Origin of the sequence: Cohnella sp. GCM10012308, assembly GCF_042649185.1 — a bacterium.
GTDB lineage: Bacteria > Bacillota > Bacilli > Paenibacillales > Paenibacillaceae > Cohnella.
The window spans coordinates 114843-345528 of the sequence record NZ_JBHRYU010000003.1; the positions used below are offsets into that span (position 1 = coordinate 114843).

At 59.5% G+C, this 230686-nt stretch carries 177 protein-coding genes and 1 pseudogene (2 of these 178 only partly in view); 74 read left to right on the forward strand and 104 right to left on the reverse strand.

Annotated elements, in window-relative coordinates; all coding sequences use genetic code 11:
* The 15 genes from ACFOTD_RS05900 to ACFOTD_RS05970 all read right to left on the reverse strand — a co-directional run.
* Positions 1-114, reverse strand: partial view of an arylsulfatase gene (locus ACFOTD_RS05900; protein ID WP_378116677.1) — the 5' end (the start) only. It extends 1347 nt beyond the left edge of the window; 114 of the gene's 1461 nt are visible here — the first part of the coding sequence; it begins with the start codon at positions 112-114; its stop codon lies beyond the left edge, outside the window.
* A gap of 61 nt (positions 115-175) precedes the next feature.
* Positions 176-1624 carry an alpha-L-fucosidase gene (locus ACFOTD_RS05905; protein ID WP_378116679.1) on the reverse strand — a complete coding sequence of 483 codons (1449 nt, stop codon included), beginning with the start codon at positions 1622-1624 and terminating at the stop codon, positions 176-178.
* Positions 1625-2308: 684 nt separating this feature from the next.
* Positions 2309-4126: a glycoside hydrolase family 35 protein gene (locus ACFOTD_RS05910; RefSeq protein ID WP_378116680.1), complete on the reverse strand. Its 1818-nt coding sequence runs from the start codon at positions 4124-4126 to the stop codon at positions 2309-2311.
* A gap of 53 nt (positions 4127-4179) precedes the next feature.
* On the reverse strand, positions 4180-5076 hold the full coding sequence (locus ACFOTD_RS05915) for a carbohydrate ABC transporter permease (protein ID WP_378116682.1): 897 nt from the start codon (positions 5074-5076) through the stop codon (positions 4180-4182).
* A complete protein-coding gene (locus ACFOTD_RS05920; protein WP_378116684.1) occupies positions 5077-5961 on the reverse strand; it encodes a carbohydrate ABC transporter permease in 885 nt (294 codons plus the stop codon).
* Between the two features lie 99 nt (positions 5962-6060).
* Positions 6061-7527 carry a carbohydrate ABC transporter substrate-binding protein gene (locus tag ACFOTD_RS05925; RefSeq protein WP_378116686.1) on the reverse strand — a complete coding sequence of 489 codons (1467 nt, stop codon included), beginning with the start codon at positions 7525-7527 and terminating at the stop codon, positions 6061-6063.
* Between the two features lie 338 nt (positions 7528-7865).
* On the reverse strand, positions 7866-9536 hold the full coding sequence (locus tag ACFOTD_RS05930) for a response regulator transcription factor (RefSeq protein ID WP_378116688.1): 1671 nt from the start codon (positions 9534-9536) through the stop codon (positions 7866-7868).
* A complete protein-coding gene (locus ACFOTD_RS05935) occupies positions 9511-11340 on the reverse strand; it encodes a sensor histidine kinase (RefSeq protein WP_378116690.1) in 1830 nt (609 codons plus the stop codon). Before ACFOTD_RS05935 ends, ACFOTD_RS05930 begins: the two co-directional genes overlap by 26 nt.
* 612 nt (positions 11341-11952) lie before the next feature.
* On the reverse strand, positions 11953-12795 hold the full coding sequence (locus ACFOTD_RS05940; protein ID WP_378116692.1) for an SDR family oxidoreductase: 843 nt from the start codon (positions 12793-12795) through the stop codon (positions 11953-11955).
* A 13-nt stretch (positions 12796-12808) separates the two neighbouring features.
* Positions 12809-13258, reverse strand: coding sequence for a YdeI/OmpD-associated family protein (locus ACFOTD_RS05945; protein WP_378116694.1), 450 nt, complete (start codon positions 13256-13258; stop codon positions 12809-12811).
* A gap of 77 nt (positions 13259-13335) precedes the next feature.
* Positions 13336-13899, reverse strand: coding sequence for a DUF2812 domain-containing protein (locus tag ACFOTD_RS05950; protein WP_378116696.1), 564 nt, complete (start codon positions 13897-13899; stop codon positions 13336-13338).
* 2 nt (positions 13900-13901) lie between these two features.
* Positions 13902-14243 (reverse strand): PadR family transcriptional regulator, encoded by a 342-nt coding sequence (locus ACFOTD_RS05955; protein WP_378116698.1) that lies wholly within the window; start codon positions 14241-14243, stop codon positions 13902-13904.
* A gap of 170 nt (positions 14244-14413) precedes the next feature.
* A complete protein-coding gene (locus ACFOTD_RS05960) occupies positions 14414-14854 on the reverse strand; it encodes an SRPBCC family protein (RefSeq protein WP_378117060.1) in 441 nt (146 codons plus the stop codon).
* A gap of 142 nt (positions 14855-14996) precedes the next feature.
* On the reverse strand, positions 14997-15680 hold the full coding sequence (locus tag ACFOTD_RS05965; RefSeq protein WP_378116700.1) for an aspartate/glutamate racemase family protein: 684 nt from the start codon (positions 15678-15680) through the stop codon (positions 14997-14999).
* Positions 15681-15743: 63 nt separating this feature from the next.
* Positions 15744-16250: a GNAT family N-acetyltransferase gene (locus ACFOTD_RS05970; RefSeq protein ID WP_378116702.1), complete on the reverse strand. Its 507-nt coding sequence runs from the start codon at positions 16248-16250 to the stop codon at positions 15744-15746.
* A gap of 172 nt (positions 16251-16422) precedes the next feature.
* On the opposite strand from ACFOTD_RS05970, the gene ACFOTD_RS05975 reads away from it, so the two are divergent.
* Positions 16423-17187, forward strand: coding sequence for an SDR family oxidoreductase (locus ACFOTD_RS05975; RefSeq protein ID WP_378116704.1), 765 nt, complete (start codon positions 16423-16425; stop codon positions 17185-17187).
* Between the two features lie 691 nt (positions 17188-17878).
* On the opposite strand, the gene ACFOTD_RS05980 is transcribed toward ACFOTD_RS05975, so the two are convergent.
* Positions 17879-18064, reverse strand: coding sequence for an N-acetyltransferase (locus ACFOTD_RS05980; RefSeq protein WP_378116706.1), 186 nt, complete (start codon positions 18062-18064; stop codon positions 17879-17881).
* Positions 18065-18067: 3 nt separating this feature from the next.
* Positions 18068-18322 carry a GNAT family N-acetyltransferase gene (locus tag ACFOTD_RS05985; RefSeq protein ID WP_378116708.1) on the reverse strand — a complete coding sequence of 85 codons (255 nt, stop codon included), beginning with the start codon at positions 18320-18322 and terminating at the stop codon, positions 18068-18070.
* Positions 18323-18371: 49 nt separating this feature from the next.
* On the opposite strand from ACFOTD_RS05985, the gene ACFOTD_RS05990 reads away from it, so the two are divergent.
* The 7 genes from ACFOTD_RS05990 (at position 18372) to ACFOTD_RS06020 (ending at position 24983) form a co-directional block, all read left to right on the forward strand.
* The gene (locus ACFOTD_RS05990; RefSeq protein ID WP_378116710.1) at positions 18372-19103 is read left to right on the forward strand and encodes a suppressor of fused domain protein; all 732 of its coding nucleotides are present in this window, start codon (positions 18372-18374) and stop codon (positions 19101-19103) included.
* A gap of 99 nt (positions 19104-19202) precedes the next feature.
* Positions 19203-19853 (forward strand): GntR family transcriptional regulator, encoded by a 651-nt coding sequence (locus ACFOTD_RS05995; protein ID WP_378116712.1) that lies wholly within the window; start codon positions 19203-19205, stop codon positions 19851-19853.
* A gap of 194 nt (positions 19854-20047) precedes the next feature.
* On the forward strand, positions 20048-20869 hold the full coding sequence (locus ACFOTD_RS06000) for a metallophosphoesterase family protein (protein ID WP_378116714.1): 822 nt from the start codon (positions 20048-20050) through the stop codon (positions 20867-20869).
* Between the two features lie 100 nt (positions 20870-20969).
* Positions 20970-21758 (forward strand): tyrosine-protein phosphatase, encoded by a 789-nt coding sequence (locus ACFOTD_RS06005; protein WP_378116716.1) that lies wholly within the window; start codon positions 20970-20972, stop codon positions 21756-21758.
* A 42-nt stretch (positions 21759-21800) separates the two neighbouring features.
* On the forward strand, positions 21801-23156 hold the full coding sequence (locus ACFOTD_RS06010; RefSeq protein ID WP_378116718.1) for an ABC transporter substrate-binding protein: 1356 nt from the start codon (positions 21801-21803) through the stop codon (positions 23154-23156).
* Positions 23157-23175: 19 nt separating this feature from the next.
* Positions 23176-24147, forward strand: coding sequence for a carbohydrate ABC transporter permease (locus tag ACFOTD_RS06015; RefSeq protein ID WP_378116720.1), 972 nt, complete (start codon positions 23176-23178; stop codon positions 24145-24147).
* A 17-nt stretch (positions 24148-24164) separates the two neighbouring features.
* A complete protein-coding gene (locus tag ACFOTD_RS06020) occupies positions 24165-24983 on the forward strand; it encodes a carbohydrate ABC transporter permease (RefSeq protein WP_378116722.1) in 819 nt (272 codons plus the stop codon).
* A 438-nt stretch (positions 24984-25421) separates the two neighbouring features.
* Here ACFOTD_RS06020 and ACFOTD_RS06025 read toward each other — a convergent pair whose 3' ends face one another.
* The 6 genes from ACFOTD_RS06025 to ACFOTD_RS06050 all read right to left on the reverse strand — a co-directional run bounded on the left by ACFOTD_RS06025 (position 25422) and on the right by ACFOTD_RS06050 (position 32811).
* Positions 25422-26732 (reverse strand): extracellular solute-binding protein, encoded by a 1311-nt coding sequence (locus tag ACFOTD_RS06025; RefSeq protein ID WP_378117062.1) that lies wholly within the window; start codon positions 26730-26732, stop codon positions 25422-25424.
* Between the two features lie 77 nt (positions 26733-26809).
* Positions 26810-27664, reverse strand: a complete 855-nt coding sequence (locus ACFOTD_RS06030; protein WP_378116724.1) for a carbohydrate ABC transporter permease — start codon at positions 27662-27664, stop codon at positions 26810-26812.
* Between the two features lie 3 nt (positions 27665-27667).
* Positions 27668-28636, reverse strand: coding sequence for a carbohydrate ABC transporter permease (locus tag ACFOTD_RS06035; protein ID WP_378116726.1), 969 nt, complete (start codon positions 28634-28636; stop codon positions 27668-27670).
* A 70-nt stretch (positions 28637-28706) separates the two neighbouring features.
* Positions 28707-30119, reverse strand: coding sequence for an ABC transporter substrate-binding protein (locus tag ACFOTD_RS06040; RefSeq protein ID WP_378116728.1), 1413 nt, complete (start codon positions 30117-30119; stop codon positions 28707-28709).
* 122 nt (positions 30120-30241) lie between these two features.
* Positions 30242-31027 carry a response regulator transcription factor gene (locus ACFOTD_RS06045; RefSeq protein WP_378116730.1) on the reverse strand — a complete coding sequence of 262 codons (786 nt, stop codon included), beginning with the start codon at positions 31025-31027 and terminating at the stop codon, positions 30242-30244.
* Positions 31024-32811 (reverse strand): cache domain-containing sensor histidine kinase, encoded by a 1788-nt coding sequence (locus ACFOTD_RS06050; RefSeq protein WP_378116732.1) that lies wholly within the window; start codon positions 32809-32811, stop codon positions 31024-31026. The genes ACFOTD_RS06045 and ACFOTD_RS06050 overlap by 4 nt, the downstream gene beginning before the upstream one ends.
* Positions 32812-33016: 205 nt before the next feature.
* Here ACFOTD_RS06050 and ACFOTD_RS06055 point away from each other — a divergent pair, with 205 nt between their 5' ends.
* Together ACFOTD_RS06055 and ACFOTD_RS06060 are read left to right on the forward strand one after the other, a co-directional pair.
* Positions 33017-34006 (forward strand): glycoside hydrolase family 43 protein, encoded by a 990-nt coding sequence (locus ACFOTD_RS06055; RefSeq protein WP_378116734.1) that lies wholly within the window; start codon positions 33017-33019, stop codon positions 34004-34006.
* A gap of 193 nt (positions 34007-34199) precedes the next feature.
* Positions 34200-34412: a DUF378 domain-containing protein gene (locus tag ACFOTD_RS06060; RefSeq protein ID WP_090116399.1), complete on the forward strand. Its 213-nt coding sequence runs from the start codon at positions 34200-34202 to the stop codon at positions 34410-34412.
* A 79-nt stretch (positions 34413-34491) separates the two neighbouring features.
* On the opposite strand, the gene ACFOTD_RS06065 is transcribed toward ACFOTD_RS06060, so the two are convergent.
* The 3 genes from ACFOTD_RS06065 to ACFOTD_RS06075 form a co-directional block, all read right to left on the reverse strand.
* Complete coding sequence (locus ACFOTD_RS06065; RefSeq protein WP_378116736.1) at positions 34492-34944, reverse strand: SRPBCC family protein; 453 nt, start codon at positions 34942-34944, stop codon at positions 34492-34494.
* Between the two features lie 5 nt (positions 34945-34949).
* A complete protein-coding gene (locus ACFOTD_RS06070) occupies positions 34950-35576 on the reverse strand; it encodes a MerR family transcriptional regulator (RefSeq protein ID WP_378116738.1) in 627 nt (208 codons plus the stop codon).
* A gap of 616 nt (positions 35577-36192) precedes the next feature.
* Positions 36193-37044 (reverse strand): NAD-dependent epimerase/dehydratase family protein, encoded by an 852-nt coding sequence (locus ACFOTD_RS06075; protein WP_378116740.1) that lies wholly within the window; start codon positions 37042-37044, stop codon positions 36193-36195.
* Positions 37045-37080: 36 nt separating this feature from the next.
* Between ACFOTD_RS06075 and ACFOTD_RS06080 the strand changes: the two genes are divergently transcribed.
* Positions 37081-37647 (forward strand): hypothetical protein, encoded by a 567-nt coding sequence (locus ACFOTD_RS06080; RefSeq protein WP_378116742.1) that lies wholly within the window; start codon positions 37081-37083, stop codon positions 37645-37647.
* On the opposite strand, the gene ACFOTD_RS06085 is transcribed toward ACFOTD_RS06080, so the two are convergent.
* Positions 37562-38650 carry a DMT family transporter gene (locus tag ACFOTD_RS06085; RefSeq protein WP_378116744.1) on the reverse strand — a complete coding sequence of 363 codons (1089 nt, stop codon included), beginning with the start codon at positions 38648-38650 and terminating at the stop codon, positions 37562-37564. The two genes, ACFOTD_RS06080 and ACFOTD_RS06085, sit on opposite strands and share 86 nt — an antisense overlap.
* Positions 38651-38784: 134 nt before the next feature.
* Between ACFOTD_RS06085 and ACFOTD_RS06090 the strand changes: the two genes are divergently transcribed.
* Positions 38785-40128 carry an aminotransferase-like domain-containing protein gene (locus ACFOTD_RS06090; RefSeq protein ID WP_378116746.1) on the forward strand — a complete coding sequence of 448 codons (1344 nt, stop codon included), beginning with the start codon at positions 38785-38787 and terminating at the stop codon, positions 40126-40128.
* Between the two features lie 4 nt (positions 40129-40132).
* Here the strand turns inward: ACFOTD_RS06090 and ACFOTD_RS06095 are convergent, their stop codons facing one another.
* Positions 40133-41785 (reverse strand): ABC transporter substrate-binding protein, encoded by a 1653-nt coding sequence (locus ACFOTD_RS06095; RefSeq protein ID WP_378116748.1) that lies wholly within the window; start codon positions 41783-41785, stop codon positions 40133-40135.
* Between the two features lie 219 nt (positions 41786-42004).
* Here ACFOTD_RS06095 and ACFOTD_RS06100 point away from each other — a divergent pair, with 219 nt between their 5' ends.
* From ACFOTD_RS06100 to ACFOTD_RS06110, 3 genes are all read left to right on the forward strand, one after another.
* On the forward strand, positions 42005-42223 hold the full coding sequence (locus tag ACFOTD_RS06100; protein ID WP_378116750.1) for a hypothetical protein: 219 nt from the start codon (positions 42005-42007) through the stop codon (positions 42221-42223).
* A gap of 205 nt (positions 42224-42428) precedes the next feature.
* Positions 42429-43235, forward strand: a complete 807-nt coding sequence (locus ACFOTD_RS06105) for an alpha/beta fold hydrolase (protein WP_378116752.1) — start codon at positions 42429-42431, stop codon at positions 43233-43235.
* Between the two features lie 27 nt (positions 43236-43262).
* The gene (locus tag ACFOTD_RS06110) at positions 43263-44252 is read left to right on the forward strand and encodes a sensor domain-containing diguanylate cyclase (RefSeq protein ID WP_378117064.1); all 990 of its coding nucleotides are present in this window, start codon (positions 43263-43265) and stop codon (positions 44250-44252) included.
* 224 nt (positions 44253-44476) lie between these two features.
* Here the strand turns inward: ACFOTD_RS06110 and ACFOTD_RS06115 are convergent, their stop codons facing one another.
* Together ACFOTD_RS06115 and ACFOTD_RS06120 are read right to left on the reverse strand one after the other, a co-directional pair.
* Entirely contained in the window at positions 44477-45907 is a 1431-nt protein-coding gene (locus tag ACFOTD_RS06115) for a hypothetical protein (RefSeq protein WP_378116754.1), read from the reverse strand.
* A gap of 178 nt (positions 45908-46085) precedes the next feature.
* A complete protein-coding gene (locus ACFOTD_RS06120; RefSeq protein ID WP_378116756.1) occupies positions 46086-47195 on the reverse strand; it encodes a GntR family transcriptional regulator in 1110 nt (369 codons plus the stop codon).
* Between the two features lie 317 nt (positions 47196-47512).
* Here ACFOTD_RS06120 and ACFOTD_RS06125 point away from each other — a divergent pair, with 317 nt between their 5' ends.
* The 13 genes from ACFOTD_RS06125 to trpB all read left to right on the forward strand — a co-directional run bounded on the left by ACFOTD_RS06125 (position 47513) and on the right by trpB (position 74031).
* On the forward strand, positions 47513-48901 hold the full coding sequence (locus ACFOTD_RS06125) for an ABC transporter substrate-binding protein (protein WP_378116758.1): 1389 nt from the start codon (positions 47513-47515) through the stop codon (positions 48899-48901).
* Positions 48902-48985: 84 nt separating this feature from the next.
* Positions 48986-50101, forward strand: coding sequence for an ABC transporter ATP-binding protein (locus ACFOTD_RS06130; RefSeq protein ID WP_378116760.1), 1116 nt, complete (start codon positions 48986-48988; stop codon positions 50099-50101).
* Positions 50095-53025, forward strand: a complete 2931-nt coding sequence (locus ACFOTD_RS06135; protein ID WP_378116762.1) for an extracellular solute-binding protein — start codon at positions 50095-50097, stop codon at positions 53023-53025. Before ACFOTD_RS06130 ends, ACFOTD_RS06135 begins: the two co-directional genes overlap by 7 nt.
* 8 nt (positions 53026-53033) lie before the next feature.
* Entirely contained in the window at positions 53034-54011 is a 978-nt protein-coding gene (locus tag ACFOTD_RS06140; protein ID WP_378116764.1) for a carbohydrate ABC transporter permease, read from the forward strand.
* Between the two features lie 2 nt (positions 54012-54013).
* Complete coding sequence (locus ACFOTD_RS06145; protein WP_378116766.1) at positions 54014-54886, forward strand: carbohydrate ABC transporter permease; 873 nt, start codon at positions 54014-54016, stop codon at positions 54884-54886.
* Between the two features lie 17 nt (positions 54887-54903).
* Positions 54904-57009 (forward strand): SMP-30/gluconolactonase/LRE family protein, encoded by a 2106-nt coding sequence (locus ACFOTD_RS06150; RefSeq protein ID WP_378116768.1) that lies wholly within the window; start codon positions 54904-54906, stop codon positions 57007-57009.
* Complete coding sequence (locus tag ACFOTD_RS06155) at positions 57002-59329, forward strand: DUF5696 domain-containing protein (protein ID WP_378116770.1); 2328 nt, start codon at positions 57002-57004, stop codon at positions 59327-59329. Before ACFOTD_RS06150 ends, ACFOTD_RS06155 begins: the two co-directional genes overlap by 8 nt.
* Positions 59326-60246 (forward strand): carbohydrate ABC transporter permease, encoded by a 921-nt coding sequence (locus ACFOTD_RS06160; protein ID WP_378116772.1) that lies wholly within the window; start codon positions 59326-59328, stop codon positions 60244-60246. The genes ACFOTD_RS06155 and ACFOTD_RS06160 overlap by 4 nt, the downstream gene beginning before the upstream one ends.
* Positions 60247-60251: 5 nt before the next feature.
* Positions 60252-61220 carry a carbohydrate ABC transporter permease gene (locus ACFOTD_RS06165; RefSeq protein ID WP_378117066.1) on the forward strand — a complete coding sequence of 323 codons (969 nt, stop codon included), beginning with the start codon at positions 60252-60254 and terminating at the stop codon, positions 61218-61220.
* A gap of 44 nt (positions 61221-61264) precedes the next feature.
* Positions 61265-64408, forward strand: coding sequence for a glycosyl hydrolase family 2 protein (locus ACFOTD_RS06170; RefSeq protein WP_378116774.1), 3144 nt, complete (start codon positions 61265-61267; stop codon positions 64406-64408).
* 58 nt (positions 64409-64466) lie between these two features.
* Positions 64467-67091: a hypothetical protein gene (locus ACFOTD_RS06175; RefSeq protein WP_378116776.1), complete on the forward strand. Its 2625-nt coding sequence runs from the start codon at positions 64467-64469 to the stop codon at positions 67089-67091.
* 159 nt (positions 67092-67250) lie between these two features.
* Positions 67251-72704 (forward strand): DUF5722 domain-containing protein, encoded by a 5454-nt coding sequence (locus ACFOTD_RS06180; RefSeq protein WP_378116778.1) that lies wholly within the window; start codon positions 67251-67253, stop codon positions 72702-72704.
* A gap of 163 nt (positions 72705-72867) precedes the next feature.
* Positions 72868-74031, forward strand: coding sequence for a tryptophan synthase subunit beta (trpB, locus tag ACFOTD_RS06185; RefSeq protein ID WP_378116780.1), 1164 nt, complete (start codon positions 72868-72870; stop codon positions 74029-74031).
* A 304-nt stretch (positions 74032-74335) separates the two neighbouring features.
* On the opposite strand, the gene ACFOTD_RS06190 is transcribed toward trpB, so the two are convergent.
* The gene (locus tag ACFOTD_RS06190; RefSeq protein WP_378116781.1) at positions 74336-75160 is read right to left on the reverse strand and encodes a sugar phosphate isomerase/epimerase family protein; all 825 of its coding nucleotides are present in this window, start codon (positions 75158-75160) and stop codon (positions 74336-74338) included.
* 184 nt (positions 75161-75344) lie between these two features.
* Between ACFOTD_RS06190 and ACFOTD_RS06195 the strand changes: the two genes are divergently transcribed.
* On the forward strand, positions 75345-76226 hold the full coding sequence (locus tag ACFOTD_RS06195) for an AraC family transcriptional regulator (RefSeq protein WP_378116783.1): 882 nt from the start codon (positions 75345-75347) through the stop codon (positions 76224-76226).
* A 15-nt stretch (positions 76227-76241) separates the two neighbouring features.
* Here the strand turns inward: ACFOTD_RS06195 and ACFOTD_RS06200 are convergent, their stop codons facing one another.
* Positions 76242-77996, reverse strand: a complete 1755-nt coding sequence (locus ACFOTD_RS06200) for a methyl-accepting chemotaxis protein (RefSeq protein ID WP_378116785.1) — start codon at positions 77994-77996, stop codon at positions 76242-76244.
* A gap of 87 nt (positions 77997-78083) precedes the next feature.
* Positions 78084-78359, reverse strand: a complete 276-nt coding sequence (locus ACFOTD_RS06205; protein ID WP_378116787.1) for a hypothetical protein — start codon at positions 78357-78359, stop codon at positions 78084-78086.
* Positions 78360-78630: 271 nt separating this feature from the next.
* Between ACFOTD_RS06205 and ACFOTD_RS06210 the strand changes: the two genes are divergently transcribed.
* Entirely contained in the window at positions 78631-79320 is a 690-nt protein-coding gene (locus tag ACFOTD_RS06210; RefSeq protein ID WP_378116789.1) for a response regulator transcription factor, read from the forward strand.
* Positions 79317-80729 (forward strand): ATP-binding protein, encoded by a 1413-nt coding sequence (locus ACFOTD_RS06215; RefSeq protein ID WP_378116791.1) that lies wholly within the window; start codon positions 79317-79319, stop codon positions 80727-80729. Before ACFOTD_RS06210 ends, ACFOTD_RS06215 begins: the two co-directional genes overlap by 4 nt.
* A 1219-nt stretch (positions 80730-81948) precedes the next feature.
* On the opposite strand, the pseudogene chrA reads toward ACFOTD_RS06215, so the two are convergent.
* The 10 genes and pseudogenes from chrA to ACFOTD_RS06265 form a co-directional block, all read right to left on the reverse strand.
* Positions 81949-83171: pseudogene (gene chrA, locus ACFOTD_RS06220) on the reverse strand (chromate efflux transporter).
* 162 nt (positions 83172-83333) lie between these two features.
* Positions 83334-84239, reverse strand: a complete 906-nt coding sequence (locus ACFOTD_RS06225) for an RNA polymerase sigma-70 factor (protein WP_378116793.1) — start codon at positions 84237-84239, stop codon at positions 83334-83336.
* On the reverse strand, positions 84229-85548 hold the full coding sequence (locus ACFOTD_RS06230) for a phytoene desaturase family protein (protein WP_378116795.1): 1320 nt from the start codon (positions 85546-85548) through the stop codon (positions 84229-84231). The genes ACFOTD_RS06225 and ACFOTD_RS06230 overlap by 11 nt, the downstream gene beginning before the upstream one ends.
* Before the next feature lie 148 nt (positions 85549-85696).
* Positions 85697-86197: a GNAT family N-acetyltransferase gene (locus ACFOTD_RS06235; protein WP_378116797.1), complete on the reverse strand. Its 501-nt coding sequence runs from the start codon at positions 86195-86197 to the stop codon at positions 85697-85699.
* A 19-nt stretch (positions 86198-86216) separates the two neighbouring features.
* A complete protein-coding gene (locus ACFOTD_RS06240; protein ID WP_378116799.1) occupies positions 86217-87218 on the reverse strand; it encodes a glutathione S-transferase family protein in 1002 nt (333 codons plus the stop codon).
* A 183-nt stretch (positions 87219-87401) separates the two neighbouring features.
* Complete coding sequence (locus ACFOTD_RS06245; protein ID WP_378116801.1) at positions 87402-89618, reverse strand: glycosyltransferase family 39 protein; 2217 nt, start codon at positions 89616-89618, stop codon at positions 87402-87404.
* A 1099-nt stretch (positions 89619-90717) separates the two neighbouring features.
* The gene (locus tag ACFOTD_RS06250; protein ID WP_378117068.1) at positions 90718-92514 is read right to left on the reverse strand and encodes an ABC transporter ATP-binding protein; all 1797 of its coding nucleotides are present in this window, start codon (positions 92512-92514) and stop codon (positions 90718-90720) included.
* Between the two features lie 29 nt (positions 92515-92543).
* Positions 92544-93485 carry an aldolase gene (locus tag ACFOTD_RS06255; RefSeq protein ID WP_378116803.1) on the reverse strand — a complete coding sequence of 314 codons (942 nt, stop codon included), beginning with the start codon at positions 93483-93485 and terminating at the stop codon, positions 92544-92546.
* A 103-nt stretch (positions 93486-93588) separates the two neighbouring features.
* Positions 93589-93726, reverse strand: a complete 138-nt coding sequence (locus ACFOTD_RS06260) for a paeninodin family lasso peptide (RefSeq protein WP_378116805.1) — start codon at positions 93724-93726, stop codon at positions 93589-93591.
* A 29-nt stretch (positions 93727-93755) separates the two neighbouring features.
* Entirely contained in the window at positions 93756-95678 is a 1923-nt protein-coding gene (locus ACFOTD_RS06265) for an asparagine synthase-related protein (protein WP_378116807.1), read from the reverse strand.
* A gap of 369 nt (positions 95679-96047) precedes the next feature.
* On the opposite strand from ACFOTD_RS06265, the gene dapA reads away from it, so the two are divergent.
* Entirely contained in the window at positions 96048-96935 is an 888-nt protein-coding gene (dapA, locus tag ACFOTD_RS06270) for a 4-hydroxy-tetrahydrodipicolinate synthase (RefSeq protein WP_378116809.1), read from the forward strand.
* Between the two features lie 82 nt (positions 96936-97017).
* On the opposite strand, the gene ACFOTD_RS06275 is transcribed toward dapA, so the two are convergent.
* The 5 genes from ACFOTD_RS06275 to ACFOTD_RS06295 form a co-directional block, all read right to left on the reverse strand.
* Positions 97018-97725 (reverse strand): tyrosine-protein phosphatase, encoded by a 708-nt coding sequence (locus ACFOTD_RS06275; protein WP_378116811.1) that lies wholly within the window; start codon positions 97723-97725, stop codon positions 97018-97020.
* A 75-nt stretch (positions 97726-97800) separates the two neighbouring features.
* Complete coding sequence (gene catA, locus ACFOTD_RS06280) at positions 97801-98460, reverse strand: type A chloramphenicol O-acetyltransferase (protein ID WP_378116813.1); 660 nt, start codon at positions 98458-98460, stop codon at positions 97801-97803.
* A gap of 147 nt (positions 98461-98607) precedes the next feature.
* The gene (locus ACFOTD_RS06285; RefSeq protein ID WP_378116815.1) at positions 98608-98982 is read right to left on the reverse strand and encodes a YciI family protein; all 375 of its coding nucleotides are present in this window, start codon (positions 98980-98982) and stop codon (positions 98608-98610) included.
* Complete coding sequence (locus ACFOTD_RS06290) at positions 98979-99755, reverse strand: class I SAM-dependent methyltransferase (protein ID WP_378116817.1); 777 nt, start codon at positions 99753-99755, stop codon at positions 98979-98981. The genes ACFOTD_RS06285 and ACFOTD_RS06290 overlap by 4 nt, the downstream gene beginning before the upstream one ends.
* 47 nt (positions 99756-99802) lie before the next feature.
* Positions 99803-100270: a MerR family transcriptional regulator gene (locus ACFOTD_RS06295; protein WP_378116819.1), complete on the reverse strand. Its 468-nt coding sequence runs from the start codon at positions 100268-100270 to the stop codon at positions 99803-99805.
* A 182-nt stretch (positions 100271-100452) separates the two neighbouring features.
* On the opposite strand from ACFOTD_RS06295, the gene ACFOTD_RS06300 reads away from it, so the two are divergent.
* Positions 100453-101322: an SDR family NAD(P)-dependent oxidoreductase gene (locus ACFOTD_RS06300; protein ID WP_378116821.1), complete on the forward strand. Its 870-nt coding sequence runs from the start codon at positions 100453-100455 to the stop codon at positions 101320-101322.
* Between the two features lie 45 nt (positions 101323-101367).
* Here the strand turns inward: ACFOTD_RS06300 and ACFOTD_RS06305 are convergent, their stop codons facing one another.
* The 7 genes from ACFOTD_RS06305 to ACFOTD_RS06335 form a co-directional block, all read right to left on the reverse strand.
* Positions 101368-103677, reverse strand: coding sequence for an NEAT domain-containing protein (locus ACFOTD_RS06305; protein WP_378116823.1), 2310 nt, complete (start codon positions 103675-103677; stop codon positions 101368-101370).
* A gap of 851 nt (positions 103678-104528) precedes the next feature.
* Positions 104529-104654 carry a hypothetical protein gene (locus ACFOTD_RS06310; protein ID WP_378116825.1) on the reverse strand — a complete coding sequence of 42 codons (126 nt, stop codon included), beginning with the start codon at positions 104652-104654 and terminating at the stop codon, positions 104529-104531.
* Positions 104655-104673: 19 nt separating this feature from the next.
* A complete protein-coding gene (locus ACFOTD_RS06315; RefSeq protein WP_378116827.1) occupies positions 104674-107931 on the reverse strand; it encodes a hybrid sensor histidine kinase/response regulator in 3258 nt (1085 codons plus the stop codon).
* 108 nt (positions 107932-108039) lie between these two features.
* Positions 108040-109134 (reverse strand): GerAB/ArcD/ProY family transporter, encoded by a 1095-nt coding sequence (locus tag ACFOTD_RS06320; RefSeq protein WP_378116829.1) that lies wholly within the window; start codon positions 109132-109134, stop codon positions 108040-108042.
* A 2-nt stretch (positions 109135-109136) separates the two neighbouring features.
* Positions 109137-109382: a hypothetical protein gene (locus ACFOTD_RS06325; protein WP_378116830.1), complete on the reverse strand. Its 246-nt coding sequence runs from the start codon at positions 109380-109382 to the stop codon at positions 109137-109139.
* Entirely contained in the window at positions 109382-110575 is a 1194-nt protein-coding gene (locus tag ACFOTD_RS06330) for a Ger(x)C family spore germination protein (RefSeq protein ID WP_378116832.1), read from the reverse strand. The genes ACFOTD_RS06325 and ACFOTD_RS06330 overlap by 1 nt, the downstream gene beginning before the upstream one ends.
* A 26-nt stretch (positions 110576-110601) precedes the next feature.
* Complete coding sequence (locus ACFOTD_RS06335) at positions 110602-112056, reverse strand: spore germination protein (RefSeq protein WP_378116834.1); 1455 nt, start codon at positions 112054-112056, stop codon at positions 110602-110604.
* A gap of 193 nt (positions 112057-112249) precedes the next feature.
* On the opposite strand from ACFOTD_RS06335, the gene ACFOTD_RS06340 reads away from it, so the two are divergent.
* The 3 genes from ACFOTD_RS06340 (at position 112250) to ACFOTD_RS06350 (ending at position 114945) form a co-directional block, all read left to right on the forward strand.
* Positions 112250-112975 carry a 3-ketoacyl-ACP reductase gene (locus ACFOTD_RS06340; RefSeq protein ID WP_378116836.1) on the forward strand — a complete coding sequence of 242 codons (726 nt, stop codon included), beginning with the start codon at positions 112250-112252 and terminating at the stop codon, positions 112973-112975.
* A gap of 15 nt (positions 112976-112990) precedes the next feature.
* Positions 112991-113842 carry an AraC family transcriptional regulator gene (locus ACFOTD_RS06345; protein ID WP_378116838.1) on the forward strand — a complete coding sequence of 284 codons (852 nt, stop codon included), beginning with the start codon at positions 112991-112993 and terminating at the stop codon, positions 113840-113842.
* 113 nt (positions 113843-113955) lie between these two features.
* The gene (locus tag ACFOTD_RS06350) at positions 113956-114945 is read left to right on the forward strand and encodes an aldo/keto reductase (protein WP_378116840.1); all 990 of its coding nucleotides are present in this window, start codon (positions 113956-113958) and stop codon (positions 114943-114945) included.
* Between the two features lie 55 nt (positions 114946-115000).
* On the opposite strand, the gene ACFOTD_RS06355 is transcribed toward ACFOTD_RS06350, so the two are convergent.
* The 10 genes from ACFOTD_RS06355 to ACFOTD_RS06400 form a co-directional block, all read right to left on the reverse strand.
* Complete coding sequence (locus ACFOTD_RS06355; protein ID WP_378116842.1) at positions 115001-115990, reverse strand: NAD(P)-dependent alcohol dehydrogenase; 990 nt, start codon at positions 115988-115990, stop codon at positions 115001-115003.
* Positions 115991-116090: 100 nt separating this feature from the next.
* Positions 116091-117188 (reverse strand): hypothetical protein, encoded by a 1098-nt coding sequence (locus ACFOTD_RS06360; RefSeq protein WP_378116844.1) that lies wholly within the window; start codon positions 117186-117188, stop codon positions 116091-116093.
* Between the two features lie 190 nt (positions 117189-117378).
* Positions 117379-118470 (reverse strand): zinc-binding dehydrogenase, encoded by a 1092-nt coding sequence (locus ACFOTD_RS06365; protein WP_378116846.1) that lies wholly within the window; start codon positions 118468-118470, stop codon positions 117379-117381.
* Between the two features lie 116 nt (positions 118471-118586).
* A complete protein-coding gene (locus ACFOTD_RS06370; RefSeq protein ID WP_378116847.1) occupies positions 118587-126674 on the reverse strand; it encodes an OmpL47-type beta-barrel domain-containing protein in 8088 nt (2695 codons plus the stop codon).
* A 132-nt stretch (positions 126675-126806) separates the two neighbouring features.
* Positions 126807-128396: a DUF3502 domain-containing protein gene (locus ACFOTD_RS06375; RefSeq protein WP_378116849.1), complete on the reverse strand. Its 1590-nt coding sequence runs from the start codon at positions 128394-128396 to the stop codon at positions 126807-126809.
* Positions 128397-128493: 97 nt separating this feature from the next.
* The gene (locus tag ACFOTD_RS06380) at positions 128494-129402 is read right to left on the reverse strand and encodes a carbohydrate ABC transporter permease (protein ID WP_378116851.1); all 909 of its coding nucleotides are present in this window, start codon (positions 129400-129402) and stop codon (positions 128494-128496) included.
* A 16-nt stretch (positions 129403-129418) separates the two neighbouring features.
* Entirely contained in the window at positions 129419-130318 is a 900-nt protein-coding gene (locus ACFOTD_RS06385) for an ABC transporter permease subunit (RefSeq protein ID WP_378116853.1), read from the reverse strand.
* Positions 130319-130556: 238 nt separating this feature from the next.
* Positions 130557-133022, reverse strand: coding sequence for a hypothetical protein (locus ACFOTD_RS06390; protein WP_378116855.1), 2466 nt, complete (start codon positions 133020-133022; stop codon positions 130557-130559).
* 37 nt (positions 133023-133059) lie between these two features.
* Positions 133060-135630 carry a beta-mannosidase gene (locus ACFOTD_RS06395; RefSeq protein WP_378117070.1) on the reverse strand — a complete coding sequence of 857 codons (2571 nt, stop codon included), beginning with the start codon at positions 135628-135630 and terminating at the stop codon, positions 133060-133062.
* A gap of 21 nt (positions 135631-135651) precedes the next feature.
* A complete protein-coding gene (locus ACFOTD_RS06400; protein ID WP_378116857.1) occupies positions 135652-136830 on the reverse strand; it encodes an SGNH/GDSL hydrolase family protein in 1179 nt (392 codons plus the stop codon).
* A 191-nt stretch (positions 136831-137021) separates the two neighbouring features.
* Between ACFOTD_RS06400 and ACFOTD_RS06405 the strand changes: the two genes are divergently transcribed.
* Positions 137022-139400 (forward strand): helix-turn-helix domain-containing protein, encoded by a 2379-nt coding sequence (locus ACFOTD_RS06405; protein ID WP_378116859.1) that lies wholly within the window; start codon positions 137022-137024, stop codon positions 139398-139400.
* 18 nt (positions 139401-139418) lie between these two features.
* Entirely contained in the window at positions 139419-141119 is a 1701-nt protein-coding gene (locus ACFOTD_RS06410) for a glycoside hydrolase family 3 protein (protein WP_378116861.1), read from the forward strand.
* Positions 141120-141154: 35 nt separating this feature from the next.
* Here ACFOTD_RS06410 and ACFOTD_RS06415 read toward each other — a convergent pair whose 3' ends face one another.
* From ACFOTD_RS06415 to ACFOTD_RS06425, 3 genes are read right to left on the reverse strand one after another with little or no spacing between them, the layout of a single operon-like run.
* The gene (locus ACFOTD_RS06415; protein WP_378116863.1) at positions 141155-141592 is read right to left on the reverse strand and encodes a VOC family protein; all 438 of its coding nucleotides are present in this window, start codon (positions 141590-141592) and stop codon (positions 141155-141157) included.
* A 53-nt stretch (positions 141593-141645) separates the two neighbouring features.
* Complete coding sequence (locus tag ACFOTD_RS06420) at positions 141646-142170, reverse strand: MFS transporter (RefSeq protein ID WP_378116865.1); 525 nt, start codon at positions 142168-142170, stop codon at positions 141646-141648.
* Between the two features lie 5 nt (positions 142171-142175).
* Positions 142176-143426 (reverse strand): FAD-binding oxidoreductase, encoded by a 1251-nt coding sequence (locus ACFOTD_RS06425; RefSeq protein ID WP_378116867.1) that lies wholly within the window; start codon positions 143424-143426, stop codon positions 142176-142178.
* Positions 143427-143614: 188 nt separating this feature from the next.
* Between ACFOTD_RS06425 and ACFOTD_RS06430 the strand changes: the two genes are divergently transcribed.
* A complete protein-coding gene (locus ACFOTD_RS06430) occupies positions 143615-145123 on the forward strand; it encodes a vWA domain-containing protein (protein ID WP_378116869.1) in 1509 nt (502 codons plus the stop codon).
* 66 nt (positions 145124-145189) lie between these two features.
* Here the strand turns inward: ACFOTD_RS06430 and ACFOTD_RS06435 are convergent, their stop codons facing one another.
* The 6 genes from ACFOTD_RS06435 to ACFOTD_RS06460 all read right to left on the reverse strand — a co-directional run bounded on the left by ACFOTD_RS06435 (position 145190) and on the right by ACFOTD_RS06460 (position 148935).
* A complete protein-coding gene (locus ACFOTD_RS06435; RefSeq protein ID WP_378116871.1) occupies positions 145190-145897 on the reverse strand; it encodes a hypothetical protein in 708 nt (235 codons plus the stop codon).
* Between the two features lie 414 nt (positions 145898-146311).
* Positions 146312-146476 carry a hypothetical protein gene (locus ACFOTD_RS06440; RefSeq protein WP_378116873.1) on the reverse strand — a complete coding sequence of 55 codons (165 nt, stop codon included), beginning with the start codon at positions 146474-146476 and terminating at the stop codon, positions 146312-146314.
* A 1-nt stretch (position 146477) separates the two neighbouring features.
* The gene (locus tag ACFOTD_RS06445) at positions 146478-147308 is read right to left on the reverse strand and encodes a TIGR02452 family protein (RefSeq protein WP_378116875.1); all 831 of its coding nucleotides are present in this window, start codon (positions 147306-147308) and stop codon (positions 146478-146480) included.
* A gap of 2 nt (positions 147309-147310) precedes the next feature.
* Positions 147311-147871, reverse strand: a complete 561-nt coding sequence (locus tag ACFOTD_RS06450; RefSeq protein WP_378116877.1) for a riboflavin biosynthesis intermediates N-glycosidase — start codon at positions 147869-147871, stop codon at positions 147311-147313.
* Between the two features lie 210 nt (positions 147872-148081).
* Positions 148082-148471 carry a VOC family protein gene (locus ACFOTD_RS06455; protein ID WP_378116879.1) on the reverse strand — a complete coding sequence of 130 codons (390 nt, stop codon included), beginning with the start codon at positions 148469-148471 and terminating at the stop codon, positions 148082-148084.
* Between the two features lie 17 nt (positions 148472-148488).
* A complete protein-coding gene (locus ACFOTD_RS06460) occupies positions 148489-148935 on the reverse strand; it encodes a VOC family protein (protein WP_378116881.1) in 447 nt (148 codons plus the stop codon).
* Between the two features lie 458 nt (positions 148936-149393).
* On the opposite strand from ACFOTD_RS06460, the gene ACFOTD_RS06465 reads away from it, so the two are divergent.
* The 3 genes from ACFOTD_RS06465 to ACFOTD_RS06475 all read left to right on the forward strand — a co-directional run bounded on the left by ACFOTD_RS06465 (position 149394) and on the right by ACFOTD_RS06475 (position 151530).
* A complete protein-coding gene (locus ACFOTD_RS06465) occupies positions 149394-149687 on the forward strand; it encodes an iron chelate uptake ABC transporter family permease subunit (protein WP_378116883.1) in 294 nt (97 codons plus the stop codon).
* Positions 149688-149874: 187 nt separating this feature from the next.
* Positions 149875-150876 carry a hypothetical protein gene (locus tag ACFOTD_RS06470; protein ID WP_378116885.1) on the forward strand — a complete coding sequence of 334 codons (1002 nt, stop codon included), beginning with the start codon at positions 149875-149877 and terminating at the stop codon, positions 150874-150876.
* A 30-nt stretch (positions 150877-150906) separates the two neighbouring features.
* Positions 150907-151530 carry a hypothetical protein gene (locus ACFOTD_RS06475; protein ID WP_378116887.1) on the forward strand — a complete coding sequence of 208 codons (624 nt, stop codon included), beginning with the start codon at positions 150907-150909 and terminating at the stop codon, positions 151528-151530.
* Positions 151531-151695: 165 nt separating this feature from the next.
* Here ACFOTD_RS06475 and ACFOTD_RS06480 read toward each other — a convergent pair whose 3' ends face one another.
* The 6 genes from ACFOTD_RS06480 to ACFOTD_RS06505 form a co-directional block, all read right to left on the reverse strand.
* Entirely contained in the window at positions 151696-152526 is an 831-nt protein-coding gene (locus tag ACFOTD_RS06480) for a sulfurtransferase (RefSeq protein WP_378117072.1), read from the reverse strand.
* Entirely contained in the window at positions 152526-153020 is a 495-nt protein-coding gene (locus ACFOTD_RS06485) for a GyrI-like domain-containing protein (RefSeq protein WP_378116889.1), read from the reverse strand. The genes ACFOTD_RS06480 and ACFOTD_RS06485 overlap by 1 nt, the downstream gene beginning before the upstream one ends.
* Before the next feature lie 61 nt (positions 153021-153081).
* Entirely contained in the window at positions 153082-154035 is a 954-nt protein-coding gene (locus ACFOTD_RS06490; RefSeq protein ID WP_378116891.1) for a helix-turn-helix transcriptional regulator, read from the reverse strand.
* Between the two features lie 146 nt (positions 154036-154181).
* A complete protein-coding gene (locus ACFOTD_RS06495) occupies positions 154182-155312 on the reverse strand; it encodes an NADH-dependent flavin oxidoreductase (protein ID WP_378116893.1) in 1131 nt (376 codons plus the stop codon).
* Positions 155313-155421: 109 nt separating this feature from the next.
* Positions 155422-156000, reverse strand: a complete 579-nt coding sequence (locus ACFOTD_RS06500; RefSeq protein WP_378116895.1) for a TetR/AcrR family transcriptional regulator — start codon at positions 155998-156000, stop codon at positions 155422-155424.
* 199 nt (positions 156001-156199) lie between these two features.
* Positions 156200-157333 carry a S1C family serine protease gene (locus ACFOTD_RS06505; protein WP_378116896.1) on the reverse strand — a complete coding sequence of 378 codons (1134 nt, stop codon included), beginning with the start codon at positions 157331-157333 and terminating at the stop codon, positions 156200-156202.
* 266 nt (positions 157334-157599) lie between these two features.
* Here ACFOTD_RS06505 and ACFOTD_RS06510 point away from each other — a divergent pair, with 266 nt between their 5' ends.
* The 6 genes from ACFOTD_RS06510 to ACFOTD_RS06535 all read left to right on the forward strand — a co-directional run bounded on the left by ACFOTD_RS06510 (position 157600) and on the right by ACFOTD_RS06535 (position 161742).
* Positions 157600-158052 (forward strand): VOC family protein, encoded by a 453-nt coding sequence (locus ACFOTD_RS06510; RefSeq protein ID WP_378116898.1) that lies wholly within the window; start codon positions 157600-157602, stop codon positions 158050-158052.
* A 32-nt stretch (positions 158053-158084) separates the two neighbouring features.
* Positions 158085-158966: a TolB family protein gene (locus ACFOTD_RS06515; protein WP_378116899.1), complete on the forward strand. Its 882-nt coding sequence runs from the start codon at positions 158085-158087 to the stop codon at positions 158964-158966.
* Between the two features lie 36 nt (positions 158967-159002).
* Positions 159003-159446 carry a VOC family protein gene (locus tag ACFOTD_RS06520; RefSeq protein WP_378116901.1) on the forward strand — a complete coding sequence of 148 codons (444 nt, stop codon included), beginning with the start codon at positions 159003-159005 and terminating at the stop codon, positions 159444-159446.
* Between the two features lie 267 nt (positions 159447-159713).
* Entirely contained in the window at positions 159714-160397 is a 684-nt protein-coding gene (locus ACFOTD_RS06525; RefSeq protein ID WP_378117074.1) for a helix-turn-helix domain-containing protein, read from the forward strand.
* 146 nt (positions 160398-160543) lie between these two features.
* Positions 160544-160807 (forward strand): hypothetical protein, encoded by a 264-nt coding sequence (locus tag ACFOTD_RS06530; RefSeq protein WP_483862633.1) that lies wholly within the window; start codon positions 160544-160546, stop codon positions 160805-160807.
* 80 nt (positions 160808-160887) lie between these two features.
* A complete protein-coding gene (locus ACFOTD_RS06535; RefSeq protein ID WP_378116903.1) occupies positions 160888-161742 on the forward strand; it encodes a hypothetical protein in 855 nt (284 codons plus the stop codon).
* Here ACFOTD_RS06535 and ACFOTD_RS06540 read toward each other — a convergent pair whose 3' ends face one another.
* The 3 genes from ACFOTD_RS06540 to ACFOTD_RS06550 form a co-directional block, all read right to left on the reverse strand.
* Positions 161743-164088 carry an alpha-L-rhamnosidase-related protein gene (locus tag ACFOTD_RS06540; protein WP_378116905.1) on the reverse strand — a complete coding sequence of 782 codons (2346 nt, stop codon included), beginning with the start codon at positions 164086-164088 and terminating at the stop codon, positions 161743-161745.
* A 123-nt stretch (positions 164089-164211) separates the two neighbouring features.
* Positions 164212-165147: an AraC family transcriptional regulator gene (locus ACFOTD_RS06545; RefSeq protein WP_378116907.1), complete on the reverse strand. Its 936-nt coding sequence runs from the start codon at positions 165145-165147 to the stop codon at positions 164212-164214.
* Between the two features lie 2 nt (positions 165148-165149).
* Positions 165150-165857 carry a MerR family transcriptional regulator gene (locus tag ACFOTD_RS06550; protein WP_378116908.1) on the reverse strand — a complete coding sequence of 236 codons (708 nt, stop codon included), beginning with the start codon at positions 165855-165857 and terminating at the stop codon, positions 165150-165152.
* A gap of 164 nt (positions 165858-166021) precedes the next feature.
* On the opposite strand from ACFOTD_RS06550, the gene ACFOTD_RS06555 reads away from it, so the two are divergent.
* The 4 genes from ACFOTD_RS06555 to ACFOTD_RS06570 all read left to right on the forward strand — a co-directional run bounded on the left by ACFOTD_RS06555 (position 166022) and on the right by ACFOTD_RS06570 (position 169743).
* Positions 166022-166732, forward strand: coding sequence for a VOC family protein (locus ACFOTD_RS06555; protein WP_378116910.1), 711 nt, complete (start codon positions 166022-166024; stop codon positions 166730-166732).
* 135 nt (positions 166733-166867) lie between these two features.
* Positions 166868-167605: a glycosyltransferase family 2 protein gene (locus tag ACFOTD_RS06560; RefSeq protein WP_378116912.1), complete on the forward strand. Its 738-nt coding sequence runs from the start codon at positions 166868-166870 to the stop codon at positions 167603-167605.
* Positions 167605-168336 carry a glycosyltransferase family 2 protein gene (locus ACFOTD_RS06565; RefSeq protein ID WP_378116914.1) on the forward strand — a complete coding sequence of 244 codons (732 nt, stop codon included), beginning with the start codon at positions 167605-167607 and terminating at the stop codon, positions 168334-168336. Before ACFOTD_RS06560 ends, ACFOTD_RS06565 begins: the two co-directional genes overlap by 1 nt.
* A gap of 111 nt (positions 168337-168447) precedes the next feature.
* On the forward strand, positions 168448-169743 hold the full coding sequence (locus ACFOTD_RS06570) for an MFS transporter (protein ID WP_378116916.1): 1296 nt from the start codon (positions 168448-168450) through the stop codon (positions 169741-169743).
* A 115-nt stretch (positions 169744-169858) separates the two neighbouring features.
* On the opposite strand, the gene ACFOTD_RS06575 is transcribed toward ACFOTD_RS06570, so the two are convergent.
* On the reverse strand, positions 169859-171454 hold the full coding sequence (locus ACFOTD_RS06575; protein WP_378116918.1) for an ankyrin repeat domain-containing protein: 1596 nt from the start codon (positions 171452-171454) through the stop codon (positions 169859-169861).
* 157 nt (positions 171455-171611) lie between these two features.
* On the opposite strand from ACFOTD_RS06575, the gene hprK reads away from it, so the two are divergent.
* Complete coding sequence (gene hprK, locus ACFOTD_RS06580) at positions 171612-172526, forward strand: HPr(Ser) kinase/phosphatase (protein WP_378116920.1); 915 nt, start codon at positions 171612-171614, stop codon at positions 172524-172526.
* Between the two features lie 92 nt (positions 172527-172618).
* Here hprK and ACFOTD_RS06585 read toward each other — a convergent pair whose 3' ends face one another.
* The 7 genes from ACFOTD_RS06585 to ACFOTD_RS06615 form a co-directional block, all read right to left on the reverse strand.
* Positions 172619-173731 (reverse strand): discoidin domain-containing protein, encoded by a 1113-nt coding sequence (locus ACFOTD_RS06585; protein ID WP_378116922.1) that lies wholly within the window; start codon positions 173729-173731, stop codon positions 172619-172621.
* A 95-nt stretch (positions 173732-173826) separates the two neighbouring features.
* A complete protein-coding gene (locus ACFOTD_RS06590) occupies positions 173827-176739 on the reverse strand; it encodes an alpha-mannosidase (protein ID WP_378116924.1) in 2913 nt (970 codons plus the stop codon).
* Between the two features lie 21 nt (positions 176740-176760).
* Positions 176761-178032, reverse strand: a complete 1272-nt coding sequence (locus ACFOTD_RS06595; protein ID WP_378116926.1) for a sialidase family protein — start codon at positions 178030-178032, stop codon at positions 176761-176763.
* A gap of 24 nt (positions 178033-178056) precedes the next feature.
* Entirely contained in the window at positions 178057-180696 is a 2640-nt protein-coding gene (locus ACFOTD_RS06600; protein WP_378116928.1) for a glycoside hydrolase family 2 protein, read from the reverse strand.
* A gap of 72 nt (positions 180697-180768) precedes the next feature.
* Positions 180769-182397, reverse strand: coding sequence for a type 2 periplasmic-binding domain-containing protein (locus ACFOTD_RS06605; protein ID WP_378116930.1), 1629 nt, complete (start codon positions 182395-182397; stop codon positions 180769-180771).
* A gap of 60 nt (positions 182398-182457) precedes the next feature.
* Positions 182458-183345, reverse strand: a complete 888-nt coding sequence (locus ACFOTD_RS06610) for a carbohydrate ABC transporter permease (protein ID WP_378116933.1) — start codon at positions 183343-183345, stop codon at positions 182458-182460.
* Positions 183342-184247: an ABC transporter permease gene (locus ACFOTD_RS06615; protein WP_378116935.1), complete on the reverse strand. Its 906-nt coding sequence runs from the start codon at positions 184245-184247 to the stop codon at positions 183342-183344. Before ACFOTD_RS06615 ends, ACFOTD_RS06610 begins: the two co-directional genes overlap by 4 nt.
* 238 nt (positions 184248-184485) lie before the next feature.
* On the opposite strand from ACFOTD_RS06615, the gene ACFOTD_RS06620 reads away from it, so the two are divergent.
* Complete coding sequence (locus tag ACFOTD_RS06620; RefSeq protein ID WP_378116937.1) at positions 184486-188418, forward strand: malectin domain-containing carbohydrate-binding protein; 3933 nt, start codon at positions 184486-184488, stop codon at positions 188416-188418.
* 84 nt (positions 188419-188502) lie between these two features.
* Here the strand turns inward: ACFOTD_RS06620 and ACFOTD_RS06625 are convergent, their stop codons facing one another.
* Together ACFOTD_RS06625 and ACFOTD_RS06630 are read right to left on the reverse strand one after the other, a co-directional pair.
* Entirely contained in the window at positions 188503-190317 is a 1815-nt protein-coding gene (locus ACFOTD_RS06625) for a cache domain-containing sensor histidine kinase (protein ID WP_378116939.1), read from the reverse strand.
* Positions 190314-191930 (reverse strand): response regulator, encoded by a 1617-nt coding sequence (locus ACFOTD_RS06630; RefSeq protein WP_378116941.1) that lies wholly within the window; start codon positions 191928-191930, stop codon positions 190314-190316. Before ACFOTD_RS06630 ends, ACFOTD_RS06625 begins: the two co-directional genes overlap by 4 nt.
* Positions 191931-192274: 344 nt before the next feature.
* Between ACFOTD_RS06630 and ACFOTD_RS06635 the strand changes: the two genes are divergently transcribed.
* From ACFOTD_RS06635 to ssuD, 3 genes are read left to right on the forward strand one after another with little or no spacing between them, the layout of a single operon-like run.
* The gene (locus ACFOTD_RS06635; protein WP_378116943.1) at positions 192275-192883 is read left to right on the forward strand and encodes a TetR/AcrR family transcriptional regulator; all 609 of its coding nucleotides are present in this window, start codon (positions 192275-192277) and stop codon (positions 192881-192883) included.
* A gap of 1 nt (position 192884) precedes the next feature.
* Positions 192885-193073, forward strand: coding sequence for a hypothetical protein (locus ACFOTD_RS06640; RefSeq protein WP_378116945.1), 189 nt, complete (start codon positions 192885-192887; stop codon positions 193071-193073).
* A 53-nt stretch (positions 193074-193126) separates the two neighbouring features.
* Positions 193127-194248 carry an FMNH2-dependent alkanesulfonate monooxygenase gene (gene ssuD, locus ACFOTD_RS06645; protein WP_378116947.1) on the forward strand — a complete coding sequence of 374 codons (1122 nt, stop codon included), beginning with the start codon at positions 193127-193129 and terminating at the stop codon, positions 194246-194248.
* Positions 194249-195002: 754 nt separating this feature from the next.
* Here the strand turns inward: ssuD and ACFOTD_RS06650 are convergent.
* Genes ACFOTD_RS06650 through ACFOTD_RS06660 form a run of 3 tightly spaced genes read right to left on the reverse strand, consistent with a single transcriptional unit; the run spans position 195003 to position 197658 of the window.
* Positions 195003-195830: an ABC transporter ATP-binding protein gene (locus ACFOTD_RS06650; protein WP_378116949.1), complete on the reverse strand. Its 828-nt coding sequence runs from the start codon at positions 195828-195830 to the stop codon at positions 195003-195005.
* A 13-nt stretch (positions 195831-195843) separates the two neighbouring features.
* The gene (locus ACFOTD_RS06655; RefSeq protein WP_378116951.1) at positions 195844-196851 is read right to left on the reverse strand and encodes a taurine ABC transporter substrate-binding protein; all 1008 of its coding nucleotides are present in this window, start codon (positions 196849-196851) and stop codon (positions 195844-195846) included.
* A 36-nt stretch (positions 196852-196887) separates the two neighbouring features.
* A complete protein-coding gene (locus ACFOTD_RS06660) occupies positions 196888-197658 on the reverse strand; it encodes an ABC transporter permease (protein ID WP_378116953.1) in 771 nt (256 codons plus the stop codon).
* 357 nt (positions 197659-198015) lie between these two features.
* Between ACFOTD_RS06660 and ACFOTD_RS06665 the strand changes: the two genes are divergently transcribed.
* The 6 genes from ACFOTD_RS06665 (at position 198016) to ACFOTD_RS06690 (ending at position 207240) form a co-directional block, all read left to right on the forward strand.
* Positions 198016-199347, forward strand: a complete 1332-nt coding sequence (locus tag ACFOTD_RS06665) for an LLM class flavin-dependent oxidoreductase (RefSeq protein ID WP_378116955.1) — start codon at positions 198016-198018, stop codon at positions 199345-199347.
* Positions 199348-199383: 36 nt separating this feature from the next.
* Entirely contained in the window at positions 199384-201084 is a 1701-nt protein-coding gene (locus ACFOTD_RS06670; RefSeq protein ID WP_378116957.1) for an ABC transporter substrate-binding protein, read from the forward strand.
* 24 nt (positions 201085-201108) lie between these two features.
* Positions 201109-202035 (forward strand): ABC transporter permease, encoded by a 927-nt coding sequence (locus tag ACFOTD_RS06675; RefSeq protein WP_378116959.1) that lies wholly within the window; start codon positions 201109-201111, stop codon positions 202033-202035.
* A 562-nt stretch (positions 202036-202597) separates the two neighbouring features.
* Positions 202598-203494: an ABC transporter permease gene (locus ACFOTD_RS06680; RefSeq protein ID WP_378116961.1), complete on the forward strand. Its 897-nt coding sequence runs from the start codon at positions 202598-202600 to the stop codon at positions 203492-203494.
* A 65-nt stretch (positions 203495-203559) separates the two neighbouring features.
* A complete protein-coding gene (locus ACFOTD_RS06685) occupies positions 203560-205761 on the forward strand; it encodes an ABC transporter ATP-binding protein (protein ID WP_378116963.1) in 2202 nt (733 codons plus the stop codon).
* A gap of 252 nt (positions 205762-206013) precedes the next feature.
* Positions 206014-207240, forward strand: coding sequence for a M20 metallopeptidase family protein (locus ACFOTD_RS06690; RefSeq protein ID WP_378117078.1), 1227 nt, complete (start codon positions 206014-206016; stop codon positions 207238-207240).
* Between the two features lie 108 nt (positions 207241-207348).
* On the opposite strand, the gene ACFOTD_RS06695 is transcribed toward ACFOTD_RS06690, so the two are convergent.
* Positions 207349-209286, reverse strand: a complete 1938-nt coding sequence (locus ACFOTD_RS06695) for a helix-turn-helix domain-containing protein (RefSeq protein WP_378116965.1) — start codon at positions 209284-209286, stop codon at positions 207349-207351.
* A 57-nt stretch (positions 209287-209343) separates the two neighbouring features.
* Positions 209344-210519 carry an acyl-CoA dehydrogenase family protein gene (locus tag ACFOTD_RS06700; protein ID WP_378116967.1) on the reverse strand — a complete coding sequence of 392 codons (1176 nt, stop codon included), beginning with the start codon at positions 210517-210519 and terminating at the stop codon, positions 209344-209346.
* Positions 210520-210951: 432 nt separating this feature from the next.
* On the opposite strand from ACFOTD_RS06700, the gene ACFOTD_RS06705 reads away from it, so the two are divergent.
* From ACFOTD_RS06705 to ACFOTD_RS06725, 5 genes are all read left to right on the forward strand, one after another.
* Positions 210952-211650: a response regulator transcription factor gene (locus tag ACFOTD_RS06705; protein WP_378116969.1), complete on the forward strand. Its 699-nt coding sequence runs from the start codon at positions 210952-210954 to the stop codon at positions 211648-211650.
* Positions 211647-213143 (forward strand): sensor histidine kinase, encoded by a 1497-nt coding sequence (locus ACFOTD_RS06710; RefSeq protein WP_378116971.1) that lies wholly within the window; start codon positions 211647-211649, stop codon positions 213141-213143. The genes ACFOTD_RS06705 and ACFOTD_RS06710 overlap by 4 nt, the downstream gene beginning before the upstream one ends.
* A 167-nt stretch (positions 213144-213310) precedes the next feature.
* Positions 213311-214516, forward strand: a complete 1206-nt coding sequence (locus ACFOTD_RS06715; protein ID WP_378116972.1) for a TolB-like translocation protein — start codon at positions 213311-213313, stop codon at positions 214514-214516.
* Positions 214517-214529: 13 nt separating this feature from the next.
* The gene (locus ACFOTD_RS06720) at positions 214530-215630 is read left to right on the forward strand and encodes a stalk domain-containing protein (protein ID WP_378116974.1); all 1101 of its coding nucleotides are present in this window, start codon (positions 214530-214532) and stop codon (positions 215628-215630) included.
* Between the two features lie 27 nt (positions 215631-215657).
* On the forward strand, positions 215658-216350 hold the full coding sequence (locus ACFOTD_RS06725; RefSeq protein WP_378116976.1) for a YjgB family protein: 693 nt from the start codon (positions 215658-215660) through the stop codon (positions 216348-216350).
* 145 nt (positions 216351-216495) lie between these two features.
* On the opposite strand, the gene ACFOTD_RS06730 is transcribed toward ACFOTD_RS06725, so the two are convergent.
* Positions 216496-217155: a hypothetical protein gene (locus ACFOTD_RS06730; RefSeq protein ID WP_378116977.1), complete on the reverse strand. Its 660-nt coding sequence runs from the start codon at positions 217153-217155 to the stop codon at positions 216496-216498.
* A 266-nt stretch (positions 217156-217421) separates the two neighbouring features.
* The gene (locus tag ACFOTD_RS06735) at positions 217422-220109 is read right to left on the reverse strand and encodes a winged helix-turn-helix domain-containing protein (RefSeq protein WP_378116978.1); all 2688 of its coding nucleotides are present in this window, start codon (positions 220107-220109) and stop codon (positions 217422-217424) included.
* A 215-nt stretch (positions 220110-220324) separates the two neighbouring features.
* Between ACFOTD_RS06735 and ACFOTD_RS06740 the strand changes: the two genes are divergently transcribed.
* Together ACFOTD_RS06740 and ACFOTD_RS06745 are read left to right on the forward strand one after the other, a co-directional pair.
* A complete protein-coding gene (locus ACFOTD_RS06740; protein ID WP_378116979.1) occupies positions 220325-220528 on the forward strand; it encodes a hypothetical protein in 204 nt (67 codons plus the stop codon).
* Positions 220513-220776 carry a hypothetical protein gene (locus ACFOTD_RS06745; protein ID WP_378116980.1) on the forward strand — a complete coding sequence of 88 codons (264 nt, stop codon included), beginning with the start codon at positions 220513-220515 and terminating at the stop codon, positions 220774-220776. Before ACFOTD_RS06740 ends, ACFOTD_RS06745 begins: the two co-directional genes overlap by 16 nt.
* A gap of 22 nt (positions 220777-220798) precedes the next feature.
* Here the strand turns inward: ACFOTD_RS06745 and ACFOTD_RS06750 are convergent, their stop codons facing one another.
* On the reverse strand, positions 220799-221779 hold the full coding sequence (locus ACFOTD_RS06750) for a Gfo/Idh/MocA family protein (protein WP_378116981.1): 981 nt from the start codon (positions 221777-221779) through the stop codon (positions 220799-220801).
* A 40-nt stretch (positions 221780-221819) separates the two neighbouring features.
* Complete coding sequence (locus ACFOTD_RS06755) at positions 221820-224168, reverse strand: helix-turn-helix transcriptional regulator (protein WP_378116982.1); 2349 nt, start codon at positions 224166-224168, stop codon at positions 221820-221822.
* A gap of 177 nt (positions 224169-224345) precedes the next feature.
* On the opposite strand from ACFOTD_RS06755, the gene ACFOTD_RS06760 reads away from it, so the two are divergent.
* The 3 genes from ACFOTD_RS06760 to ACFOTD_RS06770 are packed head-to-tail and all read left to right on the forward strand — an operon-like array spanning position 224346 to position 227766.
* Positions 224346-225248, forward strand: a complete 903-nt coding sequence (locus tag ACFOTD_RS06760) for an ABC transporter permease (protein ID WP_378116983.1) — start codon at positions 224346-224348, stop codon at positions 225246-225248.
* Between the two features lie 13 nt (positions 225249-225261).
* Positions 225262-226134, forward strand: a complete 873-nt coding sequence (locus ACFOTD_RS06765; RefSeq protein WP_378116985.1) for a carbohydrate ABC transporter permease — start codon at positions 225262-225264, stop codon at positions 226132-226134.
* A 45-nt stretch (positions 226135-226179) separates the two neighbouring features.
* Positions 226180-227766: an extracellular solute-binding protein gene (locus ACFOTD_RS06770; protein WP_378116987.1), complete on the forward strand. Its 1587-nt coding sequence runs from the start codon at positions 226180-226182 to the stop codon at positions 227764-227766.
* Between the two features lie 147 nt (positions 227767-227913).
* Here ACFOTD_RS06770 and ACFOTD_RS06775 read toward each other — a convergent pair whose 3' ends face one another.
* Complete coding sequence (locus tag ACFOTD_RS06775) at positions 227914-229485, reverse strand: methyl-accepting chemotaxis protein (protein WP_378116989.1); 1572 nt, start codon at positions 229483-229485, stop codon at positions 227914-227916.
* A 284-nt stretch (positions 229486-229769) separates the two neighbouring features.
* Positions 229770-230495: a CTP synthase C-terminal region-related (seleno)protein gene (locus ACFOTD_RS06780; RefSeq protein ID WP_378116991.1), complete on the reverse strand. Its 726-nt coding sequence runs from the start codon at positions 230493-230495 to the stop codon at positions 229770-229772.
* Between the two features lie 171 nt (positions 230496-230666).
* Here ACFOTD_RS06780 and ACFOTD_RS06785 point away from each other — a divergent pair, with 171 nt between their 5' ends.
* Positions 230667-230686: the beginning of a PadR family transcriptional regulator gene (locus ACFOTD_RS06785; protein WP_378116993.1), read on the forward strand. The gene runs 514 nt beyond the window's last position; 20 of the gene's 534 nt are visible here — the first part of the coding sequence; it begins with the start codon at positions 230667-230669; the stop codon falls past the right edge of the window.

A 230686-nucleotide genomic window follows, 5' to 3' on the forward strand; every position in this document is an offset into this window, starting at 1 on the left:
TTTGCGAACCATCGCATCTAGATTCGGGGTCTCTATAACCGGGTGCCCAAGCGCGCTCAGGCAGTCGTAGCGCATCTGGTCTACGGTAATCAGCAGCAGGTTGGGCGGATTCATAAACGAAGCTCCTCTCGTTCGGAAAGCGGATGGATGCGATGGATGCGAAAAACCCCTATCCTCACACGGAGGACAGGGCGGCTTCGCCGGCTTTATAAACCTCGAACGCCGAGATCGTCGGTTGATAGCGGGACTCGTCGATGAGTAGCCGCAGCTTACGCGCGCTCGTCGCGGCCACGCGGCAGATCCGCTTGGCGCCGATGACCGTGCCTTCGGCGAGCGGCTGCCAGCCTTCTTCGCGCCAGGCCTCCAGGCGGAAGCGCTCGACGCGCTGGCCCTCGCGGATCTGCTCCCGCAGCACGACGCGATCGAAGCTGCGCTCGGTGCCCAGGTCGATTTCGAGCGCGGCTTGCTCGGTGCCCGCCGGCGGGCACCAGTGCGTGTCGGCCGCCCCGTCCGTGGCGCAGGACGCGGCATGCTCGGGATCGGCTTCGGCGGATGCCGCCGCGGTCGCGCCGGCCGCCAGGTTGTCGCCGTAAACGGCAGCCAGCCATGCGCCGAGCTCGGCGAGGCTCGCTGCATCCCGCTCGTGGACGAGGCCGCGCCGGTCCGGCGGGATGTTAAGCAGGAAGGAGGCGTTGCCTCCGACCGTCCGCTCGTACAGGTCCGCGAGCTGGGCGAGCGTCAGCACGCGGTCGTCTTCGGCCGCATGGTAGAACCAGCCCGGCCGGATCGAGGTGTTGACCTCGGCGGGATACCAGACCGCCTCGTCCGCCAGGGCGAGCACGGCGCGGCTGCCGAGGTCGTCGTCTTCGGTGTTGACGCGGGTCGCGAAGGCGCCCCCGTCGTCCGCCTGCTGCGACTTGGCCTGGATCTTCTCGTTGTCCCGCATCGAAGCGGGGACGACGCTCCATTCGGACGGCCGGGTATGGCCGGCTTCGTTGCCGCACCAGCGCACGTCCGGGCCGCAGACGGAGATGACCGCGCCGGGCTGCAGCTCGCGGATCAAGGCATAGTAGGCGTCCCAGTCATAGACTTGGCGCTTGCCGTTGGGCCCTTCGCCGCATGCGCCGTCGAACCAGACGCAGAACACTTCGCCGTAGCCGGTGAGCAGCTCGCGCAGCTGGTTCAGGAAATAGGCGTTGTAGGCGGGCGAATCGCCGTAAGAACGCTCGTGCCGGTCCCACGGCGATAGGTAAACGCCGAACTTCAGCCCTTCCTCGCGGCAGGCGTCCGCGACCTCGCGCACGAGATCGCCGGCGCCATCGCGCCAGGGGCTGCGCCGCACGGAGTGCTCCGTGTAAGCGCTCGGCCACAGGCAGAAGCCGTCATGGTGCTTGCAGGTTAGGATAAGCCCCTTCATGCCGGCGGACTTGACGGCGCGGGCCCACTGCCTGGCGTCCAGCGCCGAAGGATCGAACAGCGCCGGGTCCTCGGTCCCGTCCCCCCACTCCCTGTCCGTGAACGTGTTCATCGTAAAATGGATAAAGGCATAAAACTCCAGCTCCTGCCAGGCTAGCTGACGGGAAGAAGGCCGCACCTGCGCGGCCTGGATAGCGGATACGGGCATGTCCGATTGCCCCCTTCGGTATAATTTTGTTCTGGCGTGCGCTCGACGCTGCAGCTCATCGGACTCAGCGTCCGCTATTTTGCGAGAATGAGACGTATCAGCCATCCACGCGGACTGGAGAGACGCTATCTCGCCGAAAACCGCCACAAAAACCACTAGTTACTCGAAATAACGGCTCCTGAGTCCGCAGATACGTGCGATGGGCCACATTCAGCAAAATAGCGGCCCTACGGTCCGTCGGCGATGGAGTAGGTGCGAGATGCATGTAGATGTGGGTCAATTTGCGTCATTGTGCCTCAATTGTCTCAACCAACATTTATTCCGGCGGACTCAGCGTCCGCTATATTACAATTTAGCGGCGTTTCGGCCGTCCATGTGGACTGGAGAGACGCTATCACGTCGAAAAGCATGCTAAAAACCGCTGGTTAGTCGAAATAACGGCTGCTGAGTCCGCGAATACGCGCAATCGGCCTCATTCAGCAAAATAGCGGCACTACGGTCCGCTTGCGGATGCTGGTTTGGCGATTACTCGGCGGCGGTTAATCGGCTGGACTGGTTCCTTAGTTTGGCGGTTGCCTGGCTTGGCGGTTGCTCGGTTTGGCGGTTGCTCGGTCTGGCGGTTCCTCGGTTTGCCGGTTCTTTGGTTTGCCGGTTCTTTGGTTTGCGGTTCCTTGGTTTGGCCGGCTAGCCCAGGTCCGCCCGGTCCGTCAGCGTCGCGACGGGAGCGGCCGTGCCGTGCAGCTCGAACACGACGAGCTCGTTGTCCCCTTCGCGCAGGAGCGGCGCGGGTATGTACAGCGTGCGCGTCGGACCCGCTTCCCAGTAGCGGCCGAGGTTGAAGCCGTTCAGGAACGCCTGCCCCTTGGTCCAACCGTCGAGGCGCAGGAACGTGTCCGCGCGGTCGTCGACGCGGAAGATGCCGCGGTAAAATGTCGGCTGCGTCCCGCCAGCGCGGGTCGTCGACGAAGCTGGCGCCTGCCGCCCCAGGTCTTGCTCACGATGCGACGCTTGGCCGCCCGCTCCCGCCTCCGATGCCGCGAACGTCAGCCCGCCCAGCTCCGACAATGGCAGACAGCGGATCTCCCAATCGTACAAAAACTGATTGCCCAGCCGCACGCCGCAGGTGATCCCCTTCGGGTCGCGCAGCAGCGGGCCGTAGTTGACGCGCCCCATGTTCTCGACGAGGATGTCGAGCCGCATGCCCGCAGCCGGCACCTCCAGCGGAATGCCCGTAGGCGACCAGCGCTCCACGGTCCCGATATAGGCGCCGTCCGCGAACACGAGCGCGCGGTCGCGCACCTCCTGCAGGACGAGTTCCATGCCGCTGCGCGGTCCCCTCACCGTCGTCGAATACAAGATAAACCCGTACGCCTGCCCGAGCTTCTCCATCGGCTCCGGACACGGCCGCCGCACCGGCGCCGACAGCGCGTCCAATTGCGCGAACAACGGCGCGGCCCCCGTCATCGCCACTTCGCCGTACGCCCGTTTCGGCAGCGGCGCCGGCAGCTCAAGCGGCGGCAGCTCGGCATATCGCTCCAGCACCTCGCGCACCGCATAGAACTTCGCCGTTGGCTCGCCGGATTCGCTCAGCAGCGTGTCGTAGTCATAACTGCCCACGGTCGGCTCGTACCGCGCGATGTGGTTCGCTCCGTTCAGGAAGCCGAAGTTCGTCCCGCCGTGGAACATGTAGAAGTTGACCGAAGCGCCCTCGCCAAGCATCTCCTCCAGCGTATCCGCTACCTCGGAAGCCGGGCGAGACTGATGCGGCTCCATCCAGTGGTCGAACCAGCCGTTCCAGAACTCCATGCACATGAGCGGCCCCTCCGGTTGGTACTCGCGCAGCTTGGCGAACGCCTCTGCCGCCCTTGAGCCGAAGTTGACGGTCGCGAACAAGCCGTCGATCATGCCGCCCTGCAGCATGTGGTCCTCCGGGCCGTCCGACGTGAACAGCAGCACGTCCATGCCGCGCGCGATCATGCCGTCCCGCACGTATTCGAGGTACGCCTTGTCGTTGCCGTAGCTTCCATATTCATTCTCGACCTGCAGCGCGACGATCGGACCGCCGTTCGTGCAGAGCAGCGGACGCAGCCGCGGCAGCAGCTCGTCGAAGTAGGCGTCCACCTTGGCCAGGTACGCCTTGTCATAGCAGCGCAGCCGCATGTTGTCGTCCGCGAGCAGCCATGCCGGCAGCCCGCCGAACTCCCACTCCGCGCATATATAAGGGCTCGGCCGCACGATGACGTGCAGTCCCAATTCTCCGGCGAGCCGGACGAACGCCTCCAGGTCCGCGATGCCGTCGAAGACGAAGCTTCCTTCTTCGGGCTCGTGGACGTTCCAGGCGACGTACGTCTCGACCGTATTGAGCCCGCACGCCTTGAGCTTCAGAAGCCGGTCCCGCCAATATTCGGGCACGACCCGGAAGTAATGGATCGCGCCGGACAGCAGTCTGACCGGACGGCCCTCGTACGCGAATTGATCGCCCGATACTGTAAATGTCGCCATCGCACACCTCTTTTCGTTTATCGACAACAGTTTACCATCTTGCCGCCTTGCAATCAGCCCTTGACGCCGCCCATCATCATACCTTCCGTCAGCTTCTTCTGCAGCAGGCCGTAGACGATGACCGTCGGAATCAGCACGATGACGAGCGCCGCGAACAAGGAGCCCCAGTCGGTCGCGAACTGCTGAATCTGCATCAGGTTGGAGAGGCCGATCGGCACCGTCTTCCTGGCGTCGTCGGTGATGAGCGTCATGGCGAGCACGTACTCGTTCCAGAAGTCGAAGAAGCTGAACACGAACAGCGTGATGATCGCCGGGCGCGTCATCGGCAGAATGACCTTGAACAGGGTGCCGAAGTAGCCGCAGCCGTCGATCATCGCCGCTTCCTCGAAGTCGTGCGGGATCGCCTTCATGAAGCCGGTCATCAGGTAGACGGCGAAGGGCAGCGTGCCCGTCGCGTAGACCGCGCTGAGCCAGAAGCGGCTGTCGAGCATGTGCATCTGGTTCATCAGGATGAACAGCGGCACGATGATGTAGACGCTGCCGATGAACAGGCCGGCCATGTAGAAGTTGGTCAGAAACGCCCGCCCCCGGAACCGCATGCGGCCAAGCACGTAGGCGGTCGGCATGGCGGCCAGCAGCAGGATCGCGATCGACAGGATCACGACGAACGCCGAATTGAACATGTAGTCGCCGATGCGCGCGGCCTTGAAGGCCCGGGAGTAGTTATCCCATTGCAGCGAGGTCGGCAGGCTCCAGGGGCTCTCCATAACTTCTTCGTTCGTCTTGAAGGAGGCGAGCACGTTCCACAGGATCGGGTACACGACGGCGAGCGCCTGGACGATCAGGAAAACGCGAAGCAGGAGCCGTCCGAAGGAGAAACCGGGCTTGCGCGCCTGTGCGTAGGCAGCGGGAGATGCGGGAGATGCAGGGGTTGCGGAGTAGCCGGCCATTTAGTGGGACCCCCTTTGCGTCAGGCGATTGCTGATGAAGGCCAGCAGGATCGAGACGACGAAGATGAACACGCCGATCGCCATCGCGTAGCCGAAGTTGGAATTGGTGAAGGCCTGCCCGTACAGGTAGGTCATGACGACCTCCGAATGCCGGTCGGGACCGCCGGCCGTCATGACGGCGACGAGCACGAAGCTGATCGTGAGAACGCCGTTGATGCTGAAGATGATCGTCACGCGGATGATCTCCCAGAGCATTGGGACGGTGATGTGGAAAAACTTTTGAAATGCCGTCGCGCCGTCGATCGATGCCGCCTCGTACAGGTCTGGCGAGATGCTGTCGATGCCCGCCATGTACATGACCATGTAGTAGCCGGCCGCCTGCCAGACGAGCGTGACCGCCAGCGCCCATAGCACCGTGCGTTGATCGCCGAGCCACGGCAGCGCCCAGTCGCCGAGACCGAGCATCTCGAGGCCCGAATTGACGAAGCCCATCGTCGGGTGGTAGATGAACGACCACAAAATCGCGATAACGACGAACGAGAGGATACTGGGGAAGAAAAAGACCGTGCGGTAGAAGCCCCGCTCGCGCAGCTTGCTCTGCGTGAGGATCGAAGCGTTGACGAGCGCGATTAGCAAGGTGACGGCCGGGACGACCAGCATAAGCAGCCCCGTATTGCGCACCGACAGCAAAAACGCGTCGTCATGGAACATATCCCGGAAGTTCTGCAGTCCGATAAACTTCGGCTTGTCGGCCACGCCTGTCCAGAGGTACAGCGACTTCTGGAACACCTGCACGGCCGGATATACTTTGAACAGGAGATACATCGCGAGCCCCGGGAGAAGGCAGGCCGCGATGAACCAGCCACGTCTCATTTTCATCGTCATGTCCGAATCCCTTCCTTTCTGCTCCCAAGAACGGGGAAAGCCCGCCGGTCGAACGCGGCAGGCCTTCCTGCTTCTTCAGGAGTCGGTCGTGCCGGACGGTCATTCGCCGCCGCTGGCCTTGAGCTCCTTCTGAATGTCCTCGTAGATCTTGAACAGCTTGTCGCCGTACTGGTCGATGGTCATCTGCTTGTTCATGATGGAAGAGATCGGCTTGTAAACTTCGTCGGACGGATTGTACTTGCTGCCCTTGGCGACGGCCTTGAACGTGCCGTTCACGGCCACCATGCCGCCGTCGACGGCTTTGTAGACGTTATACGTCGTCTCGGAAAGGAACGACTTGCCGAGGTCCGGCGCGCCTTTGACGGCGAGCACGCCCTTGGACGTCTCCGCGTTCAGCTGGACGCTCTTGTCGGTGTACAGGTAGCGCAGGAATTCCTTGGCCAGCTCGGGGTTCTTCGCCTTGGCCGGGATCGCGATCTGCTCGACGTTGGTCATCGCGAGCGGCGGTTGGCCCGCTTGGCCGGACGGCACGCCGAGGAAGCCGAATTGGAAGCCGTCCTCGCGCGGCGCGTCCTTCATCTCGTCCTCGAACCACGTGCCGTTCGGGATGAACATTGCCTTGCCCTGCAGGAACGAAGTCTGCGCCTGCGTATGATTGAGCGCGACCGTGCCTTTCATGAGGGCGTTGTCGTCCGTCGCGATGCGTTCGAGGATGCCCCATACCTTCTTGAACGTCTCGCTCTTCCAGAACTGCGGGTCATAGTTGAAAAATTGGTCGAGCGCTTCTTGTCCGCCGTAGCTATAGATGGACGGCACGATGATCTGCTCCAGGTAGCCCGGATACAGGCCTTGGTAGGTGAACAGCGCGCGGCCGTTTCCCTTGGCCGTGGCGTTCGCGGCGAAGAAGTCGTCCCACGTCTTCGGCAGCTCGATGCCCTTCTTGTCGACAAGGTCCTTGTTATACCAGAAGCCCAGGACGCCGAAGTTGTAAGGCGCGAGGTACACCTTGCCGTCGCCGTACGGCGACATGGCGCGGGATTCGAGCACGCCCGGGAGAATCTTATCCTTCAGCGGCGCGCCGCCGTCCGCGGCCGGCTCGTTGAATAGATCGGTCAGGTCGAGGAGCGCGTTGTCCTTGATCAGGCCGTTGAGGAACGGCACGTTGTCGCCGCCAGCCATGTACAGGAAGTCGGGCGGATTGCCGGCGACCGCCTTGGGGCGGACGAGCTCGGCAATCTTCGGGCTCGCGGTAATGTTGATTTTGGTGCCGGGATAGTCCTTCATGAAGTCTTCGGCGATCCGGTCCCAGTACTCGCGGCCGTAACCGCCCTGGAAAACGGCGATGTTCAGCTCCGTATTCTCGAACGTCTTGGTGCCGGCCGCGCTCGGCGAAGCGGATTCGCCGGCGCTTGCGGATGCGCTTGCATTTGCTGGCGCGCCGGCACTCGGCGAAGCTGAACCATTGGCGTTTCCGTTGCCATTATTGCCATTCGAGCCGCAAGCTGCCAGCATCGACACCGCCAGCGCCGACGCGCCTACGGCGGTCAACCATTTCTTTGTACTCATTTCTGGACCCCCTCGGATGAGATGGCTTCATTATACGTGCATGGGGGCAGCCGCCATATGAACGATTCGAATGAGAAGCATGGAGAATATTATGGAGTTCGCATGTCGCGTTCCGTGACATGGAGATTTGCATGAAAGCGTAATCTTAAAATCGTCCAGGTTTGCAACCGCTTAAAGCTGACATAGGCTTGGCCTGCGAATGACGCTCCACAGTGCAGGGACGTCGGAGCGCCGCGCGGATGGATCATCGGCAGTGCGCCTCGATTTGCCGAATTTCCACTTCAGCTACGGCGGCGCTCAGTGGCGCGGAACCGCTCTTCCTTCTTCTATCAGCGGGCTCAGTCCGCCGGCTTCACGTTCTTCGGCGCGATGCCGAAGCGCTTCTTGAACAGGCGGTTGAAGTAGAACGGATCGTGGATGCCGACTTCGGCCGCCGCCTGCTTCACGAGGTAGCGGCCGGTCTCGAGCAGCGCGTGCGCCTTCAGCATCCGAACCTCGTTCAGGTGCGTCAGCAAGCTGCGGCCCGTCTCCGCCTTGAAGACGTGGCACAGGTAGGGCTCGGACAGGCCGACATGCGCGGCTACGTCCGCGATGGCGAGCCGCTCCGCGTACCGGTCCTCGAGGTACCGGAGCGCCTGCCGCACTTCTTCCCGAACGGCCGGATACGCGTCCCGCTTCGCTTCCGTCTGCTCGGCCGCATCCTCCGCCAGCTCACGCACCGCCTCCTTGAGCTGCGTATCCGTCGCTGCGGCGGACACGCGCGCCAGCCAAGGCGCTTCGTCCCAGTCCCCGCGGATGCCGAAGCCTTGCGCGTTGGCGAGCCCGAGCACGCTTCCGCCAAGCGACCGCTTCAGCACGCGGGCGGCGATGCGCCGTTCGGCAGCGGTCTCGATCAACCGCAGCGCCCCCTCGACCCACAGATCGGTCGAGCCCGCCTGCGGCTTGGCCCGCACCGACTCTCGCAGGCTCGCTTCGGCCCGGCGGTACTCGTCGTCCGCTTCGGCCGGCAGCGTCCGGTTCGACAACCCCGCCGCGCTGAGCTGCGCATAGAACAGCAGCTGCTCCGCGCGCCGGCAGCCGCGCAGCTGCGCAAGCAGCGCTCCCGCATCGGACGCCGGCTCGGCGAACACGACCTGCGTGTGCGCGTTGTAATACATCGCGCACAAACTCTGGATCCGCCGTGCCGCATCCCCCGCCTCCGGCACGGCCTGGGCGGCCGAATACCCTGCCGCGAGCACGAAGCAGCCGTCGTCGGCCCGGACGGCATGCGCCCACCTGCGGCCGGGGAACAAGCTGTCCGCGAGATCGCCCAGCTTGTCCGCGAAGCGTTCGCCCTCCGGCCTCGCGGGCTCCTCCTCCCGCAGCCGGACGAGGAAGGCCAGCACGCGCTCGCCCTTGTCCCGCCAGAGTTCGTCAGAGACGCCCGCATCCGCTTCCCCTGGCAGGCCGCCGCCGTCCGCTTCGCTCCGCGCCTCCGCGTCCAACGCGGCGAGCCAGGTCTTAATCTTGGCCGCGCGCTCCCGCTCCGTCCCAGCCTGCTCCCGGTCCCCCAACGCCCGATCCGTGCCTGCTTGCGCTCCCGCCTCCGCGCCATGCGCGCCGCTCGCCGCCCCGCCGGCAACGCCCCTGCGCGCGTCAAGCTTGGCCGCGATCTCGCCGAGCGCCTCCATAAAACTCTCGCTTTTCAGCGTCAGCTTGAGCATGTAGTCGTGCGCGCCGCACTTCAGCGCCTCCCGGACGAGGTCGAAGTCGTTGTAGTTGCTCAGCACGAGCACTTCCCCGCCGAAGCCTTCCGACGCGAGCGCCTTGATCAGCCCGATGCCGTCGAGCTCCGGCATCTTGATATCCGTGATGACGATATCCGCCCGGCCGTCCCGCGCCAGCTCCAGCGCGGCGCGGCCGTTCGCGGCGGCGCCGACGTATTCGAAGCGGCCGTCGTCCCAGCGGATCATCGATTTGACCGCATGCCTCACGATCATCTCGTCATCCGCGATCAGAATCTTGTACATCGTCCCTCTCTCCTTTCAGCACGATCGGCAGTACGATCGTCGTCTCCGTCCCTTCCTGCACGACGCTCACCGTCGTCAGCCCGTACGGGGCGCCGAAGTGCAAGCGAATCCGCTCGTCCACGTTTCCGATGCCGATGCCCGACAGCTTGGCATGCGTCGTGCCGCGCGCGCCCGCCTCCGCCGCATCGAAACCCTTCCCGTCGTCCCGAATCCGGATCCGCACCCGCGCTCCGTCCCGCTCGCCGGTCACTTTGATCCGCACGCTCCGCCCCTCGTCGCCGCCTCCGTGCAAAATCGAATTTTCCACGATCGGCTGCAAAATGAACTTCGGCACGAGGCAATCGCGCAGCTCGTCTTCGATCGCGAGCGCAAGCTCGAACGAGTCCCCGTAGCGGATGCGCTGGATCGTCGCGTAGTGCGTCAGATTGTCCAGCTCGCGGTCGAGCGGGATGAGCTCCTCCTTGACCAGGATCGTGTTGCGCAGCAGCTCGGACAGCGACGCGATGCCTTGGGAGACGGCGTCGTTGCCGCCCAGCATCGCGCTCCATTTGAGCGAGTTCAGCGTGTTGAACAAAAAATGCGGATTGATCTGCGCCTGCAGCATCGCGAGCTCCGCGTCCCGCTTGGCCTGCTGCTCCGATTCGACCTGGTAGATGAGCTCCTTGAGCCGTCCGACCATGCGGTCGATCGTCTCCGCGAGGATGCCCATCTCGTCGGGATACGAAGGCCCGATCTTCTGCTGCAGCTGGCCCATCCGCACCTGGTTCGCGTATTGCAGCAGCTTGCGCACGGGACCGCTGATGCTGATGTAGATCCACATTGCGAGCATGCCTGCGAGCAGCAGGATCAAGAAGCAGATGAGCACGACGTTGTGGCGCAGCACCGACAGCTCCGAGACCAGGAACGATCGGGGAATCATCCCGACCAGGTACCAGTCCGCCGACCGAATGTACGAGCTGGTCACGAGCGTGCGCTGACCGCCGACATCCGCATAGAAGGCCCGCGCCGCGCGGGACGCCTGCCTGCGGTCCTTGACGCCTTCGAACACCTTTTCCTGGTAAAGAGAGCCTTGTCCGATCGCGGGAGAGAGAGAAGAGACGACGACGCCGGCGGCATCCGACAGGTAGATCGAGCTTCCTTCCCCCAGATCCACGGACTCGTAGGTGTTGCGGGAGAACACCTTCTCGTCGATGACGATGATCAGGTAGCCGATCTGCCGGTTCAGGTTATTCTCGGCGAAAATCCGCCGGCTGAGCGCGATCCGGCTGGAACCGCGGTTGTTGCGGATGCCCGTCCAGTACGCATTGCTCTTGCTGTCCGCCACCAGCGCCGTCAGCTCGCGGATCCGCGTCTCGGGGTACAGTTCGAAGCCCAGATCGAACATCGACTGGCCGTCGTTGGTCAGCACGATGACGTTCGATAGGTTGCTTATGCTGAAGATCTGCTGCCCGAGCTCGTCCTTGATCCGGGTGCGCAGCTCGCTCTTCTCGATGTCGGCCATTTTCGAAAACTTGGGCAGGCCGCCCTGAATCAGCTTGCTGATGATGATCGTCTCGCTCAGCGTCTCGTACTGCTCGAGCTCGCGCGTCGTGTTCTGGGCGAGCTGATCGAGCACCTGCGTCGACGAAGCGCTGAGCTTGTCCGTAATCGAGGCCTCGTACTTCTGGTTGGAGTAGATCGCCACGACGGCGACGGGGAGCAGAGAGGTGATGAGAAAGGCGGCCAGCAGCCGCCGCTTGATGGACAACCGCCGCAGCGAGAGGGCGGATCGTCCGAGTGCGAGCAAAGAAGAGAGCCGCGGCATGCCGTTCACCTGCTTGGTTCGTTTTTTCTAATCTTATACGCAAACGCGTACATCCGCCAACCCGCAATCGCTAGCAGTCGGATCGGCGCCGCCCGCCTATGAATAGCACATCCGACAGTTCTTCCGATGGGTGGCAGATCGTCGGTCGCGTCGACCGTTCGCTGCAACGCCTGCAAATATACATCTATTTCCGCCAATCTCGGCCCTTTTGGACAGGATAGCTGCAAAAGTGCATTTAATTTCCTCCATCCGCCTCATTTCCGGCTTGTGCTTTGAATTTAAATGCATATTTGCAGGTATTATATCGCCTATCGCGGGTCGGCAGAAAATAAATGTATAAATGCAGTTATCAACCCGCAAAACGCCCGAAGAGCAACCGTTAAGCCTCCGAAGAGCCCCCGATAAGCCAACGCGCGCATGCCTGTCCACGATTCGCCGTCGCCCTAGCCTGGATGGCAAGCAGGACTCCTTCTCTCTCGCTTCCTTCTCTGCCGTCTGCGATGCTCCGTTCATGAATGGGCCCAACCTTGCGGAATTCGCCGGTGGTATAGTCTGATCGCCAAAAGCGCAAAGAAGCCGGCTCTCGCGAGCCGGCTTGCGGCGCAGCGCGCCTTATAGATTCAGTTGGATTTTCCGCGTGTTCAGCATGCCTTCGAGTCCCGTCGGATCTTGGCTGGTCTTGAAGCGCGCGAACGTCTCGGCGGCCTCGGAGGTCCGGATCCGCAGGGGCTTGGTCTCCAGGCGCAGCAGCCCGCCCACGACGTCCGCGACCGATTCCGCTGTCTGCGGCACGGAATTACGGCTCGCGAATCCGTCCAGGTAGCGCTGGACGACCGGCTTGTACTCGTCGTCGAGAATGCCGCCCGTCGCGTTGACCTGCTCCATCACGGTTCCGACGAATTGCGTCGCGATCGCGCCCGGCTCCAGCAGCGTGATGTCGATGTTGAACGTCGGCTTGTAGTATGTCGCCAGACTCTCCAGCAGTCCCTCCACCGCAAACTTGCTGGCGCAATAGATCTCGTTGAGCGGCTGTCCGACCAGCCCGCCGACACTCGAGGTGGCGATGATATAGCCGCCGTTCGCCGCTTGGCGGAGCAGCGGCAGCGCCGCCCGAATCGTGTGCATCACGCCGTAGACGTTGGTGTCGAACACCCGCTGGATATCTGCCGGATCGGCTTGTCCCAATGCGCGGAGGAATCCGAAGCCCGCATTGCAGAACAGCACGTCAAGCGAGCCCCGCTCCCGTTCGATCAACCCAAAAGCGGCCTCCAGCGAGGAGACGTCCGTGACCTCCATTTCGACCCAATGCAGGTTGTCCTGTCCGGCATAACGCTCCCGGTCCCGCTCGACATGGCGGGTTCCCGCGTATACGATCCAACCCTCTTGCGCCAGCTTAAGCGCCGTCGCCAGCCCGATTCCGGACGAAGCGCCCGTGATTGCGATAATGCCGCTCATCTCATAGTCCCCCTTATACGGTTTTACCTTCGCTCAGCGCTTGCACGGCCTTGTCGATACGGCGCAGGCGCGTCTCTTCGGTCTTGGCGCCTTCGACGGAGAGGACGACGCGGCTCTTGTTGCTGTTCGAGAGTCCGTCGAAAAAAGCGCGCGCCTCGGGCGCTCCCGCAAGCGCGGCTGCCAGATCGTCCGGCACCTTCACCTCGCGCGGATCCGTATCCGGCTTGAGCTCCACCTCGACCTCGTCGCCGGCCGCAACGCCGGCGGAGCCGCGATGCTCCGCGCTCAGCGGCAGCATGTAGCGTCCGCCCATCGACGCAACCGTGCTGCGATACGTATACCCGCCGACCGTCGCGTATACCGCCGGCTTTTTGCCCGAACCCAGCGCTTCGACCGCTTCCGCCGGCACCTCGATGCCCGTCGCCGTCTTGCCGTTCAATTCAACCGTCGCTTTGAATTTCAACGTCGCCCGCTCCTTTGCTTGATCGCTTCCTCACCAGTATAGCAGGCCGGCGTACGACTCGTCAGAACGAAGCGAAGCTATATCTTCCCCCCGCCGGTCTCCTTGATTTTCTTGTTCATTTTGGCGATCCCATAGCCGAGCAGGGCGAATAAGCTTGCATAGACGACGATCACCGGCACGCCGACTCCCCATCGCATCGCGCCATGGAGCCTGGAGAAGATATTCGTGAAGTTGGCAAGCACAATCGCGACATTCGCGAGCAGCACCACCGCCATCACGCGCTGGATCTTCTTATAGTGCTCGACGAGAGACTCCCGGTCGGTATACAGCTTCGGCATTTCTCCCGGCTCCCACGGCCTTCGGAAATAATGCCAGATGCCGCTGGTCGTGCTCACGTACTCCCATCCGATATCCCGATACAGCTCAATGTATTCGTCCAGCTTGCCGTTTTTCTTGGTGAGGCCGCCCTGATAGTCGAGACCGTAGGTGTACCGGACCGTCTCGTCGCGTTCGAATTCGCTGCTGAACGCGCCTCCCTTCGTGAGGTGCAGCCCTTGGGCCGACAGCTCGTTCAACCAACGTTCTTCCTTTTCGTAGTCCCAGCTCATCCACGCATGCCTTCTTTTCTCCGTCCGCGCCATCGTTAATCCCCCCCGCTCAGCGCTTGCCTGCCGACCACGAGCAGCTCCTCCAGCCGCTCGACCTCCGCCGCCAGGACCGTCCGCCCATCCGTCGTGATCGCGTACATCTTGCGCCGGGCGTCCGCCCCCTCCGCACCTGGATGCGGCTCGATGAGTCCCTTGCCCTGCAGCGTGTTCAGCGCCGTGTACAGCGTACCCGCCCCCAGCTTCAGCCGGCCGCCGCTCATCCGCTCGACCTCCTGCATCATGCCGTAACCGTGCGACGGCTCCGCGCAGAGCGTCACCAGAATGTAGTAGAATGCCTCCGTCAACGGCAGCATTTGCATTTGCTTCGCTTTGTCCAAGTTCGTTCCTCCGCATCGCATCGCATCGCATCTATATCGTATAGCGATATATCGTATAACGGTATAATACAATGCGATATATCGACTGTCAATATAGTCGGCAAACGAATGAACGCAAAATAGGCGCCTCATTGTCGTATCCGACCTGAAGCGCCTGCGTGCCTATGATGTTAGGGTCGTACGTGAGCGTCCGGCGCCTTGTCTGCGACGAGGTTCAATGCGATGCCGCGCTCCAGCAGCGCCTTCAGCCCGCATAACACCAAGTTGAAGCCGCCGGTCGAATCGAGCGCCTGTGCGACCCTGGCATCCCCGTCCCCCTGAAACCCCGCGTTCACGATGCTAACGAAGGTTTCATTTTCCGCCCGACGCTCAAAAGTCCACTCGACGCTCGTGAAGCCATTCTCTTCGTCGCCCCAACGAATCGCCAGCAGCCGGTCCTGCTCGATTGTTACCACTTCGACTTGGGCAGAAGCGCCATACATCTCCCAATCCCACTGGACGCGCGCGCCCGAAGACAGCCTGCCGCTGCTCCTGGTGAACCAGAATCGCGTCGTGACCGCCGGATCGACGAAGGCTTCGAATACTTCCGCCGCCGGCCTGCGAATGAGCATCTCGGCCTTGGCGACCGGCTCCTGATTAAGAAAAAGGTTAAGAGAAGTCAACGTTCATCTCTCCTCGGAACGAAAATGGACTTGCATGGCCTAGTGTAGCATGTCCATCAAACGCGCGCTTCTTATCGATTGCCGGCTCCTCTTATTGCCTGTCCAGAGCCAGGATCAGCTCCGCCACCGCGTCTTCGAGCGGACGCATCGGATGGCCTACCCGGATGCCCCGCGCATGCTCCGTACGAATGGCTGCGTCGACCATCGACAGCTGTGCGGCTAAGACGGGCCTCGCCGGGTCGGTGTCCACGAGCCGCCGCAACTCCCGCTCCACGGCGTCCTGATACGCTTCCTGCTGCCCGCGCATGATGAGGTCGAACGCTTCCGGCAGCACGACGGTTTCGATCTGCGGGCGCGCATAGCCATTCCCCTCCGCATAGTCGTACAAGCGGCTCGTCGTTCCCTCGACGGTCGCCGGGTTCGTGAAGAGCAGCGCCTGACGGCCGGCGTGCCGGCAGATCTCCTCGAAAAACGGCTCGTCGATTTTGAGAATCGGCAGCTTGACCGCCAGCCGCGCGTCGTCGAGCAGGGCGATATAGTTCGTACAGGTCACGAGGATCGCGTCCGCGCCGGCCTTCGCCATCCATTCCAGCTGTTCAAGGACATGCGTTCCGGCCTGCTCGTCCGTAAACGATGCGTCCGACCCTCGGCGGGCGAGCAGCCCCGGATCGACGTAATGGACCCACGACAACGACAGTCCTTCGGGCAAGCGAATTCTGTTGATGTAGGCAATATTCGACTCATGCGCATGCAGGCAGGCGATTTTCAGCGTCACTCGAGGTTCCTCCTACGATTTCGATCGGACGTTATCCAGGGACAGACGTTTCTCTATGATCCCTTAGAGCGTCAGCCGCCAATCATTGCACTGCATCCAGCTGCCCGGCGGATATTCAAATTCGCATTCCCCGAGCAGCGTAAAGCCGAGCTTGCGGCAGACAGCATTTGACGCAGGGTTGCCGGCACCCGGGAACGCATGAATGGTACGTCGGGCGCCCTGCGCGCGCACATGTTCAATGGTCTTCGCGACGGCGTATGTCGCAAGACCTCTACCCTGATAGGCAGGCAGTATGCCCCAGCCCATCTCATAGATCTGTTCTCCGGCCCACGTCCGGTCCCAGTAGCCGACGGTTCCGACCGGCTCGCGCCCAGGGAGCAGGACGACGGCGAACATGCGGCCCGTCCCTTTCCCGGCTATCCGCATATAACGCTCGTGACGCTCCGCGATCTGCGCCTCGGTCTCCTGTCCGCCCAGATGCGCTGTCATCTCCGGCGCGTTCATATAATGCAGCAGCTCGAGATGGCCCGCCGACCATGGTACGATTTCCGCTTGCGTTCGTTCGCTCATTCGTGTCTCCTCCTTCGGGGTTGCTGTGCTGTTATCCCATTCTATCAGCCTTAACCGTCATCAGCCATTCAACCGAAGGCGATCGTCCGGTCGTTCGAATAGAAGCGCAACATCGCAAAGGAGGCCTCGTGCTATAACTGGTCTTGTAAAAAAGAGAAGGAGCTGATCGAATATGGCGAGACTGAACGGTAAGGTCGCATTGGTAACGGGGGCGAGCAGAGGAATCGGCCGGGGCATCGCGCTGCGCCTCGCCGCGGATGGGGCGACCGTCGCGGTGCATTACGGGAGCAATCGGGAGCTGGCGGAGGACGTCGTGCGCGAGATCCGGTCAGGCGGCGGCTTGGCCTTCGCCATCGGCGCCGATCTTGTCTGTGCCGGCGGCATCGAAGCCTTGTTCGAGGAGTTCGACGGACGCTTGGACGGGCCGGCGGCAGGCACCAGGCTTGATATTTTGGTCAATAACGCGGGGATCGGCCAACAGCTCGGTATCGAGGATACGACCGCCGCAACCCTTGACGAAGTGCTGGGGATCAACGTCAAAGCGCCGATTCTCGTCATTCGGGAGGCGCTGAAGCGCATGAACGACGGCGGCAGCATCATTAATCTGTCTTCCGCCGTGACGCGGATTCCGCTGCCGAACCTGCTCGGATACAGCGTGTCCAAGGGCGCGATCAACACGCTCACGCTGAACCTGGCGCAAGAGCTTGGTGGCCGCGGCATCCGGGTCAACGCCATCCAGCCCGGCATCATCGACACCGACATGAACGCAGAGACGCTGCAGGACCCCGGAGGACGGGCGTTTGCCGCCGGGCTCTCGGTGTTCGGCCGATGGGGCCAGCCCGAGGACGTCGCCGACATCGCCGCGTTCCTCGCTTCCCCGGACAGCCGCTGGGTGACGGGCCAGCTGATCGACGCGAGCGGGGGATCGAGGCTTTGATTTTTATCGGGAAGACACGAATGCGCTAAGTGCTGCCGTACGAAAGCACATCATGCGATGCGGCGCCCTTCGCGGGCCAAGTGCTTTCGTGCGAAAGCACATCATGCGATGCGGCGCCCTTCGCGGGCCATATGCTTTCATTCGAAAGCACATCATGCGATGCGGCGCCCTTCGCGGGCCATGTGCTTTCGTTCGAAAGCACATCATGCGACGCGGCACCCTTCGCGGGCCAAGTGCTTTCGTGCGAAAGCACATCATGCGATGCGGCACCCTTCGCGGGCCATGTGCTTTCGTTCGAAAGCACATCATGCGATGCGGCGCCCTTCGCGGGCCATGTGCTTTCGTTCGAAAGCACATCATGCGACGCGGCGCCCTTCGCGGGCCAAGTGCTTTCGTGCGAAAGCACATCATGCAATGCGGCGCCCTTCGCGGGCCATGTGCTTTCGTTCGAAAGCACATCATGCGATGCGGCGCCCTTCGCAGGCCATGTGCTTTCGTTCGAAAGCACATCATGCGGTGCGGCACCCTTCGCGGGCCATGTGCTTTCGTGCGAAAGCACATCATGCAATGCGGCGCCCTTCGCGGGCCAAGTGCTTTCGTGCGAAAGCACATCATGCGATGCGGCGCCCTTCGCGGGCCATGTGCTTTCGTGCGAAAGCACATCATGCGGTGCGGCGCCCTTCGCGGATAGCTACTCCCCCTCTGGCCTCAGCAGCGCGTCCAAAATCGGCATCGCCCGGTCATAGTCGTTCCGGTAAGAAGCGAAGGTCTCGCCGCGTACGATCTCGAATCCGAACCGGCTATAGAGCCGCACGGCTTTATAGCTCCAGGTTTGGGTATGCAGGTAGATGCTGAGATTGCCTTCCAAGCCTATCATTTCTCACAAACAAGCTGCCACCAGCGCTTTCCCCAGACCTCTCCCCTGACACGCGCGCTTGACCGCGAACCAGTGAATGGACGGATCTCGTCTTCCTCCCGTGTAGTCCCACCAGCACATGATGGTACCGACCGCCTCACCCCGCGCATTCTCCACGAACAATAGTCGCCTTTCCAGCTCATCGGAAAAGGGCAGGTACGTCCTCTTAAAAGCATTTTTGGAATCACTTCCTGCTTTTCTATTATGTAACGCATTCAAAAATCCGATATATTTACATTATTTATCCATTATAAATTCGGAGGTTTATATGCGCAAAGAAGAAGTATCCGCCGCCGGCAGTATCATCTATCGACATGAATCCCAAGACAGCCCGCCCGTCCCCGCCAAGGAAGACGCCGATTATCTTGCGCTTGTCACGCAGCATGTCGAGACCCACATCGGCCCGGTGCAGAACGTCTTTCATGAGATCGTCTCCGAACACGTCCACCTCGACATCCTTATCGTCGCACCGACGCCCAGCCGGAATTTCTACACGCTCGTCACCTGCGGTATGGGCCTGCGGCCGATGACGGTCCCAAAAGGAGCGGAGGCGTACCGCTATGCCGAACTCCTGCTGTGCCTCCCTTCCAACTGGCCCTTGTCCGAAGCCGCCTTTAGGGACGAGGACCATTACTGGCCCGTCCGTATGTTAAAATCGCTTGCCCGGCTACCTCATCAATACAATACCTGGCTGTACCTGGCCCACACGATCCCGAACGGCGACCCGGCCGAGCCATATGCGGACAACACGAAGCTATCCGGCATGATCTTGTCGGTTCCGTCCACGGTGTCATCGGCCAAGGAATTCTTCACGCTCGCGGCAGCTCCCGGCAAGGACGTTCATTTCTTCAGCCTGCTCCCGCTGTACAAGGAGGAGATGGACTTCAAGCTGAAGCAAGGTCCGGAGGCGTTGTTCGAAAAGCTGGAGGCAGCCGGCGTCAACGAGCTCCTGCGCGCGGACCGCAAAAACGTATGCAAGAAACGCTTCGGCCTATTTTGAACGCCAGGCGTTAACAAACAGCTGCATTGCCCGCCGCCGATCGACAAGATATACTAAATGGATATCATGATCGGTAACGATTCAAAGGAGATTGCCTCAATGCCCGACCTGCCTCTCGCCGAAGTCGCCTACCAGGAACTCCGGCAGCGGCTGCTCGGCGGTCAGTACCTGCCCGGCCAACTGCTCTCGGAGAGCGAGCTCGCGAGCGGGCTCGGCATGAGCAGGACGCCCGTCCGGGCCGCCGTCATGCAGCTGGAAAAGGAAGGATTCCTGGAAACGCTGGTCAAGCGCGGGATCCTCGTCAAGGGAATCGACGTCAAGGAATTGTACGATATGTTCGATCTGTTGAACGCGCTTTATTTGTTCGTGCTGGAACGCATGGAGCAGGATCAATACGAGCCGGACTTCGAACGCCTGCGTTACTATCTGGACCAGTTGATCGAAGCCAGCGAGCGCAAGATGCACCGCGAGTATTACGAATCGGGCCTTATGTTCATGAGAACGCTGCTCTCCACGATCGGCAACCGCAGCATCATGGAGACGTTCGACCGCTACAAGGACAAAGTGCTGTACGTCGTCGTCGCCTATCGGTCGACCGAAGGCTCGAACCGCCCCTACACGGGCAAGAAGCTTTACGCCGAAATTTACCGTCACTTAACGGAAGGCAACTACGTGGAGGCCAAAGCCGCCGTCCAAGCCTCCAAACGCAACTCGCGGGAAGAGCTGCTCAGAAACGGCTACAAAGTATAAAAACGTATAGCGCCGCCGTTTTCCGGCACCGCCGCATCGCCGAACCAGCCCCGAAACCTCTCGTTTCGGGGCTTTTTTGCGTGTCCGTCACTTTTTACACAACTCCGAACGCTCGTTTATACCTACCTTACATACAAGATTGATAATTCTTGTATACAAGATAACTTTTCAAAAACAAAGGAGGCTGATTGAAAATGACCAACATGAAATTCGTCCACCTGACCGACACGCACATGAACGCGCCGAGCTCCGACGGTCCTTTCGCCAAGTTCAAGCTTGCCGAGAAGGTCAAGCAGACGTTCCGCCACCTTCGCGACGCGAACGTCGCGCCCGACTTCGTGCTCATCACGGGCGACCTGTCGCATGAAGGCGACGCAGCCGACTATGCATACATCCGCACCGTGCTCGACGAATGCTCGGCCCTGATCGGCGCCCCCGTGCACGTCGTACTCGGCAACCACGATCATCGCTCCGCGTTCCGCCAAGGCTACCTCGGCGAGACGCCGTCCGAAGAAGCCTACTACTACTCGCTCGACATTAAGGGCTTGCGCCTGATCGGCCTGAACACCCAAGTCGCCGGCCGCCACGACGGCGAGCTCGACGCCGCGCAGCTCGCTTGGCTCAAGGACGAGCTTGCTGCCCCCGCCCCGCTTGGCACGATTATCGGGATTCACCATCCGATGATGAGCGTCCGCGGCATGCCCGGCGACCATCTGCTGGCGAACCGCGTGCAGCTCGGCGACGCGATCGAAGGCACCGACGTCATCGGCGTCATGGCCGGACACGTTCACTCCAACAACGTCGGCACCTACCGCGGCATCGTCAACGTCGCGGCCGCAGGCACGGCGTTCACCGGCGAACTCGCGGACGCCGAGAATTACAAAATGGTCGACTTCTGCGGCTTCAACATCGTCGACGTGACCGAGGAAGGCATCTCGATCCAAACGACCGTGCTGCCGACTTCCGGCGAAGAGTACTTCCGCTTCCCGATCTCCATGCTCGTCGCCCAACACTGATTCCTGCAGGCGCCAGGCCGCCGGCGCAAGCGCTATTCCATAGAACGCCGGACGCCGGCAGCCGGCTCTACCGACATCGATAACCGAGGAGAGACGCATCATGACGACGATTCAAATGCCGGCCTGCCTGCTCCCGCTGGAAGGCGCCTTTAACTTCCGCGACATGGGCGGACTGCGCACCGAAGACGGACGGACGGTCAAGAAGGGCCTGTTGTTCCGCGCCGCCGAGCTAACAGGCCTGACGGAAGCCGACCACGAGGCGCTGCGCGCCATCGGCCTGAAGCACGTTTTCGACTACCGCAACCGTGCCGAAGCCGAAGAAAAGCCGGACCCGGCCATCGGCGAGGCGCTCTACATCCGCGTACCGGCCAACGAAGCCGCCGAGGACGCGCCGCATGTGACGATGGAGCAGCTGTTCAAGAGCGGCATGCACAAGGCGTTCTCGGACAACATGCTGGACAGGCTGTACGCCAGCCTGCCCATCAACAACGCCTCCTACAAGCAGCTCATGTCTCTGCTCCGCACGCCGGAAACGAGCCTGCCGCTCGTCCATCACTGCGCGGGCGGACGGGATCGCACGGGCGTCGGCGCCCTGCTCATCCTGCTCACGCTGGGCGTGCCGTACGAGACGATCATGGAGGACTACCTGCTGTCGAACGTGACGCTCGAGAAATTCCATGCGCAAATGTTCGACATGGCCGCCCAATATCTCGACGAAGCGTCGCTCGAGACGATGCGCCGCACGATGGCGCTGCAAGAGCGGTATCTCGACGCTTCGATGAACGCCATTTTGTCCGCGCACGGTACGTTCGAACAGTATCTGCTCGCCGAATTCGGCATCGACGCCCAAGATCGGGCGCGTATACAAGCTTACTGCCTGGAAGCTTAGTCGCTTAGACGAACTGGCATCCACTATTGAAAAGGGGGACTCATGATTTTTATGAAACCGTTCATGAAAGGCACCGCCCTGGTACTCGCTATCGCATCCGCAGCCAGCCTGTCCGCGTGCGGCTCCGCCGCAAACGGCGAATCCGACGCCGCTGCCGCAACCGCGCCTACCCAAACCGAGCTCGCCAAGCTTGACCCCGCGAATCCGACCAAGGTTACATTCTATTCGTACAGCCTGGCCTACCCGACGATGAAGCCGGGCATGGAGCAGTTGATCAAGGAATTCAACGACACGGTCGGCAAGGAAAAAGGCGTCGTCGTCGAAGGCGTCGCGGACACGACGATGCAGCAGTACAAGGCGGACATCTCCGCGGGCAAAGAAGTCGACGTCGTGCAGCATCCGTTCGGCACACTCGACGCCTCCCGCCTGAGCCTCGGCTTCAAGGCCTACGAGGACGTCTTCCCGAAGGCGGAGCTGGACGCGCATCTCCAGGGCATCTCGCCCAACGCGCTTGAGCTGGGCAAGATCGACGGCAAGATGTACGGACTGGCATTTACGTTCAGCACGCCGATCGTCTTCATCAACGGCAAGCTGTTCGAAGAGGCGGGACTCGATCCGGCGAAGCCGCCGAAGACTTGGGCCGAGATCAAGGAAGCCTCCCTCAAGATCAAGGCCGCTACGGGCAAGGACGGCTTCGGCCTGACGCCGACCAACGGCTGGATTACCGAAGGCCTCATCCTGAGCAACGGCGGTAGCGTGCTGTCGAAGGACCGCAAGTCGGCGGAATTCGCGAGCCCCGAGAGCGTCGAGGCGATCGAGACGTGGAAGGATCTATACCAGAACGGCGCATCCGCGCCAGGCACGGAGACCGAGCTGGCAGAACAGTTCATGGCCGGCAACCTCGGCATGTACGCCTCTTCGACTTCGCTTTACAGCGGCATCAAGAAAGCGTCCGAAACCGGCGGCTGGAAGGTATACGGCGCAGGTCTGCCGCAATTCGGCGACAAGCCGGCCGTCCCGGTCAACTCGGGCAGCGTGCTCGCGGTCCGCTCGGATAAGCCTGAGAAGAGCGCGGCGATCTGGGAGTTCATCCGCTTCGTGACAGGCGACCGCGGCTATACGATCATCACCTCGCAGATCGGCTACCTCCCGCTGCGCACCGCACTTGCGGACGATCCGAACGGTCTGAAGGACTTTGTCGAGCAGAACCCGCTCTACCGGATCAACCTCGAGCAGTTGTCCCATATCCAGCCTGTCGCCATCTGGCCGGGCGAATACGCCACCGAAGCGGCTACCGCATTCACGGACGCCATCGTCAAGTCCGTCATGACCAAGGACGGCGACGTCAAGGCGACGCTGCAGAAGGCCCAAGACGACATCAACCAGATGATCCAGTAACGAAAGGAAAGGAGCCGTCATGAGCCAAGCGATCGAAAACGCCTACGCGCCCCCCCTTGCGGGGAAGCCGCCCGTAGCCTTGGACCGGCCACGTACCCGGACCAGGGCGCTTCGCATGCTGAAGCCCTGGCTGTACCTGCTGCCTGCGCTGGTCCTGCTCGGCATTTTTATGTACAGGCCGCTGCTGTACACGTTTTATTTGGCTTTCCACAAATGGAGCATGGTCCCCGGCACCGAGCCGTTGTACGTCGGGTTCGACAATTTCTCTCGGCTGCTCGCGAACAAGAGCTTCGCCGACTCGATCGGCAACACCGTGTTCTACACGGCGCTGCTGCTGCCGTTCTCCATCGTCATCCCGCTCGCGCTGGCCGCGGTCACCCATCACATGGAAGGCCGCATGAAAAACGTGTACCGCGCGCTGTTTTTCATCCCGATGATTCTGGCGCCGGTGTCCGTTAGCGCGATCTGGCGCTGGCTGTTCCATCCGTCCGGCGGTCTCGTGAACACCGCGCTGATGAAGCTCGGCCTGATCGAGACGCCGATCGCCTACTTCTCGGATCCATCCTTCGCGAAGTGGATCATCCTGCTCATCACGGGGTGGAAGATGATCGGCTTCAGCACGATCATGTTCTCCGCCGCGCTGACCGGGATCAACAGCGAATACTACGAAGCCGCCTCGCAGGACGGCGCCGGCAGCATGCGCCAGTTCTGGAACATCACCGTGCCGCTCATGTCGCCGATGATCATTTTCATGCTGACGATGAGCATTTTGTTTTCCAGCCAATGGACGTTCGCTTACATCGACATCCTGACGACCGGCGGTCCGTACGGCACGTCGACAAACGTTTACTACGAAATGTACAAGTTCGCCTTCTCCAACCTGAACGCGGGCTTCAGCTCGGCGGCGTCGCTTCTGTTCTTCGTCGTCTTCGGCGTCATCTCGCTCGCGCTCAATTCGCTGTCGCGCCGATTTTCCTTTTACGATAACTAAGCCGGGAGGAGCCGACCATGAAAAGAAAACCGCCGGCGGTCTCGGTCCTGCAGCACGGACTGCTGTCGCTCATGTGCGTGATCGCGCTGTTCCCGCTGTACTGGATGCTGAATTCGTCGTTCAAAAACGAATCGGACATCTTCAAGTCCGATTTTCTGCCGCCCAGCCCGATCCTGAGCAACTACAGCTACGCGTTCGAGCAGATGCCGATCTTCCGCATGATGTTCAACTCGTTCGGCGTCTCGATCCTGATGACCGCGCTGCAGCTGTTCACGGGCCTGCTCGCGGCGTACGCGCTCGTTCGCTGGCGCTTCCGCGGGCAGACGCTCATCTTCACGCTGCTGAGCCTGACGTGGCTTATCCCTTTCCAGTCGATCATGATCCCCAACTACGTGCTCGTCAACGACATGGGCATGAACGAAACGCTCATGGGCATCGTGCTGCCGTTCGCCGTGTCCACCTTCGCGATCCTGTCGCTGTACCAGAGCTTCCAGTCGTTCCCCAAAGTGCTCATCGAGGCGGCATGCATCGACGGACAGAGCGACTTCGGCATCCTGACGCGGCTCATCCTGCCGAACATCAAGTCCTCGGTCGCCTCGCTTGGCATCATCCTGTTCATCAACGGGTGGAACGAATACCTCTGGCCGATGCTCATCACCAAGAAGATGGAGAACGCGCCGCTGCAGATCGGACTCAAGCTGTTCGTCAACTCCGACTCCAACATGTGGGGCTCGCTAATGGCGGCCACGACGGTGTCCTGCCTGCCCATCCTGATCATCTACCTGCTGCTGCGCCGCCAGATCGTGGACTCGTTCGTGCGGTTCGGGATCAAGTAATAGGAAGCGTGACGGGAAAAGAAATCGCCCTCCGGCGGCCATGTATGTGGCGGGAGGGCGATTTTGCCGTTGGCGCGGGCGGATACGCAGACGCAAACGCAGCGAAATAGTTGCCAAAAGGCAGTTATATTCGCCGATTTTCCGAATCGAGAAGCGATAAGTGTTAAAAAGCAGTTATTTCGACGGGTGGAGGCGGATATGCGGCTAAGAGCGAGGAAATAACTTCCTTTTGACAGCTATTCGTGCACACCGCCGGACTGGCGTAAAATTAGATGCCTTTTGACAACTATCCGGCCCGCATCAACCGACGCCTACCGCCCAATCCCGCCTCACTCTCATCTCACATCACCACACCTCGCACACCTCACACCGCCACACCTCATCTCATCTCACCGGCCCTCATCTCACCCCACCTCACACCGCCACACCTCAGACACCTCACTGCCCCGCCTTGATCACCTTATCATGCGCGGTCGCGAACGCATCGGGCGTGACGGCTTTGCCGAACAGGGCCTGAATCTGGTTCAGATGCGTCTCGGCGGCGCCCGGCTTCAGCTGTACGTCGGCGAACAGCGTGATGCTCGTCGCTTTGTTCATCTCGTTGAGCAGGTCGACGTACAGCTGCGGCAGCTTGACGGCCGCCGTGTCGACCTTGGTCGCCGGGATGACGCCCGCGTCGCTGACGGACCGCTCGCCCCAGCGCTTGACGAAGTACTCGACGAACGACTTGGCCTCCTCCTTCACCTCGGAGTTCTCGGCGACGAACAAGCCGACGCCGGGGCCGCCGACCCAGCCGTCGATGTCCCCTTTGCCGCCGTCGACCGTCGGGAACTTGAAGAAGCCGACGTTGTCGCGGAAGTCTTGGGGAATATCCTGGTTCGTCGTAAAATTCGGCAGCTCCCAGGCGCCGATCATATACATGGCGGCTTTGCCGTTCAGGAACATCGCCTTGGCCTCATCGTTGGACAAGCCGTTGAAGTCCGGGTTGAATGCACCTGCATCCACCAGTTCCTGCACGCTTCGGGCCGCTCGGACGAGCCCCGGATCGGCGAAGGAGCGCCGGCCGTCGATGGCTTCCGCCAGCGTCCGGGCGCCCGCGATGCGGTCGGCCATGTACATGTACCACATCGAGCCGGTCCAGCGGTCCTGATTGCCGAGCGCGATCGGCGCGACGCCGCCTGCGGCCAGAACCCCAATGACGCTGCGGAGCTCGTCGTACGTCTTGGGGACCTCGAGATGGAATTCGCGGAACAGCTCTTTATTATAGTAGATCGGCGCGATATTGAATTCGAGCGGCAGCGCGTACGTCTTGCCGTCCACGGCATAGGCTTCCGTCGTGCCCGCCACGAACGAGTCCTTGAGCTCGCCGTGCAGCAGATCGTCGAGCGGCGTGAACAGGCCGCCTTCCACGAACGGCTGCAGCGCGCCCGCCGCCCACGTCAAGCCGACGTCCGGCAGCTCGTTGACGGCGGAGAGAACCCGGAGCTTCGCCTTGTACTGCTCGTTGTCGAGCACTTCCTGCTTGACGACCACGTTCGGATGCGCCGCCTGGTACTCCTCGATGATCTTGTTCACGATCCGGTGCTGGCCGAGCGCGCCGGCTTCTGGCCACAGATGCATCATCCTGATCGTCACCTGGTCGCCCGTGCCTTGCTCCGCGGCAAGACGATCGCCGGTCGTCCCGCCGCATCCGGCTGTCCCGAGGGCCAAACCGGCTGCCGCCAGCGCCGATACTGCCCGAATGGTTATGCGCACGTTCATTGCCTCCACGATGCAGCATGACGATCCGCCAGGCGCTCAGCCGGACGGATCGTTTTTTGACCTTCTTATTCTTTGACGCCGCCAAGCGCGACACCCGCGATAATATACCTGGACAGCAGGAAGTATATCACGAAGAGCGGCAGGGCCGTAAGGGCGAGTCCCATGTAGATCGAGCCGAACTCCGTCTTGTAAATATCCCCTTTAAGCAGGCTGACCATGATCGGCAGCGTGTATTTATCCTTCTGCGTGAGCAGGATGAGCGGCATGAACAGGTTGTTCCAGCTGGCTACAAAAGCGAAAATCGCCTGGGTGGCGATGGCCGGCACCATGATCGGCAGCACGATCCGGTTAAACGTGTAGAGCTCCCCGGCCCCGTCGATTCGCGCGGCTTCCACCATTTCGATCGACAGCGTCGCGAGCAGGTACTGTCGCATGAAGAACACGATGGCCGGCGCCGCGATCGCCGGCAAGATCAGCGGCAGCAGACTGTTCGTCCAGTGCAGCTGGTACATGAACTTGTAGAAGCCGATGGCGCTGGCCTGCGCCGGGATCATCATGACGAGCAGGATAAAGGTAAAGAACGCCTGGCGAAGCTTCCAATTGTACGCGACCAGCGCATAGGCGGTGAGCGAGGAGAAGTAAACCGCGCAGATGGTCGAGAAGCCTGAGATGATGAGCGAATTAAAGAAACCCTTGAGCGGGTCGAAGCTTTTGCTCAGCAGCACGTTCAGATTGGTTTTCATATGCGTGGAAGGCAGCAGCGACAGCCCGCTCTGGATCTCCGCCGTCGAACGCGTGGCATTGACGAACATGATCCAGAACGGCAGGATGCTGAGCAGCGCCAGGACGATGCAGACGATATAAACGATGGTGCGGTTGACGTTAAGGGAGACGCGGGACTCCTGCTGCACGTTTTCCACGGATTACATCCCCCTTGCCGCCGCTTGCGCAGCCTTTTGGATTCTTTTTTGCGCTTTCCTGAGCCGGGACGCATCGCGGTCGCGCATGAGGTAGAACAAGAGACCCGACAGGATCGCCGCAATAACGAACATGATCATGCTCGCTGCCGCCGCTTTATTGAACATATAGCTGCCCTTGAAAGCCTGCCCGTAGATAAACACGGACGTCGTAAGCGTCGCGTCGTCGGGACCGCCGAACAGGAACAGCTGCGGGATGTCGAACAGCTGCAGGCCTCCGAGCATCGACGTGATCAGCGTGTAGAGCATAATCGTCTTGAGGCTCGGCAGCGTGATTCGCATGAAGGTCTGCCAGCCGTTCGCGCCGTCGATGGCGGCCGCTTCGAACAGCGCGGGATTGATGCCCATGACCCCTGCGATCAGAATGATCATCGTGTTGCCGTACCACATCCAGAATTGGATAAAGGCGACGATGCCCCGCGCGGTCGTCTTATCCTGCAGGAAGTTGACCGGCGCGTCGATCCAGCCCAGGCTCTCGAACAGACTGTTCACGGGGCCCATCGGGTAGGAAAACAAAGAGTTAAAAAGCACGGCGATCGTGCTCGCCGTGATAATATTCGGCATATAGAGCAGCACTTTGAACGCGCCTTGCCCCCGCACCTTCAGGCGCTGGTTGGTGAACCAGGCGGTGAGCAGCAGTGCGAGTCCGATCTGTGGAATGAAGTTGAGCATCCAGATCAATGCGGTGTTCGTTAAAGAAATGCGAAACGACGTGTTGTGCAAAATGAGATCCGTGAAGTTGCCGAAGGGATTGTCCAGCATATGGACCGGCTTCGGGATGACGCCCTTCATGTCGGTGAAGCCGATCACCGCCGTATACAGTACCGGGTAGAACGAGAAGACAAGGAACGCGAGAATGAAAGGCAAGCTGAACATGTAGCCGAATCTCGAATAGCTGACGCTCTTGCGGCGCATGGCTACCACCTCGTTTATTCATATAAAGGGACGGGGTATCGCACCCGCCCCTTCGGCGCAAAGAGCCGTATTATTCGCTGTCGATGTCGAGCTGGTCCTTGACCTTCTGCTTGAAGTCGGCGATCGTCTTGTCCCGGCTCTTGGTGCCGTTCGCGTATTCGCGCACTTGATCGCGCCAGATGAGGTTGATCGACTCGTCGTACTGCGTCAGGTTCTTGCCCGTCGCGTTGGCGTTGGCCGGTACGAATACGTCGAACATGTTCTGCCCGCCGAGCAGCGTGACCTCGCCGTTCGACTTGGACATGACGACGCTCGACGCGACGCTGTCCTTGGTCCCCTGCTCGCCCGTTTTCATCGTGCCGTTCGCCCAATAATATTGGAGTCCCGTCTCGGACGTATCGAGCGTCACCCACTTGACGAAATCGGCGATGGCGGCCTTTTTGGCGTCATCCTTGACGACGTTCTTGTTCGCGAGCAGCCACGTGCCGCCCCAGAAGAAGCCGGTCGGCGGTTCGGTCACGGCCCAGTCGCCGTTCGTGTCCTTGACCTGTCCGTTCATGACGTAGTTGATGAGCCATGCCGGGCCGAAGAAGCCGAAGATCGGCTGCTTGCCGGTGCCGGACATGTCCGCGTACCAGGCTTCGGTCCAATCCTTCGTATCGTTCGAATAGCCGTTCGTCTTAAGCTGCTTGGAGTAGTCGAGGAACTGCTCGCGCTTCGGATCGATATGGAGCTTGCCGTCTACGATCCAGCCTTTGTCGGAGCTGTTCTCGATCGGGTGCCAGATGTCGCCGTCGCCGGATACGATGCCGTAGCCTTTGGCTTTGAGCTTCGCAGCCGCGTCGAAAAATTTGTCCCAGCCCGGTCCGACCGCGGTCTTGATCGTCGCCGGATCGTCCGTGCCGAACACGTCCTTGGCGATCGAACGGCGGTAGATGAAGGCGCCGCCAGTCGCCTGGTAGGCGAGGCCTTTCAGTTGGCCGTCCTTGCTGCCGATGTCGACCGAATATTGGGCGATGCCGGCGTCCTTCACCAGGTCGTCGCCCAGACCCAGGTCCGCGTAGTTCGCGGCGTAATCCGAGGCGTCGCCTTGCGTGTACTTCAGGACGAAGGCCGACTCGGCCGCGTAGAGGTCCGGGGCGTCCTTGCCGCCGCCGGCGAGCGCCTGGTCGAGCGCGGGCTGGTAAGCGCCGTCCGTCGTCGCGATGACGGTCGTCTTGAACTCGACGTTCGCGTCGGGGTGGGTTTCCATGTACTTTTTCGTCATGTTGGGAATCTCGTCGGTGAAGCTCCAGAGGTTGATCGTTACTTTTTCCTTCGGCGTGCCGTTGTCCGAAGGGGCGGCGCTGCTCGAGGCGGCGCCGCCCGTGCTAGGGCTGGCCGATTGGCTGGCGCCTGCGTTGTTGGAGGCGTCCGAGCCGCATGCGGCCAGGACGGAGGACAAGAGGACAATCGCAGTGCTTGCGGATAAAACGCGTTTCATTTTTTAGCCTCCCTTTTTACGAGCACAGTCACTTTGTAATCGCATACACAGTATAAAACCGGAAATGTAAGCGCAACAGTTAACTGTCGTTGGGAGAAATTCCACTTTTATTGGTTCGACTATCAGATCGACGGATCTTCGTCCGCCGCTTGCTGCCTGTACTGCCTGGGACTCATCTCCTCGCTGTCTTTGAACACTTTGATGAAATACTTGACCGTCTGATAGCCGACCTTCTCCGCGATCTCCCACACCGGCAGCCGGGTCGAGACGAGCAGCTCCTTCGCCTTCTGCAGCCGGATGCGCGTCAGATAATCGCTGAACGTCACGCCCGTCTGCTCCTTGAACAGCACGCTGAAGTAGCTAGCGTTCAGGTGGAGCCGCTCCGCGACCTGCTTCATCGTGATGGCTTCATGCAGATGGCCGTAAATAAAGTCGATCGCGTCCTTAATGGAGGAACCGTAGCGCGCCTCGTCGCGGCCTACTTCGAGCAGCTTCCGGTCCACGAGCTTCTCCATCGCGCCCATGCGATCCTTGTCGCTGTCGCGTTCGAACGCCCGCTGCACCGTATCGATGAGCGCCGCTTTGTCGAGCGGCTTGAGAATATAGTCGAACGCGCCGAGCTGCAGCGACTTTTTCGCATACTCGAACTCGGCATGGCCGGAGATGACGATGACGACGGGCAGCGGCCCGCGCTTCGCGAGGGCCTCCAGCATCTGCAGGCCGTCGATCTCCGGCATCCGCACGTCCGTGATGAGGATATGAACCGGATTCGTCTTCAGCCATTCGAGCGCTTCGACGCCGCTCGCGGCGCATTCGATCCGGTATTTGCCCGCCGCCCAGGCGACGAGGGTCTTCTGGATGCCAAGACGCGTACGCGGCTCGTCGTCGACGATCAGTAACGTTTTCACAACGGTTCGACTCCCCCAGTAGGAATGGTGATATCAAAGCGGACGATCGTGCCGACGCCGGCCTTGCTCTCGATGCGCAAGCCGCTGCCGGTTCCTGCCGCGTCAGGATAATAGAGCTTGAGGCGGCGCTGCACGTTGGACATGGCCACCCCCGCTCCTTTTTTAGAAGAGGGCTGCCGGCCCCCGCCCTCGATTTTTTGCATGAGCTTGGCCAGCGTCTCCTCGTCCATCCCGAGGCCGTCGTCGATGACGGCGATCGTCGCGACGCCCGGCTTGCCCGACGACACCTGGATCGTGACCGACCCGGGACCGATACGGCTCTCTACGCCATGCAAGATCGCATTCTCGACGAGCGGCTGAATGATCAGCTTGGGGATCGGCACGTGCATGAGCCCCTCGTCCGCGGCGATGCGCCAGTCTAGCCGGTCGATCAGCCGCATCTTCATGATCTGCAAATACCGCTGCGCGTGCTCGAGCTCGTCGCGGACAGTGACCCACTCGTCGTCTCCGCCTGCGCCGCCGATGACGTAGCGGAACAAGCCGGACATGGCGACGACGATGGCCGCCAGTTCCTCGTCTCCTTTGTCCTCGAGCGACCAATAGAACGCTTCCAACGTGTTGAACAAGAAGTGCGGATTGATCTGCGCCTGCAGCGCCTTGAGCTCGGTGCGGCTCTGCGTGATTTCTTTTTCGTACACGACCTGGATCAGCTCGTTCATGTGCGTCACCATCTGGTTGTAGGTGTTGTTCAGCTCCCTGATCTCCAGGGACGCAATGGGCGGCGAAGGCGACAGGTTCTGCTTGAGGCCGCCGAGCCTTGCGCCCCGCATCGTGCGCATCAGCTTGAGCATCGGCCGCGTGATAAGCGTGGACAGCAGCAGGGTGAGCAGCAAAAACGCCACCGCGCCGATGCCGATCGACACCAGAATCGCGGTGCGGAGCACCGAGATGCCCTCGGTCGAAGCGCGAACCGGCGTGAGCAGGACAAGCGTCCAGCCCGTCGTGCGAGACTGCTGCCGTACGGACAACAGCTCCTCGCCGCCGACGGAGACGGTGGAGCCGGTCTGCGCGAGCACTTCCTTGGCCTCATCGGCGGTGAGGTCCGAGGTGATCGGCGCTCCTTGCCCGTCCGCGAGCAGCATGTATTCGTCGTCGCCGCGCGCCTCTCCCTCTGCCACGGTCTGCGCGTTCATCTCGAAGTAGTCGCGGCTGAGCCGGACCGCCAGGTAGCCGCCCGCCGCGTAGCCGCGGTCGATGAGGCTGATGCGGCGCAAGGCCAGCACGGTATCCGGCTGCGTCGGATCGAGTCCGAACCAGACGAGCCGTCCCTTCACGCGGTCGGTCTGCCAGATCATCTCCTGCGAGACCCGCGCATTCAGGCTGGTCTGGTCGAGCGGGAATAACCGCCGATAGTCCCTGGTGTAGAGCTCCATCGAGCGAATGCCCGTCGAATAGGCCATATAGGTGCTCGCAATCTGCAGCAGCGACTGGCGCTGGGCGAACGCGGATCGGACGCCGTCCGCTTCCTGGAGCAGCAGCTTTTGCACGTAATCGTTGGTCGCCACCTGGGTCGTCAGCGAGTCGATCTGGTCGAGCATCGCGTCGAGACGACCGTTCGCCTGGACCGCCGTCTGCTGGATATGCTTCTCCGCGCTGTTGCGCAGCAGGTTGGATACCTGGCCGTAAATATAAATGCCCGCAAAGGTCAGCACGACGATCATCGTCAACGTAAACGCGGCGAAAATCTGGTTTCGCAGCGTGTTCATCTCGCTCCATTTGGCCAATCGAATCGCCCGCCCGTTTTTCGCATGAGTCCAATCCCGTCTACTGTATCACAAAGATCGATTTGTCGGCCAACCGTTCTCTGCCGGCGGCAAAGTCCTAAAAGTTGTAGGTATAAAACCAAATCGTTGTGCCGTTTCGGCACGAGTTTTTATTTGTTACGATGATGGGAAAATCACTGGATAGCGCTTACAAGGAGGGTCCGGAATGACGATGGAATCGCGGGGCGGCGCTCCGCTTGTGACGCATATTTATACGGCGGATCCTTCCGCCCACGTATTCGAGGGCAAGCTGTACGTGTATCCCTCGCACGATCTGGACCACGAGATGGCGTCGAACGACAACGGCGACCAGTACGATATGGAGGACTACCACGTTCTCTCGCTGAACGAGGATCTCACGCAGGCGCTCGACCACGGAGAGGCGTTGCATCTGCAGGATATTCCCTGGGCGAAAAAGCAGCTGTGGGCGCCGGATGCCGCCTACAAGGACGGCACGTACTATTTATTTTTCCCGGCGCGGGACTATAACGACGTCTTCCGCATCGGCGTCGCGACGGGCATCTCGCCGCAAGGGCCTTTTCGCGCGGAGCCGAGCTACATTCCCGGCAGCTACAGCATCGACCCGGCCGTCTTCGCGGACGAGGACGGCAAGTTTTATGTGTACTTCGGCGGGCTGTGGGGCGGCCAGCTGGAAAAGTGGCAGACCGGCGCATTCCGGCCCGATGCCGAAGGGCCTTCCGGCGACGAGCCGGCGCTTGGGCCGCGGATCGCGGAATTGTCCCGCGACATGCTGGGGTTCGGCGAAATGCCGCGCGAGATCGTTATTAAGGGCGAGGACGGAGAACCGATCCGCGCCGGGGACGAGGAACGCAGATATTTCGAGGGGCCTTGGGTTCACAAGCACGAAGGCCGGTATTACCTTTCCTACTCGACGGGGACGACGCACAAGATCGTCTATGCGGTCGGGGATAACCCGTACGGCCCGTTTACGTTCAAGGGTACGATTTTGAAGCCCGTGGTCGGCTGGACCACGCACCATTCGATCGTCCGGTACCGGGACAAATGGTATCTGTTCTATCACGACAGCTCGCTGTCAGGCGGGGCGGACAACAAGCGCTGCGTGAAAATGGCCGAGCTGCACTACGACGCGGACGGCTCCATTCGCACGGTCGACCCTTATCCCGAGAAGCGTTAAACGGGTTCCCGTTTACGGCTTTATTTTGGCGGATTATCCCATGGCGAAGCGCTCTCCCGGGGCGCATCCTCCTAAATTCTTGTTGGAAACGCACATAAGAATCGGCGGGATTGCGTAACTTATGAATAGAATTCGCCTCAATGGGGTATTTTCTCGATGAACCGCCAAATTCGGCTGAAGGAGTGGATCCGGTATGAAAACGCTAAACGCAATCGCGCTCGCCATTCTGATCATCGGAGGCATCAACTGGCTGTTGGTCGGTCTGTTCAAGTACGATCTCGTCGCCGAGTTGTTCGGGGGTCAGGAAGAAGTCGCTTCCCGCATCGTTTATACGATCGTTGGCATCTGCGCGCTGTATGCGATCAAATTTTTCAATGACGTCAGCAGTGATTCGCGTGCCCGTTAATACGCGCCTGCCGTTCCGCGAAGAGCCGGGCGGCCGCCTTCAGTGGCGGCTGTCCGGCTCTCGTCGTTCGGGATGAGGCTCAAGACGCCTCGGATTCGCTCCGCAGGGCGTCGCCGAGCATATTAAGCAGCTCATTTGTACCGTGCTCGCGCTGTTCCGCCGTATCGAGACCGTCGAGGAAAACGCCCTGCTCGGTAAAAACCAGCCGCGTGCCGTCTTCGGCCGGATGCAGCTCGACCGTCGTCACCGAAGCCGAGATGCGCCTGCCGTCCATGTCCATGACGTACGAATAGACGATGCGTTCGTTCGGCACGATATCCTGATAACAGGCATCGAACGTAAAGACGGGGCCGTCCGGCGGTCCGCCGTTACTATACTCCCGGCCGCCGACGCGGAAGTCGAAGATCTCCGCTCCGGAAAACCAGCGTGCCTTCGCTTCGACATCGGACCAGGCGCGGAAGACGCGCTCGGGCTTCGCAGGGTACGTTCTTTCCAATGTAAAGGTGGCGTGATGCGTCGATCTTTTCTCCATTTCGTTCATCCTCTCCGATTGTGGTCTTCCGACTGCTTGCCGTGCTCGTTTTCGGGTTCGTTTTCGGGTTCGTTTTCGGACTTGTCTTCAGGCTCGTTTTCGGACTTGTCTTCAGGCTCGTTCGCCAACCACTCGCCCAACCGGTCGAGCGCTCGTTCGGCGTGCGTTCGCCTCTCCCAAAAATACTTTTCATGGCTCTGCTTCATCATACCCAGCAGCTTCGTGAACGCCTCCACCCCAAGCGGCGCTCGCGCGCGCACGGCGGCCGACGCCTGCTCCAGCTCGCTCAGCAGCTTCTGCTGGACGCGGATCTTCTCCCGCAAGCGGCCGATCTGCGCGGCGATGATCTCGGACAAGTCGGGCGCGTCCCGCTCCAGAACGGACTGGATCTCCGTGAGCGGCAGGCCCAGCTCCTTGAGCGCTAGAATCTGATGCAGGCGGGACAGATCGGCTTCGTCGTACAGCCTGTGCCCCGAGTCGGTCTGACCGGAGGGCGAAAAGAGGCCGATCTGGTCGTAATAGCGCAGCGTCCGAATCGTAAGCCCCGTCAGCGCGGCGATGTCTCCCACCTTCCAGCGGGGGCTAGCCGCGCCTGGCGCGCCGTCGTCCGCACCTTCGCGATGCTTGGCCATGTTTTCCGCCTCCCCGTCCTGCCTTCTCTATGCCCGTAACTTTACTATAAGACGTGACGTAACGTAAGGTGCAAGGGGGAATTTTTAAATAGCTGGTGCGGCGGAGAGCGTCAGGGAGCTGGATGCGCTGGCCGGTCGTGGCGGCGCTGCGGAAATCGTCGGTGAGTTGGCGATTGCGGTGGGCGGTTGGAGGTGGGCGGTTGGAGGTGGGCGGTTGGAGGTGGGCGGTTGGAGGTGGACGGTTGGAGGTGGGCGGTTGGAGATGGGCGGTTGGAGGTGGGCGATTGGAGGTGGGCGGTTGGAGGTAGCAGATGGCAGCGCGAGAGCGCGGCGTACTTACAGCCAACGACCAACAGTTGCTAAAAGGCAGCTATTTGCGGCGGAACAGCGCGTTGCCGTCCGATAGTTGCTGGAAGGCAGTTATTCTCCGAAAAATGGGTCCCGGGAACGGCCGATGGTCCTATTAAATGCTTTTCAACAACTATTTGCGCCGGACACCCTACCCTGGGTCAGATTAACTGCTTTCTGACCATTAACTCGGGTCCCGAGCCAATAAGTCGCACGCAAAAAGCCGGGCGGTTGGCCCGCCCGGCCCTCAGATGCAATGCGTTAGAGATCAGCCAAGCGTAGCGGCAAAGCCCTCTCGCCAATCGGCCAAACGCGGCTGCCAGCCGAGCCGCTTGGCCTTGGCGCCTGCCGCGCCGCGTTCGCCGCGGGCGGCACCCGGCTGTCGCGGCGGCGCCGGCGCGCCAAGCAGCGCGGCGAATTGCGGGAGCCACTCGCTGCCCGGCGCTGGGCGATCGTCGACGATGTTCACGGCGCCGGACGGCCAGCCCAGCGCGAGCAGCGCGGCGCGAGCAGCGTCGTGGACGTGGACGAACGATGCCACGCCGTCGGTCGCAGGCAGACCGCCGCGGCGAGCCTCTTCGGCCATGAAGCCGTTCGGCGCGTACCATGTACCCGGGCCGTAGAACAGCCCGTACCGCAGGATGACGGCTTCGGGCATTTCCAGCGCTGCCGTCTCCAGAGCGTGGACGCCTTGGATCGTGCCGCTTCGCGGCGCCGGCGCCTCCAGGTCGAGCGGCTCCTCCTCGGAAGCCGGCCCTTCGCCGGGCGCGTACGCCCAGGAGATGCTCTGCGCGATCATCCGGCGCACGCCCGCGGCCAGCGCGGCGTCGACCAGATGTCGGGTGCCAAGCGTCCGAATCTGCGCATTCGCTGCGAAGTCGCGCTCGCCAAGGGCCGTGAGCTGGTGGATCACCGTCTCCGGCTGCGCCTCGCGAACCGCCGCGAATACGGCTTTGCGATCGAAAATATCGAGCACGACGGCCTTCGCGCCCTGCGCTTCTAATCGCGCCGCGCTCGATGCGCGGCGCGTAAAACCCGTCACCTCGTGCCCGGCCTCGACGAGCAGCGGTATCAACAATCTTCCGACGGCGCCCGTGGCGCCAGCAACTGCGATTTTCATGAGCGATTGACCTCCCCGAGATCGGCTTTTTTGTGCATGGCGAAATGGCTTGGTTGCATGGTTCGCGAAACGGCGGCCGAAACGACGGGTTTGTTCTCTTTCGAGACATTCGTCGGCGGTTCAGCGCTCGCGGCGGCGCTTTTGTTCCTATCCGAGACTTTCGGCGGCGCCACGGTTGTGGAGACGACTATTTTGTTCCTGTCCGAGACTTTCGGCGGTGGTTCGGCGCTCACGATGACGCTCTTGTTCCCGTCCGAGACTTCTGACGGCGGCACAGTTGTTGAGACGACTATTTTGTTCCTATCTGAGACTTCCGGCGGCGGTTCGGCGCGCGCGGCGGCGCTCTTGTTCCCGTCCGAGACTTTCAGCGGCGGCGCGGTTGTTGAGAGGACTAATTTGTTCCTATCTGAGACCTCCTTCGGCGGTTCGGCCCTCGCGATGGCAATTTTGTTCCTATCCGAGACATTCGTCGGCGATTCAGCGCTTGCGGCGGCGCTTTTGTTCTCGTCCGAGACTTTCAGCGGCGACTCGCGAGCGCGATGGCGCTTTTGTTCCCGTCCGAGACTTCCTTCGCCACGCCCGTGCCTGTTACGCCAACTTTGATCCCGCCAGACTGGCCGTCATTCGAAGCCCCGCTGCTTGACGTGCCGGCGCCCGGCTCGCCGCTGCCGGCGGCCTTGCTTTTCCCGCCCCGGTAGTTCGCGCCGATTACGCCGGCCAGCATGCAGATCGTACCGATCGTCTGCGCGCCGCTCCATGCGTCGCCCATGATGAGGACGCCGGACAAGATAGAGACAAGGTTGCCCAGGTTGACGAACAGGCTTACCTTAAAGGCTTCGATGCGAGAGAGCGCGAAGTTCGATAGCCACGACGAGACGAGCGAGGACATGACGGCAATATAGAGCAGCGGCAGCCAGAAGCCCGGCTCGGCCGCCGGCGCGAGCAGCGCGGACATCGTGCCTTGCGTCAAGTGGCGAACGAGCGCGAGCGCGACAAAAAAGTAACATCCGGTCCTCATCATGGCGTAGCTCAGCTCTGCGGCGGAGTACGAGGTTCGCAGGCCGCGGGCCATCACGCCGTACAGCGCGAGCGCGACCGCCGACAGGAGGATCAGGCCGCCGCCGACGGCGCTCGTCCCCCGCAGCGCGTCCCCCGAGATCCCCGTCATGATCGCCAGGCCGAAGACCGACACGAGGACGGACAGCAGCTGCAGCTTGCTCGCCCGCTCCTTCAGGAGGAGCGCGCCCAGCAGCAGCGCGAAGATCGGCGACGTCGCCGAGAGGATGCCGGCGCCCGAGGTCGTCGAGGCGTCGAGACCGAACGATTGGAAGCCGAAGAAAGCGGTCGGATATACGAGGCTGACGAGCAACAGCGGAAGGCGCGGCCTTCCCTTCCGCTTGGGCGGCATGCGGACCCAGCCCGCCCGCACCGGAACCGCGAGGAGCGCGAACGACAGAGCGAATCGGTAAGCGAGCATGTCGAGCGGATCGGCGTGACGCAAGGCGAGCTTCGTAAACATAAAGGAAAATCCGATGATGATTGCGTATAATAGTGCCAACGGGTAGATGGCGGCGGTGCTTCTGGCGGTTGCGGGCAAGTCAGTCATGCCTCTTCCTCCCCTTGCTCGAGTGCGGAGCCGGCCGGCTTCATGCTCTCAGCATAAGGCAACGGCCACGCTGACGCTATCGATACATCTTCGATCTGTACCGGTACAGATCGCTGTCGGAGGAGCGATTATCCATGATGAAATATGAAGAGGTCCTTCAAGATATCGAGCTTAAACTCGAAGACGGACGCATCCGCGGCGGACAGAAGCTGCCTTCCGTCCGCGAAGCGTCCGACGCCTACGCTTGCAGCAAAAGCACCGTTATTCGCGCCTATGCCGAACTGGAGAAACGCCATCGGCTCTACTCCGTCCCCCAAAGCGGTTATTACGCGGTAACGCAAAAACAGGCCGAGACTTCGACCTCGGCCAACGCGGGATGGAACTTCTCGTCCGCCGCGCCGGATCCCGAGGTGTTCCCCTACTTGGACTTCCAGCATTGCATCAACAAGGCGATCGATCGGTACCGCAGCTATCTGTTCACCTACGGCACGCCGCAAGGTTTGCCTTCGCTGCTGCAAGTACTGAGCAAGCACCTTGCGGCCTACCAGGTTTTCGCATCCGCGGACAGAATTACGGTAACCTCCGGCGTGCAGCAGGCGCTGTCGATTCTTGCGCATATGCCGTTTCCCTCCGGCAAACGAACGGTCCTGGTAGAGCAGCCGACGTACATGATTTTGCTGGATATGCTCGCGCTCTTCGGCGTCCCCGTCCGGGGGATTGCCAGAACGGAGCGGGGCATCGACCTGGACGAGCTGGAGATGCTGATGCGGACCGGCGACATCAAATTTTTCTATACGATTCCGCGGTTTCAAAATCCGCTCGGCACTTCCTATGATACCGAGACGAAAAAAGCGATCGCAGCCCTGGCCAAGAAGCACGACGTCATCGTCGTGGAGGATGACTTCCTCGCCGACCTCGAGACAGATCCGAAGGCCGATCCGATCTACGCTTACGGCGCGTCGCATGTCGTCTATTTGAAAAGCTATTCGAAGATTTTGTTCCCTGGCCTCCGCGTCGGCGTCGCGGTGCTGCCCCCCGATCTGCAGGCCGTCTTCAGCCGGTACAAACGCTTCAGCGACATCGACAGCTCCATGCTGTCGCAGGCGGCCCTCGAGATCTATATTCAGAGCGGCATGTTCGAGCGCCGCAAACGCAAGATATCGGATTCTTACCGCAATCGCATGCTCCGGTTGGTCCGGGCGCTCGACGCGTGCAACGATACGCAGGACGTACGTCACCTTCGGCTGGAGGCCGGCATGCATACGCATATCGCGCTTCCGCCTACGCTGCGGACAAAGACGCTGATCGACCGCCTTGCCAAAAGGAAAATCGAGCTGCGGGACGCCGACGCGAGCTTCCTGCCTTCGTTTCCCAAACGTCCCCTGCTGCAGCTCAGCATCGCGCAGATCGCGGACGACCGGATCGACGAAGGAGCCGCGGCCCTCTTCGCGGAGATTGCGCGGATGCGGAGGGGCTGAGGCGTCAGCGCAGCTTCCACTCTTGCACGTTGATGAACATGCCAAAGTCCTTCGGCGTCGCCCCGATGACGCGCCCGTTCACCGCGCCAAGCGCCTTGGCCGCATACAGCGCCGGCATCGGCACGTCCTCGGCGAGGATGACTTGGAGCTCGTCGTACAGCGCCTTGATCTTGACCTCGTCGACTTCGGCGGCGACCGCCGCCAGCAGCTCGTTCACCTTTTCGTTTTTGTAGCCGTTCGGATTGCTGGCGCCGAGGAAGTACGCAAGATCCGGCAGCGGATTAACCGGCTTCATGGTCACGGGCAGAAGCGCCAGGTCGAAGTCCTGTTTCAGGAGCTTGTCCGTCAGATCGGCCGGCTCGGCAATCTTGACGCTGACCTTGATGCCGACCTTGCCGAGATTTTGCGCTACGATATATGCCGCTTGCGGGATCGCGTCGTCGCCTGACGACGCCGTCAGCGTCAGCGTCTTCCGCCCGTTCCAACCGGCTTCCTTGAGCAGGCGCTTCGCCCGCGCCGGATCGTAAGCAGCGGGCTTTACGGTTTCGCTGCGATACGGGCTGACGCTGCTGAAGTAGCCGTCCGCGACTTCCCCTGCTCCGCCCAGCAGCTTGTCGACAAGCTTACTACGGTCGATCGCAAGCGAGATCGCCCTGCGTTGTTTGACGTCGGGCACGGATTTTTCGTTCACGTACATGAAAGCGGTCGTCAGCGGCTGTCCGCCGACCGTCGTGACGCCCTGCATTTTTTGAATCCGACTGTAGTCTTTTGCCGGAATGACGCCCGCGGACGGGATGTTCATATCGATCTCTCCGCGTTCCAGGGCGTCCGCAAGCGCAGCCCCCGGCAGCACCTTGAAGTTAAGCCGCTCCACCGTTGGCGCTCCCCGGAAGTAATCCTTGTTCGCAACCAGCCCCACGAACCGGTCGGGCTCGTACCGCTCGAGCTTGAACGGACCCGACGTCACGTTCGGCTCGCGCATGAAGCGGCTCTTATTGACGTCCTGCGGGGCGACGCCCTCGAGCGCGCTGCGCGGCAGCGTCCGCAGATTGCGGCCCACCGTATCCTCGAATACCGTGAGCGTCGTCGGCTCCTTCGTCTTCATTTCCACCGTGTGGTCGTCGACTTTGCGTACGCCCGAGATGTCCGACTCCCCGTCCGGCAGAAACCCCGACGGGCCGAGTCCCTCGAGAATCGCAAACATATATGCATAATTGGAGGCGACAATCGCGTTCGCCATCAGCTTCAGCGTGAAAATAACGTCGTCGGCCGTGACTGACGTGCCGTCTGTCCACTTTGCCGTTTCGTTCAGCTTGACCCTGAACGTCCGGTTATCCGCCGTCTCGATCGAATCCGCGAGCATCGGCTTGTACCTGAGGTCCGCGTCGATCTCCATTAAAGGCAGGAAAAGCAATCCGGCGACATAGGCGGATACGAGGCCGACCGGCGACAGCGGATTGATGTCGCTCGGCGCATACGTGACACCAACATTCACCGTCTTATCGGAGTCAAGATCCGGGAATGTCTCGGCGGTCGGCGATGACGTTGGCTTACCTCCGCCCCCCTTGCCGGGCCGTCCGTCACAGGCTGACAGGACAACGAGCGCGAAAACCAGGGACAGCGCAGCGGCAAGCTTCAGGGCGGACTTGAATTTCATGAGGGTAACTCCTTATCGCAACTGCGATCCGAATCTATGGTTGTGTATCCATAGTATCGGATTTTGTCGAAAATTTCGCCACTAAAATAGGCAAAATTAACTACGGATTTGGCTAAATTCTTTCTATAGATTGTTTCCTTAAGATGCTTCGCCGGCTTGCCATTCGGTTTAGATAAAGGATAACGGGCGGAACTGACGCGTCCGCAAGGAGGCTACGATATGAATATGAAGCATAAAGTCGAAGAGATCGTCTCCAGGGTCAAGAGCGACAAGGACTTTTCGGAGAAATTCAAGAAAAATCCCGCTGCCGCGATCGAGACCGTGACCGGCGTCAATCTGCCGGACGACCAGGTGAACGCGATGATCGCGGGCGTCCGGGCCAAGCTGACCACGGAAAAAGCGGGAGAATTGATAGGCTCGTTCAAAAAGCTTTTCTGACGCACTTGTTGGAAGCTATGAATGCCTACGGGTCGAGGGGTTGCCGAAAGGTAGCCCTTACGGCCCTATTTGTGCTGCGAACAGCTTAAATACACGAACAATCGTCGCGTCCGTGCCTTCGATCGGCTATAATAGGCATAAATTAAATTTTATCGAATCAAATCGAATTTTGTCTTATTTTTATTGCCTTGGAGAGGGTACGCCGATGACGATCGATATTCTCGCAAGAAACAACGTGAAGGTGCTGGGCAACGGGGACCGGACGATCGTGTTCGCGCACGGCTTCGGCTGCGACCAGGACATGTGGCGCTATATCGTGCCCGGCTTCGAGGCGGATTACCGCATCGTCCTGTTCGATCACGTCGGCTCCGGACGATCGCAGATTCAATACTACGACGCCGGCAAGTACAACGACTTGAGCGGCTACGCCCAGGACGTCAACGAGATTTTGGATACGCTCGAGCTTCGGGATACGATATTCGTCGGCCATTCGGTCAGCAGCATGATCGGTCTGCTCGCGTCGATCCGCGACGGGAGCCGATTCGAACGAATCGTGATGATCGGCGCTTCCCCCCGCTACGTGAACGATGCGCCCGATTATTTTGGCGGGTTCGATGCGAACGAGATTCAGGATTTGCTGGGCATGATGGAGATGAACTTCATCGGCTGGGCCAGCTATATGGCGCCGATCGCGATGCAGAACCCCGATCGCGGGGAATTGACCGAAGAGCTCGAGCGAAGCTTCTGCTCCAAGGACCCGCATATCGCCAGGCAATTCGCGGAGGTCACGTTCCTGTCGGACTGCCGCCGCGCGCTCGAGCGCGCGCCCGTCCCAGCCCTGATCCTGCAATGCGCCGAGGACAGCATCGCGCCGATCGAGGTCGGCAACTATCTGCATGCCCACCTCAAGAACAGCACGCTGCGGATGATGAAAGCCAAAGGACACTACCCTCACCTCAGTCACCCGGAAGAAACGACATCCCTCATCCGGCAGTACTTAGCCCATGCATAGGCCCCGGAGAAAGGCAGTTTAATGGAACTGGACGCGCAACTTAATCACGCCCCTTGCGGCTACTTTTCGATTACCGCCGAAGGCTTGCTCCTACGGTCGGCCAATCAGACGCTGCTCGATATGCTCGGATACGAGAGCCGGGAGTTGGCGGATCGGCACGTCGAGTCGGTCCTGTCGGTCGCCAACAGACTTTTTTTCCATACTTATTTTTATCCTTACATACAGCTGTATGGGCTTGTCAAAGAGATGTATCTCGCCTTGCGGACCAAGGACGGACGGGATATTCCCGTACTGATGAACGGCGTGCGGCAGGAGCGCGGCGGCGAGCTCTTCATCGACTGCGTCGCGCTGGAGATGAACAAGCGCATCGAGCACGAGAAAGACATTATGCGGACGAAAACGCAGCTTGAAGCGCTCTATCAGGCTAAGCAAGAAGCGAACGTGCGGCTGGAGCTGCTGCATGCCGAATACGAGACCAAGCAGCAGGAGCTGCTGCGCCTTAACGCGCAGCTGGAGGCCCTCGCAACCACGGACCCGCTCACCGGCCTCCGCAACCGCCGCTTTTTCAAGGAAAGCCTGGCGGCGCTGCAGGAAGCCTACACGCAGAGCGGGCAGCCCTTTTCGCTGCTGATCCTGGACATCGACCACTTTAAGAAGATCAACGATACCTACGGACACCCGGTCGGCGATCTGGTGCTCGCGAGCCTGGCCGCGCTCCTCCGCTCGGAATCCGGCCCGGCCGACATCGCGGCCCGCTACGGCGGAGAAGAATTCGTCGTGCTCATGCCCGGCGCTGACCGCGCAAGCGTCATCGATGCCTCCGAGCGATACCGCGCCGGCGTAGAGGCCGCCTCCTGGGAAGGACTTCGTATCACAATTAGCGTCGGCGCAGCGACGATCTCTCCGGGCGATACCGACGAGACCCTGGTCAACCGGGCCGACCAAGCGCTTTACGCCTCCAAGAGCGGCGGGCGCAATCGCGTCACGCACGCGGAGGCGGGCGCTCGGGCGGAGTAGAATCGCCGAAGTTGGCGCGAGCGCCGGCTTCCGGTTCGCGCAGGACAACGGCTTTTTTTGTATTTTTACAGGTTCAGCTTTTCGACGATCGTCTTGGACATGTGCGCCTCCTGGTTCAACCGTTGTTATTAAGCGTCGATATCTCCAGATTTTATCGCAAAACCACCATAGAAATCTGTCCGCAGCTATCCGCCGTCCGGCACGATTGGCTTATTACGCGCTGTCTAGAACAAATAGAACGAAGTCGTGATGCTTCGTGCCGGGTTGGTCGTACCCAAGGTAGCCACATATGGCGGAGTGCCGCCGCCATTGACATCGTTTTCGATAATCATGGCGTACACCTCGGCATTATCGACAAGACGGTATTGATCGTGCGCACCCGTGGACAGGCTGCGGAACACGAGGGAATACCCTGGATTCTGGTCGTTGCCGATCAGGAACTCATAAGCGTAGTTGGCCTGAGAAGGGTCCATTTTCCAATGACGGTCTGGCCCCGCATAGTTCGTCCAGCTCCCTGTAGATGACGTGCGGTAATAAAGCTTGTTCAGCGTCGGATCGCCAGGGCGGTTCATGAAGAAGATAGGCATCTGTACAAAGTCGCCGTCGATCGGTCGGACGGCACTCGAGAAGTTGTTGACCTTCGTCGTCATCGAGAACAGATTGGTAACCGGATCGTATACCGTATCGCTGTCGAATTGAATGCCCATATCGTAGAAGCCGAGATTGCGCCAGTCCACATTGTTGTTGAAGTTCACAATGGCCGCGTAGTTGCCGTTGTAGCCGGCATCGGTTACATCGATTTTTTTGACGTCGTCAAGCCAGACTTGCAGATTCGAGCCGGCGGTGCGTACTTCGATCTGATAGGTCTGATTCAGAACGGCAAGCCCCGTGTTCACCCGTCCCAGCAACTGCGGTCCGGACGAGGATGCTTTCAACAAGTCGAGCGTACCGTCATATCGGAGAAGGGCCAGGTAACCGGACTGGTTGATGCCGTCGCCGGACGCGGTCTGTCTGAACTGGATGCCGAACCAGTTGTCCGCGGTATTCGCGGCAGTCACCTTGCCCTCCGCCTTCACGGCGACCTTGCCGTCGTAAAACTGGTACTTGGTTATGCTTGACGGATTGTTGGTCATATTCGGCCATGCGGTCGTCGAACCCGTCGCTCGAAATACATTAAAGGCAGGATTCGTCAGATTGCCGGCAACGCTGAGCTCCGGTATGCTTTCCTGAGCGATCTGCGCGATCCAGAGCGGCGCATGCAGGGCGACATGGTATCGCGTGGAGGTCGCCTGCAATTCTTCTCCGTAATACTGATAGATGGAACTGGCGGTATCTCCGTAAACTTTAATTCGGTTTTTCTGCACGCCGTTAGAGCTGGCTTGAGTAGGATCGTTGCCGATGCCGATAGCCATCTGCCACAGCCGCCCGTAATCCGTGCTGTCTACCATCTCGTGACCCTTGTTGGATGCGCTTACAATTGCTCCCCCGTAATTGGGATCGAACTTGATTGTGCCGTTGGCATGGCTCATTTGGAAGATACGGGATGAAGCGACTGAGCTGGACGCCTCCGCTACGGGGTCGACTGGATGTGAAATGCTTGCCGCGAACTGAATGGAAATGAATGCTGCAGCGATACTTAGAATCTTTCTTTTCATCGATACTCCTCCAATGTATAAAATAATAAGTTAAGTATACATAGAAATCTAAATATAAATAGTCAGAAAAGTCAATGTATATTTTGCAACTGTATAAATTGAATCCAAAAAAACACCGCGGCCTCATCCGAATTCCGGACGTGACTGCGGCGCTGCCGAGGTTGAACAAGCTTATTAATCAGGGTGCGATCAGCGGGGCGGTGCTGTGTCTGACGACGAGCTTGGGCACGATCTCGTCCTTAATATTGCCTGAGCCGTCCTCCCGCCATTCGGACAGCAGCAGCTTGGTCGCCCGTTTGCCCAGCAGCTCGGTATTCTGGTTGACCGTCGTCAGGCCGGGGTTCGAAAATCTGCTGATCAGAATGTCGTCGTAACCGACGATGCTGATGTCTCCCGGAATCGCTAGGCCGCGGGCGCCGGCAGCGCGGATCGCGCCGTGCGCTTTGTAGTCGCTGGTCGCGAAAATCGCGGTAGGCTGCTGCTCCAGATCCATGAGCTGATGGAATCCCTGCGCCCCCATCTCTTCCAGCTCTTCCTTCCCTTCTACAATGCACACCAGGTCCGGATCGAAAAGGATGCCATGCTGGGAGAGCGCCAGCCGGTATCCTTCCAGACGCAGCGAGAACTCCTGATTTAGATGGTTCTGCGCGTATGCGGTCAGAATAATGCCGATCCGCTTATGGCCAAGCGACAACAAATGCTCCGTGGCCAGATAACCGCCAGTCAAATTGTCCATAATGACGTATGGAATATTCAAATGCGGGTAGTAAAAATGCACGGTGACGAGCCTGCGGTTCTCTTCTCTCCAACTGCGCAGCTTGTCCATCGGGATCTCCGCCGGCGTAATCAGCACAAATCCGGCTTGCTCGTCTTTCGGCAACTCCAGGTCGTGATCGAGCTTGTGCGTATAAAACGAGATCCCGTTCTGCTCGCACTCCGCCTGCAAGCCGATCAACAGATCGCTGTAAAATTTGTGCATAAAAAAGGACAGCTCAACGTTGTAATAGATGCAGTAAATTCGCCGAACCGCGCCAGCTCGATCGTCAGCCTCGTCTTGAAAGGCCCGTCTCTTTACGAAGGTCCCCTTGCCTCGGACACGATAAATCAAATCTTCCTGCACAAGCTCGGATAAAGCTCTTCGCGAGGTAATCTCGCTGATGTTATAGAACCTCGACAGCTCGATTTGTGTGGGTACGGGCTCGTCGGGCTTCATGTCCCCCTGCAAGATTTTGGCTTTCAAATCTTGTGCGATTTGTTGATAAAGCGGTTTTTTTTCTTGTTTCTTCATTTCACGATCACTCCATTTGAACATTAGTATACTTTACCGTTTTGAGCTGTGCAAGAATAAAAGAACCGCTTCACATCTAGCAATAACCAACTAAAACCGCTCCAAGTGTAATGATCTAAATTTTATTTATGTATACATTGATAAGCAATTTCTTTATTTAATTATTGATAAACCGCTTACAGTGTTGTATCATACGCTTTGTATACTTAATAAATATTATCTTGTTGGTTTAGGGGGGCACATCTGAGCGTAATCTCAAGCTTGCCGCGATTTGTTAAGAGCAAAGCCAGCTCCAAATAACATTAGGGGGTTACCGCATGAGAAAAATCGTAGGCTTCAAACCCATTTTTCGGATGGCGCTCGTCATGATGGTCGCATCTGCAGTTGCGGCTTGCAGCAACAACAACGGCAATTCGTCCTCATCGCCGACCGCTTCGACGCAACCGAGCGCGAGCGACGCTGCGTCCGCGTCTCCCGAAGCGACCAAAGAGCTGGATCAGACGCCGGTCACGCTCCGCTTCGCGGCCTGGGTGCCGGCCGAAAACGAAGCATTCACCAAAATCGCCAGAGAATTCGAGAAAAAGTATCCTTGGGTGACGGTCGAGTGGAATTTTGTCAACGACAATATGATGCAGGCGGTGACGGAATCCATCGCCGGAGACAATCCGATCGACGTCTTCTGGGGCGCGACGTTCTATGATTATGTGGCGCAAGGCATTGCGGAAGATCTTTCTCCTTACATCGCGCAGGACAAAGATTTTCAGGCCTATGAATTTAACCCCGGCATCCTCGAGCCCTTCCAGGTAGACGGCGAGCAGTATGCGCTATCTCGCGGCAACGACACTTTCCTCGTTTATTACAACAAGGACTTGCTGAAAAAGTACGGCCTTGAGGCTCCCGCCAACGATTGGACGTGGGAGGATTTGAAGGAGATGGCCAAAACGGCGACCAATCCCGCGGAGAAGAACTACGGCATCGCGAACTCCGCGCTATGGTTCCAATACGGGGCGACCGTGCTGCCGAACGCGAACGGACACGCGCCCAAAAACCGGATGATGAACGAAGATTTCACGAAAAATCTGGCGGACGGCTCGAATCAAGACGTGCTGGACGATCTGCAGTGGATGCTGGACTGGGTCACCAAGGACGGCATCATGCTGAATACGAAGCGCGCCGCCGAGGCGGGCGTAGAGGGCGACACCTGGATGAACGGCCAGTCCCTGTTCATGCTGCACGTATCGCCGCTGATCCCGACCTACAAGGACCAGCTGAAATTCGATTGGGATATCGCTCCGATGCCGAAGGGTACCGCCAAACAAGTCGGCATGTCCTTCATCAACCCGATGATGATGACCAAAGCGTCGAAGCACAAGGAAATGGCCTGGGAATTCATGAAGTTCTGGACGGCGACGGTCGAAGGACAAAAGCTCGTCATGGATGCCGGCGGTACGCTGCTCAACACGCCGAACCAAGAGCTAACGGACTACTTCAACCAGTTGCCAGTATACGCAAACATCAATAAAGAAGCATTGATCACGGCGTCGAAAATCGGCGAGATCGATCCTGCCATTACGATGAAGGGCGGGGAAAAAGTGAGCGAGGCGATCAATGCCTGGGCCGGGGACAAAGGATATACGGAAGAAACATCTGCATTCGACTATTTCCCTGCGGCTATGCAAAAGGTTAACGAAGAATTGAGCAAGTAGAACCAGCTCGTTCGTCCTGAAGCCCCGGCGTCCTTTTCCCGGGGCTTTCGGTCAGCCGGGCCTGCATCGATGGGGGGATCACATATGGCCAGAGTCTTGTTTCAGCATGTCAGCAAACAATACCCCGGGGAACACCGCCTGTCCGTAAACGACTTTCATTTGGAAGTCGCGGACGGGGAGTTTCTCGTACTGGTCGGGCCGTCCGGCTGCGGAAAGTCTACGCTGCTGCGGATGCTGGCCGGGCTGGAGGACATCAGCGACGGCGAGATTTATATCGGCGACCGCTTGGTGAATTACGTATCGTCGAAGGACCGCAATATCTCCATGGTGTTCCAGAACTATGCGCTGTATCCGCACATGAACGTATACGAAAATATCGCGTTCGGCTTGCGTCTCCGCCGAATGCCCAAAGCAGAAATCCAGGAGCGCGTCGTTCGCGCAGCCAAAATTCTGGAGATCGAAGCGCTCCTGAACAAGCTCCCTGGCCAGATGTCGGGCGGTCAGCGGCAGCGCGTTGCGCTTGGGCGTGCCATCGTGCGCGAACCCGAGGTTTTCCTGATGGACGAGCCTCTCTCCAATCTGGACGCGAAGCTGCGCGTGCAGATGCGGGAAGAAATCGGCAAGCTATATAGGCGGCTTAAAACGACGATGATCTATGTAACTCACGATCAGGTCGAAGCGATGACCATGGGCACGCGAATCGTGGTGATGAAGGGCGGCCTGATTCAGCAAGCCGCATCTCCCCAGGAGATCTATGACAAGCCGGCCAACATGTTCGTGGCGGGCTTCATCGGATCGCCGCCCATGAACTTCGTCTCCGGCACCATTAGGGCGGACCGGGAAGGCTGCCTCTTCGAGACGCGGCGCTATTCTTTGCGCATCCCCGGCAGCCGAAGCGGCGCGCTGGCGGCGAAGTATGCGGGCAAGAAGATCGTCATGGGCGTGCGCGCCGAAGATATCCTGTACCGGCCGGAGGATCTGGAGCAGGAGCGGCATCGATCCGCGCGGCTCGATGCCGCAGTGACCATCAAGGAGCATATGGGCTCGGACGTCTACCTGTATCTGCACAACAAGGAGCATCGACTGGTCGTGCGCGTCGATCCCCGAATGGCCTACGAGGAGGGCCAGGCGGTGACGGTGGCGCCGGATATGGAGCGCGTACACTTTTTCGATCCTGACACGGAGGCGGCCATATGGTAGACCTCGGGAAGCTGAAGAGACGGATATTGCCCGCAGCCGCGCTGCTGATCATGGCGCTGGTCGGGACCGCCTCCGGCGCCGCGATCGCCGAGACGGTGAATAAAGAGACGGAAGCCCGCCCCGCCATCATCGACGATGGCATTACCAGCTATGCGGAGTGGCTCGGCATGCAGCCGACGAACGAGACGCGGAGCGATCTGGACCGGGTGGAGGTGCAGGCCGTTGACTATGCGAGCGTCTCGAACGAAGCGGCGTTTCAGGTTTCGGGCGACCAGCTGATCTGGTCGGAGAGCGAGACGGAAGAATGGGCGGAATGGGAAATCAATGTCGCGCAGGATGGGCTTTATAATATCGGACTGGTCTATGAGTCCGGCAACGACAGCGGGCTGGATATCGTGCGCAAGCTGGAGATCGACGGCGCCTCTCCGTACACGGAGGCTGAACGGATCGTATTGAAGCGGCAGTTCGCGGATGAAGCCTATCCGCCGCTGCGCGATGAGTTCGACAACGACATCCGTCCCCGCTCGGTGGAGCGGAAGGGTTGGCAAGACGCGTTGCTAACCGACTACTCGGCGGATACGGAGCCGCTGCTGTGGCGGCTCACGGCAGGCAAGCATACGATTCGTCTTCTGTCGGACCGCGAACCGATAACGCTGAAGTCTCTCTATATCGCCGCTCCGATCCAAACGCCGGACTACCAGGCCTACAAGGCCGCGATGCCGGCGGACACGACGGAAGGCGACTGGATCTCCATATATGAAGCGGAGCATACGGCCGCCAAGTCGAACACCTCGCTCACGCTGCAGTCGATCGACGCCTCGCTGATCTCGCCGCCGACCGACAGCTCAATCCGGTACAACACGATCGGCGGCGAGCAGTTCCGAAGCAGCGGCGAGTGGATCGAATGGGACTTCGAAGTTCCCCATGACGGCGTCTATCATATCGGCTTCAAGTTTTTGCAGGCCTATATCAACAATTCGTACGCTCACCGGACGATCGAGATCGACGGCACCTCCCCGTTCGCCGAGCTGCGCCAAGCGGCATTCCCCTACAACGCCAAGTGGAGCTGGAGCGGAATGACACTGTCCGACGAACAGGATGCGCCCTATGACATCTACTTGACCAAGGGCGCGCATCGGCTGCGCATGACCGTTACCGCAGCTCCGGTCAAAGGCGCCTACGACCGCCTGCTCGCCGGGATCGACCTGGCAGGGACGCTCGAGCAGAAGATCCGCAAGGTCACGGGCAACTTTGAGCGATCCGGCGCCAACGCCGACGTCGACCGCGACTGGCAGCTGGAAAAGTACATACCGGATCTGGGCGACCAGCTGTCGAACATCATCGAACAGTTGAACGATCTGGCCGACGAGATGCGGTCGCTGACGACGGGCAGCTCCGAGATGGAGAGCGCAATCCGACTGGCCGTACGCGACTTCATCCGTATGAAAAACAATCCGCGAGACATTCCGGGCAGCCTGGCCGACTTCACCAATCTGAGGCAAAACCTGGGGTTCTGGGCCTACCGGATGCTGGATCAGCCGCTGCTGCTGGATTACTTCTGGGTCGCCGAGCCCGACGCGAAGCTGCCGAAGGCCGCCCCCGGCTTTTTGGACAGTATCGGCCACAGCCTGAAGGGTTTCTTCACGAGCTTCACCGTCGATTACGATTTCCGCCGCAACAATCCGAAGGCCATCGACGTGTGGGTGAATCGCAGCCGGGATTATGTCAACCTGATTCAGCAGCTGGCGGACGAGGACTTCACCGCCAAGACGGGCATCGCGGTCAACGTCAATATCGTGCCCGATCCGCAGTTGTTCGTGCTCGGCAATATTGCCGGCATTCAGCCCGACGTAGCGTTAGGCGTAGATCAGACGCTGCCCGTCGATCTGGCGACCCGAGGCGCGCTGACCAAGCTGAATGAATTCCCGGGCTACGCAGAGACGGCGTCGCAGTTCCTCCCGGGCGCGCTGCGGGCGCTCCACTACGATCAAGACGATTACGGCCTGCCGGAGACGCAGTCGTTCAACCTCCTGGTCTACCGGACGGATATTCTGGATTCCCTCGGAATCGAGCCTCCGCGGACCTGGGACGATCTGGTCAAGGTACTGCCGTCTCTCCAGCAGAACGGCTACGACTTCTACTTGCCGCCGAGCGACTACTCTCCATTCATTCTGCAGAATGGGGGCAGCTACTATACCGACGACGGCATGCAGTCCGCGCTCGGCACGGAAGCAGCGTTCAAGGGCTTCCAGCAGTGGACGGACATGTTCAATCTGTACCAGCTCCCCAAGGAAGTGCCCAGTTTCTATACCCACTTCCGCATGGGAGACATCCCGATCGGCGTGGTCGACTACAACACGTATCTGCAGATCCAGTTCGGAGCGCCGGAACTGGCGGGAAAGTGGAAGGTCGCGACGATTCCGGGCACCGTACAGAGCGACGGCAAGATTGCGAGATGGTCCGGCGGCGCGCTGTTCGCGGGCGTTATCTTCAAGGCCTCGCAGAAGCAGGAGAACGCTTGGTCGTTCCTGCAGTGGTGGGTATCGGCACAGACGCAGACGCGTTTCGGCAATGAGATTGAAGCGATGTACGGACCCGAATACCGCTGGAACACGGCGAACCAGCAAGCGTTCAGACAGCTGCCCTGGCCGAAGGATCAGCTGCCGGTCATGCTGGAGCAACTGGGCTGGTATCAGGAGATTCCTCAACTCCCCGGCGGCTACTTCACAGGCAGGCAGATGGACTTCGCCTGGATCGATGTCGTCGGCAGCAGGAAAAACGCCCGCGAGGCGCTCAGAAAGGCCGTCGACGAGATCAACCGCGAGATGGTGCGCAAGCAGATCGAATTTGGGCTGCGCAACCAGGAGGCCCGCATCGTCCGCACGCTGGATGTGCTGCCGCTAAACGAACATCAGGAGGAGTAACGGCGAACATGAGATTAAAAACTGCCGAAGGTTCGCGGACGCCGGGGGCGGACATCGCGCCAAGCCGTTGGCCGGGATGGCTCGCTTCCCTGTGGAAGCATCGCGTTTCGTACCTGTTCATCGCTCCCTTTATGATCAGCTTCATCATTTTTATCGTGATTCCCGTCGTGGCTGCGATCGTCCTGTCCTTCTTCACCTTTAACGCGGTGTCCGCACCGCGCTTCAGCGGCTGGGACAACTATCTGGCGATCGTGTCGCAGGACTGGATCTTCCTTCAATATGCGATTCCCAATACGTTCAAGTTCGCGATCATCGTCGGCCCCGGCGGCTACGCGCTGTCCTTTTTCCTCGCCTGGCTCATCAACCAGCTGCCGAAGAAAATCAGGGATTACTTTACGCTAGCCATCTACGCGCCTTCACTCGCAGGAGGCGTCGCGATGGTGGTCGTATGGGTCGTGCTGTTCAGCGGAGACCGCGTAGGCTACCTGAACAATCTGCTGCTGTCGTTCGGCATCATCGACACGCCGCAGCTGTGGCTCAAGGATCCGAGGTGGTTCATGAACGTGATGATCGTCATCTCGCTGTGGTCCAGCATGGGGGTCGGCTTTCTCGCCATGCTGGCCGGCCTGCAGACGGTCAACGAAGAGATGCTGGAGGCGGGAGCCATCGACGGCATCTCAAACCGACTGCAGGAAATCTTCTATATCATCATTCCGGCGATCAAGCCGCAGATGCTGTTCGGAGCGATCATGGCCGTCGTGGGCACGCTGAAGGCCGGCATGATCGGCGCGATGCTGGCGCAGTCGACGGGACAGAAGATCACGCCGCAATATTCCGGCCATCTGATCATCAACCATATCGACGACTTTGCTTTCATTCGTTACGAGATCGGATATGCGGCCGCGCTGAGCGTCATTCTGCTGGCGGTGATGTACGGAGCATCCAAATTTTCGATGCGAATATTCGGCAGCAAGGGGGACGAATAGCCGTGCAACGTGTATGGAAGCTGCTCAGATTGCCGAAGCCGGACCCCTTTCTGATCGTCGCCTTCATCGGGTTGACCCTGCTCGCGCTGTTCATGCTGCTGCCGCTCGTGTTCATCGTCAACCATGCGTTCAAGCCGATCAACGAGCTGTTTATTTATCCGCCGCGCTTTTTGGCCGAGCATCCGACGATGTTCAACTTCCGGCAGCTGTTCCTGAACGCGCAGAAGATGTCCATTCCGTTCTCGCGCTACTTTTTCAACAGCGTGTTCACGACCGGCGTCACCGTGCTGGTCGCCGTGCTGATAAGCGCGATGGCAGCCTATGCGTTTTCGAAGCACCGGTTCCCGGGCATGCGCGCTTTCTTCGGCCTCATTATCGTATCGCTGATGTTCGCCCCGGAGGCGGTCGTGATCCCTCGTTTCATTCTCGTCTCCGAGCTTGGGATCATGAATACGTATGCCGCTCATATCTGGCCGCTCGTCGCGATGCCCGTCGGGGTATTCCTGATGCGCCAGTTCATCGATCAGGTTCCCAACGCGCTCCTAGAAGCGGCTAAGATCGACGGCGCCCGGGAGTGGAAAATTTTTTACCGTATCGTCCTGCCGGTCTGTATGCCCGCCGTGGCGACGGTCGCCATTCTTGCGTTTCAAATGTCGTGGTCCCAGACGGAGACGTCCAACTATTACACGCAGGTCGAGTCGCTCAAGACACTGCCGTACTACGTGGCGACGCTGACCGGAGGACTGGGGAACAGCGTTGTCGGGCAAGGCGTCGCGGCGGCAGCCGGTCTGATGCTGTTTTTGCCTAACTTATTGATCTTTCTATTGTTTCAGCGCCAGGTGCTGATGACGATGGCTCACTCGGGCATCAAGTGATTGGGGGGAGGACTTGCGTGGGAATCACGTCGAGCTGCATGTCGAAAAAGCTATTGGGGCGCGCAGCGGCGCTGCTGTTGTTAATCCTTGCCCTGGCGCCTTGGGGCACTGCCGAAGCTAGCCTGCCTTACTCCACGATCTCCAGCGACGCGAACGGACAGCGTATTCTTACCCCGGACGCCTACGTGCCTCGCGAAGTATGGAACGGGTTCAACGACCCTGAAGACCTGTTCGTCACTGCCGCGGACGAATTGTATGTTGCCGATACGGGCAACAACCGCATCGTCCAGTTGGACCCGGACGGCCGCGTGGTCCGGACGATTCCGGCGGCCCTCGCGGAAGGGGAAGACGAGCAGGCTCGCAATCCGAAGGAAAAGCTTCGCCGTCCCGAAGGCGTATTCGTGACCGCGGAAGGCGAGATCTACGTTGCGGATTCGGGAAGCCGCAGAATCGCCGTGTTCGACAAGGACGGGAATTACGTCAAGGAATTCGCCGCCCCCCAGTCCGAGCTGATCCCTTCCACCTTCACGTACATTCCTTCCAAGGTCATCATCGATGCCCGGGGCTATATGTACATCGTGACCAAGGGCGGCTATCAGGGGATGCTGCAACTGGACCCGGACGGTCAGTTCTCGGGCTTTTACGGCGCCAACAAGGTTCAGTCGGATTGGATGACGCGCATCAAGAGAAAGTACTATACCGAAGAACAGCTGAAGGCGGAGGCGGCCAATCTGCCTGGCGCCATCACGAATATGACCGTCGACGGTCGCGGCTTCATCTATACGCTCAACCGGGATTTGAAGAGCGGCCAGCTGAAAAAGCTTAACTATGGCGGGATCGACCTGCTGGGCGGCCGCAACTTCGCGCCGTGGCTGGGTCCCATGGACCGCTTTTCCATGCAGGACGCAGCCGTCGACGCAGACGGGATCATTACGGTGATCGAGGCGGCCGCCGGCAGAATCTATCAGTACGATCCGGACGGCCAACTGCTGTTCCGCTTCGGAAACGCGGCCACGAGCACGCAGCAGATGGGTCTCTTCAAGCGGGCAACCAGCGTAGCGGTCAACAGCCGCGGACAAATCCTCGTCGCCGACGGGGAGCTTAACAATATCCAGGTGCTGGACCGGACGGCGTTCGGAAGCCTCGTCCATTCCGCGGTGTCGATGTATACGCGCGGCGAGTACGAGAAAAGCCGGACAACCTGGCAGGAAATCCTGAAGCTGGACAGCATGTACGACCGGTCCTATCAGGGTATCGCCAAGGCCGAATATGACGCGGGGCAATATGAGCAGGCGAAACACCACTTTGAGATGGCCAACGACAAGACCGGGTATTCGGAATCTTATTGGCAATTGCGTATGAAAGTATTAATGCGGGAATTCGGCCGTACGATGACGGGGCTCTTCGTACTGCTTGCCGTCTGGTATGTCTTCAGACGGATTCGGCGCAAGCGCGTGAGCGCGGCGCCGTCGTCCGAACCCCCGCTCCGGCGATTGACGGGACGTTGGGGAACCGCATTCCGCTTGACGGGACTCGTGCTGCGCAAGCCTGTCCAGGTCATGGGCGAGATCGCCGAAAACCGTTCTGTTCCTTATCTGTATGCGGCCGCGCTAGTCGTGGCGGGTTGTCTTATTCGCATCGCCGGCGAACGGGCGGTCGGCTTTATATTTGCGAAGCAGGATTTTATCGATATCAGCCTGTGGTCGGAGGCGGTCTCTTACTTCGTCCCGTGGGCGCTATGGGTGCTGGCCAGCTATCTGATCGGCTCGGTGATGAAAGGGGAAGGCACCTTCCGCAACGTGTTTGTCGTCAACGCCTACGCGCTTGTGCCCTATCTCGTGCTGACGCTGCCGATCAAGCTGCTGTCGAATGTACTGACGCTGCAAGAGAGCGTCCTGTATACATCGGCGATCACAGGCATCCAGATCTGGATGCTGCTGCTCTTCTTCATCGGAACGCAAGCCGTACAAAACTATAATCTCAATGAAGCGATTCAAATGGCAGCCGTCTCTCTGTTTACGATGGGTTGCATCTGGCTCTTCGGCTTCGTGTTGATCGGACTGGTCTATCAAGCGGTCGACTTCTTCGTCGATCTGGGGCAGGAGGTGTGGGCCCGTGTTTAAGAAAATCGTACGCGGCAGCCTGCGCGGGCTGCGCCGCATGAGAACCGCAGGAATAACGCTCGCGGTCGCCGCCGCTGCCGTCGCGCTGCTGGCGCTCACCTCAGAAGGCCGGCACAAGGGAATCGGGACTTATGATTCGGGCAAAGCTCAAGCGTTCGTAGAGTCGCTGCAGGTCGGACAGCGGCAGCCTTCTGGCGAGAGCCGCGAGATCGGCGGGAGAACGTGGTACCGGGTAGCTGAACAGACCGGTACGGCGCTGTGGCTGGAGCCCGCGCGCGGGCAGATTGCGCTGGAGAATACGCGCACGGGCGCGATCTGGCTCGGTAATCCGGGCGAAGAGGAGCTCGCGGAAGCGAACGCTAAAGGCATCTGGGCGACCAACCTCCTCTCTCCCATCCTGTTCCGTTACCTAGACGAAGGGCAATCCAACGAGAAGGTCACGAATACGGTCGATCAGGAGGCAAAAGTAGAATGGGTCGCGCTCGATCGCGGAGTCGGCGTGCTCTATTCGATGGACAAGCTCGGCTTTTCCTTTTATGTGGAATACACCGTCGAACAAGGCGAGCTCGTCGTCCGCCTCCCCGAAGAAGGCGTCCGGGAGAAAGGAACCAAGCGACTCGTCAGTCTGGAGCTGCTTCCGTTTTTCGGCGCATCGCCGAACGGTCCGGAGGGCTATCTGTTCGTGCCGGACGGTCCGGGCGGGCTGATCAGGTTCAATCGGACCTACAGCAGCCAGCTTTCGTCGTATGCCTTCCCGGTGTATGGCTACGATCCGGCTGTCTGGACCGTCGGCGCCTACGAGAATCGCACGGATATCGCTTTTCCGGTTTTCGGCCTGAACCGGGGTACGGACAGCTACATCGCCGTGATTGAACGCGGCGCGGCCAATACTTCCATCCTGGCCGCACCGGCGGGCATCAACACTGCTTTCAATGAAGTCCACACCCGGATTACGCTGCGCAATTATTATTACCAGCCGATCGGATTGGGCGACGGCAACTGGAAAAATGTCTACCAGGAGCAACTGGCGCCTGTCGAGGTCCAGATCCGCTATCTGCTGACGGACGAAGACAAATCCGACTATGTAGGCATGGCGCAGCAGTATCGCCGATATCTCATGACGCATGAGCAGGTGCCTACGCTCCGGGAAAAGAACGGCGCGGGCTACGGTCAAGGCAGTCCGCCGCTTATGCTCAATCTGGTGATGAGCGCGGCCGAACCCACCCCGACGGGGGAAAAACTGGTCGTCGCCACGACCTTCAAGGATGCCGCCGGCATCGCGGATGTCCTGGCCAAGGCCGGCATCCGCAACCTGAACGTCAGCCTGACGGGATGGAACAACGGCGGCTTTCCCGGAAGGCTGCCCGACCGCTTCCCTGTGGAGCAGCAGCTCGGCGGGGAGAGCGGACTGCGACAGCTGCGGGAGCAGCTCGCTACGATGGGCATCCCGCTGTCGCTGAACGACGCGCCGTTCTACGCCACGGACAAGCGAGCCAACGGCTTCTCGGTGCGCAGCGAGGCGATTAAAAATATTAACGGCACGACGGTCGCCTGGAGCCAAGGCGGAGACTGGTACGGAGACGCGGACATTCCCGATTTTTACTTCCTCACGCCGAGCGCGGCGCTGAAGAAGTGGCAGCGCACGTTGACTGCGCTAAAGCGGTTGGGCATCGAAGGCGTGCATGTGCAGACTTACAGCCACGGATTCGGCGACTACCGCGCGGACAGCTACACGACGCGGGCGGCGTCGCTCGGTGCGCTGCAGGACATGCTGGACGAAGCGTCCACCCAGCTGGGGAGCGCGCAGACGGTCGCGGCCGCATATAGCGTGGGCCATGCGGAGTATCTCAGCGGGATGGCGCTGGATTCCAACTACGATCTGATCGTTGACGAGCAGATTCCGTTTTTCCCGATCGCGATCCACGGCCTGGCGACGTATTCGAGCAATCCAGGCAATCTGCGGAGGAATCCGACCGTCGAGTTTCTGCGGGATATCGAATACGGGGCGGTGCCGACCTTCATGGCGATGGCCGGCGACACGCGGGATATGGCCCGAACGACCTTCGCCTCCATATTCAGCGGTCAATTCTCCCTCATTCAGGATCAGATCGTCGAACAATACGAAGCCTACCAAACCGCCAGCGCGGACGTATGGGCCGGCTTTATAGAGGGTCATCGCCAAGTGGCGGCGGGCGTCTACGAGACTGTCTATGAAGGCGGCCGCAAGATCTGGGTCAATTACAACAGCCAGCCGTACGAAGCCGACGGCATCGTCGTGGACGGACTGAACTTCAAGGTCGTCGAGGAGGGGCGCGCATGACAGACAATTCGACAACCGGACTGGCCATGAGCGCCAAGGATCACCGAAGAAAAAGAAGACGTCAGAGCGGCCGGGAAGCGCTGCGCGGATATTTGTTTTTGGCGCCCTGGCTGATCGGCGTCGCGTGCTTCGTCTGCTACCCGCTCTTCTATTCGGTCTATATCAGCTTTAATAAGGTATCGATTGCCAAGGACGGCTCGGGTCTCGCTTACGAATGGATCGGCTGGGGCAACTACCGCTATTCGTTTTTGCGGGACAATGTATTTCCGATCGAGATGCTGTCGTTCCTGCGCGAACTGCTCTTCATCGTGCCGATCACGGTCATCTTCTCCCTTCTGGTGGCGGTTATGTTGAATCAGAAATTCCGCGGCCGCATGTTTTTCCGCATGATTTTCTTTTTGCCGGTTATTTTCGCCACGGGCGAAGTGCTTACGGAGCTGTTCTCGCAGGGACAAGGGGCCATTCCTTTCGGGGATCAGTACGATGTCGAGGCGCTGCTCTACGGTATTTTCTCGCCGAGTGTCGCGGGTACGATTATGTCGGTGATCTCGCGATTCGTGATCATTTTGTGGAGCAGCGGCATCCAGATCATTATTTTTCTGGCCGCGTTCCAGACCATCCCCCAATCGGCGTTCGAGGCCGCCCGCATCGACGGCGTCACGCCGTGGGAGTCGTTCTGGAAGATTACGTTCCCGGTCATCGTGCCCTTTATTGTACTGAATCTGATCTACACGCTCGTCGATCAGGCAACCAATCCGTTCAACCCGATCATTGCGCATATCCTCAAAAACATGAGCGACGCCGAGACGGGGTACGGCTATGCCAGCGCGCTGGGCTGGATCTACTGCGCGATAACGCTGGTGCCGATTCTGATCCTCGCGAGGTTCGGCAGGCCGGCTAACAAGAGGAAGGGGTGAAGCTGATGGTCCTGTTGAATCGTGTCCGGCGCTATTGGGTGCGTCATCATATTGCGGAGCGGCTGCGGGTTGCGTTCGTCGGCAGGCAAATCGTTGACGGTCTCCTATTCAAGGCCGCGCTGATCGCGATTCTGATCTCGGTCTCGGTGCTCTACGTAAAACCGCTGCTCTACATGATGTCGACCTCGCTCAAGACGCTGCCGGATTTGCTCGATCAGTCGGTGCGGTGGATCCCGAATACGCTCGAGTGGCTGAATTACGAAAAGGCGATCGGCGGCCTGAAATACTGGCGCTCGCTCGGCATCACGTCGTTCATCGCACTGACGGCCGCCGTGCTGCAGACGCTGGCATGCGGGATCACGGGATACGCCTTCGCGCGGCTGCATATTCCGGGCAAGAAGTTTTGGTTCGCCATCGTCATTTTGACGTTTCTGATTCCGCAGCAGACGCTTGTCATCCCGCTCTATGTCATGTACGTCAAGCTAGGGTGGCTGAATACAGTATTGCCCTTCATCGTGCCGGCGATCGTAGCACAGGGGATCAAGGGCTCGCTGTTCATCATTATATTCCGGCAGTTTTTCTCCACGCTGCCCAAGGAGCTGGAGGAGTCGGCGAGGATGGACGGAGCCGGAGCGTTTCGGACCTACTGGAAAATCATGATCCCCCTCTCCCGCCCGGCGCTGCTGATCGTATTCCTGTTCTCATTCGTCTGGCACTGGAACGATTATTTCGAACCCGCCCTGTACTTGAAGGGCGCGGATTTTTATCCCCTGTCGCTCAGTCTGGAGCATCTCCAAGCGAACCTGAACTTTATGAGCGGGTCTTCCTCAGGCCTGACAAATGTGGTCGTCGACGTGAACGAGCCGATTAAAATGGCAGCCGCCTTTCTCATCATTTTGCCTCCGCTCATCCTGTACATGTTTGCGCAGCGATATTTCGTCGAAGGCATTGAACGTACAGGAATCGTGGAGTAGGCCGGATTCGCGGCACAACGGAACTTATAAGGAGCCTTTCGGACATGAAGGAACAGTTGTACGGCACGTTTGTCAATCCCGGTCCCGCTTATCGCGGCAAGCCTTTCTGGTCTTGGAACGGAGAGCTGGACCGAGAGGAATTGCTTAGGCAGATCGATGCGTTCGAGCAGATGGGCTTTGGCGGATTTTTCATGCATGCTCGAACCGGGCTCATCACGGAATATCTGGGCGAAGAATGGTTCGAGCTGACGCGTATCTGCGCGGAGGAAGCGCAGCGGCGAGGCATGGAGGCCTGGCTTTACGACGAAGACCGCTGGCCGAGCGGCACGGCGGGCGGCAAGGTCACGGCGGAGCCGCGATACCGCATGAAGTTCGTGAAGATGCGGATCGTCGCGGAGCCGTTCTGCCCGTGGCGGGAGACGTGGATCGCGGCCTTCGAGTGCCGGCTGGAGGACGGCGCCTATTACGACGGCCGCAGGCTGACCCCCGGCGAAGATGCGGCACCTCGCCCGGGCTATGTCACGCTCTCCTTTGAGATCGAGGAGATGGCGCCGGAGAGCTTCTACAACGGGCAGACCTATGTGGACACGATGAACCGCGAAGCGACGGAAGCGTTCATCACCGTCACGCACGCGCAATACAAGGCGCGCATGGGCGAGCTGTTCGGGAACGCCATCACGGGCATTTTCACCGACGAGCCGCATCGCGGACCGCTGATGACGAACTTCAACGTCGCCAACGCCGATCCGCAGCATATGCTGCCATGGACGTATGACCTTTTCGAGCGCTTCGAGGCCAAGTTCGGCTACGATCTGCGCGACCGGCTGCCGGAAGTATTCCTCCGTCCAGAAGGTCGCAGCGTATCCCAGGTAAAGTGGCATATCGTGGATCTGCTGCAGGAGCTGTTCCTGGACAACTATGTCAAACCGCTGGACGAGTGGTGCCGGGCGAACAAGCTGATCCTGACCGGCCACCTGCTGCACGAGGACTCGCTGTCCGCCCAGACGGCCATGGTCGGCTCGGTCATGCGCTGTTACGAGCATATGGAATATCCGGGCATCGACGTGCTGACGGAGGACAACCGCTGCTACTGGGTGGCCAAGCAGTTATCCTCCGTCGCCAGGCAGATCGGGCGCAAATGGCTAATGTCGGAGCTGTACGGCTGCACGGGCTGGCAGATGCCGCTCGAGGCGCACAAAGCGGTCGGCAACTGGCAGACGCTGCTCGGCATTAACCTACGCTGCCACCATCTGTCCTGGTACACGATGGAGGGCGAGTCCAAGCGGGATTACCCCGCCAGCATCTCCTATCAGTCGGCCTGGTGGCGGGATTATCAGGCGGTAGAAACATACTTCGCGCGTCTTGGCGCAGTCATGACGCACGGCGAGCCAGTCTGCGATCTGCTGGTCATCCATCCCGTCGAGAGCGTGTGGTGCCAGGTGCATGCAGGCTGGGCCGACACCCTGGCGGGCAATACGGCGGAGATCCGCCGGCTGGAGACCGACTTCGCCAACGTGTTTAACTGGCTCTCGTGCGCGCGGATCGACTTCGACTACGGCGACGAGGAGATGCTGCAAAGACTTTCCGCCGTCGAGCGCGACGCAGCGGGCCGTGCGGTGTTCCGCGTCGGCAACGCCGTCTACGGCACGGTGCTGGTCGCGGGACTGACGACGATCCGCGCGTCGACGCTCAGGCAGCTGGCGTTGTTCCGGCAGGCCGGAGGCATCGTCGTCTTCGCCGGCGAAGCGCCGGGCTATGTCGACGCCGTGCCGTCCGAGGACGGCCGGACGCTGGCGGCAGGCTCGGCGCGGGTGCCGCTCGACGAGGCGGGCATCGCGGCCGTCGGTACGCACCTCGCGGGCGGCCGCATCGCCGCAGTCGACGCGTCGGGCGAGCCGATCGCGGATCTGTATGCGCAAGTGCGCCGTGACGAGGCGCATACGTACGTCGTCCTGCTAAACGTGAACCGCGAGACGGCCTATGCGGGCGTCAGGCTCCGGCTGCCGTACCAGGGCCATATGGAGGAATGGAATTGCGAGACGGGCGAACGGATCGCGACCGATGCCACAAACCTGGACGGCGCGATCGAGTTGACCGCCGACTTCGCCGCGGCTGGCGAGAAGGTATACGTAATCGGCGGCGCGCCGGCGGAGGCGCCGACCGTACGTCCGGTTCTGCAGACCGTGGCGGCATATGAATGGGAAGGCGACTTCGCCTATTCGCTGGACGAGCCGAATGTGTGCGTGCTCGATCGAGCGTCGTACAAGCTGGACGGCGGCGAATGGCGGGAGACGCTGGAGATTCTGAAGCTGGACCGCGCCGTTCGCCGGGAGCTGGGCTACGCCTACCGCTCCGGCGATATGGTCCAACCCTGGTATGCGATCCAGACCCGTGCCGGGACGGCGATCCGGACACACCGTCTGACGCTACGTTATTCGTTCAACGTGGACGAAGCGGCCGCCGGCGGCGACCCGGACGGCTGGCACCTTGCGGTCGAGCGGCCGGGGCATAAACGGATCAGCCTTAATGGACGCGAGCTCGCTGGCGGCGACGCGGGCTGGTGGGTCGACCCGGCGTTCCGCAGACTGAACATCCCGCCGGCCTGCCTGCTGCCGGGACTCAATCAAGTTGAGATTGAAGTCGACTTCGATGCAAGTGTCGATCTCGAGGCGATCTACCTGCTCGGCCCGTTCGGCGTTCGGGTGCAGGGCGCGGACAAGACCGTCTGCGCCCTGCCGGAGCGGCTGGCCGTCGGCGATCTCGCGCGTCAGGGATTGCCATTCTACGGCGGCACCGTCACCTACGCACTCGAATGGGACGCCTATGCAGAGCCGGTGAAACGGCATCTGGACAGCGTGCCTGACGCTGCGGTCCAGCTGGAAGTGCCCGCTTACGAGGGCGCCTGCCTGAGAGCGGGCAACCGGACGGCGGGCAGCGTCACGATTCCCTGGCGGCCTAACGTCGCAGACGTGGCGGGTATCGTCGGCGCGGACGAGCCGCTGCTGCTGGACGTCGTGCTGACCCGGCGCAATACGTTCGGGCCGCTCCATATGGAACCGCTCTACAGCGCTGCCTACGGGCCCGCCCATTGGCTGACGGAGGGTGATGCGTTCAGCGAAGCCTACAAGCTGGTCCCGTCGGGACTGACGCAATCGCCGCGATTGCTCTTGCGGGCGCCTGCGCCGTGAAGCGAGCCGCCGAAGCGTACCTTATTCAATCGCAACTCAGGTATTGGAGGTCCTAGACTTGATAAAAATCGCAATTTTATGGAACGACAGCGTCGGCGACGGCTCGATCGCCGTGGAGTACGGCAAGCTGGAGCGCTTGGAAGTAACGGCCGGGCAGGGAAGCTGCGTCCCTGCCGAAGGAAGGTTCGCGCTGCAGGGCCCGGGCAGACTTGAACTGGAGCTGGGCGACGAAAACGCGGGCCAGGGCGCATATGCGACGATTGTGTCCGTGCGCAGCACGCGGCATGCGTTCAGCTTTTTCCTGCGGGACGTCAGCCGTGCCTATCCGATCTATATTCCGGCTTACGGCGTAATCGTGACGGAAGCGTCGCATGCGGAAGCGTACGGAGAAATTGCCGAACGGATCGCGGCAAGCGGGCTGCGCACGAATCTTCAGCAAATCGAAGCAGAGCCGGAGGAGTCGTTCGAGCTCGCAACCGAAGCGGGCAGACCGCTGACCTGTCCGATCTGGCTGGGGTTGTCGCGGGACGCGAGATTGTTCGAAGCGGATTTCCGCGGCGTCGGGGACAACGACAATATCCGCTCGTGGGACTGCGTGCGCCCCCGATATCCCGCCCGCATCAACCAGCTGCCGGAGACGGGCGACGCGCCCGTCCTCTATTACTACTTGCTCGGACGAGGGATGGGCGCCGAATATCGGGTCACGCGCAGTCTGGAGGAGCGCGTCTATCCGATCGCGCACGGCTCGATCCGCGACGACGATATCGTCTACGACAATGTCGCCTTCGTTTCCTATGAAGCGAGCCCTTTTACGGCCGATACCTTGCAAGGTACACATTACTTGGCCGCCGATCGCGCAAGCGTCGGGTACATGTTCACACCCGATCAAGAGGCAAGCTGGGAGCGGCTCGCCGAAACCGATCCGGATCGCCCGGAGGAGACGGTCTACTACTCCAAGACCACCGCTACGAATCTCGGCAAGGTGCCTCGCTACGCCTGGTTTAAAAATCCTGCTCCCTTAAACGCAGCGTACACGTTCGAAGGCGACGGCGGGTTCGGCGTATTTGAATCGGGCCGCGTCTTCGTCGTATCCAAGCTGGACGGGCGGCCGCTGCTCCAGGAGGAGGTCGCGGTCCTGTTGAAGCCGGGGGAGTCCGTTACCTTCGAGTTCTATATTCCGCACACGCCGATCTCCAGAGAGCGGGCGCTGCGGCTGGCGCAGCAAAGCTTCGAGCTCCGGCATCGGGAATGCCTCGCATTCTGGCAAGCCAAGCTGGATGGCGCGATGCAAGTCCGGCTCCCCGAGCCGAGGATCGAAGAGATGATGAAGGCGGGTTACCTGCATCTGGATCTCGTCTGCTATGGCCGGGAGCCGGACCGGACGCTCGTGCCGACGATCGGCGTGTATACGGCCATCGGCTCGGAGAGCTCGCCGATCATTCAGTACCTCGATTCGATGGGCGCGCATCGTACGGCCGAGCGTGCGCTGCAATTTTTTCTGGACAAGCAGCATGAGGACGGGTTTATTCAGAACTTCAACGGCTACATGCTCGAGACCGGCGCCGCCTTGTACGTCCTGGGCGAGCATTACCGGTATGTGCGGGACAAGGCGTGGCTGACGCGTATCCAGCCACAGATGCGCAAGGCGTATGAATATTTGAAAGGCTGGCGGAACCGCAACCTCCAGGAGGAACTGCGAGGACGCGGCTACGGCATGCTCGACGGCAAGACGGCCGATCCCGAGGACCCTTTCCGTTCTTATATGCTGAACGGCTTCGCACATGCGGGATTGAAGCGTCTGGCCGAGATGCTGTCGGAGATCGGCGACCCGCTCGCGGACGCGGTCGGCGCGGATGCGGAGGCGCTCAAGCAGGATATTCTGGCCTCGATCCGGGAATCGCTGGCGAACTCCCCCGTCGTGCCGCTAGGAGACGGCAGTTGGGTGCCGACCTGCCCGCCCTGGGCCAACTACAGAGGACCTGTCTCACTCTATGCGGACGGCGGCAAATGGGGGACGCACGGTTCTATGGTCGTACGGGATTCCTTGCTCGGGCCGCTGTATCTGGTCATTCAGGAGGTGCTGGCGCCGGACTCCGTCGAAGCCGGATTCCTGCTCAGCTTCCACAACGAGCTGATGTGCATGAGGAATGTCGCGCTGAGCCAGCCGTATTACAGCGTGCATCCCTGGATACACCTCAAGCGCGGCGAGACGAAGCCATTTCTTAAGGCCTTCTACAACGGCGTAGCCGGGCTTGCGGACAGGGAGACTTATACGTTCTGGGAGCACTACTTCCATGTGAGCCCGCACAAAACGCACGAGGAAGGCTGGTTTCTGATGCAGTGCCGGTGGATGCTCTATCTCGAGGAGGAGCGGACACTGCGGCTGCTGCCGGGCGTCCCGCGGGCATGGCTGGAGCAGGGCAAGGAGATATCGGTTCGCGAAGCAGCCAGTCATTTCGGGCATTTCTCCATGGACATCCGCTCCGACATCGCGGAAGGCACGATAACGGCGCATCTTGTCTTCGATGCCGAACGCCGACCTGGCAAGGTCAAGATCCGTCTGCCGCATCCTGGCGGCATGCAGGCGATGCGGACCTCCGTCGGCACCTACGACGCTGCGTCGGAAACGGTGGAGATCGACGATCCGGGCCGCGAGGTGCAGATTGTGCTGACGTTCGCCTAAAAATCAAACGCCGCAGACTGCGTGCCCGGTTTCCGACAGGAGCCGGGCGTTTTTTTGACAAAGGAGGTGAGGAACCGCTAGCAGCAACTGGCTGACCGGACTAGAGCAAGGCCTTGAAGTGGCGGGACTGCTTGTACCCAATCGAAAGGTGTGATGAAGATGAGGAAAAGAAGAAGTTTAATCTCGACGATGCTCGTATTGTCCATGGCCGTACAGCTGCTACTGCCGTCCGGGCGGACGTCCGCGGGCGCTTACGACCCGACGCTCGCGCCTGTCCGCGCGACGACGGGCGACGCCATCTATGCGCAGCAGGTCATCAACGATTTCAACACGGCGGAGCAGGCTGCACAATGGCAATCCGGCCCGAACGTACAGCAGACCAATTATGCGACGACCCTTCTGAACACGCCGGGGCTGCCTTATGAGGGTGCCGGCGTGATGGAGGTCGTACCGCAGCAAGTCAAGGCTTACGAATGGCGGACGATCTACCGGGCCTTCGGCGTCCCCCTCGACCTTTCGGCGACCAACTTTATGGCGGTGGCGGCGAATATTTGGGGATGGAAGCAGGACGACTACTTTTTGCGAATCAAATTGACGAGCGGCGCCGACACCTATGAGGCCGTGGCGACCATCGGACTCAAATGGAATATCGTCTACTTCGATATTCATGAGTGGGCCGCGAGGAGCAGTATCGACCGGATCGAATTTTCCTATATGAAAAATTACGATCTGGCCGGCATGTCGCCGGGAGAGCCCGGCTACGATTATTGGGACGGCAGGCTCCAGCTGGACTACCTGAGCGCCGCCCAGGCGGCTAATCTGGACTTCGACGTCGCGGGCGTCACGGAGGGCTTCACGGTCAGGGGCGGCACGCTGACGGCCGGCCAACATGCACTGCAGTATACGGTGACGGATCCGTCCGACACGTATATCGAGTCTCCTGAATTAAAACTGGACGCAGCCAAGCGTAATGTGGTGAAGCTGAAAATGAAAAACGACACGGGAGCTGATAAGATGCGAATCTCCTGGATTACCGAGCAGGATCAAAGCTGGGACGAGTCCAAATCGATGCTGTTCGATTGGTCGAATTCGACCGACTACGCCGACTACAGCTTCGGGATATCCAGCGCCGCCTGGCAGGGCACAATCGATCGCCTCCGCTTCTCCCCCGCGGTCGCCGCAGGCGCCGGTTCGACGCTGGACATCGACAAAATCGAATTCTCGCTGCAAACTTTGGATGCATACGATTATCAAGGTCGTATTGAAAGCGCTTTAATACAAAATGACAAAGAGACAGCAGCCTTCAACGGCAGCGTGAAGTCCGAATACCTCGCCGCTCATCCGTCCGCGGAGGTTCAGGTGTTCGAGCTGCCGCTGTACGCCGACGAAAAAACCGTTGATTACAGCGAGCTGACGGCACTCGATACGCAAGCCGCGGGTACCGCATTCCAGCTTGCTTTTCAAGCGGTCGAAGACGGAGTCTCCCGCCTGTTCTCCAAATTCGCGGTCGTACTGCGCGATGGCGGTACCTACCTCCTAGTCGATACGCCCAAATATATAACGAACCCGGAAATGCTTGCGGAGCATACCTACCCATACACGGCTACCGCGAGTATCAAAGGGCAGGATGTCTTGCTGCTGACCGACGCCGAACGCCAGGGCGCGCAGCACGCCGCGATCAACATTCCGTATAACCAACTTTTGACGTTGAGCGATCATGGCGAGGACACGCTGCCGTACGCATTCGAGGGCAAAACGTACTATTTCCGCAAATCGGCGGTGGATCTCTACGATACCAACATCAGGTCGATGACGGAAAACGGCATGGCCGTCACAGCGATCCTGCTCGTGATGCGCACGAGCATGGACAACCCGGACTCCCCCAATCGGGACATCGTTCACCCCGACAGTACGCCGGACGGCACCGTATTCGCTCCGAACTTGACGAACGAAACCGGCGTCGAATATTACAAGGCGATCACGAGCTTCCTCGCTGAGCGGTATTCGCGCGAGGACCGGGCCTACGGCAGACTCATGGGCTTTATCGTCGGCAATGAAGTGGGCAACAACCAGGTATGGAACAACATGGGGCCGCGGCTTTTGGACGACTATGTCCGACAATACGAGCGCACGCTGCGGCTGACCTATAATATTGTGAAAAGCAAGTCGGCCAATGCCCGGGTGTATGTATCGCTGGACCACTTCTGGAACGACGGGCATGCGCCGGATTCGCTGTGGGGATACAGTAACAAGACGCTCGTAGACATACTGGGCCAGGTGGCGAAAGATGGCGGGGATTACGGCTGGAACATCGCCTTCCACCCGTATCCCGAAGACCTGTTCAATCCGCGCACATGGGCGGACGCCACGGCGACCGACACCTTCGATACTTACCGGATCACATTCCGGAATCTGCAGGTACTGACCGGTTACTTGCAACGTCCGCAGCTTCAATATCAGGGCGGCCAGCGCCGCGTGATCCTGTCGGAGCAAGGCTTCCACAGCGGGACGAACAGCATCGAGGATCAGCGCGTGCAGGCAGCCGCATTCGCCTATGCGTATTACAAGGTCAAGTCGCTCCCGCAGATCGACGCCTTCATTCTGTCCCGCCATGTCGACCACGCGGGTGAGGGCGGGTTGAACCTGGGGATGTGGACCAATCTGCCGGGATCACTTAACTCGCCGGGGACGGAGAAGCTGATCTACGACGTGTTCAGGAAGATCGATACGGAAGAGTCGCTGTCTGCGACCGAATTCGCTAAGAGCATCATCGGCGTGGACGATTGGAGCGAGATCATTCCGGGATTCGATCCGCAGCTGCTGGACGCACGGCCAGTCAGGGCCGAAGCGCCCGCGGGACAGGTCTCAGGGACGTCCGGAGCCGTGACGCTCGATGGGCTGGACGACGACTGGGATGGATGGCAGGACACCGACAATGTTGCGGATCTGACGTTGGATACGGCAGACAAAGCAGCGGGAGCGGCCAGTCTGCGCACAGCCGTCGTCGCCTCGCCTTTAAAGGACTTTAAAGGGGTGACCCGGCAATGGGACGCCCCCCTCGACTTGACGGACACGCCGATCGTCAAGGCCTTCGTCAAAGCCGAAGGCATCGGCGCCGGCGAACGGGCGGAGTTCATGATCCGCGCTTATAGCGGAGATAAAGTCGTCGAAGGCGCCATGACGGGGGCGGCGGACACCTGGAATGAGGTTGGGCTGGCCCTGGACGGCTGGGACGGCGCGGACAGCGTCGATCGGATCAAGATCTGGGCGCGGCCCGAGCGTGCCGTCGCCTGGACGAGCGGTGCGCTCCTGGTCGACGATTTGTCCGTCGCTGCTGACGCCGAGCTGTCGAACCTGACGGTCTCGCTGGATCACGGAGACTCGCTTCAGGTCGGCGATAAGCTGACGATCCATCTACAGAACAAAGGCAATCGGATGTATGCCGGCACGATCGGCATCGCCGGTATGCACGGCGTCGAGCTGGACAAGACAGGCAGCCCCGTATCTCTCGCCTACGGCGAGCGGGCGGACATCGAGACGACGATCACGGGTCTTGCGATCGAGAACTACGAGCGCGGCATGCTGGAGCTGACGTTGAACGGCACCGTGTACACGTATGAGCTGACAGAGGTAAACCTTCCGGATTACGTCGAAGCCGACGGCTTGAGGGTGCTGGGAGACTTCGAGAACGGCCGGACGGATGGCTGGACCGCCGGCAGCCAGACCGCTTATGTGCAGTCCGTACAGACCGACTCTACGCATCACGCTTTTCCCGCGGCGGCGAACCATGGTCTCTACATGCTGGAGAGCGCCAAGTCGCCCGAGGCGGCAACCAGCGAGAGCAAGGTCGTCAAGACGTTCTCGCAGCCCGTAGACTTCAGCGGCTACGATACCGTCCGATATGAATTATACGGCTGGGGCGGGACCTCTTCCCGTTACCTGACCCGGATTAAGCTGACGGCCGCAGACGGCACGTCCTTTGCGTCCGAGCAGGAGACGAGCCTGGGGAGCGAATGGACACACGTCGCCGCCGATATCTCGTCGTTCGAAGGCCGCAACCAAGTGCAGAGCATCGAGATCTCTTATCGGGGCAAGGATCTTGCCTACTATGCCGGGCCTTGGGCGGGATTCTTCTACATCGACTATGTCAGGGCTGAGCCGGCCGAATCAACGAACCCGACGCCGGAGCCGAGTACATCGCCTGAGCCGACCGCGACGCCTGAGCCAAGCGCGTCGCCTGAGCCGAGTACGTCACCAGAGCCGAGTGCGTCGCCCGAGCCAAGTACGTCACCAGTGCCAAGTACGTCACCAGTGCCAAGTACGTCACCAGTGCCAAGTACGTCTCCCGAGCCGAGCACGTCACCAGAGCCGAGCACATCGCCCGAGCCGAGTACGTCGCCCGGACCTATCGTTTCAAGCGCAATGGCGCCTGTGGAAGCCCATGCCGGTCAAGTGCCGATCCCTTTAAAGCTGGACAAGACCTCAGGCAATCTAGCAGTCGATCTGGCATCCGGCTTGCTAGATCAGGCTTTTGCCGCCGAACTTGCCGACGACAGGGGCATCAAGACGGTAACGGTGGACATTCCGGCAGTGGAGGGCATCGCCTTCTATTCGCTCGATTTCGATGCGGCTTATTTAACCAATGGAAAGGCCGACAACATCGTGACCGTGAAAACCGGGCTCGGGATGATATCGATTCCCGGCAATATGCTGGAGAAACTCGGCTACGGGGAATTCGGCAAAGTATCGCTGCGAATTGAAAAAGGGAACCCATCCGCATTAGGCAAAGAGGCGCTGGAACTTGTCGGCGACAGGACGATCCTTGAGATCAGCCTGCTGGCAGACGGAAAGAAGCTGGACTGGAACAACCCCGGGGTCAAGGTAAAAGTGTCCATTCCCTACACGCCGACAGAAGCAGAGCTCACAGCGCCGGAGCATATCGTCATCCTCTACCTGGATGGGGAAGGCCGCATCCATCCGATCCCGAGCGGACAGTATGACGGAAGTTTGGGATCGGTTGTTTTTACGACTACACATTTCTCGCAGTATGCCCCGGCGTTCGTCGTTAAGCGGTTTAACGATCTGGAACGCTATCCTTGGGCTAAAGCCGGCATTGAAGCGCTCGCCTCTAAAGGTGCGCTGCAAGGTGTCTCGGCAGACCGGTTCGCGCCGCAGCAAGCGATCACCCGCGCGGAATACGCCGTCATGCTCGTGAACACGCTCGGACTGGCGGCGCAGCCGGCAGACCGCTTCGATGACGTCCTATCTTCGGACGATTATGATCAGGCGTTGGGCGTCTGCAGAGCATTGGGCATCGTGAAGGGGAACGGCAACAATCGCTTTACCCCGGCGGCAGTACTGTCGAGGCAAGAAATGATGGCCATGACGGAGCGGGCATTGGCGGCGCTCGGCCGATCGAGTGCCGACTCGAATGAAGGCTTGAGCCGGTTTAAGGATGCGGACCGTATCGGGAAGTCGTTCCGGAGCAGCATTGCAAACCTTGCCGCCGCCGGGCTGGTGGAGGGCTCGGGCATCAGGATCGATCCTGATGCCCAGGCGATTCGAGCTGAAGCTGCCGTGCTGCTGTATCGCGCCTATCAACGGGCAGCGTAATCCCGGCCGAGCTGTCCCTTCTTTCGACGCCCTGAGGTTCTGACGCAGCGGTATTATAGCTTGTGCTTGTCTCCGCCATTTTAAGGCTTCTGCCCGCCATTTTTATGTGATACGCTTGTATAGAAAAGCGAGAAATCGCAACCTTATCATTGGAGGCGCTTGCATGAGCCAAGAGACGCTGCAGGAAGGATACTTCGGGGAGTTCGGAGGCAGCTTCGTGCCGCCGGAATTGCAGGAAGTGCTGGGTTATCTCAGCGAGCAATTTTACAAGTTCCGGGACGATCCGGCATTCAACGAGGAGCTGCAGTATTACCTGCGGGAGTACGTCGGACGGGAGAGCCCGCTGACCTACGCGGAGCGTCTGACCGATGCCTGGGGCGGCGCCAAGATCTATCTCAAGCGCGAGGACCTGAACCATACGGGCGCTCACAAGATCAACAACGCCATCGGACAGATCCTGCTCGCCAAGCGGATGGGCGCGAAGCGCATCATCGCGGAGACGGGCGCCGGACAGCACGGCGTCGCGACGGCGACGGCCTGCGCGATGTTCAATATGGATTGCGTCATCTACATGGGGGCCGAGGATACGCGGCGTCAGGCGCTGAACGTGTTCCGCATGGAGCTGCTCGGCGCGAAGGTCATTCCGGTCGACAAGGGACAAGGCCGGCTGAAGGACGCGGTCGACGAGGCACTGGGCGATCTGGTGCAGAACTATAAGAATACGTTCTACCTGCTGGGTTCGGCCGTCGGTCCGCATCCGTTCCCGACGATGGTCAAGCACTTCCAGGCGATCATCAGCGAGGAGTCCAAGCGGCAGATTCTGGAGAAGGAAGGCCGGCTGCCGGACGCCGTCATCGCCTGCGCGGGCGGCGGCAGCAACGCGATCGGCGCGTTTGCGCACTACATCGACGAGCCTGGCGTTCGTCTGATCGGCGTCGAGCCGGACCAGGCGCCTACGCTGACAGAGGGTGTGCCCGGCATCATCCACGGCTTCAAATGCCTGGTGCTGCTGGACGAAGCGGGCGAGCCGCGCAAAACCTACTCGATCGCCGCCGGGCTCGACTATCCGGGCATCGGGCCGGAGCACAGCCATCTGAAGGTGTCCGGACGCGCGGAATACGTGACGGTCACCAACGATGAAGTGCTCGCAGCATTCCAGGAGCTGTCTCGCACGGAAGGCATCGTGCCTGCGCTGGAGAGCGCGCACGCGGTCGCCCACGCCAAGAAGCTGGCGCCGACGCTGCCGCGGGACCAGATCCTCATCGTCAACCTGTCCGGCCGCGGCGACAAGGACGTCGAGCAAGTGTTCCATATGCTGAAAAAGTAAACCGACAGCGCCCGACAGCGCCAAGAAGCCGTCCCCGAGTCATGTTCGCTGACTGAGGGACGGCTTCTTAATGTTTGTTGTGCCGGGCATGGAGAATGGATGGCGTTGTCTAAACGCGGCGTCGGCGAAGAGGCTCCGGATAGAGCTACCTAGCTAGGCCGCGATACCATCTGAGGCCATGTAGCTCCAGATAGGATTATTTAGCCGGGCCGCGGCACCAACCTGAGGCAAGGAGGCTCTGTATCGGGCCGCTCCATGAATCGCACCGCTACCGGGACCGTGTAACCTTATCAGCCCGCCCTTTTCAAGCCTCCTGCAGCCACTGCTTCAGATCGTCCGTCGTGCGCAGGATGTCCTGCCGCTGCGCTTCGCCCGAGATCTCGCGCTCGATGATGTACTCGCCCGCAAAGCCGATCTCCTTGAGCTTGCGCACGAACGCCGGGAAGTTCACCTTGCCCGTGCCCGCGCGGACTTCCTCGCCGAGGTTGTCGCCGTCGGTCGGGTACAGCCCGTCCTTCACGTGGATGTTGCGCACGTAAGGACCGATCGTGTCCAGCGCATCGATCGGATTGCCCTTGCCGTACAAGATGAGGTTGGCCGGGTCGAGGTTGATGCCGAGATTGGACGTGCCGACCCGCTGGATCGTGCGCAGCAGCACGACCGGCGTCTCCTGGCCCGTCTCGAACCAGAAGCCGATCCCCTTGCTCTCGCAGTACGCGGCGACCTCGCGGACGGCTTCGACGACCGCCGGGTAGGCGGGATCCGTCATATTTTCCGGGATAAATCCAACGTGCGTAATGATCGCGGGAGCGCCGATCCATGACGCGAAGTCCGCCCAACCCTTCAACGCCTTAACCCGCTCCTCGCGGTAAGCTTCGGGCACGAGGCCCAGCGTCAACGGTCCTTGCGTGAAGTTCCACTCCGCCGGTCCCGGCACGCCCGCCCACACCGCGCAGATGCGAACGCCCGCCTCGCCTGCTTCTTTGACGACCCGCTCCGCCACTTCCGGCGTGCAGTAGTCCATGTTCCACGAATTCAATTGGCATACGTTAAATCCGTAATCGCTGACGACCTTAAACATATTGTCCTGCGCACTCGTGTCGATGGTATGAATAACGCCGATTTCCAAGACTAGAACCCTCCTCGTATTCCCCCAAGACGCTGCGGACGCCCGTCATTGGACAGGTAAGCTTGCTAGCCTCATCATAGCCCCTTTCTCTGCGGCTTGATTTAGAAAATTTGTCGGTAAATTTATACTTCCTTTTGCATAATCGAACGGAAAGTTTATACTTTAAGGCGGAGGGGACGAACGGATGGATTTTATCAAGCATCGGCTGCGCGAGCGGCTCGTCGTGAACGACATCTACACCTGCTATTACTTCGAGCAATCCAGCCGCGAGCAGTACGTCGCGGAAAGCCATGATTTCTGGGAGATCGTCTACGTGGACAAAGGCGAGGTAAACGCGAATACCGGATCGGGGTATTACCGGCTGAACCAAGGCAACATTCTCGTGCACAGTCCAAACGAATTCCATCAACTGGAGAGCACCGGCAGCAAGGCGCCCAATCTGTTTATCGTCACCTTCCGCTGCGACAACGAAGCCATGGCCTTTTTCGACGAAAACAAGCTGTTCCGCATCGGACAAGCCGAGCATGCGGCGCTCGCGCGACTGATGAAGGAGGGACTGGACGCCTTCGGCCTTAACCAGTATCCGATCGTCCCCCGGCCCGAAGCCGCGTTCGCTGCGGAACAGCTGTTTAAACTCTATCTGGAGCAGTTGCTGATTCTTATCATCCGCAATGCGCAGCCTGCCAGGCAGCAGACCGAGCAGCTCATGTCCACCACCGCCGAGAATCAGAGCGCGCACATGGGCAAACGCATCATCGCTTATCTCGAGCAGAATCTATCCGGCAAAATAACGCTGGACGGTCTGTCCGCACAGTTCAATATGAGCCGCACGCAGCTGAACATTCTGTTCAAGCGGACGGTCGGCACGGGCATCATCGCGTACCTCAACCGGCTGCGGATCGAACGCGCCAAAAGCTATATTCGCGAGGAGGTCTATAACTTGACCGAGATTTCGAACCTGCTCGGGTACAGCAGCGTCCATTATTTTTCGCGTCATTTCAAGCAGTCCGTCGGCATGACGCCGTCCGAATACGCCAGGACGATCAAAGCGAGGAACGAGCGCTGAGCGCGGCGGGCCGCGTCAGAGCTTGAACTTGGCGACCGCCTCTTCCAATACGACGCCCCGACGCTTGAGATGCTCCGTCGTGTCGGCGATCCGTCTCGCCGCTTCGAGCTGGTCGGCCGACATCCGCTGAATGGAGATCGTGCTGTCCGCGCTGACCGCCGAGATCTGCGACATCTGCTCGACCGACGCGGCGACTTCCTCGGAGCCGGCAAGCACCTGCTCCGCTGCAGCCGAGATCTCCTGGATATGTCCGTTTACGAAGACGAACCGGTCTACCGTGTCGTCGAATAACGACGCCACTTCGCCCGATAGCTCCACGCCTTTTGCCATCTCCTTCGCTTCCTCCGCCATCCGCTCCCCGATCTGCGCCGATTCCCCGCGGATCTGCTCCAACAGCGAGGTTACCTGCGTCGCGGACGTCGCGGCTGCCTCCGCAAGCTTGCGGATCTCGCCGGCCACGACGCCGAATCCCGCTCCGTGCTCTCCGGCCCGCACCGCCTCGATCGAAGCGTTCAGCGCCAGAATCTTGGTCCGGTCCGCATTGCTCACGATCGACTGGAGGACCGGCTTGATTTCCTGCATGTAGTCGTTCAGCACCTGGACCGAGCCCGTCGTCTGCTCGGCGACGCCCGACATCGAGCCGACCTGCTCCTTGAGCCAGCGGATGGCGCTTCGGCCGTGCTCTGCCGTCGCCAGCGCGTCCCCGGAAGCCGTGGCGACGCTTGACGACGCTTCGGCGACCCGCTGGATGGCCAGCGAGATCTCTTCCATCGACTTCGCGCTCTCTTCCGCCCCCGTTCGCTGATGCGCCGCCCCGTCGGCCAACTGCGCGATCGATTGCTCGAGCTCTACGTTTAACGTCACCATGCGGCCCGCCTCGGCGCCGAATCGATCGGTCGAACGTACGAGCTCCTCCGTCGTCGCCGTCACGTCGCGCAGCACGCTGCCTAAGGTGACGCCCAGTCTCTCGGCCATTTTCGCCATCGCGGCGTACGCTTGCCCGATCTCGTCCTTGGACCGCACGCGCCGGGCCCCCAACTGCCGCTGAGCCTCTGCCAGATCGCCGCCGGCCATCGCTTCCGCTCCGCGGACGATCGTGCCGAGCGGCTTGAGCGCCCGGGACATAAACCAGGCGAGCAGCAAAAAGACGAGCAGCGTAAGCGCCCCCATTAATATGAAGACAGGGGTGCTCTTGTCCAGGACCTGGCGATAAATCGAATTGGATACGGAGACGTCCGTGTCGATGCCGATGACCCCGATCACCTGGCCCGACGAATCCCGCAGCGGCGCGTAAGCCGAGATATAATCGCCGTAATCGGCATTGTGAAGAATGCCCGTCTTGGCCGTATTGCCCGCCAATACGTCAGCGATCGCTTCCTGCGGCATGTCGGTGACCTCGCCGATCGGAGACGCCGTCTCTTCGTTCTTCGGTTGGCCGTCGATCAGGATGACAGGCTGCCCCTGATCGTCGATTTTTACCGTGTACACGTACAGCGCGCCGATCTCCATCCGATAGCGGTTCAGCGCTTCGCGCAGCTGCCAATAAAGGTCGTTCTCCTGCGCATCCTTCATATAAGTCTCGTAGGAGGCCATATCGAATTGTCCCGCATACGCCTCGGCGACGTGCATGCCGAAGCTGCCGATCGCTTCCTCGCTGGCCTGCTTGGTATTGCGAATCTGCAAATAGATCAACGCGGAAGACAGAATGACGAATATCGTCAGTATCATGACCGACAGCTTGAAAACGAGGCGGCTCCTGAATCTAAACATGCGGGTCCATGCTCCTTAGTGTGGTTTGCGACAAATTACCCTAATTTTCTAGAATGCTCGACATTATAAATTCGATTATTGTTCGACTTATCCTTCTTGAAGAAAGGCGTTCGCGGCTAAATAAAGACTAAGCGCTGCAAGCGCGAAGAAGACGATGAACAGCTGCCGGTTGCTCCGAAGCCGGGCGCCCCACAAGCCAAAGAAAACGGCCGCGGACAGCTTGGCCCAGCCCTCGTAAAACGACTCGTCTCCGAACGACGAGCCGCTAAAAATAATCGAAGCGAGCAAAGCCGCCGGAGCCGAAATCTTGAACCATAGCGGTTGCATGAGATAAAAACGGTAAATAAACTTCAGTCGCTGCATGATGTCGCTTGCCCCTTTCTCATAAAACCTTACTAATAGCATATCGGCGCTTTACTTCTGCGAATGAACGGCATGAGCCGAAGGAGCGCCGGCGCACAAAAAAAGATGCGCGAACTTTAGCCGTCCAGGGGGAAGCTTCGTCAGGCGCCGATCCCCCCTTTTCTTAATGAAGTCTTAAAGAAAACGCCGCTTTGCGGAGTCGAATGTTCCTACCGGACGCACGGTCTTGATATGATAGAAAAGCAAGCTACGAAGCGGAGTGTGATGACGCATGGACCCGATCCTGATCGTTGACGACGAGCCCGGCATTCGAGAGCTGATCCGTCTGCATATGAAGCGCGCTGGCTGGGAGACGCTCGAAGCGCCGTCCGGACGGCTGGCGATCGATACGGTTCGCGACCGACATGTCGGCTTATTGATTCTGGATCTGATGATGGACGACGGCGACGGCTTCGAGGTACTTCGCTATATGCGGGAAAACCGGCCCGAGACGCTGATCGTCGCGCTCAGCGCGAGGCGGGAGATCCAGGACAAGATCGAGGTGCTCGGCCTTGGCGCGGACGACTACGTCACCAAGCCGTTCAGCCCGATGGAGCTGGTCGCCCGGGTGCAGGCCCACATTCGGAGACGCTATCCCCAAGCCTCGCGAAGTCCCGAGACGCTCCGGCTGAACAAGCTGGCGCTCGACGTGGACAACTTTACGCTTCACAACGACGGCGTCCGGCACGACCTGACGCCGGTCGAATGCGATCTCCTGCAATTTCTCATGCGCAACCCGGACCGCGTCCTGACCAAGCGGGAGATCTATCGGCAGATCTGGCAGCACGACAATTACGACGACAACAATCTGAGCGTCTATATCAGCCGGATTCGCAAAATGCTGGAAAGCGAAGCCGGCTCCTCAAACCATCTGCAAAGCATTCGCGGCGTCGGTTACCGTTTTTCGGGGGACGGCCGATGAAAAATCGCACCAAGCTGTGGCTCGTCGTCTTGCTCAGCGTCGCGGGCAGCATCGTTTTGTTTCTTACGGTCTCTACGCTGACGGGGAAAGTCTGGAATAAAGGGTACAGCCTGAAGATGCTGGACGCGATCTCCGAAAATACGCTGTCCGCGATCGAGCGGCAGGACGCATACGGCGGAAGCGAGGCGCGCCGGCTGCTGGACGAGGCGCACGACGCGAATCCCGACGTTCGTCTGGAATGGGTCGCGCCGGACGGAACGACGCTTTACGATACCGCGGGACTGTCGAAGCGGTATGACTTCCCGCAGCTCGCCGGGCGAATCGCGAACATGCCCGACCGCCTCTGGAGCGGATCGGATACTCCGACGCTTGTCTATCCCGCCGCCGACGGCAGCCGATCCTATTACCTGCTGCTGAGCGTGCCGAGCGAAGCGATGAAGCAGGGCCAGCTTTTCTTCTATTTGCGCTCGAACAAAGCGTTGGCCGCCTTTGTCCTGCCGCTGCTGCTGGCAGTGCTGCTGCCGTACCTGCTGTCTCTCTGGTTTTTCTCGTCGACCAACCGTCGCATCGGCCGGCTCAACGGCGCGCTGAAGCTGGTCGGGCTTCGCACCGAGCCGGTCATGCTGAAGGATGCCGCCAGGGACGAGATCGGCCAGCTGACCCGGCACTACAACGCGATGGCCGAGCGGCTGCGGAGCCAGGCGTCGCAGATCGAGCAGTTCGAAGCGCGGCGCCGGCTGCTGCTGTCGAACCTCTCCCATGACCTGCGCACGCCGCTGACGATGATCCTCGGCTACGCGGAGACGATCCGCGCTGGCGCCTATAAGGACGAGGGCGAGCTTCAGGCCGGCGCCAAGGTCATCCTGCAGCGGTCGCGCTACATGGACAAGCTGCTCGATCAGCTGCTCGACATCGCGCGTCCCGAGGGCGACGCGTTCGAGCTGCATCCCGCGCCGCACAACCTGTCCGAGCTGATGCGCAAGCTCGCGGCCGAATACATGCTGTTCCTGGACGGCAAGAGCTTCGACATGGAGGCGGACATTCCCGACGAGGACGTCTTCGCCGTGATCGACGCCCCGCTCGTCGAGCGTGCGCTGCGCAACTTGTTGGACAATGCGTTGCGGTACGGTGAAGAAGGGCGTTATTTAAGAATCGGACTTGCCGAGAAAGAGGCGGAGGTGCGCATCGCCGTCGCCGATCGGGGCAGCGGAATCGCGCCCGGGGATCGCGAGCGCGTCTTCGAGCGATTCTATCGCGCCGACGGCGGGCGGAAGGGCGACGGTCTCGGCATCGGGCTGTCGATCGTCAGGGAGATCGCCGAGTCGCATGGCGGCAGCGCGCGGCTGCTCGACGCGAGCGGCGGAGAGACCGTTTTTGAGATCAGGCTGCCGAAGCACGCTAGCGCGTAGCCTGCCGCCTCGGCGCGCCTCTTGGTTTGCTCGGGACCCGATTGAATGGTCAGAAAGCAGTTAATCTGGTCCGGGGAGAGTGTCCAACGCAAATTTTTGCTCGGGGTCCGATTTAGTGGTCAGAAAGCAGTTAATCTGGTCCGGGGAGCGGGGCCGGCGCAAATTTTGGCTCGGGGTCCGATTTAGTGGTCAGAAGGCAGTTAATCTGATCCTAGGGAGGGTGCCCAACGCAAATTTTTGCTCAGGTTCTAATTTAACGGTCAGAAGGCAGTTAATCTGGTACTGGGGAGGGTATTCGGTACAAATAGTTGTTGAAAGGCATTTAATAGGGTCGCCTGGGGTTCCCAGGGGCAATTTTTTGGAATTTACCTGCCTTCCAGCAACTATCCGACGGCAAATCGCATTTCCGCCGAAAATAGCTGCCTTTTAACAACTGTTGGTCCCCGGCTTTAAATCGGCCAGGCGCTCGCTCCGTTAATCGCAACCGCCAACAGACATCATCAACCATCAACCATCAACCGACAATCGCTGCGACCAACCGCCGCTCACCACCACCACCACCACCGGCCGCGTTCCTACTTAGGTACAACTTTGGCTGGCGTTGCTTATAAAGCGTCTAGGAATTCCTAAACAGGAACAAGTCCAGCCGGCCTTGCGCATGGAGGATTGGGAGTTCCTAAACAGGAACAAGTCCAGCCGGCCTTGCGCATGGAGGATTGGGAGTTCCTAATCAGGAACAAGTCCGGCCGGCCTTGCGCATGGAGGATTGGGAGTTCCTAATCAGGAACAAGTCCGGCCGGCCTTGCGCATGGAGGCTTGGGAGTTCCTAAACAGGAACAAGTCCAGCCGGCCTTGCGCATGGAGGATTGGAAGTTCCTAATCAGGAACAAGTCCGGCCGGCCTGGCTTATGGAGGTGAAGTTCCTAAGCAGCAACAACTTCGGCCAATCATGCGTACGATGTGTCTAGGTGCTCCTAAGTAGTAACCCCGACCGCCAATCGCTGCGATCAACCGCCGCTCACTGCTCACCACTCACCGCCAACCACTATCTCCGATTGATCCGAACGCGGCGCGTCCGGCGCCAAGGCCAAGCGGCTCGGCTGGCAGCCGCGAATTGCCGACTGGCGAGAGGCCTTTGCCGCGAAGCTTGCCAAATTTCTAACGCATTGCATTTAAGGACCGGGCGGGCCAACCGCCCGGATTTTTGCGCTCGCCTAAGTTAAACAGGCAGCTGCGCCAGCAGCATGCCGCCTGCCGCGCCGGCCAGAACGACGACCCACGGCGGCAGCTTCCAAAAGGCCAGCAGCAGGAACAGCAGGAGCGCCAAAGCCGCGTCCGCCGGCCTCGCGACGGCCGTCGTCCACAGCGGATCGTACAGCGCCGCCAACAGGATGCCGACGACAGCCGCGTTGATCCCGGTTAACGCGCCGCGAACGCTAGGACTGCCTCGGAGCGCGTTCCAGAACGGAAGCGCGCCGACGACGAGCAGGAAAGCCGGCAGGAAGATGGCGGCCACGGCGATCGCCGCGCCTCCGATGCCGCCTGCCATCGTCCCGAGGTAGGCGGCAAAAGTAAACAGCGGCCCCGGTACTGCCTGCGCCGCGCCGTAGCCCGCCGAGAAGTCCGCCTGGCTCACCCAGCCCGATGGCACGACGACGCGCTCAAGCAGCGGGAGCACGACATGCCCGCCGCCGAGGACCAGCGCGCCCGACCGGTAGAAGCCGTCGAACATCGCCAGCCAGCGGGCATCGCCGAAGCTCCGGAGCAGCGGCAGGCCCGCCAGCAGAATCGCAAAAAGCGCGAGACAAACGCCGGCGCCGAAGCGTCCGACAGGAATGCGCAGATCGGGCGCCTCTTCCCTCGACAGTTCCTGGCGGTAGATCCGCCACCCGATGAAACCTGCCGCGACGATAATAAGCGCCTGAGTGTAGACCGACGGCCACATCAAGACGCCCGCCGCCGCCAGGACCGCTACCGTCGCCCTGCCTCGGTCCGGCGCGAGCTGCCGCCTCATGCCGGTCACCGCCTGGGCCACGATCGCGACGGCGACAAGCTGGAGTCCATGAACCCATCCCGAACTGCCGATGTCGTATCCGCGTACAAAATAGGCAAACGCGACGAGCGCGACGACGGACGGCAAGGTGAAGCCCAGCCAGGCTGCGAGACCCCCAAGCAGGCCCGCACGCGATACGCCGATGCCGATGCCGACCTGGCTGCTGGCCGGCCCCGGGAGCAGCTGGCACAAGGCCACCAGATCGGCGTAGCTCCGTTCGTCCATCCATTTTCGCCGGCGCACGTATTCTTCATGAAAGTAGCCCAGATGGGCGATCGGCCTCCGAAGGAGGTCAGGCCCAGCTTGGTCGATACGGCCAGTACCGCCAGCAACTCGCCGAGCTTCCCTTTTCGATATGGCCCCGTAACCTCTTGCCGATTCGATAGCATGACGTCTATTAACTCCTTGCAGTGATTTACTTTTATTTATAACACGCGATTGTTGTCCCTGTGTTGCCTCCCCGGTCTCCCGATCAAAGCGATAGCCTTACCGTGACGCTGAAAAGTAAAATCCGCCTCCTGCGTACAGGAAAGCGGATTTTTATCATCGTATTATTCCAAGTTAAGATGCCGCAGCTTATCCGGATTTCGCAGCAGATACATCTCCTGCACGCGGTCGTCCTTGAACGCCAAGCTGACGAGCGTAGGATAAGGTTCGAGCGGGCTGGTCAGCCAGAAACCAAGCTGCCCGTTAATCTTGACAAGCCGCACCTCGCCCAGCCCGCCGCCTTTCGATATGAGTCCCTGGATAAACGCGAGTACGCGCGCGCTCGACGTAATCGGCCTAACCGCTGCCATGACTTTGCCGCCCCCGTCGCTGTACAGCACGATATCCTCGGCGAGCAACGCGAGGAGCCCCTTCATGTCGCCGGAGGCCGTCGCATGAAGGAAGCGAAGCACGAGCTGCTCGCATCTTTCGCTTGATGCCGGCTCCGCGGCCGGCTCTTCCTGGATTTTTCGCTTGAGACGGCTGTAGATCTTGCGGCAGCCGATCTCCGTCCTGTCTACGAAATCTGCGATGTCGCGATAGTCATACTCGAAAGCCTCGCGGAGAATAAACACCGCGCGTTCGATCGGCGTCAGCCGGTCGAGCAGGACGAGAAAGGCATACGATATCGTATCCTCGAGCAAAACGGTCTGCAGGGGATCCCGTCCCGCCGCAGCGTTTTGGGCAGCCGCATAATTTTCCACGAGCGGTTCCGGCAGCCAGGGTCCGACGTACACTTCCCTTTTACGGCGCGCGGACTTCAGGTGGTCGAGACAGCGGTTCGTAACGATTTTGCACAGATATGCCTTTAAATTAAGGATCGGCCCGCCTCGCTGATCCGTATCCTGCTGCTGAACCGTGACGAAGGCATCCTGGACGAGATCCTCGGCCTGCGCGACCGAGCCGAGCATGCGATACGCGAGGGAAAGAAGCAGCGGTTTGTACGTCCGGTACGCGGCATCAAGCTCCACGATGCATCCCTTCCTTGACTGTGTCCTTACCGGCAATTATACATCGGGCCGCCTCCCGTGCGCTCGCCAGAGATGCATTGAGCAGCATGCCGGAGGCGCCGACCCAATCCCCTGCTACGTACAGCCCCGGCCGCCCATGGACGGCAGGCCCGGGCCTGCCGGAGAGGCCGCCGCTCGCGGCGTCTACGACCGCATGGGAGACGAGCATACGCGGCAGAAAACGGCGCTGCACGACATGCCTGCGCCAGCCCGGCTGGATGAGGTCGAGGAAGCCCTCCAGCTCTCTCTCGTCTTGCGCGGGATCCGTCTCCTGCGAAGCTGGCAAATACTTCATGACGTGCACGACCTCGCGCGCGGGATTGTCGGAGAGCGAAGCGACGGCCGAATGGTTGGAATAGTACCACGGATAATCGGCGCCAAGCACGAACCGGGTCTTGGGCTGGGGCATGCCGGATACGACGAGATCCAGACACGCGGCGCGGACCGGGACCAGGCGCTCGTATACTGCGGCTTCCGCAGCGGTCAGCGCGGGATTGAGCAGCGCCAACGTCTCCGCAGGCCCTGCGGTGGAGATCACGTGGCGAGCGGTCAGCGCCGTTCCGTCCTTGAGCTCGATCCTCATGTCGGGGGCGCTGCCGCCGATCTCCCGCGCAAGCGAGCGTGCGCGAATCGACACGCCTGCTTGCTGCGCCTGTTCCGTCAGTCGGTTCACGAGAGACTGCCAGCCGCCATCCACGTACATGACTTGGGCCTGGCCAAGCTGCTCGATGACGGCGCCGGCGCTCGCCAGCTGCGGGGCGTCGCAATACGTGGCTACGCGAACAAGCGCGAGCACGGCGCTGCGCACGCGCGGGCTGCTAAGCTCGGACGCCAGGTAATCCTGCAGGGTGACGCTATGCAGGGCGGCGGTGTCGATCTTTCGGAGCTTGCTGTAGAAACGAAGCAGCTGGGTTTTCTCGTGCCACTTCAGGAACGAGCCGAGCAAGAGTTGTCCTAGCGGGAGCACCTTGTTGCTGCCGTCCGCTTGCTTGTACACGAACGCGCCGGTCGTCTTGGGCGTTCCTCCCGCCGGCTCGACCCCGACCTCCCGCAGGATGGGCAGCGCGCTTTTGTACAACGCATGCCCGCCCAGGTTGACGCGCGACTCCGCAATCTCGTTCGACGCCGCGCGTCCTCCGGGATTCGCGCCCTTGTCGAGCACCAACACGCTTTGGCCCGCCCGCGCCAGGTAGATCGAAGCCGTCAATCCGGCGATGCCTCCTCCGATGATGACAACGTCCCATTCCTTCCGATCGTCTCTTTGCGTCATGCTTGATCCATCCTCTCCGGTCTGATGGCTACATGACGATGAAGGGATCGGATTTGTGACACGGATGCTCCGGTTACGCTTTACGGCGCGGCCTCGAGCGCCTCGGCGGCGGCTTTAGCGCCTTTTTGCGCTTTGCGGCGCGGCCCGCTTAAAGCTCCAGCCGGAACGCCATGACCGTGATCCCATCGTCCGCGGGCTGGAAATCGTATTGCGGAAGCCGCTCGAATCCCAGCTTCTCGTACAGCTGGCGCGCATCCTGCATGAACTCGCCGGTATGCAGGCCGACCGCCCGGTAGCCGGCGTCGCGGGCGCGGCGAATGCATTCGGCGATCAGCGCCGATGCGGCGCCCTTCCCGCGGTATGCCGGGGCTACCGCCAGCATGCGGATCTCCGGATAATCCTGCTTGCCGGCATGCCCCTCATAGACATCCGACTCCGCCGGGAACAGCGCGACGCTTCCTGCGATCTGTCCGTCCACCTCGGCGACCATCAACTGAACGCCCGGCCGGGCGTCCGCTTCGGAACCGATCGCTTGGGACAGCGCCCGCCAGTGGGCGGCGGGGATCGACTGTGCGTGCTCGCTGTAGGCATTCAGCCGCTGCTCCCGGATTAAACCTCGCTCTTCAGGCGCGGCGTCACGTATATGCATTTTTTCGAATCCTCCTTATTCAGTTACGTACGAGAAACTTCTCTTCCCGGCCGCTCAGCCGTTGCCGATCGTGCGGGGTCTCCCAGACCGCGAGATCCGGCCCTTTCGGCAAAATGCTCACTTCCTGCTTGTCCGTCGCGATGGTGATCGACAGATGGTAATGGCGCTTGATCGCGTCAAAATCGGTCGTATCGCCGAAGCCCGGCGTCTGGTACAAGTCTCGGGCGTAGCCCCACAAATGCTCGAACTCGCGAAGCAGATTGCGGTTGGTCCGGAAGGCCGTATAGTACGCCGCATCAAACCGGGCAAGCGTCGTATAAAGACGTACGTCGGAGTCCGTGATGAAGTCCCCGTTCAGGAATCGGCTGCGCGCCAGGCGCTGCTCGAGCTCGTCCAAACGCGCGAACAAGGTGTCGTAGGCCGCGTCGTAAGCTTCCTGGGAATGAGCGAAGCCGCATTTGTATACGCCATTGTTGATGTCATGGAAGATGGCCTCGTTGAGGGCGTCGATCTGCCCGCGCTGAGCCTCGGGATACAGATCCGGTGCATTCGGTTTGTGAAAAGGCGCCCAGACCGTCTCGAAATAGTTGGTCAGCTTGAAATAATCGTTGTTCGCCACCGCTTGCCGCTTCACGTCCACGACTGCCGGAACCGTCGGCCTGCCTTCGTAAGCCGGATCCGTCTGCAGATAGATGTCGCTGACATACTGTATGCCCAGCACGGGATCGATGCCGTCCGGATCGAGCGAGAATTCCCAATCTACGCGCGCCAGCCTCGGACGCATCGGGCTCACGGTCCCCAGGCTGATCGTTCCCTCGAGCCCGAGCACGCGGCGGACGATCACGGAGCGGTGCGCCCACGGACAGGCCGCCGACCACAGGAGGCGGTATCTTCCCGCTTCAACGGGCAGCTCGTCCGCCCCCTCCCCGAATGGCGTCGTAAACCGGTTGACTTGACGCTTGAACGAACCGTCCTTCGTAATCTCGGCCGGCTTGCTGCCGGCTTGTTCGCTTGCGGACATGGGCTTCATTCCTTTGCTGGTGGGATTGTATTTCTATTGTAGCTGATGCCGTATAAAAAGGCCCGCGCGCACCTAGCTGCTTGCAGACCGGTGCTTTACCGCGAAATAGAAAACCCTCGGCAGCTCGTTTAAAAGTGCCAAGGGAATTGAACCATAGATAAGCAGAAATACTCGCTGGATATTTTATAAAGAAACCGCATATAACGTCGCACTGCCGCCAAATCCGCCAAAGCCGCCGAATCCGCCGTTCGCCCCGCCGCCGCCGGCATCGGACTGCGCGGTGCCGCCGCTCGACGACGACTGCCATTCGGAAGCCGGAATCTCCGTGCCATGCTGCTGAATCCACTGCGTGACCTCGGTACTGCCGCCCCGACCGCCGCCCATTCCGCCGCCGCCGACCAGGAAATAGGTCACTTCGCCTTTTGCCACCAACGCTTGCAGCTTGTCGGCCGTATAGACCTGGTCCGAACCGTTGAAGCCGTTCAAAATGACGACCGATTCGCCCTTGTCGATCATGTATGGTGCCGCTGTGCCGTAATCGGATACCGCCAGCAAATATTTTTGGCCCGTATTGTGCGCCTTCAGATAAGCGTAGAGTCCCTCGTCCACGCTGCCGGACGATTCGCCGCCGCCTTGCCCGCGCCCCGAGAATCCGCCGCCCTGCGGTCCGTTCGCCTCTCGGGACGAGCTTGGACCGACGATCGGCGTCATGCTGCTCACGCCGTACGTGATCGGCGTCAATGCCCAGTAGACGGGACCGACCAGCAGCGTCAGCAGCCCGGCGATCGCCCATATGCGGGCGGGACGCAGGTTTTCCCTCGTTCTCCAGACGATGAGCAGCGCCGTAACGATCACGCCGGCCAGCCCGATTCCTGCTGCCCATCCGCCCCCGATCGTTGCGTCGTACGGATGAACGATGTACCAGGCGAATACCGTCGTCGCCAAAATAGCCGCGGGGAACAGCCAGGACGTCCATGACACGCGATCTCTATAAGCCCGCCACATCTCGACGAAGCCCGCTCCGGCCAGCGCGGCGATCGGCGGCGCGAGCATGATCAGATAATATTGGTGGAAAAAACCTGCGACGCTGAAGAATGCCGCCGCCGGGAGCAGCCAAGACAGCCAGAAAATCGTTTCCTTGTGCTTGTCTGTCCATCGCCGCCTGCGAATGCTGCCAAGCAGGCCGACCGAACCGATGAGCGCGAACGGAATGAGCCAGCTGGCCTGATCGGACAGCGAGGATTGGAACAAGCGCAGCGGCCCCGCCTGGCCTGTTCCGAACATGCCGCCGCTGCGGCCGCCGTTAGGACCGCCGGATCCGCCGGGACCGCCAAAGCCGCCGCCATCCTGCCGGAAGCCCCCGCCAAAGCCGCCTGTGCCGCCGCCTTGCGGAGCGCCCCGGAAGCCGCCGCCGTCTTGTTGGCCGGGCGCCTGATCTTGCCCGTCCGCTTGGCCTTGCTCCGGCGCCTGGCTCGGCGTCTGGCTTATATCCGTTCCTTGGCCCTGGCCAAACCTTTGGTTCTGACCGCCTGCAGGGAAGCCGCCGCCGTTCCTGAAGTTCGACGCACCGCCGCCGCCCTGCCCGCGGTCTCCTGTCAACCGGGACACGCCGTTGTAGCCGAATGCCAGGTTGAGGACCGAATTCGTGCCGCTGCTGCCGATAAATGGCCGTTTGTCCGCGGGGATCGCGTCGACGACCACCGCCCAGGACACCGAGACGACCAACATCGTCGCCGTAGCGCCGGCCAGAATTCCCGTTTTCTTTTTCCACGAACGCGATGACGCGATCCAGTAGAACAAGTAAAAGGCCGGGAGCACCATATACGCTTGCAGCATCTTCATGTTGAATCCAACGCCGACAACCGCAAAAGCGCCCAAGACGCTCCAAGCGCTTCCTTTCCGCACGCCGCGGAAAAGCAAGGCAGCGGCAAGCAGCAAGGTGAATACGAGCATGCTGTCGATGTTGTTCGTACGGCTGACGGCCACCGCGATCGGCGTGCAGGCCATGACAAGGGCGCCGATCAGCGCCGCAGCTCTGCCGAAGGTCGGCTTGACCAGCTTGTACACGAGCAGCACCGAACCTATGCCCGCCAGTGCCTGAGGCAGAATCACGCTCCAGCCGTGAAGTCCGAATAGCTTGGCGCTGATCGTCTGGATCCAGAATACGACAGGCGGCTTATCCACCGTGACCGAGCCCGCTGAGTCGAGCGATGCGTAGAAGAAATTATGCAAGTTCTCCATCATCGCCGCGACGGCCGTCGTATAGTAGGTATTGGCGTACTTGTCCGTCCAGATATTGAAGCCGTTTAAAAACGCGGACAACAAGACGATGAACGTCAGCGGAATATCGAATTTAGCCTTAACAGGAGCTCTCACGCGCTCGCCCCTCCTTTTCGCCATCACATCCTTTAACTATGGACATTGAAGTTAAGATGAACATTAAAACAAACTGAATGTTTTCTGAAAATCCAACGGTGCATGTGTGATCATGCCGCCCGGTTGTGTGAAAACAGAAAAAAATAGGCGCCTGTATATGACGAAAAACGCAATAGCGATGTGCCAGCGTCTTATCTCCGCGGAATCGGCGGTTCGCTACGAAATAGCGATGCGACAGCGTCTTATTTCGACTTGAATCGGCAATTCGCTACGAAATAGCGATGCGCCAGCGTCTTATTTCGGCGGAACCGGCAGTTTGCTACGAAATAGCGATACGACAGCGTCTTATTTCGACGGAATCGGCAATTCGCTACGAAATAGCGATGTGCCAGCGTCTTATTTCGGCGGAACCGGCAGTTTGCTACGAAATAGCGATGCGACAGCGTCTTATTTCGACGGAATCGGCAATTCGCTACGAAATAGCGATGTGCCAGCGTCTTATTTCAGCGGAACCGGCAGTTTGCTACGAAATAGCGATACGACAGCGTCTTATTTCGGCGGAACCCGCGGTTTGCTATGAAATAGCGATGTGCCAGCGTCTTATCTCGGCGGAAGCGGCGGCTCGCAACGAAATAACGATACGCCAGCGTCTTATCTCGGCGGAATCGGCGGTTCGCATGCCTGAAATAGAATGCAAAAAATGCAGCTAGTTTCTCCGAAAGAGGCCATCTCGCCCCGAACCGTCAGAATTAGCTGCATCATGTGCATTCAAATCGTATGTTTTCCTCAAACTGGAGAGATTTAAATGTGTTTTTACAGCGAATCGCGCTATGCTTGGCCGGCTGCCGACCAGCTCGACGTCCCGACCAATGCATCGGAACCGGAGGTACGATATGCTCACGCATTTGCTGCTGGTGGTGCTTGCGACTGGTATTTGCGATGGTGCTTGCAATGTTGCTTGCGAAATGATTCTTGCAATGGTGCTTACGAAATGATTCTTGCAATGGTGCTTGCGAAATGATTCTTGCAATGGTGTTTGCGCGTGATCCTTGCAATGGTGCTTGCGGCTGGCGGTTCCGTTTAGGCGTACCGCTTGTGCCCGGCGAGTGACGCTTCTTCCCCGTTACCCGCTCGCCTTGGCCTGATAGGACAGGAGCTTCCCGAACAAGCCGTCCCGCTCCTCGGAGAGCTGCGCGTATCCGCCGTGCTGAACGACCGCGCCGTTGTCCAGCACGATGATCTGGTCCGCGCCGCGGATCGTGGACAAGCGATGGGCGATGACGATGAGCGTCATCCTGCCCCGCAGCCGCTCGAGCGCTTCCTGAATGCCGGCCTCGCGCTCGCCGTCCAGGGCGCTGGTGGCTTCGTCCAGCACGAGGACGGACGGGTTGCGCAGGATCGCCCGCGCCAGCACGATCCGCTGCCGTTCGCCGCCGGAGAGACGGACTCCCCGGTCCCCCAAGATGGTATCGAGCCCTTCCGGCAATCTCTCGACGAACGCATCCGCCGCAGCGAAGCGAAGCGCTTCCCACATCTGCTCCTCGCCGGCGTCAGGCGCGGCGATCGCCAGATTGTCCCGCACGCTCTCGTGGAACAGGAAGGGGTCCTGCGAGACATAGCTGACGGACCGCCTTAATTCATACGCCTCGCTAGCGCCGAGCGGCTTGCCGTCCACGAGTACTTGCCCCCGCTCCGGCTGCACGAGTCCGATCAGCACATCGATCAAGGTACTCTTACCCGCGCCCGACCGGCCGACGACGGCCGTCATCCGATGCGCCGGGATGCGCAGGCTCACGGCTTGAAGGGCATAGGTCGCTTGCTCGCGATCGTATCGGTAGCATACGTCCCGAAGCTCGAAGCCCTGCGCCACGCGTACGGCTCCGCCTTCGGCAAGCCGGGCCGGCTCAAGTTCGGGCTCCTGCGCGTCTTCCGACGCCTGCTGCAGCTCCCTCAAATGCCTGAAGGCGGGAACCGTCTGTCCGATCTGCTCCAGATTGGACTGCAGCGCCGAAAATTTCGGCCACAGCCGCGAGAACACGAGAACGATAAAAATGAGGGTTTCGGCTTGAACATGAAGCACCGCGAAGGCAAAATAAACGAAAACGGCAATGAGGATGCTTGCGGCGGCCTTGTAATGGAACTGGGAGGCCGATTGCAGCCTGGTAAATTGAACGAGATTGCCCTCCAGTCGATCGCAAAGCGCGCGGAACCAGGACAAATGCTGCCGCTCCATCCGATTGCCCTTGATGTCTTTAATCCCGTTGAAGTGGTCGGTCATGCCCCCCACGTAACGCTGCATCAGCTCGGTCGTGTCCTTCCCGATCTCTCTCGACTTCCTCACCTGGGTCCGGGAGTACGCGGCGAGCGCCAGCCCGCACAGCAAGACGGCCAGCGTAAGCGGCGCGGACAGCCACAAGGCAAAGCCGATCTGAATCAGCGTAAAGAGCAAGGTCGTGGCGAGCCGCAGGCACATGAATACGCCGAAGCTCACCCGGGGCAGCTCGATCGTGGCATGGTGGATGAAGTCGGACCTTCTCCTTTTCAGAAAAAACGCCCAGTTCGATTGCAGTAAGCCCTGATAGAGCTCGAGTCTAAGGTGCCGGATAAAACCCTGCTCCAGCTCGGCGCTCAGATTGGACAACAGACGCTGGAGAAGCCCCTGCCCCAGCAGCAGAATGAGGAAAACGGCGAGCACGGCTGGCAATCTGAGCTCAGGAGACAAGCGCTGAAGCGGCTCCGCTGCGGCGGATAGCAGCGGGATGCCTCCCGAGGAGGCGTCCAGCAGCCCGATCAGGCCAAGCATCGGGGCCAGCAGGAAGATGCCGATCCCCTCCAGCATGCTGACGACGATCGTCCCCGCCAGATTCACATAAAGCTTGCGCCCGGCAAACGCGTGGAGCTTTTTGAGATAGTAGAGCATGGGCGCGACGCCAAGTCTGACCTCGCCCTTCACGCCTGCATGACCTTCTCTCCTTCAAATACGGTGCGCAGCACCGTGTCGGCCAGCTCATGCGCAGAGAATCCTGCGGCAGGCCGTTGCAGACGGTATAGATCGATCCGGCTCGCCATCCCGGTCACTGTCGAAAAATGCCATTGGTCTCCCGCCAGACGCGAAATTAAAAAAGGCCGGTACGTATGGATCCGGAGCAGCGCCAACCGTTCGAGAGCCTGACAGCGCGAAAGAACCACCTCGTCCCCGTCCGTCCGCGTCAGCTCGAACACGCCGGCCAGAGGCACGGCATCGGCGGAAAACGCCGACGTAACGGGAATGGCATACTTGGACAGATACAGATGGCGATAGCGCTCGGACTGCAAACCGAGCTGCTCGATGCTCTCCTGCCATAGCTTCTGCTGCGGATAAGCGGGCACCACGACCGGGGTGTAGCCGTCGCCTCCGCCGGACGCCACTGCGATCACGTCGTCGGTCAACAGCCGGTAGCCGCGGCTTCGAAATGCGGCAGCCAGCGTCGACTTGCCCGCACCGGATTCCCCGATAAAAGCATAAGCGCGCCCATCGACGACGACGGCGCTGCCGTGAAGCGGGAGCGTCCGCCGCTGCATCAGGATCGAGCCCATGCACGTGCCGAGCAGGTAGAGGCGGATGCGCTCTTCCTCCGTACCGGACAGGGGCGACACGATTATCTGTTTACCGCCGCGAATGCTATAGACGGCCACCTCGGGCACGTAAAACAAAAACCGGTCGTCCTCGAACGCATAAAAGTCGTCCTCGACATCGGCTGCGCGCCAGGCCTCCGCCAGATCTCCGAGCTTGATCTCGACGTCCGCTTCGCCGGTCCATGCGGTTGTCTCCACGAGCTCCGGCAGGCTGACTTCGCTTGATATATGAAGGCCAAATGCGTAGTACATAGTTGGCTCGATCTTATTCTTCATGGACAGGCACCTCGGTTCTGCAGGTTTTTTCCCGCTCGCATGCGTCAAACAAGGGCCCCATACATACCGGATGTAGGAGGGCCCTTGAACATTTCCATCTAAATTAAGAAGCCTCCGGGGCATGGGCATGGCCGTTGTTCGTGCCTTTGCCGTTGCGGTCCGGGTACAGCCCGTTCGGTCCGCCGAACGTCTGGTTGACGTCAAGCACTTCAAGCGTCGGTTGGTTCCACTCTTTCCTCATCTGGTCTCACCTCCTTCCAAGGGGGAGTATCAGGCGCATTGCCTGAGAAACCGATACACGATCAAGCTCTGCATCAGCAATCTCGCGTGCCGGTCGAAGGCGCGGTCGGGACGCGGCGGGTTGCCCATCTCCGTCAGGGACAATCGGACCTGCTCTACGTTCAGCAGCCGCGAGGCCCGGGGATCGTCGCACAGCCGGCGCAGCTCCTCGGACATCTCGTCCCACGAAGAGAGCACGCGATGGATCCAATCCGCCCCCTGCACGCCCCGGACGCGCTGATTGAGCCGGACCGAATCCGGCAGATAACCGGCGGTCGACCTGCGGACAAGCGCGCGGTCCATGCCGCCCTGCACGTACTGCTCGACCGGCACGGACAGACAGAACCGGACGACCCGCGGGTCGCAGGTCGGATCCCTCTCCCGGACCGCATACCGCAGCGATAGCTTGGTCGACGACGTCCCTTGATGGTTCAAGATCGACAGGTTGTCGAACTGATACGTCCGGGCGTCGAACTCGTTCATCCAGCCGTCCGTCAGACCGACGTCGTGGCCCTTCAGTCTGTCGAATACGCCGGTGCGCGCCGCCAGGTCCGGATGGATCAGCATCGGGATATCCGCCAGCGGCTTCGGAGACGGATTTGCGAACGCCAATCTGCCGATGTAGGGCAGCAATCGCGACCGGCCGATGCGCATATTTTTACCGTACTGCGCCAGTTCGCGATACAGCCGCACCCAGCGCAGGCGTCGCAGGAGCACGGCGTAGTAGTCCATCGCCGGCCCCCACGAGATGGAGTAATTGCCGTTGCCGCCATGCAGCAGGACGCCGACGTCCTGCTTGCTCGCTTGCGCCAGAATGCCCTTGAACCAGTAAGAATTTTCAAAAAATTTATAGGGCGCTTCCATCAAATCGAGCAGATCGTCGATTTCCTCGAAAGAATTCTGCTTCGCAAAGTCCACATAGCTGTGCGATAGCGTGCCCACATGATCCACGATATCCCTTATGTACGGCGTCTCGTCTGCCGCCATGCTCCGCGGGGTCCAGTCCGTGAAGTCCGAACGCGGGACATAGCTGTAGGTATGCAGCGTCTTGCCTTGCTCGCGCAGCGGCGCTGCCGCGAAGCTGACGACGGCGCCCGAATCCAGCCCTCCGCTCAGGCTCGCGCCGACATTCCGGCTTGTCCGAAGCCTCGACACGACGGCTTCCTTGAACACCTCGCGGAACGCTTCCTCGTATTCTCCGCCCGACTTCAGCTTCAGCTTGGGCACATCCGCTGCCAAGGAGCCGTAGCGTCGTACCTTCAAGCTGCCCTGCTCGACGGTAAAGACATGCGCGGGCGGAATCTGGCCGATCCGGCGGTACACCGTGGAGCGAACGTCGATCGTATCCAGGATGATCGGGATCGCGAGGAACTCGGCCAGCCAGGACTCGTCCAGCTCTCGGCCGACGCCGGGCAGCGCGAGCAGCGGATTCATGACCGTGCAAAAAGCGAATTGCCCCGGCCGATGAACGTAATACAACGTGCGGCTTCCCGCCAAATCTCTGGCTCCGAACAGCCGGCGTCTCCGTTCGTCCCAAAGGACGAAGGCAAAGTCGCCGATCAGATAGTTCGGCGCTTCCTCTCCCCACTTGCGGTACGCCGCCAGGATCAAGTCGCTGTCCGTCATCCGCTCCCGGCGGCCATGCTCGATCTGCAACCGGCCGAAGAGCTCTTCCCGGTTGTCGATGATCGCGTCCGCGGCGATGACAAGCTCCTGCCCTTCCTCGCGGAAAGGCTGACGGTCATGCACCGACTCGGGCGTGAACCATTGCGCATGGCAGCCCATGAATACGTGCCGGTCATGCCAGGTACGCACATGATGGGCCGGATATTTCTCCAGCGCCTTCATCATCAGACCCGCCGATTCAATGGAGACAGGCTCATGTTCGTTTAGCAAACCGGCTATAGCGCTCATAGTTCTCCAATCTCGCCTTGGACATGATAGCGTTTTCTTCGAGCCCATTATATCAACATCGATTTTTGAATGTTGTCGCATTTTGTCTTGGGGCTTATTATATCAATTTCGACAAAAATGCAAATGCCGCAGGAGGAGTAGCCGGGGATAGCGGAAAGTAGTACAGACAGCGCAAAAAGAGCGGTGCGCGGACGTTTCCGCATCGCCCATTATCAATATATTTCCAGCGTTTACTATGCGATTCGATCGCGATTTCGAATCCGCCCATCGATAACTTTGATCGCATTATCGAAAATGCGATATAACGGCCGCGGGAGATTCCGTGCTACTGTGAAAGAATCAGCCGGCATAGGAGGTGAAGAAAACGCGATGATGAGCGAACAGCATCTAAAGGGAATATTCGTACCGACAGTCACGCCGTTCTCCGCGGACGAGGAGGTAGACCTCGTATCCTACCGGCGCTATGTGGGTCGGCTGCTGGCCTGTGACATTCAGGGCTTGGTCGTCGGCGGCACGACAGGCGAATCGCCCACGCTCTCTTGGGACGAAGCGGCCTCGCTATTGCGCCTGACGCAGGAAGCGGTCCGGGAAGAAGGAAGCCGGATACCAGTCGTGGTCGGCACGGGCACGAGCAGCACGTCCGCTTCGGTCAAGCGGACGGAGGAAGCTGGGCGGCTCGGCGCCGACGCCGTTCTTGTCGTCGTGCCGTACTACAGCAGGCCTTCGCAGGAGGGCATACTGGCGCATTTCCGCCGCGTATCGCAGGTTGGCGTGCCCGTCATCGTTTACGAGATCCCTTCCCGTACCGGCACGAGGCTCAGCGTAGATACGGCCCGCCGCATTATGGAGCTGGACGGCGTCATCGGCTTGAAGGACAGCACGGAGGACGCCTCGCTGCTCGAGTCGCTGGCGCCGACGAACTCGAAGCCGGTGTTGTGCGGCGAAGACCGGTGCTTCTACGATAGGCTGCGCCGGGGAGCCCGGGGCGGCATCCTCGCCTCGGCGAACGTAAAGACGGACGCCTTCGCCGACGTGTATCGCAGGCTCGAGCGGGGCGATGACGAGGCCGCCGCCCAAGCGTTCGCAACTGTGCTGCCTTGGATCGAGCGACTCTTCGGCGAGCCCAACCCCGCTCCGCTGAAGTGGCTTCTGGCCCGTCAGGGCATGATCGCCTCCGATACGCTGCGGCTGCCGATGAGCCCGATCTCGCAGTCCCTGCGCGAGGAGCTGGAGGTATTGCTGCAGGCGTCGTTATAGCATAAAAATCGCCGGGGCGTATGCCCCGGCGATTCGTTTTCCTCTTTGCGTTAAACTTTTTTGCGCCAATCTTCTCTTTGCGTCAAACGGCCAAAATGCTGCGTATCCGCGCATCCAGCTCCGTCCTCGCCTGCGCGCCGGCCACTTCCTCGAAGACGGCCATGCCCGCGCCGAGATTGGGCTTCCGGTTCACGTTGTGGGCGTCGGTCGCCAGCGTGTGCGCATGTCCGGCCGCTATAAGCGCGCGCCCGTACCGCTGCGCCTCGGGACCGAAGTTGCCGACGAGACTGTCCGCCGACACCTGCGTCCACAAGCCCAGCTCGATCAGCCGCGGCAGCAGCTCCGGGTCGTCTCTGAAAAAAGGATGACGCTCCGGATGCGCCATCACCGGCGTCACGCCCGCATCCAGCAGCCGCTGCACGATCTCCGGCGTGGCCGGATCATAGCCGCTCCAGCGCTGCTCGAAGAGCAAATGCGTGCCCGGCCGGCCCAGCAGCGCGAACGAACGGTTCCTGCGATGCTCGTCGAAGAACGCCGCGCTCACCAGCTGGACCTCATTGCCCGGATGCAGCCGGATATCGATATCCTGCCTGTCCAGCTCGCGCTGGAGCTCCTCCAGCTTGCGGTGCACGACGTCGGACATGGTCAGGAACAAGCTGTTGAAGTGAGGCGTCACGACGATATCCCGTATGCCGTCCTCGTAGGCGATCCGCGCCATCGCCACGGACTCGTCCAGATCCTTTGCGCCGTCGTCCACGCCATGCAGGATGTGGCAGTGTATATCGATCATGTCAGCACCTCCCTTTTATTTTTCCTATGTTAGCAGACGGTTCGGCGAGGAACAAGGTACGACATCATGCTGGTTTTACATACCTGCCAGCCAGCTTCGGCAATCCGATGCCAGCTCCTGAAGCTCATTGAACAACATGCCCGCATGATACCCGTCGCAAACCGCATGATGAAGCTGCGCCGACACCGGCAGCCACAACTTTTCGTTTTGCCTATCATATTTCCCCATCGTAAAGATCGGTAGCAGATAGTTTCCCTCGCCGTAAATGTTCAGGTTGAATCCCGTAAAATTCACCCAGGGGATGCTGGAGATCGGAAAGGTGTTCGGCGGCTCGTCCGGACATGGAAATAACTGATTTGCGTCTTTGTATTTCTCCATTTCCTGCTGGCAGCGGCCGTAAAACGTCGCGAATTCCTCGCTGTACGGCGCCCAAATGCTCGAGAATGTCTTGTCCTCCGCATGAAAAATCGTGAAGCTCGGCGACATCCGTTCCCATATACCCAGCCTGCCTTCGGAATCGAAGCAAGTCCGGAACTCGGGATGACGATTCACCGCCGTCGCGATCATGTGGATCAGAGCCGGATATAACTTAACGTCCTTGCGCTTTAGTTCTGTCTGTAAAAGAGAAATGTCGACATTTGCGGTCAAGCTGTACGTGCAGCGTACACGGTCGAGATAATGTTCGAAGTACGGCTTTCTGCTCCACTTTTCCAAATCGATCGGTTGAAATTTCATTTATTTTCGCCCTCCTAAAATAAAATTGAATTTTAGGAGGGCATATCGACTGCCTTAACCATATCCGTTCACGATCCTCTTCAACTTGTACGACGCCTATGTCATCAAAATATCTGTTACATATAAAGCGCACCGGACATCGCCCTATCAGCTGTTCCCTTTAAAAGAATGCACCGGATAAATATCGATCTCCCATCCAAGCCGCTCGCCCGCAGCCACCTGAACGGTCGGATGCAGGGATGCGACCCGGATCGCTTCCTCCATGTCCCGCGCTTCAATGAGAAAGACGCTGCCGGGCGTTCCCCGCGCATCGGTCGCCGGAACGTCGGCCGCAGCCACCTGGCCGTTCGTCCGCCGCAGGCGCTTCGGTCCCCGGTCGAGACCGGCATCGATTACGACCCGCCCGCTGCCGTAGAACGTCTCCAGATGCGGCTGGCATTCGCGCATGAGCGCATCGACCTTTTCTTTGGAGAGCGCATCCATCTTGGCCGCGTTCAGATACCCCACACATATAAATTTCATTGCCGTATCCCTCCCGGGTCAGGGGTCATCCGCGCCTTTATCATAAATCGCTTCGCATTCGTGCGGATCCCTTTCTCGGTCCGATTCTCTTCCATAAATGCGCGTAAAATCTCAAAGTCGCCCTCCTCTTGCCCGAAGCCCGGAATAATAGGCGTATGCTTCAAGAGGAAGATTAAATCCTCGGGCGTCCGGTAGTACTCCACCGTATCGAATTCCATGGACTGGATGTCCAAAAATCCCGCTTCCGCCAACGCCAGCTTGTATTGCCGCATCAGTGTCCCGTCCGCTTCCCCGTAGCTCTGTCCCCGGCCGAAGGCCTGCTTCATATTAAGCTTGTCGCCCTCGGCGACTTGCTGGGTAATGAAAATACCGTCGCGGGAAAGTACCTTAGCTACCTGTCGCGCGGTGAACCCGGCATGCCGGCACGTCACAATGTCGAAGAACCGCCCGGGAAAGTCGAGCTGCTCGGCATCCATTTCAACAAAACGCACGTTCGAGGCGCCCGATCTCACCAAGTTCGCTTGCGCTGTCTGAATCATTCCGCTTGAGCGGTCGATTCCCACCAGCAGCAGTGCCGCATCGCGGATGGCCAGTACGGCCTCGCCGCCTCCGGTGCCGATGTCCAGCAGCAGATCGGATTTCTCGCATATCCTTTTGACGTCTTCATAAATGTCAGCCTGAGCGCCCTCTGCCAGTACCTTCAACTTGCTGAAATCCCAGCCGTTCGACTGCCCGACGCGATCGTAGAACGCTTTGTAGTCCGCTTCATTCACGATAAATCCGCCTTTCGGATGTGGTTACCGGCCCGAATAAATTTGCGCTATGAATTGCCCGCCTTGCCCGATCCGGTAAAATGGCTCATCTCCATCGGGGAGATGGGTTTTTTTTTCGCCTCCGCCTGCTCCTCGCTTGGGCACTCCCCGCGGTACTGTCCTTCTTCCAGCTTCATGTCGATAAAATCGACCACCTGCTGCAGCGAAGCGATCTGGCTGACGATGTTTTCCCGATGACTCCGAAGCTGCTCCACGAGTTCGGGATAGTCTGCAGGATCGGCATCGGCAGACACCGTGAGGAACGGACGCATCTCCTCCAGCGGCATCCCCGTTTTTTTCAAACAGGCCAGCAGCCGTAGCGTACGAATGTCTTCTTCTCTGTAAACGCGGTGCCCGTTGTCTCGCCGCTCCGCTCGGGGCAGCAGCGCGATCTTCTCGTAAAAACGAATTGTATCCTCGGAGATGCCCGTCTGGTCCGCAGTTTGCTTGATCGTAAAAGCGGGTTCTGTCTTCACCTTGTTCCCTCCCGTTGTTTTGCTTGTTACGTGCATTGTACATCTTGGAGCTGGCTCCAAGTCAAGCGAGCCGGGCGAATACCTGTACACTGCTGCCTCGCTCTTGACTTGGAGCCGACTCCAACTTATAGACTGTGCGCTATGGGGGAAAACAGCCCCGCAATCGGAGGAGGCTACGTAAGATGAGCACGAGTACGAGAAATCGCGAAAATATCGCTCTTATTACAGGTGCGAGCGCAGGGATCGGCCTGGCGTTAACGAAAAAAATGCTGGCGGCACAGTGGCAGGTTGCGGCTATCGTTCGCTCTGACTTTCCCGCGGATGACAGGGACATTCAGGAAGCGGTCCGGCGCGGGCACCTTCGCGTTTATAAAACGGCGGACCTCTCCGATTTTGCCGGCTTGCGGCGGGTTCTGGAAGAGATCAAAGCCAAGGAACCGCGGATCGATATTTTGTTCAACAATGCCGGCGGCTCCTTTCCCGAGCTCAGTTATTCGGCGCAGGGACGCGAGAAGCATTATGAACTGATGACAGTCGCACCCTATATCATCCTGATGGAGCTGATGGACAGCCTGAAGAACGGCAGCCTTAAAACGGTGATCAACACCTCGTCTTCGGCGTTAAAATACACCAAGGCAATAAGCATCGACAGCCTGGAGCGCCCCCGAACTTTTCGTAAACTGCTGGGTCCGTACGCCGCCTCCAAACTGGCGCTCTCCTTGTGGACGCAAGCCCTCGCCCCGCAGCTGATGGCGGACGGCATCCGAATTCGCAGCGTCGACCCGGGCGGCAACAATACGCTCAGGAAAGGAAAAAAGTCCGGTTTGCCTCTCGTGGTGGTGCCGTTGATGAAGCTGTTTTTCTCGCCGCCCACGCACGGCGCCGATCGCCTGTACGAGGGTGCGCTTGGGGAGCATCGTACGGATACAGGCGTATTTCTGCAAAAAGGCCGTGTAACGGAATTAAAGCATCTGGATCAAGCCCGCAGCATTCTTGCAAGAATGCGCGATCTTTATGAGCAGGAGTATCTGGCAGCCGCGATTCGCAAATGAATAAGACGCCGGCAAGCCGGCGCCTTGTTGTGCGTGGAGATGCGATTAACTTTGCGCTTCGCCGTTCATGCTCAGCAGACGCAGGATCAGCGTGACGGCTTCGGCACGTGTCGTATTGCCGTTCGGCGCGAATTGGTTGCCGGTACGGCCTTCCAGCAGCCCTGCCTTAACGGCGGCGGCCACGTACGGCTTGGCCCATGCAGGCACCGCAGCGGCATCCGCGAAGCTTAACTCGGCCGACTCGTCGACCGGCAGACCCAGGGCACGTACGACCATGACGGCTATTTGAGCGCGGCTGACGCGTTCAGACGCCCGGAAGGTCTGGTCCGCGTAACCCTGGACAATGCCGTTACCCGCTACCAGAGCCACATAATCTTTGGCATAGGCAGGGATGCTGCCGTCATCCTTGAATGCGATTGGCCCCGTCGAAGGCGTCAGCTTCAGCGCCTTGGCGAGCATCACCGCGATCTCGGCCCGGTTCACTTCGGCATTCGGACGGAACGAACCGTCGTTATAGCCCGTCACGAAGCCGAGTTCAACGGCTTTCTCGATCGAGGCGTTGGCCCAGTGCGCAGCAATATCGGTGAGCTTGACGGCAGGCGAAGGCGTCGACGGAACGCCCGAGCCGTCTTCCGGCTTCGTTCCGTTTCCTTCATCGGTCGCGGAGCCGGAGCCTTGCGGCGCTCCCGTCGTCGTATCCTGCAGTTGACCGCGCGGATCGGCGGCTGCTCCCCCTACCGATTGAATCTCGATATCGATCGGATACGTGTTGTGGTAATTCACTTCGTCCCAATCTACCCGCACGCTTCCGCTCAGTACGACCGGAATCTCGCCCGTCACTTCGAAGCGAACCAGCCGTTTGTTCGCGACTTGATCGTTCTTGATCGTAGCGACCGAAGATCCGCCGACCGACAGACTCGTAATTTCCTTGCCTTTATTCAAGATGATATAGGCGTACTTCTGCGAGCCGGAAACTTGCAGCCAGCCCGGATGCTGAATATAGTCTTCCATAACCGAGGACTGGGTCGTGCCGCTCTTCAGCACGCGATAGTTGAGCGTATAGTAGCCGTCGCTCAGCTTCGGTCCTTCGTTGCCGGGGTTCGACGGTTCCGTCGGGTTCGTCGGCGTCGTGCCGGAGCCCGGCGCTTTGGCAGGGAGCGGCAAGCCGGCTGCTTGATAGCCGTACTGTACCGTGTGCGTCATCAGCGTCGGTCCAGCCTGCACGGACAGGTACACATTTTGCCGGACGGACAGGTCCGTCGTCTGAATCTCCAGCAAGCGCGTCTTCGCGTCCGCATCGGCGCCCAGCTCGGCCGCGTCGGTCTTGTTACCTGCCTTGTCATATTGCAGCGTCTTGACCAGATCGCTGCGCGACAGCGTGAAGGAGAGCGCATAATAACCGTTCTGCACCTTCAAACTCGCCGGCTTGGACACGTACGTCTCCATGCTCGATGCTTGGTCGGTTCCGTCCTTGTAGACCGTGTACGGCAGCTTGAATACGACGCCGTTCAGGTCGAACGCGAACTGCACGGTATGCGTCATCAGCGTCGGCCCGGCCTGAACCGTCATATGGACGTTCAGCTTCTTCGTCAGATCCGTCACGCGCAGCGCGACGACACGCTTGTTCGCCGCCGTATCCTCGCTCAGCACCTTCGCCGCTTCCGTTGCGCCGCCTTCGACGTCATACGTCAGCGTCGTGATCAGATTGCTGCTGCTCAGCGTAAAAGCTACATAATAGCCGGTTTCATCCGAATACAGCGTTCCCGGCTTCGACACGTAGTTGCCCATGCTCGACGGATCTGCCGTGCCGTCCTTGTAGATGGACATGCCGATCGGCTGCGCATTGTCCGGGAACAGGCTCGTCTGCGCCAGCGGCACGTTCGTTGCGTTGAACTTGAACTGTACGCCATAGCTCTCATCGTACGGTATAGAGGGAATGACAACATGGACGGATGCATTTAGCTTGGCCGTAAGATCGGCGACCGCAAACTGCACGACGCGTTTGTATGTAGAAGCGGCGTCATCATATGTATCCTGCGTAATATTCGTCACGTCCGTCAGCGTACCCGCACGCTCGGTCTTCAGCTCCTTGATCCAGTCGCTGTTGGTTAGCGTGACCTCGACCGTATTGACGCCGCCCTGCACTTTGAGCTTAGCGGTATCGCTGACATAGTCGTCCATTACAGATGTGTTCTCCGTACCGTTCTCCAATACCGTGACCGGCAAGTCATATTCCCCATCCAGATAAACGGGTATTGGCGTTGGCGCTGCCTGCGCGCGAGGCAATGCTACCGACGCGATCAGTACAAATACTAAAGTTAAAATCGTCATGAATTTCCCATAAGATCGGTTCATTTCTAAGTTCTCCTTCTCTCTTCATATTTGCTTTCGAAATTATTGATTATCATTCTCAATTGATTTTTAAAAAAAGAATGGCTTTTCGCCAGCTTTCCTCCTCTTTGTAATTTCGAATGGCATGGCTAATCCCAGTCCGTGCGGTTCTTCAAAAACTTATATTTATCAATGCTTTTTGCCACATCGTTCCGTCCGCCTTACGGACAACAGGGAAAATTATAACACCGCAAACTATTGATATCAATAATCATTATCAATAAAATGTGATAAATGATAATGATAATCATAGTTTAAACGCGCAATTGCGACCTCTTATAACGACCTGCAACGGGGCAGCGGGCTTCGCTGGGCGAACGTGCGAGGTTCGGCGACAAGACGGTCCCCGGCCAGGTAAATGGGGCGACCTCCATCCTAATCTAGCAGGCGCTCCAAACACGAGAAGCATCCAATGCCGACCTCGCCGTCGCCACCGTGCACATATTTGGTGCACCTTCGCGCCACTTGAGCGCCCCCCTACACACCAACCATCGCCATCGTGCACATATATGGTGCATCTTCGCGTACTCGAGCGCGGCTTTACACCCAGCCATCGCCACCGTGCACATATATGGTGCATCTTCGCGCACTCGGGCGCAGCTTTACACCCAGCCATCGCAACCGTGCACATATATGGTGCATCTTTGCGCACTCGGGCGCAGCTTTACACCCAGCCATCGCAACCGTGCACATATATGGTGCATCTTTGCGCACTCGGGCGCAGCTTTACACCCAGCCATCGCCACCGTGCACATATTTGGTGCATCTTCGACGCCTGAGCCCGTGCGTAGTTCCGCCAGGTACTCCATTGCGCTCTACCCGAACCGCTCCTTGAACGCTCTCATATAATAATACCGGCCCATGCCCGCCCCGCCGGCCAAAACGTCTACGGTGACGACTTCCCGGTAATGCCGTCCGATATAGTCGCGCGCCAGCTCCACGAATCTTCAAACGCGGCTTCTATACCGAAATTGCCGAAGGCGGATCGGCGGCGAGCCTGCGCGTTGCCGGCGGCTTGGGGACGGCAAAGGAGACGATCGTCCCGCCTCCGGGACGGCTGCGAACGAGCAGTCCCTTGCCGTAGAGCTGCTTCAGCCTGCGATCGGTATTGGCCAAGCCGATGCCCGCAGGACGGCCGGACGCCCCGCCGGTCAGCTGTGCCTGCGACAGCCTGTCGGGCGTCATGCCCACGCCGTCGTCTTCGATCGATATTACTACCTCGTCTCCGATCTCCTGAACCCGAATCCGGACGGTGCCTCCCTCTTGGCGCCTGAGCACGCCATGGCGAACGGCATTCTCGACCAAAGGCTGGATGGACAGCGGGGGAACGGGCAGGTGAAGATGATCCTCCGTCTCCCATAGGGCCTGAAGCCGGTCGCCGAATCGCTCTTTTTCAATGAATAGATAAGCCCGTACCAGGCCCAGCTCCTTCCCGAGCGGCACGAGCCGGTCCGAATTGGTGGAGTCGAAGCTGGCCCTCAGGTAATCGCCGAACGCCGACAGCAGCTCGCGCATGCGCACGGTATCCACGTCCGCCAGCGCGGCAATTGAATTAAGCGTGTTGAAAAGGAAATGAGGCTGAATCTGCGCCTGCAGCCATGCCGCCTCCATGCGCTTCTGTTCGCGCGCGGCCCAGGCCACGTCCGTGAGCGCCTTCACCCGCATCCGCAGCTCATGCGCGTCGACGGGCTTCACGATGTAGTCGTTGGCCTGCGCGTCGAAGCCCGCGGCGATATCTTCCGCCCGGTAACGCGCCGTGAGCAGCAGAATCGGCAGCTCGGAGGCGGAGAAGAGCGTCCGGGCCGTGCGGGCGACCTCGTAACCGGAGATGTCCGGCATCATGACGTCCGCGATCAGCAGATCCCATGGTCCCGAATTCAAGAGGGCGAGCGCCTGGGCGCCGCTGGTCGTCGTCGCGATCTCGTAGAGCTCTGCAGGAAGCACATGCTCGAGTACGCGCAGATTGACCGGATCGTCGTCGACGGCCAGGATGCGGGAGCGATCGCCGCGCGCTTTCGTTGCCGATGAAGGCGGTTCGGCCGTCCCGGCGATTGCGGGAGCCGCAGCTTCTTCCTCCGGCAGCAGCCGGGCCGCAGCGACCTCGCTCGACGCCGGATACGCCGGGTCCAAGTCCGCCGGCACTGATGTTGCCGCTGCCGTTGCCGTTGCCGTTGCCGCTGCCGCTGCTGTTGTTGCCGTTGCTGTCGCTACTGCTGCTCTTGCTGCTCTTGCTGCTGCCGTTGCTACTGGCAGCGTAAACCGGAAGACAGAGCCGACGCCCGGCGCCGAGTCGACCGTCAAGCGTCCGCCGTGCAGCTCCACCAGGCGCCTGCTGATCGCAAGACCCAGACCAAACCCCGCGGCATTCGTTTCCGGCTGAAGCTCGCCTTGCTCGTACGGCTCAAAGATGCGCTTCGCGGTATCCGTATCCATCCCGATCCCCGTATCGGCAACCCGAATGGCCACCTGGTCTCGCCCGACATCCGCTTCGATCCAGATCCGTCCCTCATTCGTGAACTTGACCGCGTTGTGCAGCAGGTTGAACAAAATCTGCACCAATCGGTGCTCGTCCGCCAGCACGGCCGGCAAAGTATCCGGCACCCTGTTCTCGAGCTGTACAGGCTTGCCTGCAGCCATGTACCGGACCATGTCCAATACGCCGGCAACCTCCGCCTGCAGCCGGACGGGCGCAGGCTTCACCGACAGGCGGTCCTCCCGCAGCCGATTCAGATCGATGAGGTCGTGCAGCAGGATAGACATTCGCTTGCCCATCGCGACGAGCAGGGCGAGACGTTCCCGATTGGAGGCCCCGCCCGTCCGCTCGTCGCTGTCGAGCACGGCCTGCGCCATGTTCAGCATGCCGTGAAGCGGATTGCGCAGCTCGTGCGACGTGTGAACAAGAAATTCATCCTTGCGTTTGTCGGCCGTCTGGAGGCGCTCCGCCAATCGGACGGTCTCGGCAGCATTGCGGAAGTAACGCTTGAACCAATAGAGGGCGAACAAAATAAAAAACGCGAGCATATCGAGCGGATAATAGCCGACGTCCAGCGAAAAGGTATAGCCGAATATGCCCCATATCAGATTCCAGGCGACGGCAGCTACGCCTAGCAGCAAATAAATCGCGTCAGGCACGCCTCTTCGGGCTGCGAGATAGAAAACGATCGGGGCCGTAACGAACGATGTCAGCAAAAGAATCGTGTGGAGGCCGTCCGCCAAGGCCGAGGTGACTACATTGACGGGAGACGCCAGCACGAATACGCCGAAGAGGACGCATGCGAGGAGGTGCCAGCGCGCAAAACGAAGAATCTTGAACTCGGGCAGCAGACCTCTCACATATTGCAGCAGCAACGCCGCCGTGCCCAGATAGCTTAAGTAGAACGTCTTATAGAGCGTCTCGTAGCCGGCCCCGAACCAGACGGACAGCAAGCGATCCTCGTTGCAGAGAATCGTTAACGCGCCGCAAATACCTAGCAGAGAAAAGAGCAGGAGCGTACGCTGCCGGGCGCCGATGAAGTAGAGAGCGATCGCGTACAGGACATGCATGCCCATCAGCAGGATCAGCGCCGCTTGCGAGCCGACGGTTAACGAATTGAATCGGCTCATTGCCTGCACCGTTCCGAACCGGACGGGCTCCGTCAAGCCGCCTCTGATACGGTCGTCGTAATTGGCGACTTGGAGCACGAGGTCCAACACGTCGCGATCGGCCGTAAAAGTGGCGGAATAAGGCAAGGCGCTCGCCGTATACGCGGACGCCCGTTCCGCCGGACGTCCGGCGGCGCCCATCGGGCGGCCGTTGACGTACAACGCCGACGACGCGGAGATTCCCGGCACGCGGATCGTCAATTCCTGTCCCGGCAAGCCGCCTGCCGGCAGCAGAATGCGCAGCCGGTAAGTTCCGAAGCCGATAAGCGTGCCTGGCGATGTATCGAGCGTCCCCTTCCAAGTGCCTGGAACCTTGACTAAACGGGCGGCGCCTGCCGGCGTACCGGACGTACCCTCAAGGCCGGAGGTTGCCAGCTGCGAGGGATAGAATGTCCACTGCCCCGCGAGGGAAAGGAGCGGTTGCAATGCGGGATCCCAGCGGCTTAGATCCAGCTGGCCGTTTTCGGCCTCCGCCCTCGCATTATTCGTTTGTACGCCGATCCAGGCCAGGCGCATCCCTGTCAGAACGATCAGGAGAAGCCCGACGACGGCTAGAATTTTTCGTTTTTTCATCATAGGTTACGGGTTCGACAAAAGCCGCTCAATTCCTCCGCCGCTAGCGGAGACGAGACGTTTGCCCGACGATAAAGTTAGCACGTCTTCCCTGGAGCCCCCCGCAACGCATCAAGCCGCCCGTTTGCGGATCAGCGATACCGCGTATACGACGAGCAGCGGCACCGTACCGCAGGAAATGACCCATAGCGGATGGATGCCCGATACGATAAACTCCCAGTTCGCTTCGCCCCGAAGGCCGACGGAAATCGAGATCAGCGCCGCGAGGAAGGCAAGGGGGAATAAGAGCTGGCGATTGTCCCGGGGCAGCTTGACCAGGCTGTTCAGCGTCAGATGGGCCGCAAAAAGCACGATGGTCGCCTTCATAAAAGAAGCGACGATCATGGAGTAGCCCATCAGTGCCTCCAGCCGCTCGAAAACCTCGGTAATTCTGACCGTGCGGGCGACCTCGAACATCGAGTATTTACGCTCTCCCGAGAGCGGGCCGAAGACGAGTACCGTGGCCTGCGTGACTGCGAGCAGAGAGGCTGTGTTCAGCGCGACGGCCAGCGTCAATTTCCGCCCGATGCGATCCTTGGCCTTCACTCGGATGAGCGGCAGTATCATGCAGAACATAACCATCTCTCCGTACGGAAAGCCGTAAATAAAATAAATGCCGTGCACGATCGGCTTGAACCCCTCGTCGAAGAGCGGGAGCATATATTCCGGATGGAAGCCGGGGGAGGCGAGCGCGATATTGAAGACGACGAACAGCATGACGGAAATCATCAGCAAGCCGAACATCCCCCCGAAGCGGCCGATGCCGACCCGGGCCGTCAACGCAACGGCTAGCGAAGTCAGAACGGTAAAATAGCCGTAAGGCGTGTTGCGCATCATCGAGCTCTTGAGAAACATCGATATATCCATGATAATGCCGGCCACCGTATGCAAGTAAAGCGTCAGGAGCAACAGGCCGAAAATGACGGCAACCGGCCGGGTAATCAGCTTGGCGCCGTACTCGATGTAATCCATACCGGGAAATCTGCGGGCGAGACTGACGAGCGGGATCAGGAGGAGCAGCCCGAGTCCGGCTGCCGCGAGCAGGCTGATCCATGATTCGTTGTCGCTGATCGCGATGAGCGGCGCCGGAATGTTGATGATGGAGGAGCCCGTCAGAAAAACGAACAGCAGCATGGCGGCTTGCTTGGGCGTAATCTCGTTTTTCACGGTTAGACGCCTCCTTCCGGGCTAAGATAGGCGACGATCCGCGCCGCGAGTCCGCCGTAAGCCTTTACGAAAAGGTCGTAGTAGGATGGCGCGGAGATCGATCCCGTAACGATCAGAAAGTGATAGCCGATGGCCAGCAGCAGAAGCGCATAGACGGCCTTGGTGCGCAGTCGGGCGCGCCCCAGTTGTCCGACGGTCCAGTCGTGAACCAAAAAGCCGATCAGCGTCAAAACGAGCATCGCCCGCATCACGATTCACCCGACCGCATCCCCACCGGCTTGCCGACATTGGTGCCGGACGTGAGGATGTTGACCTCCGCGTGCACCTCGTAGGTCGATCGCGCGAACTGCTGCGGCCACTCCTTTTTCCACTGCCGCCACAGCTTCGTATGACGCTCGAACAGCCGGTTCCCCGCTCCGACGACGTCCAGCTGCTTCTGCAGCAGCCAGTCCATACCTCCGCTCATCATCTGCTCCATCGATTTTTGAATCCGCAGCCGCAGCTCCCGCTCCTCCTTGATCGTCAGCATCTGTCCGCAAACGAGCTCGGAGACCGCCGTAGTGGCCTTCACCCGGAACGTCAGGTGGAGATGGTCGCCCGCAGGCCGGACGTTCATCGACGTCTTGGCGGACAGCACCTCCAACGAGTCCTCCTTCATCAAGGCCTCTGCTGTCGGATCCGCGGAGCAAGGCACTTCGACGATGCCGGACTTGTAGCCGTTGTCGAGCAGTTGGACGCCTTCGAGCAGCTTGGACGGGATGACCTCCTTCATCCGGCCGTCGACAAGGACGGCCGCCCCGGCCACGGTAGGCGCGGATTCGTGGAGCGATTCCCGCTCGTACAGATAAGGAATCATGGCGACCGCCGACGGACTGCGGGATTGCAGCGCCAGCTGCAGCAGGTTGGTGGACACGGATTTGCCGGTCATCTGGTGCGAGGACTGCTCGCTCAAGAAGTATTGCTGACTGATCGAATTCTCGATGTAGGGCGGCGTGTCCATGTAGTGAGACGCTTCTCCCTTCGTAATGACCATATGGGTGGTCAGCCTCGGCTCGTGGTCCCGGTACAGGAAGTCAAGCAGCCGCGTGACCGAATGCTTGCGCGCCAGCGACTCGCTGACCAGAACGATTCGCATATGGCTCCATTGGGCTTTTCGCCCGAGATGGATCGTAATATCGCGCACGGCTTCGATCACCGACTCGTCGTCGCTCTGAATATTGATGTACGACTTGCTGGGCTTGCCGCGTCCGATGACGTTCTGGGAGGGCTTGAAAATCTGAACGGTCAGCCCGATCCCTCCCTCCGGCGCTTCGTCCAGCGCAAGCCCCATGACGAAGCCCTTCTGCGGCAGCTCGGCCCGGTCCCCGCAGCCCGTCAGCGGCAGACCGAGCAGCGACGTCGTCAGCACGAGCCGGCCTATGGCCGCGAGTGGGAGTTTCATCCATCAAGCACCTCTGCAGCGGTCGATTAGGTGGAACGGGGCGGCTTCGGACGCCCGATGAGCAAGGGCAGCCGGGTCCGGATCAGCGTATCGCGAAACTGGTCTGCCTTCCACGGCGCGATCGGCGTCAAGAAGGGCACGCCAAGCGAGGTCAGCGTGACCAGATGGAGCCAGATGAACAGGTATCCGAGCAAAATGCCGAAGCCGCCGAGCAGCGAAGCGAGCGCCATCAACGGAAACTGGATCAGCCTCAGGGCGATGGACAGGTTGTACTGCGGCAGCGCGAACGAAGCGATCCCCGTTAGCGCGACGACGACGACCATGAACGGCGACGCGATGCCCGCGTTGATGGCGGCTTCCCCGATGACAAGCGCGCCGACGATGCTTACCGCCGAACCTACGTTTCTCGGCAGGCGGATGCCCGCCTCCTTGAGCAACTCGAAGAAAAAAACCATAATGACGGCTTCGGCGAAAGCCCCGAAAGGAATGCCTTCGCGGGAGTCAACGATCGCGAGCAGCAGGACGGTCGGGATCAGCTCGGGGTGAAACGTCGAGACTGCGATATACAAACTGGGCAGCGAGATCGCGATGAACAACGCGATGAAGCGAAGCCAGCGAATAAAATTCGACACCAGGACGCGCTGATAGTAATCTTCGCTCGACTGCAGCAGATCGAAGAACAGGCCCGGACAGATCATGATCGAGCCGGAGCCTTCGACCAGCAGCACGATTTTGCCGCCCAGCATCGATGCGGCGGCGACGTCGGTCCGCTCCGTATAACGAAATTGGGGAAACGGGGACAACGGGCGGTCCTCGATCAGCTCCTCGATGAACGAGGTGTCGATGATGTCCCCCTTCCCCTTGCAGCGCTGCAGCCTTCGTTCAAGCTCGGCCAGCAGAACGGGATCGACGACGCCGTCCAGGTATCCGTAGCCGATCGTTGTATTCGAATGCCCGCCGGCTTTAAAAAACTGAAATTTAAGCGCCGGCGTCTGCAGCCGCATGCGGATCATCCCGACGTTTTTCTGAAGATCCTCGACCGTGCCTTCGCGCGGGCCCTGGACGACCGGCTCGGTCTGCGGCTCCGTGACTTGGCGCGTCTCCAGTTTATCCGACTCGAAGCAGAGCGCCAGCTCCCAACCGTCCACGAACACGATCATATAGCCCTGCAGCATGTACCGGTCGACGTTCCCCCATTCGCGCTCCAGGCTCGCGCGCTCGGCAGACACGCCGTGCGCGCCGAAAAACACGCGGAGCATCTCCGGCGTCACGTCCAATCCGGGGCCGATCACATGATTCGTCAGATCCTGCAGGGCGCTCTTCATATAGTTCGTGCTGTTGTCGCATATCGTCTTGAAGTACACGGAGGCCGCCCGGTGCTTGAGATCCGGACCGTACCGCCAGTCCTGGATCGCGAGGTCGTCGCACTGCTTGTAGACGCGCCGCAGCCGATCCAGATTCGAGGGCAGCGACTTGAACACTATATCCGCAGCGATGAAGATCACCTCCGTGTAGTAGATCGGTTATTTGTAAGGATTTCCAACCAATAGCCAATTTTATGCAGCGTGCGACGTTCCGCCGGCTTGGCTGCGTTCCTTTCATTTGGGATGGCCGGACGGATTCGCTATAATTGCAGTAGCATGCTATCCATTCGCAAACGAAGGAGTGTCTACCGTGGCGCAGAACATCAAAGGAAAAGTAGCAATCGTAACCGGAGCCGGGAAAGGGATCGGCAAATCCGTCGCGCTCGAGTTGGCGAGAGAAGGGGTCCATGTCGGCCTGATCGCGCGAACGGAGAAGGATCTGCTGGATACGGCACGCGAAATTGAGGCGCTCGGCGTCAAGGTCGCCTATGCGGCAGCCGATGTGTCTTCCCTCGCGCAGGTCGAACAGGCAGTCGGTAAAATCACCGGGGATATCGGCGAAGCCGATATTCTGATCAACAACGCCGGGATCGGCACCTTCGAGAAGTTGGTCGAGATGGACCCCGAGCACTGGAAAAAGATCATCGACGTCAATCTGCTCGGAACCTTCTACGTCACGCGTACCGTGCTTCCCCAGCTGATCGCCAAAAACGGCGGAGACATCATCAACATCTCGTCGACGAACGGCCTGAACGGCGCGCCCGGCTCCAGCGCCTACAGCGCGTCGAAGTTCGGCGTCATCGGCCTGACGGAATCGCTCGCGCAAGAGGTTCGCCGCAACAATATCCGGGTGACCGCGCTCACGCCAAGCACGATCGCGACCGATCTGGCCAAGAGCTCGTCCTTGATCCCGGAAGGCAAAGACGAACAGTACATGCATCCGGAGGACATCGCCGAGTTCATCGTTGCTCAGCTGAAGCTGTCTCAGCGCATGTACATCAAGACGGCGAGCATGCTCAACACCAATCCTTTTTAAGAACGGGAACTGCGCATGATGAGAGCATTTCACGACAATCCGGACCGCCCGTACCGGGAGGATCCGGATTTTTACCTCTCCCACTTCGGCAAAGAGGATTGCGTGCCCGGCCATGCCTTCGGACCCGGCGTGCGCGATCATTACAAGATCCACTTCGTCCATCGGGGGACCGGCATCGTGCAGACAGGCGGCCATACGTACAGGCTGTCGGCGGGACAGGCCTTCCTCGCTTATCCGGACAAAATCATCTTTTATCAGGCGGACGAGACTGATCCGTGGACCTACTCATGGGTCGGATTCCGCGGCAATCGGGTCGCGGACGTGCTGGCGCGCACGCGGCTGACGCCCGAGGCTCCCGTATTTCCGATGGACATGCGGTTGATGCCGAATCTGTACGAGCTGCTGCGGGAAGCCGAAGACCGGCCGGTCAACCGCGATCTGCGGTTGACGTCGCTGCTGCTCGACGTGCTTACGTCGCTTGTCGAGCAGATGCCCGTGTCTTTCGAGGGGGGCTCCGGCCTGGGTGCCGGTCTGGGTGCCGCCCTGCCCGGCCGCAAGCAGGACGCTTACGTTCACCGCAGTCTGGACTTCCTCCACTGCCACTTCAGCGAACCGATCACGGTCGAGCAGCTGGCGTCGACACTCGGACTGGACCGCAAGTATTTGTCGGTCATCTTCAAGGAAGCCACGGGGTTGCCTCCGCAGCAGTACTTGCTTCATTATCGGATGGAACGGGCAGGAGAGCTGCTTCGGAAAGGCCAGTATACGATCGGGGAAGTGGCCCGCTCGGTCGGGTATCAGGATGCGCTGCTGTTCTCCAAAATGTTCAAAAAGCTGAAAGGCGTGCCGCCCAAGCAGTATCGCTAACCGGCAACGCGCACTAATCAGACATTATGCCATATTTCCCTTCCATGCGGACATGGGCTTATCTCCCGAGGCGCACTATAATGGGCCTATTCGCATGAGAAGGAGCGTTCGAGATGACCTATTCGGCTAGACAAGATCGATACGACGCCATGACATACAATCGCAGCGGCAAGAGCGGCCTGAAGCTTCCGGCCATCTCTCTCGGTCTGTGGCATAACTTCGGCGGCATCAACACGTACGAAAACGGCAGAGCGCTCGTACGGCGGGCGTTTGATCTCGGCATCACTCATTTTGACCTGGCGAACAATTACGGCCCGCCTGCCGGATCTGCGGAGGAGTCGTTCGGCCGCATGCTGAAGGACGATCTGCAGCCTTACCGGGACGAGCTGATCATCTCCACGAAGGCCGGCTACTATATGTGGCCCGGTCCGTACGGCGAATGGGGCTCCAAGAAAAGCCTCGTCGCCAGCCTGGATCAGAGCTTGAAGCGGATGGGTCTCGACTACGTCGACATTTACTACCACCACCGTCCCGATGCCGATACCCCGCTGGAGGAGACGATGGCGGCGCTGGATCTGATCGTCCGCCAAGGCAAAGCGCTGTACGTGGGGCTTTCCAACTACAAGCCCGAGCAGACGCGCGAAGCATCGCGCATCCTGAAGCGGCTGGGGACGCCTTGCCTGATCCACCAGCCGAACTATTCGATGATGTCCCGGTGGATCGAAGACGGACTGCAGGACGTGCTCGACGAGGAAGGCATCGGCTCGATCGTATTCTCGCCGCTTAACCAGGGCATCCTGACCGACCGGTACCTGAACGGCATCGCTCCCGACTCGCGCGCGGCGGGACCGAGCGTGTTCCTGCGCTCCGAGGGCATCGACGAGACGCTCGTCGCGAAGGTCCGGCAGCTCAACGAGCTGGCCGAAGGCAGAGGGCAGAAGCTGTCGCAGATGGCGCTGGCCTGGGTGCTTCGCGGCGGCCGCGTCACGTCCGCGCTCATCGGCGCGAGCAAGGTCGGCCAGATCGAGGATGCCGTAGGCGCGCTCGCTCAGCCGTCCTTCACGCAGGAGGAGCTGGAGCGGATCGATCGGATCTTGGCATAGACAACAGAAAAGGGCGCCGGCTGATGCCGGCGCCTTTGTCATGTGCAGCGGGAGATCAAGAAATCGTATCTGCCGGCTGTGCCATGCATACGACGATTTTCCCCTGGACGCGGCCTTCTCCGAAATACGAGAGCGCCTCCGCAGCCTCGTTCAACGCATACGTCCGGTCGATGACGGGCTTCACCAGGCCCGCTTCGACAAGACCTTTCCAGACAAGCTGGTCCTCATGATTCGGCTTATGGACGAGCACCGTCAGTCGCTTCTTCTCCAGCCAGGCAATCAACGGCGCCGAGGCCAGCGTCTGAAGAATGCGGGACAGCGAACCGCCGACCATGACGTACGCGCCTCCCGGCTCGAGCGCGCGTTTGACTTCGACGGCCGATCGGCTCCCGACGACGTCGAGAATCAGGTCGTAGCGCTGCCCGCCCGCGGCGAAGTCTTCCCGGGTATAGTCCAGGACATGATCCGCGCCGACGGCCCGCAGCATCTCCAGCTTTCCGGCGCGATCTACGCCGGTCACTTCCGCGCCGAGCCATTTCGCATATTGAATGGCAAACGTGCCCACGCCGCCGCCCGCCCCGTTGATCAGAATCCGACTGCCCTTGCGGAGCTTTCCTTTATCGCGCAGCCCCTGCAGCGCAAGAACGGCCGCCTGCGGAACGGCTGCCGCCTCCTCGAAGCTCAGCCCGGCGGGCTTCGGCGTCAACGCATTCTCCCGCGCGCATACGTACTCCGCGAATCCGCCCCAGCCGCAGCCTGAGATATCCCCGAACACTTCGTCTCCGGGACGATAGCGCGTCACGGCGGCGCCCACCGCTACGACCCGCCCCGCCACGTCCGCGCCAAGGATACGGTATCTCGGCTTGCGAAGGCCGCCCAAGCGCGTAAGATAAGGCTTGCCGCGCAGAAGGTCCCAATCCCATGAATTCACCGATGCGGCATGGACCGCGATCCGTACCTCGTCGTCCTTGGGCCGGGGAATCTCCACCTCCTCGATGCGGAGGACATCGGGCAGGCCGTATTTCTCATAAACCAATGCCCGCATCTTGCGCGGCTCCCCTAATGCGCGATGGCCCGCAGCTTGCGTCTCCGTGTTCACTTGCATCGCCTCTCACCGTCCTTTAGCACGTCAAACTTAAACGCCCTTATGAGCGAAAAAGATATTGCTTCGATTCGGGAAGGCTCTTTAACAAATCCTTGATAGCCGCCCCTTCTTCGTCGATAAATATGACAAAGTCTTCCGTCAACGCCGGATACTTTCTTGCCAGCTCGTCTTCATTCAAAGTGACGGCCACTTCCCGCCATAACTTCCTGGCATTTGACCACCAAGTGCCTTTCATTTCCCAATATTGAATCAGTCGTTCAAAGCTGGCGAGTACCGACTTATCTTCAATCGATTCTTGGTAGCGCATCGGATGCTCGCCCAAGTTCCAAATATCTCGCTTGTCATGCTGCTGGCTGAGCTGCTCTCTGCGAATTCTCTCCAGCCCCGGCTGGAAGATCGGATCTCGCACGGAATCCGGCTCATCGTGAAGGTAAACGCCAATACAAAAAATCCTTTCCGTGCCTGCTCTCCGACAAACAGCCTCGATAGCCTTTCGGGATTCTTCGATTAGTCCGCTTCTCACTTCTTCCTGCAGAATTGCCGCCTGCGACTTGGTTATGTTCATAAACACAATCTTGTTCTCGCCGCTTCTGATTTCCGATAACTTGCCGTTCCCGTCGTAGTGGAAATCAAACTGACGTTCCTCGGGTTGATGTCCGTGCGAATAAGCATAGCGGTTGATCTGCGTAAGCGTGCTTTGCCGATATTCATAGTACTCTTCATAATGCCATGCGGCTTCCAGGGTTCTCCCGCCCCGCACGATAAATTCCACGTACCGGACCGGCAGCCCGTCTTGATAAACAACCTCTTCTACAGAATCGATCGCTCCGTTGCGATACAAGCGGTTGACCAACAGATTCTCGCTGCGGCTGTAATATCCGACGGAATCTCTTAAAGCGTCCCATTTGGTTATCCATATCTCGCCGTGTTCATCTTTTCCATAGGCCGTTGGCTGTTCCTTTTTACTCACCCGGCCGCGAGCCTCGCGATTCCGTTCGAAATAGAACGGCGTTAAATCGTATCTTTTGCCGCTGGCATATTCCCATGCGGCGACATGGCTCTCTGCTTCGCTCTTATACGTGTCCATGTTACCCTGAGCATCCTCGCAAAGCGAAAGGTAATAAGCTCTGTCGATCATAATGGTCACTCCCGTAAGATTTAGGAATCTAAATGAAGGAATTAAACAATCTGTTCGACGTCTGCGATCCTAAACCTCCAGGAGGTTCTGATGAATTTTTCCAGCATATGAACATCTGCCTCTATTACCAAAGAAAAGCCCATCCCCTGCATCGCAGAAGATAGGCTTCGACCCATTTTAATTAAAATCGTTAAGACTCAAGGCCGCCCGAATGGCTCCCCTCGTCTCCTGATCCGGACCAATCGAAAACAACGGAAAAAACTTGATCCGGCTGCAAACGCAATTGCTCGTACGCGAGCGGGGCCTCCTTGTAGGAAACGACGCGATCGATATAATGGCGGGAATCGATCAGCTTGCTCCGGATGGCCTCCACCGCGTTCAGCCGATCCTCCAGCCCCCTGTCCCCGGGCATCAGCAGGAGGACGCCTTCCGAGTTCAGGTCGAGCCTGGGATCCAGACTCAGCCTGTCCAGGTAGTTAGCCTGGTAGACGATGCGCGGCCAATGATTGACCAGCCCGGACATCGGGTTCACGTAGTACGTATTCGGATCCCGGTAAGTATTGGGCGTTCTGCGAATCAGCTTATGCGCAAGCGCCGCCCCCTGCTTGGAGCCCGAAGCCTCGACGACGATGTTCGCGCCGCCGTCGCAATAAGCGAGGATTCGCTCGGCGGCATCCGGTTCGGCGGCTTGAACGCAGGCATGCACGCCATAGCTGTAGGAGCGCTGAAGCCTGGATTCGGAGAGGTCGACCGCGATGACCCGGCATCCCTTGCTGGCCAGGAACCCGGCGGAGAACGCGCCGATCGCGCCCTGCCCGATCACCACCGCGCACTCGTGCGGCTGGGGCTGCGCCGCCATGACGCCTCTCAAGCTGATCGCCGCCACCGGGCTTGCGACGTAGTCCAGCGGATCGGCGCCCTTCGGCAAGACGATCGCCTTATCGCCCATCCCGACGAGATGGTGACTGGCCTGCCCGCCCCATTGCGAATGGATGCCCGCCGGACCGTTCAGCGAATTGTAGCTCAAATAATCGCCAAGGCGGTAACCTTTTACGGCCTCCCCCATCTCGACCACTTCGCCGACGGCGGCGTAGCCCGGGATCAGCGGAAATTTGCCCGAAGCGCCGTAATGGCCGCCCAGGACGCGGGTTTCCGTTCCGCTGGAGACGAAGGTGTAGCGCGTCTTGACGAGCATTTGATCCGGCTTCAACTCAGGCAGCGTAAAGGTGCCGAAGCCTACCGTGTTTTCTTGTTCAAAAACGATCGCGTGAATGGTGGTCATTTCGGTGGAAACACTCCTTTTCTGTACGTCGGCAGCGAGCGGAGCGGAACGGAACGCCGGCCTTACGCAGATCGGCTGACCGATCCGCGTAAGGCCGAGCGTGCTATCCGACCGGGTTATGCCTGAAACTCGATTAACGGCTGGGTTGCGACATCGTTCAAAATCTCCTTGTACGCTTCCCCATACTTCATGCCGAAGGTGTAGGCGCCCGGCAGCAGCTCCTTGACGGTTTCTCCGCCGCCCGTCGTGCCAAACGCTTTCCAGCCGTCCGCATAATAGCTCGCGATTCCGCCGTCGAGCGGGTTGCCCAGGCTATCCTTCAACTTCACCGTCACTTTGACCGTCCGAAATACGACCGTCGCGTCCGTCCCGACATTCTGCAGCAGCTCCTTATACGCCCCCTCGTGCTTCATGCCGAAGGTATAGGAGCCGGGCAGCAGTTCCTTGCCGACCTCCCCTCCGGTCGTGGTGCCGAAGGTCTTCCAGCCGTCCGCATAGTAGCTCGCGACGCCGCCGTCGAGCGGATTGCCCAGGCTGTCTTTTAGCTGTATCTTCACCTTGACCGTCTGAAATACGACCGTCGCGTCCGTCCCGACATTTTGCAGCAGCTCCTTATATGTGCCCTCTTGCTTCATGGCGAAGGTGTAGGAGCCGGGCAGCAGTTCCTTGCTGACCTCGCCCCCGCTCGTCGTACCGAAGGTCTTCCACCCGTCCGCATAGTAGCTCGCGCTGCCCGTATCCAGCGAGTTGCCCAGGCTGTCCTTCAGCTGTACCTTCACCTTGACCGTCTGAAAAACGACCCCGGCGCCGTTCGCCGTATTCTGCGCGATCTCTTTATACGTTCCTTCATAAGACATGGCGAACGTGTACGCTTTGTTCGGCAAGGATTTCCTGGCGATGCCACCAGCGTCCGTCACGCCAAAGGATTTCCAGCCGCCGTCGTAGTAGGACACGCTGCCGCCGCTGAGCGGATTTCCTTCGCTGTCCTTCAGCTGCACTTTGACGGATGTCGCCGTAAGGGTGAAGTCCAAGTCCTTGGCCGTTTCGATATTGCCCGCCCGATCCGTCGAGCGATAGCGCAAGGCGACCTCGCCTTGCGTATCGAACGTCACGGCAGCGGTATAAGGCGCCCAGGTCGTTCCGTTATCCAGGCTGATCTCGGTGCCCGCCAGGCCGGATACGCTATCCGTGCCCGTTAAAGTTACCGTGACCGGACTCGCGTACGTCCCGTTCGGTCCGTCCGGCGCCGCGGGCGACAACGATGCCGTAGTCACCGGCGCCAGCCGGTCGATCTGCAACGCCCGGCTTTTCGCCGTCTCGACATTGCCCGAGCCGTCAATGGAGCGGTAGAGCACCTCGTAATTGCCGTCCGCCGTCAATGCGACCGGCGCGGCATACGTCTGCCAAAGTCCGCCGTTGTTGACGCTGTATTGCGTCTTGGCGATCGCGGACAAGGCGTCCGTCGCCGTCAGCGTGAAGGTCACGGGCTGCCGGTACGCGCCGTTCTCGCCGTCCGGCGCAGCCGGCGATACCGACAACGCCGTTGCCGGCGGCGCCGTGTCAACGGTGACCGACCGGATCTCTACGTCGTCCAGGTAGTAGGTGTCCAAGGCGGCCGGCAGATCCGTAAACACATACATCGAAACATTCGTGACGTTGCCCGCTTCCTGAATCGTATACGTCCCGCTTATTTGCTTCCAGGACGTCTCGCTCAGCGGCTGGCTCGTCAAGACGATCTTCTGCTTGGAGACGCCGTCCACCCTGTAGGACAGACCGACTCGGAGCACCGCGCCCGCCGATGAATTCGGCGCTAACTTCGCCCAAGCAGAATAGTAAAACGCGTTGCCTTTTGTAATATTGGCGGGGAAGCTCAAGCTTCCGAACGCGTTCGTCTTCGTAATCTTCAGGGACTGGGCGCCGCCATGCGCTTCCTGCGCGCTCAATTCCCTGACCACTTCCCAACCGGTATACAGAGGCGTCGTGCCCTCCATGCCGGGATCGGAGACGAGGTTATTGCCCAGAATCGGAGTCGGCACCGTTACGAAGGCCGTTGCCGTGTGTCCGCCCTCGTAGGTGGCGGCCGTGATCGTGGCCGTACCCGGACCGACGGCCTGCAGGGTTCCGTTCGCGTCCACGGTCACCGCGTTGACGTTGTCGGAGCTCCACTGGACATCCTGTTGCGTCGCGTCGGCCGGAGATACGGTCGCCACGAGCGCTTCCGTCCCGCCGAGCTGCAAGGTCAGCGTCGTCTTGTTCAAGCTGACGCCCGTCGACGCGACCCAGCTCTTGTTTCCCTTGAAGGAAGCCCAGTCGGCCAGGACGCCCGTCAGCAGCGCGGGTTTGTTGGCGTTGACGGCCAAGGTGCCGGGCTGGGCGCCGATCGATATTTTCGTCCCCACTGCGATATTCCCCGCGAAGCCGTTCAGCTGGCTTTTCTTCAGGATGCCTTCCGTCAGCACTCTGCCCGATTGTCCCGGCACGACCCGCTCCAGCGTGAAGCCCACGAAGCTGGCTGTCGAATCGGCCGCGGTCATGAGCCGCATCGAGCTATCGTCGGCATCGAACACGACGGGAGCGAATCTGGGGATGCCCGCCGACGTCAGATTCTGCAAGGTCAGCTGCTTGTCGGGCACCTGCGGATAATACTCGTTAAGGGTCACGTTATATTCCTCCGCATAACCCGAAGCGCCCAATTGCAAATTGATCTGATCGATGATATATTGGTTCGTTTTCTCGGTGTAGTTTTCATTAAATACGACGATTTTGGTCGTTCCGTCCTCGAAGGCGACGGACAAGGACTTGCTATTGACCGTCAGATCCCCGAGCCTTCTACCGAGCGTATTGCCCACCGTGACGTTGGAGCTGATGCCGACCTTGATGCCGGAGATGTCCCAATAGCCGTACAGATACCCCTTCAGGCCTCCGCCCCCGTCGCGCACGGTATACGCGCCCAACAGGTCGGACACCGCGGTGCCGCTTACCTGCACGGAGGAGCTGCCGCTTACGGATTTGCTGAACAGCGCCAGGGCTTTTCCCCTGTGCCTGTCGTCATAACCGATCGGCGTGCTGTTATTGAGGGTGACTTTGTAGTCCGCATGATCGGCGTACTGATTTTCCGGCTTCTGCGTAATCCACGGAAGGTCGTCCTGGGTCATGTAGGTGCCTACGAACTCCGTGTTGTTGAAAATGACTTCATCGTCCGTGCCGCTGCCCAGGGACTGAATGGCAACCGGCTTGGACTGCGAGGTCGATACGATCTTGCTGTCGTTGATGATATTGATCTGCGGCTTCGTGAAGTCCTCCCGGTTATGCACGTACCAACCGGTCGCCTTGGAGACGAACGTACTGTCGTAGAACGTTTCCAATACGCCGCTGGCGGAGCCGTAACCCCAAGCGTGGGAGCCTTCGCCGCTGCTTCCGCCCCACACCTGGGCCGGATCGTGGTCCGGATCAAGCGGAACGCCCGGATTGGCCGCTATCCAGTTCTGGCGGTACTGGACCGCTTCCAGGTTGCCGTAATGCTCGATATGGACGTTGCGCACGGTATGAACGGCATCCTTGTTGCCGCCGCTTTGTTCGCTGTGAACCGGATACCTCATGTTTTTCGCCGTGATGGTCAGATTCTCCAGCGTCGCCGTTCCCCTCAGCCACACGGTGGAAGATCCGGTGATCTGGCCGTTGTTAGAAGATGCCGGGAGCTCTCCTTTCAGCCAGACGGTGTCCCTGTCCGTGCCCCGGAGCGTGACATACGGCTTCACGATCCATTCGATATCGGTATAGACGCCCGGATAGATCAGGATCACGTACGGCTTCTCGGCGCTGCTGTCCAGAATGCTGTCGTTCGCCAGTTTGGGCGAGGTGAAGTCGCCGGTACCGTCGGGCTTCACGGTCAAGGTGACCGTTTGGTCCACCCACTCGACGACCGTTACCGTGCTCACAGCCGTTTTTCCGCTATCCACCGTCGTCGCCGTAATGTGAGCGACGCCCAGGCCGCTCCCGTACACGGCTCCGTTCGCGTCCACGATCGCGACCTGCGGATTGTCCGACTGCCAGACCACTTCTTGGTTGAATGCGTCCGAAGGCTGCGTGGCAGCCGTCAACGTCTCTGTCTTGCCGAGCATGATCGTAGCGGCGCTCTTGTTCAAGCTCAAACCGGATACCGGTATCCAGGCCGGCGTATCCCGGTTGGTAACCGGTCTCGCCTCGACGTCGTCCAGGTAATAGACGTCCGTCTCCGCCGGGGCATCGGTAAACAGGTACACCGATACGTTCGTCACGTTCCCGGTTTCGTTCAGGGTGTAGTCCCCCTTCACCTGCGTCCACGCCGTGCTGCTGAGCGCAGGGCTTGAGGCCACGACGATCTGCTTGGTTTGGCCGTCTACCTTGTAGGACAGCGCTATCCGGATCACTTTGCCGGATGCGTTACTCGCCTGCAGCTTCGCCCAGGCCGAGTAGGCATACGTCGTTCCGTTTTGAACGGCGACCGGGAAAGTCACGCTGCCGTACACATTGGTCTTGGTCACCTTCAAGGCTTGATGTCCGCTATGAACGTTGGTCGTCTCCCATTCCCGGGTCGTCTCCCAGCCGTTCGGAAGCGGGTCGGCCTCCAAGCCCGGATTCGCGACCAGATTGGCTCCCTTGACGGGTACGCTTAAAGCCGTGTCCAGCGTAATGGAATCGATGGCAAAATCCCCTGCGGCATTCGTCGGAACGACCTTGATCTGCTTGATCGTTCCCGTCCATCCCGGCAGCGCGCTCGGATCCCACACATACTCCCGAATGCCCGGGTCCTCAGGCAGGACGAAGGTTGTCAGCGAATTCACCGGATTCCATGCCGGAGCGGCCGCCGTCGTAAAATACACCTTCGCTTCATTGCCGCTTGTGCCGTTCTTCAGCCTGAGCTTGATTCGCTTGACGTCCGAAGCGTCGAGATCGACATTGTCCGGCGAGATCAGCGCAGGCTCGCTGCCGGTAGCGGTCGCCTGGAGCATCCCGCCCGTTACCTGAACGCCGCTTACCTGCTCATTGTTCGTCCAGCCTTCAAGGCTGTCGAACGCCCAGGTTTTCGATGCGGTATAGATCCGGATGATCTGTTCGTCCGGATCCCACCTCACGACGTATCCGAACGCCTGGTTGAAGAAGGACGCCGGGATTAACAGCTCGCCCGACGGCAGCAATGCCGGGGCATGGTCGAGCGTAATAGTCTGGCTGTCCTTGTAAGCCGTCGTCTCGCCGGCCTTAAGCCTGTAGACGCGGTTATCCTTGACCGCGATTAACGTCTGGGTCGCCTCGTCCCACTCGGTGCCGGCGCCGAAGCGCTTCAAGAGCTCGCCGCCCGGCACCATGACCGTCCCGTCGGCTATGGCCGGCGCTTGATACAGCCTAACAGGCTTGCCGTCGACGCTTAAGCCGATGCCCGTGGCGGGGGAGAGGACAACCCCGATCGAATCGATGTCGAAGCTTCCCGTCGAAGTCATCGGGTCGAAGCGAAGCTGGCGGATCTTCCCGTTCCACGAGGCATTTTTCCACATCTCGAGCAGGTAGTCGGTGTATCCGTCGACATTGCGCTCCACATAGAAGCTGACCGACTTGACCTCGTTCCAGTTCGGATCGGTATCCGTCGTGAAGAACAACTGTCCCGTGGAAAACACGCTGCTCTTCATTCGGATTCGGATATAGGGGTGATCCGAAGCTTGAACGTTCAACGGGTCCGCCGACCGAATGCCGGGGTCGGTGTTGTTGGCGGTTCCCGACAAAGCGCCGCCTGCGACCGCCAAATTGTCGATTTGCTTCTCCAAAGTCCACCCTTCCGCATCGCCGTCCGTCTCGAAGCCCCAGAGCGGATCGTACTGGCTCGTTACGGCCGGCGGCGTCGGCGACTTGAGCGGCAGCACCCGGCCCGGCGGGTGCAGGATGCCGAGGCGCGCCTTCTGGACCGGCGTCGGCTGCGCGTCCGCATGCGCGCCCCCGTCCTCCGTAAAGACGTTCCGGATGGCGTCCAGGTAACCGAAGCCGGCCAAGCCCGCAGGCATCATGAAGTGCCCTTCCCCGAACTCGTTCCAGTTGTCGAACATGACCAGCTTCTTGCCCAGACTGCCGCTCGGCAGGGACGGCATGAACGAATCCGCGACCCACTGCGAGACGGCTTCGAATTCCGTCGGAGTCGCGTAATAGCCGGACTTGCCTTCCCACGCGGTATCGTCTCTGCCCATGCTGATTGTCGGCAGCGTATCGATGAAGCCGGTATCGCGCTGCGCGTTCATGTTCGCTTTTTGAACCTCGGCATGCCCGCCCGCGCTGCCCCAGCTATAGGCGTAGATCGCGTCGAAGCCGGCCTCGTCCCGCTCGCTGAGCGACGTCGCGTCCGAAGCCGAGCTGGTCGTCAGCAGGATAACGTCGTCGAAGCCCGCGGCCTGGACCGCCGTTCTCAAGTAGTCGGTCTCGGCTTTGACGCCTGCCAGCGTACCGCCGAAATCCCGCTTCATGCCGGAGAGACTGTAGATGGAGACGACGGGCTTATTGTCGATCACCATGTAACGCGGGTCCTTGAAATAATACTCGATCCAATACGGCACGATATTCGTGCGGAAATCCTGGCTGTTCTGCGCTTTGGAGGCCGCATTTTCCCACATGATCGCGAATTTTGTCATGTCGCCGTATTGGGAGTTGAAGAAGCCTTCGTGCAGCGACTCGTGCAAATAAGGATCCTTGATCGGCGCGCCCTCTCCGTACGCGGGCCTGATCCAGCACGCCATCTGATAATCGATGCCGTGCTCGGCCATCCACTTGTTCTCCCAATCCGCCGTCTCCGGATTGCCCTCGTCGTAATAGCCGAGGTAGGGCTCCCGCTCCGCGTAAGGCGTAATCGTATCCCAGCCGAGGTGACTGCCCTCGCGCCAGATCGGACAGCTCTGCACGCCGACGGCATAATCGTCGGACACCGCAGGCACCGGCGCGGGCACGTAATCCGCCGGAAGCGGCAATTTCTCGTACAGCAAAATATCGTCGAGCCACACGACGCCCTGCAAGGACGCGGAAGTCTCGAAGGCAACCCCGTCCAGGCTGGCCGCGCTCGAAGCGAGCGGTACGCCTTGCGCCTGCAGCTTGCCGTTGACGTAGAGATCCGCCGTGGACCCGGCCATATCCAGCTTCGCCTTGACTTGATACCACAGATTGGCCGAATAATCGTAGAACGGAATCGCTTGACCCGCCCCGTTGATATAAGCGAGCTTGCCGTTCGCCGTAACCAGCTTCAGCGAGGAAGCGCTTCCACTAGTGAGAGACGCGGAGAACCCGTCTTTTTTCTGAGGCAGGAGCAGCTTGAACTCGAACACCCTGTCGAACGTCTCCGCCGGCACGCTCTTCTTGAGGCGCATGGTGCCCGTCGCTCCGGTCGCGTCCCACTTCAAGCTGTATATATCGGGACGCGTAGCGCTGTTCATTTGCTCGACTGCCAGCGCGCCGCCGGCCGTAACCGTCTGCCAGTCTCCGGGCAGATCCCCCGGCAGGAGCGAGAGGAATCTCTCGTTCACGTCGTAGCCTTTGTAAATCTTGACGGGCGCGATAAACATGTCGCCCTTCGCGACGCCCCCGGTGAGAATCCCCACCCGGTTCAGTTGGGCGACTTCATGCTTGAAGCCGGCGTCCGCGGCTTTCTGGACGCCGTCGATATAGACGTCGGCCGTATCCGCATCGATATCCGCGACCACCTTGACGCCGTACTCCGTGCCGGCGGCGTAGGCTTGCAGCGTCTGCACGTTCCCGCCGGCGGTTTCCAGCCGCAGCTCGCCGTTCTGCGTCACGATGCTGACGGCCTCGGTATCGTTGTCGCCGAGCTGCCACTTCGCGCCGTCCATGCCGGCGGATAGCTTGAACCGATATTCCAGCGTCAGCACGCCGCCGCTTTGCGCGACGAACGCTCTGTGCATGGAAACCGGCAGCGTCGCGTTCGTATCGGTGATCTTGAACCAGTTGTTATAGGCGCCGGTCACGCTGCCTCCCGCCTTGCGGATGTCCCAGCCGGAAGGCAGCTCTTCGCCGCTATTTTTGTACAGGAACGAGAAGTTCTCGTCGACCAGATAGCCGACCTTCGGGGCGGCAGGATTCTCCTCGGCCTTCGCGAAGGTCGATTGCTGAACCAGGATTATAATCAGGATAATGACGGAATAACACAGAGCCTCCAATGCCACTCTTCTTTTTTGCATCGACTAACACCCTTTCCGTTCCCGGATTCGTGTTTTCAGGCGCGGCTTGTGCCGCAAAACCGTTCCAAGCGTCCGCTAAGGCTCCCCACCGTTACGCGGAAAGCCTTAGCGTCATACCTGTTTCGTCTTCGCTTACTGGTTTTGCGCCTTCCACGCGTCGATCTGCTTCTGAACTTCGGCCAGCACCTTGTCCAGGCCCGCTTCGTTCAGACGCTGCTTCATATCGGCCAGGAATTTATCAAAGTCGGGCATCGAGCCGGTCTGCATGATCGGCCACAGCTCGGAATATACCGCGCTTACCTGGGCGATCTCGGTTTTGACCGCTTCCCCGTTGAAGAGGAAGCCGAGAATGGACGAGGTCTTCGCTTCCATGTTATTCTTCTGCATCTGCTCGAGCGAAGCCGTCGAGTTCCAGCCGGAGTCCCATTGATCCCACAGCGGCCCGAGCCAGTTATGCCAGATCGCCCACGTCTGTTCCGCGCCGCTCTTGGCTTCGATGGACGGACTGTCCGTTCCGGCGCCCGATTTTACGGTATAGTTCTTGCCTTCAAGCCCGTACGCGAGCGTATTGGACAGCTTCTTGTCCTTCCACACCTGGTTGAGCAGCTGCATCGCTCTTTCCGGGTTTTTGGACGTCACGCTGATCGCCGTGGCCGCCCCTACCATATTGGGCGTGGCGATCGTCGGGTAGTAAGCCAGCGATTCCACCGTCGGATAACCGAACAAGGCGGTCGATTTGGAGCCATCCGCCGTATAACCGCCGGAATCGCGCATGACTGCGTATTTCCCCGATTTCGCTTCGGCGATGAAGTCCGTTTTGATGGCGGCGTCCTTGGCTACGTAACCTTTCTTGTAGTAGTCGTTCATCGTGCGATAGTTATCGAGGAAGGCCGGAATGTCGAGCTCCATGACGGCTTTGCCCGCAAGCTCGTCATATCGGATGCCCTTGGTAATATTGGTATTGTCGAACACATAGTCGCCCGGGGCATTCACCGTCTTGGTGACGAGCAGCGGCGTAATCTCCGGTTCGTTTTTCTTGATCATTTCCAGATACGGCTCCAGCTCCTGCAGCTTGTGCACCTTCGTATAGTCGAAGTTGTACTTGGTCACCAGATCCTTCTTGAACACGATGCCGCCCGGCGTAGAGAACGGAGATTGCGACGGAATGGCCATGATTTTGCCGTTGTACGTGACCGCTTTCCAGGCGCGCTCGTCGACCTTGGCGAGAATATCCTGCCCGTATTGCTTCAGCAGATCGTCCAGCGGCAGGAAGGCGCCCTTCTGCACGTTCAGGTCGATCGGATTCGTCCAGTTCGACGTGAATACGAGATCGTACTCGTCGCCTGAGGCCGACATGAGCTTCATCTTGTCTTCCCAGCTGGCGGCATCGATAAAATGAATGTGCAGGTTCGCGTTGACGGTTTCCTTGAGGCCTTTATTGACTTCCGCTTCGATCGCGTCCTGATCCTTGATCGTGTCGATCGGCTTGCGGATATACCAGCTCACGTCGACGAATTTCTCCGACGGATCGGCCGCCTTGCTCGCTTCGGGCGACGCCGCGCTTGCGCTCGGACTTGCGCTCGAACTCGCGGTGCCGCTTGGGCTTGGGCTCGCTTCCGACTCGTTGTTCTTCCCGCTGCACCCGCTGATGGCGAGCGCGACCATGCTTGCGGACAGAATAACGCCCAGCTTGCTGTCTACTTTAACCTTGCCTACTCTCACACAAAGGCCTCCCTAGGTTTATATGGACGTGCATCTATATCAAACAGTCGCAGGACCGCGGATCCATGCGCCCGTATTGATACCAAGCGCAAGCAAACTATCCTTTTACGGAACCTACCGTCAGGCCCTGCACGAAGTATTTCTGAAAGAACGGGAACACGACCAGCATCGGCCCCGCCGCCAAAATGCACATCGCCATCCGCGCGCTAAGGCTTGGAACCTGCTGTCCCGGCTTGACCAGTCCGTATTGGACGGCTTCCGCGCTGTTCAGAAACTCCATATTGCGCAGCACGCGGATAAGCAAATATTGCAGCTTCATTAAATTCTCGTTTTCGATATAAAGCAGCGTCAGCCACCAATCGTTCCAATATTGCAGCACCAGGAACAACCCGAGGGTAGCCAGAGCAGGCTTCGTAAGCGGCAGTACGATCTTCGTAAAAATGATAAACTCGTTGGCCCCGTCGATCTTGGCCGATTCGAACAGCGCTTCCGGCAGCGATTGCAGAAATCCCTTCATCAGCAAAACATGCCAGCCGGTAATAAGAAAGGGTAGAATCAGCGCCAGCACATTGTCCTTCAAGTCCAGCCAGCTCGCCATCAGAATGTAGGAGGGAACCATCCCCCCTTGGAACAGCATCGTGAAGAACACGTAGAGAGAAAGCTGTTTCCGATAAGCATAGTCCTTTCTGGAGATGGCGAACGCGAAGCCGGTGGTAATGAAAAGTCCTGCCGTCGCTCCGAGCGCCGTCGTATAAATATTGACCAGATAAGCGTTCAGCAGGACGCCGGGATTATGCAGCAGCACCTTGTAAGCGGTGAGATCGATCTGCTTGGGAAAGACGGCGTACCCGGATTTCAGGATATCGCTCTCGTTCTGCAACGACGTTCCCAGGACGACCAGGAAGGGATAGATGCATATGAAGCATACCAGAATAAAAAACAAGTGGACGACCGTTCGGCTTCCGATATAGGGGGAGCGAAGGGCCGGATTTGTCGGCTTGGACATGGCGGATACGCCCTCCTTAGAATAACGAGTTGTCGGCGTTGATCTTTCTGACGACGTAGTTGGTGAGGATGACAAGCGTGAACCCGACGACCGATTGGAAGAACCCGGCCGCGCCGGCCATGCCGATGTCGCCCAGATCGACCAGCGAGCGATACACGAACGTATCGATGACATCCGTCGTGGGGTAGAGCAACGTGGAATTCATCGTCACATTATAGAAAAGCCCGAAGTCGCTGTAGAAAATTTTGCCGATCTGCAGGATAACCATCATCGTGATAATGGGCATGATCATCGGAATCGTGATGGACACCGCCTGGCGGAGCTTCGTGGCTCCGTCCATCCGGGCGGCCTCGTAATATTCCGCATCGACGCCGATAATCGCCGCGTAATAAATGACCGCACCGTATCCGAGCCCCTTCCAGATCGCGACGACGATCAGAATGACCGGCCAGTATTTCGGATCGTTGTACCACATGACCGGTTCCATGCCGAACGCTTCCAGGCCTTTGTTGAGGATGCCGTAATCCATGTTCAGGAGCGCCTGGAAGGCGAAGCCCGCCACGACCCAAGATATAAAATAAGGAATGAACAGCACCGTCTGGTAAGCCTTCACGGCTTTTTTGCCGACTTCCCGCAGCAGCAGCGCGAAGAATACCGATACGGCCGTGCCCAGCGCAATGAACACGAGATTGTAGAGCAGCGTATTTCTGAGCACTCTGCGCAGGATATCGCCGTTGAACAGAAACCGGAAGTTGTCGAAGCCGACCCACGGACTGTTCCAGATACCGAGGTTGTACTTGTAGTCCTTGAAGGGGAGGAGTAAACCGTACAACGGAACGTAATCCATCAGGAAGAGCAGCAGAATGCCGGGCAGGGCCAGTAAGGTTAGACCGTAGCTTTTTTTGAACTTTTTCATTTGGCTTGCTCCTTGCTCGAGGTGATACCCCAACAATAGTGATTTCCCGGCGCCCCGTATATTTTGAACTTTGTCTGTTTCTTTGAAAAATGCCGTTTTGGCGCAAATACGGGCTTGCGGGCTCTCCGATAAATGTCCGAAACTCCGAAAACGGCGCAACCGACAGCGTACAGGTTATAAAAAAAGAGCCTTCACGGCGGATTCCACTGGCCGCGAGGCTCTTCGTTGGTTCGAGGTTTTACCAGGAAATTTCGAGCGCGCCGTTGAGATGATCGATCCTGACGCAGTCGCTTGACGTATAATCGGGCAGTTCCAGATAGACGTCGCCGCATTTTACTTCGACTCTTGCTTCGCGCAGGGCGTCAAGCGGCGGGTAAATCGTCAGGCTCGCCTCGCGCAGTCCGGCGACCGTGATTAACCGCGTCGAGCTTCGGTTCGGCGTGGGCATCGGCGAGTGCTCTCTGCAGGAGACGAGACTGCCGCCCGATTGGCGGACGAACAACCGGCATTCGTCATGGAAGGTCCGGTCCAGCGAATACGCGGATGGCCCTTCGCCCACCTTCGTCGTCTGGCCGATGAGGATCGGCACGCCTTGGGGAAAGCGCATCTGCAACGAAACGGATGTATCCTGGCGACAGCCGGTGAAGAAGTAGCCGTTGTCGCGGCGCGCGATGAACAGCAAGGCCGACTTGGAAGCCGCAGCTTGCTTCGTCTGCAGGAGCGAATATCCGAATTGGGCCAGCACGTAGCGGGCCTGCACCGATACGTCCAGATAGCGCTGCGATTGCCTGACCGGCAAATCCGTGACGCTGCCCCGCAGGAAAGGCAGGGAGCCCCGCACCCAGCCGGCTTGCCCGCCGTTCCATTCCGGCAGCCGCCGGGTCAAGGCCATCACACGTTCCTGATCCTCCCGCTTTGCGGTCGAACAGACCTGCGTATAACGATCGCCCGCGTCCGCGAGCACCTCGCGGATTCCGCCGCCGCCGATGAGCGCATCGTGATCGATGACCGACGGGGAAGGACTCTCTTCGAAGACGACGTCTTGGGCCAGCGCAGCCGAAACGGAAACCTCCAACTCCCCTTGAAGACCTTCCTCTTGCCGAATATTAAGCAACTGCTGCAAGTCGGGATCCAGCGCCGGTCCGTAGAACAACACCTGTCCGCCGCCGCGAACGTAATCCGCGAGCAGGCTTGCGTTCGCCGCGTCGATCCACGAGGTCGGCGTAAAAATGACGGTCCGATGCAGCTTCCTCCGATTGTCCTCGCTCAACTCCCGGAAGCTGTCCGTGCTGAGCACCGTGTTGAGCGGCAAGCCTTCGTTGACCGCGTTGCGTACGAACCACTCCTCGAAGAGGATCGCCTTGGAACGTTCCTCCGAGTCGGCTACGGCAGCATGATATTCATGGAAAGGATACAGCCACGTCAGAACGCCCGGTTCGTCGGGGAAGTCCTCGATCGCCCGGCGAAGATGCGGAATCACTTCCTGCGGGCAGGATTCGATCAACTTGCCCTTCTCCGTATCGATGGTCAGAATCTCCACGATCCCCGGACTCTCCAGCTTCCCGTCCGCGTTCATGCGGGCGACGGACAGCGGACAGTAAATATCGTGGGGCTCCCGGTCGTACAGGTCCCGCCACGGGTTTTGCCAGAACCACGGGTCGTTCGCATAGAAGCGATAAGGATACGTGTCCCCGGGAAGCACGGCGATCCGAGACATGTACGACGCCACTTCCAGGCCGAAGTCGAAGTTAAGCGCGCCCCAGGGCGAATTCGGAGGCGGGAGCTCGATATAGCCGGCTTCGTACAACTGCTTGAGCGGCACAAAGTCCTTGGTCAGATCCATCCCCGTGCCGAAGTTCGTGCCGCGCACCTCTGTCCGGTAGCCCGGGCATTCTTGCTTGAACGCCGCCCAGAAAGATAGCAGCTTGCCCGACAACTCTTCGTAATCGGCCAGCGGCAGCGAGGTCCCGTCGAAGTTCGCGCCGAGATACGTCCACGGGAAAGAGGAGAAGCCGAAGCCGTTGGAGAACCAGATGTAATCGAAGCCGAACGCCGGCAGGTAGCTCGCGCATTGCCGCCCCAGGAACTGTCCGAACGGCGTACCCTCCGGAATGCCGTCCGGGTACGTCGCGTAGGCGGCTTGGTCTGCGTGCAGCTTGGACCAGACGCAGACGACCGTATAATCCGCCCTTAACGCGACGAATTTCCCGCCGAGCTCCGGCTTGTTGATCTCAGGATGATCCTTGTATTTAAAATCGGAATAGGCGAACTCGGGTCCCGCGTCGAAGGTCGCGCCCACCTCCATGCGAATGCCGAACTTCTGCCCGGCAATCCGCTTAAAGGCGGCCACGATATAACGCAAGTCCCCGTAGGTGATGCGGCACGGATCGTCCCGGTACAGCTTGGCGACCGCGGCATCGTTCTCGCTTTTGATATGGCTGAATTTGTCCTCGTTGGCGAAGCCGATATAGCGGCCCCACTCGATCTCGCTGTCGAAGTCGCCGTTCCACGTCAATATTTCGCTGCCGTCCGCTGCCCAGAGCAGCATCGAGCAGCTATCCGCCAGTCCGATCAGCGGCAGCCACTGCCTAATCGCCTCCTCGCATACTTCGTCGATGGCCGCCGGCTCCATGCTCGTAAACGGCTTCAGGCTCATCTCCAGCGTCACTCTCTTCAGTGCCGCCTTTTCGCTTATTTTGGCCATTGTCCCTTACCCTCCCGTGTTCGGTTCACTCGGTTAACTAGGCTTGCTCGGGTCTGCAAATGCTCGTCGGCCGAAGCCCCTCGCTAGAGAACGAAGCGTCGACGCCGTATACGGTCACTTGCCGGCTCTCTCCCGGAAGCAAATCAAAGTATTCGTCGGACAGCCTTGTCCGATCATCCAGGCGGAAATGCACCGCATGCGCGTACGTATCCGAGCTTACCGTGAAGCTCGCTTCGTCCCCGCGCACCTCGAAGGACGAAATCTTCAGCTCCGCGGCAGAGATCCGCAGCTTGCGGAACACCTCCGTTCGGAGCGTCGCCGGCGCAATGCCGCGCTCCTGCGGGGATGCGCCGTTCCCCGGCGCAGTAGAGCCGTGGCCTTGCGGCGAAGCGCCGCGCGGAATGACGGCCAGCGTGCCCTGCAGATAATCGCGCTCGCCCAGCGGCAGCGTCAGCACCTCGCCGCGCGAATGCGCGGGCAGCTCGATCGCGACCGGGCGCGTCTCGCGCTGCTGGCCGTCGAAGGAGACATACCCCGCCTCCGCCTCCAGCCGGACCGGTACCGGCGTTTCGTTGATCCCGATCACCCTCGCGACGCCGCCTTCCCGGCGGATAATGAGCTTGATCGGGTCGAATGCCCGCTTCACGTAGTAGTAAGCGATCTTCCGCGTCGCGTAATAGTCGATAATCGACCAGCCCACCTCGCCCCAGCAGTCGTTATACATCCAGAACAAGCCGCCCGAGCAGCGCTCCTTGTAGCGGAACGACTCCAGCGAATAGCCGTACATGAGCCCCTGACACACGCCCGCATAGTGCAGGTATTCGTCGATCGAGAGGCCCTCGGCGTCGATATAATGCTTGCTCACGCCCGCGGCGACGGTATCCTTCTCGAAGAAGTTGTTATGGTACTTCCATAAGTCCCCGTCCCGGTCCAGAGGAGACCCGCCATGGTATGCCTCGATCGAGGATCGGCGGCAGGGTCCCACGTAGCCGTATTCGGACACGAACTTGGCGTCGAGGCGATCGTAGGCTTCGGGCGCGATGCGCTTCTCCATATCCGGGCTCATCATGCCTTCATGCCAGTGATGCACGTCGCCCATCCGGTGATCGTTCGGCTGCGCGCCTCCGTACGGGGAGCCGTTCCAGTACGGAATATCCGGACAATTCCGCCTGACGGCCCGCGGAGCGAGCTCGTTGTAGAGCGTCGCTCCCCCGAAGAAGGGCGGCTTCCGCCCTTCCGCGGTCCATTGCACGATGGCCCAATGGTCTTCGTTGTCCCCGCACCAGAGGACAAGCGAAGGATGGTTGCGCAGGCGTCGGGTCTGATAGTCCATCTCCGCCTCCGCTTCCTTCCGGAACCACGCCAAGTGATCGGGAAACAGCCCGCAGGCGAACATAAAATCCTGCCAGACCATAATGCCGTTCTCGTCGCATTCGCGATAAAACGCGTCGCGTTCGTAGAGGCCTCCGCCCCATACCCGCAGCATGTTGAACTGGGCCTCCCGGGCTTCTCCAATCAGCGTCGCATATTTCCCGTCCGATACCCGGGCATGGATCGAATCGGCGGGAATCCAGTTCGCCCCTTTGCAGAAGGCGCGGACGCCGTTAATCTCGATCGCGAACAGCCGTTCATCTTCCCCCACCCTATCCTGCAATAGCCGAACCGAGCGGATGCCGTGCCGGAAAGCCGGAAACTCGACGCGTCCACGCGCCGTCTTCGCGGCAACCCGGATCTCGTAGAGGTGAGGGTCTCCCATCCCGTTGGGCCACCAAAGCTTTGCGCCTTCGACGACGCCTTCCAGGTCCAGAAAGTGAACCCCGGAGTGGACGCATACCTCCTCCTCCAGAGACAGGACGACGCGAACGCCGTCCAGCACCTCGACGGCGATCGTCGCTTCCGTCGTCGCCAGGGGAAGGAAGCTCTCCAATTCCACCTCGACCCGCAGTTCCGCCCGTACATCCGCCTTTTTCGTAAAGGCTCTGACGCCCCGGATCGCGAGCTCCCGGTAACCGGTCAGCGTGACCTCTCCCATGATGCCGCAGGTCGGCACCTTCGGTCCCCAATCCCAGCCGAAGCCGTATTGCGGCTTCCGGACGAACGTTCTGCGCGGGTCTCCTCTGCCGTACGCTTCGCAGTCGATCAGGTTATTTTTAAGAAACGCCGTATCCATGTCGCTGAAATGCTCGACCCCCGACGTGACCCGCACCCACAGCGAATTGTCCCCTTCCGCCAACGCCTCCCTGACATTCCGCGTAAACGGATAGAACGCGCTGCGATGGTGGCCGATGTGTCGGCCGTTCAGAAAGACGTCCGCCTCGGCGTCCAGCGATTCCAGGGACAGCTCGACCGTATCGTAGACCATAAATTCCGGATCAAGCTGAAAGCTCGTTTTGAACCACCAGGATTTCAGCTGCGTCCACTCGCACGCGAAGGAATTCAGGCCTTCCAGCGGTTCCGGGATGATGCCCGCTTCGATCAGCGGCATATGGACGTCGCAAGGCACCTGCGTGCCGAGCCAGCCTTCCGTCTGCCGCATCACCTCCGAAGCGTGCTCCGGTCCCCTGTGGAGCTCCTCGTAACGGACAAACCAATCCTGATTCAATGCCATTCGTCTCAAGCCGACACCCTCCTATTTCAAAATCCCGATTATTCCTAAATGAAAATCGGTTCCCCTGCAATCCTCGCGGTTGCCGTGAACGACCTCGAGCTCGATATGATGCCGGCCCTCCGGCAGCTCGTCCGCGATCCAGTACGGCCGAAGCCAGCCGCCGTCTTTGCACCAATCCGGTCTGTCGCGGCTGACCGCGACGGCCTCTCCCCCGTCCAGCCGGTAGACGAATTCCGCCGACTTCTTGCCGAAGTCGAACACCAGGACCAGCCCTCTTCCCGAGAACGAGAAAGAGAGCGTCGCGCCGATCGCCGAGGTGCTCAGCAGCCGGTCCACTCTGGGCATCAAGGCAACCGCCCGCCTGATCGTCCAGGGTCCCTCCAGCTGCACCTCTTCGAACGGCACAAGCTCCGTACGCTCCCAGTGATGGGGATTGAGGGCCTGCGGCAGCGCACGCACAGGCGGATTTGACGCGTCCGCATCGGTATCGGCATCGGGCGATGCTGCATGGAGTGATGCTGCATGGAGCGGTGCTGCATGGAGTGCTGCTGCCTGGGGCGCTGCCGTCAGCTCCCGCTCCAACAAGGCAATCACGCATTGGCCGTAACTCAGGCTTCCCCGATGGGTCGGGTGCAGCCCGTCCGGCAGCCATTCGTCCCAGGTCATGCGTCCTTTGACTACTTCCTCCCACGCATGGCGCCCCGCCCACACCGAGCTGATCCCGTAATGCCCGGCCAGCTGCTCGAACTCGGCGATCGAGTCCGGCACTTCCTTGCGCGACATCGCTTCGTACATTCTTTGGCTGTAGGTATAGACCAGGACCAGTTCGCTGCGGCCGTCCGCCAGCAATTTGCGGAGCAGCCCTTCTCTTGCCCGCATGCGGGGCTCGGACGCCGTCAGATAGTCATTGACGGCGAATTCGACGAAGATCAGATCGCAATGGCGTTCGATCAGATCCCGCTCCGCCCGGAACAGCGCCAGGTCGCTGCCCGTGGCGCCGATCGCCGCGTTCTCGACGACGATCCGGGTGCGGGGAAACGTCTCCGCGAACCAGCGCGTCACCGGCTCCGGCCAATTGTGCGCCGATCTGCCGTCCTCCGTGATCGATCCTCCGATGAATCCCAACGTCACCGTGCCGCTCCGGAGCTTGTTTCTCGTCCGCGTCAGGCTGCTTCTTGTTATAATCGTGTCCGTACCCATCCACCTCGTTCTCCGCTGTTTTCCTTAAATCTAGCGGGCCCCGCTTCCGGCGTACACTTTGATTTGCGTCGGTCTCTTCAAATAAACGCTCTAAATAATGTTCGTTCCTACGAGATTTGTCCGTTATATTTACTTTTTGCATGGCCTGGGCTATCTTAGCTTCTACCAGACCAATAAGGGGAAGCCCGTGCATGAAGCTGAAGAACAAAGTCAAATCGAAAATTCTTCTGAAGATGGTGTTGTGGTTCAGCGCTTCCGCCTTGTTTATCGTCGGCATTCTGTCGGTCGTCATCTATTGGAACGCGCAAAGCCTGATGGTCAAGAAGGAGTCGGACAACAACCAGAAAATCCTGTTCCAGGTCAAATACAATACGAACCTGATGAACGACGCCATTACCCGGCTTGCGCAATCGATCTTCCTGAACGGGGATATCAATAAGATCATGTACGCGAAAGAGGAGAATATGGTCGATGTCATTATCCGGATGAACACCGCCGTAACCGCCTTAACTTCGTCGTATCCTTACGTTCATTCCATCACCATTTACAATCGCAATCTGGATCAGTTTTACAACGCCGGCTCTCCGGTCTTCTTCAACGATACGCAGCTGTCCGAGCTGCAGGATGCCGACCAGGTGCTGCCCAAGTTGAAGCCGATTTATCGCGATATCCATAAGGTGATGAACGGGCGGGTCGAGAGCGAACACGTTCTTTCCTATTTTATGTACGAGACGCCGACGAACGATGAAAAACCGAGCGCGCTGGTCATCAACGTCAAACCGGAGTGGCTGCTCGAGAATATCCGGCAAATCAACATGATCGACCCGCAAAAGAAGAGCAGCATCTTCCTTCTCGATCAGCAGGACGATATCGTGGATGCCGATCAAGCCGTCGAGAAGCAGACTAAACTAAATTGGTTTCAGCAGGAATTCACGCGTTACAAGCAGTCCCATGCCGCCCGGTCGGACGACGGCTCCTTCAAGCGGACCTATATGGATACCCAGTACCTGGTTACCTTCAGCTATATGGACAGCATCGGCATGACCTTGATGAAGATCCAGCCGGCGCTTGAGGTCAATGGCTACTTAAACAGCTTCAAAACCAGCATCCTCTTCATTACGGCGTTCGTCCTGCTGATGGCCATCGCGATTTCCGTGAGCATTTCCCGCAAAATCTACAGCCCGATCGGCAATCTCGTACAGACGATATCCGCGGGACGGATGCACAAATTCGATCTGCGGGGGACCGGAGACGAAATTTCGTACCTGGACTCGGTTTACAAGCAATCCATGGAGCAATTGAACCTATTCGATAAGCAGCGCTACCAATATGAAGACGTCATCAAGCATTATTGGCTGAATCGGCTGCTGACGGAAAAGGTGAAGCTGGGCCAGGCGGAACTGGCGGACATTTTCCGCGAAACGAAGATCGCCCTGCCCCTGGAAGGCACCTATGCCGTATTGCTCCTCAAAATCGATAACTACAGGAGCTTCCAGCAAACCTTCTCCGCGCAGGATAAGGAAACGATCCGTTACGCCATCATCAATATCGCTTCCGAATGGGTGGCCAAGAAATACGTGAACGAAGGCCTCGACCTGCGGGACGACCATGTCGCGATCATGCTCAGCCTCCCGTCGGAGGGCGAGACATTCGAGGAAGAAATAGCCGCGTTGATCCGGGAGGCGCAGCAATTCGTCCAGCAGTATTACAAAATCACTTTTACCGCTTCCCTCAGTCCTGCCCTGCATCGGATCGAGGCCTTGCCCACGCTCTACAACAAAGCGCTGGAGCAGTCCGTATACCGGTTTATCTACGGCCATCGCTCCGTCATCGATTCGAAGGCGGTCCTCGCCAACGAAGCCGGCAAGAAGAAGGGCTATTCCAAGCCGCTTGAAGAGCAGCTTCGAGAAGCGATCCTTAAAGGCGATCTGTCCGGAATTGAACGTGCCCTGAAGCCGTTATTCGATGAGATGACCGAGCTGAGCTACTACGATGCGATGGCTTCTACCTTCCGCTTGCTGGAAACCGCGAAAAAAACGCTGGAGCTGCGCCTCGCCGCCGACGTATCGGCGCTTCCGATCGATCTCTCCGCCTTCTCGCTGTCGATCATGGAGAACGAGACTCTGGGCGGGATCTTCGACAGGCTCGTCGATACGCTTGGCCAGGCGCTGCGCACGCATGAAGGCGGAGAACCTCCGCCTCCCAAGGTCAACCATTACGTCGTCGAAACGGTGTCCGAATACATATTGACGCACTACGACGATCCGACGCTATGCCTCGCTTCGATCGCCTCGATGATGAAGATCACGCAGCGGCGCCTCGGCAATCTCTTCAAGGAGGTGATGGGGGTATCCATTGCCGACTTCATCAACGAGACAAGGCTGACGAAGGCGGCGGAATTATTGACCGGAAGCGAAGTCAGCGTACGCGAGATCGTGGAAAAGGTGGGCGTGCTGAACGAAACCTATTTCTTCAGCCTGTTCAAAAAACGGTTCGGCGTTACGCCGAAGGAATATGCCTTGCAGAGTACCGTCAAGCAGCTGAAGCAATCCGGATCCCATACGGAATAAGAAAGAGGGTCTCCCTTTATGAAGTACCGCATTATCGTAACGGACAGCGCCAGGCGCATCGTCGAGGAAATGGACTTCCGCCGGCTGCTGAAGCAAGTCTGCTGCCCGACCCTGGGACACGTCGGCGCGGAGCGGCTCGAGGAATTCGGCGCGATGTTCTTCCATCCTATGGATCGCGCGGAGCTACGGGAAGCGATACGCCGCTTGAAGGACGTCAGCGAAGTCCCTCCGTTTATCGTCAGCGATATGGAGTGCGGGCCCGGCAATATGATACGGGGCGCCACGAGGTTCACTTCGATGATGGGACTCAGCCAGGCGAATTCGGAGGAACTCGCCTACGAGGTCGGGCGAATCGCAGCGGCGGAAGCCGGAGAGATCGGCTTTAACTGGACCTTCTCGCCGGTCGCGGATATGGCGTCGGATGCGGATAGCCCCGTCGTGAGCACGAGAAGCGCCGGCCACAAGCCGGAGCAGGTCGCGAAGATCGCAGGCGGCTATATGAATGGCTTGCAGGAGAACGGCATGATGGCTACGATCAAGCATTTTCCGGGAGACGGCTTCTCCTCCTGGGACCAGCATCTGACCACGCCGAACCTGCCGCTTGACGCGGCCTCGTGGCGCAACGGGCCGGGGCGCGTCTTCCAGGAATTAATCGATCGGGGCGCCATGACGGTGATGCCGGGACATATCGCGCTGCCCGCCTTCGACGAGCCAGACGCGCGCGGCCTGTATCCGCCGGCGACGGTATCGAGGAAGCTGCTGATCGAGCTGCTGCGGCAGGATATGGGCTTCGAAGGCTTGATCGTGTCCGATGCGATCAATATGGGCGGGGTCGTCGGCTATATGAACTATTACGACGCCTGCGCGGCGGCGCTGACGAACGGCTGCGACATGCTGCTGTTCCCGCAGATGGACGAGCGCTTCTATGCGGAGATGGAGCGGCGGCACAGCGAGGGCAGCTTGACGCTCGAGACGCTCCGGGACCGGGCGAGCCGCATCGTGTCGTTGAAGGCGCAGTTCGGGCTGTTCGAGGCAAACGGGGCGATCGCAGGGCAGGAACGGGAGCGCAGCGAGCAGGGGATCGCGGTACGGCAGCCTGAAGGACAGGAGATCACAGCGAGGAACAGCACGGCCCGTATCGCTGGCGCGGAACGGGAAGGCGCCGTTCCGGATAAAGCGGCCCATGCAGCAGCGGTTGCGGAGGCCGTCTCGGAACGGAGCATTACCGTCGTCCGGGATCGGGACGGACTGCTTCCTTACCGCTTCACACCTGCAACGAAGGTTCTTCATGTCGTGATCGTCAATAACCACGACCGCTACGGCGAGCTCTGGGATCGAATGAAACGCGAGATCGCCAAACACGCCGGAACGGTCGACCAATGGCTCGACCCCGGTCCCGACGCTTTGTTCCAGGTCGCGGCCGATCAGGCCTACGACGTAATTATTTGCTCGATCGGAGGCCGCTTAAGCTACGGGCTCAATGTCGTCCGGCTGCACGACGAGGTGGCGAGGAACATGATGGGCGGCTGGACCAAGCTGGGGACGCCGGTTATTTTCGTCGCCCACTTCCATCCCTTCGTGCACAAGGAATATGCGGCTTCGATCGACACCATCGTGAACACCTACGGCGATATCGATTGCACGGCGGAGCAGCTCTTGAAGGCCATTGCCGGCACGGGGGAACGGCCGATCAACGCGCGGCTGTTCGCGCATGACTGAGATGATTGCTTTTAAATGCGCCTGACCTGCTATATTTAGCTAATCCGCTCCGCGAGCTCCAGAATAATGCCCTCCGGCCCGCGGACGTAGCACATCTTATAGATATCTTTATAATTCTGTATTTCACTAAAGGCTTCCATGCCTTTCTTTTTCATGTTGTCGACGATCGCTTCGATATCATCGACGGCCAGGCAAATATGACGGATGCCCAATGTATTCGAATGCGTCTGCCGAACGCCGTCTTCATCCGTTGGATGGATGTACTGGACCAGCTCCAGCCACGTCTGGCCGTCCGGCGAGCGCAAGGCGACGCAGGACGTCTTCACGTTCTCAAGCCCGACGATCACGTCCAGCCAAGCGCCCTCCGCTTCCCATTCCCCATGCACCTCGAGCCCGAATTCGACGAAAAAAGCTTTGGCCGCGGCCAGATCGTTGACGTTGATGCCGATGTGGTCGATGCGTTGGATTTTCATGCTGGATGCCTCCTCATTATTCGATTAAGATTGCTCAGATCCGTGTCGTTAATTTACCCCACCGCCATGTAACCCCCGCGCTGATAGCATACAACAACCCGCTTATATAGAACAGAACGTCGATCGTCAGCCAATCGATGATGTAGCCGCCGATGATAATCGCTAACCCGGAGGCGACGGAGGTCCAGAAATGAAACGAGCCGATGACCGCACCGCGCTCGCCTTGACGCGTATGGTCGGCGATGAGCAGCCGTTCGCTCATTTTGCATGGCATTGCAGACGCCCATAAGAAACTGCAGAAGCAGCACCATCGTATAGCTCTCCACCCACGGGAAGGCGAACATCGCGGACATCATGCCGATCGCGCTCCAGGCCAGCATCCCGACGCCGTGGCGGTCCAGCCGCCGGGCCAATACCTGCGACAGCGCCGCGGAGCTGATCGTGAACACCGCAAACGCAAGCCCGTATTTCGAGAAGCTGTTGCCCAGGTTTTTGAGGAATAATAAGTAATACGGATAGATCATACCCGCCGCGAGCGTCACGATGCTTTGCGAGCGAATGAGCCACGTTGCGTTCATCCCTGCTACCCTCCCTTATAGTCCGTGTAAAAGTAATTCATAAATAGGTGATTCGGATCGTATTGCTCCTTTTTCTGAAAAAAAGCAGCCTGCTTCGGATATGCCGCTCGAAATTGGTCGAGCCGCGGATAGGCGGCATACGGCAAATAGTACGTTCCGCGATGCGCGATGACGCGATCGAGTACATTCTGAATGCCTGATTGCGCTTCGGCTTGGCCTTGCTGCGATAGCGGCACGTTAAACAAGCAGACCAGCGCGAACATATCTTCCTTGGCATAGGACAGCGTCGCTTCCTCGTCGTGATTGACGTAGCGCACCGTGATATTCAGCAGATTCAATTTTTCGTTCTGCAGTACGCTTCTGAAGTCGTCTACAAAACCTGCAAACTCCTGCACCGGCACGAAATACTCCTGCAGCAAGTCATTGCGCCCCGCTTGACGGTACGCCATAAATGCCGACTCGGATCGCATAGCGTTGTTTCGCGTGACCAGCATCCCCTGCTGCTTTGCAAAATAACGCTTTTGTAGCGACCATAGCGTATCTTTTCCCCATCCGAAAGAACGGTTCAGGTTAAACATGATTTTGGTTGGAATAACGCCTGTCTCGCGCGTCTTAAGCCGATCGTGTCCCTCCAATGGCACCGAAGGGTCCGACAAATAATTGATCGCATACATTTCAGTCAAAAAGTGCGCCGGAGCCACCGAGATCCGCGCAATATGTAAACGAACATCGGGATTGCCCTTCACCTTCTCGGCAAAATAGCGGCTGTACGATTCCACGTCTACGTGGTCGATCGCGATCCGATACATCTCATTGTCCGTCAAGGAGAGCGTCACGTCGAGAATGATCCCGAACAGGCCGTAGCCGCCGATAGCAAGCGGAAAGAGATCGGCATTTTCAGTGCGGCTGACATTGAGGATGCGGCCATCCGCCACGAGCAGCCTGAACGATTCGACTCTCTTGATCAGAGAGCCGTTGCGGATATCGCGGCCATGCGCGTTTACGCTTAGCGAGCCGCCGATCGTAAAAATGTTCTGCGACTGCATTGTCTTCACGGCCAGACCGTACGCGTTGACATAATCCTGCACGTCCTGCCATGTCGCGCCTGCCTGGATGCGGATCTTTTTTTGCTCCGGATCGAACGCAAGCACGCGTCTGTACGCAGTCATGTCTACTACAATACTGTCTTTGTAATAGGTATGGCCGCCCTGACTATGCCGTTGCCCGGCGATCGAGAGTGCGAGCGTCTTCTTCATTTAAGCCTCCACGACTCAATCTGAATGAGGATAAATTTTACATTACTTGCAACATTCCCTCTACCTGGATCGTCTAAATAACGCACATCGTTACACAACAGAAATGTTTATGTAATCATTTTGTAACATTGTGCGATCGAATGGCATTTGTTAAAAGAAACCGCTATTCACTAATCGGGGGTGTCCAAATGGAAAAGAAATTAGGCTTATTGTCCGTACTCTTGATTGGCGCGCTGGTCGCAGGTTGCAGTTCAAGCAGCGACAACGATTCCGCCGCCAACCGTGCACCGGAATCGAAATCCCAAGCAGTTTCTAAAGAAGCCGCAGCCTCAAGCACACACGCCCCGCGAGCCTCCACGCCCTCCGATATGTTTTTCCAGGATTACGGGACCAACCCCTATGTGTCTACAGAAGATGACAGGCTGTCCACGTTCGCGATGGATGTAGATACGGGCTCCTATACATTGGCTAGAAGCTACATTGAAGGCGGGAACGTGCCTCCCCAAGAGGCGATCAGACTGGAGGAGTTCGTCAATTACTTCGATCTGAACGATGCGCCGCCCAAGAACGATGCGTTCGCCATTCATGTCGACGCCGGCCCTTCTCCGTTCGGGGAAGCAGGCACGCAGCTCGTCCGGATCGGCATCAAGGGCAAGGAGATCGAGTCGGAGGCGCGGAAAAGAGCGAATCTGACGTTTGTAATCGACGTATCCGGCTCCATGGATCAAGACAACCGGATCGGCTTGGTCAAGCGGAGCTTGTCGCTGCTGGTCAATCAACTGAAGCCTAACGACCGGATCGGCATCGTCGTCTACGGCTCGACGGCGCGGACGGTTCTGACGCCTACGTCGATCGAGGACGAGGATGCCATTCTAGCGGCAATCAAAGATCTTCAGATCGAAGGCTCGACGAATGCGGAAGCCGGACTGCTGCAAGGCTACAAAATGGCGGATAAGATGTATGACGAAAAAGCGATTAACCGCGTGATCCTGTGCTCCGACGGCGTGGCCAATGTTGGCGAGACCGGTCCCGAGGGCATTCTCCGTACGGTTGAAGATTATGCCGCCAGGAACCTGTACCTCAGTACCTTCGGATTCGGCATGGACAATTATAACGACGTGTTGATGGAGCAGCTGGCCGACCAGGGCGATGGCGCCTACGCTTATATTGACGATATGGATGAAGCGAAAAAAATCTTCCAGGAGCAGTTGAACGAGACGCTGCAGACGATCGCCAAGGACGCCAAGATTCAGGTTGAGTTCGACCCTGCGCAGGTGAAGGGCTACCGCCTCCTGGGTTATGAGAACCGCGCGATCGCGGATGAAGATTTCCGCAACAATAAAGTAGACGGCGGCGAGGTGGGCGCCGGGCACTCCGTCACCGCGCTCTACGAGCTTCAATTGGAAGAAGGCGCAACCAAGCCTTGGGGCCAAGTCACGATTCGGTACAAGGACGTGGACGACAACAATCGGTCGCGCGAATCGTCCGCATCCATCGGTCCCTCCGAGGCGCTGTCCGATGCCACCTTATTCATCGCTGCCGTCGCCGAATTTGCCAAGATCATGAAGGACAGCGAAGGTGTCGGGGAAAGCCGCCTGCAAAATGTTCTCCAGACAGCGGAGAAGCACGCGACCAGCGAGCGGCAGGAAGCGTTCGGGGAGTTGGTTAAGACGTTTATGGAGGTTCGGGGAAAATAAGCATCCTCCACGGCTTCTATTGGGTTCATCGATCGGTCGTTTCATAGGGGAGTTCGAATGCCACTTTTATTTTATGCTTTCGAGCTCCTCTACAACGACACACGGATTATTTTGATAATCGCTGGAGTCACAATGAATTGGCTCCGATGGATGATTGCTAATCCATAACACAGTCGAATACTGGCCGTATGGCGATTCTTTAAAATCTCCGTAATAGATAGATATGCTCACCTCGTACCTTGCAGGAGGAATAGCCGCCAATACTTTTTTTAATTCCTCAACGGACAGCGTTCCATCCTTTTTTCTCAGCATAATTTGAATGCCATCTAGACCCTCCTTCCAATGGCTTAATGTTTCGGCCTTGCTCCGCCTATCATCCAATTCCAGTGGCGCAATCCGCTCTGCAGAGGTCTCTTTGAATTCCTGTATGTACTTTGTAAAATAAGGCTTGGCACGGTTCGCGTCATATACGTCCATCAGATGAGACCCCGTTTGAATAAGAGGCATTGTGAATATAGCGGCCCCAAAGATGATGACGAGCGCCGGGCCTATATATTCATAAGAGCTGTAGAGCAGCCTTCCAAGAAAAAGAAAACCGGCCGTGCCCGCTATCGCTAAGGCAGCTACTGCGAAAGCGGCTGCGTTGTTATCGTTGCCGAGCAGACCATCTCCAAAGTTAAAAGCAAAAAATAAAAATGCATAAAAGCATCCGGCGCCGACACCTACGGCAGAAAGCATGTAAATCGTCTTCCAAAACGTCCTCCAAGCTCCCATATGTATTCTCCTTCAACCGTTTGATTCGATCATAAGGAGATAAGTATATTCATCATAGTTCCAACTTTTTATAGTACCTCGCTCGGATGCCCATTCACGTCAGAAGGCCAGCGCCCCTCAGGACGACTGGCCTTCTTTATCGGTGTCATAATTCGGTGTCATAATTGTTCCTCTCGTTGAAGATCAATCCTGGACAAAATTGTACGACACAGCTTGTCAAAGTCGACGTCCGCAAATGTCCCCAGGGGAATGCCGACTGCATAGTCCCGCCCAAAAGCCCGATCTGTCTTTTCCCAAAATGTGAGCTTGCCCTCTTGATGAGCCCAAATGCCGAGAAAAGCTGCGCCCCGTTCCGATAAAAAAGCCATATGATGAATGGAAGATAGGGCAACAAATTTATGACCGAATAACCACTTATACTCCAGCCATTCGTCCGTGAGCATCATATATGGCTTTCTCAAGACCGGCAAATAGGGAGACCATCAAACCATAGATGAGATGCGCGCGTGGCTTCAATCTGGACTTAAACACGACAGGCAATGCATACAATTCTTCTTCAGCACTCAGATGGTTGTTCATCTTATTTAGCCCTGCCAAATGCGTCCTCAAATGCCTTGATGCAAAAACCATTCTTCGAACCGTCCAGAACCGCAAATGTAATATGCTCAAATAGCGAGCCATAACCCTCTTCCACCAAAAGCGCCTTCCACCAGCCCGCGACTTTTACCGGATCATTCCTGAAAACACCGCAGCCATATGCCCCTAAGATCAGATTTTTATCTCCGTTTTTAGCGAATAGGGCCAATGCGATACGCATTCGTTCCTTCATAACGCGCAGCGCCAGCTCGGTGTCTTCTCCCTTTAACACGACCTGTCCGTAGTTAACGGCAGGCAGTGTCAGGACCGAAGCCGTGATTGGCTTGGGCAGAAGGATAAACTTCTCATCTCTGAAAAAGACGACGTCAGGGGAGTAGATGGCATGATGCGTGTACATCATCGAGCCGCATGCGCGATTCGCCTTATAGAATCGTTCGTGCCGAAGCTGCGTGCCGTATAAACCGCTCGAGGCAGCCAAGCTTTCCTCTTGTGCCATTGCCCCGTTTAAAAATCCGCCGCCCGGATTTTTGGCGCTGGCAAAGTTAAGGACGCCTACATGTTCCTTTCCCGACTCGACCAAGTTTAGGATGGCCTTGACGGTCGCCACATTTACAACCGAGCATTCAGCCAACGGGCCGACCATGTCCACACGGATACTTCTCACTGCTGCTTCAGCCCGCTCCGGCGTGACAAGTACGCTTTGGTCCTCCGCATATTTCTGCTTGTCGGCGATATCCACTTGCTCCCCGTTAAGCGAATAATACCCCTGCTGCATATATTGGAGCGTGTCTCTCGCAATTAACTTTCGATCCACGGCTAACTCTCCTCTTCTTCTAACAATTGGTCCCTAACCTCGGTAAGAGCAAAACCCAGCAAATTTGCTCCCCGCCATTTTAGCGGATTTCTCGCATCCGGATGATCCTTCTCCAGCCCGATTCCCCAGATCCGGTCGAACGGGCTCGCCTCCACGAGAATCAGATCTTTTGTCGACTTCAGAAATTCCCGCAGCTTCCGATCTTGCGAGAACTTTGCGTAGTTACCTCTTTTTACGATCTCATAGCAGTTCTGTTCCCAGACCGTACTTTGAAAATGTTTGACCGCGCGGCCTAAAGCCTTCATTTCCTTGGGCTGAGAGGCATTCATAATTTTACGAAGCGCGTCTGCATCGCCAAAAAGCCGCGCCTTTTCCGCCATCATGTACTGTTCCGTGCAGGAATAGGCTTTACCGTCGACCTCAAACCTTGACATCCACCATTGACTGAGACAGCTCTGATTTACGCTTCCGTCCGTCGGCGGCGTATGCCCCCAGAAGAACAGGAACTTCGGCTTCTCGCCTGCGTTATATGCATGGCATAATTGCGCTAGTTTGTTGTTCATAAAGATCTCCCGCTTTCTATAATAGGCTTGCCGATAATAAGATTTGCCGACATTTTATTATTATCATTTTGATATTATCAAATTAATACAATTGGTTCGGATTGTCAATCCAATTCTGCCTAAAGCGCAAAAAACATCGCCAGGGCTTTAAAGCCCCCGGGCGATGTTGTGAGCCTAAGAAATAGACATGTTGTTGCGCTTAACCCTGCATTATGACTCTTGCGTTGCAATCCACCACGTGTTGCCGGCGGGGTCCTTCACGCCTGCGCGTCGATCAGGATCTCCTTCTTTGCGGACCGGCTCCATGACGGATACGCCGCCTGCATGAACGGCCTTCCGATAAGCGTCCCTTACATTCTCGACATAAACATGCAGATGGGAAACGGTTGCCTCCCAAGTATCCGTGGCCTCACCCAGCATGACAACCGTATCCTCAATCTGAACTTCGACATGCATGATAGAACCGTCGGGTCGATGATAACGTCTAAGCTCGTTTGCGCCAAAAGCTTCTTGCAAGAAATCCAATACTGGCTGTGCATCCGGCACGACTAAATACGGCGAAACACTGGAATATCCCTTCGGCTTCCAAACGTTAGACATAACGCGCCGCCCCTTTGTTATTTCATCATTTCGTTCCATTCGCTCAAATAGACGGCATGCTCCATCTGCTTAGGTTCAGCCGGCAGCCAGGCTATAAACTCCAATTCGTTGCCGTCAGGATCGTCGAAATAAACGGCTGCCGCAGGCATCCACGCATGTACGACCGGCTCGATCGGTTCTTTTCCAAGCGCTTTTTTAGGTTCGATCCCTCTTTCTCTTAACCAATCAATCGCATCCTTTAGTAAATCCAGGTCAGTACCAAAAGCAAAGTGCCGTTTACTAACCTCACTGCCCTGCGGCACTTCCCAAATGCCAAGCAATTGGCGTTCCTTTCCGATGTAAAAGAATGCCCCTTTTCTTTCTTCCATGACTAAGGCAAGTTCGAGTCCCAGCTTCTTATAAAAAGCAATCGATGCATTCAAATCCGTAACCTGTAAATGCGTCTCGTACAAATTTTTAATCATCGCGCCGCTCCTTAATTCCCGATCCGCTTGAATTTACGGACTTTATGATCATTGTATAGGAACGGTACGTTACCGCCAACTTCAACTGACTTTGGGCATGTAAAATAAGCCGCCAAGGCCCTCGGGCTGCATGGCGGCTTGTTTGCCTGTATAGATAGTGCTATGCCTGGTGCGACGTTTCCTCGTTCCCCGTCGCGATCGGGTTCTCGCTATACGACACCCAATCGCTCCAGCTCCCGATAGGAAGCGGTTATGGGCGCCTTGACACTCCTGTTCACGTTTATGCTGGATCCTGATTCGGGGGGGTTGATCTTCTGATTGATTATCTTTAATAAGTCACGGCTGCAATGCCCTTCAGTTGGGCGAGGATACAATTTTTGGTCTTGGAGTGGCGGTCAAGCCACTATTCCTATGTCTCTCTGTGAGGCCGATCGCGCTAGCGTCGGGAAGCATGTCGATTGGCGGCAATTTCTTTTTTTGTCGGACTGATCGCGCCTAATATTGCGCGCATGCTTGTGGGGAACAATCACAAGTGGACGCTACCAGTCTCGGGCCTGGTCAGAGCTATTGCCCTATTGCCCTTCTGCTTGCGGATACGATCACGCGCACGGTCAGGCCGGTCGCGACGTACCGACAGGTATTATCATTACCGTTCTGTCCATCTTTTACTCCTTATACTTGCTGTTAAGATCCGATTGAGAGGCCGAGCCCAGTGCGGCCTCTTATCAAATTTATTAGCGGCCTGCTATTGAGCTTGTCGAGTTGGGCGTATGAACTTAGAATGGAAATAATTTAAATTACTCTATTTACACAAGATTGAAATCAGTGTATATTATCCTCAAATTACCATTTTAATCACTTTATTGGGTAGGCAGGTGATGTAGCCCGAGAGTAAGTCAAAGATAAATAAATAATCTTACCAAAGAAGAGAGGCCTTTTATGAAAAAAGTATTGCTTTCTATTTTTGCTCTATTAATTGTAATGTCTCCGGCTATTGTCGCTTATGCAGCAGCTCCCGTTCAGAATCGATTTGATTCATCTTATAACCCGACAAAGTACAATAATGATTTTATGCAGTACAGAATGAATTGTTATGGGTATGCCTCCCAGTTTTATTACATGGGCAGCGCTTCATCGACTTCACCTTATAAACAACAACCCGGAGAGTTCTATAACAATACGGAGCAATTCGCTTCCCTTATGCAGAGCTATGGATATGCCGCAACTTATTGGAACAATCTGTATGCCTTTGTTAAAGATCGTGTGTTCGAAGACTATTCAACCTTAGGATGGTCTATATCTGAAGTGACCAACGCCAATCAAGCGCCTGCCGGTTATAGAAAAATAGCTTTGGTCATTCAGCAAAATGGAGTTTTTAGTGATTATCACTTCTACATGCAGCATAGCGATGGAACATGGTCTCATAAACCGGGACAGTCAACAGTGAGAAATACATCATTCGATACGAATGAAGTATTGACCAATGCCAATATTACAACAAAAGGACAACAGGGCGGCTATGATGACGGAATTAGATTTTTTGTCATTGGCAAAGATGCCGTAACCGATTATCCTCATAACTACGGACAATCCGATACAACAACAAGTACAACCACTGATTTTCGGGATAAGGCGGGCGACAGTATTACTCAAAGTACTTATGTAACGGGCAGCAAGTCTTCCCGGTTCGATTATGCGGGAGATAAAGATTATTTTATTTTTACGCCAACAAGCACCAGGTACCACACAATTACAACCTCCGCAGGTACCGGCTACGATGTGGATGGCGTGCTCTACGATGCAAATGGAAATTTAGTGGCTGCAGATTCCTCGACATCCAATACGAACTTTTATGCATATTTATATGCAGGGCAAACTTATTATATTGGAATGTGGGATTATACAAACCATATCAATTATTATACGTTGCTGATCTCTTAAGATTATGAAACTGGATAGGGGGATTAAACAATGAAAACAATAAATAAAGTAGCCACAATAGTCGTCGCTGTCACTGCGCTTCTTGCTACTTCCGCAGTTGTCTTTGCAAATAATCCAAATATCGCGCCTTCATGGATGAACAAGGCGGATGCGGATATCGAACAGAGCATTCAAGCAAAAAAAGCAGCTTTGGGTGATGTTCCACAGGCCAATCATGAAGCGGATGGTTATAGCGAATTTATAAGTCAAGCTACGAGCAGAGAACAGACGGAAGCTCTTATCGCGCTGCAAAAGGATAACAGCTTTGGAATAGGCGTATGGAAGCGAGAGGCCCTCAGGATCATAGGGCAGTTGCCGCAAACCAGCACAAGATTGAGCGTCGAGGATGCTAAACGCGTTATTAGTACGAACAGCGATATAGAATCGGTCGCGATGGCATTTAACAGAATCGCCGGGGCGCCAGATTGGGAAGGCGGAAGCGGAATTGCCCGCTCGATTTATTTTACGGACGATCTTCATAAGGAACTTATTGTAATAATGCTTGGCAAAGTTCTGTATGTCATTATTGACGAAAACGGAAAGCAACAGGTTAAAGACCTAGTGGAATTAAAACAGCAGGAAACGCCAAAACCTACAACAGCACCGTCTCTGTAAACAAGAACCGTGAATGTCCATTGCATGAGATGTTGAAATAGAGTGGGTCCATGCTGAGCATTGGTTTCTCAATGTCGGACGTGCAGGTCAAAACATTTGATTCTATGCAATACCTGGCGTATATAAAACGAGCTGTCATGGCCTTAGGGCTACTTGACGGCTCGTTTACTGTTTAGATACTTTATGCGTTTTCGAGACTAATCCGTTCCCCATCGCGATCGGGTTCTCGCTATACGACACCCAATCGCTCCAACTCCCGACATACAGCTTCACGTCCCGATACCCCGCTTCCGCCAGCGCCAGCACGTTCGGCGTCGCCGTCACGCCCGCGCCGCAGTAAACGATGACCTCCGCATCGGCGGGAATGTCCTTGAAGCGCGCCTTCTGCGCCGCGGCGCCCTGGAATACGCCGCCCGGCGAGCCCGCTTCCCAAAAGCGGTTGACGGCGCCCGGAATATGCCCGGCCTTGGCGTACTTGCTTGTGTCCTCACCCGTGTAGTGAGCGGGCTTGCGTGCGTCGATCAGCACGGCCCCCTCGCGCCCGATCGCCGTCCGCACCTGTCCGACGTCCGCGAGCAGCGCCTCGTTGACGCGGGGGACGAACGCCCTCGCAACCGGCGTCGACAACTCGTCCGTCACGGGATGGCCAGCGTCGCGCCAACCGGAGTAGCCCTCTGCCAGCAGCCGCACCCGCTCGTGCCCGAGATACTTCAGCGTCCACCAGAGCCGCGCAGCGATGCTGCCGCCTTGGTCGTCATATACGACAACCTCCGTCTCCTCTCCGATGCCGGCCGCGCCCAGCTTCAGCGCAAACGCCTCAAGCGGCGGCAGCGGATGCCTGCCCACGTGCTGCTCTTTCGGCCCCGATAAGTCGGCGTTGAGGTCGAAAAAGACCGCTCCCGGAATATGATCTTGCTCATAGGCGCGTCGCCCCGCCTCCGGCTGCGTGTTGAAGGACGTGACCGAGGCGCAGCTGCCGTAAAGGATTCGAACGATTAACGTATCGCGATATAAATCTCTGCTTGTCCGTCATTCGGATCCGTTTCCCGGCCATAATACTCAAAATCGCCCGTAAACGCCCGTTCGTTGCCGGCTTGCTGCGACCACTGCCAGATCTCTCCCCAAGTTCGCTGCACCGCCTCTATGACCGGCCCTCGCTCAGTGACGAAAACGGCGTATTTTGAAGCAGGCACGATAAAGGCCTTTACGGAAGCCAAATGGATATCCGTTGAAGCCTCTCCCACATGCACACCGACCATCACTTCATACTTTCCGAGGTGACCCTGCTCATAGTTAAAATAGCAACTATAGATCCCCGGGGAACGAATGTGAGCCTCCAGTCGAGCCTCCAGTTGATTCGAGTAAAACTGTTCATACAACTTCCCTATCTTGCCTGCACCGCTTAGCTCGGCTTCATTTGTCGTGACGGTGCTGATCCCGGCCACTACGAAGGAAGGTCGTTCTTCGATACGAACTGGCTCTCGATTCATCGTCGATCACTCCTTTATCTGCATGCGCCCAGTATAAACCAACCAACCTGACAGCTCTCTGTCAGGTTGGCGTGCGGCTTCTATATCTTTTTGCAATATGCGCAGCACGACTGGCGATGATCTCCCGCAAATGGGCAGGCTCCATCACCTCTACGTGATGCCCCATGCCCAGAATAAACCGATACAGCCATTCGTCTTCCGGGTACGCCTTGTTCACCTGCCATCTGCCGTCCTCCATCCTCAAGAGCGCCTCAATGCCGAACCATTCCTCAGCCAGATGACGGGCTTCGGCATCGAAGCGCAGGACGATCTCTTCAGCCTGAGGCTGCTCGCACGGGCTTCCGCTAGTATTGGCGGCTTGCGTCGGGAGCACCCGGCGGACGAATGTCTGCCCCGAAGAGAGCTCCAGATCCTTCATTCTGTGCAGCTTAAACAGCCGGAACTGTTCCTTATCCAGGCAGTAAGCTTGCAGATACCACTGTCGTCCCTTCATAACGAGCGTATGCGGCTCGATCTCCCGATGCGACAACACGCCCTCAGCGTTGGAATAGATGAGTCCTACGACAAGGCAGCGATCTATCGCTTCCTTTAACAGCTGCAATTTGGGCTGCAGTCTCTCGTTGCCGTCCCAAGGCGCATAATCAATCCGCACGCTGCTTGTCTTATGATGAAATTCCTCGGCGCGATCGGGCGGGAAGACGCTGTTGATTTTCTCCATGAGCCGGAGATGCCGTTCGCTGCCGTATGAGGTCGAGATGCTTTTGAGCGCAGTAACGAGGGCGGCAAGCTCGTCGTTGGTCATCACATTCCGATCCAGACGGTAGCCTTCCGTCAACCCGATACCGCCGTTCGTTCCCTGGTAAGTAACGACCGGAATGCCCGCCGCATGGATCGCTTCGACATCCCGGTATATCGTCCGAATCGACACCTCGAACCGCTCCGCGAGCTCTTTGGCTTGCACGATACGACGATTCATGAGCAGGACAATAATGGATAATAATCGTTCCAGCTTCACTGCATGCACTCCTGACGCGATCTTCTTGGCTTCCTACTATTTCTCCCCCACGCTTAATAATCCTTGCATGGACTTCCAATCTTACTTGCCAAGCTGATGCTCGAGCGCCCAAAAAGGGCTGCGCCAGGTCGCATACTCACTTTTCATCAATCAACGACGTTAAACCACCCTGGAACATTGGTAATCATCCCCCACATGACATCGGGAATCATTAGCTCCTTTTGCGAAGAACGCGAGAGCGTCGTCGTGATTTCTGCTTGCCGTCCGTTCCTAACTTTTTCGACCCAATCCGGATTCAGCAGCATGGCATGCCCAAGCCCGACCAAAGGAATTCCGGTTGCGAGCGCCTGTACGACATCCTCGGGTGTCCACAACCCGCCGACGCCGATGACGGGAATACGGTCTCCCACGCGCTCCTGAATCATGACGATTCTTGACTTCTCGTTGTCCTTGTCCTCTTCTCTTCTTGGACCGGCCCAGAAGCGATCTACGGATACATGTATAAAATCCAAGCCTTGTGCCGCCAGTACTTCCACGAATTGAAGGGTGTCGGCCATCGTAATCCCGGGATTTTCATTTTCTTCCGGAGAGATTCGGTATCCGACCGCGAACGGCGATGCAGCGTGCTTGGCAACCGTATCCTTTACTCGCTTTATCAATTCGAGCGGGAAATTCATGCGCTTCTCCAGGGTCCCGCCCCAATGGTCTTCCCTGCGGTTCGAATGGGGAGAGAAAAATTGCTGAAGCAAAAAGCCGTTAGCCCCATGCAGCTCGACTCCGTCAAAGCCCGCTTCTATCGCCCTGCGAGTGGCCTGCGCAAAGTCATCGATGACCGCTTCGATTTCCGCTTCGGTCATCGCCCTGGGAACGGCTGCGCCCTCCCGCTCTGCCGCGACCGCACTGGCGCTGAGCGCTTGGCCGCCAGCCAGAAAGGCAGGCGTGCTCAAGCGACCGCCATGAAAAAGCTGAACGAACGCTTTCGTTCCATTGTTCCGAATGACGGACGCCATTTTCTTCAATCCCGGGAGCAGATCGTCTTTGTCGATCCCAAAGCCGTTCTCGGCAAGCTTACCGGACTGAGACACGAGTGCGCTGGAGGTAAAGAGTGTACCCGTTCCGCGTGACCGGAGATTATAATAAGCCAGTTCATTGTCCGTCACTTGTCCGTTAGATCGAGAGGCCATAAGGGTCATTGGGGCCATCGTAATCCGATTGTTGGCGGTGACGCCGGAAGGGAAACGGAAGGATGTAAATATAGATTCGTACGCGTTGTTCATGGTTAATCTCCTCTGTTTTTTATATTTCATTAAGGACCGATCAGTCCATAACAAACAAAATAATAATGGACTATTCAGTCCATAATGGTGAAAAAGAAAAACGAACCCCTTACTTGCGTTCGTTCAGCTTCTCCAGGATAACGGAAACGGTATCCTCCATGACGTCTCGATGTGCCTTCGCTCGAATCATCACATTGATTCCTTGCAGAGATACCGTCAGGAAGCGGGCAAGCTTGCGCGATTCTGTTCCCGTGCAGAGCGAACCGTTCTGTTTGCCTCGTTCGATGGTCGCCAGAAAAACCTGCTCGATTTCATGAAAGTCGCTTTCCACCATCTCCTGAAGTTTGGGATCGTGGGGAGCCAACTCAATCGCTTCATTCGCAGTCATGCAGCCCATTTGATTTCCCTTGCCGTCCAGTACCGTCTGGAAAGCGGTAGAGATCGCAAGATAGGCATTGGGCTGGCTCAAACATTCGGTGAAACCGTCCATCCGATCCTTTTTGTACAGCTGGAACGCCCGGAGAAACAACTCATGCTTGCTGCCGAAGGTCTCGTACAGGCTGCTCTTGCTCAGACCCGTAGCTTGAAGCAGATCGTTTAACGAGGTCGATTCAAAGCCCTTTGACCAAAATAGCGTCATGGCCTTCCTTAACACGTCTTCCTCATTGAAATTACGCGGCCTGGCCACTTTGCTTCACCACCTGAACAGCAGTATACAACATTACGGACCGATAAGTCCATAATGTTGTTGAACCATTTCTTGTTATGGATTTATGTCATGGATATATATAGACCAAGAGCCGAGAGACGAACTGACCCGGCCCTTGGTTTTTCGCATCTGTCGCAGGAGATATCGGTTGTTCGCTGCTCTTGAGGGGCAATCAGGATTAAAGGCTCGTCGCCGTCGTTCCCGCCATCAGGTCGGTCAGCGCATCCTGGATGACCGATGCCGGAATGGCAAATCCTATGCCTTGCGCTTCCGCGTTCACGGCCGTGTTCACGCCGATGACCTCGCCTTTATCGTTCAGAAGCGGACCGCCCGAGTTGCCCGGATTGATCGAGGCGTCGGTCTGCAGCAGATGCTCGTACTGATGCTCGGTACCGTCGTCTTCGGCGATCGCAATCGGGCGTTCCTTGGCGCTAAGCACGCCGACGGTCATCGTATGATCCAGTCCGTAAGGGTTGCCGATCGCGATCACCCAGTCTCCGATGTTGGCTTGATCCGAATCGCCGATCGTCAGGGCCGGGAACTTCTTGCCGTCCGGGCTTTCGACTTTGATTACGGCCAGATCGAGATCCTCGTTCGAATTGACGACCTTTGCCGTGAGCGGTTCGTCGTATCCAGGTACGGTTACCTTAAGTTCCGTCGCGTCCGCAATAACGTGTTCGTTCGTCAAGATATAGCCATCCTCGTTGAAAAAGAAGCCGGTTCCCGTGCCCATCAGCTCGGGCTCGCTGCTCTGCTGCGACTGCATCGATTGCCCGCGCGGATCCGTCCATCCGCCGCCGCGTCCTCCGAAGAGGCCGTTTGCCGACGACTGGCTCTCGACGCCGTAATTCTCGATCTCCACGACTGCGGGATTCGCCTGGTCGAACACGGTAGAGATCTTCTCGTCAACGCTCGAGGAAGCAGAGACCGACGCCGTCGTAAGTCCTGCTGCGTCCGAATAAGCGCTGCCGACTGCTGCCGACTCGACTGCCGCGGAGGCGCCTCCGGTGAACAGGTTTAGCCTATCGGACATGAAGGTCATTCCGCCGACGACCAGGGCGCCTATCAGGAACGAGGCGACGGCTAACTTGGGCGAGAAGCCCTTGGGGCGATTTCCGCGTCCGTTTCCGCGTCCGCCTTGACCGCCGCCGCCTTTCTCCGCTGCTGCCGCTTGTTCGGCTTCGGCTGCATTCAACTCTTCCTCGTAGAAGGAGCGCAACGATTCTACTCGGGTTGAAGAATCGTAGCGATAGATCGACACAGGCTCGTTTTTGTCGTTTATTTCATGGTTCTTCTCGTTATGTTCATTCATTCGAGTCATCCTCCCATGCTTGATTGCTATGACTCTATCTTGGACCCCCAACCTAAATCTGAGCTTAAATGAGCCTAAAAGGTTCCTGAAAGATTCAAGCTGCGCTTTGAGCAGAAACGCGAAGCTTCTTATGTGCCGCTCACATGCTCCGCGAGAAGATTGACAACGCTTTAACTCCCTGTGTATGATAAGAAAACAAATCCATAAACGCGCGTTCACAATCGTTGTTAATACTTCCATTCCACTCCGAGAGAAGGTCGCCGCATATGAAAAATTTTCTCTCCTTTGACGGCTTCATCCAGATCGCCATCGTCGTGCAAGATATCCAGAAGGCTGCGGAGACGTGGGCCCGCTTCTTCAACATCCCCGTTCCCGAGATCCGCTACCAGCCGCCCGGGCTCAATCCCGATCTGACTTATCGGGGCAAGCCGGCCGATTACGGCCTGAAGCTGGCGAATATCGAAGTCGGCCCATTCGTTATCGAGCTGCACGAGCCCGACGAGCGGGACAGCACGTTTCGCGAATTTCTCGACAAGCATGGCAACGGGGTGCATCATCTGGGCTTTCAGGTCGGCGAAAAGCGAGACGCGATTGTGGGCGAGTTGGAGGAAATGGGCTACGCAATGCGGACGATCGGCTATTATCCGGGCAGCAGCTGGACGATCGTGGACAGCGAAGACGATCTGGGCGTCAATCTGAACATCAAGCCGCGGGCCTAGCCCTTCCGGCTATAGACAAGGAGACAAGCGCAATGAACAGTCTAAAAGAACCTCGCAAGCTCGATGTCAGCCCGATCGTCAGCATCCTCGAGACCATCGACATTCACAGCGGCGAGCGCCGCGTCCTGGCGGAATTCGATCATTTGATCGAGGCGCCCAATTGGACCCGCGATGGCACCCGCCTGATCTACAACAGCCAAGGACGCCTATACGAATACGACCTTGCCACAGGGAGCAGCCAGGTAATTGACTCCGGCTTCGCGGTTCAATGCAACAACGACCACGTCCTGTCGCCCGACAACGACCGCGTCGCCGTGAGCCACCATACGTTCGAGGACGGCCAGTCGCGTATCTATGTCCTTCCCTTGCAAGGCGGACACCCCCTGCTCGTTACGCCACTGGCTCCCAGTTACCTGCACGGCTGGTCGCCCGACGGCAGCACGCTCGCTTATTGCGCGGAGCGAGACGGCGAGTACGACATCTACACGATTCCAGCAAACGGGGGCATCGAGACGCAACTGACGGACGCGCCCGGTCTGAGCGACGGCCCCGATTATTCGCCGGACGGCAAGCATATCTGGTTCAATTCCGTACGTTCCGGACTCATGCAGGTGTGGCGCATGAACGACGACGGCAGCGAGCAAGTACGCATGACGTTCGAGGAGAGCAACAACTGGTTTCCCCACGTCTCCCCGGACGGACAATGGGTCGTCTATATCGCATACCGCAAGGGCGACGTCGCACCCGGCGATCATCCCGCCAACAAGCACGTCGAGCTCCGCTTGATGCCCGCCGCCGGCGGCGAATCCCGTACCCTCGTCTCCTTATTTGGCGGACAGGGTACGCTTAACGTGAACTCCTGGGCGCCCGACAGCCGCACTTTGGCGTTCGTCAGCTATCGGCTTATAGAGTAAGTCATTTTTAGACTCATTTGAGGAGGCAGAGAGCACATGCAAAATACGATTCTGGGCACCACCTTCGTCTGCCAGATCGCGATCGTCGTACGCGATGCCGAGAAAGCGACCCGGCGGTTGGCCGAACTGCTCGGGGTCCCCGTCCCCGCCGTCAACACAGCCAACGCGGACGGGAGCGATACCGTCACCTATCTAGGCCAGCCGACGCCCGGCAGAGTCAAGCTCTCCTTCTTCGATCTCGAGAATACCGTCCTCGAATTCATCGAGCCAACGGACGACCCGACCACCTGGAAGGCGTTTCTCGAGACGAACGGACCCGGCGTCCATCATATCGCCTTCAAGGCGAAGGACCGGATGATGGAGACCGCCGCCAAGCTCGAAGCCTTCGGCTTCCCGCTCATCCAGAACGGCGACAAATACGCTTATGTCGACAGCACGGCCGATCTCGGCGTTATTCTGGAGCTGCTGGATATTGATTGATTGGCCTAGGCGCGACGGGTGCTTAGACAGAAGGGGCGCAGACACCGAATTGGTGCCTGCGCCTTTTTGGCAAAAGCGTCCTCTTCCCGTTCTAGCCCAGTTAATCCTCGTGCGAACCACCCGATCGAATCGTGGTATAGCACGCAGTTTTTAACCTTATAATGAGTGCATAGACGTGTAAGTGAACTTTAAGTTTAGTTAAAGTTGTTTTAAGTTTAATTGAAGTTTTTAGAGAAGACTGATAGAATGGAGACGAGGTGAGTGAACATGTTTGATGTGGTTGAAAAGGAAATGGCGATCTCACAAGCACTGACTATATCGGAAGCCATAAAACAACATCTCCAGCAGGAGGATCCCGCCAAAACAAAGCTTTTCGTTAAAGCGCTGGCTAATTATATCGAGCAGACCTCAACAAAAAACACGACGGACGTACTCCAATCCATTGAGCAGCATTTGTCGGTTGAGCATACGCCTCTCGCACTCCAACGCGCACTTCTCTACATGGTTACGCTCGGCGTAGAGTCCGATCCTACACCTTCCAGAACATTTACGACTGGCGATACCGCCCGTTTCTTCGGGGTTAGCGTAGCAACGATTAACAATTGGATTAACCAAGGACGTTTCCAAGGCGTAGAAAAAGGCGAACGTTTTAAACAAGCGCGCATACCGGAGAACGCGGTATATACGGCTCCGACCGGCACGCATTCTACGGTTGCGGAAGTTGCACAGCGTTACGAAGTTGAACAAGAACGCCTAGGCAGAAATAAACCAATGACAGCCGCCGAGGAACTGGCGGATCTCGCCAACGCCGTCGTGCATTTCGAAAAGAAATACGGCGGTCCTTGGGAAGAGACTTTGGCGAGCAGATGGGAACTTACGCCAGCCGAAGCGAGGGATTCGGAGCAATGGGCCGGTTTGCTTAAATCCATAGACAGGCGGCAAGAACGGTAGTGCGGCCTCCCTCTAATATCAGCCAATTAGAGAGGGACTTTAATTCCATTCTTCTGGATTCGCGTGATGGGGACGGCAGCGGTCTGCTGACAAGCATTCGCGTTACCCGTCATACATTCATCTTTAAAGACAGCTCGCGGCTGTTCGTGACCGAAGAAATAAGCGGCGGATTTATTGAAGTATCTTACTACAACTGGGTTGATCCAGATGGGCAGAACATTTTAAAATTTCATAGCGAGCCACATGATGGAGATCCGCGTTATCAGACAACCACAGAGCCCCATCACGTCCACCCGCCGCAAACATACGCGCTGACAAATCGAACCCGATTTCCTAATTTCCATCACCAAGAACTCCCCGTTATTATGGAGCATATTTTCTTCATGCTTCTTGCATCCAACAAGATTTAATTCTCCTCATCCTGCCAATAGATCTGAACTCACCTCCACCTCTCATCGTCTATATTGGAAACACCTAGGAGGGGAACAGCGTGGCTAGAACTGAAAATAAAACGGGTTGGAAGGGCTTAGGCAGCGTCGCCGCAATCCTAACGCTACTATCCGCCTGCTCGACGGCGGAGGCGCCCGGGCGGGATCCAGCGAGCGAGCAGCCTGCCGGTATAGCGACGTCCGCTACAGCGGAGAGCACCGACGCGAGCCGCAAGGCCGACGCCCCGGCAGCGCCCGAAGAGAAGACTGCCGGGACGGCGCCGGTTGCCTCTATACCGGACAAAGGCATTTATTTATATCCGGACACGGGCAAAACCGCGATTCTCGCCGTCGGAGATACGCGGCAGACGATGGATTGGAGATACTCGACCGTCCGTGGCGTGTTGCCGACACTGGCGATCGCCGACTACGATCAAGACGGCGACGACGAGCTGGCGGCCGTGCTGGAGCTGGGCTCGGGGACGGGCTTGCTGCTGGACGAGCTCCACATCGTGGAGCTGACGGGAACGGAAGGCGCGGGCGAGCGGCCATTTGCCGACCATGTTTTTCAGGAGGAGGACTACCTGGCACAGCTGGGGGATGCAATCTCGTTCGAAAAAGCGGAACAGGCGGGCAAATGGCTCGGCCGCATCACGGTTGGCGGTCGGACGTACGAGGTAGATCTGGATGCGTTTGCCAACGATTACGGCGCCGAAGCGATCGGGAAGGAACTGGGGTACGGCGCCGTTGTTTATTTTAAAGCAGAGGACACGGGAGTGAGCCTGCGGGCCGCGGTCGGCCTAGTTATCGACGGCCTTGCGGAGCCCCAATATTTTGGCGATATTACGGCTTCAGTTCATTATGGGACAGATGGGTTCGAGCTTGGTAACTTTGCCTTCGCAACCGAGTCCAGATGATCAACCGCCAACGTCGGCAAAATTAAACGCCAAGCTGCGCTGCACCTCAAATCGATTACTCGGCGCGGTTTCTTTGCCATCCAACACCATAAGCGAGATCGCGCGTACGCCTTCGAGCGACACGCGAATCGGACGTTCCGTGCGCAGCTCGTATGCCCATTTCCCCGGTGCAGTCCGCTTCCATTCGACCTGGATCATGCCCTTCCCCGCCAGCAGCGGCACGCTGCCGGAGGCATAATCCAGCGTCCCCGGCTGGAAGCACAGCCGGTAACGATACAGGTCTTCGCCCGCTTCCGGGATGAGGCCAAGCGCGTACCGCGACAGCTGCCAGGTCGGCGAAGCGGACCACGCGTGGCAGTGACTCCAGCGCGTATCGAACACCTCGAGCAGCGTCGTGACGCCCTGATCCAGCATCCACCCCCAGCACGTCCGGTACTGCTCCAGCGCGAAATCCGCCTCCCCGGCCTCCCACAACGCTTGCAGAGAGAAATGGGAGAAGCTCGGGGTAATCAGCCGCTCGTGATTGGCCGAAGGATGCGCAAGCCGGGGCGCGTCCGGATTGTTCGGGAAGCAGTTCATCATATGTTGCTTTATGAACGCGATCGCACGCAACTTCGTCTCTTCGTCGAACAAACCGTACAGCAAGCCGAGAACGGTAGCGTGATAACCGGCTTTCCTCTTTTCCGGCGTCGAAGGCGCGTCGGCCGACACGGATTTTGCCAACAAACCCTCCGCCGACCTATAGTGCTCCGCCACGATCTTGCCTATCTGTTCATGCTGTTCCCTGCGCTTCTCCGCTTTGTCGTGCAAGCCGCGCGCTTGCTCCCATGCTGCCATTTGCCCCAGCGTGTTCTGTAAAGTCAGATTGAGACTGACGTTGATGTCGCCGGGCACGACCGAGTGCCCCCAATCGATGAAGTCCCAAGTGTCAGCGGAAGGAAGCGTGCCTCGCGGCGTCATGTGCGCGAAAAAGTAGTCGATGGTGCGCTCCGCCGTCTCGTAGCATTCCTCCAGCAGGCTGGCGTCCCCGGTCAACCGGGCGTAGCGGATGCATCCGTCGATCCAATAGAGCGCGTACGTCGTTAAGTAAGCCTCTTGTCCGGGACAGAGTCCTGCGGCCAATCCGTCGTGCCTGCAGCGATAGGAAGCCTGCTGCAGTCCCCGGCGAACGAGCTCGAGATCCCCGAAGGTGACGCCGAGCACTTCCATGCCGATGACGGCAGCGTCGCCGATCCATTGCCCCCGCTCTCTCGTCGGCGTATCGATCAGCGCGTCCTCCGCGCAGGCGCGCAGCGTCTCTACGCCGAGGCGCCAAATATCGTTCAGCTGCGCATCGCTGCAACGGAAGGTGCCGACCGATTCGCCGTAGCGGGTGCGCAGAATGCCTTCCACGCGAAGCGAGACTACCTCGGACGGGACAGCGGCAATGTGGACTTCGATAAAGCGGAATCCGCGCGGCGCAAACGTGAGCAGCTGTTGCGGTCCGCCCGCGGCGATCCATCGGTCGACATGGCAGGACGTGCTGGCCGACAGCGGGATGACCGGGAATACGCGTCCGTCGGTCAGCGATTCGGCGTAGCCCGCCTCAACGATTGTCCCCCGCGGCACATCGATCGTCATGCACGGTCGGTACAAGCCGATTTTGCCCAAGTCGAGCCGCACCCAGACGCCGTCGTCCGGCAGCTGCGGCTGCAGATCCCGGCTTATGAACCGCACCGGCGGATCGTCGTTCACGTAGCCGAATCGGTCGGCATACGTGCCGCGTGCAATTTCGGTGGCCGCGACCGGCAGACGGAGACAGTCGCCGACCGTACTGGGACGGTAAGCGGCATCCCCAAGCGGGTGATCGATTTCGAGCGCTTCCGCCCACCCCTCCCCGTCGAACGCCTGACGCACATCAGGCAGCAGCCTCGTGTCGCATCTTTCCATCCAGCCCAGTTGCCCGTTGACCCGCCGGTCGATCGGCTCGAAGGCGTCCAACTCCTTGCACCTCCACGCCAGCGGAATCGGCCCGTTTTTCCCGGTCGCCTGGCACTGCAGGAAGGGATGAATGCCTCCCATCAAAATGCGCGTATGCACCCCGTAATCGTGCACGATGACGGACAGGATACGGCGCCCGGCCGGCAAATGCACGGTGTGAACATCGTATTCCGGGTGGTCGGGCGAGAATCGCGCAGGTCCCTCCGCGATTTCCTCTCCATCCAGGTAGATCCTGTACAGGCTGCTGCCGAACACATTCAGCTGCACGTCGCCGGCTTCATCAAGCGCCAACACCGATTGGAATAGTACATATACATTTTGCGTGCGGGAAGGCGACGGATGCCACAAACAGGGCACGTTCTTCATGCAAGACAGCCTCCTTGTCTTATGCTTACGCCGATTGTACCAATCGGACGGCAGCATGCAGGAGGCCGCAGATTTCATAGAAGGTGGACAATTTGATCAATTCTTTTTTCGCGAAAATACAGGTCAATCCCGATGGAGGAAAATGCGGCGATATTGATTCGGGCTAAATCCTTCGATCCTTCGGAAGAGCCGGCTGAAATACCTGGTGTCCGCATAGCCGCAGGCATATGCGACTTCCTGTACCAGGAGATCCGTGCTTAGCAGCAGCATGGCGCCCTTTTCGATCCGAAGCTTGGTGAAATATTCATGAGGCGTGCAGCCCGTCTGCTCTTTGAATAAACGGTGAAAATGCGGCGCACTGAAAAACACCGTCTCCTGCCATTGATTTAAAATGTCATCGGTAACGGGACTGCGTCCGATCGCGTCATGCATTTTCAAAATGTAATTCGTAATGTCCGAGCGGTCCCTCGGCTTGCCATTTTTCCGTCCGGTCAGCAGCGTACACGCGGCGTTCCCGTCCTGCAGTTGCCTCGACAAGTCGAGCAGTAACCGCAGGAACAGGACCTGCAGCTCCAGTTTCCGCAGCGGCCGATCATGGCGGAACGCTTCGACAATCTCCCTGACGAGGGCAAGGGTATCATCGTTGGCCCCGTCGACCCGCACCATATTCGGCAGCCATAACGAGCCCAGCTTGGCCGCTTCCCCGGGAAGCTCGTCCGGCCGAATCGGCCCTTCCCGCTCCCCGACAATTTGAAGGAGCCCTTCTTCCGAATGCGGTTCCCAGTCAAAATGGACCGCCGAATGCGCATGTCCGAGCGACGCGTCGGGATCGTCCTTGAAAGAGTGAAGGATGCCGGGCGGAATCATCAGCAGCGACCGCTCCTCGTACGGAAAGGCGCCGAGCTCCGTAAAAATCGTGCCCCGGCCGCGCTCGATCAGTATCAGCTCGTGATCGAACAAATAACGCGAAGGCACCCTCATCGGATATTCCGTAAAGTGGGCGAACCGGACATAAGGCCTGATCTCGCGGAACTGCGCCAGCTGTACGAAGGGGAGCATCGTCATTCTCCTCTATGCTTGTGTTCGGTCATATCCAAGAGACGCTGCAGGCTCGCGATACCCCGCATCTGCCTGGCCAGCGCATGATCGATGTATTCCAGCGCTTTACGGGCAATGTCCTTGGCCTGCGCGATGTTATGCTGGTCAAGCTTCGACAATACTTCACGGACCGTATCTAAGGAATAGACGGCCCGTTGAACCGTTCGGATGACAAGCACCCTACGAATATCCGAGGGACTATACATACGGAATCGGCTCTCTTGCCGACGTTGAGGCTTAATAAGCCCTTCCTTTTCCCAATGCCGTATCGATGAGGCGGATACGTTCGCTTCTTCGGCCACCTCGCCAATCGTAAACGAGCTTTTATTGCGGTAAGCCGGCAGGTCGCTCAGCGCTGTCAGATCGAGCATGTTCACTGTTTTTTGTACGGTTTCTTTTTCCGTATGCAGACGGACCTGCGCCTTGTTAATTAACCATAAGGCATCAAGTATTTCTCCGCGAACGATGCGCGGCATCGCCTCCCGAATCAAGTTCATCCCGAAGCCGGCGTACATGTCGCGAATGCATTGAAAATAAGCTTCATGTTCCTTGCTATAAACCCGGTAGCCATTGGCCGCTCTCTCGACGGGAGGGACGATTCCCCAGGCTTCATAATGCCTTAATGCACTCGTGCTTATATTCAATTTTTTGGCGATCTCAATTCCCTTCATTTCGGCCTCCTTGATCAGATCTGCAAATCAAGATTAAAGCACATGACGGGTTTATAGCCTTCTAATCATTCTAGCATGCCGCAGATGCCGACGAACCTTCGCATTTGCATGAATTTGATAGGCTAAATAGGTAAGCTAAATTAACGATAAAGAGGTGCTTAACCATGGTTAAGATCATGCCGATTTTGCCGTGTCCCGCAATTAAGGATCAGGTGTCCTTTTTTGAGAGCCTGGGTTTTCAGACCGTTCAAGTTTATACGAAACCCAATCCGTATGCGGTTATCCGTTTCGGCTCGCTAGAACTGCATTTTTACGGAACGAAGCGAATATTGCCCCATCAAAATCCTCAATTGTGCTATATCGAGGTCGACGACGTAAACCGGGTATACGAGCAATTCGCAGCCGGATTGAAGCGACATCTCGGTAAAATACCTCGTTCCGGCATTCCTCGGATATCGAAAATCAGACATCTGGCGGAGGACCGAAGATTTACGTTGACGGATGTCGGCGGAAATACGTTTTACGTCGGAACTCCCGATGCGGACGGCACTTTTTACAGAACGCTCGAGAGCGCGGCGCATGCAAAAAATTTCGAAACGCTCTACGACTTGTTCCATTCAAAAGAGGACATCGGTTCGGCGTTCCGCATGCTGGAGAAGTTTTTCCCCGCGGAGGGGTGGGATTCGCTAGAACTGTCGGACTTGGACCGCGCAAAAATAGGGCTGATCGCATTGGATATTCATATGCGGTGCGGTAACGCGGCGAATCCGGACATTAACGATAAGCTGCAACAGCTAATTGGCCATTACGGCGCCGAGCACCCGGACTGGAACAAAATCCGTAAGCAGCATCGCGAAATCATGGACGGCGAATAAGAGAGCCGGCGTATGCGCGCGTCCCCCGGACGCGGTGCATATGCTTCTTTTTCAAAACTGCCGTTCCCTCTAACGCTTGACCCCATAATTTATAGCAACATCCTATTTTTCACGGGACAAGGGGAGCGATTCAGCTTGAGAAACGGCTCGTTAGACACGCGTGGACGACAGGGCGTTTCAGTTATAGCTTGCACGAACCGCCGCGATTACCTGGACAACCTGTTCCGCAATTATGCCAGGCAGACGCATGCGGAGAAGGAACTGATCGTCGTCGTCAATCATAACGGGATCCCGCTCGCGCCCTATCGCCGGATGGCGGGCAAGCATCGCAACGTGAGAATCTATCGCATGCCGGAGCATCGTTCGCTCGGCGCCTGCCTCAACTTCGCCGTCGGCAAAGCAAGATACGGCCGAATCGCCAAGTTCGACGACGATGATTATTACGCGCCTTATTACTTGACCGACAGCCTGCGCGCCCTTCTCGAGTTCAGGGCCGACGTCGTCGGGAAGCGCGCGCACTATATGTATCTGCAGGGTTCCAAGAAGCTGATTCTTCGCTTTTCCCGGGACGAGCGCCGGCCCGTTGGCCGGCTGCCGGGGGCTACGCTCGTTTTCCGCAAGCGGGTGTTCGATCGGGTCCGCTTCCCTGACCGGAGCGTCGGCGAGGACGACCTGTTCTGCGACCGCAGCAGGCGCCGGGGCTACAGGGTGTATTCGGGCGGAAGATTCAACTTCGTCGCGATCCGCAGGAAAAACTCGCTGAACCACACATGGATCATCGGCGACCGGGAGCTCCTCTCGCAGAACCGGACGATCCCGAACATAACCGACTACAAGCGCTACGTACGCAGGAAGCCGCGGGGCTCCCAATAATGGCGCGCATGGAGGGCCAACCGGCGTCCGCGTCCGGCCCGCTCGCGGTATCCGTCGTGACCTGCACCGATAGACGCGTTTATATGGATGCGCTGTTGCGAAACTACGGCAGGCAGCGCCATCCGGATAAGGAGCTCATCGTGATCCTGAACGGCGACGGGCTCCGGCTGGATGCGTACGCGAAGGCCGCAGCATCTTACAAAAACGTGAGAGTCGTCTCCGTGCCGGCGCAGCTGTCGCTCGGCCATTGCCTGAATATCGGCGTGCGGCTGGCCCGGCACCCGCTCGTCGCCAAGTTCGACGACGACGATTATTACGGTCCGGGCTACCTGGCGGAGAGCGTGCGGGTATTGCGCGCGACCGGGGCCGACATCGTCGGCAAGCGCGCGCACTATATGTATCTGGCCGGCAGGAGGCTGCTCCTGCACCGGTACTACGACAAGGCGAACCGGTACGTCGATCAGGTGCAGGGCGCGACCCTGCTCGTCCGGCGGCGGGTATTCGACCGGGTCGCTTTTCGCGACTTGAACGGCGGAGAATGCGTAAAGTTGTGCGCCGACGCAAGAGCGAGCGGCTTCCGGATCTATGCGGGAAGCCCCTGCAATTTCATCGCCATGCGCAGGCCGCGATCGCGGGACCATACCTGGGTCGTCAGCGACAAGCGTCTGATGGCCCGGAACGCCAAGGCGCTGCGGGTCAAGGACATTTTAAAGTTCGTTTGCCGAAGCTAGCCGAGGCGGACGAATTTTTTTGTGCGCAAAAATGTCCTGACATCCGATGCCGATTCATAGTATGATTTATAAAATAGAATAGACCACTACCCTACTCTATTGGAGGTACGAATGAAAACATATACGCAGTCGGAACGGCGGGCCATTCATAAGCGGACGCTCACGATCGTCGTGATCGCGCAGCTGTTCGGCGGCGCAGGGCTTGCGTCGGGCATTACGGTCGGCGCCTTGCTGGCGCAGGATATGACGGGATCGGACGGCCTGGCCGGGCTGTCGACGACGCTGTTCACGCTGGGCTCGGCGCTGTCGGCCTTTGCTGTCGGGCGCCTGACCCAGCGGCTGGGCCGTCGGGCCGGGCTGACGGCAGGCTTCTTGGCCGGCGCGGTCGGCGCGCTGGGCGTTGTCGGGGCGGCGGCATGGGACAGTCTGCCGCTGCTGCTCTTGGCGATGCTGGTCTACGGCGCGGGCACCTCCACCAATTTGCAGGCGCGCTATGCCGGTACGGACCTCGCCGAGCCGCATCAGCGGGCCCGCGCGGTCAGCATCGCGATGGTCACGACCACGTTCGGCGCCGTGGCCGGACCGAACCTGGTCTCGCCTATGGGCAGGCTCGCGACCGCTTGGGGGATCCCGCCGCTCGCGGGGCCATTTATGCTGGCCTCGGCTGCGTTCGCGCTGGCGGGTCTCGTGTTCGCCATCCTGCTGCGTCCGGATCCGTTCCTCGTCGCCAAGGCAGGTGTAGTTGATGCGTCTGCCGATGCGCCTGCTGCCGGCAACGCCGGTGAAAAAGTCGGTGACGCCGTCCCCGATGCGCCGGTGCGATCCGGCAATCGCGGTATCATCGTCGGCGCGTCGGTCATGCTGATCACGCAGATCGTCATGACCGCCGTCATGACAATGACGCCGCTGCATATGAAGCACCACGGACACAGCCTCGACATGGTCGGCCTGACGATCGGCGCGCATATCGCCGCCATGTTCCTGCCCTCGCTCGTAACCGGCGTCCTCGTGGACAAAGTCGGGCGCATCGCGATGTCCTGCGTCGCGGCGGGGACGCTGCTCTTTGCTGCGCTCGTCACCGCATTCGCGCCAGGAGACTCCTCGGCTTGGATGATCTTCGGCCTGGTGCTGCTCGGCCTCGGCTGGAACTTCGGCCTCATCAGCGGCACGGCCGTCATCATAGACGCGACGAGCCTGCGCACGCGGGCCAAGACGCAGGGCTCCGTCGACGTGCTGATCTCCCTCGCGGGCGCCGCCGGAGGCGCCTTATCCGGCGCGGTCGTCGCCTTCTCGAGCTTCGCCGCGCTCTCGCTCGCGGGGGGCGCACTGGCCTTGCTGCTGCTTCCCGTGATGCTCTGGTATCGCCGGGGCTCACGCCGCCATGCGCCTCGTTCTTTCGAAGCGTAGTCCCAGTTACACGAAGCAAATCACGCCGCCAACTAGACCGATGTAGCTCTACATAGAGCTTTATTGCCGAGCGCGCCATCCCTACCTCATCATCTACGAGTATGTCACCATCAGCCTAGTTGTTCTCCGTTACCGGAACCGGAATTTCATAATAGAGCTGGTCCTCCTTGATCTCGATCGACACGGCCGACGCGGAAGGCGTGAGCTCTCTGCCCGGCCGGACCATGTCGATAAAGAACTTGCCCGGAGGCAGATAGAGCTCGAAGACGCCCTCCGCCGGCTGAAACAGGTATCCCTGACCCGAAGCGGCATCGGTGACATAAAGCGCGCCGGTCCAATGCGCCGGGTCCGCCGTCACCAGACGTACCTTGGCGTTCAGCCTCGGCAATTGCAGTGCCGCAGGTCCGGAGGTCCCGCCTTGAATATCGATCGCCGGCTGCCGATGCAGCACCCACCCTTTCCCATACTTAGTTACGAATTCGGGCTGATAGCTCCCCTCTTTAACATACGCCTGTTTGGAAAAGGATACGCTCACCGACAGCGGCTCGCTTCCAGTCTGCGAACCCGGGCCGGCCAACCGCCTCAGCTGTACCGTACCCTCTTCGAGCTCGGTTCCCTCGGCTGTCCTGAAGACTAGCGGCGCAAGCGATTGACCGGCATCGCGAACAAGCCATTGCTCCACGCCGCGGAACCGGGCCACCTCCCTGGGCGTAGCGCCGAAACTCGATCGCTGATCCGGGTCTCCGCCATGCCGCAGCAGTTCCTGAACGATCTCGTAACTGCCTGCTCCGGCGGCATGGTACAGCGCATCCGTCGTCACCTTAGCTCCGTGCGCCAGAAGCAGCCGTACGACTTCGTACGATGGCTCGGTTGTCACCTCCGACGCATCGGAACGAATCTCGGTATGTTTCATGCAGGCCAGCTCCAATAAGTTCGCATGCATATAGGAAATCCATAAGTTAGGGTCCAAACCGTGTTCCAGGAGAACCTCCAACGTATCGGTCGTTTGCTTATCGCCCGGATACAGCAGCGGCGACACCAACAGCACCGGCTTGTACGTCCCCCCGCGCTCCAGCAGCAGCTTCGCGGCCGACGGCTCGTGGTTCATAATCGCGTAATCCAACGCCGTCCAGTCCGAATAGCCATTTACCTTCGCGTTCACCTCGACGCCCTTGTCCAGCAACTCCTGAAGTAGCTTCACGTTCCCTTTCTTAGCCGCGTTATGCAGGCTTGCAGCAAGTTCGCCCAGCTTTTTCTTGCTATAGCTGAACGTCAGCTTCCGCGTCCCTTCGTCATAGCGCCAGGAATCGTAATCAAGCAGGCCTGCGGCCAACTGTAACGGAATATACAACGTGCCCTTGATGACCTTGGGCGAGTATGGCAGCTTCATGGCCTTGCCATCGACGGAAGCTTGCGGCGAGCCGATTGTCCCGGATAGGCTGTGGTTACCCAGCGTAGCGGAAAAGGATTTGCCCTGAACCTGGAAGCGCGCTCCAACGCCTTGGAAGAAGGCGCGGGCCGGAACCATCATTACCTGATAAAGCCGGATCGTCTGGAGCTGAAGCGTTAATTGCTGCTTGGCGGCGGTGACCGTCGCTGCCGAAGCGGGCGCTGCCGACAGACGCGGCACGGATATCGGCAGCGCGGCAGTAATTAGCAGCGCTGCTGCTGTAGTCAAGACCATGCGGCTGACGCGGGAAAAGGCGGGCATCGTTTGAGCTCCTTAAACTGGATTCTTCTCCCTTTCTATCATGATTAAGGAACCCTGTCTATCGTTGTGACTTACTTCGCAGGAATAAGCCTTTCCGTCGGGGAATACATCGGGTAGAGTATGTTACATACGTACGCAATCAAAGGAGGTTGGCCACGTGAAGTCCATCACCGTACAGAGTCTCGCGGATCAATTCAAGCTGGAGGTGCTGGCAGGCGCCGGCCGCCTGGACCGGCAGATCTCGCGTTCGCGGGCGCATCGTCCGGGCCTGGAGTTCGTCGGCTACTTCGAATTTTTCCCGATGGAGCGCGTGCAGGTACTCGGCCGCAAGGAAATTACGTATTTGCTGCAGCTCAGCGTCGAAGAACGCTTGCTTCATATCGGCAACATCGTCAAGTACCACCCGCCTTGCTTCATCGTGACCGCGGGCCAGCAGGAGTTTCCTTATCTGAAAAAGTTCTGCGACGAGGAAGGCATCCCGCTGCTGCGGACCGCGGATCCGACGACGGAGTTCATTGCGAAACTGGATAGCTATCTGGTTAAAGCGCTCGCCCCGGAACAATCGATTCACGGCGTATGCGTAAACGTGTCGGGCATCGGCGTACTGCTGCGGGGCAAATCCGGCATCGGCAAAAGCGAGACGGCGCATACGCTCATCCGCAGGGGCCACCGGCTCGTCGCGGACGACGTCGTCGTCCTCAAGAAGCTTGGCCCGTCGCTTCTTCTCGGCTCGCATAACGAGACGACGCGCGAATTCCTTGCGCTGCGCAGCGTCGGCCTGATCAACGTCGTGCGGCAGTACGGCCGCCGGGCGTTCCAGGACGAGACGCGCATCGTGCTCGACATCGAGCTGGCGACCTGGCGGGACGGAGAGCTCAGCAACGCGCTGGAGCTGGAGCCCAAGTTCTCCGACTACCTGGGCGTGAAGATCCCGTACATCGAGATCCAGCTGCAGCCCGGGCGCGACGTCGCCGGCCTCATCGAAGCCGCGGCCAACAACTGGTACCTCAAGCAGCTCGGCTACAGCGCCGCGGAGGAGTTCATGCAGCGGATTCATAACAGCATGCAGTGAGACGTCCTCCTTGTCAAAAAAGCCTGCCTTACGCTATTGAAGCGATAGGCAGGCTTTTCGCATGAAGCGCGGCGCGGCACGGTGCGATCAGATTAAAAAAACTGAATCTCGGACACGCACGTATCCGCGTACTTGGTCCCGGGCGTCACGTCGAGAATGACGAATTTGACGCTGGACGCCTTCACTTTTTCATCGAAAAAGATGTTGTATTCCTTGGTGAGATCGAGCACGAGGACCGTGCCGTCGGAGAAGAGCAGCTTGGCCTTTTTCACGCTGCCGTTATCCAGATAAGAGGCGACCGACTTGCCGTAGCCTGGCGCGATCGCAACGCCGCTTAGCTCCGTCTTCTTGGCAAAAGAGAGCGTCACGCTCTGGCCGACGCCCAGCCCCTTCACGCCTTCACACCAGCAAGTCGCAGGGTCGCGGTCGATGAGATTGGCTGCGCTATAGGATGCTGTCTTAGTGCTCGGCAGCGTGCTTGAGGCTGTCACTTTGGCGACCTTAGCTGAAGATCTGTATTCCCAATCCGACTTCACCAGTTCTGCCTGCCGTTTGTGCAAATTGACTTCGTATTCGATACGATAATTGTCCCGTACGATAAACCAAACATAATAAATCCAGTTTTTATTGCCTTCGTTATCGCCGTCGGGCAGCACCACCTGGACCTGCGCAGAGGGCTTGCACTTGCAGGCTGCCGTCGCGATCGCGATCGCCTCGCCGGACGAGAAATTTCTCTGGCCGTACGGATCGCGTATCAACGTTCTAGTGCCTTTGAATAACTTGTTCAGGTCGGCCGGCAGCGTGTTCAACACGACCGTGATCTTTCCGGCGCCGAATGCGACCGTTCCGGTGCCCTTATAGGTGTGTAAGCCTTGAGCGTCTCCATCCACGTACGAATACTTCCACTTCATAGCCCGGTCATCCGCAATCGCGATCGGAGCGGTCGATTCGAACGTATACGTCTCGCCCCACCACGCCTCATAACTGATCCGAACGGTGCCGTCGTTCGGATTGACACGGACCTGCAAGGTGCCGTCAACGTCTTTATCTTCTACGAAGGCTTTGTCCACCCAATCGCCCTCGTAACCGGACAACCAGGCTCCGATCTGCTTCCCCGCCGCCTTGCTATCTGCCGGATAGGCCAGCATCGTCCAAACCAGCGCCGCCATTCCCAGCAGCGCCAACGCTTTGCGCCATGTCATCATATTGAAAGACTCTCTTTCCTTTTGATTTGGAGAGAGATACTTTCGCCGCAATGCCTATTAAATCCTTCATGCAGGCGACGAAGAAGAGCGCCGCCTCACGCAAACGCCACGCAAAGCGCCCTCACCGCATAAGGCGGGAGCTCGAACGAAACTTCCGCGCCCTCGACCGCGATCTTCTCCCCGTCCGGCACTAACCGCCGCTCGTGAGCGTCGACCCACCAGGCCTCTGCCACTTCTCGCGACAGCGCCAGCTTCACGTCCGCGCGGCGGCCTTCGGACTCGTAGACGCGCACGATCCAGCGCTGCGGACTATTCCGCTCCTCCGGCATCTTCACCGCCGACACGGTCGCCGCCCCCGCCGCAAGCTTCAGAAAGCTGCCGTCGAGCGGCCGCGTGCCGGCATGCGCCGTGCCGGACAGCACGGTCGGCGGATGCTGCAGCCTAGCGGCCGCTTCAATCAACTTCGCCTGATTCGCCTCAGCATCCAGACCGACAACGCTGAGCGCCAGCGTGAACTTGTGGTGGTTGCCCTGCTCCGGGTACGGGTCCGGATCGAAGGAGCTGCGGATGAGCGAGACGGCGAGCGAGTCGTCCGTTCCGCGGAAGCCGTGCTTGTTGCTCGTCGCCAGCAGAATCGACGACTGCCCCGCCCCGGCAGGCACAGCATGCGCGAACCGGTTGGCCGGCACGTCGTGCGCGAGCGCCGGACGCTCAATGACGCCGAACGGTACGTCATAGCGGTATGCCTCGCTCCGATAAGCGAAGGGCCACAGAAAGTTCAGCTGCGGAATCCCCGACGCCGCGTTCCCGACCTCCTGCCAGTCGCACTCGACATCGTACACCAGCCTGGCACTGTCGCGATCGAGCGAGACCGTAACCTTCAACCGGGAGCGGCCGAAAGCCATCTCATACTGCAGCGACTGGCGGACCTCGCCCCACGTCCCTTTTTTGATCACCACATCCCGATGGACGCTCTCCACCTTCATGTATCTGCCGATCCACCAGGCGGTCATGCTCTTGCTGGCATCCTCCTGGATCCATCGGAACAAGCCCGCCGGGCGTGCCGGATCGACCAGCTCCTCGCCAGTCGACTTGACGAGCATGGACGTGACCGTCGCATCGATCGGATTGAACGCCACCCGCAGCCGCTCGTTTTCCAGTACGTATACCTGCTCCTCGTCGAGCCGGGGGTCGTTGGGCACGAACGGACGCAGCTCCGCCTCCCCTTCAGACACCGTATAAGTGGCATAGCCGCAGGCAGGGAGCTTGACGTAAGCGAGCAGCCGCATAAAGTCGTGATTCCAGTACCAATGGCGGCCCTGGTCCAACCATTGATGCGGCACCGCCCGGCCCTGGCTGTCCTTTACGGCCAGCGTTTTGACCGGCGTATTCCAATCCCAGAGCAGAATCTCGACCGCTTCCTCGCGCTCGAAGGCCGATGGGTTAAAAACGTGCACGATCCGGGTGCTCCCGCCCCCTCGTTCGATCTGCGTGACCTGGAACGACTTCGCCCCGTAGCCAGCGCCTGCGCCGGCGGACGTATCGCCCGACCTATCACTGGATCTATTGCTGGACCTATCGCTGGATCTATCGCTTGACTTATCGCCGCCTCCTGGAATCGCCAACGCCGAAGTGTCGATCGAAGCCGCAATCTTCTCGAGCGCCAGCTTCCGGTCCGTATTGGCGCTCGCCATCGTGTTCTGGAACAAGCCGAGCGCATGCTCCCGCGTCTCCAGCACGCCCGATCCGGGCAGAATATCGTGGAACTGGTTAAACAGCACGCCGCGCCAAGCTTCCTCCAGGCTCTCGCCGGGATATGCGGCACCGCCCTCCGCAGCCGCAATCGCATTGAACAGCTCCGCCTCGTACAGCGCAGTCTCGCCTACGCGGTTCGCCGTCTTGATTCGGGTCTGCGACGTGTAACAGCCGGTGAACACGAAGTTCTGCTCGCCCGTCACGACCGGGAGCCGATCCGCAATCGTTTCCGCCAATGCGAAGTACTCCCCGTACGTGCCGAAGCGCAGCTTGGGATAGATCGGCCAAGTCTGCATGTCCGCGATCCGCTCCAGATCCCGCCTCGTCGGACCGCCGCCGTGATCTCCCACGCCGTAGACGTTCAGATACGTTTTCAGGCCAGTCTGCCCGCATACCGAAGGCACATAAGCGCCGAGCACCGACTGAATGCTGTCGTTGTACCAGGTCGGTTCGCGGTAAACGACGATGGAGCTGCCCGAAGGCGATTGCCAGCGGTACAGCGCGGGCGCCTCGTTGCCTCGGCAATGGTAGTAGTACTTCACGCCGCCGGAGGCGAGAATCTCGGGGACGTTGATGCTGTGGCCGAACGTGTCCGGCTCGAAGTCCAGATTCAGCGTATCCGGATCGAGGCCGAACAGCTTGGCCAGATAACGCTTCGTATAGAGCAGATGGCGGGTAAGACTCTCGCCGTTCGGCATATTTTTATCCGCTTCCACCCAATGCGAAGCCGTCACCTCCCACCTGCCCTCGCGGACCCGGCGGCGAATCTCCTCCAGCATATCCGGCGCGTACTGCTCCACGATGCGGTAGATGGCGGCCTGGGACTGGGAAAAGGTGAATTGCGGATATTCGTCCATCAGCGCGAGCATCGTCCGGAACGTATCCAGCGTCACCGCCACCGTCTCGTCCCACGACCACATCCAGTTCATGTCGATATGCGCATGAGAAACGCACAGGACGTCGTAGCTCTTCGCCTCCGCCGACAGCGGCTGAAGCGTCTCCTCGACCCTAAGCGCTGTCGCTTGGCCGACGATGCCGTCCTTGGCTTTGCCGTCTTCTACGACGGACAAGGCCGCCTCAATTTCCGGATTGTATCGGCCGCCGTTAACTTTAGACAGCTCATACGCGTAAAATAGCTGGCCTACGGCCCGCTCGCCCCAATACCCGAGTTGAAGGTTCGCCGTCTTCTCCCAGTAGTTGCCGGGGTCTTCCCCGAGCAGCAGGCGGAGGCGGCGTTCGATCGATGCTGACATGATGTTCATCCCTGCTTTCTGTTAGTAAATCAGATCCCGGAAGCCGGAGACGACATGGAACGTAATCATATTTCCGTTGTGCGAGCCGCTCGCCCGTTCGTCCCCGGATCGGCTCAATACATAGAGGTCATCTTCGAAAATGGCCATCGACGCATAGTGGCGGGATTCCCGCTCCGGCTCCGCCGCGTCCACAAGTGCCGCGAAGCACCAGTCGATGCAATTGCGGGAAAAGTGGAGCTGCAGCCGCTGCCGCTCGTTGTTCGGCAGGTGAAACCGGCCTTCGGGCAGTCGCTCCGCCCGCGTCATGCTGTCCGTCGACTGGGTGCTGAGCAGCCAATACAGCCTCGAGCGCTCATCGTACAAAATGTGAAACTTCATTTGCCCGCCCGGACAAGGCACGTATACCGCCCTGCGGCCCGAAGGAACCGTCTCGTACTGCGTCGTCATCGTGCCGTCTTCCCGCTCTACGACCTTCATAACCGCGGCGTAGCCCGTGCCTGCGGTATGGGCCCGCATCCACAGGTGGAACGTGTGCCCCGTCGGATCGGTCCAATAATGGTCGGGATCGACGAATTGCACGACGTTGGTTTCGAGCCATCCCGGCGGGCTGCAGTGACGGCCGGGCGCGACCAGATCGCCATGCACCGGATCGACTTCATAGAACGGCACGCCGAAGTCGTTCAGGCTTGCCGTATCCACCGCCTGCTTGAACATGATCTCCGACGCGAACGTCCAATTGTCCCTTTGCATCAGATCCGCGCCGATCCTGCCCCGCATGAGCACGGGCGCGATGTTGCCGACCGGCCACACCCCGCTCGGCTCGCATACGCGTTCCATGACGAGGTACACATGGCCGTTCGCTTCAAGCACGTTGCACGGCGCCTGATGCCAGTGCTCCCCTTTCGTCAAGGCGCAAGGCTCGCTCCATGTCAGACCCTCGTCGTCCGAGCGCATGATCATCAGGTCGTCGGCATGACCGAGCACGTACAGAGACGAGCCGGATTGGAACGGCCTGGCGTGGTAAAAGGGAAACTCGCAAATGTGCGTCCAGGTGTAACCGGCATCGTCGGATATAAACAAGTTGCCCTGGAACACGCCGTCGATCGTCTTTTTCTTCACGCCCGCCAGCCCCTCGATGCCGGGCCCGCCATAGTCCATCGTGACGACGATTCTGCCCGACGGCAACGTCAGAATGCCCGGGCTGAAGCAATAAATGCCGGCGGGACCCGGCGACTCGCACACCTTGGAGCGAGGCTTGGCGACCGGTCTTACCTTCCATGATGAAGCTTCCATATGAATCCCTCTTTTCGGCGAGACTTATCGCGCATTCAAAGCTTTGGCTTCCCAAGCGCATGTCTCCGGCTTGACGCCGTCGAACGTCCGCTCGGCCGTCTCGCCCGGCAGCAGCACAAATCCGTCGTCCAGCGGACGCACCACCGGCATGCAATCGTCCGCGCTCGGAATGCCGGCCACGCGCACCCACAGCGCCGCCGTCTCCCCGGCATTCGCGACCGTTACGACCGTGCTTCCGTCCCGCTCGGCGACCGTCCACGTCAGCTTCGTCTCCGGCCCTTCAACGAGCGGCGCCAGCGGCGGACGCTCCCCGTCTCCTTGCACCGAGAAAACATATTCGTTGTCCGCGCTCAAACCGCCGTCCTTCGTACCTTCGAGCCGCAGCCGGATGATAAACATACCGGCCTCCGGAACAACGAATGCCAACTCGCCCACCCTCGTTGTCAGCCCCTCAGCTTCTCCCAATGCCCACTCGCCTTGCGCAAGCAAGCTGCCGTCTGGCGTATAGGCGGTCCATTTCACCGTCAGATGCTCCTGGTCCAGCCCCTCGCCCTCGTCGGTCACATGAGCAGTCGCGCTAAACGCTTCTCCGGCCCGCCAGCACAGCCCCTCATGCGCCAGCGATACATGCCGGTTGCGGTTGGCCTTGGCCACCCAGCCGTACGCCAGCTTCGGATCGCCGAAGTAGTCGACCGCGCTCGTGCACGAGACGTTGGGATACGGCTCGTTGAACTGCCAGAGCAAGCTCCCGCTGCAGTGCGGCGCCCGCCGCCGGTTCGCCTCGACCGCGTACCGGATGCCCTCGGCCTGCAGCCACTGCGCGGCCATCGCCATCTGCTCGAGCGAATCCCAGCCGCCCCCGAACAATGCGGCGAGCTGGCCGTCCATGTTCCAATACTCATAGCCGTGGAGCAGCCACGCGATGGACTGGCTCTGCCCCGGATCGAGCAGCTCCGGAGGCAGAAACCGCCGCATGCTCTCCATCGAGGCGAACCCGTCGCCGCCATACTCGCTGTGCAGCAGCGCGTCGCTCGTGTTGTAGAGCCGATAATGGTCCGCGGCGCCCGCATATTTCCACGGCCCGTGCACGTCGTACTGGATCCCCTTCCCGTTATGCTGCCGATCGAGGAAAAAGGTCGGCCCCGACGACGAACTCGGCAGGAACAGCCGCGACGAATCGAGATCCGACACCAGATCGCGGAGCAGGCGGAGATTGGGATGCTTGTCGGTGAGCGGCACGAGCCGCGCGTCCAGATGGCCGCCTTCGGTGAGCTCGTTGCCGCCGCACCAGATCGCCAGCGACGGATGGTTGCGCTTCTCGCGGATGACCTGCCGCATCGTCGCCGACACGAGATGGAGGAAGGACGGGGAAGCCGCCGGCTCGTTGTTGAAACCCGAGCTGGACTGCATCATCTCCTGCCAGATCAGAATGCCGAATTCGTCGCACAGTTCGTAGAACAGCTCCCGCTCGATCAGTCCGCCGCCCCAGACGCGGAGCATGTTGACGTTGGCGCGCCGCGCCAGCGTCAGCCTGTGCCGGAGCTGCGCCTCGTGCGCTCTGCCGTACAGTTGATCCTGCGGCACCCAGTTCCAGCCCTTGATGTAAATCGGACGGTCGTTGACCGCCACCGTATAGGGCAGCGCGTCCGCCGGGGCGCCCGGGTTGGCGCGGAAGGAGAGCGTGCGGAAGCCTGCAGCGCATTCGAAAACATCCGAACGCGCCCACGCATCGTCTTCCCGGATCGCCTCCAGCTCCACCTTGACCCGGTACAACGGCTGCTCCCCGTATCCATTGGGCCACCACAACCGTACGTCCTCCAGTCTCATGCCCTGCCGGACCGTCTGCAGCCCCCTTACGGCGGTTCCTTCCGTCTCCGTCGCAGCCGCAAGCCTGCCCCCAGGATCGTACACTTCCGTGCGGATCCGGTATCGGCCCGTCCGCTCGCTGTCCACGACCGCGCGCACCTCGACCGTTCCGCCATCTGCCGTCCTGCCGCCCGCAGAACCAGACACCACACGATCGGTCTCCGTCTTTCCGGCCCCCGCCGCATCAGGCACCGCCTCGACCGCAACGTCGTCCAGCACGCACCACTCCGCGATGTCCAGCACGACCGGCTTCCACAGTCCGACATGCACGAGCCGCGGGCAGAAATCCCACCTATACCCGAACCTGCTCTTAAGATGATCCACCCGGTCCGTATGGCCGAGCTGCGCGACGCCGTCGGGCGACTTCTCCAGCACGACGACCAGCTTGTTCTCCTCGCCGTAGCGCAGCGCGTCCGACAGCTCGAAGACGCCCGGCGTGAACATTCCCGCATGCGCCCCCAGCCCTTCGCCGTTCAGCAGCACGCGGGCCGAATAATCGACGCCTTCCAGCACGAGCCGGACCCGCTTGCCCCGCCAGGCCTCGTCGGCGACGAACGAAGTGCGGTACAGCCAGTCCCGCTCGTTGACCCATTCGCAGGCTGGCGCGTTCGCGCCGTAGTAAGGGTCGGGCAGCAGGCCCGCGCGATGAAGCTCCCAGTGCACGCTGCTCGGCACCTCGACCGGGATCCAGGGCACGACGCCCCGCAGCTCCAGGTTCAGCTCCATACTGCGTCCGAATGCCCAGAAGCCGGGGTACGATCCTGTCAGCTCCCAGCCGTCCTTCAATGCCATTTTCATGTCGTATCCGCCTTCCTCTGACAGAAAAAAGCGGACGGGAGGGATCTCCTCCTATCCGCTTCCTTCCAAGCCCTATTTGAATTCGCTCATCGACTTGACGCGTTCGTTCACGATATCGCGCCCGCCGTTTTTCTCGAACGCTTCGAGCATCTCCTTCGTGACCTTGCGCGCTTCTTCTTCGGACTTGGCGTATACGGCCTTCGCGGTCCATTTATCCAGCTCCGACCACATCGAACCCCACTTCTGCTGCTCGATCGGTCCGGCCGGCACCAGTTGGTACGACAGCGGCAGCGGCTCGCCGACGGAAGGCGCCCATACTTCGGTTCCGAGCTTGGATTCCTCGGTTCTCGGGTTCGCCTCGACGCTTGGAATCGGGATGATCCTGAGGATGTTGTATGCGTCGAGCCCCGTGCGCTGCAGGAACGTGTTGTTGAGCTCCGCGCTTTCCTTGTTCGCTTCGTCCGTCTTCTCCAGCAAGCCTTCGGCGTTTTTGACGTAATACTTGCCTTCTTCGCCGTACCTCAGCATCTGGGTGCCTTCCGGCGAAGCGCTCCAGTTCAGGAATTCCATCAAGCGCTCGACGTTCGCGGGATCCTTGGCGAACTTGGCGGAGATGACGAGCGAGTTGAACGAGCGGTCACTCGGATTCGCGTAGACGGGCTGGACGGACGAGCCCGTCACGGTCAGCGGAGGCGCCGGCACGAAGCGCGTCTCCGGGCTGTTTGCCTTGAGCGCCTTGTTTACGGTGTCCATGTCCCAATAGATGCGTACCGAGTAACCGACGCGGCCGGAGGACAGCTTCTCCATGTACTGATCGGATTGCTGCGTGAGCATCTCGGGATCGAGCAGGCCTTCGCGGTACAGCTTGTTCATGAACACCATGTAGCCTTCAATGTCCGGATTCGTAAATTGGTAGCTGTCCAGCTTCCCGTCTTCGCCGAACTTCACCCAACTCTTCGTCCAGGCGTCTGCGATATATTGGCGGAAGACGTCGAAGGTCGCAGGAATGATCTTCTTGCCGTTAACGTCCGGGATCTTGTCTTTGAACGCCTTCAATACTTCGTACAGCTCGTCGGTCGTCTTCGGCGCGGACATGCCGACCTGCTTCAGCCAGTCCCCCCGCACGATCGGGCCGACATCGGCCAGCTGGACGCCCTTCTTCGCGGCGAGGTTGATCGGCAGCACGTACATCTTGCCGTCTTTGTCGCGATATACCGCGTCGTCATAGGCTTTGTCATGGTTGGCCAGCAGGTCGGGATACTTGGCCAGCCAGTCGTCGAGGGAGATGACCAGTCCCGACTCGCCCATCTTCTTCGCAATCTCGACGGCGCCTTCCACGTTCTCGAACTCCAGCACGTCCGGCACGTCGCCGCTCGCCAGCATCAGGTTCAGCTTGTCGAGCATCTTGTCCTTCTGCGGATCCGCGACCGCCTTGATGTCGACGTTCTTGTTCGCCTTCAGCCACGTATACATCTCGTTGTTGTCTTGCGGAATCACGTCGCGGGACAAGGAATGATACGTGAACTTAAGCGGCGCTTGCTGGGTCGGCTGGGCGGAGGCGGAAGCCGTCCCGGTCCCCGACGATGAAGATGCCGGAGCGCTCGACTGCGCATTGTTCTCTTTTCCGCTGCATGCGGCCAGCATGCTTACCGCCATGCAGGTTACGATGCCGACGGCCAATCCTTTTCTCGTTTTTTGCAAACTGTTCATCCCCTAATCTTGTGTTGGATTCATGCGGGACTGCTATTGTATATAAGCATCTCAGCCTTTGACGGAGCCTACCAGTACGCCCTTTACAAAGTATCTTTGCAGGAACGGGTAGAGACAGACAATAGGCAGGATGGTTACAACCAAAGTGGCCATTTTCACCGAATAGCTCGTGACCGTCTTCACGCTGTTCTGCGAGACGTTGGACAAGCTCCCGGCGATCAGCTGGGTTGAATCGTTCTCCCGGATAATCTTCATAAGCAGCGTCTGCAGCGGCACGAGCTGCGGGTCCTGGACGTACACCGTCCCCGAGAACCAGTCGTTCCAGTGCCCCACCGCGATGAACAGGGAGATCGTCGCGAAGATCGGCAGCGAGAGCGGCACGACAATCCGGAAAAAGACGGTCAGATCGTTCGCGCCGTCCAGCTTCGCCGACTCCTCCAGGCTCGGCGGCAGCTGCTGGAAAAACGTGCGGAATAAAATGATGTTCCAGGCCTGGTAGAGACTCGGGACGATGTACACCCAGACGGTATTCAAAAGGTGAAGATCCTTCAGCAGCAAGTAGGACGGGATGAGTCCGCCGCTGAAGAACATGGTGAACAGAATCAGGACGTTGACGGCCTGCCTGACCCGCAGATGGCGCTTGGACAGTCCGTAGGCCATGACGGCGGTCATAAAAAGCGAGAAGATCGTGCCGACGACGGTTCGTATAATCGTGATGCGGTAAGCGTTGATAATCTCCGACCTGGCGAAAATAACCTCGTAGTTGTTCCAGGTGGCGATGCGGGGCCAGAAGTAAATGCCGCCGCGCAGCGAGTCGATGCCGTCGTTAAAGCTCAGCATCAGAATGCGCCAGAACGGGAATATGATCGAAAAGCTCAATACGAGCAGGAGACCGTAATTGACGACGGAGAACATGCGCTGACCTTTGCTGAGCCTCATACGACCCCCTCCTCTCCGAGCAGTTTGACGACCATGTTGACCAGGAGCAGCATGATCAGCCCGACGACGGACTTGAACAGGCCGACGGCGGTGGCGATCGAATAGTTCGCTTTGAAAATCCCCGTCGTCATGACATAGGTATCGATAATCTCCGCGCGCTCCATCACGGCCGGATTCTGCATGACGTAGATCTGGTCGAAGCCCGCGTTCAGGATGCTGCCGACCGACAGGATGAACAGGATGACGATCGCGCCGCGAATGCCGGGAAGCGTGATGTGCCAGGTCTGCCGCCAGCGGTTGGCGCCGTCCATCACGGATGCCTCGTACAGCTCGGCATCGACGCCCGACAGCGCGGCCAGATAGATGATCGATCCCCAGCCGATGCCCTTCCATATATCCGAGGCGACGACCAGGCCCCAGAAGTACCCCGGCTTGCCGAACCAGAAGATCGGCTCGTGGATCAGCCCGATTTTCATCAGCAGCGTGTTGACGATGCCGCCCTGATCGACGGTGAGCAGCTCGTACCAGATGCCCGACACGACGACCCACGAGACGAAGAAGGGCAGGTAGGAGATCGTCTGCGTCAGCCGCTTGAACGCCCTTGTGCGCACCTCGTTCAGCATCAGCGCCAGAATGATCGGCGCAGGAAAGCCGATGACGAGCTTGAGCAGGCTGATGGCGATCGTGTTGATCATAATGGAATTGAAGTTGTAATCGTTGAAGAAGTCCTTGAAGTACTTGAGGCCCACCCATTCGCTGTCGAACACGCCTTTGACGATGTCGTAATCCTTGAAGGCGATCAGCAGGCCGTACATCGGTTGATAACAAAATATGAGAAACCAGATGACGCCCGGGATCACGAACAGGTACAGATAGCGGTCGTTCCATATTTCCTTGCGCATGCCAAAACCCCTTTATGCCATTCTGTGAACGCTTCCATGGCCTTTAGTTTACGGCGTGGGCATGGCCTTGAAAATCAAGGATTCTACAGAAAAAAGCAAAAATTATACGATAGGTGCGGCGTATCGTATCTTTATAGAAAAATGCAGTTTTTCTGTAGAATCGCCTATGTTTTGTTGCGGCAAGATGCGTTATAGTCCGCCTTGTAAGCGCTTTTAAAAAATGAAGGAGTGGTGAACGTTGCTCTCGAAACGCCCTATTCACAAGCTTGTCCATGTCCTGCTCTGCTTGATCGTTATACTGCCTATGCTCGGGGGACTCGAGCGGCCGAAGGCCGCCGAGGCCGCGCCGCTCGGCTCGCAGCTGTACGTGTTCGACCTCCAGCAATACCCCGATCCTCAGCGCCGGGCGGACGGCTTCGATATCCAGACGTTCGTCGGCACGCTGCAGGGCATCGTGAACCAGAAGGGGCCGCGCCTCTACGTACGCAACTATAATACGTCCCCCGCGCTCCCGTACGTGACGAACACCGATACCGCGGCCATCAATACCTACTGGCTGGACAAGTTCACCCAGAAGGGGCAATGGCTGAGCGAGGCGATCATCACGCCTGTCGCCGGCACGGATATCTACGACGCGCTCGTCAATCTCGTCACGATCTTCGCCGGCGATCTGAACGGGCTGATCGTATGGGATCCGAACGTGATGGCGACCGTCAACGTCGCGACGACGATGGCCGGCGTGAAGCGCGCCCCGATCGTCATGTCCGGCGGTACCTTGTACCAGCGGCTGACGACAACCGGCGGCATGTCGGTGAGCACGGGCTGCCCGGCTGCCCCGTTGACCGGCCCTTGCGATCTGACGGGCAAATTTGCGGGCGCCAACGCAAAAACGGATGCCTACCTGTGGGCAAAAGCGGCCTATCTGGACACGGGGCTCGTCAATCCGGGGCTGCTCGATTATATCGAGGACAGCTTCAGCAGCCAGCCGAACAGCACGAGCGCCCTCAACTACGGCGTGTCCCGTGACTACGTCGTCAAGAACAAGGGCTTTGCCTTCGACTTGTCCGTGTGGCCGGACGAGAAGCCGAACGACGCGCCCGAGCAGACGCTGGGCAACGATCTGTCCGTCTTTAAGAGCATCCTGTCCTCTTCCTACAATCAGTACGGGAAGTACTGGCCGATCGAGATCGTCGGCTTCTTCCCGTGGTGGGACAAGTACTCGACCTTCCAGTCCCGCGGGACGCACAGCGAGGTGGACGGCGAATGGAAGCTGGCCGAGATCATCTCCGGCTACAACGCGCAGATGTCGAGCATCATGGATACGCTCGGCTACATGAACGCGTCCTTCCACAGCTGGGCGCCCGTCGGCAAGCAGCTCGCCAATCCGCCCGCCGCGCCGGCCAGGACGACGCTCGCGAACAAGACGTACGTGCTCTTCTATATGGGAGACCACGACGGCGGCACGGCGCACCAGACCTTGCCTTACTTATGGGAGGACAAGCAGCGGGGCACGGTCCCGCTGGCCTGGGGCATCGTCCCCAATATGACGGTCGATTACCCCGATATCGCCCAGTACCTGTACGATACGGCCACGCCCAACGACTACTTCGTCGCCGGCGCATCCGGGGCGGGCTATGCCAATCCGACGCTCCTGCCGGACGCGGGCATCTGGCAGCAGTGGAACGAGCTGATGTACAAAAAGGCGGGCTACACGATGTCCGGCTTCGTGCTGAACGGCAACGGCGGCACGCTCTCCAATGCGGTAGAGAAGCTGTATTCCAACTTCAGCGCCGACGGCATCAACGGCTGGGACGGCCAGCTGTCCGGCACCGTTCCGGCCGTGCGCAACGGCAACATGGCGGTGGGCGAGATGTACGGCATGGGCAACGCCGACGTGAACGGCACCGCGCTCGGCCTCGAGGGCCTTGCCGCCGCCAAGTTTACGGGATTGGGCGGCGCGCCGAACTTCCTCGTCGTCCGCTCCGCGTTCGCCATGCCGTCCTTTATCAACAAGGTGTATGCGAAAATGAAGGCGGATCAGCCCGGCTACCAGTTCGAAGCGGTCGATCCGTATTCCTTTTTCTCGCTGATCCGTCAAGCCAAACGAGGCGTCGCGGACGACGGCATCGTGCTGTCGTCCGACATGCCGGACCGGATGGTCGCCGGCCAGGACTACGATGTCTCCGTCACCGTCCGCAACGTCGGCAGCACGACCTGGGTGCCGACCGGCACGAATCCGTTCAAGCTCGGCGACTTTACGGGCAGCGCGTTCGCGTGGAAAAATCCGGCCGCTCCGTCGCTCATCGAGTCTCCGGGTACGATCGGCAGCCAGCGTATCCTGCTGAATCCGGGCGAGAGCATCGCGCCGCAGGGGACGAAGACGTTCCGCTTCCAGGTGACGGCGCCTTCGACGCCGGGCGTCGCCCAGTTCCAGGCGCAGATGGTGAAGGAGGGCGCCGCCTGGCTGGGCAGCCTCTACTCGCACCCGGTCACGGTCGTAGCCGCCAGCGGGGATCAAGGCATCGTCACTGCCGTGACTGCGCCGGCCGAGCTTGCGGAAGGCGCGACTGGCACGGTGACGGTCACCGTCAAAAACGTCGGCAGCACCACCTGGACGGCAGCAGGCAATATTCGTCTGGCCGCGCTGTCCAAGGGACTGCAGCACAAGCTGTGGACGCCTAATTCCGTGATCTGGGGCGGCTTCGGTTCATCGGGCGGCTATAGCAGCTCCGAGAGCGATCAGCGCGCCTACCTGGGCGCCTCCGACGCGATCGCCCCCGGGCAGAGCAAGACGTTCTCGTTCACCGTCGCGGCGCCGGCCAAGCGCGGCAAGTACGTGCTGTCCGGCCAGATGGTGCACGACGGGACCGGCTTCTTCGGCAGCGCGTTCGAGAAGGAGATTAACGTCGTGCCATCGGGACGCATCGGCAAGGACGCCGCCGCAGTGGCGTCGACGGTGCCGGCTTATATGGCGCCCGGGGAGACCCGGCGGGTCACGGTCAGCGTCAAAAACGTCGGCACCGAGACCTGGACCGCAGCCAATTTGTATAGGCTCGCCGCAAAAACGTCGGGGCCGGCCAACGAATTCGCCTTCGGCGGCTTCGCGGACGGCGGCTACAGCAACAGCCTCGTCGACCAGCGAGCCTACCTGAACGCCGCCCGCCCGGTCGCGCCCGAGGGCAGCCAGTCGTTCACGTTCAACATCACCGCGCCTTCCACGCCGGGCGCGCATGTCCTGGCGCTCGATATGGTCCGGGACGGCGACGCCTTCTTCAACAAGCCGATTACCTACACGATTACGGTCGGCAGCGGGGACAACGCCGCAGTCGTCGCTCATACCGTGCCGCTGACGATGTCGCAAGGCTCGACCAAGCGAATCTCCGTGGAATTCCGCAACGCCGGAAGCACGGTATGGTCGGCCGCCGATCAGTATCAGTTGATCACGACCGCCAACAACAAGTTCAAGATCGTCGACTTCGGCCAGGACGGCGGCACGGGCACGCTGCCCGGCGCGCAGCGCGTCTCGATGGGGGCGGGCCTGCAGATCGGACAGGGCGCGCGCTATCAGTTCGAGACGTACGGCTTCGTCATCGAAGCGCCGACGACGGGCACCTCGGCCACGTTCGAGGTGCAGATGGCCAAGAACGGCGTGCCGTTCGGCGACAAGCTGACCTTGAACGTGGCGCTGACCGGCAGCTACGTGAAGCGCGTGAACGTCGGCAGCGCAGCCGCGTATACGGATTCTGCCGGCGCCGTCTGGTCGGCCGATCAGGCTTACGCTTCGGGCGCGTGGGGCTACTCAACGGGTACGACCGCCGTTACTGCCGGATCGGCGGTGACCGGGACCGGGTACGACGCCGCCTTGTATCAGACAGCGCGGTCGGGCAGCGCCTTTAACTACGCCTTCGACGTCGCCAGCGGCACCTATCAGGTCACGCTGCTCTTCGCCGAGCTGTCGGCGACCCAGTCCGGTCAGCGGACATTCAGGCTGCAGGCCGAGGGCGCTGACATCCTGTCCGGCTTCGATATGTACAAGATGTTCTCCGGCGCCAACAAGGGCAAGCCATACACCTTCGAGGTGCCGGTGACGGACGGACAGCTGAACCTGAACTTCGCGGGTCAGACCGGAAATGCCCAGGTGAACGGCATCGCGGTGATGCGAACGAAATAAGCGGCCCAATCGCGGTAAAAAACAAGCCTGCCTGCTTACCGGGTTTCCCGGTCGGCAGGCAGGCTTAGCTGTTGGCTGCGTCGATTATGGCTCGGAAGGCGGCGCATCGACGGCGGGAATCGTGATCGTGACGGTCGTCCCCCGGCCGGGCACGCTTTTAATTTTCACCCCGTACTCGCTGCCGTAGCTCAGTTGGATCTTCTCATGGACGTTGCGGATCCCGTAACCGCCCATGGCCAGGTATTGGCTTGGGATCGGGACGTCCTCCATGCCGGCGCCGTCGTCTTCGACCTCCAGCACGACCGTCCCTTCGGAGAGATAACCTCTGATCGTCACCGTCATCGGCCCCGGGCCGGATTGCACGCCGTGCAGAACGGCATTTTCGACGAACGGCTGCAGGATCAGCTTGGGCACGTACAAGCGAAGGATGTCGTCCGCCACCTCGTAGACTTCCCGGATCTCGTCCTCCAGACGGATCTTCTGGATGTTCATATAGGCCTGAACCTGCCGCACTTCCTCGGCGACGGTCAGATAGGGACGCCCGCTGTTGAGGGACAGCCTGTAAAAAGCGGACAGATTCTCGACCATCGAGACGATCTTCTCGTTCTCATGGTCCAGCGCCATCCAGTTGATCGTAGCGAGCGTATTGTAGAGAAAATGGGGATTGATCTGCGCCTGCAGCGCCTTCATCTCCGCTTCCCGCTGTATCTGCTGGCTCGCCGTCAGCTGCTCCACCAGCTCGCGGATCCGCCGCATCATACGGTTATAGTTTTGGGACAGCTTGTTGATCTCGTCCCTGCCGTCGATGACCACGTGCGTATCGAGAGACAGGTCCGCCACCTGCTCCATCGTCCTGGAGAGGATCGAGATTCTTCTGGACAGCCGGCTGCCGATCGCGACGGCGATCAGGATCGAGATGACGATGCTGATCGAGGCGATGACGAACGTGAACTGCCTGACCGCATTAGCGTTGGAGAGCAGATTTTTCCGGGGCATCTCGCGAAAATAGGTCCACTCCGAGCGTTCTCCGCGCTTGAAGAGGATCAGGCTGTCCTTTCCGTCCTTGCGCAGGGTGAAGCTGCCCGACTCCATCCCCGCCATTTTTTCCAGATACACCGAATCCAGAGCTGCCTGCGTGCCCGCTCCCGGCGACAGGCTGTCGAAGATCACGCCGTCTTGCTGGTCCGCCACGAAGAACCGGTCTCCTGCCTGCTCCCCCGTCACCTGCGTCTCCCCGAACAGCGCTTCGTAACGGATATACATTTCAAGCACGCCGACGAGCGACTCGAAATTCAAAATGATCGGCTTCACGACCGCCAGCTTCGTCAGCGGCACGGGCTGCTCCGGCCCGGTGCTGTAACGCCGCTGGATCACTTCGTCCGTCACGAACCAGATCTTCGTCTGGGACAGCCGGATATAGTCGTTCACCGTCCGCTTGCCGTCCCAGGCCAGATACTTCTTGTACCACCAGGTATCCAGAATTCGCTGCTCGTCCAGCAGCTTCCCGCTAACCTCCGGCAACGTGTCGTTGGATTTGAAGATCAGCAGGTCCAGCACGTTGTTGGTCAGGTCGGTCTCTTTGATGGAGTAGGCTTGCGAGATCGTATTGAGAAATTCGTACGAGAAATCGGCCGGAGAACCGTAATTATGGGACAGCGCCAGCGTAATTTCTTTGTTGTTGGCGATTTGATTGAGCAATTCGTAATAGGTGTTCAGCTTGTCCTCGATGTTCAGCTCGAACTGCTCCAGCGTCTGCGCGTAGGATACGGTCGCCTGCTTGAAGATGTATTTCTCGATCTTCGTGTAAGAGAACGTGCCTGCCGACAAGACGGCAAAGACGATGAGCAGGCCGTAGCTGAAAATCATTTTGTACTTCAGGCTCATGCCGCTCCTGCTCATGCGTTCCCGCTCTCCGCATAGCCGACTTCCCTGAATTCCTTGGGGCTGACGCCGAACATGCCCTTGAAGACGGAGCTGAAGTACGACGTATTGTTAAAGCCCGTCTGCTCCGCGACCTCGTAAATCTTGCAGCGCGTGCCGATCAAGAGCGCCTTGGCTTGCTTCATCCGGACCTTGGTCAGATAGTCGATGATGCTCTCGCCGACGTTTTCCTTGAAGATATTGCATATATAATTCGGCGTCAGAAAAACCTTCTTAGCCAGCTCTTCGATGGTGATCGGCTCTCCGTAGCGGTTGTCGAGCACGTCAAGGATCGTATCGACCACGTCGGCGTGCTTGCGCGAGCGTTTGCCGTAAACGTGCGTGGCAAGCGTCGTCAATGCTTCCGTCAGCCACTCGCGGGCCTCGGGAACGGTATCGAAGGCGGCGACGGATTCCCACAGCAGCGCGTTCTCCCCGAAGACGGCGTCGATCTGCACGTTCATGGCGAACGCCTGCTTGTAGATGTCGCTGACGATCTGAAAGCCGAACGAGCGGAGCGCATGCGCCCCGATCCCCGCGGAATAGGGGATATGACGGAGAATCTCGTCGAGCTGCTCGGCAATCCTCGCTTGCTGTCCCGTCCCGACGTCCGCCATCAATCGCTCCACGGCCCCGGCCAGACTGGCGGGCGGCAGCGTGTCGGCGTCGAAGTCCGCATAGCGGATCGTGCTGCCTTTTCCCAGGTAGAACTTCTGTCTGGAAGCCGCCTCCGCCTCCCGATAACCGTCCTCCAACTCGGCGAACGTCCGCTTGACGCCGCTTGCGCTGATCGTCGCCCGGCGAGGGAATCTGCTGTGCAGACAGGTCCGCAGCGCCTCCAGCTGAAGCGACAGCGCCTGTTCGTCCGGAGATTCGTGGAAAAGGAGCGCGATCAGCTCATCCTCCCCGGACAGAAACGCCATCCCCCGGTTGCCGGGAGCGAGCAGCTCCGACAGGTCGCGCTGTAGCTCCAGCATCAGCAGCTGGTGCGCCGTCCGCGATACGTCCTCCTTCGGGATATCCTCCAATTGGATGAGCACCACGCTGCAACCGCTTTCAGGTATGGAAAACGAAAGCGTCTGCGCGCGATTGGCTATGGTGTCCTCATGCCGCAAGCGTCCGAATAGCAGATCCTTGGCAAACTTGTCCAGAAGCAGCGGCCGGCTCTCCTCCAGCTGCCGATGCATCGCGGCCAGATCGGCCTCGGACCGGCGATGCTGCTCGAGCTGGATTGCCAGCTTCCCCAGCTTCTCCGCCAGCTGCCGGATGTTGATCGGCTTGAGCATGAAGGAATACGCATTCAGCTCGATCGCCGCCCGGGCGTATTCGAATTCGTCGTACCCGCTGATGATCATGATCTGGAGTTCGGGGTACAGCTCCCGCGCGCTGGCGCACAGCTCCAGTCCGCCCATGCCGGGCATGCGGATGTCGGTGATCAGAATGTCCGCGCCCTGAAGCTCCATGAGCGCCAGCGCCTCGCGGCCGTCCTTCGCGCAGCCCGCCAGCTCCAGCTGCAGCTCCTGCCAGGGGATGTGCCGGGCGATGCCCTCCCGCTGTATTTTCTCGTCATCCGCGACGACGACTTTGAGCATACGGACTCCCTCTTTCTCTTGGTGTCTTCCTCACAGTGTAGCATGCGTCCCTGGCGATGCCTACGATGGCTTGCCGACGAATGACGCGGTCGTATCACCTCCATTGTGGAGGGTGGCCGCTTGCATCGTAATGCAGAATTCTACACGAAATCATCGGGATTCTATAAAAGTAGGAGACTGCGCGCCGGCAATGACTATTCCTCGGCAGGGAATGCGCGCCAGCAGAGACTGCCCGGCCGCAAGCCTCTACCGCGGCCTCGTTGTCCCGCTATCCAGTGGAAGTTCGTCCCGGTTCCCGTTATGATGAAAAAAACGAAGCAAGCCGAGGAGGTTCGAACGCCGCCGTGTCACCCAGAAATCCGGCCAGAGACAGACAACTGCGCGAGGCCCGCACCAGCCAGATTCTCGATTCTGCGCTGACGGTCATCGCGAGGCGCGGACTGTCCGGCACGAAGGTGGCGGACATCGCCGAGACCGCCGGCGTCAGTGTCGGCAACGTCTATAAATATTTCGTCTCGAAGGAAGAGATCTTCGAGGCGCTCGTTCACCGCGGACAGCAGCAATACCGCGATTTTGTCGAAGAAGCGCTGGCGCTGTCCGGCTCGCCGGTGGACAAGCTCGTCTGGTACACCGAGCAGTGGATCGCCAAGCGGGAATGGGCGATCACCATCCTGCTCCAGTACGCGCGCACCTCCGAGGCCGTGCCGGCCCGCCTCAAGCAGGCGGTCAGCGCCAAGTTCATCGACAACCTCAGGCCGATGGCGGCCATTATCGAGCAGGGGCAGTCGGCGGGCGACATGGTGCCCGGCGATCCGATGGAGCTGGCGCTGATCTACGTCTCCCTGATGGAGGGTCTCTCGCTGCACGATATCCCCGATACGCCCGAGCTGACTTCCGGCACCGCGGACCTCGCGCTGCGGCTGCTGCTGCGGAGCATTAGGCGGAGGTTGTGAGATGCGGCTGCTGCTGTGGGATTATCCGGCGTGGAATACAATGGCGGACGGCGATCTTCGGCGGCCGCTACGAGAATCTTCGGCGGGGTTCGCAATCTTCGGCTGCTCCTGCGAGAATCTATTCGCGGCTCTGATGCCGCTTTTTTTATATTCGTTAATCCTTGTTGACTTATCGGATATATTGATTTAATCTGTTCACATGATGAACAATTATTCACTTTGTTAAAAGGATGGTTGAGCAGCGTGAACCTGTTCTGGTTTATTCCGACCTATGGCGACGGACGTTATATCGGCACCGATATCGGCGCGCGGAACGCGACGCTTTCCTACTACCGGCAGGTCGCGATGGCGGCCGACGATCTCGGCTTCGAAGGCGTGCTGCTGCCTACCGGCCGCTCCTGCGAGGATTCGTGGGTGCTGGCCTCCATGCTCGTGCCCGATACCGAGCGGCTCAAGTTTCTTATCGCGGTGCGTCCCGGCCTCATGTCCCCGGCGCTCGCGGCTCGAATGGCCTCGAGCTTCGACCGGCACTCGCGTGGACGGCTGCTCATCAACGTCGTTGCCGGCGGCGACCCCGAGGAGCTGGCGGCAGACGGCATCTTCCTCGGACACGACGAGCGGTACGCCTTGACGGACGAGTTCATGACGGCCTGGCGCGCCCTGCTCCGGCAGGAGCGGGTCGAGCTGGACGGGGAACATATCCGGCTGCATGACGCGTACAACTTCTATCCGCCGTTCCAGTCCCCGCATCCGCCCGTCTACTTCGGCGGCTCTTCGCCAGCCGCCATCGACGTCGCCGCCAAGCACGCGGACGTCTACCTGACCTGGGGCGAGCCGCCCGAGCAAGCGCGGGAGAAGATCGAGCGGGTCCGTGCCCGCGCTGCCGCGGAAAATCGCACCGTACGCTTCGGCATGCGCCTGCACGTCATCGTCAGAGAAACGGAAGACGAGGCGTGGGCAGCCGCGGACGCGCTCATCCGCCATCTGGACGACGACACGATCGCGAGAGCCCAGCAGGTATACGCGCGCATGGACTCCCACGGCCAGCAGCGGATGACGGGCCTGCACGGAGGCGACCGGTCCCGGCTCGTCGTCGGCCCCAACCTGTGGGCGGGCATCGGACTCGTGCGCGGCGGCGCCGGCACCGCGCTGGTCGGCTCGGCCGACAACGTCGCTGCCCGTATGCGGGAATACGCCGAGCTGGGCATCGAGACGTTTATTCTGTCGGGCTACCCGCATCTCGAGGAAGCCCATCGCACGGCCGAGCTGCTCTTCCCTCGGCTGCGGCCCGAAGGGACGCATGCCGCCAGCACATCAGCCGCCCGCGGCGAGATTATGGCTTATCACTATACGCCGGGCAAGTGAGATGCCCGGCTCTCGAACAGACGCCCCTTCGGAACGCCGGCTGCATGCCGGCATTCGAAGGGGCGTAATTGTTATGCGCGGGGATGGCGGGTGGGATGGACGCGGGGACGGAGTTGCACAATTACTGTGCACGATGTGCGGTAGACACAGGGTTGGGTGAGCGCAAGGTGCGTAGATGCACCATTATGGTGCACGGTGCGCGGTAGACGCGGGGTTGGACGGGCGCAAGGCGCGTAGATGCATCATTATGGTGCACGGTGCGCGGTAGACGCGGGGTTGGACGGGCGCTAGGCGCGTAGATGCACCATTATGGTGCACGATGCGCGGTAGACGCGGGGTTGGGTGAGCGCAAGGCGCGTAGATGCACCATTATGGTGCACGATGCGCGGTAGACGCGGGGTTGAACGGGCGAAGGGTGCGTAGATGCACCATTTTGGTGCACGGTGTGCGGTAGACGCGGGGTTGGACGGGCGAAGGGTGCGTAGATGCACCATTATGGTGCACGGTGCGCGGTAGACGCGGGGTTGGACGGGCGCAAGGCGCGTAGATGCACCATTATGGTGCACGGTGCGCGGGGAGACAAGGGGCTAGACGGGCGAAGGGACCGCAGATGCACCATTATGGTGCACGGTGCGCAGCAGTCGCGGGACGAACCGAGTGCCAGCGGGCATATTCGCGCTCAAGAGGATTCCAACGCACAAACGCCCCTTCGGAGCGCCGGCTGCAAGCCGGCTTCCAAGGGGCGTTTGTCGTCTCAATGGCGGTCCAGGCGCCGCAACAAATATTCGCGCTCCGCGGCGTAGTCCGGCTGCTGCCGCAGCTTGGACACGCTGTCCGCGCCGCCGCTGAGCGGGTTCGGCTTGTCGGTGCCGATCCGGGCCGGCGCGCCGTTCAGCACGATGATGCGCGTCCCGAGATACAGCGCTTCGTCGACGTCGTGCGTGATAAAGAAGAAGGTGCGGCGCTTCTGCCGCCAGAGCGACTTGACCAGTGTCTGCAGATGCTCCCGGGTGATCGCGTCGAGCGCCCCGAACGGCTCATCCATCAGGACGATCTTCGGATCCGCCGCCAGCGTGCGGGCGATCGCCGCGCGCTGCTTCATGCCGCCCGACAGCTGATAGGGCAGCTGATGGCCCGCTTCGGACAGGCCCACCTGGGCCAGCGCCTCGGCCGCAATCTCCTCGCGCTCTCTTTTCCCGGCCCCGCGCATCCGCAACCCGAACTCGGCATTGCGCCTGACCGTGAGCCACGGGAACAGGTTGGCATGCTGGAAGACGACGCCGACCTCCGGGACGGGCTTGCCGCCCGCGGCGCCCAGCATCTCCACGCTCCCCGCTTCCGCACGCTCGTAGCCGGCCAGCAGGCGCAGCAGCGACGTCTTGCCGCTGCCGGAGGCGCCGAGGACCACGACGAACTCCCCGTCCGCGATGTCCAGCGAGAGGTCCGCCAGCACTTTTTTGCGCTTGTCGCCCCGTCCGTACGCCAGATCGACGTTCCGGACGGAGACGGCCGCCGGCGCGCGCGGCACCATTTCTTCGCCGACCTCTGGCGCCTCACGCGCGATGTCCAGTACGCTGCTCATGTCGCTCACGCTCCTAACGCAGTATAGCCTCCTGGTAGACCGACAGCTCCGGCGCGCTTTGAATCTGCTTCTGCTCGACCAGGAACTCCCCGGTCTGCTTCAGCACGTCGGCGAAGCCGCTCTTGTCCTTCTCCGCGCCCAAATACTTGGCGTCCGCCTGCTCCTCCGAGGTCAGCCAGATGAGCTGCTTCGTCTGCGCGAGCGCGTCGTCCTTGTCCGTGCTCAGCACCGGCGCCAGCGCCTCGGCAACCGTGTCCGGATGCGCCCGGTACTCCTCGACCGCATCGTCCAGCACGCCGACGTATTGCTTCACGAAATCGGGATAATCCTTCGCGAACTTGTCGCGCACGATGCCCACGTCGGCCGTGATCGCGCCCTGCTCGGACAGCGTCTTGGCCGAGATGACGACGCTGCCGTCGTCGGCCGTAAGCTTCGCCAGCACCGGATTCCATACGAATGCCGCATCGATGTCCTTGCGCTGCCAGGCGGCGAGAATATCCTGCGGCTGCAAGTCCAGCACCGTCACCTTCTGCAGGTCGACGCCGCCCAGCTTCAAGGCGGACAGCAAGCTGAAGTGAGCGGTAGAGCCAAACGGCGTAGCCACCTTCTTGCCTTCCAGATCCTTGACGCCCTTGATCTCCGAAGCGTTGCGCACGGCCAGCGACTCGGCGTCGCCGATGATGTCGTGCAGGAAATAAACCTTATAGGCGAGCTTGTTCGCGATCCCGATCGAGACGGGCACGGAACCTGCAAGCCCGAGGTCGATGCTGCCCGACGCAACCGCGGTATTGACGTCGCGGCCCGAATCGAACTGCTTCCAATTAATCTTCGTGTCGGGAAACGCCTTTTCCGCGAGCCCCTGCGTCTTCACGAACAGCTCCGCGTTCGGGATAACCTGGTAGCCGATCGTAACTTCCTTCGGCAGCGAGCCGCCGCTTTTCTCTTCTCCGCAGCCGCTCAGCGCCACAGCAAGCAGCATGACGGACGCAGCGAGAACCATACGTTTTTTTCTTTTGAACATGGCGACTAACCTCTCCCTTTTCCCCAATTGATCCTATTAGACATCCTTGCCGATCCACGGCACCCAGGCGCGCTCCAGCCAGCGGATAGAGGCGTCCAGCAGCACCGCGATGATCCCCATGAGAATAATGCCTGCGAAAATAACGTCGCTGCGCAAAAACTTGCTCGCATCGAGCACCATCCAGCCGAGCCCCGACTCCGCCGCCACCATCTCCGCGGCCACCAGCGTCGTATACGTCATACCGAGCGCGGTGCGAACGCCTGTGAAAATATCCGGCAGGCAGGACGGCAGAATCACGTGCGCGAACAGCCTGCCGCCGGATGCGCCGAGCGAGCGGGCGCCGTTGATCCGGTCCTGCGGTATGCGGGCGACGCCGGACGCGACTGCGATGTACAGCGGCGCGAACCCGGCCAGCGCCAGCAGCGCGATCTTGGAGGCGTCGCCGATCCCGAGCCAGAGTACGAGCAGCGTGTAGTAGGCGAGCGGCGGCAGCGGCCGGTAGAACTCGATGAACGGCTCGGCCAGCGCGCGGATCCGGGCGGAATAACCGCTGACGAGCCCGAGCGGGATCGCCGTCGCCAGCACGATCGCGAACGCCGTGCCGAGACGCGCAAGACTGGCGCCGATATGGCTCGGCAGCGAGCTGCCCTTGTACCCATCCCGGGCAATCTCCAGAAAGGCTTGCCATACGGAAGCGGGTGCGGGTACGAAGAGCGGATTGATCCAAGCCAACGCCGTCAAGCCCCACCACAGGATCACCGCAGCCGCGACCGCCGCGACGGAGATACGCCAGTGACGCGTGAACATGGCGGGGATCCCTCCTTTTTCGGATACGTGCTAATCTAGTGCCAACCTTAAGCAAATCTCAAGTAGAAGAGCGAATATACACAAAAGAACCCCTTGGCCGCGTACACCGTCACATCTGACAAAAGGGGATCTCCGGCTTTCCGGTCGATCGTTTTACAGCATGAATATATATTCACCATTCAAAATAGAGGTTACCAGCAAATTCCTACTTAGTCAATTGGAATTTTAAGATTTAGAAATTCAATTCATGAATTGGTTTTTCCTATTAGTCAACGCCCGTATTTGCCCTTATCATTACTATTAATCCGACTTCACAGACTGGAATTATGTATTTTAAATTTCGAGGGGGATTCGAATATGGCAAAGAACAGACAACTTAAGCTGGGCGCAGTGCTGCACGGCGTTGGATCGAGCATGTCGGCGTGGCGGCATCCAGACGTTCCTTCGGACGCGAGCATCAACTGGCCTCGTTATCTGGAGCAGGCGCAGCTGGCCGAGCAAGGCAAATTCGACTTTATCTTCATCGCCGACGGCCTCACCATCAGCGAAAAGTCGATTCCGCACTTCCTGAACCGTTTCGAGCCGTTGACGCTGCTGTCCTCGCTTGGCGCAGTGACTTCCCGGATCGGGCTCGTCGGCACGCTGTCCACCTCGTATAGCGAGCCCTTCACCGTCGCCCGCCAGTTCGCCTCGCTGGACCATATCTCCGGCGGACGCGCAGGGTGGAACGTCGTCACCTCGCCGGGCGAAGCGACCGCGGCCAACTTCAATAAAGGCGAACATCCCGATCACAGCAAACGCTACAAGCTCGCCGCCGAGTATCTGGAGGTGGCCAAGGGGCTGTGGGACTCGTGGGAGGACGATGCCTTCGTCCGCAACAAGGAGAGCGGCGTCTTCTTCGATCCCGACAAGCTGCATCGCCTGGATCACAAGGGAGAGTTCTTCTCCGTCGAAGGTCCGCTGAACATCGCGCGCTCCAAGCAGGGCCGTCCGATCGTGTTCCAGGCCGGATCGTCGGAGCCCGGACGCGACCTGGCCGCGAGGACGGCGGACTCAGTCTTCACCGGACACGAGACGATCGAGGAAGCCCAGGAATTTTACGCCGACGTGAAGCGCAGAGCTGCCGAGTATGGACGCTCGCCGGACGAAATTCTGATCTTCCCGGGCATCGGGCCGATCGTCGGCGCCACGGACGAAGAGGCCGACCGCCGTTACGAAGAAGTCGCCTCCCTCGCTTCGGTAGAGGATGCGCTGCTGTACCTTGGACGCTTTTTCGACCATCACGATTTCTCCGCGTATCCGCTTGACGAGCCGTTTCCCGACATCGGCGATCTCGGGACCAACAGCTTCCGCAGCACGACGGACCGGATCAAGCAGAAAGCCAAAGAAAACGGCTGGACGCTCCGCCAAGTCGCGCTCCGCACGATGACGCCCAAGGGCCCGTTCGTCGGCACGCCAGGGAAGGTCGCGGACCGGCTGGCGCAATGGTTCGAAGGAAGCGCCGCGGACGGCTTCATCGTCGGCGAAGCCGTGCCGGGCGGGTTCGCGGACTTCGTCGAGCACGTCGTGCCGCTGCTTCAGGCGCGGGGACTATATCGCTCGGAATACGAGCAGGATACGCTCCGGGGCAACCTGGGCCTGCCGTTTCCGGTCAATCGCTATGCCGCGCAGGTCGCGGTCCGTTCTTAAATTCATATCAATTTAAAAATACGGGAGGATTCTTCGATGTACAGCACGCATCGCTCGTTCAAATGGACTTCTATCCTGCTTGCGGTCTCGCTCGCGCTGACGCTGGCGCTTGCCGCTTGCGGCAACAACAATAACAACAACGGCGGCGGCCAGGCCGCTGCCGGAGATGCGAGCCCCAGCGCCGCCTCTCCATCCGCTTCGCAAGCGGACGGTTCGCCTTCCGCCGCCGCGCAAGGCGGCGAGCTGACCTATGCGCTCGCCACCTCGCCCGACACGCTCGATCCGCAGCGCAGCGGCCTCGCGGTCGCCGTCCGCGTCATCCGCACCATTTACGACAACCTCGTCGTCAAGCTGCCCGACAACACCATCAAGCCTTGGCTCGCCACCGAATGGACCGAGTCCGAAGACGGTCTGAGCTATACGTTCAAGCTGCGCCAGGACGTCAAGTTCCAGGACGGCACGCCGTTCAACGCGGAAGCCGTGAAGTACAACTATGACCGCATTCTCGACCCGGCCACGAAGGCAGCCAACGCAAGCGCGCTGCTGAAGCCCTTCAAATCGGCGGAGGTCATCGACGAATACACGGTCAAGCTGAACCTGGAGACGCCTTCGCGCGCCTTCCTCGGCAACCTGAGCCAGGCGCTCCTCGGCATCGTATCCCCGACGGCCGCGAAGAAGTACGGCGATCAATTCGGCAAAAATCCGGTCGGCACGGGGCCGTTCAAGTTCGTCAAGTGGGAAGAAAACGCCGAGATTACGGTCGAGCGGAACCCCGATTATGCCTGGGCGCCTGAGATCGTCGACAACAAAGGCGCGCCTTACCTCGACCGCGTAACCTTCAAGATCGCGCCGGAGGAAGCGACCCGAATCGGCAGCGTCCAGAGCGGCCAGGTGCTGGCGGCCGAGACCGTGCCTCCGCAGAACATCGTCTCGCTGAAGAGCAATCCGGACTTCCAGGTGCTGCAGGCCAATACGATCGGCCTTCCTTATACGCTTTTCATCAATCAGGAGCACGCGCCATGGGGAGAAACCAAGGCCCGCCAGGCGCTGCAATACGGCATCGACATCGGCGCCATCGTCAAAACGCTGTACCTCGGCACTTACGATCAAGCCTGGTCCGCGCTGACGCCGGGCGTACTCGGTTACGACGCATCGCTGGAGAACGCCGTTCAACCGGACGTAGACAAGGCGAACGCGCTGCTTGACGAGATCGGTTGGAAAAAGGGCTCGGACGGCATCCGCGAAAAGGACGGCAAGAAGCTCACGCTGCGTTACGTCGACGGCTCGCCGAACCGCGAGAAGCGCAACGATATCGCCGCCATTATCCAGCAGCAGCTTAAGAAGATCGGCATCGACACCGAAGTCGTCATTACGAAAGACATCCTGACCGAGGTATACACCAACAGCAACTACGACCTCTACGGCAACAGCCAGGTCAACGGGGATCCGAACGCGCTGTCGGCCTTCTATCACACGGCGCCGAAGGGCGCGCTCGGCAACCTGTCCAAAGTTTCCGATCCGGAGATCGATCAATGGCTGGAGCAAGGCGCCTTGGAAAAAGACGATACAAAACGCGCCGAGCTGTATAAAAAAGTGCAGCAGCGCATCAAGGACGAGGCGATCATCCTCCCGATCTACGTATTCCCGTATACGGTGGCGGCCTCCAAGTCCGTACAGGGTCTGAAGTTCGACCTGCTGGGCTATCCGCTGTTCAACGACGTCAGCCTGGCCAAGTAAACGGAAGGGAAGGGGTAACAAACGATGCTCAAAGCCGTGACCGGACGCATACTCTCCTCCCTCCTCGTCATCGTCGGCTCGTCCGCGCTCGTGTTCGTCATCATGTACCTGCTGCCGGGGGACCCGGTAGCAAGCATGATCGACGTCTCCAACGCCTCTCCCGAGACGATCGCGAACCTCCGTCACCAGCTCGGAATCGACCGCCCCTTCCTGCTGCAGCTTGCCGATTACTTCGGCAAGCTGCTTCGCGGCGACTTCGGCCAATCCGTGCTGAACTCGGAGCCCGTACTGCCCAAGATCGCGAAGCACTTCCCCGCGACGCTCGCCCTGGCGGCGTGCAGTGCCGCCGTGTCGATCATCGTCGGCGTGCTCCTCGGCGTCTTGTCGGCGATCCACCGCAACAAGCCGATCGACCTGATCGCCCGGATCGTGGGACTGCTCGGCATCTCGATGCCCGCCTTCTGGACCGGCATCCTGCTGCTGCTCATCTTCTCCATCCGGCTCGGATGGTTCCCGGCGATGGGCTCGCACGGCTGGCGGACGCTCGTACTGCCTGCACTCACGCTCGGCCTGATCGGCGCGGGCTTCATCGTCCGCATGGTCCGCAACAGCATGCTCGAGGTGATCGGCGACGCCTTCGTCGTCACGCTGCGCGCCAAAGGCTTGTCGGAGCGCGCCGTCATGTACCGGCATGCGCTGCGCAACGCGCTCATTCCCGCCGTCACGATGATCGGCGTGCTGGCCGGCGAGATGCTGGCGGGCACCGTCGTCATAGAGACGGTGTTCTCCAGGCAGGGCATCGGCCGTATTATCGCGGACGCCATCATGGCCAAGGATCTGCCGGTCGTGCAGGGCGTCATCCTGTTTTCCTCGCTCGTGTACGTCGTCGTGAACCTGCTCGTCGACTTGTCGTATGCGGTCATTGATCCGCGGGTGCGGCGGTCGGCTTAGGGCGGCGGAGTGTGACGGCGGAGCGCGGTGGCAGAGCGCGGTGGCGGAGCGCGGCGGCGGAGCGCGGTGGCAGAGCGCGGTGGCGGAGCGCGGCGGTGGAGCGCGGTGGCAGAGCGCGGTGGCGGAGCGCGGCGGCGTGATTCTGCGTCAGACGTGCAAGCTTGCAGGTACGGCACGGATGGGGCAAGCGCGACGGCGTAAAGATGCGGCGGACGTGCAAACTCGCGACTACGGCCCGGATGGCCCACGCGCGGTGGCACAGGTATGACGACGCGGCGGCCGAGCGTATGGCGATAGTTGCTAAAAGGCCGTTAATCCGGCGCTCCCCCTCTCATTTCGACGATTAGTTGTCAAAAGGCAGTTGTTTCGTTCGTTGTGCCCCTCTTCGTGCGAAAGTCGGCGAAATAGCTGCCTTCTGGCCCTTATTTTATTAATTCAGCGGCCACCCGCAGAATTAGCTGCCTTTTAACCACTATTTTTTCTAGCCGGTGGCGGCTTGCGCGATCTGCGACATCAACCGCCCATACGCATCCGCTCCATACAAAGAAAGGACGTGATCCTAATGAGACAATCTACGGCTGCCGAGGCGGTGCTGCAGCGGCGGAAGTGGGAGCTGCCGGCCTACCGAGGACGCGTAAGACGCATCAAGCCCGCGGATCTGTTCGTCTATGCCGCAGGCGCGCTGATCCTGATCATCGCGATTTGCGCAGCTTTTCCGCAATGGATCGCCCCTTACTCGCCGACGGACATGATGCTGGACGCGATCATGCAGGGGCCGAGCGCCGCCCACCCCTTCGGCACCGACTACTACGGTCGCGACATTCTCAGTCTCGTCGTGTACGGCAGCCGGGATTCGCTGTACATCGGCTTCATGTCGGTGCTGGTCGGCGGGCTCGCGGGCGGTGCGATCGGCACGATCTCCGGCTACATCGGCGGCGCGGCGGATGCCGTCCTGATGCGGATCGTGGACGTGCTGATGACGATTCCCGGCATCCTGCTGGCGCTGGCGATCGCCGCCGCGATGGGACCGGGCCTCGGCAACATCGTGCTGGCCGTAGCGGCCGCATCCGTACCCGGCTACGCGCGCGTCATGCGCGGACAGACGATCAGCATCAAGAGCCGGCCGTTCGTGACGGCCTCCCGCGCCATCGGCGCGACGCCCTTCGCGATTTTCTGGAAGCACGTCTTGCCCAACTCGCTCTCCCCGCTGCTCGTCATGGCGACGCTCGGCATCGGCACCGCGATCCTGACCGGCTCCGGCTTAAGCTTTCTGGGACTCGGCGTGTTAAAAGAAATTCCCGACTGGGGCGCGCTGTTGTCGCAAGGACGAGGCTATCTGACGGTGGCGTGGTGGATCTGCACGTATCCCGGCCTCGCGATCACGCTGCTCGTGCTGGCCGTCAACATCGTCGGAGACTGGCTGCGCGACCGGCTCGATCCCAAGCGCAAGGAAGGCTGAGCGGCCCGCCGACGCGTCGGAACCGGCCGAGGACGTCCGCTCCCTTACACAGAAAGGAGTCTGCCATGCAAAGCCTGCTAGAGATCGAACAACTGTCCGTCGGCTTCCGCACGAAGCGCGGCTTCCTGCAAGCCCTTCATGACGTTTCCCTGAAGATTGCTCCCGGGGAAACCGTCTGTCTCGTAGGCGAATCGGGCAGCGGCAAAACGGTCGCCTCCAAGGCCGTCATGCGGCTCGTCGACTACGAGAACGGGCATATCGAAGGCGGCCGGATCGCGCTGAACGGGGTCGATCTGACCGCACTCACCCAAGGCGAGCTGCGCAGCCTCCGGGGCAAGCGGATCGCGATGATCTTCCAGGAGCCGATGGCCGCATTCGACCCCGTCTACACGATCGGCTACCAGATCGTCGAGACGATTCTGCGGCACGAGCGCAAGACGAAGGCCGAAGCCAAAGCCCATGCCGCGAGCTTGCTCGCGCGGGTCGGCATCCCCGAGCCGGAGCTTCGCATGAAGCAGTACCCCGGCGAGTTGTCGGGCGGCATGCTGCAGCGCGCGATGATCGCGCTCGCGCTGTCCTGCGGCCCCGAGCTGCTCATCGCGGACGAGCCGACGACGGCGCTCGACGTGACCATCCAGGCGCAGATCCTGCACCTCCTGCAGGAACTGAAGACCGAATTCGGCATGTCGATCCTGCTGATCACGCATGACCTGGGCATCGCTGCGCAGATCGCCGACCGCATCGTCGTCATGTATGCCGGCCGCATCGTCGAGCAGGCGACGGTCGCAGAGCTGTTCGCGCAGCCGCATCACCCGTATACGAGCGGCTTGCTGCGCTCGGTCGCCACGCTCGACACGGAGAAGGGCGATCGGCTGTACGCCATCGCGGGCAGCATCCCGAGCCTGAGCAAGCTTCCGGAGGGCTGCGTGTTCCATCCCCGATGTCCGCATGCGACCGACCAGTGCCGCGCCTCGGCGCCCCCGCTTAGCCGGCGCGGCGACCGAGAAGCCGCCTGCTGGCATGCGGATGCGCTGCTGCAGGACGGTGCGCTGAGCGCCCGGGAAGTACGCGAAGAGGCGGCGGATCGGGACGTACCCGCAGTTGCGGCGACGGAGCGAAGTGCGCTCGTCGGAGCAGCGTCGGATCGCAGCGCGACCGCAATCTTGGTGCCGGATGGCGACGCGCCCTCGGTCGATTCGCCATTGCCGGAAACGGCGCGGGTCGTGTACGGGAAAGCTGTCGAGGAAAGCCGACCGGCGCAAGCGGAACAGACGCAGGCGGAACAGGCGAAGGCCGGGAGCATCGAGCTGTTCAAAGTCGAAGACGTGTGCAAGTATTATCCGATCAAGCGGGGAATCCCCGGGCGTTCCCGGATGTTCGTGCGTGCGGTGGACGGCGTTTCCTTCTCCATCCGGGAGGGCGAGACGCTCGGCCTGGTAGGCGAATCGGGCAGCGGCAAATCGACGCTTGGCCGGCTGTTGTTGCAGCTTGAGCCGGTCACGTCGGGACGCGTGCTGTTCGAAGGCGAGGATCTGACGCGCCTCGGCGCCTCGCGGCTGCGGCATACGCGCAGGCACATGCAGATGATTTTCCAGGACCCTTACGGCTCCCTCGATCCACGCTGGAACGTAGGCGATCTCGTCGGAGAACCCCTTGCTGTCCATCATGGGCTCTCCGGGAAAGAAAAGAAGCAGCGCGTCGAGGAACTGCTCGCCGCCGTCGGCCTCGACCACGGGATCGTAAGCCGGCATCCCCATGAGTTCTCGGGCGGTCAACGGCAGCGGATCGGCATCGCGCGAGCCATCGCCCTTCATCCCAAGTTCGTTCTCGCCGACGAAGCCGTGTCCGCGCTGGACGTATCGGTGCAGGCGCAGGTCGTCAACTTGATGCAGGACCTGCAGCAGAAGCTGGGGCTGACTTACCTGTTTATCGCGCATGGTCTGCACGTCGTCCGTCATATCTCGGACCGGATTGCCGTCATGTATTTGGGCCGCATCGTAGAGATTGCGCCGAGCCGCGAGCTGTTCCGACGTCCGGCCCATCCCTACACGCGAGCGCTCATCGACTCGATTCCGCACCCGGACCCGCAGCTTCGAACCGAGCCCGCCGCCATCCGCGGCGAGATCCCGTCCCCGGCGCGTCCGCCGGCCGGCTGCAGATTTCACACCCGCTGCCCGTTGGCGACGGACCGCTGCCGGTCCGAATCGCCGGAGCTGCTGCCGCTGGACGGCGATCGCTCGGTCGCCTGCCATTACCCGCTGCAGTAAGAGGGGGCCGTGGGCTGTAAGCGAGAAGAGCACCACTACAGCGCCACGATCGGCGGAGGGGGGCATTGGAAGCCCGAAAGTCGCTGTTACAGAAAAAGTAGGCTTCTGCAGGCGAGAAAATTACCGCTACAGCGCCGCGATCGGCGGCAACGAAGACTGCAAGCGACAAAACCACTGTTGCAGGGAGGGCGGTTAAAGTGGGAAAGTAGATGAAACGGCTATTCATCTTAAAGGAGGATGTTGCGCATGAGTCTGCTGGACCGATTGTACGAGGAACTGGCGAGCGCGGAGACGGAGATTATCGGCTGGAGGCAGCATCTGCACCGGCATCCGGAGGTCTCGTTCACGGAGCGCCGCACGCCGGCGTTCGTGGCGGACAAGCTGCGGGAATTCGGCATCGAGACGCGGACGGGGATAGGCTGGCGGAAGGAGCTTGATCTCGCCGAAGAAGGGGCTGACAGCTTGCCCGGCGGTGGCGTAGTAGGCTATATCCGCGGCGGACGCCCCGGTCCGACGCTGGCGCTGCGCGCCGACTTCGACGCGTTGCCGATACAGGACGAGAAGGATGCGCCTTATCGCTCCACTGTGGACGGGGCGATGCACGCCTGCGGCCACGACGGCCATACGTCCGTGCTGCTCGGCGTCGCTCGCGTCTTGCAGGCGCACCGGCACGAGCTTGCGGGCAACATCGTACTCCTCTTCCAGCATGCGGAGGAAAAGCCGCCGGGCGGCGCCCGTTTCATGATCGAGGACGGCTGTCTGGACGGCGTCGACGAAGTTTACGGCATCCATCTCTCCTCGGAAATTCCGCTTGGCCGCGCCGGCCTTCGCGCAGGCCCTGCGATGGCCGCCGTCGATGCCTTTAAGATAAAGGTCATCGGCAAAGGCGGGCACGGCGCGCGTCCCCATGACACGATTGACGCCCTCGTCATCGGCAGCCAGATCGTAGGCGGCCTGCAGCAGATCGTCAGCCGCAGGGTGAATCCGCTCGCGTCCGCCGTCGTATCGATCGGCGTGTTCCGCGCCGGAACCGCCTTTAACGTCATCGCCGGCGTTGCGGAGATCGAGGGCACCGTCCGTACCTTTGACCCGGCGCTTCGCGCGAGAATCGAAGCGGACGTACGCGCGATTGCGGGCGGCATCGGCACGGCCGGCGGCGCAAGCTGCGAGATCGAATACGCCAACGGCTACCCGCCGCTCGTCAACGATCCCGATAAAACCGAGGCCGCCCGCCGTGCCATCGCGGAAGCGCTTGGCGAAGAAGCATTCATCGCGCTCGATCCGGTAATGGGCGCGGAGGACTTCGCGTATTACCTGGAGCAGCGTCCGGGCGCGTTCATCCATGTCGGCGCGCGCAACGCGGAACAACGCACGCAATTTCCGCATCACCATCCCCGCTTCGACATCGACGAGCGCGCGCTGCTGAACGCCGGCAAGCTGTTCCTGGCACTGGCATTGGCCGAGCGGCCGACCGCGTGACGGCATGACGAAGCACCGGGGACGCATACGAACAGGAGGCGTCCTGCTGGGCGCAGCCTGGTATGTCAAAGCCGGCAAACTGGCTTAAGCCAGTGCCGGCCTTTTCCCTTACTGCAGCTTGTTCATCTGCGCGATCAGATCGTCGATGGCTTCGTCGACCCGATACGGACCGTAATTCCACTTTTCCCGGCTGACATTGATCATGCGATTGTTCTTGACGGCTGGCAGCGCGCTGTACAAGGGCTCCTTGAACAGTGCCGTCAGCTCTACCATTTCCTCATCGCTCATCGACGTAAAATAGTAATCCGCAGGATTCGCCACGAAGGCTTCTTGCGAAAGAGCGGTACCGCCGTCCGCATATTGCTTTAATGCCTCGGGCAGCTGGAAGCCGTAATCCTGGTAGATCAGCTTGCCGAGCGTACCCCCTTCTCCCCCGATCAGCATTTCCTTGTCATAATAAATGAACGAGAGCGCCGTCGTACCCGGCTCGATCTTCACGTCAAGCTGGTCGCGAATGCGCTGAAGCTTCTTTTCAAATCCGGAGATCCATGCTTCCGCCTCCGTCTTGCGATTCATGATATCGCCCACCGTGCGCAGCGTGTTGACGACGTCGGGATCTCCGCCCCAGGCTACCGCGACCGTAGGCGCAATCTTGGCATAGTTTTCGTAATCGGATGCTTCGTAAAAATCAGGTACGATAATCAGATCGGGATCAAGCGCCACGATCGCCTCTTCCTTGCCAAGGCCTTCGCCGATATTCGGTACGCCCGCCATTTTCTCGGGATACTGCTTCAGCGTGGCGTCGTCCGCGCCGGCCGGCTTCAACCCCAACGGGAGCAGATATCCTCCATATGTAATGACAACCACATGCTCCGGATTAACGGGGATTTCCGTTTCCCGGTCCAGCGCATCCTTGTATACCCGCGTCTGCACGGTCGATTCCTGTGTAGTCGCAGTCTGCGATGCCGCTGTCTGCGAGCCGTTCGCGGCTTCTCCGTTTCCCGCGCCATTGCCGCCGCACGCGGCGAGCAGCAGCGATATTCCAAACAACAGGCTAGCCGCCATGGACGGCTTGTTGCTGACTTTCAATTCGTTCACGCTCCACATCGATGATTGGTGATAACAATTATCATTATCATCAACACTATAAGCCGCGTTCGCTGGCGGAGCAATGAACGATCCGGGCGCAACTTTGGGACGAATTGAACCTGTCGTGCCGAGCACCTGCATCTTGAATTGAACCGGCGTCATGCCGAGCTGCTTTTTAAACTGCTTGTTAAAGTAGTACATGTCGGCATAGCCAACGCTCTCGGCGATATCCCGGATGCTCATGCTCGTCTCGGCCAGCAGCTCCTTGGCACGGTTCATGCGCGTCCGCGCGAGATAGCCCATCGGACTCGTACCGTACTTGCGTCTGAACACCCGCGAGAGATAGTGCCCGCTGTAGTGAAACGCCCGGACAAGCTCGTCCATCGATGCGAGCTCGCGATAATGAACGCGGAGGTAACCCGCGATCGCCTCGGCCAGGTCCGGTTGGTGCGCTTCCTCCGCGAGTCGCAGCTGACGGAATTGTTCATAGGCGAATTGATAAAAAAGCCCGGTCGCGAGCACCCGCTCCAGTTCGCCTCCTTCTGTCCACGTCCGGTGCAGCTGTTCGGCGAGCTGCCTCAGCTGCCAGGGCTCGGGGCATCCGTAGTCGTAACTGGAAGCAAACGGCGCCGTCCCGGCTGCACGCCGCTTGGCTGCGCGTACATCCTCCGCTTTGAGGAGCGGCTTGTACAGGATCAAATAATATTCGAAGAAATCGCTCAGGCATTGAATCTGCAGCGTATCCCCTTTGCAGCCGTGCAGCAGCTGGTTGCTCAGGTGAGCGGCCTGCAAGCCGCCAATCAAGAGCCGAGCTTCTCCCTGGGCTGCCAGCAGGAAGCCATGCGCCGGCATGCGGTAAGGCGCGAACGACTCACCCCGCCTCAACGTCGCGAGCCGAATATCAAGCAGCTTGACCGGCACGCTTGCCCAATCGCCGATCGTTCCCGATTCTGTCATGTGGACGCTCCCCGACACGCATTCGCAGAATTATTTCTATTTATTGTAGTGCGATTCTCACGCCTGCCCCGTCTCCCGTAGCGCCTGCTGATGATACATCCGCAGCACCGCATCCTCCATCGGCGGGTTGGACAGACCGAAGCGGATATCGCGGAAAAGCCGCTGCAGCGGATGCGTCTGGGCGAGCCCGTGCGCGCCGGCAATCCTCAGCGCCTTGTCGGCGACGGAGAGCGCCGTGCGGATCGCGAATGCCTTGACCGCGCCGAGCTCGGCGATGCCGGCGGCCTCGTCGGCGACGGGATGCTCCCATCGCGCTGCGACGCTGTACATGAAGTGCCGCGCCGCCGCCAGCTCGATGTCGATCTCACCGATGAGCGTGCCGATGTGCGGCAGATGGATGATCGGCCGATCGAGCGTATTGGGCTGATACGAGGCCGCGAAGGCGAGCGCTTCTTCCCGCGCGGCGACCGCGGCGCCGAGGTAACAGGCCGGCACGTGCAGCAGGTTCGGATTGGCCGGAGGACTGCCGCGTCTGCCCGCCGATGCTCGGTAGACGAGGGCCTCTTGAGGCAGGACGACGTCGTCCAGCACGAGGTCGTGGCTGGCCGTGCCTCGCATGCCCATCATGTTCCAGACCGGATCGACGGATACGCCGGGCGTGTCCATCGGAATCAGGAAGTCGGCCGCCTCCTCCGTATCCCCTTCGATCAGGGTCGTGTTGACGACGACCAGATCGAGCACCGGCGCGAGCGACGTGAACGTCTTGCGCCCCCGGACCACGTACCCGTCCCCATGCCGCTCGGCCGTCGTCTGCATTTTGCCGCCGCGGGTCGGACTGCCCGTCCCCTTCTCCGTCGCCGCGCGGTTCATCAGCTTGCCCGCCGCGACCGCGCGCAGGAACGGCGCGAGCTTGTCCTCGCTCCACGATTTCTTCGCGGACAAGTCGGCCACCGTGCTCACATGCCAGCCGATCGCGAGCGCCAGCGCCGGATCGCCCATCGCGATTCGCTCCTGGTACAGCACCATCTCGTAGACCGTCATGCCTTCGCCGCCGTACGCAAGCGGGACCGGCCATCTCGTATAACCCGAAGCGCGCAGCTTCTCCGCCGATTCGAACGCGAATCCGCCCTCCTGATCGACCGCCTGCGCCAGCGGCTTGAACGAATCCGCCAGTTCGCCGATCAGCGCGAGGCGCTCGCGCTCGCGTTCCGTTCTCGCAAAGGTGTCAGACATCGCATGTTCCTCCACTTCGTCTCTGGTCTCTATGTTGCTTATGAGCCTAGCATGTTCTGGGGGGTGGATCAAGCATCTACGCAGCCGGGAGATAGAGCGGATGCTAAGGAAAATGGACCGTATAGTCGCTATTCATCCCATATTCGATGAAAACAACTATTTTGGGGACACAGGATCCGCTATTTCCACCAGAACTACCCTATTAGGCCACTAAGGTCTCAATTAACGGATCCTCGGTCCGCGCGATCTCGAATCGCCTGCCTATTACTCAAATAACGGCTCCTCGGTCCGCTCACTCCCACTCATGACGATGTTATGTCATGATCATGTAGAATGGCATTTAAAGTGCTGCACCCTTTTTGCATGTTACACCCGTTTAGGGGTATGAATGTGTATAGAGAAATTCGATTGGGGAAGGGCGGGCGAGCCGGCATGGTACGTGTATTGGTGGTAGACGACGAGGCTGGGATCTCGGAAGCGGTAGCTTACGCGTTGAAACGCGAGGGATACGAGGTCGATACGGCCGCAGATGGCGTAGAAGCGCTCGAAAAGGTGGCGGCCCAGCGGCCGGACGTGATGGTGCTGGACGTGATGATGCCGCGCATGGGCGGGTATGACGTGTGCCGCAAGCTGGACGGCAGGGATCGTCCGGCCATTCTGCTGCTTACTGTTAAAAACGATATTGTAGATAAAGTGCTGGGGCTCGAGCTGGGCGCGGATGACTACATGACCAAGCCCTTCGATATCCGCGAGCTGCTTGCGCGCGTAAAGGCGCTGGCCCGCAGGGTTCAGCAGGATCACGCGCCGGTCGTGACCGCGCCTGCCGATGCCGAGACGGTGCGTCTTGGCACGCTGGCGATCGAGTCGCTCTCGCGGACGGCGCGCGTGGACGGGCAGGCGCTCGACCTGACGCCCAAGGAGTTCGATCTCTTGAAGCTGCTGGCGGCCAATCCGGAGCGCGTGTACACGCGGGAGGCGCTGCTGGAGCTGGTGTGGGATATGGACTTCGCGGGGGGAACGCGGACGGTGGACATTCACGTCCAGCGGCTGCGGCGCAAGCTCGGAGACGCGCAGGGCCTGATCCAGACGGTGTTCGGCGTCGGCTACAAGAGCGCCAGGCCGTCGGAATGAGCCGCGGCGTGCGCATCGGCCTTCAGGGCAAGCAGTCGCTGCTGCTCGCGCTGCTGCTCGCCGCCATCGTCGCCGCGCTGAGCATGCAGGTGCTGTCGGGCATTCGGGAGGACCAGCGGGAGCGGCTCGAGCAGACCTTCGCCCGTCAGGCGGAGGCCGCGAATCTGCGCGTGCGCGACGCCTTTCTGACCGGGGAGCGCGTCGAGGCGAAGCCCTTTATGGAGAAAAACGCGCAGCGGCTGGCCGTCGATCTGGGCGAACTGAGCGGCATGCCGGTCACGCTCTACGATACGGACGGCGCGATCGCCGGCACTTCGCTGCCGATTCAACCGCGGACGGATGCGTCGGACGCGCTGGCCTATACCGCCCGGGGGATGTCCGCTTATATTACGGAAGGCGACGCGCTCTTATACCTTGCCCCGCTCTACAATGCCGACCAGCTGCTCGGCACGGTACAATTCCACGCGTCGCTCGCCGACCAGAATGCGTTTTACGAGCGCATCCGTGATCTGTTCCTGTACGCGGGGCTCGCGGTGCTCGCGGGCGGCTTCCTCGCCGGCTATCTCTTTGTCCGGCGCCAGGTAAGCGTCATCCGCCGGCTGAACCGGGCGACCCAGCAGATCGGACGCGGCGAGTACCTGTCCGCTGCGCCCGTGAAGCGTCGGGACGAGCTGGGCGAGCTGGCCGAAGGCATCTACGACATGAGCGGCAGCATCTCGTCGTCGGTCACGCAGCTCCACGAGGAGAAACGCAAGCTGATGGAAGCGATCGCGCGGCTGACCGAGCTCGAGCGCCAGCAGAAGCAGTTCATCGGCAACATCAGCCACGAGCTGAAGACGCCGCTGACCTCGATCCGCGCCTACGCGGATCTGCTGGAGATGTACGCGGACGACCCGGCGCTGCTCGGCAAGGCAAGGGAGCGCATCGGCATGGAGGCCGCGCGGCTGTACGATTTGGTTGAAAAGGCGCTGCAGCTGTCCGCGATGGACGTCTACGATTTTGAAACGAAAGCCGAGCAGGTTGCGCTGGTTCCCTTATTAAAGGAAGCCGCCGAGCGCATCCGGGTCAAAGCCGATGCCGCCGGCATCCGGATGACGCTGGATCTCCGGGACGGCAGCGTTTGGGCCGATCAGGACAACCTGATGCATATCGTGCTGAACCTGCTCGACAATGCGGTCAAGTACAATGTGCCGGGCGGTACGGTCACGTTAAGCAACCGGCAGCACGATAGTGGAGGCGGGCCGCGCATGATCGTCAAAGTCACGGATACCGGACGCGGCATTCCGCAAGATGCGCAGTCGCGTATCTTCGATCCGTTCTACACGGTGAGCGGCGACCGTTCGCGCGCGACCGGGGGTACCGGACTTGGACTGTCGCTCGTCCGCAGCCTCGCGGAGAAGCAGGGCGGCTCCGTACGGCTTGCCGAATCCGGCCCTGACGGCTCCCGGTTCGTGCTCGAGCTTCCCGTAAAGGAGCTGCAGCGCGGCTCGTAAACGAGGCACAGAATTGTTTACAACTTCGATACAAGCCGGATATGGCTTCGATATATCGCGAATCTATACTGATCTCAAGACAGGGACGACGGACGCAGGGCAGCGCGGTATGGCGCCTCGCCGCAGCTGCTCCCTGGCGAGATCCACATCAGTCAGGAGGACCTGTCATGCCGTACAAAAAAGGAGAGATCGCCGTTAAGCTCACGGTCTTGCTCATGCTCGCATTGGAACTGACGGCCTGCAGCTCTAAAAACGGCGAGCCGGTCCCTGTCGCCTCGGGCGCAAGCGCCGGGCAGACGGACGATGCCTCTGCAGCGCAGGGCGCAGGCGGCGGCGGACGCAAGCTTACCGTCGTCAAGGAAACGGACGCGCCGAAGCGTACCGACGTGGCGATCGAACGCATCCACCGCTTCGAAGGCGCCGCGATCGAAGCCTGGCTCTCGGACGACGCGCTCAGGATTACGACGACGAAGCTCGAAAAGCCGGGTACAGATACGGAAGAGGCGAAGTTCAGCTACACGCCCGAGACCGTCGATCTGACGAACGACGCCCGCAAGCCCGCGAAGCAGGCCGAGACGGAAGGCGGCACGGCGGCACTCGTGAAAGAGAGCCTTTCTCCCGACGGCAAATTCGCTTTCGTGCAGCAATGGAAAGACAATTATACCGCCCGCAACTTCGTTAAAAACGTCGCCACCGGCGGCATGACCGAGATCAAGGGCGCCAACTACCTGGAGTCGGGCGGCTGGGTCGACGAAGGCACTTACCTTCTTGCAGCGGGCTCCATGAACGGACGCGGCGACATCCTGGCCGTCAAGACGGACGGCACCGTATCCAAGATGACGCTGGAAGATCCGAAGACAGAGCTGTTCACGAAGTTCACGGCGTCTCACGGCAGCGTCTACTACACGGATCAGGCGCAGAACCTGAAAACGCTGGCCTACGGGACCGCGACGAAGCCAACCGTGCTCGTCTCCGGCGTATCCGGCTTCGAGATCGCTCCTGACGGCGCCAGAATCGCCGTCTCGACAGGGCCAAGCCAGGATGGGACGGCGGCGCGACTGCTTCTGTACGGCGCCGATGGACGCCAACAGGGCTCGGCGATCGGCACCGGGGATCTGATCCCTTACATGAGCTGGTCTGCAGACGCAGTGAAGCTTGCCTTCGCCGTATACGCGGAAAACCGCAGCGGCATGAACGGCGTCTACCTCTTCGATGCGGCATCGGGCACGGTCGTGCCCGTCGTCCCGAATGCTTTTCCCCAGTATCCGCTAAGCTGGAATCCCTCCGGCACGAGGCTGGGCGTCACGGCGGCTGGCAAGGGCGACCTGCCCGTCACGGAAATCATCGATTTTAAAAACCAACAAACCCCTTAAGGAGATGGAACTTATGAAAAACAATATGATGAAGAAATCGGTACTCGGCGCAATGGTGCTCGGCATGACGATCACGGGCGCGGCAGGCGTCTACGCAGGCACGAACCTGCAGAAAATTACGGCCTACCTGAACAGCGGCATCGGCATCAAGGTCAACGGCTCCGCCTATGCCCCGACGGACGCGAACGGCGGCAAGCTCACCCCGATCACGTACCATGATACGACCTATCTCCCGGTGCGTGCGCTGGCCGGCGCCCTGGGCGTCCAATTAACCTTCGACCCGAAGACCAATCAGGTCGTCATCACCACGAATGGCTCGCAGCAAACCGCAGATCTGGCAAGCATCGGCTATACCTCCGCGCAAATCAAGGAGATTCAGACGGCGTTCGCAGCATTCGACGGCTTCACGACGCCTTACATGCCGACGCTGATGGCCGCGAACGATACGTATAAGCAAGCTTCCGCGACCGGCGACGGCGTGAACTTCGTTTTCTCGCATATGATCGTGAACGTTTCGCCTCGCGACTATGCTTTCGACTACGAAGGCACGAACGTGACCTTGTCGAACGGCGTCAAAGCCAAGTGGTATAAGCCATCCGATACCGACATGCTGACCTTCAAGCTCGACGACCGTTACGTGACGCTCAGCTCCATGGACGGCGCGCTGTCCAAGGCGCAGCTCGAGAAGATCGCAGTCGGCGTCGCCAAACAAACCGACAGCACGGCCGGTCTGGCCATCGTCTCCTACAGCGATGCGCAGTTCAAAGCGATCAAGACCGCCTTCGCCGGGTTTGACGGCTTCACGACGGCTTACGCACCGACGCTCATGGCCGGCGACGATGCCTTCAAGCAAGCCGCCGCTTCGGACGATGGCGTGAGCTTCCTCTTTTCCCACATGAGGGTCAGCGTGTCGCCCCGCGATTATTCGTACGGCTACGACAGCACGAAGGTCACCCTGTCGAACGGCGTTCAAGCCAACTGGTACAAACCTTCCGACACCGACATGTTGACGTTCAAGCTCGACGACCGGTTCGTGACGATCAGTTCCCCGGACGGCGCGCTGAATAAGGCCAAAATGCAGGAGATCGCAGTCGGCGTCGCCAAGCTGAAATAAGGCAGTTTTTCCAAGGAGGTCCGCATCATGAAGGTATCTTTCAAAAAAGCATCCTACGGCTTCGTGCTGGCCGGCGTGCTCGTGCTGGCCGCATGCAACTCCGCCGGATCGGCCTCGTCTTCCGGTAATGACGCGCCAAGCGCGTCGCCTTCCGCATCGGCATCGACACCCGCTTCGCCATCGGCTTCGGCTGGCGGCGGGACCGATGCGGCGGCCTCCCCGTCGGCCAGCGCGCCGGCGAGCGAGTCTGCCCCGGCCTCGGCCGCGCCGACCAAGGTCTCCGCCGAGGTCGCAGCCGAGATCAAAGAGCTGATGAAGCTTGCCAAGGAAGGCAAGGCGCCCGGCATCTCGTACGTCGCGCACGATTCGCTCATCGACGACGTGAAGAAGGATTGGGGCAAGCCCGACTCGGACGACATGGCAGGCAAAGGCTTCTACGCCGTATACAGCAAGCATCATGCCGCGTTCGGCTACAATAAGGGCAGCCAACTCTTCGATATCCGCTCGAGCGACGCCAAGCTGCAGAAGCTGACGCTGCTTCAGATCGAGCAGACGCTCGGCAAGCCGTCTTCCACGACCAAGAGCGGCGACGACACGATTTACGTCTACGAGACCGGCAATGAATTTCAGCTGAAATTCGCCATCCCGAAATCCACGGGCAAGGTCGATCATATCTCCGTTTTCTCGAAGACGGGATCGTTCAACAATATGGCCGGTTAACAAGGTAGCACCACGAATAGATCAAAGATCAAAAAGGACCTCGCGCGGGGAATGCGGTTCAATCCTCGCCTGGTCCTTTTTGCATGTGATTCGATGGATAAATCGGGCCGGATAGAAGCGCCAAGACTTGCGGCAAAAAAGAGGGTTATCGTCGCTTTTCCATCCAAAGCGAAAATCCCATCCAGGCCAATCCTAATCCCATCGGCACCGCCGCAAGCCGGCCGAGCTCGTGCGGGAGCAAGGCGGCAGCCAGAGAAGCGACGGCGCCAAAGGCGAGCAAGCCTGCAGCCCCGCGCGATAAAATGCCGGCCCGGAACGTGGCGATGCCGAACAGCAGACCGCCGAGCAAATACGCTACGGCCGATACCGGTCCCGCGGCGGCAAGCGCGCCAAGGTCGATCTCGCTGCCCGCTCCGCTTGAGAGCCCCAGGAATCCCTCCACGATCTTCGGCGCGTCGGTCGTGAGCAGCGGCAAAATGAAAGCTTCGATGAAGGTAAGCGCCATGAGAAGCGCAAACTCGAGGCTGAACAGGAGATAGCCTGCCAGGCCCAGCCATCCGGCCTCCCCCGCTTGCCTGGCGTAGATCCCCGTGATGCCGATCAAGGCGAGGAGACTCATCAAGATGGTTAAGTAATGGGCAATGGCCCATGCGTCGGTACTTACGGACGAGAGAACATCGGCCGGATGAATCATCTGGATGACGATGAACAGAATCCCTGCCAGCATAGCCGCCACGCCCGACCAACGAATGAGGCCGGGGGCGGTGATCTTGTTACTTCCAGCGGTTGTGCGGTTCGCGGTCATCGATTCGTCTCCTCATTTAACAAAGTAATAGCGTCCGTTGCTGTCGCGGGCAAAGCTTAACCCTTCGAACCGATCTCCCCATCGTTCTCCAGAGATCCATGCGATTCTTCCATATTTGCGCTTCCTCCTTTGTGCTTCCGCTAAGGTTAAGATACAGGTTCACGCGAGGTGTCCGCATCACCACATGTGGTGATTTATGCAGCAAAAAAGCCCCGCGCCTGTCGCTAAACCGACCAGGAACGGAGCTATAGAGAGAAGCTGAAGCGCTAGTCTAAATCGAGCTCTTCCGCCCGGCGAACGGCCGCGCGGCGGTTGTTCACCCCGAGCTTGCTATATATATTCTTCGTATGAGACCGCAGAGTATTCAGCGAGATATGGAGCATGCGGGCCATATCGGGACCGCTCAGCTCGGTTCGGAAGAGCCGAAGCACCTCCAGCTCCCGATCGCTCAACGGCTCGCGTAGCGTCCGCTTATGCGTCGCTCTGCTCTCGGCTCTGCCGAGCGCGGACAGAAGCTGAGCGATATAACCGGGGGAGACTCCCTGTTTCAGAGCCGCTTCAAGCAAGACAGCCATGGGCTGGCCTTCGTCCGCGAAGACACGGATGTAGCCTTCCGATTCGGCTAAGGCCAAGGCGCGTTCCAGCGGCCCAAGCGCAGCAAGGCGGTTGCCTCGGGCATCATAAGCCATCCCCTGCAGGATCAGAATCTCGATCGAACTCCCCGTCCTCCCGCCTTCCTCTGCCGCTTGAAGCAGGCGTTCCAGCAGGCCAAACACTTGACTGATCGAATAGTCCGTCCGATCGCGTCTATACTTCGCCAGTAACACCCTGGCCAGCGTGATGTGCTCGAATTCGCGCAGATAGGATAGCTCGTCCTCGGCGGACAGCCCTTGCTCCCGCACCCAATCGAGGGCATCGTCCAGCTGCTCCATTGCGAGCCAAACCCGCGTTTTCATTGCCAAGACCGGACGCACATTAGGGAAAAAGTGGCCTTTATACAGCCGCTCCGCCTCTTGGAGCAGCGAGAGCGCACCGTCCAAGTCTCCGTTCGCCTCCGCGATCCGAGCCATGGCGACGTGCCAGCGAGAGCCGATTTGCGGGCGAAGGGCGCGCTCGCTCAGTTCCTTGCCCTTCAACAGGCGATCCGCGGCAGCCTGAAGATCGTTGTGCTCGCGGCTGAGCTCGCTCATCGCCACGTGGATATCGATCGTCCCGCGCGACATACGCTCGCCATGCGCCTCGGCCAGCTCCAATCCTCGCTCGTAGACCCGCGTCGCTTGGCGCAGCCGGCCTTGCGCAATCCGAATTTCAGCCAAGGCGACCGTCCCCCCGATCGCGTCCGAGATATTTCCGGCTAGCAGCACGCCGGCCATTCCCTCGTCGAACAATCGGTACGCGGTCTCGAGATCGCCGCTCGTCCACGCCGCCAATCCCAAGAGCGCCGCCGCCGCGCCGCGCCGAAGTTGATCTCCCTCCGGCACGAGTTCGAGGACCAGCCGGGCATATCGGATCGCTGCCGGGATATCGCCGAGCACCTGGGCGCGCGCGGCGCGATACCCGGCGATCGTGCCCGGAAGATGACGGAACTCCTCTTCGTCCACGACGGCTCTGTCGGCCATACTGGCTTGGTTGCTCGCGGTAGTTTCCAGCCAGCGTTCCGCATCCTGAAGGCGCTCCTCGACGGCCCCGAACTCCCCGCCGGCCATTAACGCCCAGGCGAATTCGACGCTCAAGACCGGTCTGCGGCGTATCAACTCGTCGGGCAGCGCTCTCAGCCAGCCCAATACGGCAAGCCCTTGCCTAAGTCTCCGCATCTCCGGCCAGGCACGCTCGATCAGGTCCGCCGCCCGCGCGGCATCGCCCGCCGCCAATGCGTGGCGAATCGCATCGGCCGTCGAGCCATGCCGTTCGTACCATCGACTTGCACGCCGATGCAGCTCAGCTGCCCGATCCGGCTGGTCCGCCTTTAAATGGACCGCGAGCACCTCGCCGAAGAGGTGATGGTACCGATACCACTCGCGCCTGTCGTCAAGCGGGACGACAAAAAAATTGCCTTTCTCCAGCGCTTCCAATCGCGCGCTGCCCTCCCCTTCGCCTGTAACGGCATCGCACAGCGGCCCGGACAACCGCTCGAGGATGGAGGTTTGAAGCAGAAAGCTCCTCATCGATTCCGGTTGACGACGCAGGACCTCCTCGACCAGATAATCGATGATGTATCGATTGTCTCCGGCGAACGCGCGAATGAATGCCGGAATGTCCTCGCGCCCTCGCATGGAGAGCGCAGCCAGCTGGAGCCCCGCGATCCAGCCCTCGGTACGGCTCTCCAATGCGTCAATGTCGTCCGCCGATAACGCCAGGCCCATCGCCTCGTTGAAGAACGCGGCCGCTTCTTCGGCGGAAAAGCGCAAGTCCGCGGCACGCAGCTCGGTCATGTCGCCGCGTACGCGCAGCCGGCTTACCGGCAGCTGCGGATCCTCCCGGGTCGCGATGATCAGATGCATTTGCGAGGGGAGATGCTCAAGCAGGAAGGCAACCGCATCGTCGATCGGTTTCGCGCGAATGACATGGAAGTCGTCGAGAACCAAAACGAAAGGATTCGGGAGCGCCGAGACCTCATTGAGCAGGATGGTCAGCGCGTATTCGGTAGACGACGGTTGGGAGATGCGCGGGGGAGCTCCGTCAGCTCCGTCGCCTCCGATACGCTCGGCAATCCTGTTCACCGCAGCGACGAGATGGGCCAGAAAACGCGCGAGATCGTTGTCCCGTTCGTCCAAGGAGAGCCATGCGACGGGACGGCCGCAGCCTGCAGCCCATTCGGCGATCAGCGTCGTCTTGCCGAAGCCGGCGGAAGCTGAGACAAGGGTGAGCTTGCGGGCCAGACCGTCGTTCAATCGCTCGAACAGACGCGGTCGCGGAACGGTCTTGGACCGGGACACGGGGATATACAGCTTCATGGTTAGTATCTGCGCATTCATGGTTGAATCGGTTTCCCCATTCTATCGGTTCATATCCAATAGGATAGCTTGAACGGCTTCTTTTCTCCACTGCAAGTTATACCTGCCAGCGCACCCCGAGCTGCGGGATGGCTTCCAGGAACTTTTCTCCATGTATGCGCGTCTAACCATCATATGGAAAAAATAAACGAATGCTATGCATGGAGGATGCCGCTATGAAGTGGACACATCCATCGGTCGCTTTTAAGAGCTGCCCCGCTTCGACGGATTCGTTCGACGTCCTTTTGCATTATTCGGACGGGGCTATGGACCGGACGTTGACCGTGCTTGTCTGTCCGGGCACGGTCGATCGATCGAGCGGTGCTGTCATGGAGCCGGGAATTCAGTTTGGCAAGCTGGATCAATGGTTCAAACCCTAGCCTATGTCGTATTTCTAGACCCGCATTTGAGGGAGATAGACGGCCTGGATCGGATTGAAGTCAAAGAGGATGACCGTAAAGGAAAAACGCCTTTCCTGCTAAAACCCTATCAGGAGACCGTATTGAGGCAGCGTTTTTATACGGATGAACCGGTGAAGCGAGAATGGCTTTCCAAAGGCATCGGCATTGAAATCGCAACGGAAGGGAAGCGCATGACGCTTCCCTTTAAATACGTAGAAATCAGGTAACGGCCTTAAACGAACGCCTTCCCTAAGGCGCCACCGTCTCCTCCCGTCCCGAAGCGCCCGAGGCATAGATCGCCCGCACGACCGCAATCGCGTGTCGGGAGTGCGCGAGCAGATCCGCCGCGTCCCGCCGCCCTTCGATGCAGGCGATCAAGTCCTCGAGCTGCAGTATGAATGGCGAATCCTGCGCCTCCGTCTCCACCCGCTCGTAGTCTCCGCCGCGGCTGATCCAGAGCGCTTTGCCCGTCTCGAGCCGCAGCATGCCTGCCGTGAAGACGAGCTCGGTCTCGTTCCGCGCATAGCCCTTATAGCCCGACAGCGAGATGGTGGCGGACAAGCCGCTTTGCAAGCGCAGGAACGCCATGCCGCCTCCCTCGATATCGCCTTTCTCCTCCTGATCGCTCACCGAGGACGAGACCTTGTCCACCGTAGAGCCCGCGAGCCAGGTGATCTTGTCGATCGAATGCGAGCCGAGATTCATCAGAATGCCGCCCCCTGCGAGCGATTGCCGGAAAAACCAGGACGGGCGCTCCTCACGGAAGTAGTAAACGTTGCGGACGTCGTTGACCATGACCAGCCGGCCCAGACTGCCTTCCTCAATGATCCGCTTGGCCGCCCGGTTCTCAGGGATATAATGCTGCGTGTGCCCGACGAGCAGCGCAGATCCGCTCCGCCGCGCCGCTGCGACGATCTCGTCGCACTCCTCGACGTCCAAAGCCATGGGCTTCTCGAGCAGCACATGACAGCCGTGCTCCAGACAGAACACCGCCGCCTCCTTATGCAAATAATGCGGCAGCGTGACGATGGCGATATCCGGCCGCTCCCGGACGATCATCTCCCGATAGTCGGTGTACGGGGTCGCCCCATACTTGCCCGCCAGCGCCTCCGCCCGCTCCCCGACCAAATCCGCCACCGCGACGCCCTGTACCTGCGCCATCTGCGTGATCGCTTCCAAATGCGATTCCGCAATAGCCCCTCCGCCGACGACCGCTGCACGATTCACCATGCTCATCCACGCCTTTCTACTCTAAAATGATGTCCGCCAACTATCCACCTACGTCCACACTTTCGCCTCGCGCCCCGCCGTCGCGCAGCGTCTCCTTGCGGTATTCGCCCGGCGACAGGCCGGTGAGCTTCTTGAATGTGCGGATGAAGGTGTTGGCGTTCAGATAGCCCGTCCTGACCGCGATCTCCTGCACTTGCAGGTCGGTATCGGCCAGCAGCGCCTTGGCTTTGCCGATCCGATGGCCATTGAGATAGTCGACGAAGTTAACGCCCTGCTTCTTTTTGAAATAAGTAGACAGGTACGTGCCCGTCAGATTCAGCTTGCCTGCAACGATGTCCAGAGACAGATCCTCGGCGTAGTGCTCGGCGATATAGTCCAGGGCGAGGCCGATGACCGGATCGCGGGCTTCCTCCTTCTTCGTCCGGATCGCCCGCGCCACGCCCGCCGCGTAGTCGGTCAGCGCCCGCTCGAGCCCCTCGAACGTCTCTTGCTCCTGCAGCGCCCGCGCGGCCGCCTCCAATTCGGCCTCGCCGTCCGGTTTCCCGGCCGCGGCGTCCGGCTGTGCCGCCTGCAGCGTCTTCGCCGCCATGTCCGCGATGCCGCGCGCGAACGCCCTGAACGCCACGGCCGTGGCGTCCGCCCGCCGCATCGCCGCCAGATGGCGCGAGATCAGCCGCCGCAGCTCCGTCTCGTTGCCGAACCGCAGATGCGTATATAGCTCCTGCTCCTCCGCCGCGCCCAGCCGCAGCCGCCGCTCCGGCGGCTGCGGGCCGTGCAGAATCTGCGTCCCCTCGCCCAGCAACCGCCGCTCGGTCAGCGCAACCGCCTCCTCGTAGGCGGAGATGAGCTCGTACGCATGCGCATAGGTCGCGCTGACGCCGATCGTGACGCAGCCGTAGGCGCGGTCGAGCTCGAACGTCTGCCTGGCCCGCTCGAGCAGCGCCAGCACCTCCGCCGCATCGGCCGCTCCCTCCGTGAAGATCAGCGTCACGATCCGGGTCCGCTCGATCTGGAACGTCTGCGCGTCCGCGAACCGCTCCTGGAACAGCAGCTGGATGTATTCCTTGTGCAGGAACACCGCACGTTCGATGTCCCCGCCGATTTGCTCCGCGAAGGCGCGCTTGAACGACAGCTCGCAGACGATCGCGAGAAACGGCTTGTCGGCCGGCACCTGTGCGCGCTGCTCCTCGGCGCCGGTCCGGATCGCTTTGAGCCGGTTGATATAGGCGTAGTAGCGGAGCGTCGTTTCGTTCTGCTTGAGGCTAAGACGCGCGTCTTCGTTGGACCGCAGCAGCGAGCTCATCCGCTCCCCGATGTAGTCGAACTCCGCGATCTGCGTCGTCTCCGGCGCCGAGCGCTGGCCCTTGAGCGCATCCACGATCCGCTTGAGCGGGCCGTTGACGCGGATGCTGAACAGCACCGAGGCGCCGACGCTAAGCAGCATGGCTGCGCAGAGCAGCGCGATCAGCACCAGGTTCAAGTGCCGGATCTGCGAGGAGATGTTCGCGTACGGAATCGCGAGCGCGTAGGTCAGCCCGCTGTCTCCGGCTTTGTCGTAGAACAGGTAGGCGCCGTCCCGCTTCACGTAGCCCTGCTGACGCACGGCTTCCTCCATTTGCAGCGACGGTCCTGCGGACGCGGCCCGATATAGCGTCTCGCCTTCCGGACCGAACAGCGCGAACCGGCTGTCCGGCGGGAGAAAGGCGCGCATCATCCGGTCCGCGTCGAGGAAGGCGAGCATATAAGCTTCAGAGCCGTTGCTCTCCTTGATAAGCAGCGGGAGCAGCAGGCCGCTCGTCCTGCGCTGCGATTGGAACACTTCGTCGAAGACGGCCGCCGGATAGAGCTTAAAGCTGGTATTCTCGGCGAATGCCGTCTGCCAGAACGCCCAGTCGTAGCTTTCGCTGAGATAAAACTTTTTGAACATCTGCTCGGGCTTGACGGTGCCTTCTTTTTCGATCATAAGACCGCTCCCCGGAAAATAAAGCACGAGATTATTGAGATACAGCGATTCGTTGGAGAGCATATACACGATGTCCTTCTGCACGCGGTACGCCATCGAATAGTCGATCTCCCGCCCCCCGTTCTTGAGAATCGCCACGTGATCGTTGAAGTACAGCTGCAGCGCCGTCTTGCGCACGAGGCTCAGCTGCTTCTCGTAATTCTCGCTTGCGAAGCCCAGGTTAAGGCTGCTGTTCTTGATAATCTCGTCCTGGATCGTATCGCGGAAGAACGCGTACGAGAACAGATTGAAGGACAGCAGCAGCGCGATAAGCGCCATGAAGCTGCCGAGCAGCTTGAAGAGCAGCGAATTGGTCTTGCGTCGCCAGAATGCCACCGTCGATTCCCCCGCTCTCTCCATGGCCTGACTGCTTTTACTATATGACAAGGGCGGTCTCCTTCATAGAGGCGGCGGCGCGACGGGAATATACGAATCTTCAGATCGTTGACGGATCTTTGGATACCGGGCAGATCGGGGGACGATCCAAAGAAAGGGCGATATCTCTCCTCGGCGGGACGGCCGTATGCTTAGACCACATTACATCCCGCCGAAAGGAACATCCCGATGACGCTAAGGACCAAGTGGAGCAAAGGCAAAGTGCTCTTCCTCATGTTCATCCCCTGCTTGCTGTATTACCTCATCTTCAAGTACCTGCCGATCTTCGGCATCGTCGTCGCCTTCAAGAATTACAACCTGTACCACGGCATCTGGGCGAGCGACTGGGTCGGGCTGAAGTATTTCCGCCTCTTCTTCTCAGGCGACGATCTGTGGCCGCTGCTGCGCAACACCTTCCTGCTCGGCTTCTACAATCTGGTCTTCGGCTTCGCCGCCCCGATCGTGCTGGCGCTGCTGCTGAACGAGATGCGGCTGCGCGTGTTCAAGCGGTTTGTGCAGACGGTCAGCTACCTGCCTCACTTCATCTCCAACGTCGTCGTGGCCAGCATGGTCATCGTGTTCCTGTCGCCGACCGGCGGTCTCCTGAACCGCATGCTCGAATCCCTCGGTATCGGCGCCGTCAACTTCATGGCCGATCCCGGCTGGTTCCGCAGCATCTATGTATTGTCCGAGATCTGGCAGCATATCGGCTGGGAATCGATCATCTATCTCGCGGCGCTGACCGCGATCGATCCGTCCCTGTACGAGGCGGCAGGCATCGACGGCGCGAACCGCTGGAAGAAGATCGTCCACGTCACCCTGCCGGGCATCTCTCCGACGATCGTCATCCTGTTCATCCTGAAGATCGGCAGCATGATCGAGATCGGCTTCGAAAAGGTGTACCTGCTCTCCAATCCGGCGACGTATGCGAGCGCGGACATTCTGAGCACGTACGTGTACCGGACCGCGATGACGGGCGGCAACTTCAGCTACGGCGCGGCGATCGATCTGTTCACGGCCGTCGTCAGCTTCGTCTTTATTTATTCCGCCAATCTGCTGAGCCGCAGAGCGACCGGCAACAGTCTTTGGTAGAGGAGCATCCGCCATGAAAGAGAAAAAATTATCCGTCTTTTCAATCGTCAATCTGCTGCTGCTGACGGCCGTCGCGCTCGCGACGTTATATCCGTTCATTTACATGATCGCCGTCTCGCTAAGCGGCAGCAACTACGTGCTGAAGGGCATGGTCAGCTGGTTCCCGCGCGGCTTCAATATCGACATGTACAAGCTGGTGCTTCAGGACCCGCGCATTATGCATGCTTATCTGAACACGATTGTATACGCTTTCGCAGGCACGCTTGTCGCGCTGGTCGTGACCGGTCTTGGCGCCTACGCGCTTTCCAAGCCCGAAATGCTTTTCAGCAAAGGCTTTACCGTGCTCATCGTCATTACGATGTTTTTCAGCGGCGGCATGATCCCGACCTTCCTCGTCGTCAAGGAGCTGGGCATCATGGACACGCTCTGGGCGATGGTGCTGCCGGGCGCGGTCAGCACGTGGAATCTGCTCATCATGCGCACCTTTTTCGCCGGAATCCCTCGCGAGCTCGAGGAGTCGGGCAAGCTAGACGGCCTCAGCGATATCGGCATCTTCGCGCGGATCGTCATCCCGCTCTCCGGCGCGATCTTCGCGACGATCGGGCTGTTCTACGCCGTCGGCTTGTGGAACAACTTCCTCAATCCGCTGCTGTATCTGCGCGATCCCGACCTGTTCCCGCTTCAGGTCATCCTGCGAAACCTGCTGCTTGCCGGCCAGGCCGGCGCGGGCGATCTGACCGCAGCGAAGGGAGGTGATTCCGTGATCGTGGAGGAGTCTTACAAGTTCGCCGTCATTCTCGTCTCGACGCTCCCGATCCTCTGCGTATATCCGTTCGTGCAACGTTTTTTTGTAAGGGGAGTTATGATCGGCGCTGTGAAGGGCTAGAGAAGTGCGTTATACTATTCGCGATCAAAAAGGAGCCTGTCCACGATGAAAATCAAACGCATGCGGCTGCTGGGCCTTCCCGCCTTGCTGGCCCTCATCCTCGTATTCGCCGGCTGCAGCAAAAATAATAACGAGACGGCCTCCCCCTCCGGTACCGCCTCCGTCGCTGCATCCTCTGCCGCCGCTTCGCCGACCGCTTCGGCCGCGGCCTCGGAAGTCTCGACCAAGGTGACCGACAAGACGTTTACGATGCTCACCGACTCCAATCCGAGCTGGCCGTACAGCAAAGACTGGCCGGTGTGGAAGTGGATCGAGGAGAAGACCGGCGCCAAGTTCGACGTGCAGCTGCCCTCGGGCACCTTGTACGACGCGCTGAACCTGACGTTCGCCTCCGGCTCGCTGCCCGACCTCATCTTCATGCCCGACCGCACCCAGGCGATGAAGTACGGTCAGCAAGGCGCGCTCGCGAACATCCTGGACTACAAGGACAAGATGCCGAACTTCCAGAAGTGGATGGAGAAGTACCCCGACGTCGCCAAGTCCTTCCTGGCCGCCGACGGCAAGATGTATATGCTGCCGACCGAAGGCTTCGGCGAGACGAACCGCGTCGTCTGGATGTACCGCGAGGACATTTTCAAGAAAAACAACCTGACGCCGCCGAAGACGTACGACGAGCTGTACGACGTGGCCAAGAAGCTGAAGGCGCTCTATCCGGACAGCTACCCGATCGCCTTCCGCAACGGCTTGAACGCCATGGTCAATTTCACGCCGAACTTTGAGACGAACGCCGCTTACTATAAGAACGGCGCCGGCGAGATTCAATACGGTCCCGCCGAAGACAACTACAAGACGATGGTCGGTTACCTGAACAAATTTTACAAGGAAAAGCTGATTCCGTCCGACTGGCTGACGCTGCAGACCAAGCAATGGCAGGACCTGCTGTCGACCGATCAATCGTTCATCACCGTCGACTATATCGGCCGCATCGACTTCTTCAACGCCGCGCTGCGCAAGGAAAATCCCGACTTCACGATGGCGTTCATGCCGCCTCCCGCCGGCCTGCCCGGCGGCAAGCAGCAGAATCCGTACACGCAGGTCGTCGAAAACAACCTCGCCATCGCGTCCAGCTCCAAAAACATCGAGGATCTGGTCAAGGTGTTCGACTACTTCTACAGCGAGGAAGGCCGCACGCTGCTCAGCTGGGGCAAGGAAGGCGAGACGTATACGGTCGTAGACGGGCAGAAGAAGATCAACCCGGACTACGCCGACTCCTCCGACCTGCGCAAGCGGACCGGACTCGCCACGAACGGCACGTATACCTGGATCGACTACGACGCGCATCTGTCGCTCGCTTCCAAGGAGCTGAAGTATGCCTACGAAGAAGCGCGCAAGTACGACAGCACGTTTAATCCGAAGCCGTCCTTCACGGACAAGGAATACGATACGATCTCCATCACGGGCGCCGCGGTCGACAAGTACCGCGACGAAGCCATCGCCAAGTTCATCCTCGGCTCGGACAGCCTGGACAACTGGGGCAAGTACGTCGACGAGCTCAACAAGCTTGGTCTCCCGCAGGTAACTGCGCTCTACAAGGCCGCGCTCGACCGCACGGCTCAGATCAGTTTGAAATAGGTTTGTATGTTGAAAAGGACGAAGCGGCCTGCTTCGTCCCTTTTGGCATGCGCTGGCATCAGCGCCTGAGCACCTGCAGGCTGTACCCTCGCCCGAACAACGGCGCGACAACAGGCGATTATGCATCGTCGCATGGCTGCCGACGTTTTACCGCCCGACTTTAAACCGCTGCACCGACGCGCTGAGCTCCTCGGCCAGCGTCGCCAGCGTCTGCGAGGTTGCCGCCGTCTGTTCGGCCGCGCCGGCGGACTCTTCGCTTGCCGATGCCACGTGCTCCACCGACTTCAGCACCTCGTTGGCCTGGGCCGATTGCTCCTCGCTGGCCGCCGCGATCTCGGTGACTTTCTCCGAGGTCCGCTGGACGGTCTCGATGATCTGGTCGAACGCCTCGCCCGTCTGGATGGAGGAGGCGACGCCGGCCGCGACCGCCCGCACGCTCTGCTGGGTGCTCTGCTGAATTCCCCGGATGATCGCCGTGATCTGCTTGGTGGCTTCGCCGCTGCGCTCCGCCAGCTTGCGTACTTCGTCTGCGACGACCGCAAAGCCGCGGCCTTGATCGCCGGCTCTTGCCGCTTCGATCGCGGCGTTCAGCGCGAGCAGGTTCGTCTGATCGGAGATGTCGTCGATCACTTCGATGATCTCGCCAATTTTGTTCGAATCCGACTCCAGCTTGTCCATCTGCGTGCTGACCGCGTTCATGCCCGAGATGGATGTCCGTACGACGTCGCCGCCGTTCTTCGCGATGTCGAGCGAACGATTCGACAAATCCGCAGCCTCTTCCGCGTTGAGCGCGACCGAATAGATCGCCGCCGACAGCTCCTTGAACAAATGATTCATCGTCAGCGCTGCATCGGCCTGGCTGGCGCTGCTGCTTGCAATCTCCTCCGTACTGGCCGAGATCTGCTGCGAAGCGGCCGACACGTTGTGGGCGGAAGACGACGTCAGTCCGATCAGCTGCCTCAGGCTGTCCGTCATCACGTTCAGCGATGCGACCATGTCGCCGATCTCGTCCCTGTTGCGGACGCGAATCTCGCCGCCGGTCAGATCCCCGCTTGCCACGCTGCCAAGCGTACGGGTAACGAGCCGGACCGGGCCGGAGATGCTGCGCGTCATCATATAAGCGAGGACAAGCGTCGCCGCCAGCGCGATGCCGCTGACCGCGAACATGAGGTACTCCGCATTTTTCTTTGCGTTCGATGCCCTTTGCGAAGCGTCGCTAATAATTTTCGCGATGTCCTGCTCCATTTTCCCGTGCGTTTCCCGGAACTCGGCGAATAGCGCTTTACCGTCTCCTACCTTACTCTGCGCCTCTTCGATGCGGCCGGCGCGGACGAGCGCGATCTGAGCTTCAAAGTATTGTTCGATCGCCTCGATCTCGGGATTCGCCTCGTCGATCAACGTTTTCATCGTCGGATGCCCCGGGAGATGAACGCCGATATTGCGAAGGTCGTCTTGCACGCCCTGCACGCCTTTTTGGTAAGTATCCATATACTTCTCGTTTCCGTCGATCAGAAAGGCTCTCGTCGCCGTCTCCTGGTTAACGAGGGAGGTCATGAGATTGGATGCGGCGATGGAGATCGGAAACGCGTCCGTGACAATGTTGGTCGTCTGGTCTTGAATTTTGTTCATTCCCTGAAAGCCGAAGGCGGCGATAACGAGCAGCAGGATTAGGATAAGGAGATAACTGGCGTACATTTTCTTTGATACGTTGAGCTTCATCGGGCTTCATCCTCATTTCGGATTAGTCATAAAGTAGTACTTTTATGATAAAATCCGACAAAGTTCTTGTAACCGCAAATCTGTTGCGGTACCCCGCATATTTTTGCGGGGCGGGGGTCGAGGATGGCTGGTAAGCGGGATGCGGTGGCTAGTTCGCGGGACGCTGCAGCAGCAGATTTGAGGCTGCAGGGCTGGCTATTACGGCCCGGAAACTGTAGCAGTAATTTTTGAGGCTACAAGGAAGGCAAACAGGGCATGGAGAGGAAATTTGCGAAATGTTGTCACTATTCAAGTGAAAACCGCGCCATATCGGCACGTGCTTTTGCCGCCTCGACGAAAGCGCTGATGAGCGGGTGCACGATTCCTTTGAACGCGGATCGCTCCGGCTGGAACAGCGTGCCGAAGAAGAAGGGATGTCCGTCCAACTCCATAATGCGCGTTTCCCCGTCTTCATCCACGCCTGCAATGCGGAATCCCGCCTGCGATACGCTTGCCGCGAACGCAGGATTAAGTCCATAGTTACAAATGCCGTATTGCTCGACCGTCTCCGATGCGCCATAGGCGGCAGCGGTCCGGGAGCCTGGTGCCAGCAAAAATCGATGCGTGTGCTCGCGGAAAGCGCAGGACAGCGGCGTGACGAGCAGCATCGGACTCTCGGGGCGGATCTCGGCGTGATCGGCTTCGGCCAAGCCCATGACATCGCGCGCGAATTCAATGATCATATGCTGAAATCCGCCGCAGCTGCCCAGGAGAGGAATCCGATTCTCGCGGGCATAGCGAATGCCGTTTAATGCGCCCTGCATGCTGGCGTAAGGACTTGCGGGCGCGATCCATAGCGCCTGATAAGATGAAAGCTTGGCCCCGTACCCATCTGTGAGCGAAGTCGTCGGAATCCATTCGCAGTCGACATGCAAGCCGAGCTCGTCAGCGGTCAGCCGCAGCGCCCGAGGAATCGCAACATGCGCCTGGACCCCCTCGTTGTAATCGCCGATTACTCCTATTCGGATCATCGCCGCTCCTCCTTTTTACGTTTCCAAGTCAAACAATGGTAGATGTTAGGCGAATGCCTCCTATTCGTCAAGCGTCATGACTACTATTCAAATTTGAATAGATTATTTATACTGTAATCATCCGATGAGAAAAAAGGACTGATCAAGTTGTCGTCTGTGAGATTGCTCGTATTGGGAACCATCTGGAGACG

Bases quoted from the DNA above. Each gene is read 5' to 3' on its own strand.
- ACFOTD_RS05905 (WP_378116679.1), bottom strand. From the start codon at position 1,624: ATGCCCGTATCCGCTATCCAGGCCGCGCAGGTGCGGCCTTCTTCCCGT.
- ACFOTD_RS05910 (WP_378116680.1), bottom strand. From the start codon at position 4,126: ATGGCGACATTTACAGTATCGGGCGATCAATTCGCGTACGAGGGCCGT.
- ACFOTD_RS05915 (WP_378116682.1), bottom strand. From the start codon at position 5,076: ATGGCCGGCTACTCCGCAACCCCTGCATCTCCCGCATCTCCCGCTGCC.
- ACFOTD_RS05920 (WP_378116684.1), bottom strand. From the start codon at position 5,961: ATGACGATGAAAATGAGACGTGGCTGGTTCATCGCGGCCTGCCTTCTC.
- ACFOTD_RS05925 (WP_378116686.1), bottom strand. From the start codon at position 7,527: ATGAGTACAAAGAAATGGTTGACCGCCGTAGGCGCGTCGGCGCTGGCG.
- ACFOTD_RS05930 (WP_378116688.1), bottom strand. From the start codon at position 9,536: ATGTACAAGATTCTGATCGCGGATGACGAGATGATCGTGAGGCATGCG.
- ACFOTD_RS05935 (WP_378116690.1), bottom strand. From the start codon at position 11,340: ATGCCGCGGCTCTCTTCTTTGCTCGCACTCGGACGATCCGCCCTCTCG.
- ACFOTD_RS05940 (WP_378116692.1), bottom strand. From the start codon at position 12,795: ATGAGCGGCATTATCGCAATCACGGGCGCTTCGTCCGGAATCGGGCTG.
- ACFOTD_RS05950 (WP_378116696.1), bottom strand. From the start codon at position 13,899: ATGGCGCGGACGGAGAAAAGAAGGCATGCGTGGATGAGCTGGGACTAC.
- ACFOTD_RS05960 (WP_378117060.1), bottom strand. From the start codon at position 14,854: ATGCTCATTCGCAGGCCGGCGGCGGAAGTATTCGAAGCCTTCGTCGAT.
- ACFOTD_RS05970 (WP_378116702.1), bottom strand. From the start codon at position 16,250: ATGAGCGAACGAACGCAAGCGGAAATCGTACCATGGTCGGCGGGCCAT.
- ACFOTD_RS05975 (WP_378116704.1), top strand. From the start codon at position 16,423: ATGGCGAGACTGAACGGTAAGGTCGCATTGGTAACGGGGGCGAGCAGA.
- ACFOTD_RS05980 (WP_378116706.1), bottom strand. From the start codon at position 18,064: ATGATAGGCTTGGAAGGCAATCTCAGCATCTACCTGCATACCCAAACC.
- ACFOTD_RS05990 (WP_378116710.1), top strand. From the start codon at position 18,372: ATGCGCAAAGAAGAAGTATCCGCCGCCGGCAGTATCATCTATCGACAT.
- ACFOTD_RS05995 (WP_378116712.1), top strand. From the start codon at position 19,203: ATGCCCGACCTGCCTCTCGCCGAAGTCGCCTACCAGGAACTCCGGCAG.
- ACFOTD_RS06000 (WP_378116714.1), top strand. From the start codon at position 20,048: ATGACCAACATGAAATTCGTCCACCTGACCGACACGCACATGAACGCG.
- ACFOTD_RS06005 (WP_378116716.1), top strand. From the start codon at position 20,970: ATGACGACGATTCAAATGCCGGCCTGCCTGCTCCCGCTGGAAGGCGCC.
- ACFOTD_RS06010 (WP_378116718.1), top strand. From the start codon at position 21,801: ATGATTTTTATGAAACCGTTCATGAAAGGCACCGCCCTGGTACTCGCT.
- ACFOTD_RS06015 (WP_378116720.1), top strand. From the start codon at position 23,176: ATGAGCCAAGCGATCGAAAACGCCTACGCGCCCCCCCTTGCGGGGAAG.
- ACFOTD_RS06020 (WP_378116722.1), top strand. From the start codon at position 24,165: ATGAAAAGAAAACCGCCGGCGGTCTCGGTCCTGCAGCACGGACTGCTG.
- ACFOTD_RS06035 (WP_378116726.1), bottom strand. From the start codon at position 28,636: ATGCGCCGCAAGAGCGTCAGCTATTCGAGATTCGGCTACATGTTCAGC.
- ACFOTD_RS06040 (WP_378116728.1), bottom strand. From the start codon at position 30,119: ATGAAACGCGTTTTATCCGCAAGCACTGCGATTGTCCTCTTGTCCTCC.
- ACFOTD_RS06055 (WP_378116734.1), top strand. From the start codon at position 33,017: ATGACGATGGAATCGCGGGGCGGCGCTCCGCTTGTGACGCATATTTAT.
- ACFOTD_RS06060 (WP_090116399.1), top strand. From the start codon at position 34,200: ATGAAAACGCTAAACGCAATCGCGCTCGCCATTCTGATCATCGGAGGC.
- ACFOTD_RS06065 (WP_378116736.1), bottom strand. From the start codon at position 34,944: ATGGAGAAAAGATCGACGCATCACGCCACCTTTACATTGGAAAGAACG.
- ACFOTD_RS06070 (WP_378116738.1), bottom strand. From the start codon at position 35,576: ATGGCCAAGCATCGCGAAGGTGCGGACGACGGCGCGCCAGGCGCGGCT.
- ACFOTD_RS06075 (WP_378116740.1), bottom strand. From the start codon at position 37,044: ATGAAAATCGCAGTTGCTGGCGCCACGGGCGCCGTCGGAAGATTGTTG.
- ACFOTD_RS06080 (WP_378116742.1), top strand. From the start codon at position 37,081: ATGGCGAAATGGCTTGGTTGCATGGTTCGCGAAACGGCGGCCGAAACG.
- ACFOTD_RS06085 (WP_378116744.1), bottom strand. From the start codon at position 38,650: ATGACTGACTTGCCCGCAACCGCCAGAAGCACCGCCGCCATCTACCCG.
- ACFOTD_RS06090 (WP_378116746.1), top strand. From the start codon at position 38,785: ATGATGAAATATGAAGAGGTCCTTCAAGATATCGAGCTTAAACTCGAA.
- ACFOTD_RS06095 (WP_378116748.1), bottom strand. From the start codon at position 41,785: ATGAAATTCAAGTCCGCCCTGAAGCTTGCCGCTGCGCTGTCCCTGGTT.
- ACFOTD_RS06100 (WP_378116750.1), top strand. From the start codon at position 42,005: ATGAATATGAAGCATAAAGTCGAAGAGATCGTCTCCAGGGTCAAGAGC.
- ACFOTD_RS06105 (WP_378116752.1), top strand. From the start codon at position 42,429: ATGACGATCGATATTCTCGCAAGAAACAACGTGAAGGTGCTGGGCAAC.
- ACFOTD_RS06115 (WP_378116754.1), bottom strand. From the start codon at position 45,907: ATGAAAAGAAAGATTCTAAGTATCGCTGCAGCATTCATTTCCATTCAG.
- ACFOTD_RS06120 (WP_378116756.1), bottom strand. From the start codon at position 47,195: ATGAAGAAACAAGAAAAAAAACCGCTTTATCAACAAATCGCACAAGAT.
- ACFOTD_RS06125 (WP_378116758.1), top strand. From the start codon at position 47,513: ATGAGAAAAATCGTAGGCTTCAAACCCATTTTTCGGATGGCGCTCGTC.
- ACFOTD_RS06130 (WP_378116760.1), top strand. From the start codon at position 48,986: ATGGCCAGAGTCTTGTTTCAGCATGTCAGCAAACAATACCCCGGGGAA.
- ACFOTD_RS06135 (WP_378116762.1), top strand. From the start codon at position 50,095: ATGGTAGACCTCGGGAAGCTGAAGAGACGGATATTGCCCGCAGCCGCG.
- ACFOTD_RS06140 (WP_378116764.1), top strand. From the start codon at position 53,034: ATGAGATTAAAAACTGCCGAAGGTTCGCGGACGCCGGGGGCGGACATC.
- ACFOTD_RS06160 (WP_378116772.1), top strand. From the start codon at position 59,326: ATGACAGACAATTCGACAACCGGACTGGCCATGAGCGCCAAGGATCAC.
- ACFOTD_RS06165 (WP_378117066.1), top strand. From the start codon at position 60,252: ATGGTCCTGTTGAATCGTGTCCGGCGCTATTGGGTGCGTCATCATATT.
- ACFOTD_RS06170 (WP_378116774.1), top strand. From the start codon at position 61,265: ATGAAGGAACAGTTGTACGGCACGTTTGTCAATCCCGGTCCCGCTTAT.
- ACFOTD_RS06180 (WP_378116778.1), top strand. From the start codon at position 67,251: ATGAGGAAAAGAAGAAGTTTAATCTCGACGATGCTCGTATTGTCCATG.
- trpB (WP_378116780.1), top strand. From the start codon at position 72,868: ATGAGCCAAGAGACGCTGCAGGAAGGATACTTCGGGGAGTTCGGAGGC.
- ACFOTD_RS06195 (WP_378116783.1), top strand. From the start codon at position 75,345: ATGGATTTTATCAAGCATCGGCTGCGCGAGCGGCTCGTCGTGAACGAC.
- ACFOTD_RS06200 (WP_378116785.1), bottom strand. From the start codon at position 77,996: ATGTTTAGATTCAGGAGCCGCCTCGTTTTCAAGCTGTCGGTCATGATA.
- ACFOTD_RS06205 (WP_378116787.1), bottom strand. From the start codon at position 78,359: ATGCAGCGACTGAAGTTTATTTACCGTTTTTATCTCATGCAACCGCTA.
- ACFOTD_RS06210 (WP_378116789.1), top strand. From the start codon at position 78,631: ATGGACCCGATCCTGATCGTTGACGACGAGCCCGGCATTCGAGAGCTG.
- ACFOTD_RS06215 (WP_378116791.1), top strand. From the start codon at position 79,317: ATGAAAAATCGCACCAAGCTGTGGCTCGTCGTCTTGCTCAGCGTCGCG.
- ACFOTD_RS06230 (WP_378116795.1), bottom strand. From the start codon at position 85,548: ATGACGCAAAGAGACGATCGGAAGGAATGGGACGTTGTCATCATCGGA.
- ACFOTD_RS06235 (WP_378116797.1), bottom strand. From the start codon at position 86,197: ATGCATATACGTGACGCCGCGCCTGAAGAGCGAGGTTTAATCCGGGAG.
- ACFOTD_RS06240 (WP_378116799.1), bottom strand. From the start codon at position 87,218: ATGTCCGCAAGCGAACAAGCCGGCAGCAAGCCGGCCGAGATTACGAAG.
- ACFOTD_RS06245 (WP_378116801.1), bottom strand. From the start codon at position 89,618: ATGGCGAAAAGGAGGGGCGAGCGCGTGAGAGCTCCTGTTAAGGCTAAA.
- ACFOTD_RS06250 (WP_378117068.1), bottom strand. From the start codon at position 92,514: ATGCTCTACTATCTCAAAAAGCTCCACGCGTTTGCCGGGCGCAAGCTT.
- ACFOTD_RS06255 (WP_378116803.1), bottom strand. From the start codon at position 93,485: ATGAAGAATAAGATCGAGCCAACTATGTACTACGCATTTGGCCTTCAT.
- ACFOTD_RS06260 (WP_378116805.1), bottom strand. From the start codon at position 93,726: ATGAGGAAAGAGTGGAACCAACCGACGCTTGAAGTGCTTGACGTCAAC.
- ACFOTD_RS06265 (WP_378116807.1), bottom strand. From the start codon at position 95,678: ATGAGCGCTATAGCCGGTTTGCTAAACGAACATGAGCCTGTCTCCATT.
- dapA (WP_378116809.1), top strand. From the start codon at position 96,048: ATGATGAGCGAACAGCATCTAAAGGGAATATTCGTACCGACAGTCACG.
- ACFOTD_RS06275 (WP_378116811.1), bottom strand. From the start codon at position 97,725: ATGATCGATATACACTGCCACATCCTGCATGGCGTGGACGACGGCGCA.
- catA (WP_378116813.1), bottom strand. From the start codon at position 98,460: ATGAAATTTCAACCGATCGATTTGGAAAAGTGGAGCAGAAAGCCGTAC.
- ACFOTD_RS06285 (WP_378116815.1), bottom strand. From the start codon at position 98,982: ATGAAATTTATATGTGTGGGGTATCTGAACGCGGCCAAGATGGATGCG.
- ACFOTD_RS06300 (WP_378116821.1), top strand. From the start codon at position 100,453: ATGAGCACGAGTACGAGAAATCGCGAAAATATCGCTCTTATTACAGGT.
- ACFOTD_RS06305 (WP_378116823.1), bottom strand. From the start codon at position 103,677: ATGAACCGATCTTATGGGAAATTCATGACGATTTTAACTTTAGTATTT.
- ACFOTD_RS06315 (WP_378116827.1), bottom strand. From the start codon at position 107,931: ATGATGAAAAAACGAAAAATTCTAGCCGTCGTCGGGCTTCTCCTGATC.
- ACFOTD_RS06325 (WP_378116830.1), bottom strand. From the start codon at position 109,382: ATGCGGGCGATGCTCGTTTTGACGCTGATCGGCTTTTTGGTTCACGAC.
- ACFOTD_RS06330 (WP_378116832.1), bottom strand. From the start codon at position 110,575: ATGAAACTCCCACTCGCGGCCATAGGCCGGCTCGTGCTGACGACGTCG.
- ACFOTD_RS06345 (WP_378116838.1), top strand. From the start codon at position 112,991: ATGATGAGAGCATTTCACGACAATCCGGACCGCCCGTACCGGGAGGAT.
- ACFOTD_RS06350 (WP_378116840.1), top strand. From the start codon at position 113,956: ATGACCTATTCGGCTAGACAAGATCGATACGACGCCATGACATACAAT.
- ACFOTD_RS06355 (WP_378116842.1), bottom strand. From the start codon at position 115,990: ATGCGGGCATTGGTTTATGAGAAATACGGCCTGCCCGATGTCCTCCGC.
- ACFOTD_RS06360 (WP_378116844.1), bottom strand. From the start codon at position 117,188: ATGATCGACAGAGCTTATTACCTTTCGCTTTGCGAGGATGCTCAGGGT.
- ACFOTD_RS06365 (WP_378116846.1), bottom strand. From the start codon at position 118,470: ATGACCACCATTCACGCGATCGTTTTTGAACAAGAAAACACGGTAGGC.
- ACFOTD_RS06370 (WP_378116847.1), bottom strand. From the start codon at position 126,674: ATGCAAAAAAGAAGAGTGGCATTGGAGGCTCTGTGTTATTCCGTCATT.
- ACFOTD_RS06380 (WP_378116851.1), bottom strand. From the start codon at position 129,402: ATGTCCAAGCCGACAAATCCGGCCCTTCGCTCCCCCTATATCGGAAGC.
- ACFOTD_RS06385 (WP_378116853.1), bottom strand. From the start codon at position 130,318: ATGAAAAAGTTCAAAAAAAGCTACGGTCTAACCTTACTGGCCCTGCCC.
- ACFOTD_RS06390 (WP_378116855.1), bottom strand. From the start codon at position 133,022: ATGGCCAAAATAAGCGAAAAGGCGGCACTGAAGAGAGTGACGCTGGAG.
- ACFOTD_RS06395 (WP_378117070.1), bottom strand. From the start codon at position 135,630: ATGGCATTGAATCAGGATTGGTTTGTCCGTTACGAGGAGCTCCACAGG.
- ACFOTD_RS06400 (WP_378116857.1), bottom strand. From the start codon at position 136,830: ATGGGTACGGACACGATTATAACAAGAAGCAGCCTGACGCGGACGAGA.
- ACFOTD_RS06405 (WP_378116859.1), top strand. From the start codon at position 137,022: ATGAAGCTGAAGAACAAAGTCAAATCGAAAATTCTTCTGAAGATGGTG.
- ACFOTD_RS06410 (WP_378116861.1), top strand. From the start codon at position 139,419: ATGAAGTACCGCATTATCGTAACGGACAGCGCCAGGCGCATCGTCGAG.
- ACFOTD_RS06415 (WP_378116863.1), bottom strand. From the start codon at position 141,592: ATGAAAATCCAACGCATCGACCACATCGGCATCAACGTCAACGATCTG.
- ACFOTD_RS06420 (WP_378116865.1), bottom strand. From the start codon at position 142,170: ATGAACGCAACGTGGCTCATTCGCTCGCAAAGCATCGTGACGCTCGCG.
- ACFOTD_RS06425 (WP_378116867.1), bottom strand. From the start codon at position 143,426: ATGAAGAAGACGCTCGCACTCTCGATCGCCGGGCAACGGCATAGTCAG.
- ACFOTD_RS06430 (WP_378116869.1), top strand. From the start codon at position 143,615: ATGGAAAAGAAATTAGGCTTATTGTCCGTACTCTTGATTGGCGCGCTG.
- ACFOTD_RS06435 (WP_378116871.1), bottom strand. From the start codon at position 145,897: ATGGGAGCTTGGAGGACGTTTTGGAAGACGATTTACATGCTTTCTGCC.
- ACFOTD_RS06440 (WP_378116873.1), bottom strand. From the start codon at position 146,476: ATGAACAACCATCTGAGTGCTGAAGAAGAATTGTATGCATTGCCTGTC.
- ACFOTD_RS06450 (WP_378116877.1), bottom strand. From the start codon at position 147,871: ATGAACAACAAACTAGCGCAATTATGCCATGCATATAACGCAGGCGAG.
- ACFOTD_RS06455 (WP_378116879.1), bottom strand. From the start codon at position 148,471: ATGTCTAACGTTTGGAAGCCGAAGGGATATTCCAGTGTTTCGCCGTAT.
- ACFOTD_RS06460 (WP_378116881.1), bottom strand. From the start codon at position 148,935: ATGATTAAAAATTTGTACGAGACGCATTTACAGGTTACGGATTTGAAT.
- ACFOTD_RS06470 (WP_378116885.1), top strand. From the start codon at position 149,875: ATGAAAAAAGTATTGCTTTCTATTTTTGCTCTATTAATTGTAATGTCT.
- ACFOTD_RS06475 (WP_378116887.1), top strand. From the start codon at position 150,907: ATGAAAACAATAAATAAAGTAGCCACAATAGTCGTCGCTGTCACTGCG.
- ACFOTD_RS06485 (WP_378116889.1), bottom strand. From the start codon at position 153,020: ATGAATCGAGAGCCAGTTCGTATCGAAGAACGACCTTCCTTCGTAGTG.
- ACFOTD_RS06495 (WP_378116893.1), bottom strand. From the start codon at position 155,312: ATGAACAACGCGTACGAATCTATATTTACATCCTTCCGTTTCCCTTCC.
- ACFOTD_RS06505 (WP_378116896.1), bottom strand. From the start codon at position 157,333: ATGAATGAACATAACGAGAAGAACCATGAAATAAACGACAAAAACGAG.
- ACFOTD_RS06510 (WP_378116898.1), top strand. From the start codon at position 157,600: ATGAAAAATTTTCTCTCCTTTGACGGCTTCATCCAGATCGCCATCGTC.
- ACFOTD_RS06515 (WP_378116899.1), top strand. From the start codon at position 158,085: ATGAACAGTCTAAAAGAACCTCGCAAGCTCGATGTCAGCCCGATCGTC.
- ACFOTD_RS06520 (WP_378116901.1), top strand. From the start codon at position 159,003: ATGCAAAATACGATTCTGGGCACCACCTTCGTCTGCCAGATCGCGATC.
- ACFOTD_RS06525 (WP_378117074.1), top strand. From the start codon at position 159,714: ATGTTTGATGTGGTTGAAAAGGAAATGGCGATCTCACAAGCACTGACT.
- ACFOTD_RS06540 (WP_378116905.1), bottom strand. From the start codon at position 164,088: ATGAAGAACGTGCCCTGTTTGTGGCATCCGTCGCCTTCCCGCACGCAA.
- ACFOTD_RS06545 (WP_378116907.1), bottom strand. From the start codon at position 165,147: ATGCTCCCCTTCGTACAGCTGGCGCAGTTCCGCGAGATCAGGCCTTAT.
- ACFOTD_RS06550 (WP_378116908.1), bottom strand. From the start codon at position 165,857: ATGAAGGGAATTGAGATCGCCAAAAAATTGAATATAAGCACGAGTGCA.
- ACFOTD_RS06555 (WP_378116910.1), top strand. From the start codon at position 166,022: ATGGTTAAGATCATGCCGATTTTGCCGTGTCCCGCAATTAAGGATCAG.
- ACFOTD_RS06565 (WP_378116914.1), top strand. From the start codon at position 167,605: ATGGCGCGCATGGAGGGCCAACCGGCGTCCGCGTCCGGCCCGCTCGCG.
- ACFOTD_RS06570 (WP_378116916.1), top strand. From the start codon at position 168,448: ATGAAAACATATACGCAGTCGGAACGGCGGGCCATTCATAAGCGGACG.
- ACFOTD_RS06575 (WP_378116918.1), bottom strand. From the start codon at position 171,454: ATGCCCGCCTTTTCCCGCGTCAGCCGCATGGTCTTGACTACAGCAGCA.
- ACFOTD_RS06585 (WP_378116922.1), bottom strand. From the start codon at position 173,731: ATGATGACATGGCGCAAAGCGTTGGCGCTGCTGGGAATGGCGGCGCTG.
- ACFOTD_RS06590 (WP_378116924.1), bottom strand. From the start codon at position 176,739: ATGTCAGCATCGATCGAACGCCGCCTCCGCCTGCTGCTCGGGGAAGAC.
- ACFOTD_RS06595 (WP_378116926.1), bottom strand. From the start codon at position 178,032: ATGGAAGCTTCATCATGGAAGGTAAGACCGGTCGCCAAGCCTCGCTCC.
- ACFOTD_RS06600 (WP_378116928.1), bottom strand. From the start codon at position 180,696: ATGAAAATGGCATTGAAGGACGGCTGGGAGCTGACAGGATCGTACCCC.
- ACFOTD_RS06610 (WP_378116933.1), bottom strand. From the start codon at position 183,345: ATGAGGCTCAGCAAAGGTCAGCGCATGTTCTCCGTCGTCAATTACGGT.
- ACFOTD_RS06615 (WP_378116935.1), bottom strand. From the start codon at position 184,247: ATGCGCAAGGAAATATGGAACGACCGCTATCTGTACCTGTTCGTGATC.
- ACFOTD_RS06625 (WP_378116939.1), bottom strand. From the start codon at position 190,317: ATGAGCAGGAGCGGCATGAGCCTGAAGTACAAAATGATTTTCAGCTAC.
- ACFOTD_RS06630 (WP_378116941.1), bottom strand. From the start codon at position 191,930: ATGCTCAAAGTCGTCGTCGCGGATGACGAGAAAATACAGCGGGAGGGC.
- ACFOTD_RS06640 (WP_378116945.1), top strand. From the start codon at position 192,885: ATGCGGCTGCTGCTGTGGGATTATCCGGCGTGGAATACAATGGCGGAC.
- ACFOTD_RS06650 (WP_378116949.1), bottom strand. From the start codon at position 195,830: ATGAGCAGCGTACTGGACATCGCGCGTGAGGCGCCAGAGGTCGGCGAA.
- ACFOTD_RS06655 (WP_378116951.1), bottom strand. From the start codon at position 196,851: ATGTTCAAAAGAAAAAAACGTATGGTTCTCGCTGCGTCCGTCATGCTG.
- ACFOTD_RS06660 (WP_378116953.1), bottom strand. From the start codon at position 197,658: ATGTTCACGCGTCACTGGCGTATCTCCGTCGCGGCGGTCGCGGCTGCG.
- ACFOTD_RS06665 (WP_378116955.1), top strand. From the start codon at position 198,016: ATGGCAAAGAACAGACAACTTAAGCTGGGCGCAGTGCTGCACGGCGTT.
- ACFOTD_RS06670 (WP_378116957.1), top strand. From the start codon at position 199,384: ATGTACAGCACGCATCGCTCGTTCAAATGGACTTCTATCCTGCTTGCG.
- ACFOTD_RS06675 (WP_378116959.1), top strand. From the start codon at position 201,109: ATGCTCAAAGCCGTGACCGGACGCATACTCTCCTCCCTCCTCGTCATC.
- ACFOTD_RS06680 (WP_378116961.1), top strand. From the start codon at position 202,598: ATGAGACAATCTACGGCTGCCGAGGCGGTGCTGCAGCGGCGGAAGTGG.
- ACFOTD_RS06685 (WP_378116963.1), top strand. From the start codon at position 203,560: ATGCAAAGCCTGCTAGAGATCGAACAACTGTCCGTCGGCTTCCGCACG.
- ACFOTD_RS06695 (WP_378116965.1), bottom strand. From the start codon at position 209,286: ATGACAGAATCGGGAACGATCGGCGATTGGGCAAGCGTGCCGGTCAAG.
- ACFOTD_RS06700 (WP_378116967.1), bottom strand. From the start codon at position 210,519: ATGTCTGACACCTTTGCGAGAACGGAACGCGAGCGCGAGCGCCTCGCG.
- ACFOTD_RS06705 (WP_378116969.1), top strand. From the start codon at position 210,952: ATGGTACGTGTATTGGTGGTAGACGACGAGGCTGGGATCTCGGAAGCG.
- ACFOTD_RS06710 (WP_378116971.1), top strand. From the start codon at position 211,647: ATGAGCCGCGGCGTGCGCATCGGCCTTCAGGGCAAGCAGTCGCTGCTG.
- ACFOTD_RS06715 (WP_378116972.1), top strand. From the start codon at position 213,311: ATGCCGTACAAAAAAGGAGAGATCGCCGTTAAGCTCACGGTCTTGCTC.
- ACFOTD_RS06720 (WP_378116974.1), top strand. From the start codon at position 214,530: ATGAAAAACAATATGATGAAGAAATCGGTACTCGGCGCAATGGTGCTC.
- ACFOTD_RS06725 (WP_378116976.1), top strand. From the start codon at position 215,658: ATGAAGGTATCTTTCAAAAAAGCATCCTACGGCTTCGTGCTGGCCGGC.
- ACFOTD_RS06730 (WP_378116977.1), bottom strand. From the start codon at position 217,155: ATGACCGCGAACCGCACAACCGCTGGAAGTAACAAGATCACCGCCCCC.
- ACFOTD_RS06735 (WP_378116978.1), bottom strand. From the start codon at position 220,109: ATGAAGCTGTATATCCCCGTGTCCCGGTCCAAGACCGTTCCGCGACCG.
- ACFOTD_RS06740 (WP_378116979.1), top strand. From the start codon at position 220,325: ATGAAGTGGACACATCCATCGGTCGCTTTTAAGAGCTGCCCCGCTTCG.
- ACFOTD_RS06745 (WP_378116980.1), top strand. From the start codon at position 220,513: ATGGTTCAAACCCTAGCCTATGTCGTATTTCTAGACCCGCATTTGAGG.
- ACFOTD_RS06750 (WP_378116981.1), bottom strand. From the start codon at position 221,779: ATGGTGAATCGTGCAGCGGTCGTCGGCGGAGGGGCTATTGCGGAATCG.
- ACFOTD_RS06760 (WP_378116983.1), top strand. From the start codon at position 224,346: ATGACGCTAAGGACCAAGTGGAGCAAAGGCAAAGTGCTCTTCCTCATG.
- ACFOTD_RS06765 (WP_378116985.1), top strand. From the start codon at position 225,262: ATGAAAGAGAAAAAATTATCCGTCTTTTCAATCGTCAATCTGCTGCTG.
- ACFOTD_RS06770 (WP_378116987.1), top strand. From the start codon at position 226,180: ATGAAAATCAAACGCATGCGGCTGCTGGGCCTTCCCGCCTTGCTGGCC.
- ACFOTD_RS06775 (WP_378116989.1), bottom strand. From the start codon at position 229,485: ATGAAGCTCAACGTATCAAAGAAAATGTACGCCAGTTATCTCCTTATC.
- ACFOTD_RS06780 (WP_378116991.1), bottom strand. From the start codon at position 230,495: ATGATCCGAATAGGAGTAATCGGCGATTACAACGAGGGGGTCCAGGCG.